The sequence below is a fragment of the Pedobacter albus genome (assembly GCF_036324255.1).
GTDB lineage: Bacteria > Bacteroidota > Bacteroidia > Sphingobacteriales > Sphingobacteriaceae > Pedobacter > Pedobacter albus.
The window spans coordinates 678567-909252 of sequence record NZ_JAZDQT010000002.1 but is presented as its reverse complement, the minus strand read 5'-3'; the positions used below and the strand labels follow the sequence as shown (position 1 = coordinate 909252).

General features: G+C 44.8%; 201 protein-coding genes (2 of these 201 only partly in view). 116 read left to right on the top strand and 85 right to left on the bottom strand.

Annotated elements, in window-relative coordinates; translation table 11 throughout:
- The 7 genes from VRU48_RS13750 to VRU48_RS13720 all read right to left on the bottom strand — a co-directional run.
- Positions 1-752, bottom strand: the 5' portion of a protein-coding gene (locus VRU48_RS13750; RefSeq protein WP_330108491.1) for an inorganic phosphate transporter. 550 nt of this gene lie to the left of the window's left edge; the window shows 752 of its 1302 coding nt (coding positions 1-752); the start codon lies at positions 750-752; the stop codon falls past the left edge of the window.
- Positions 753-760: 8 nt separating this feature from the next.
- Positions 761-1402, bottom strand: coding sequence for a DUF47 domain-containing protein (locus VRU48_RS13745; RefSeq protein ID WP_330108490.1), 642 nt, complete (start codon positions 1400-1402; stop codon positions 761-763).
- 60 nt (positions 1403-1462) lie between these two features.
- Complete coding sequence (locus VRU48_RS13740; protein ID WP_330108489.1) at positions 1463-2506, bottom strand: sensor histidine kinase; 1044 nt, start codon at positions 2504-2506, stop codon at positions 1463-1465.
- A gap of 215 nt (positions 2507-2721) precedes the next feature.
- A complete protein-coding gene (locus VRU48_RS13735) occupies positions 2722-3369 on the bottom strand; it encodes an HD domain-containing protein (RefSeq protein WP_330108488.1) in 648 nt (215 codons plus the stop codon).
- Between the two features lie 65 nt (positions 3370-3434).
- Positions 3435-3686 carry a helix-turn-helix domain-containing protein gene (locus VRU48_RS13730; RefSeq protein WP_330108487.1) on the bottom strand — a complete coding sequence of 84 codons (252 nt, stop codon included), beginning with the start codon at positions 3684-3686 and terminating at the stop codon, positions 3435-3437.
- A 117-nt stretch (positions 3687-3803) separates the two neighbouring features.
- Entirely contained in the window at positions 3804-4277 is a 474-nt protein-coding gene (locus tag VRU48_RS13725; RefSeq protein WP_330108486.1) for a hypothetical protein, read from the bottom strand.
- A gap of 12 nt (positions 4278-4289) precedes the next feature.
- Positions 4290-5477: a THUMP domain-containing class I SAM-dependent RNA methyltransferase gene (locus VRU48_RS13720; protein ID WP_330108744.1), complete on the bottom strand. Its 1188-nt coding sequence runs from the start codon at positions 5475-5477 to the stop codon at positions 4290-4292.
- Positions 5478-5547: 70 nt separating this feature from the next.
- Here VRU48_RS13720 and VRU48_RS13715 point away from each other — a divergent pair, with 70 nt between their 5' ends.
- From VRU48_RS13715 to VRU48_RS13700, 4 genes are all read left to right on the top strand, one after another.
- Complete coding sequence (locus VRU48_RS13715) at positions 5548-5919, top strand: DUF3127 domain-containing protein (RefSeq protein WP_199136210.1); 372 nt, start codon at positions 5548-5550, stop codon at positions 5917-5919.
- Between the two features lie 152 nt (positions 5920-6071).
- On the top strand, positions 6072-7916 hold the full coding sequence (locus VRU48_RS13710) for a sensor histidine kinase (RefSeq protein WP_330108485.1): 1845 nt from the start codon (positions 6072-6074) through the stop codon (positions 7914-7916).
- Positions 7917-7921: 5 nt separating this feature from the next.
- Positions 7922-8617 (top strand): response regulator transcription factor, encoded by a 696-nt coding sequence (locus VRU48_RS13705; RefSeq protein WP_330108743.1) that lies wholly within the window; start codon positions 7922-7924, stop codon positions 8615-8617.
- 51 nt (positions 8618-8668) lie between these two features.
- On the top strand, positions 8669-9163 hold the full coding sequence (locus tag VRU48_RS13700) for a hypothetical protein (protein ID WP_330108484.1): 495 nt from the start codon (positions 8669-8671) through the stop codon (positions 9161-9163).
- 5 nt (positions 9164-9168) lie between these two features.
- Here VRU48_RS13700 and VRU48_RS13695 read toward each other — a convergent pair whose 3' ends face one another.
- Together VRU48_RS13695 and VRU48_RS13690 are read right to left on the bottom strand one after the other, a co-directional pair.
- Entirely contained in the window at positions 9169-9945 is a 777-nt protein-coding gene (locus tag VRU48_RS13695; protein ID WP_330108483.1) for a GLPGLI family protein, read from the bottom strand.
- A gap of 4 nt (positions 9946-9949) precedes the next feature.
- Complete coding sequence (locus VRU48_RS13690; RefSeq protein ID WP_330108482.1) at positions 9950-12733, bottom strand: outer membrane beta-barrel family protein; 2784 nt, start codon at positions 12731-12733, stop codon at positions 9950-9952.
- A 146-nt stretch (positions 12734-12879) separates the two neighbouring features.
- On the opposite strand from VRU48_RS13690, the gene VRU48_RS13685 reads away from it, so the two are divergent.
- A complete protein-coding gene (locus VRU48_RS13685; RefSeq protein ID WP_330108481.1) occupies positions 12880-14706 on the top strand; it encodes a DUF4153 domain-containing protein in 1827 nt (608 codons plus the stop codon).
- 33 nt (positions 14707-14739) lie between these two features.
- Positions 14740-17031 (top strand): helix-turn-helix domain-containing protein, encoded by a 2292-nt coding sequence (locus tag VRU48_RS13680; RefSeq protein ID WP_330108480.1) that lies wholly within the window; start codon positions 14740-14742, stop codon positions 17029-17031.
- A 529-nt stretch (positions 17032-17560) separates the two neighbouring features.
- On the opposite strand, the gene dapF is transcribed toward VRU48_RS13680, so the two are convergent.
- Entirely contained in the window at positions 17561-18346 is a 786-nt protein-coding gene (gene dapF / locus VRU48_RS13675; RefSeq protein WP_330108479.1) for a diaminopimelate epimerase, read from the bottom strand.
- Positions 18347-18605: 259 nt separating this feature from the next.
- Here dapF and VRU48_RS13670 point away from each other — a divergent pair, with 259 nt between their 5' ends.
- The 4 genes from VRU48_RS13670 (at position 18606) to VRU48_RS13655 (ending at position 23988) form a co-directional block, all read left to right on the top strand.
- The gene (locus tag VRU48_RS13670; RefSeq protein WP_330108478.1) at positions 18606-20159 is read left to right on the top strand and encodes a trypsin-like peptidase domain-containing protein; all 1554 of its coding nucleotides are present in this window, start codon (positions 18606-18608) and stop codon (positions 20157-20159) included.
- Positions 20160-20381: 222 nt separating this feature from the next.
- Entirely contained in the window at positions 20382-21080 is a 699-nt protein-coding gene (locus VRU48_RS13665) for a succinate dehydrogenase cytochrome b subunit (protein WP_330108477.1), read from the top strand.
- Positions 21081-21110: 30 nt separating this feature from the next.
- Positions 21111-23090 carry a fumarate reductase/succinate dehydrogenase flavoprotein subunit gene (locus VRU48_RS13660; RefSeq protein ID WP_330108476.1) on the top strand — a complete coding sequence of 660 codons (1980 nt, stop codon included), beginning with the start codon at positions 21111-21113 and terminating at the stop codon, positions 23088-23090.
- A gap of 127 nt (positions 23091-23217) precedes the next feature.
- Positions 23218-23988 (top strand): succinate dehydrogenase/fumarate reductase iron-sulfur subunit, encoded by a 771-nt coding sequence (locus VRU48_RS13655; protein ID WP_330108475.1) that lies wholly within the window; start codon positions 23218-23220, stop codon positions 23986-23988.
- A gap of 206 nt (positions 23989-24194) precedes the next feature.
- Here VRU48_RS13655 and VRU48_RS13650 read toward each other — a convergent pair whose 3' ends face one another.
- Genes VRU48_RS13650 through VRU48_RS13635 form a run of 4 tightly spaced genes read right to left on the bottom strand, consistent with a single transcriptional unit; the run spans position 24195 to position 28067 of the window.
- A complete protein-coding gene (locus VRU48_RS13650) occupies positions 24195-24959 on the bottom strand; it encodes an energy transducer TonB (RefSeq protein WP_330108474.1) in 765 nt (254 codons plus the stop codon).
- 12 nt (positions 24960-24971) lie between these two features.
- A complete protein-coding gene (locus VRU48_RS13645) occupies positions 24972-25685 on the bottom strand; it encodes a TonB-dependent receptor plug domain-containing protein (RefSeq protein WP_330108473.1) in 714 nt (237 codons plus the stop codon).
- A gap of 10 nt (positions 25686-25695) precedes the next feature.
- The gene (locus VRU48_RS13640) at positions 25696-27693 is read right to left on the bottom strand and encodes a TonB family protein (protein ID WP_330108472.1); all 1998 of its coding nucleotides are present in this window, start codon (positions 27691-27693) and stop codon (positions 25696-25698) included.
- Entirely contained in the window at positions 27690-28067 is a 378-nt protein-coding gene (locus VRU48_RS13635; protein ID WP_199136183.1) for a BlaI/MecI/CopY family transcriptional regulator, read from the bottom strand. The genes VRU48_RS13640 and VRU48_RS13635 overlap by 4 nt, the downstream gene beginning before the upstream one ends.
- 155 nt (positions 28068-28222) lie before the next feature.
- Here VRU48_RS13635 and VRU48_RS13630 point away from each other — a divergent pair, with 155 nt between their 5' ends.
- Entirely contained in the window at positions 28223-29626 is a 1404-nt protein-coding gene (locus VRU48_RS13630) for an MBL fold metallo-hydrolase (RefSeq protein ID WP_330108471.1), read from the top strand.
- A 93-nt stretch (positions 29627-29719) separates the two neighbouring features.
- On the opposite strand, the gene VRU48_RS13625 is transcribed toward VRU48_RS13630, so the two are convergent.
- From VRU48_RS13625 to VRU48_RS13610, 4 genes are read right to left on the bottom strand one after another with little or no spacing between them, the layout of a single operon-like run.
- Positions 29720-30352, bottom strand: a complete 633-nt coding sequence (locus tag VRU48_RS13625) for a response regulator transcription factor (protein ID WP_330108470.1) — start codon at positions 30350-30352, stop codon at positions 29720-29722.
- A gap of 3 nt (positions 30353-30355) precedes the next feature.
- On the bottom strand, positions 30356-31147 hold the full coding sequence (locus VRU48_RS13620) for a sensor histidine kinase (protein WP_330108469.1): 792 nt from the start codon (positions 31145-31147) through the stop codon (positions 30356-30358).
- Positions 31105-31776 (bottom strand): hypothetical protein, encoded by a 672-nt coding sequence (locus tag VRU48_RS13615; RefSeq protein ID WP_330108468.1) that lies wholly within the window; start codon positions 31774-31776, stop codon positions 31105-31107. The genes VRU48_RS13620 and VRU48_RS13615 overlap by 43 nt, the downstream gene beginning before the upstream one ends.
- Before the next feature lie 2 nt (positions 31777-31778).
- Positions 31779-32297, bottom strand: coding sequence for a hypothetical protein (locus VRU48_RS13610; protein ID WP_330108467.1), 519 nt, complete (start codon positions 32295-32297; stop codon positions 31779-31781).
- A 226-nt stretch (positions 32298-32523) separates the two neighbouring features.
- Between VRU48_RS13610 and VRU48_RS13605 the strand changes: the two genes are divergently transcribed.
- Genes VRU48_RS13605 through VRU48_RS13595 form a run of 3 tightly spaced genes read left to right on the top strand, consistent with a single transcriptional unit; the run spans position 32524 to position 35175 of the window.
- Positions 32524-32823 (top strand): hypothetical protein, encoded by a 300-nt coding sequence (locus VRU48_RS13605; protein WP_330108466.1) that lies wholly within the window; start codon positions 32524-32526, stop codon positions 32821-32823.
- A gap of 2 nt (positions 32824-32825) precedes the next feature.
- Entirely contained in the window at positions 32826-33998 is a 1173-nt protein-coding gene (locus tag VRU48_RS13600) for a hypothetical protein (protein ID WP_330108465.1), read from the top strand.
- A gap of 40 nt (positions 33999-34038) precedes the next feature.
- Positions 34039-35175, top strand: coding sequence for a pYEATS domain-containing protein (locus VRU48_RS13595; protein WP_330108464.1), 1137 nt, complete (start codon positions 34039-34041; stop codon positions 35173-35175).
- A gap of 71 nt (positions 35176-35246) precedes the next feature.
- On the opposite strand, the gene VRU48_RS13590 is transcribed toward VRU48_RS13595, so the two are convergent.
- Both VRU48_RS13590 and VRU48_RS13585 read right to left on the bottom strand, forming a co-directional pair.
- A complete protein-coding gene (locus VRU48_RS13590) occupies positions 35247-36809 on the bottom strand; it encodes a M28 family metallopeptidase (RefSeq protein WP_330108463.1) in 1563 nt (520 codons plus the stop codon).
- A gap of 166 nt (positions 36810-36975) precedes the next feature.
- A complete protein-coding gene (locus VRU48_RS13585; RefSeq protein WP_330108462.1) occupies positions 36976-37230 on the bottom strand; it encodes a hypothetical protein in 255 nt (84 codons plus the stop codon).
- A gap of 154 nt (positions 37231-37384) precedes the next feature.
- Between VRU48_RS13585 and VRU48_RS13580 the strand changes: the two genes are divergently transcribed.
- Positions 37385-38743 (top strand): M28 family peptidase, encoded by a 1359-nt coding sequence (locus VRU48_RS13580; protein WP_330108461.1) that lies wholly within the window; start codon positions 37385-37387, stop codon positions 38741-38743.
- 343 nt (positions 38744-39086) lie between these two features.
- Here the strand turns inward: VRU48_RS13580 and VRU48_RS13575 are convergent, their stop codons facing one another.
- From VRU48_RS13575 to VRU48_RS13565, 3 genes are read right to left on the bottom strand one after another with little or no spacing between them, the layout of a single operon-like run.
- Positions 39087-39875 carry an ABC transporter permease gene (locus VRU48_RS13575; RefSeq protein WP_330108460.1) on the bottom strand — a complete coding sequence of 263 codons (789 nt, stop codon included), beginning with the start codon at positions 39873-39875 and terminating at the stop codon, positions 39087-39089.
- 4 nt (positions 39876-39879) lie between these two features.
- Positions 39880-40791 (bottom strand): ABC transporter ATP-binding protein, encoded by a 912-nt coding sequence (locus VRU48_RS13570; protein ID WP_330108459.1) that lies wholly within the window; start codon positions 40789-40791, stop codon positions 39880-39882.
- 1 nt (position 40792) lies between these two features.
- Complete coding sequence (locus VRU48_RS13565; protein WP_330108458.1) at positions 40793-40969, bottom strand: hypothetical protein; 177 nt, start codon at positions 40967-40969, stop codon at positions 40793-40795.
- A gap of 308 nt (positions 40970-41277) precedes the next feature.
- Between VRU48_RS13565 and VRU48_RS13560 the strand changes: the two genes are divergently transcribed.
- Positions 41278-42312 (top strand): sensor histidine kinase, encoded by a 1035-nt coding sequence (locus tag VRU48_RS13560; protein WP_330108457.1) that lies wholly within the window; start codon positions 41278-41280, stop codon positions 42310-42312.
- Positions 42309-43061, top strand: a complete 753-nt coding sequence (locus tag VRU48_RS13555; RefSeq protein ID WP_330108456.1) for a LytR/AlgR family response regulator transcription factor — start codon at positions 42309-42311, stop codon at positions 43059-43061. The genes VRU48_RS13560 and VRU48_RS13555 overlap by 4 nt, the downstream gene beginning before the upstream one ends.
- A gap of 109 nt (positions 43062-43170) precedes the next feature.
- Here VRU48_RS13555 and VRU48_RS13550 read toward each other — a convergent pair whose 3' ends face one another.
- The 5 genes from VRU48_RS13550 to VRU48_RS13530 form a co-directional block, all read right to left on the bottom strand.
- On the bottom strand, positions 43171-44049 hold the full coding sequence (locus VRU48_RS13550; RefSeq protein WP_330108455.1) for a TraB/GumN family protein: 879 nt from the start codon (positions 44047-44049) through the stop codon (positions 43171-43173).
- Positions 44046-44789, bottom strand: coding sequence for a lysophospholipid acyltransferase family protein (locus tag VRU48_RS13545; RefSeq protein WP_330108454.1), 744 nt, complete (start codon positions 44787-44789; stop codon positions 44046-44048). Before VRU48_RS13545 ends, VRU48_RS13550 begins: the two co-directional genes overlap by 4 nt.
- A 6-nt stretch (positions 44790-44795) precedes the next feature.
- On the bottom strand, positions 44796-45350 hold the full coding sequence (locus tag VRU48_RS13540; protein WP_330108453.1) for an NUDIX hydrolase: 555 nt from the start codon (positions 45348-45350) through the stop codon (positions 44796-44798).
- A 167-nt stretch (positions 45351-45517) separates the two neighbouring features.
- The gene (locus tag VRU48_RS13535) at positions 45518-47929 is read right to left on the bottom strand and encodes an outer membrane beta-barrel protein (protein ID WP_330108452.1); all 2412 of its coding nucleotides are present in this window, start codon (positions 47927-47929) and stop codon (positions 45518-45520) included.
- Positions 47930-47950: 21 nt separating this feature from the next.
- Positions 47951-50443, bottom strand: a complete 2493-nt coding sequence (locus VRU48_RS13530) for a TonB-dependent receptor (protein WP_330108451.1) — start codon at positions 50441-50443, stop codon at positions 47951-47953.
- 99 nt (positions 50444-50542) lie between these two features.
- On the opposite strand from VRU48_RS13530, the gene VRU48_RS13525 reads away from it, so the two are divergent.
- Positions 50543-51145, top strand: coding sequence for a thioredoxin family protein (locus tag VRU48_RS13525; RefSeq protein WP_330108450.1), 603 nt, complete (start codon positions 50543-50545; stop codon positions 51143-51145).
- A 435-nt stretch (positions 51146-51580) separates the two neighbouring features.
- On the opposite strand, the gene VRU48_RS13520 is transcribed toward VRU48_RS13525, so the two are convergent.
- The gene (locus VRU48_RS13520) at positions 51581-51862 is read right to left on the bottom strand and encodes an ATP-dependent Clp protease adaptor ClpS (protein WP_330108449.1); all 282 of its coding nucleotides are present in this window, start codon (positions 51860-51862) and stop codon (positions 51581-51583) included.
- Positions 51863-51999: 137 nt separating this feature from the next.
- Between VRU48_RS13520 and VRU48_RS13515 the strand changes: the two genes are divergently transcribed.
- Together VRU48_RS13515 and VRU48_RS13510 are read left to right on the top strand one after the other, a co-directional pair.
- Positions 52000-53046, top strand: a complete 1047-nt coding sequence (locus VRU48_RS13515; RefSeq protein ID WP_330108448.1) for a 3-oxoacyl-ACP synthase III family protein — start codon at positions 52000-52002, stop codon at positions 53044-53046.
- Between the two features lie 25 nt (positions 53047-53071).
- On the top strand, positions 53072-54013 hold the full coding sequence (locus VRU48_RS13510; RefSeq protein WP_330108447.1) for a Smr/MutS family protein: 942 nt from the start codon (positions 53072-53074) through the stop codon (positions 54011-54013).
- 1 nt (position 54014) lies between these two features.
- On the opposite strand, the gene VRU48_RS13505 is transcribed toward VRU48_RS13510, so the two are convergent.
- The 6 genes from VRU48_RS13505 to dcd form a co-directional block, all read right to left on the bottom strand.
- Entirely contained in the window at positions 54015-56753 is a 2739-nt protein-coding gene (locus VRU48_RS13505) for a hypothetical protein (RefSeq protein WP_330108446.1), read from the bottom strand.
- A gap of 11 nt (positions 56754-56764) precedes the next feature.
- Entirely contained in the window at positions 56765-57640 is an 876-nt protein-coding gene (locus VRU48_RS13500) for an SDR family oxidoreductase (protein ID WP_330108445.1), read from the bottom strand.
- Between the two features lie 111 nt (positions 57641-57751).
- Positions 57752-58516 carry an enoyl-CoA hydratase/isomerase family protein gene (locus tag VRU48_RS13495; RefSeq protein WP_330108444.1) on the bottom strand — a complete coding sequence of 255 codons (765 nt, stop codon included), beginning with the start codon at positions 58514-58516 and terminating at the stop codon, positions 57752-57754.
- Positions 58517-58522: 6 nt separating this feature from the next.
- A complete protein-coding gene (locus VRU48_RS13490; RefSeq protein ID WP_330108443.1) occupies positions 58523-60946 on the bottom strand; it encodes a TonB-dependent receptor plug domain-containing protein in 2424 nt (807 codons plus the stop codon).
- A 13-nt stretch (positions 60947-60959) separates the two neighbouring features.
- Complete coding sequence (locus tag VRU48_RS13485; protein WP_330108442.1) at positions 60960-63662, bottom strand: TonB-dependent receptor plug domain-containing protein; 2703 nt, start codon at positions 63660-63662, stop codon at positions 60960-60962.
- An 80-nt stretch (positions 63663-63742) separates the two neighbouring features.
- Positions 63743-64279 carry a dCTP deaminase gene (dcd, locus tag VRU48_RS13480; protein WP_330108441.1) on the bottom strand — a complete coding sequence of 179 codons (537 nt, stop codon included), beginning with the start codon at positions 64277-64279 and terminating at the stop codon, positions 63743-63745.
- 67 nt (positions 64280-64346) lie between these two features.
- On the opposite strand from dcd, the gene VRU48_RS13475 reads away from it, so the two are divergent.
- The 6 genes from VRU48_RS13475 (at position 64347) to VRU48_RS13450 (ending at position 68507) form a co-directional block, all read left to right on the top strand.
- Entirely contained in the window at positions 64347-64988 is a 642-nt protein-coding gene (locus tag VRU48_RS13475) for a 4'-phosphopantetheinyl transferase family protein (RefSeq protein WP_330108440.1), read from the top strand.
- Between the two features lie 11 nt (positions 64989-64999).
- Positions 65000-65728 (top strand): lipoyl(octanoyl) transferase LipB, encoded by a 729-nt coding sequence (gene lipB / locus VRU48_RS13470; protein WP_330108439.1) that lies wholly within the window; start codon positions 65000-65002, stop codon positions 65726-65728.
- 1 nt (position 65729) lies between these two features.
- Positions 65730-66788 (top strand): serine hydrolase, encoded by a 1059-nt coding sequence (locus tag VRU48_RS13465; RefSeq protein ID WP_330108438.1) that lies wholly within the window; start codon positions 65730-65732, stop codon positions 66786-66788.
- Positions 66789-66922: 134 nt separating this feature from the next.
- Positions 66923-67414 carry a DUF5684 domain-containing protein gene (locus tag VRU48_RS13460; protein WP_330108437.1) on the top strand — a complete coding sequence of 164 codons (492 nt, stop codon included), beginning with the start codon at positions 66923-66925 and terminating at the stop codon, positions 67412-67414.
- Between the two features lie 38 nt (positions 67415-67452).
- Complete coding sequence (locus VRU48_RS13455) at positions 67453-67761, top strand: DUF2752 domain-containing protein (protein ID WP_330108436.1); 309 nt, start codon at positions 67453-67455, stop codon at positions 67759-67761.
- Positions 67762-67790: 29 nt separating this feature from the next.
- Positions 67791-68507 carry an SGNH/GDSL hydrolase family protein gene (locus tag VRU48_RS13450; RefSeq protein WP_330108435.1) on the top strand — a complete coding sequence of 239 codons (717 nt, stop codon included), beginning with the start codon at positions 67791-67793 and terminating at the stop codon, positions 68505-68507.
- Here VRU48_RS13450 and VRU48_RS13445 read toward each other — a convergent pair whose 3' ends face one another.
- Entirely contained in the window at positions 68508-69239 is a 732-nt protein-coding gene (locus tag VRU48_RS13445; RefSeq protein ID WP_330108434.1) for an RDD family protein, read from the bottom strand.
- Positions 69240-69333: 94 nt separating this feature from the next.
- On the opposite strand from VRU48_RS13445, the gene VRU48_RS13440 reads away from it, so the two are divergent.
- The 6 genes from VRU48_RS13440 to VRU48_RS13415 all read left to right on the top strand — a co-directional run bounded on the left by VRU48_RS13440 (position 69334) and on the right by VRU48_RS13415 (position 75524).
- Positions 69334-70284 (top strand): stage II sporulation protein M, encoded by a 951-nt coding sequence (locus VRU48_RS13440; RefSeq protein ID WP_330108433.1) that lies wholly within the window; start codon positions 69334-69336, stop codon positions 70282-70284.
- A gap of 1 nt (position 70285) precedes the next feature.
- Entirely contained in the window at positions 70286-71185 is a 900-nt protein-coding gene (locus tag VRU48_RS13435) for a hypothetical protein (RefSeq protein WP_330108432.1), read from the top strand.
- 1 nt (position 71186) lies between these two features.
- Positions 71187-71951 (top strand): DUF4129 domain-containing protein, encoded by a 765-nt coding sequence (locus VRU48_RS13430; protein ID WP_330108431.1) that lies wholly within the window; start codon positions 71187-71189, stop codon positions 71949-71951.
- Positions 71948-73132: a DUF4350 domain-containing protein gene (locus VRU48_RS13425; protein ID WP_330108430.1), complete on the top strand. Its 1185-nt coding sequence runs from the start codon at positions 71948-71950 to the stop codon at positions 73130-73132. The genes VRU48_RS13430 and VRU48_RS13425 overlap by 4 nt, the downstream gene beginning before the upstream one ends.
- A 2-nt stretch (positions 73133-73134) precedes the next feature.
- Positions 73135-74112: an AAA family ATPase gene (locus tag VRU48_RS13420; protein ID WP_330108429.1), complete on the top strand. Its 978-nt coding sequence runs from the start codon at positions 73135-73137 to the stop codon at positions 74110-74112.
- A gap of 65 nt (positions 74113-74177) precedes the next feature.
- Positions 74178-75524, top strand: coding sequence for a DUF58 domain-containing protein (locus VRU48_RS13415; RefSeq protein WP_330108428.1), 1347 nt, complete (start codon positions 74178-74180; stop codon positions 75522-75524).
- A 508-nt stretch (positions 75525-76032) separates the two neighbouring features.
- Here the strand turns inward: VRU48_RS13415 and VRU48_RS13410 are convergent.
- Positions 76033-77460: an L-serine ammonia-lyase gene (locus VRU48_RS13410; protein ID WP_330108427.1), complete on the bottom strand. Its 1428-nt coding sequence runs from the start codon at positions 77458-77460 to the stop codon at positions 76033-76035.
- A 66-nt stretch (positions 77461-77526) separates the two neighbouring features.
- Between VRU48_RS13410 and VRU48_RS13405 the strand changes: the two genes are divergently transcribed.
- Complete coding sequence (locus VRU48_RS13405) at positions 77527-78948, top strand: alpha-L-fucosidase (protein ID WP_330108426.1); 1422 nt, start codon at positions 77527-77529, stop codon at positions 78946-78948.
- 277 nt (positions 78949-79225) lie between these two features.
- Here VRU48_RS13405 and VRU48_RS13400 read toward each other — a convergent pair whose 3' ends face one another.
- Entirely contained in the window at positions 79226-79636 is a 411-nt protein-coding gene (locus tag VRU48_RS13400; RefSeq protein ID WP_330108425.1) for a helix-turn-helix domain-containing protein, read from the bottom strand.
- Between the two features lie 161 nt (positions 79637-79797).
- Between VRU48_RS13400 and VRU48_RS13395 the strand changes: the two genes are divergently transcribed.
- On the top strand, positions 79798-80088 hold the full coding sequence (locus VRU48_RS13395) for a hypothetical protein (protein WP_330108424.1): 291 nt from the start codon (positions 79798-79800) through the stop codon (positions 80086-80088).
- Here the strand turns inward: VRU48_RS13395 and VRU48_RS13390 are convergent.
- The 11 genes from VRU48_RS13390 to VRU48_RS13340 all read right to left on the bottom strand — a co-directional run bounded on the left by VRU48_RS13390 (position 80085) and on the right by VRU48_RS13340 (position 98148).
- Positions 80085-80744, bottom strand: a complete 660-nt coding sequence (locus VRU48_RS13390; protein WP_330108423.1) for an MgtC/SapB family protein — start codon at positions 80742-80744, stop codon at positions 80085-80087. The genes VRU48_RS13395 and VRU48_RS13390 overlap by 4 nt on opposite strands.
- A gap of 84 nt (positions 80745-80828) precedes the next feature.
- Positions 80829-81857: a PorP/SprF family type IX secretion system membrane protein gene (locus VRU48_RS13385; protein WP_330108422.1), complete on the bottom strand. Its 1029-nt coding sequence runs from the start codon at positions 81855-81857 to the stop codon at positions 80829-80831.
- A 2-nt stretch (positions 81858-81859) separates the two neighbouring features.
- A complete protein-coding gene (locus tag VRU48_RS13380) occupies positions 81860-90466 on the bottom strand; it encodes a DUF8696 domain-containing protein (protein ID WP_330108421.1) in 8607 nt (2868 codons plus the stop codon).
- A gap of 152 nt (positions 90467-90618) precedes the next feature.
- The gene (gene groL, locus VRU48_RS13375; RefSeq protein WP_330108420.1) at positions 90619-92259 is read right to left on the bottom strand and encodes a chaperonin GroEL; all 1641 of its coding nucleotides are present in this window, start codon (positions 92257-92259) and stop codon (positions 90619-90621) included.
- A gap of 95 nt (positions 92260-92354) precedes the next feature.
- The gene (locus tag VRU48_RS13370; RefSeq protein WP_330108419.1) at positions 92355-92645 is read right to left on the bottom strand and encodes a co-chaperone GroES; all 291 of its coding nucleotides are present in this window, start codon (positions 92643-92645) and stop codon (positions 92355-92357) included.
- 205 nt (positions 92646-92850) lie between these two features.
- Entirely contained in the window at positions 92851-93006 is a 156-nt protein-coding gene (locus tag VRU48_RS13365) for a hypothetical protein (RefSeq protein WP_330108418.1), read from the bottom strand.
- A 118-nt stretch (positions 93007-93124) separates the two neighbouring features.
- Entirely contained in the window at positions 93125-93490 is a 366-nt protein-coding gene (gene secG / locus VRU48_RS13360) for a preprotein translocase subunit SecG (RefSeq protein ID WP_330108417.1), read from the bottom strand.
- A gap of 14 nt (positions 93491-93504) precedes the next feature.
- A complete protein-coding gene (locus VRU48_RS13355) occupies positions 93505-94755 on the bottom strand; it encodes a DUF8458 domain-containing protein (protein WP_330108416.1) in 1251 nt (416 codons plus the stop codon).
- Positions 94756-94788: 33 nt separating this feature from the next.
- Positions 94789-95298 (bottom strand): LptE family protein, encoded by a 510-nt coding sequence (locus VRU48_RS13350; protein ID WP_199136062.1) that lies wholly within the window; start codon positions 95296-95298, stop codon positions 94789-94791.
- A gap of 3 nt (positions 95299-95301) precedes the next feature.
- Positions 95302-96534 (bottom strand): sigma-54 interaction domain-containing protein, encoded by a 1233-nt coding sequence (locus VRU48_RS13345; RefSeq protein WP_330108415.1) that lies wholly within the window; start codon positions 96532-96534, stop codon positions 95302-95304.
- A gap of 72 nt (positions 96535-96606) precedes the next feature.
- Complete coding sequence (locus tag VRU48_RS13340; protein ID WP_330108414.1) at positions 96607-98148, bottom strand: MiaB/RimO family radical SAM methylthiotransferase; 1542 nt, start codon at positions 98146-98148, stop codon at positions 96607-96609.
- Between the two features lie 141 nt (positions 98149-98289).
- On the opposite strand from VRU48_RS13340, the gene VRU48_RS13335 reads away from it, so the two are divergent.
- Both VRU48_RS13335 and VRU48_RS13330 read left to right on the top strand, forming a co-directional pair.
- A complete protein-coding gene (locus tag VRU48_RS13335) occupies positions 98290-100050 on the top strand; it encodes an AsmA family protein (RefSeq protein WP_330108413.1) in 1761 nt (586 codons plus the stop codon).
- Positions 100051-100190: 140 nt separating this feature from the next.
- A complete protein-coding gene (locus tag VRU48_RS13330) occupies positions 100191-102014 on the top strand; it encodes a hypothetical protein (protein ID WP_330108412.1) in 1824 nt (607 codons plus the stop codon).
- A gap of 48 nt (positions 102015-102062) precedes the next feature.
- Here the strand turns inward: VRU48_RS13330 and VRU48_RS13325 are convergent, their stop codons facing one another.
- The 4 genes from VRU48_RS13325 to VRU48_RS13310 all read right to left on the bottom strand — a co-directional run bounded on the left by VRU48_RS13325 (position 102063) and on the right by VRU48_RS13310 (position 107135).
- Positions 102063-103127 carry a branched-chain amino acid aminotransferase gene (locus tag VRU48_RS13325; protein WP_330108411.1) on the bottom strand — a complete coding sequence of 355 codons (1065 nt, stop codon included), beginning with the start codon at positions 103125-103127 and terminating at the stop codon, positions 102063-102065.
- Positions 103128-103181: 54 nt separating this feature from the next.
- The gene (locus tag VRU48_RS13320; RefSeq protein WP_330108410.1) at positions 103182-104147 is read right to left on the bottom strand and encodes a tryptophan 2,3-dioxygenase family protein; all 966 of its coding nucleotides are present in this window, start codon (positions 104145-104147) and stop codon (positions 103182-103184) included.
- Between the two features lie 646 nt (positions 104148-104793).
- Entirely contained in the window at positions 104794-106092 is a 1299-nt protein-coding gene (locus tag VRU48_RS13315; RefSeq protein ID WP_330108409.1) for an HAD-IB family phosphatase, read from the bottom strand.
- 80 nt (positions 106093-106172) lie between these two features.
- A complete protein-coding gene (locus tag VRU48_RS13310; protein ID WP_330108408.1) occupies positions 106173-107135 on the bottom strand; it encodes an NAD-dependent epimerase/dehydratase family protein in 963 nt (320 codons plus the stop codon).
- A 75-nt stretch (positions 107136-107210) separates the two neighbouring features.
- Between VRU48_RS13310 and VRU48_RS13305 the strand changes: the two genes are divergently transcribed.
- The gene (locus tag VRU48_RS13305) at positions 107211-108392 is read left to right on the top strand and encodes a formimidoylglutamase (protein ID WP_330108407.1); all 1182 of its coding nucleotides are present in this window, start codon (positions 107211-107213) and stop codon (positions 108390-108392) included.
- Between the two features lie 83 nt (positions 108393-108475).
- Positions 108476-109627 carry a TlpA disulfide reductase family protein gene (locus tag VRU48_RS13300; protein ID WP_330108406.1) on the top strand — a complete coding sequence of 384 codons (1152 nt, stop codon included), beginning with the start codon at positions 108476-108478 and terminating at the stop codon, positions 109625-109627.
- A gap of 480 nt (positions 109628-110107) precedes the next feature.
- On the opposite strand, the gene purD is transcribed toward VRU48_RS13300, so the two are convergent.
- Positions 110108-111379: a phosphoribosylamine--glycine ligase gene (gene purD, locus VRU48_RS13295; RefSeq protein ID WP_330108405.1), complete on the bottom strand. Its 1272-nt coding sequence runs from the start codon at positions 111377-111379 to the stop codon at positions 110108-110110.
- A 171-nt stretch (positions 111380-111550) separates the two neighbouring features.
- Between purD and VRU48_RS13290 the strand changes: the two genes are divergently transcribed.
- The 10 genes from VRU48_RS13290 to VRU48_RS13245 all read left to right on the top strand — a co-directional run bounded on the left by VRU48_RS13290 (position 111551) and on the right by VRU48_RS13245 (position 124039).
- A complete protein-coding gene (locus tag VRU48_RS13290) occupies positions 111551-111853 on the top strand; it encodes a hypothetical protein (RefSeq protein ID WP_330108404.1) in 303 nt (100 codons plus the stop codon).
- A 142-nt stretch (positions 111854-111995) separates the two neighbouring features.
- The gene (gene secA / locus VRU48_RS13285; RefSeq protein WP_330108403.1) at positions 111996-115304 is read left to right on the top strand and encodes a preprotein translocase subunit SecA; all 3309 of its coding nucleotides are present in this window, start codon (positions 111996-111998) and stop codon (positions 115302-115304) included.
- Between the two features lie 107 nt (positions 115305-115411).
- Entirely contained in the window at positions 115412-115855 is a 444-nt protein-coding gene (locus VRU48_RS13280) for an SPOR domain-containing protein (protein WP_330108402.1), read from the top strand.
- 27 nt (positions 115856-115882) lie between these two features.
- Entirely contained in the window at positions 115883-117064 is a 1182-nt protein-coding gene (locus VRU48_RS13275; RefSeq protein ID WP_330108401.1) for a M20 metallopeptidase family protein, read from the top strand.
- A 77-nt stretch (positions 117065-117141) separates the two neighbouring features.
- Entirely contained in the window at positions 117142-118083 is a 942-nt protein-coding gene (locus tag VRU48_RS13270) for a hypothetical protein (RefSeq protein WP_330108400.1), read from the top strand.
- A 61-nt stretch (positions 118084-118144) separates the two neighbouring features.
- Positions 118145-119713: a serine hydrolase gene (locus tag VRU48_RS13265; RefSeq protein WP_330108399.1), complete on the top strand. Its 1569-nt coding sequence runs from the start codon at positions 118145-118147 to the stop codon at positions 119711-119713.
- Between the two features lie 4 nt (positions 119714-119717).
- Complete coding sequence (locus VRU48_RS13260) at positions 119718-120383, top strand: SGNH/GDSL hydrolase family protein (protein ID WP_330108398.1); 666 nt, start codon at positions 119718-119720, stop codon at positions 120381-120383.
- A 95-nt stretch (positions 120384-120478) separates the two neighbouring features.
- The gene (dnaG, locus tag VRU48_RS13255) at positions 120479-122428 is read left to right on the top strand and encodes a DNA primase (protein WP_330108397.1); all 1950 of its coding nucleotides are present in this window, start codon (positions 120479-120481) and stop codon (positions 122426-122428) included.
- A gap of 182 nt (positions 122429-122610) precedes the next feature.
- On the top strand, positions 122611-122973 hold the full coding sequence (locus VRU48_RS13250) for a YraN family protein (RefSeq protein WP_330108396.1): 363 nt from the start codon (positions 122611-122613) through the stop codon (positions 122971-122973).
- Positions 122974-123007: 34 nt separating this feature from the next.
- Entirely contained in the window at positions 123008-124039 is a 1032-nt protein-coding gene (locus VRU48_RS13245; RefSeq protein ID WP_330108395.1) for a glutaminyl-peptide cyclotransferase, read from the top strand.
- Between the two features lie 11 nt (positions 124040-124050).
- Here the strand turns inward: VRU48_RS13245 and VRU48_RS13240 are convergent, their stop codons facing one another.
- The 10 genes from VRU48_RS13240 to pgi form a co-directional block, all read right to left on the bottom strand.
- Positions 124051-124566 carry a DUF4251 domain-containing protein gene (locus tag VRU48_RS13240; RefSeq protein ID WP_330108394.1) on the bottom strand — a complete coding sequence of 172 codons (516 nt, stop codon included), beginning with the start codon at positions 124564-124566 and terminating at the stop codon, positions 124051-124053.
- Positions 124567-124635: 69 nt separating this feature from the next.
- Entirely contained in the window at positions 124636-125166 is a 531-nt protein-coding gene (locus tag VRU48_RS13235) for a DUF4251 domain-containing protein (protein ID WP_330108393.1), read from the bottom strand.
- A 145-nt stretch (positions 125167-125311) separates the two neighbouring features.
- Positions 125312-125776 (bottom strand): QcrA and Rieske domain-containing protein, encoded by a 465-nt coding sequence (locus VRU48_RS13230; RefSeq protein WP_330108392.1) that lies wholly within the window; start codon positions 125774-125776, stop codon positions 125312-125314.
- A gap of 12 nt (positions 125777-125788) precedes the next feature.
- Positions 125789-126730: a DUF5777 family beta-barrel protein gene (locus VRU48_RS13225; RefSeq protein ID WP_330108391.1), complete on the bottom strand. Its 942-nt coding sequence runs from the start codon at positions 126728-126730 to the stop codon at positions 125789-125791.
- A 5-nt stretch (positions 126731-126735) separates the two neighbouring features.
- Entirely contained in the window at positions 126736-127293 is a 558-nt protein-coding gene (locus VRU48_RS13220; RefSeq protein ID WP_330108390.1) for a YceI family protein, read from the bottom strand.
- Positions 127274-128455: a hypothetical protein gene (locus VRU48_RS13215; RefSeq protein WP_330108389.1), complete on the bottom strand. Its 1182-nt coding sequence runs from the start codon at positions 128453-128455 to the stop codon at positions 127274-127276. Before VRU48_RS13215 ends, VRU48_RS13220 begins: the two co-directional genes overlap by 20 nt.
- Positions 128452-129009, bottom strand: a complete 558-nt coding sequence (locus VRU48_RS13210) for an RNA polymerase sigma factor (RefSeq protein WP_330108388.1) — start codon at positions 129007-129009, stop codon at positions 128452-128454. The genes VRU48_RS13215 and VRU48_RS13210 overlap by 4 nt, the downstream gene beginning before the upstream one ends.
- A 194-nt stretch (positions 129010-129203) precedes the next feature.
- Positions 129204-130256 carry a hypothetical protein gene (locus VRU48_RS13205; protein WP_330108387.1) on the bottom strand — a complete coding sequence of 351 codons (1053 nt, stop codon included), beginning with the start codon at positions 130254-130256 and terminating at the stop codon, positions 129204-129206.
- 70 nt (positions 130257-130326) lie between these two features.
- On the bottom strand, positions 130327-131193 hold the full coding sequence (locus VRU48_RS13200) for an AraC family transcriptional regulator (RefSeq protein ID WP_330108386.1): 867 nt from the start codon (positions 131191-131193) through the stop codon (positions 130327-130329).
- A 96-nt stretch (positions 131194-131289) separates the two neighbouring features.
- A complete protein-coding gene (gene pgi / locus VRU48_RS13195) occupies positions 131290-132936 on the bottom strand; it encodes a glucose-6-phosphate isomerase (RefSeq protein ID WP_330108385.1) in 1647 nt (548 codons plus the stop codon).
- 153 nt (positions 132937-133089) lie between these two features.
- Between pgi and VRU48_RS13190 the strand changes: the two genes are divergently transcribed.
- The 5 genes from VRU48_RS13190 (at position 133090) to VRU48_RS13170 (ending at position 137660) form a co-directional block, all read left to right on the top strand.
- Positions 133090-133605, top strand: coding sequence for a DUF937 domain-containing protein (locus VRU48_RS13190; RefSeq protein WP_330108384.1), 516 nt, complete (start codon positions 133090-133092; stop codon positions 133603-133605).
- A gap of 28 nt (positions 133606-133633) precedes the next feature.
- A complete protein-coding gene (locus tag VRU48_RS13185) occupies positions 133634-134938 on the top strand; it encodes an amidohydrolase (protein ID WP_330108383.1) in 1305 nt (434 codons plus the stop codon).
- 30 nt (positions 134939-134968) lie between these two features.
- Positions 134969-136043, top strand: a protein-coding gene (gene prfB, locus VRU48_RS13180; protein ID WP_330108382.1) for a peptide chain release factor 2 whose coding sequence is annotated in 2 segments (ribosomal slippage) — positions 134969-135028 and positions 135030-136043 — 1074 coding nt in all. Because the reading frame shifts where the segments join, the coding sequence is not laid out codon by codon here.
- 7 nt (positions 136044-136050) lie between these two features.
- Positions 136051-136593, top strand: coding sequence for a hypothetical protein (locus VRU48_RS13175; RefSeq protein WP_330108381.1), 543 nt, complete (start codon positions 136051-136053; stop codon positions 136591-136593).
- Between the two features lie 155 nt (positions 136594-136748).
- The gene (locus tag VRU48_RS13170) at positions 136749-137660 is read left to right on the top strand and encodes an alpha/beta hydrolase (protein ID WP_330108380.1); all 912 of its coding nucleotides are present in this window, start codon (positions 136749-136751) and stop codon (positions 137658-137660) included.
- A gap of 30 nt (positions 137661-137690) precedes the next feature.
- Here the strand turns inward: VRU48_RS13170 and VRU48_RS13165 are convergent, their stop codons facing one another.
- Positions 137691-138548 (bottom strand): transglutaminase-like domain-containing protein, encoded by an 858-nt coding sequence (locus VRU48_RS13165; RefSeq protein WP_330108379.1) that lies wholly within the window; start codon positions 138546-138548, stop codon positions 137691-137693.
- Between the two features lie 41 nt (positions 138549-138589).
- Here VRU48_RS13165 and VRU48_RS13160 point away from each other — a divergent pair, with 41 nt between their 5' ends.
- From VRU48_RS13160 to VRU48_RS13145, 4 genes are all read left to right on the top strand, one after another.
- Positions 138590-139372 (top strand): O-methyltransferase, encoded by a 783-nt coding sequence (locus VRU48_RS13160; RefSeq protein ID WP_330108378.1) that lies wholly within the window; start codon positions 138590-138592, stop codon positions 139370-139372.
- 213 nt (positions 139373-139585) lie between these two features.
- The gene (locus VRU48_RS13155) at positions 139586-139948 is read left to right on the top strand and encodes a BlaI/MecI/CopY family transcriptional regulator (RefSeq protein ID WP_330108377.1); all 363 of its coding nucleotides are present in this window, start codon (positions 139586-139588) and stop codon (positions 139946-139948) included.
- A 2-nt stretch (positions 139949-139950) separates the two neighbouring features.
- Positions 139951-141585 carry a M56 family metallopeptidase gene (locus VRU48_RS13150; RefSeq protein WP_330108376.1) on the top strand — a complete coding sequence of 545 codons (1635 nt, stop codon included), beginning with the start codon at positions 139951-139953 and terminating at the stop codon, positions 141583-141585.
- 9 nt (positions 141586-141594) lie between these two features.
- Positions 141595-143184 (top strand): M56 family metallopeptidase, encoded by a 1590-nt coding sequence (locus VRU48_RS13145; protein WP_330108375.1) that lies wholly within the window; start codon positions 141595-141597, stop codon positions 143182-143184.
- Positions 143185-143688: 504 nt separating this feature from the next.
- Here the strand turns inward: VRU48_RS13145 and VRU48_RS13140 are convergent.
- Entirely contained in the window at positions 143689-145866 is a 2178-nt protein-coding gene (locus VRU48_RS13140; RefSeq protein ID WP_330108374.1) for a penicillin acylase family protein, read from the bottom strand.
- 133 nt (positions 145867-145999) lie between these two features.
- Positions 146000-147130, bottom strand: coding sequence for a BamA/TamA family outer membrane protein (locus tag VRU48_RS13135; protein WP_330108373.1), 1131 nt, complete (start codon positions 147128-147130; stop codon positions 146000-146002).
- 141 nt (positions 147131-147271) lie between these two features.
- On the opposite strand from VRU48_RS13135, the gene VRU48_RS13130 reads away from it, so the two are divergent.
- From VRU48_RS13130 to VRU48_RS13005, 26 genes are all read left to right on the top strand, one after another.
- A complete protein-coding gene (locus tag VRU48_RS13130) occupies positions 147272-148252 on the top strand; it encodes a deoxyhypusine synthase family protein (protein ID WP_330108372.1) in 981 nt (326 codons plus the stop codon).
- Positions 148253-148911: 659 nt separating this feature from the next.
- Complete coding sequence (locus tag VRU48_RS13125) at positions 148912-150201, top strand: c-type cytochrome (RefSeq protein WP_330108371.1); 1290 nt, start codon at positions 148912-148914, stop codon at positions 150199-150201.
- Between the two features lie 47 nt (positions 150202-150248).
- The gene (locus VRU48_RS13120) at positions 150249-153296 is read left to right on the top strand and encodes a TAT-variant-translocated molybdopterin oxidoreductase (RefSeq protein WP_330108370.1); all 3048 of its coding nucleotides are present in this window, start codon (positions 150249-150251) and stop codon (positions 153294-153296) included.
- 24 nt (positions 153297-153320) lie between these two features.
- Positions 153321-154793 (top strand): NrfD/PsrC family molybdoenzyme membrane anchor subunit, encoded by a 1473-nt coding sequence (nrfD, locus tag VRU48_RS13115; RefSeq protein ID WP_330108369.1) that lies wholly within the window; start codon positions 153321-153323, stop codon positions 154791-154793.
- A 2-nt stretch (positions 154794-154795) separates the two neighbouring features.
- Positions 154796-155332: a DUF3341 domain-containing protein gene (locus VRU48_RS13110; RefSeq protein ID WP_199136994.1), complete on the top strand. Its 537-nt coding sequence runs from the start codon at positions 154796-154798 to the stop codon at positions 155330-155332.
- Positions 155316-155912, top strand: a complete 597-nt coding sequence (locus VRU48_RS13105) for a c-type cytochrome (protein ID WP_233165635.1) — start codon at positions 155316-155318, stop codon at positions 155910-155912. The genes VRU48_RS13110 and VRU48_RS13105 overlap by 17 nt, the downstream gene beginning before the upstream one ends.
- A gap of 14 nt (positions 155913-155926) precedes the next feature.
- Complete coding sequence (locus VRU48_RS13100) at positions 155927-157162, top strand: quinol:cytochrome C oxidoreductase (protein WP_330108368.1); 1236 nt, start codon at positions 155927-155929, stop codon at positions 157160-157162.
- 96 nt (positions 157163-157258) lie between these two features.
- Entirely contained in the window at positions 157259-158464 is a 1206-nt protein-coding gene (locus VRU48_RS13095; RefSeq protein ID WP_330108367.1) for a cytochrome c oxidase subunit II, read from the top strand.
- Positions 158465-158486: 22 nt separating this feature from the next.
- Positions 158487-160382, top strand: a complete 1896-nt coding sequence (locus VRU48_RS13090) for a cytochrome c oxidase subunit I (protein ID WP_330108366.1) — start codon at positions 158487-158489, stop codon at positions 160380-160382.
- A gap of 233 nt (positions 160383-160615) precedes the next feature.
- Entirely contained in the window at positions 160616-161677 is a 1062-nt protein-coding gene (locus VRU48_RS13085; RefSeq protein WP_330108365.1) for a COX15/CtaA family protein, read from the top strand.
- A gap of 11 nt (positions 161678-161688) precedes the next feature.
- Positions 161689-162588, top strand: coding sequence for a heme o synthase (gene cyoE / locus VRU48_RS13080; protein WP_330108364.1), 900 nt, complete (start codon positions 161689-161691; stop codon positions 162586-162588).
- A gap of 8 nt (positions 162589-162596) precedes the next feature.
- Positions 162597-163175: a cytochrome c oxidase subunit 3 gene (locus tag VRU48_RS13075; protein WP_330108363.1), complete on the top strand. Its 579-nt coding sequence runs from the start codon at positions 162597-162599 to the stop codon at positions 163173-163175.
- Between the two features lie 31 nt (positions 163176-163206).
- Positions 163207-163914, top strand: a complete 708-nt coding sequence (locus VRU48_RS13070) for a cytochrome c oxidase subunit 3 (RefSeq protein WP_330108362.1) — start codon at positions 163207-163209, stop codon at positions 163912-163914.
- 22 nt (positions 163915-163936) lie between these two features.
- On the top strand, positions 163937-164296 hold the full coding sequence (locus tag VRU48_RS13065; protein ID WP_330108361.1) for a cytochrome C oxidase subunit IV family protein: 360 nt from the start codon (positions 163937-163939) through the stop codon (positions 164294-164296).
- 64 nt (positions 164297-164360) lie between these two features.
- Complete coding sequence (locus VRU48_RS13060) at positions 164361-165065, top strand: SCO family protein (protein ID WP_330108360.1); 705 nt, start codon at positions 164361-164363, stop codon at positions 165063-165065.
- Between the two features lie 32 nt (positions 165066-165097).
- Positions 165098-165640: a DUF420 domain-containing protein gene (locus tag VRU48_RS13055; protein WP_330108359.1), complete on the top strand. Its 543-nt coding sequence runs from the start codon at positions 165098-165100 to the stop codon at positions 165638-165640.
- A gap of 73 nt (positions 165641-165713) precedes the next feature.
- Entirely contained in the window at positions 165714-166310 is a 597-nt protein-coding gene (locus tag VRU48_RS13050) for an RNA polymerase sigma-70 factor (RefSeq protein WP_330108358.1), read from the top strand.
- Between the two features lie 146 nt (positions 166311-166456).
- Complete coding sequence (locus tag VRU48_RS13045; RefSeq protein ID WP_330108357.1) at positions 166457-167362, top strand: FecR family protein; 906 nt, start codon at positions 166457-166459, stop codon at positions 167360-167362.
- A gap of 28 nt (positions 167363-167390) precedes the next feature.
- Positions 167391-171035 carry a SusC/RagA family TonB-linked outer membrane protein gene (locus VRU48_RS13040; RefSeq protein ID WP_330108356.1) on the top strand — a complete coding sequence of 1215 codons (3645 nt, stop codon included), beginning with the start codon at positions 167391-167393 and terminating at the stop codon, positions 171033-171035.
- Between the two features lie 12 nt (positions 171036-171047).
- The gene (locus tag VRU48_RS13035; protein WP_330108355.1) at positions 171048-172535 is read left to right on the top strand and encodes a RagB/SusD family nutrient uptake outer membrane protein; all 1488 of its coding nucleotides are present in this window, start codon (positions 171048-171050) and stop codon (positions 172533-172535) included.
- A 6-nt stretch (positions 172536-172541) separates the two neighbouring features.
- On the top strand, positions 172542-173972 hold the full coding sequence (locus tag VRU48_RS13030; protein ID WP_330108354.1) for a substrate import-associated zinc metallohydrolase lipoprotein: 1431 nt from the start codon (positions 172542-172544) through the stop codon (positions 173970-173972).
- A gap of 10 nt (positions 173973-173982) precedes the next feature.
- Positions 173983-175335 (top strand): DUF4302 domain-containing protein, encoded by a 1353-nt coding sequence (locus VRU48_RS13025; protein WP_330108353.1) that lies wholly within the window; start codon positions 173983-173985, stop codon positions 175333-175335.
- A gap of 108 nt (positions 175336-175443) precedes the next feature.
- On the top strand, positions 175444-175701 hold the full coding sequence (locus tag VRU48_RS13020) for a hypothetical protein (protein ID WP_330108352.1): 258 nt from the start codon (positions 175444-175446) through the stop codon (positions 175699-175701).
- Between the two features lie 21 nt (positions 175702-175722).
- The gene (locus VRU48_RS13015) at positions 175723-176118 is read left to right on the top strand and encodes a DUF983 domain-containing protein (RefSeq protein ID WP_330108351.1); all 396 of its coding nucleotides are present in this window, start codon (positions 175723-175725) and stop codon (positions 176116-176118) included.
- Between the two features lie 143 nt (positions 176119-176261).
- Positions 176262-176924 carry a DUF2461 domain-containing protein gene (locus VRU48_RS13010; protein WP_330108350.1) on the top strand — a complete coding sequence of 221 codons (663 nt, stop codon included), beginning with the start codon at positions 176262-176264 and terminating at the stop codon, positions 176922-176924.
- Positions 176925-176967: 43 nt separating this feature from the next.
- Positions 176968-177810 (top strand): OmpA/MotB family protein, encoded by an 843-nt coding sequence (locus VRU48_RS13005; protein WP_330108349.1) that lies wholly within the window; start codon positions 176968-176970, stop codon positions 177808-177810.
- A gap of 72 nt (positions 177811-177882) precedes the next feature.
- On the opposite strand, the gene rfbC is transcribed toward VRU48_RS13005, so the two are convergent.
- The 3 genes from rfbC to VRU48_RS12990 are packed head-to-tail and all read right to left on the bottom strand — an operon-like array spanning position 177883 to position 180560.
- Positions 177883-178434 (bottom strand): dTDP-4-dehydrorhamnose 3,5-epimerase, encoded by a 552-nt coding sequence (rfbC, locus tag VRU48_RS13000; RefSeq protein WP_330108348.1) that lies wholly within the window; start codon positions 178432-178434, stop codon positions 177883-177885.
- Positions 178435-178737 carry a DUF4286 family protein gene (locus VRU48_RS12995; protein ID WP_330108347.1) on the bottom strand — a complete coding sequence of 101 codons (303 nt, stop codon included), beginning with the start codon at positions 178735-178737 and terminating at the stop codon, positions 178435-178437.
- 14 nt (positions 178738-178751) lie between these two features.
- On the bottom strand, positions 178752-180560 hold the full coding sequence (locus VRU48_RS12990) for a tetratricopeptide repeat protein (RefSeq protein WP_330108346.1): 1809 nt from the start codon (positions 180558-180560) through the stop codon (positions 178752-178754).
- 237 nt (positions 180561-180797) lie between these two features.
- On the opposite strand from VRU48_RS12990, the gene VRU48_RS12985 reads away from it, so the two are divergent.
- From VRU48_RS12985 to VRU48_RS12975, 3 genes are all read left to right on the top strand, one after another.
- Positions 180798-182690: a S9 family peptidase gene (locus VRU48_RS12985; RefSeq protein ID WP_330108345.1), complete on the top strand. Its 1893-nt coding sequence runs from the start codon at positions 180798-180800 to the stop codon at positions 182688-182690.
- A 6-nt stretch (positions 182691-182696) separates the two neighbouring features.
- Positions 182697-184373 (top strand): sensor histidine kinase, encoded by a 1677-nt coding sequence (locus VRU48_RS12980; protein ID WP_330108344.1) that lies wholly within the window; start codon positions 182697-182699, stop codon positions 184371-184373.
- Between the two features lie 70 nt (positions 184374-184443).
- The gene (locus VRU48_RS12975) at positions 184444-185133 is read left to right on the top strand and encodes a response regulator transcription factor (protein WP_330108343.1); all 690 of its coding nucleotides are present in this window, start codon (positions 184444-184446) and stop codon (positions 185131-185133) included.
- Positions 185134-185259: 126 nt separating this feature from the next.
- On the opposite strand, the gene VRU48_RS12970 is transcribed toward VRU48_RS12975, so the two are convergent.
- Entirely contained in the window at positions 185260-186150 is an 891-nt protein-coding gene (locus VRU48_RS12970; RefSeq protein WP_330108342.1) for a UbiA prenyltransferase family protein, read from the bottom strand.
- A gap of 151 nt (positions 186151-186301) precedes the next feature.
- Here VRU48_RS12970 and VRU48_RS12965 point away from each other — a divergent pair, with 151 nt between their 5' ends.
- Positions 186302-187213 carry a UbiA prenyltransferase family protein gene (locus VRU48_RS12965; protein ID WP_330108341.1) on the top strand — a complete coding sequence of 304 codons (912 nt, stop codon included), beginning with the start codon at positions 186302-186304 and terminating at the stop codon, positions 187211-187213.
- Complete coding sequence (locus VRU48_RS12960; RefSeq protein ID WP_330108340.1) at positions 187206-187835, top strand: class I SAM-dependent methyltransferase; 630 nt, start codon at positions 187206-187208, stop codon at positions 187833-187835. Before VRU48_RS12965 ends, VRU48_RS12960 begins: the two co-directional genes overlap by 8 nt.
- A gap of 463 nt (positions 187836-188298) precedes the next feature.
- On the opposite strand, the gene VRU48_RS12955 is transcribed toward VRU48_RS12960, so the two are convergent.
- The 4 genes from VRU48_RS12955 to VRU48_RS12940 all read right to left on the bottom strand — a co-directional run bounded on the left by VRU48_RS12955 (position 188299) and on the right by VRU48_RS12940 (position 192683).
- Positions 188299-189546 carry a metallophosphoesterase gene (locus tag VRU48_RS12955; RefSeq protein ID WP_330108339.1) on the bottom strand — a complete coding sequence of 416 codons (1248 nt, stop codon included), beginning with the start codon at positions 189544-189546 and terminating at the stop codon, positions 188299-188301.
- 23 nt (positions 189547-189569) lie between these two features.
- Positions 189570-191054 (bottom strand): sigma 54-interacting transcriptional regulator, encoded by a 1485-nt coding sequence (locus VRU48_RS12950; RefSeq protein WP_330108338.1) that lies wholly within the window; start codon positions 191052-191054, stop codon positions 189570-189572.
- A 63-nt stretch (positions 191055-191117) separates the two neighbouring features.
- The gene (locus VRU48_RS12945; RefSeq protein WP_330108337.1) at positions 191118-192209 is read right to left on the bottom strand and encodes a vWA domain-containing protein; all 1092 of its coding nucleotides are present in this window, start codon (positions 192207-192209) and stop codon (positions 191118-191120) included.
- Between the two features lie 93 nt (positions 192210-192302).
- On the bottom strand, positions 192303-192683 hold the full coding sequence (locus tag VRU48_RS12940) for a ribosomal maturation YjgA family protein (RefSeq protein WP_330108336.1): 381 nt from the start codon (positions 192681-192683) through the stop codon (positions 192303-192305).
- 133 nt (positions 192684-192816) lie between these two features.
- On the opposite strand from VRU48_RS12940, the gene VRU48_RS12935 reads away from it, so the two are divergent.
- Entirely contained in the window at positions 192817-193248 is a 432-nt protein-coding gene (locus VRU48_RS12935) for a YybH family protein (RefSeq protein WP_330108335.1), read from the top strand.
- Positions 193249-193324: 76 nt separating this feature from the next.
- Here the strand turns inward: VRU48_RS12935 and VRU48_RS12930 are convergent, their stop codons facing one another.
- The 6 genes from VRU48_RS12930 to hemW all read right to left on the bottom strand — a co-directional run bounded on the left by VRU48_RS12930 (position 193325) and on the right by hemW (position 198988).
- On the bottom strand, positions 193325-193939 hold the full coding sequence (locus tag VRU48_RS12930; protein WP_330108334.1) for a sugar O-acetyltransferase: 615 nt from the start codon (positions 193937-193939) through the stop codon (positions 193325-193327).
- A gap of 552 nt (positions 193940-194491) precedes the next feature.
- Positions 194492-195370, bottom strand: a complete 879-nt coding sequence (locus VRU48_RS12925; RefSeq protein ID WP_330108333.1) for a cupin-like domain-containing protein — start codon at positions 195368-195370, stop codon at positions 194492-194494.
- Between the two features lie 193 nt (positions 195371-195563).
- Positions 195564-196115 carry a fasciclin domain-containing protein gene (locus tag VRU48_RS12920; protein WP_330108332.1) on the bottom strand — a complete coding sequence of 184 codons (552 nt, stop codon included), beginning with the start codon at positions 196113-196115 and terminating at the stop codon, positions 195564-195566.
- A 113-nt stretch (positions 196116-196228) separates the two neighbouring features.
- Entirely contained in the window at positions 196229-197014 is a 786-nt protein-coding gene (locus VRU48_RS12915; protein WP_330108331.1) for an SDR family oxidoreductase, read from the bottom strand.
- A complete protein-coding gene (locus tag VRU48_RS12910) occupies positions 197004-197801 on the bottom strand; it encodes a sterol desaturase family protein (protein WP_330108330.1) in 798 nt (265 codons plus the stop codon). Before VRU48_RS12910 ends, VRU48_RS12915 begins: the two co-directional genes overlap by 11 nt.
- Before the next feature lie 50 nt (positions 197802-197851).
- Positions 197852-198988 (bottom strand): radical SAM family heme chaperone HemW, encoded by a 1137-nt coding sequence (gene hemW, locus VRU48_RS12905; RefSeq protein WP_330108742.1) that lies wholly within the window; start codon positions 198986-198988, stop codon positions 197852-197854.
- Between the two features lie 25 nt (positions 198989-199013).
- Here hemW and VRU48_RS12900 point away from each other — a divergent pair, with 25 nt between their 5' ends.
- From VRU48_RS12900 to porN, 6 genes are all read left to right on the top strand, one after another.
- Positions 199014-200057: a DUF4271 domain-containing protein gene (locus tag VRU48_RS12900; protein ID WP_330108329.1), complete on the top strand. Its 1044-nt coding sequence runs from the start codon at positions 199014-199016 to the stop codon at positions 200055-200057.
- A gap of 16 nt (positions 200058-200073) precedes the next feature.
- Positions 200074-200844 carry a uroporphyrinogen-III synthase gene (locus VRU48_RS12895; protein WP_330108328.1) on the top strand — a complete coding sequence of 257 codons (771 nt, stop codon included), beginning with the start codon at positions 200074-200076 and terminating at the stop codon, positions 200842-200844.
- Between the two features lie 275 nt (positions 200845-201119).
- Positions 201120-202451, top strand: coding sequence for a T9SS ring complex lipoprotein PorK/GldK (porK, locus tag VRU48_RS12890; protein WP_330108327.1), 1332 nt, complete (start codon positions 201120-201122; stop codon positions 202449-202451).
- A 40-nt stretch (positions 202452-202491) separates the two neighbouring features.
- On the top strand, positions 202492-203298 hold the full coding sequence (gene porL / locus VRU48_RS12885; RefSeq protein ID WP_330108326.1) for a type IX secretion system motor protein PorL/GldL: 807 nt from the start codon (positions 202492-202494) through the stop codon (positions 203296-203298).
- A gap of 40 nt (positions 203299-203338) precedes the next feature.
- A complete protein-coding gene (gene porM / locus VRU48_RS12880) occupies positions 203339-204871 on the top strand; it encodes a type IX secretion system motor protein PorM/GldM (RefSeq protein ID WP_330108325.1) in 1533 nt (510 codons plus the stop codon).
- A gap of 6 nt (positions 204872-204877) precedes the next feature.
- Positions 204878-205807, top strand: a complete 930-nt coding sequence (gene porN, locus VRU48_RS12875; RefSeq protein WP_330108324.1) for a type IX secretion system ring subunit PorN/GldN — start codon at positions 204878-204880, stop codon at positions 205805-205807.
- 118 nt (positions 205808-205925) lie between these two features.
- Here the strand turns inward: porN and uvrC are convergent, their stop codons facing one another.
- Positions 205926-207728: an excinuclease ABC subunit UvrC gene (uvrC, locus tag VRU48_RS12870; protein WP_330108323.1), complete on the bottom strand. Its 1803-nt coding sequence runs from the start codon at positions 207726-207728 to the stop codon at positions 205926-205928.
- Positions 207729-208115: 387 nt separating this feature from the next.
- On the opposite strand from uvrC, the gene VRU48_RS12865 reads away from it, so the two are divergent.
- From VRU48_RS12865 to VRU48_RS12835, 7 genes are all read left to right on the top strand, one after another.
- Entirely contained in the window at positions 208116-208337 is a 222-nt protein-coding gene (locus tag VRU48_RS12865) for a hypothetical protein (RefSeq protein WP_330108322.1), read from the top strand.
- Between the two features lie 94 nt (positions 208338-208431).
- Positions 208432-208653 (top strand): hypothetical protein, encoded by a 222-nt coding sequence (locus VRU48_RS12860; RefSeq protein WP_330108321.1) that lies wholly within the window; start codon positions 208432-208434, stop codon positions 208651-208653.
- Positions 208654-208704: 51 nt separating this feature from the next.
- Positions 208705-209214 carry a hypothetical protein gene (locus VRU48_RS12855; RefSeq protein WP_330108320.1) on the top strand — a complete coding sequence of 170 codons (510 nt, stop codon included), beginning with the start codon at positions 208705-208707 and terminating at the stop codon, positions 209212-209214.
- A complete protein-coding gene (locus VRU48_RS12850) occupies positions 209207-210253 on the top strand; it encodes a hypothetical protein (RefSeq protein WP_330108319.1) in 1047 nt (348 codons plus the stop codon). The genes VRU48_RS12855 and VRU48_RS12850 overlap by 8 nt, the downstream gene beginning before the upstream one ends.
- Positions 210254-210255: 2 nt before the next feature.
- A complete protein-coding gene (locus VRU48_RS12845) occupies positions 210256-210819 on the top strand; it encodes a hypothetical protein (RefSeq protein ID WP_330108318.1) in 564 nt (187 codons plus the stop codon).
- A gap of 24 nt (positions 210820-210843) precedes the next feature.
- The gene (locus VRU48_RS12840) at positions 210844-213216 is read left to right on the top strand and encodes an outer membrane beta-barrel family protein (protein ID WP_330108317.1); all 2373 of its coding nucleotides are present in this window, start codon (positions 210844-210846) and stop codon (positions 213214-213216) included.
- 317 nt (positions 213217-213533) lie between these two features.
- Positions 213534-213806, top strand: coding sequence for a hypothetical protein (locus tag VRU48_RS12835; protein ID WP_330108316.1), 273 nt, complete (start codon positions 213534-213536; stop codon positions 213804-213806).
- A 52-nt stretch (positions 213807-213858) separates the two neighbouring features.
- Here VRU48_RS12835 and VRU48_RS12830 read toward each other — a convergent pair whose 3' ends face one another.
- Positions 213859-216084 carry a transglycosylase domain-containing protein gene (locus tag VRU48_RS12830; protein ID WP_330108315.1) on the bottom strand — a complete coding sequence of 742 codons (2226 nt, stop codon included), beginning with the start codon at positions 216082-216084 and terminating at the stop codon, positions 213859-213861.
- Between the two features lie 98 nt (positions 216085-216182).
- Positions 216183-218987, bottom strand: a complete 2805-nt coding sequence (gene porW / locus VRU48_RS12825) for a type IX secretion system periplasmic lipoprotein PorW/SprE (protein ID WP_330108314.1) — start codon at positions 218985-218987, stop codon at positions 216183-216185.
- Positions 218988-219094: 107 nt separating this feature from the next.
- On the opposite strand from porW, the gene VRU48_RS12820 reads away from it, so the two are divergent.
- The 11 genes from VRU48_RS12820 to VRU48_RS12770 all read left to right on the top strand — a co-directional run bounded on the left by VRU48_RS12820 (position 219095) and on the right by VRU48_RS12770 (position 227629).
- Positions 219095-219322 (top strand): AtpZ/AtpI family protein, encoded by a 228-nt coding sequence (locus tag VRU48_RS12820; protein WP_330108313.1) that lies wholly within the window; start codon positions 219095-219097, stop codon positions 219320-219322.
- Between the two features lie 395 nt (positions 219323-219717).
- A complete protein-coding gene (locus VRU48_RS12815; protein ID WP_330108312.1) occupies positions 219718-220104 on the top strand; it encodes a hypothetical protein in 387 nt (128 codons plus the stop codon).
- Positions 220105-220121: 17 nt separating this feature from the next.
- Positions 220122-221255: a F0F1 ATP synthase subunit A gene (gene atpB / locus VRU48_RS12810; protein ID WP_330108311.1), complete on the top strand. Its 1134-nt coding sequence runs from the start codon at positions 220122-220124 to the stop codon at positions 221253-221255.
- 39 nt (positions 221256-221294) lie between these two features.
- A complete protein-coding gene (atpE, locus tag VRU48_RS12805; protein WP_136876209.1) occupies positions 221295-221495 on the top strand; it encodes an ATP synthase F0 subunit C in 201 nt (66 codons plus the stop codon).
- An 89-nt stretch (positions 221496-221584) separates the two neighbouring features.
- Positions 221585-222079, top strand: coding sequence for a F0F1 ATP synthase subunit B (locus VRU48_RS12800; RefSeq protein ID WP_330108310.1), 495 nt, complete (start codon positions 221585-221587; stop codon positions 222077-222079).
- Positions 222080-222153: 74 nt separating this feature from the next.
- Positions 222154-222699, top strand: a complete 546-nt coding sequence (atpH, locus tag VRU48_RS12795; RefSeq protein ID WP_330108309.1) for an ATP synthase F1 subunit delta — start codon at positions 222154-222156, stop codon at positions 222697-222699.
- A 95-nt stretch (positions 222700-222794) separates the two neighbouring features.
- The gene (atpA, locus tag VRU48_RS12790; RefSeq protein ID WP_330108308.1) at positions 222795-224369 is read left to right on the top strand and encodes a F0F1 ATP synthase subunit alpha; all 1575 of its coding nucleotides are present in this window, start codon (positions 222795-222797) and stop codon (positions 224367-224369) included.
- Between the two features lie 78 nt (positions 224370-224447).
- Positions 224448-225341, top strand: a complete 894-nt coding sequence (gene atpG, locus VRU48_RS12785) for an ATP synthase F1 subunit gamma (RefSeq protein ID WP_330108307.1) — start codon at positions 224448-224450, stop codon at positions 225339-225341.
- Between the two features lie 178 nt (positions 225342-225519).
- Complete coding sequence (locus tag VRU48_RS12780; protein WP_330108306.1) at positions 225520-226284, top strand: 5'-nucleotidase, lipoprotein e(P4) family; 765 nt, start codon at positions 225520-225522, stop codon at positions 226282-226284.
- A gap of 61 nt (positions 226285-226345) precedes the next feature.
- A complete protein-coding gene (locus VRU48_RS12775) occupies positions 226346-226567 on the top strand; it encodes a hypothetical protein (protein ID WP_330108305.1) in 222 nt (73 codons plus the stop codon).
- A gap of 216 nt (positions 226568-226783) precedes the next feature.
- Positions 226784-227629 carry a DUF4349 domain-containing protein gene (locus VRU48_RS12770; RefSeq protein WP_330108304.1) on the top strand — a complete coding sequence of 282 codons (846 nt, stop codon included), beginning with the start codon at positions 226784-226786 and terminating at the stop codon, positions 227627-227629.
- 34 nt (positions 227630-227663) lie between these two features.
- Here VRU48_RS12770 and ruvC read toward each other — a convergent pair whose 3' ends face one another.
- Complete coding sequence (gene ruvC / locus VRU48_RS12765) at positions 227664-228227, bottom strand: crossover junction endodeoxyribonuclease RuvC (RefSeq protein WP_330108303.1); 564 nt, start codon at positions 228225-228227, stop codon at positions 227664-227666.
- Positions 228228-228269: 42 nt separating this feature from the next.
- Between ruvC and VRU48_RS12760 the strand changes: the two genes are divergently transcribed.
- The 3 genes in view from VRU48_RS12760 to VRU48_RS12750 are tightly spaced (at most 2 nt apart) and all read left to right on the top strand, a layout consistent with a single transcriptional unit that may run on beyond the window.
- Positions 228270-229247, top strand: a complete 978-nt coding sequence (locus VRU48_RS12760; protein ID WP_330108302.1) for a hypothetical protein — start codon at positions 228270-228272, stop codon at positions 229245-229247.
- Positions 229225-230367: a glycosyltransferase family 2 protein gene (locus VRU48_RS12755; protein WP_330108301.1), complete on the top strand. Its 1143-nt coding sequence runs from the start codon at positions 229225-229227 to the stop codon at positions 230365-230367. Before VRU48_RS12760 ends, VRU48_RS12755 begins: the two co-directional genes overlap by 23 nt.
- A gap of 2 nt (positions 230368-230369) precedes the next feature.
- Positions 230370-230686: the start of an ABC transporter permease gene (locus tag VRU48_RS12750; RefSeq protein ID WP_330108300.1), read on the top strand. It continues 772 nt past the right edge of the window; only the first 317 of its 1089 coding nucleotides appear in the window; the start codon lies at positions 230370-230372; its stop codon lies off the right edge, out of view.

Below are 230686 nucleotides of genomic sequence, written 5' to 3'. Positions count from 1 at the left end.
TTGCGCAACCAGGCGGTAGATTGGGTTTGGTTGAGGCTGCTAAAAATGAGGCAGAAAAAGCTGACCGACATCACGATAAAAGCAACTAGCAACCATTTGATGTTATGGGCCTCGAGCACTACGCTCCAAAAATGCGATTCGAAGCGTGGGTGTTTGATTTCGTGGTAAAATTTAATCTGGGTGTAAATGTAAATACCTACTACCAGCATTAAGGTGAGGGTAAATATTTTTGGCCAAATGCTCTTTTTAGAAGAGTGCAAAAACCAAATGGAGATAAAGTAGGAGATAACCGCCCCGATAACCGGAGCCAGCACAATAAAGCCCAAGATTACCAATACACCGGTAGGCATTTCGCCGGCCTTGCCTTCTTTATACCAAAGTACTACGTTAAAGCCGGCATGGGCAATGGCGGCGCCTGCAAATCCTCCAATCAGGGTATGCGATGAACTGGAAGGAATGCCCAGCCACCAGGTTAACAGATTCCAAATGATGGCTGCGATTACGCCGGCCAGAATAACCACCAGGTTGATTTCCATGGTGTTGGCGGTCTTGGCCACCGTATCGGCTACGCCAAAACCAAATACCCAATAAGCCAAAAAATTAAAAAAAGCTGCCCAAAGTACAGCCTGAAAAGGTGTTAACACCTTGGTGGCAACAATGGTAGCTATGGCATTGGCGGCATCATGAAAGCCATTGATGTAGTCGAAAATCAGGGCTAATACAATGATGACGAAAAGTAGGGTTAAAGTCATAGTTTTTGTTAGGCGTTTTTAACCAAAATAGATTCAAGCACGTTCGCCGCATCTTCGCATTTGTCGGTTGCGATTTCGAGCGTTTGCAAAATCTCCTTCTGTTTAATCAATTCTATCGCGTTGGTTTCAAACTCAAATAAACGGGCAATGGCCAAGTTGCAGGCGTAATCGGCCTGGTTTTCGGCACTGTTGATCCTTACACAGGCATCGGCAATTATGCGGATGTTTTTGAAGCTTCTCAATTCCTTGATCGCTTTTTCCAAGTCGGCACACATTTCTACAAGCAATTCGGCCAGTTTTACCATGGCATCGCCAATGTTCACCATGTTGTACAGCTCGATGTTGCCAGCCGAAGCGTGGATGTAATCGGCAATATCGTCGATGGCGCTGGCCAAAGAGTGGATGTCTTCGCGGTCGAAAGGCGTAATGAAGTTCTTGCTCAGTTCGATAAAGATGGTGTGCGTAATATCATCGCCCACGTGCTCAAGGCGTTCTACTTCCTTGATGGCTTCTTTTCTTTTCTCTAAGTCGGTGGTGGTTACCACGACCAATAATGCTTCTGCAATCTTTAAAACGTTGCTTCCGGCTTGTTCAAATAAAGGTTGGAATTTTTTGTCCTTAGGGGTAAAGAAGCTAAAAATGCTATTCATACTCATTAAATATGGTACAAAACTAAGTTTGCTATGTTAAGTTAATGTTAACTCTTGCAACTATTTTAATAAATCGTTCTGATTGGCCTTTTCGAGGGTAAATGCAAAAGTAGTTCCGATGTTGGGCGTGCTGCGCACCGAAATGGTTTGCTGGTGGGCCTCCAAGATGTGCTTTACGATGGCCAAGCCCAAACCGGTGCCGCCTTCTTTGCGCGATCGGTGCGAATCGATGCGGTAAAAACGCTCAAACAGCCTGTTCAGGTGCTTCTCTTCAATGCCAATGCCGTCGTCGGTTACCTCAATCAGAAACTGGTCGTGCAGCTCGAATATCTTGATGGCCGTAGCGCCGTTTTCATTGCCGTATTTGATGGAGTTTTGGATCAGGTTGATCATCACCTGCCTTATTTTTTCCTTGTCGGCATACACCATGGTTGGCCCGGTGTACTTGTCCTTAAAGTAAAGCTTGATTTTATTGGTCATGGCCCTGTCTTCCAGGCTGTCCATTACTTCTTTGGCCAGCACCACAAAGTCGAATTTCTGGAAATTGATGGGGATTTCGCCGGTTTCGAGCTTAGAAATCGAATCGAGGTCGTTGATGAGGTAGCTTAAGCGTTCTACATTGTTTTCGGCCTTTTTCAAAAATTTGATGGCCGTTTCCGGATCGTCGGCAATACAGTCTTGCAAGGTTTCGATATAACCCTGTATGGCAAATAAAGGCGTCTTAAATTCGTGCGATACGTTGGAAAGAAATTCCCGCCTAAACTGTTCCTGTTTTTTAAGGAGCTCGATTTCGCGTTTTTTGGCGCCCGCCCATTCTTTTACCTCTTGCTCCACATCGTTAATGGGATCTGAACTTACATATTCGCCCAACGCCTCTTTCAAATCTTTGCCCAGTTTCAGGTTGTGGATGAGTTTGTAAATGAGCTTGATTTTGCCGTAAATGTATTTCTCGAGCAAATAATAGAACACCAAAAAGCTGGTTACAAAAGAAATCCCGAACGAAATGAGCAGGTAATACCAGCTGCCCTGAAAGTGGAAATTGACCAAGCCGATGGAAAGGCCAACTGCAAGAGCCGTGATGAGAACAAGTACGCTTAACTTCATAAGGCTAATTTACAATTTATAAGTTAAGCCAATGTTAAGTAAAGTGTTAAAAGCAAATGGTTAATGGCTGATAGTTCATAGTCCATAGTTGATGGTTGATGTGGCGAAGAAGTTAGCCATAAGATTTCCATTGCTCCATGCTGCGCCCTGACTATGGACAATGAACCATGGACCATCGACTATAGACTCTCGACTATCGACTTCCCGACTTCAAGCTAAGCCCTGCCTTCCCACTCGGCATAAAACTGCTCCAGGTAGTCGAGCATAAACTGATGGCGCTTTTCGGCCATGGCTTTGCCGGTTTGGGTTTTCATCAGGTCTTTCAGCAACAACAGCTTTTCGTAAAAGTGGGTGATGGTAGGCGCTGTGGTATTTTTATACTCTTCCTTGGTCATGTTCAGCTTGGGCGCAATAGCCGGATCGTACAATACGCGGTTTTTGTAGCCACCGTAGGTAAAGGCTCGGGCAATGCCGATGGCACCAATCGCATCCAAACGGTCGGCATCCTGCACAATGTCCAATTCTTTCGAAGCAAAGGTGAGCGTGCCAAAGCTGGCTTTGAAGGAAAGGTTTTTGATGATCTGCTGCACCTGCACGATGATGGGTTCGGCCACATCAATGCTTTTCAGGAAATCGCCGGCTTTTTGCGGACCGATTTCTTCGTCGCCGCCATTAAACTTGCTGTCGGCAATATCGTGTAGCAAAGCCGCCAATGCCACAATCAGCTCGTCGCCTTTTTCGATGGCATTAATGGTTTGGGCGGTTTTGTAAACGCGTTCAATATGGAACCAATCGTGGCCCGCTTCGGCGCCTGCCAAGGTTGCCTTTACAAATTCGATGGTTTTTGAAATGATAGCCTGCATGTGAAAAATATGAGCCTGCAAGTTATCGCGAATTTTGTTGCCAAATGCCTTTTGTTGAAAAATGTTTAGGCAAAGGGACCCAGATTGCCTGCCTTTTCGGGGTAAAGCAGTTGCATCACTTCAACTTCCAAAATCACGGCAATCTGGAAAAGCCTGTCGAGGGTAATTTTGCTGTAGCCCAGCTCTATTTTGCTGTATGCATTTTGCGAGATGTCGAGTTTGGCCGCCAGGTAATCTTGGGTGTAGTTTTTCTGCTCCCTTATTTTCCTGATCGTGGAAGCGACTTCATGCATCTGCTGTTTTGCCTTATCTTTCATGTGGTTGTGTAGGGTTGATCTGAAAGAATAAACAAAAAAAAGCGCCTGTGGTTTTGAAATAACTAAGGATGTTGAAATTTTCTGTGGATGGCGACCTGTCGAACCGAGATTGAAAGCCTAATACAGGCCCCAGTCGTCTTCAAAATCGTCTTTTTCGAAGTGCTGTACCCAGATTTTGAACAGTTCCCTGAATTTGTCGATTTCGGCCACCACTACATCCCTGTCGCTTTTGCTACAGTTTTCATATAAATACGAGGCTTTTACCTGTGTTTCGAGCTCGCGGGCATTGGTGCGGATGATAGAGGCATTTTCCATCCGAAGCACGTAGATATCGCCGCCTTCTGCACCCATAATTTTGGGGCAAAGCATCATGGCGTTTTGCATGATGAGCGATTTGGTCATGTCGGCCATTTCGCCTTTTAGGGTTTCGCAAAAAACGACCGCGTATTTGTAAACCTGCCTGGCCTGGTTGTACAGGTTTTTGGCCCTTTCCAATTTGGGCTGGTTTTTCCAGTGCTCGCCTTCTTCATCGTACCTGAAATGCTTGAAATCATCCCATTCAGGTAAATCGTTCATGCCTGCTAAATCCATAGGTATATGTTTTTAGGTTCTCTTCGGCCTTTCCTCGTCGGGCCTTCTCGAGCCGTCGTATAGTTCGTATTCGAGTAGGCGGCAATCTAGTTTGCCGTTGTAAAATTCTATCTTTTTGTCGGCCTTTAAGCCAATTTTCTTGGCCAGGTCGGGGTTTCCGGTAAAGATGTAGCCAAAATAGCCCTTGCATTGTTTCTTCATAAAGTCGCCCATTCTTTTATAGGTGAGCTCCAGTTGGCTGTGTACGCCCAGGCGTTCGCCGTATTCGGGATTGAACACCACTACGCCCTTGCCGGTTTGAGGCACCTGGGTGCGTTCGAAATCGCAAACTTCGAAGGTAATGAGGGTATCTACGCCAGCGGTTTTGGCATTTCTGCGACTCACTTCAACGGCATCTTCAGAAAGGTCGGAAGCTACAATTTGCAAGTCGACGTTTTTAATCACCTGTTCTTTCAAAATTCTTCTTTCGGCAAAGAAAACTTCTTCGTCGTAACCCAAAATGTGCATAAAGCCATAATTCATGCGGTAAAGGCCCGGCCTGCGGTTGGTAGCCAACAAGGCAGCCTCAATGGCCAAGGTTCCAGAGCCACACATGGGGTTTACAAAAGGCGATTTTTGGTCCCATTGGGTAGCCAAAATTACGCTGGTAGCCAAGGCTTCGAGCATAGGCGCCTTGCCCGGAATTTTGCGGTAGCTGTGCTTGGCCAGGGTTTCGCCGCTGGTGTCTAAAAAAACATCAACTTCGTTGTCTTTCCAATAAAGGTGAACCACGGTTTTGTTGGCATCGGAGCCAGAATTTGGCCTGATGCCTTTTTGAGCTTTGATACGGTCTACAATGGCATCTTTTACCTTAAGGTTGGCAAAAAGCGGCGTGGTAATGGTCGGGTTGTCAACGTTCGAAGTCACCGAAAAATAGCCCGAAAAATCGATCAATTCTTCCCATTCCATGGCTACTAGGCCTTTGTAGAGCTCGTCGGGGTTGCTGGCATTAAAGCTATTGATGCAATAGAGGATCTGGCTGGCGCACCTCAGGTTAAGGTTAAGCTTGATGCACTCGGTTAGGGTAATGTTGAGCTCAACACCGGTAGAAAATGCGCGTACAATGGTATAGCCCAGTTCTGCAACTTCTTTTTGCAGGTAGGGCGAAAGTCTTTTGTTGCAGGTTACAATAACCTTGCTCTTGTTGTGGAAAACTTGCATCATATAGATTGCGAAGTTATCAATAAAAATATAGAGATTTGGTTTGCGAGGATAATAATATAGAATTGAAATGGAAATTAAAGGAAAAGTGCACGAAATCGGTGCGTTACAACAAGTGAGCGAAACGTTTAAAAAACGTGATTTGATTATAGAATATGCAGAAAACCCTACTTATCCTGAATACATCAGGTTTGAGGCTTTACAAGATAAAACCGCTTTGTTCGATAGTTTGAAACCAGGCGACGAGGTAGAAGTTTCGTTCAATTTGCGTGGCCGTCCTTGGACCAACAAAGAAGGCGTAACCTCTTATTTCAACAGTTTAGTGGTTTGGCGCTTAACCGCGTTGACCAACACGGCAGGAGCCGCTCCGGCAGCGCCACAATATGCCGCCCCTGCTGACCTTAATGCATCGGCAGGCGAGGAAGACGATCTTCCTTTCTAAAAGATCTTTTTTTAAGCAAACAAATTTAAATGCCAGGCCGTCTTGATTTTCGAGACGGCTTTTTTGTTTAACCAATTGGCAATCACACTTGTTAAAAAGTGTTAAAACCTAGGCTTATGGGCTAATACTTCGCTATTTTTGAATAACTAAAGATGAAAAAAAGAAGTCTCTGGATAATTACGGCGCTCATGACCCTGGCCCTGCTGGGTGTTTTTGTGATGCAGGTGTATTACATCAGGGAATCGTACAAGCTGAACTCGAGGCTTTTTGAAGAGAACGTAAACCAGGCGCTTAATGCGGTGGTTAACAAAATACAGAAGAAGAACGTCGTAACCAGCATCAATAGAAAAGACGACGAAGCCAGGAGGCTGCGCGAAGAAGACCTGAAAAGCAAAACGGATACCATTGTGGCGTTTAAGGTTCGCTTTAAGGACAGCGAGAGCCAAAGAAAGTACAGGCAGCAGCAGCAAATGCTCGATTATATCCTTTTTCAGGACAGTTCGGTTAAGGCCACTTTTTTGTCGCCTTTTATGATTACCGAAGAAGAATATCGAATCTATTCTAACCCAAATTCAAGCGCAAACAATAAACTGGGCCTCGATATTGAGGATATCAAGGATGTAAACGGCAACCTCATCAGCAGAAGGGTGAGGCCTAGGTTTTTGCACCTGAAAACCAACCTGCAGCAGGGGAAATTGCCCGACACCATCAGGTACATTGCCTTTAGTCCGCAGAACTGGTTGCCCCATGTGGTTTCTTTCCCCAGCAAAGACCCCGATATGATGGCCAAGTTCAAGGTAGAAGATGCAAAGGCCAGCAAAAAGTACCAAATGGAGCTGGATAGGCTCTATGCCGATACGGCAAATCTTTTTAGCAACAACAGCTTTAATTTGGTGCAGGATGTGGCCAAAGAGCTCGATAACAAAAATGTGCCTTTGGAAGACCGCATCCCATCCAAAAAAATACTCGATACGCTGCTGAGGAGGGAATTGCTGAGCAAAAACATCAAGCTTGCCTATAACTACTGGCTTACGCCGGCCAAAGACAAGAATCGTATCATCTATCAGAATGTATCGCATGCCATCAATGAGCCCTTGCCTAAAAACACGTTCGAGCATGTGGTTTTCAGCAACGATGTGGTGATTAATGATCCGGGCATGCTTTATGTGAGCTTCCCCAATGTAAGTTCGTTGATATTCAGCAACATGTTTGCTACGTTGGCCTCATCGGTAGCCTTGCTTTTGGTATTGATCTTTATCTTTACCTACACCATTTTGGCCATCATCAGACAAAAGAAGCTATCGGAAATGAAAACGGACTTCATCAACAACATGACGCACGAATTTAAAACGCCGGTAGCCACCATTATGATTGCCAGCGAAGCGTTGAAAGATCCGGAAGTGGTTGAAGACAAGACGCGCATAAGCCGCTTGGCCAATATCATTTATGATGAAAATGTTCGCCTGGGCAACCACATTGAGCGCGTGTTGAGCGTAGCCCGACTTGAAAAGAAAGAAATCAAACTGGAATATGCGCCAGTCAATGTAAACGACCTGATTACTGCTGTTGTCGACAGCATGGGCCTGCAGCTGCAAAAACGCAATGCCCAGGTTACGCTAAACCTCAATTCGGCCGACGATTTGGTGATGGGCGATGAGCTGCACCTTTCTAATGTAATCTACAACCTGATAGACAACGCCAACAAGTACAGCTTAAACGAACCGAAAATTACCATCAGCACGCGAAGCACCATCAAAAACTTGTACATACAGGTTGCCGACGAGGGTATTGGCATGACCAAAGACCAAACCAAACGCATATTTGACCAGTTTTACAGGGTGCATACCGGAAACCTGCACGATGTAAAGGGCTTTGGCTTGGGGCTCAACTATGTGCAAGACATCCTCATGCAAATGGGAGGCAGCATTAAGGTGCAGAGCGAAAAAGACAAAGGCACCACTTTCGAAGTTATTATACCATTTAAACATAGCAATTAATCATGATGAAGAAGATCCTATTGGTAGAAGATGACCCTAACTTGGGCCTGTTGCTGCAAGACTATTTGCAACTGAAAGGCAAATTCGATGTGGTGCTGTGTACTGATGGTGAAGAAGGTCTGAAGGCTTTTTCTAAACAGCAGTTCGATCTTTGTATCTTAGACGTGATGATGCCTAAAAAAGATGGCTTTACCTTGGGCAAGGAAATCAGGAAGACGAACCAGCATGTGCCCATTATCTTTGCTACTGCCAAAGCCATGATGGAAGACAAGGCCTCGGCTTACGATCTGGGGGGCGACGACTATATTACCAAGCCCTTTCGCATCGAAGAATTGCTGTTGCGCATTAATGCCCTGCTTAAACGCGTGGCCGCCAAAGAGGGCGTTAGCAACGAGCCCGTGCAAACCCAATTCCAGATTGGCAAATATACCTTCGATTATACCACGCAACTGATCCACTTTAACGGCCAGCAACAGAAACTATCGACCAAGGAAGCCGAATTATTGCAATTGCTCTGCCTCAAGAAAAATACCGTTTTAACCCGGGAAGAAGCCTTGTTGAGCATTTGGCACGACGATAATTACTTTAATGGCCGGAGCATGGACGTTTTCTTGAGCAAATTGCGCAAATACTTGAAAGAAGATCCGAAAGTGGAGATTTTAAACGTACACGGTAAGGGCTATAAGCTATTGGTAAACTAGTTGCTATTGTCTTTGCACGCAAAACGCTATCTTGCGCGCTTTATTTATCCCATGACTTTAGAAGAAGCAAAAACCTTTGGCCGAAACCAGGCCTTGATCAAGACAGCTATTGCAGTGCTGGTTATGCTCCTGTTTTTCTTTTACGAGCAAACCCATGGCGATTTTGCAAATGGCATATTGTTCTTTTTAGAAGCCATTACCAGCGTCAGGTTTATCGGTATTCTGATTATTCTTTTCGGCTTGACCTTTATTTTTGGCAAAAGAGCTGGAAAGGCTATTATGCTTGACGGCAAACCATTTGTGCCCATTGCCATTAAATACGCCTTAATTATTGTGCTTTTTATTACTGTTCCGGCATTCGTGCTGACTATCATGAGTGGTTTAGCCTCCACCGACCTGCAGGAGTTTACATTGGCCTTTTTGCTGGGTACCCTGTTTTGGATCTTGCCCATGCTGCTGGTGTGGCTATGGGCAACCAACCGAATGCGTGTAGTGGCTAAGCAAAGCCAGCCCACCCAATCGGCAGACTCGGCAACAGCACAATAAATACCTTAAATGCTAACTGCCCTTAAGATGTCGAGTGCATAATTGCCCCAGTCTTTTAACGCATCTTTTAAAATAATCGAAAGCTTTTTGTTATCGGTAGGCTTGCCTTTTGTAGGCTCCTTTAATTGGGCTTCGGTAACAGGCTGATCGCTTACCGAGGTGGCAAACCAGGTAATGTGCTCTTTAGGCAAGGCAAGGCCCAAGATCATGCCGGGCAGTCCGGTAAAAGATTCTGGACCCCCAGAAACCGGGATTTCGTCGGTATAGAAAGCTACTACATAAATCGAATCCATGATTACGGCATTGGCCCTTCTGCAGTCGTAGCCGGCAATGTTCCTGATTTCGTCGGTCAATTTCCAGTTGATTTTACGGGTACTGTCTTTGACCAGATAAGTTTCTTCGAATATTTTCTTTTGTACGGTGCTGGTGCCGTTTAGCGTGTTGGTATAAAGTACGTTGTTTTGTTTGGCCTGTTCAAAATCGAACCAGCTGTTGTCCATTACTTCTTCGGCCACGGGCGTAAACAAGGTTTTGCCGTTCGAAAAAGTGAGGTTGCTTTTCAGGATCTTGAATTGTGGCTTATTCTTTTTGTAGTCTTCCAGTATTTTTTGACCCCACGTGTCGTCTTTGTTCTTTTTGATCCGCTCGGTGATGAGCGCCAGCATATTTACCTTTTTCTCATATTCAATCACCCCCTGCGTAACGAAACGGGCATTTTGGGCATATAAAGTACGGCTTGCCAAAGCCAAAATAACAATCGTTAGAATAGATTTGATTTTCATGGTCTTAATTTTTTTGAGGTGCACCGCCCATTTTGCTAAAATCCCAAACCAGCGAGAACATAAAATACCTGCTGATGTTGTTGTAACTGGTTTGTACAATAGAGTTGGCCGATGCGTTGCGGCTAAAGCCCCTGTTCTGGTTTAATAAGTCGTTGCCTTTTAGCATCAGCTTCAGGTCTTCTTTTTTGAAGAAGCTTTTTGAAATCGAAGCATTGATAATCGTTTGTTCGAAACTGGTGTTAACGAACTTTGAACTTGGGGTGTAGGTGTATTCTCCATCAGCCTGCAAGGTGATTTTTTTAGGCAAAATAACCTTTATGTAAGTAGAACCGTTGCTTCCCCAGCCCTTGTTGCTGCGTTCTGGCTGCAGCGAGGCTTCTTGGGCGTTGTAGCTCGGACCAAAACCGATGTTAAACTCAAACTTGTCGTTGTATCTGCTCAGGCTTAACCGCGGCCCAAATCTGCTGCTGGTGGTTTTGTTAAACTCGTTGTTGATGTAGCTATATCCGGTATTGCCACCAGCACTGATGTTTAGGCCTGCATCCATGCCGATAAACTTTAGTTTTCTGCTCAAGCCGCCATAAAGATTATAAGACATAGGCGTTTTTCCGCCAAGGTTAACCGCTTGAATAACGGATATACCGTTGGTGGTATTGGTGTTGTTTACAATGGCATTGTTGGTGAAAGAGAAATAGCCACTGATATAGAGCGATTGGTTGCTGATTACTTTGTAAGAGCTGTAATTAAGGTTGAAGTTGCTGCTGAAAGATGGCCTCAGGTTAGGGTTGCCTATGGGTTGGTATAACGGATTGGTGTTTACCTTAATTGGTTGCAATTGGTCGATGGTAGGCTGTTGCATATAGCCATTGTAGCCGAATCTGATTGCTCTTTGTGCCGAAAACTTATATTGGTAGTTCAATTGAGGCAGCCAGTTGAAAAAGCTTCTTTTGTACCTGTTGTTCGCTATCGCTTCGTATTGGTCAAAATGAACCGAGTTTACCTTGGTTCCGAAACCCAGCACGGTTTTGCCTTTTTTGTAGTTGAAAATAGCGCCACCCTGATTGGTGTATTGCGTAGCTTCAAAATCGTTGCTGTATTCGGTATCCAATATGTCGTAGTTGCCAGGTGTAGAGGCATTGAACGATTTCCTGTCAGAAGTACTGTTGTTTACGCTAAAGCCATAATTCAGCACCAACGAGAGGAATTTGGAAATCGGCTCGTTGTAGGTAAAGTTAGAGGTAAATGCCGAGATGTTGGTGTTGTTGTCTTTAAACTGATCTACATGCTTGTCTGTTGGCAAACCGTTTTCGTCGATAACCCTGGTGTCCGACTTGAAGAAGCCATCGCTTTCCTTTTTGTTGAGCCTTTGGCTGAGGTTGATCGAAAAGTTTCGGCCGACTTTTTTCAGCTTTTTGTTATAGAAGGCCGAAATGTTGAACAATTGTTCCGTGCCATCTGCATTGTTGTCGCTCGAGCTGGTATTCTGTAAAGAGCCGTCCCCTCTTCTCGAAATACTGCTGGCCGAGCTTTCGTTGCTGCTTCTTTTCAGCGTACCGTCTACCGATACCTTAAGATTCGAAGTCGTGTCGAGTTTGATGGTATAGGTTGCGTCTAGCTTTTGGCGAAAAATGCTCTTGTCCGATGCTTCGTCGGTATTGCTGATGTTAACACCTTGCGGAAGGTTATCTTGGCTGATGGTATTCTTTTTTAACCTTACATCCATCTGGCCTATTTTGTAATTGGTGTTCAGCGATTCCTTATCTCCACGCCATTTGGTATCGTAGTGTACGCCGCCGTTATTGGCTTTCGGAATGCCCTCGCCATAATACTGACCTTCCCAGCCATCAATATCATCGTCGTCGCCACTAAAGAAAATCATGTCGCCCGATATTTCCATGTTGCTGTTGCCACCGCCATATTTATTGGAATCGTCCCAGTTAAGGCCGGTTTTGCCATTATTGCCCGAAGTGCCGTAAACTGCCAGCTTTTGCTTGGCCTTAAACAAGTTGAACATGAGCTGGGCCTGGTAAAAATTATCGGTTCCATAACCGGCATCTACCTTGCCAAAATAGCCTTTCTTCATGTCTTCTTTCAGCTTGATGTTAATGGTGGGGGTTTTCTGCCCATCGTCAACGCCTGTAAAGGCCGCCTGGTCGCTTGATTTTTCATAAAACTGCACCTTGTCTACCATGTCGGCACGCAGGTTTTTGGTAACCAGGGTTGGGTCGTCGCCAAAAAATTCCTCGCCGTCTACCAAAACCTTGGGTACGCTTTTGCCCTGAGCGGTAATTTTGCCGTCTTTGTCAATCTGTATGCCCGGCAATTTTTTTAGCAAGTCTTCCACCTTGTCGTTGGGCTGTATCGAATAACTGGCTGCATTAAACTCGGTGGTATCGCCCTTGATTTTGATGGCCGCGCCTTGACCCCTGATGATAACCTCATTGAGCAACTTGGCCTTCGATTTCATGTTAAGCGCTTTGAAATCGATGGTGGTTTTAGCCGAATCCAAACTAAAGGTGCTTACATAATCGGCGTATTCGGGGTAGGTAAGCAAGAGGATAAAATTCCCTTTTTTCATGTTTTCGATGGCAAAAGAACCCGTATTGCTTGCCCTTGTAAACTTATAGAGTGTTGAGTCTTTGGCGTTGAGAATACTGATGGTTGCGTAGTGGAGTTTGTTGTTGCCGGCACTGTCTATTACGGTTCCCTTAATGGCAAATGGGTTTTGTGCGTACGCAGCGCTGCTATAGCACATTACTAAGAGAATGGCTAGACGAATCAATTTCATGGGGGTCTGTTTTGTTTGGCTGATGCTAAATTATAACTAAAAAATTAATACTAAAAAATTAGTTATGATTTTTTAACATTTGATAACATTTTTTAACAATTGTTACGCTACGCAAACATTACGTATATTTAATTACATTTATCGTTATGAAACTACCTTCGATACAAACGCTCTGGCGAGGGGCTGCCGGCGTATTTGTGCGCTTTCCGTTGCAATTTCTGCTTGCAGTTTCTTCAACCCTTATTTGGTGTTGGCTTACCGAACTCAATTACAACGAAAATATACCCCTGACCAATGCCTTGATCAAGCTGCTTTTGCTGTCTAACTTGGCGCTTACGCTGTTGCTCTCTGGCGATCTTTTTGCCGAATCGCAGGGCTATGAAAAAGGCGGGAAATGGGGGCTTAGGCTTTTGGCTTTGGCCATTTGTGCGGCCCTGTACCTTTTGTTGAATCCTTGGAAAAATGCCATTGATGTTTATCGCGTCCTGCAACTGGCTTTTGCTTTTCACTTGTTGGTCGCTTTTGCGCCTTTTATTGGTCGCGCAAGCCTGAATGGTTTCTGGCAGTACAATAAAACCCTGTTTTTGCGCTTCTTAACTTCGGCCTTTTACGCCGGGGTGCTCTTTGCAGGCCTGGCCATTGCCCTGTTTGCCATAGATGGACTGTTTAACGTCGACATTAACTACAAGTGGTACATGAAACTGCTGGCCTTTGTCAGCGCTGGTTTTACGACCATTTTCTTTTTGGCTGGTGTGCCATCCGATTTCGATAGCCTCGAAAAAGAACAGGATTATCCAAAGGCGCTCAAAATCTTTACGCAGTATGTGCTCATTCCCTTGGTAACCATTTACCTGGCTATTTTGCTGGTGTACGAAATCAAGATTGCCATTGCCTGGCAACTGCCCAAAGGCCTGGTTTCTACTTTGGTATTGGGCTATTCTGTTTTTGGTATTTTATCGCTGCTGCTGGTTTATCCCATCAGAGATCGGGAAGGCAATGGTTGGATCAGGCTCTTTTCACGCTTCTTTTACCTCATGATTATCCCTTTGGTGGTACTGCTCATTCTGGCCATCGTAAAAAGGGTAGGCAATTATGGCATCACCGAATCGCGCTACATTTTGATTGTATTGGCCTGTTGGCTCAGCGCCATTACCCTTTACTTCCTCTTCAGCAAAAAGCAAAACATCAAGCTTATCCCCATCAGTCTTTGCGTATTGGCTTTGCTTACGGTTTACGGACCACAGAGCGCTTTTTCGGTAGCCAAATACTCGCAATTAGCCAGACTTAAACGACTGATGCACCAGCAAAGCAAGCAGGCTCTGAAAGAACGGCCAGAAGTGGTGCGCTACCTGATAGACCAACACGGACTAAGCTCGTTGCAAAGTTTTACCCAAGCCGATTTAAAACAGATTGAAGAGAAAATAGACAAAAAACTCGGCAATGGCATGGTATACAAGTACGAAATCAGGCGAGAAAAAATCGATACTGCTTTGGCCTTGCTCAAAATCAAGGATATTGATTTCGACGATGAAAACGTACAGCTCAATTTTGACAGCGAAAGCAACGGCGAGATTGTGGTAAAAGACTACGATGTTTATTTTCCTTCGGCATTTTATAGCCAATACCAGCAGCGCAGCTTTGCAGGTGCCAAGTTCAAGTTCGAGTATCTGTCTAGAAATAATGCCGACAACGCAAAAGACAAGTACCAGTTACGGCTGACCATCAACGAGCAGGAGCCTTTGGTGTTTGACCTGCGCGCCTTGGCCCAAAAGCTCTACCTCAAATACAAGAATGATTACAACACCGATATCGATAAAAAAGATATTCCGTGGCAAGAAATGCAATTGACGCAGCAGACCAAGGATTTTACGGTTACGCTGGTGCTCAACAATGTGAACGGCACCTACCAACAATCGGACAAAGATTTCTCCTGGATGGAATTTCAGGGTGGCGTACTCGTTAAAAAGCGTTAGGTTTGCAACAAAAACAAGGGTAAAAGATAAGTGATGATGATACAGGTACCGGAAGCGCTCCAGCCGGCAGAGTTGGCGGCCAAATTTATCAATTTAACGTCGAGGCATATTTTCCTTACCGGTAAGGCTGGTACTGGAAAAACCACTTTTCTGCGTAATTTGGTGTCGCTTACGCACAAAAAAACGGTTATTGTGGCACCCACTGGCATTGCAGCCATTAATGCGGCAGGGGTAACCATCCACTCCTTGTTCCAATTGCCCTTTGGAACCTTTCTGCCCAAGGTAGTACCCGATCAGCAATTGGGCGCCTACCAGCATTACCATACCCCCAAATCGATTATCAAGCACTTGCACATGAACGCCACTAAGAGGCGTATTTTGTTAGACCTGGAGTTGCTGATTATTGACGAAGTGAGCATGTTGCGGGCCGATCTGCTCGATGCCATCGACATGGTGTTGCGTTACGTGCGCAAGAACAATTCGGGTTTTGGCGGGGTTCAAGTGTTGTTTATCGGCGATTTGCACCAGCTGCCGCCTGTGGTAAAAAATACCGAGTGGGAGCTTTTGGCCTCTTTTTACAAGAGTGCTTTCTTTTTCGATGCCCTGGTGCTCGAGAAAGAACCCCCAATTTACATCGAACTTGAAAAAATATACCGTCAGGCCGACGAAGTGTTCATTCAATTGCTCAATAACCTGCGCAACAATCAGGTAACTGCGGCCGATGTAGCCCTGCTCAAGTCGTATTACAAGCAAAACTATCAGCCCGACCTCAAAGACAACTACATTACCCTAACCACCCACAACAACAAGGCCGATGCGCTGAACAAAAACAGCCTGGCCGAATTGGAAGGGAAATCGTCTTTTTACAAGGCCACCTTCACCGATGAATTTAGCGAAAGTGCCTTTCCGGCAGAGCGGGTATTGGAGCTGAAGGTCGGTGCACAAGTGATGTTCATTAAAAACGACCCCACTGGCGAACAACGCTTCTTTAACGGCAAGATAGCGGTGATTACCAAGCTAGAAAGCGATTCGGTGGAAGTAAAATTCGAAGATTCGAGGCATCGGCTCAGCGTTGAAAAGTATACTTGGAAGAACGTGCGTTACACGGTCAACAAAACCACCAATGAGATTGAGGAAGAAATTGCAGGTACTTTTACCCAGTTTCCGCTCAAACTGGCCTGGGCCATCACCGTTCATAAAAGTCAAGGGCTTACTTTTGATAAGGCCATTATCGATATCGGCGATGCTTTTGCCCCAGGTCAGATTTACGTGGCCTTGTCGAGGCTCCGCTCGTTGGATGGTTTGGTGCTCACCTCGCTCATTTCCGATCGTGGCATCCGTCAAGATCAAAATGTGACTTACTTTGCCAAGACCAAGCAGCAACAGGAAGATCTGGCCGTACAAATCAAAAGAGAAAGTTTTGCGTTTTTGCGCCATTCGCTGTTGCAGGCCTTCAGCTTTGCTGCGTTGGACAACTATGTGTTTGAGCATGTATTTAGCTATACCAAGGACGAAAAACGATCGGCCAAACAAACCCATTTGAGCTGGGCCGTTAAGTTGCAGCAAACGCTCATCGCGCTCAGGGCGCATGCCGACAAGTTTTTAAAGCAATTGGAGCGTTTATGCGCCGGGGCCACTACCGATGAAGGTTTTGGACTTTTGCTAGAACGTACCGAAGCAGCAACGCAATATTTTACGCCTCAACTGATGGCCATGAGCGATTCGATTTTTGAACTGATCGAAAAAGTAAAAACCGAAAAGCAAACCAAGGAATATCTGGCTGAACTGCTCGAAATGGAACTGATGTTTGACGAGCAACATAAAAAAATCAACAAAGCAAAGGCCATGTTGGTGGCTGCAGGCGAAGGCAGGGAGCTGACCAAAGAAGACATTATAGCCTTGCACCGCAATCCGAAACGCAACGAACAAATCAGGCAGGTTTATTCGGGTGGCAAAGAAGATTTTAATATCGACGATGCCTATACCAAGCTCAAAAGCAAAAAGAAAAACAAAACACCAGCTTTGCCTAAGCCCGATACCAAAGAACTGACTTTGGGCTTGTTTAAGGAAGGCAAGAGCCCCGAAGAAATTGCCAAAGAGCGAAAAATGAGTTTAGGAACGATTGAAGGTCACTTGGCCCATTTTGTAGCCAAGCACGAAATCAAAGGGAGCGACTTGGTGCCTCAAAAAAGGCTCGACCGGATGTTGGAAGCCATCACCACACTCAAAACCATCAGGTTAAACGATCTGCGTGAGCATTTGGGCAAATCCTACAGCTTCAGCGAAATCAAAATCGCCGTAGCCGTTTACCTGGCTGAGAGCTAGAGAGTAGTCTTTTTTAGTCAATAGTCCATGGACGATAGTTTAATAGGCATATCGCTATTAAACTATCGCGGAAATTGGCAAAGGATCATATCAGCTAACGGGCCTTGGTCTAACTAAGGCGTCTAAGGCGGTTAAAGATTGTCTACTTGGTCTATAGCCCATGGACGATAGTTTATTGGCATATCGTTTTTAGACACTTGCGGAAATTGGCAAAGGATTGTATTAGCTAACAGGCCTCTGGTCTAACTAAGGCGTCTAAGGCGGTTAAAGATCGTCTACTTGGTCTATAGTCCATGGACGATAGCTTAATTGGGCATATCATTATTGGACTCTTGCGGAAAGCGGAAGGTTTGGTGTTTAGCTAGTAGGCCTCTGGCCTAACTAAGGCGTCTAAGGCGGTTAAAGATGATTTGCTTGCTCTAAGACATCTAAGGTGGTTAAAAATTGAGCAACTTTTGAGGAAGACATAACAATTGAGGAGTGCCAGAAAGACTTGCAAAGTTTTTAAAACTTCGCAAGTTTATTGCGTTTACACATCCAGCTCCCCATCAAAAACCTTTTCGGCAGGGCCACATAAAAACACATCGGTAAATTTTTGGCCATCGTAATTGAAGTTAACCTGCAGCTTGCCACCCAACACCTCGATAGGCGTTTCTACTTTGCCAATTTGTTGCTGGTGCTTGGCCATCGCCATGGCAACTGCCGTTACGCCCGTGCCACAGGCATAGGTCTCGTCTTCAACGCCACGTTCAAAAGTGCGTACAAACAAACGGTCGGGTTTAGGTTCTACAAAGTTCACGTTAATGCCATTGGCTTGGTAGGTTTCGTTGTTGCGGATGGCCTTGCCCTGGTTAAACACATCTAACGAAGCCAGGTTTTCTACCTGTGCTACATAGTGTGGCGAACCGGTATTCAACACAAAGGCCTCTCCGTCTTGCTCTACCTGTTCCACATCGATCATCTGCAACTCTACCCAATTCCCTTCGGCTGTAATTTTGGCATAGTGCGGACCGTCTACTGCCAAGAAATTGGTTTCGTTGTCAAAAACGCCCAGATGTTTGGCAAAAGCCACAATGCAACGGCCACCATTGCCGCACATGCTGCCCGGCTTGCCATCGGCGTTGTAGTACACCATTTCAAAATCGTAATCCTCATGGTCTAGCAAAAACATCAAGCCATCGGCACCAATGCCAAATCTGCGGTGGCAAAGCTGGGCTACGAGCTCGTTATCAATGTTTTTGAGTGGGCTCATGCGGTGGTCGATCAGGATAAAATCGTTGCCGGCACCTTGGTATTTGGAGAATTTGATGTTCATGCTTTCTTCATTTAAAAATAAAATATTTGTTAGTGGAAAACGGAAAATCCAAACCTAAATTTGATTTAACATTTTTTAACAAAAATTAGGATGTTCGAATGATACAAATATCGTTTATATGGTATTAATTTTGAGTAACACATTAGTAAAAAAGTAAATAACGCAGTTTCAGCAGGAGCAAGCTTAGCCAAATACCCGGGCAAGAGGCTAAATATGCCCCTGATGACTTCATTACCATTGAAAGGAAAATAATAAGCAAATGAAAAAAATAGGATTAATAGTGTTGGCTGCTTTCTTAGGTGGAGCAGTTGCAGTAGGCGCTTATAAACTATTGGAGCGCAAAAACGATAGCTATTCATTAACAGAGAAACAAAACATGATGTTTGCCAATAACCCGCTCAAGGTGGCTTCATCTGGATCGGTTGATTTTGTGCAGGCCGCGGCGGCGGTATCTCCGGCAGTGGTACACATCAGAACCACTTACGGCAACAACAACAGCAATGCCGATCAAGGCGGTGGCAGCATGGACGATATGTTTGAACAGTTTTTTGGTGGCGGCGGCCGAAGAATGCAACGCGTACCAAGAGCAGCTTCGGGTTCGGGTGTTATTTTAACGCCTGATGGCTACATCGTAACCAATAACCACGTGGTTGACAATGCCGATAAAATCGAAGTGGTTTTGTCGAACAGAAAAAAAGTAATGGCCAAAGTAATCGGCAAAGATGCCAATACAGACTTGGCGTTGATTAAAGTAGAGGCTACAGACCTGCCTTTTGTAAAAATGGGCAACTCTGACAATGTGCAGGTGGGCGAGTGGGTATTGGCCGTTGGTTTCCCCTTGGATTTGCAAACTACCGTTACCGCAGGTATCGTGAGTGCAAAGGCACGTAATATCGGTATCTTGAACAGAGAACAGCAGCAACCAACCCGCGAGCAATACGAGGAGTACCAAAGAACAGGCAAAATGCCAGATGTTCCGGCTAACAACGCCATCGAATCGTATATCCAAACCGATGCGGCCATCAATCCTGGCAACAGTGGTGGCGCCTTGGTTAATGCCAATGGCGAGCTGATCGGTATCAATGCCGCCATTGCCTCTGAAACCGGCCGTAACGAAGGCTATGGTTTTGCCATCCCAATCAACTTGGCCAAAAAGATCTTAGAAGACTTTAAAGAGTTCGGTACCGTAAAACGTGGCTATATCGGTGTAACTTTCCAAGCTTTGGATGCCGACGTTGCCGAGCGTTTAAAAGTGAAAGACATTAATGGCCTTTATGTAAGTGGCGTAGTGCCTAATGGCGGTGCCGCAGCTGCAGGTATCAAAGAAGGCGATATCATTAAAAAAGTAAACGGAACCGAAATTTACGACTCGCCAGATTTGCAAGAAAAAGTGGGCCGTATGCGTCCGGGCGACAAAGTAGCTTTGTCTGTTTTGAAAGCCGATGGTTCTACTAAAAACGTAACCGTAATCTTAAAACCTGAGAGCAACGTAAGCCTGGCTTCTACCAAGGCTCCAGCTGAAAAACCAACAGGTGCAACCGTAAGCAAGTTGGGCGCCAGCTTCGCCCCTGCATCAGCGGCGGCCAAAGCCAAGTTCAACCTTAAAAACGGCGTGGTGGTTACCGATGTAAAAGCCGGTCAGCTTTTCGATTACTACGACGTGCCAAAAGGCGCCATCATTACCAAAGTGAATGGGGTGTCGGTAAATAGTGTTGCCGATATTGAAAAAGCCTTGCCAACTTCTCGCGATGGCCAAATTACCATTTCGGGTATTAGCGATAACCGTATGTTTACCATTTCGTTTGGCAACTAAGTTTCCAAATTGATGAATAAGAAAAAGGACAGCCCTAAAAGCTGTCCTTTTTTTATGCGCTTTAGTCGGCTAAAGCTTCAGCAAATGCCAATTTCTGCCAAAACCGGCTTCTTTTTTAGAATGTTTCTAAATTGTTTATTTGTCACGATTTTATCATCTTCAATCTTATTTTAACTCATATTTTAAATACTTTTGCAGTCTAAGAATATAAATTAAAAGCTAATGGGTAGTATCGCAAATGCTTTTTCCTCTTCTATAGGAAAAAAACTAATAATGGGCATCACAGGCCTGTTTTTAATCTCTTTTTTAGTGGTTCACTGTTTCTTAAACGCTTTTGTGTTTTTTGACAATACCGGTGTACTGTTTAACGAAGGCGCACATTTTATGGCCACCAACTGGATCATCAGGGCCATGGAAGTTGTTTTGATGGCAGGCTTGCTTTTGCATATTGTACAGGGAGCCAGGTTAACCTTTCAAAACCAGGCCGCCCGTCCTGAAAAATATGCCTACAGCAATGGCAGTGCCAATAGCAAGTGGTATTCGCGCTCTATGGGCTTGTTGGGTACTTTGTTGCTCATGTTCCTGATCGTGCACTTGTCTGATTTCTGGGTGGTTTCGCGTTTTACCGGCATCGAGCAATTTAACGGCGGTACGCCACTAGATGCAGCAGGCCACGAAGATTTATATGCGGTAATGCATGCCAAATTTAGCCAACCATGGCGCGTAGTGCTGTATGTATTGGCCATGATCTCGTTGGCTTATCACTTGTTGCATGGATTTGCTTCGGCCTTTCAAACTTTGGGCTGGAACCATAAAAAATATACGCCGATCATCAAGGCCCTTGGTGTTTGGTTCTCGATCATCGTTCCGTTGCTTTTTGCGCTAATGCCAATTGCAATCTACTTTGGATGGAGTTTTTAAAATAATTTTGGACGAATAAAGCTAAATATAATGTCAGCATTAAATTCAAATATACCTGAGGGAGAATTGACCGGCAAATGGACGAAATTCAAATCGTCTGTAGCCTTGGTTAACCCTTCTAACAAAAGAAGCTTAGAAGTAATTGTAGTAGGTTCGGGCTTGGCAGGTGCTTCGGCGGCCGCCACTTTGGCCGAAATGGGCTACAAAGTAAAATGCTTCTGTTTTCAGGATTCGCCTCGCAGGGCGCACTCTATTGCAGCTCAAGGTGGTATCAACGCCGCCAAGAACTATCAGAACGACGGCGATAGCACCTATCGTTTGTTTTATGATACCATTAAAGGTGGCGATTACCGCGCCCGCGAAGCCAACGTACACCGTTTGGCAGAGGTGAGTGCCAACATCATCGACCAATGCGTAGCTCAAGGCGTGCCTTTGGCCAGAGAATATGGCGGTTTGTTAGATAACCGTTCTTTCGGTGGTACACAGGTACAAAGAACTTTTTATGCCGCAGGTCAAACCGGACAGCAATTGCTGTTGGGAGCCTACAGTGCTTTAGAGCGCCAAATTGGTATGGGTAAGGTAGAAATGTTTACCCGTCACGAAATGTTGGAAGTGGTTAAGATTGACGGTAAGGCACGTGGAATCATTGCCCGTAACCTGATTACCGGCGAATTAGAACGTCACTTTGGCCATGCGGTTGTTTTAGGAACCGGTGGCTACGGCAACGTATTCTTCCTTTCTACCAATGCCATGGGCAGCAATGTTACCGCCGCATGGAAAGCCAACAAACAAGGCGCTTTCTTTGCCAATCCGTGCTACACCCAAATTCACCCAACCTGTATCCCGGTTTCTGGCGATCACCAATCGAAACTAACCCTGATGTCTGAATCGTTGCGTAACGATGGCAGGATCTGGGTACCTAAAAAGAAAGACGATACCCGTAAAGCTTCAGAAATTCCTGAAGACGAAAGAGATTATTACTTGGAGCGTCGTTACCCTGCTTTTGGTAACTTGGTGCCACGCGATGTGGCTTCGAGGGCTGCCAAAGAGCGTTGCGATGCTGGTTATGGCGTAGGCGCTTCTAAATTGGCGGTTTACCTCGATTTTAAAGCCAATACAGAGCGTTATGGCCGTATTGAAGCCGCTAAAGCCGGTAACCACCACCCAGATCAGGAAACCTGCATGCGTTTGGGTACAGAAGTAATCAAAGAGAAATATGGTAACCTGTTCGATATGTACAAGCAGATTACCGGCGAGGATCCTTATGAAACACCAATGCGTATCTATCCAGCCGTTCACTATACCATGGGTGGCCTTTGGGTTGATTATAACTTGATGACTACTGTTCCTGGTTTGTACTGTACTGGCGAGGCCAACTTCTCAGACCACGGCGCTAACCGTTTAGGTGCCTCGGCATTGATGCAAGGTTTGGCAGATGGCTACTTCGTGCTTCCTTACACCATTGGTGCTTACCTTTCAAAAGAGATTTCTGTAAAAGCAATTCCAACAGACCACCCGGCGTTTGTGGAGGCCGAGCAAAGCGTAAAAGAAACGCTTGATAAGCTGATCAACATCAAAGGAACCAAATCGGTTGACCATTTCCACAAGAAATTGGGTCTGATTATGTGGGAGAAATGCGGTATGGCCCGTAATGCAGAAGGATTGAAATCGGCGATTGCAGAAATCCAACAATTGAAAAAAGACTTCTGGGCCGATGTACGCGTGCCAGGAGAGGTCAACGAATATAACCCAGAGTTGGAAAAAGCCGGTCGCGTGGCCGATTTTATCGAACTAGGCGAGTTGATGTGTATCGATGCCCTTAACCGTAACGAAAGCTGCGGCGGACACTTCAGGGAGGAGTACCAAACCGAAGAAGGAGAGGCCCTGCGCGACGATGCAAACTACGCTTATGTAGCTGCTTGGGAAAACAAAGGCAACGGAACTTTCGAATTGCACAAAGAAGAACTGAAATTCGAAAATATTAAAATAGCACAAAGAAGTTATAAATAGAGCGTATTGAGCTAAGCGTATAGCGATGTGCGTTTGTTCGAGGCTAGGAAAAGAATCATAAACAGTAACGTGTATGAGCGTGAGGAGGAAACTCAATACGCAGTACCCAATACTCAATACTAATAAAATGAGTACAGGAAATATGAACTTAACGCTAAAGGTTTGGCGTCAGAAAAACAACAAAACTAAAGGACAATTGGTCGATTATAAAGTGGCCGATATCTCTCCAGACATGTCGTTTTTGGAGATGTTCGACGTTTTGAACGAGAATCTGATCAATAAAGGCGAAGAGCCTATCGTATTTGATCACGACTGTCGCGAAGGCATTTGTGGCATGTGTTCGATGTTTATCAACGGCAGGCCGCACGGACCAAAAGAGGGTATTACCACTTGCCAGCTGCACATGCGTTCTTTTAAAGATGGCGATACCATTGTGGTAGAACCATGGAGAGCGAAGGCATTTCCGGTAATCAAGGATTTAACGGTAGATAGATCAGCTTTCGACCGTGTTATCGCTGCTGGTGGCTTTATTTCGGTTAATACGGGCAATGCACAAGATGCCAATAACCTGCCTATTCCAAAGGCGCAGGCTGATGCAGCTTTCGAAGCGGCGGCTTGTATCGGTTGCGGTGCCTGTGTAGCTACCTGTAAAAATGCATCGGCTATGCTTTTTGTATCGGCTAAGATCTCGCAGATGGCTTTGTTGCCACAAGGTCAGCCAGAGCGTTACAAACGCGTACAAGGCATGGTGGCACAAATGGATGCCGAAGGTTTCGGTAACTGTACCAACACCGGCGCCTGCGAGGCAGAGTGCCCTAAAGGAATTTCTTTAGAGAACATTGCGCGCATGAACAGAGACTACTATACCGCCAAGTTCATCAGCGAGGAAGAAGGATAGTTCAGTTGCCAGTTGGCCATTGACAGTTTGCAGTTCATAGAGAACTGGAAGCTGATTTGCTTTTTTCCAAAAAAATGATTAGATTTAGTTATCCGAGACAAAGGAGAACATATGAAACGAGAAACCCCAACCATTAGGCCGGGGTTTTTTGTTTGGTTTATAGTAGTCGGTATTTTACAAGAGGCTTAGCCTTGCCTAATCTTAGTTTATTTGGCGGCTAAGGTAAATTTAATCGGCAAGCTGAAAGATGATCTTACCGGCTTTCCGTCTTTTTCGGCCGGGTTCCATTTCTTCATCAGTTTTACTACCCTAACGGCTTCCTCGTCGGCACCACCGCCAATACCTTTCACTACCTTGATGTCTTTAATGCTGCCATCGGCCTCTACCATAAATGATACAAATACATCGCCTTGTATGTTTTTGGTCACCGCTTCTTTAGGATATTTGATGTTTTGGCCCAAGAACTTATAAAGGGCTTGCACACCATCCGGATAGCTTGGCTGGTTTTTCATTTGTGACCCGTTGCTGGCTACCTTGTCTTTGCCTAGCGCTGGTTTGCCGCTTGAGCCTTTATACAAAGTGAATTTAACCGGCATGTTATAGGCTACTTTTACGACTTTTCCATTTTCGGTTCCCGGGTTCCATTTCTTCATCATTTTTAACACCCTGATGGCTTCTTCGTCTGTGCCACCACCAATTTTCCGGTCAACCTTGATGTCTGAAACCGAGCCATCTTTGCCCACAATAAAAGATACAAATACATTGCCTTGGATGTTTTTTTCAGCGGCTTCTTTAGGATATTTGATGTTCTGGGCTAAGAATTTGTAGAGCGCGGCTATGCCTCCGGGGTAGGTTGGTGGGTGTTTCATGCTGACAAAGCTATACACCTTGTCGTCTTGTGCCTTCGTTTCGTTTAGGCATAAGGTGAGCAGTAACACCGCAAATAGCGATGAGAAAATCAGTTTTTTCATATGTTTTAGGGTTTAGTTTGCTGTTTTTTTGCTCTTTTCTGAAGCGTATTTTTTGGTGGTAATCACAATTACGCCATTTTCGGCAGCTTTGCCATACAAGGCCACGGCAGATAGGCTTTTGAGGATTTGTACGCTGTCTATGCTTTCTGGAGCCAATGCGGCCATTTCAAAATTTTCGACTGTTTTGTCGTCAACTACATATAAAGGTTGACCCGCAGTTTGGCTATTCGAGCCTCTCAAAACAATGCGGGTGCCGTTTTCGCTCTTAAATTCGGAGTTCTTGCCATTTTTCGGCGCGTTGGCAATTGCAGGAGCCATGGCGTTGATGTTGATGGTGCTGAGCGCCTTAAAGCCGGTAGGCATTTGGGCATCCTGATTAATGATTGTGCTGTTGGCGCCTTGTAGTCTAAACGAAGTACGAATGGCATAACTACCGTTTTGGGCCGGTTTAAATGCTGGGTAGGCCAAGATGAGGTTCGCTACTTCCAAGTCTGTTTTGGTGCTTAGCTGGCTTTGTATATTTACGTTTTTTACCATGCCCTTATCCAGGTTAAAGGTAATGATGTTGTCGCCCTGCAACAGTTCAGCTCTGGCTTCGGCAGGATAGCTTATTTTGGTCGACAGATAGCGGTAAAAGGCATCCCAATTGGTAGCGCTTTGTGCCCAGTTTTGAAAAGAGCAGATCATGAGCATCGCAAATAGCGACGAAGCTACAAGTTTTTTCATATCCTAGTTTTTAATTTCTGTTAATAAGAGTAGCAGTAACTTTTGGTATTTTTTGTTGTTTCGAAGTAAGCAGGAGCACGCCGTTTTCTGCCGCTTTTCCATATAGGGCTACGCCACTTGCCGAGTTCAGCACATCAACGCTTTTGAGGGTGCTCGCATCGATGTCGTTCAGTGTCGCATATTCCTTGATTTCACCGTCAAGAACAACCAATGGCGCTTCTTTTTCGGGCAGCCCTCTTAAACGTATGCCCACGCTTTTAGGCGACATTCTTTCTCTTTTGCCAGCATCCAAGGCAAATTTGATCGGAATGTTGTACTTAACCCTTACCGGTCTGCCGTTCTGCATGCCAGGGTTCCAATTCCTGCTGAGTTTCAATACACGAATGGCTTCTTCGTCGGTGCCAAAGCCTAGTCTGCGGTCTATTTTAATATCGCTTAAAGAGCCGTCTTTCTCTACTGTAAAGGAAACAAAAACATTGCCTTGGACGTCATTTTCGATAGCCAGGGTAGGATATTTGATGTTTTTGCTCAAAAACTCGTAAAACTTGTTCACACCGCCCGGATAGCTTGGCGGATTCTCCAAGGTTACGAAATTATAGATCATCCTGTCTTCAGGCTTGGCTTCTTCGGGTTCTTTTTCTTTAGGCGCAGCGGCTTGGATAAACAAGTTGATTGGCGTATAGTCTGCTGGATTGCTGGCTTCTTCGTTGAGCATTTTGCTGGTTGCGCCATCAAGTTTAAAGGTTACCTTTAGACTGTACTTCCCATCTTTTTGCAACAGATCGTTGTAGTTTAATAAGTTTTGCGTCACCTCTTCTTCGCAACCCTCGCCAATTTCGTTCTGTACCAAAACGTTCTGTAGCTTGCCATTGGTTACGCTAAAATTAACCACTACGTTGCCTTGGATCTTTTTTTGTACGGCAGCCACCGGATATTTAACGCGTTCGGCTAAATACCTGAAAAACGAGTTTAAAGAGGCACCGGCATTCTCGGTATTTTCAACTGGCAAAGTAGTAGGCTCCATAAACTGGTTCACGATGGTGGCAGTTGTTTTGACGGTAGAATCTGGCGGAGGTGGCGGGGCAAGGTTAACAACGCTTAAGGGTGCCTGGATCAGTTGGCCTACCACAGCCTTGGCATCGTTTAACGGAATTTGCTGGGCCACGGCTAAAATCTTGTTGTTTTTGCGAATGGTGGCCGAAGACAAGACCAAAGTGAGCGAAAAAAGCGGCACAAACAGCCCATATTTAAGGATGGCTGTTTTTTTAGAACGCTCCTTGTGTAGCATAAAGATGCGTTTTTTGATCAGCGATTTGGTAAAAAAACCATTGGTCAGCGTATTGGGCCTTACGCCAAAGGCTTGGCTGAGCAGAAGCAGCGAATAGGTTTCCTTGTCGCCCTGAAATTTGGCTGCGGCTTCGTCGGCCAAAAATTCGTGTATGTTTTTTACAGTGTGCTTGTAAGCGTAAATAATGGGATTGAACCAGGTGAAAATGCCCAACAGTTCAAAGAAAAGCACATCAACGGTATGAAGTTGCTTGATGTGGATGTCTTCGTGCAGGCTTACCGTGGCTATTTCGGGCAGGTCGGTCGAAACCACTTTTTTTCTGAAGAAAGAAAAAGCGGAGCCATTGCCGATGCGGCTAAAAAGCTTGCGAACGGCCAATAGCTGAAATACGAATCGGCCCAGAAAAAACAAAATCCCCAACAAATAAACAGATACAATAAAAGTACCCCAGTTAAATTTTGCAGCCTGGTCATCCAATATGGTTACCTGGGCCACCAAGCTGTTCAGCTGGTCTACGCCCACGTAAATATGACGGCTTACTTCTTGTTTGCTGAACCATTCGAAACGCATGAACGGAATGCCCAGCGAAAGCAGGCCAGAACCGATCAGGTAGACGCGGTTCAGTACAAAATAAGTTTCCTTATCGAGCAGCAACCTATAGAAGCAGTAAAAAATAACCAGGTAAATGTTTACCTGCAAGAGATAATGTGCCCAACTCATTTTGGCCTATTTTTAAATTTGTTGATCATTTTTAGGATCTCGTCAACATCGCTCAGGTCTAATTTTTCTTCTTTGACGAAGAAAGAGAACATACTTTCTACCGAGTTCTCGAAATAGTTGCCCAGTAGTTTTTCGGTGGCGTGGCGCTTGTATTCTTCTCTGCTGATTAAAGGATAGTATTTGTGCGCCTTGCCAAAGGCTTCGTGGCCAATAAAGCCTTTTACCTCAAGAATACGAATAATGGTAGAGACCGTGTTGTAGGCCGGTTTCGGCTCAGGCAAATAATCCATCACCTCTTTTACAAATGCCTTGTCTAATTGCCATACAATTTGCATGATCTGTTCCTCTGCCTTCGTTAAATCTTTTATTTCCATGATAATTGTTGTGTTTTGTTGTTTGTTTACAATAGGAGCTAAGTCATTTTAAACAACATCTATACTAATTTTAACTAAACTTAAAACTAATATCTTAGTTTACAAAATTTTTCGTCTATTATTTTCTAATATTGGAAAAATAATTTACAATTTTTATGAAAATAGCTTTTCATGGTGCGGCCCGTAACGTAACCGGCAGCAAACACCTGGTTACCCTTAACAATGGGATAAAGATATTGTTAGACTGTGGCATGTTTCAGGGCATGGGACAGGAAACGGAAGAGCTGAACGAAAATTTTGGCTTTGATGCGGCTTCGGTCGATTTCCTGATCCTTTCTCACGCGCATATCGATCATAGCGGACTTATCCCGCGCTTGATTGCCCAAGGTTTTAAGGGCGCGATTTTTGGTACACAAGCTACCATGGAGCTGAGTAAGATCTTGTTGCTCGATTCGGCCAAAATCCAAGCGGGCGATTTGAAGTATAAGAATAAAAAACTGCAGCAAAGAGGCTTGCCTTTAGAACAGCCACTTTACGAAGAAGAAGATGTACTTAAAGCCATGGATTATTTTGTGGCAGTTGATTACCATACCGAAACCCGCTTAACCGACGAGGTGAGCGTGCAGTTTATCGATGCAGGGCATATTATTGGCAGTGCTTCGGTGCATCTTACCATTCGGGAAAACGGAAAAACAACCAAGCTCAGTTTTAGCGGCGATGTTGGCCAGTATGGCGATTTGTTGCTGAAGGCACCACAGGAATTTCCACAAGCCGATTATATTTTGTTAGAATCTACCTATGGCGACCGCTTGCACAAAGATGCCCAGCCCACCAAAGAAGCCCTGCTCAAAGTAGTGCTCGAAACCTGCGTGCAGAAAAGAGGTAAAGTGATTATTCCGGCGTTTAGCGTGGGTCGTACGCAGGAACTGCTTTATATTTTGAACAACCTCGACCTGGAAGGCAAACTGCCGAACGTAAAGGTTTATGTAGATAGTCCATTGTCGGCCAAGGCCACCCAAATTGTAGAAGACCACGCCGAAGGTTATAATCAGGATGTACTCAATGTACTCAAAATAGATGATGAGCCTTTCGATTTTAAAAACCTACATTACGTAGAAGATGTAGAAGAATCGAAGGCACTTAATAGCAATCCAGATCCTTGCATCATCATTTCGGCTTCGGGCATGGCCGAGGCGGGTAGGGTAAAGCACCATATCAAGAACAATATCAGCGACCAGAAAAATACCATTTTGATGGTAGGTTATTGCGAACCTAACTCGTTGGGCGGACGCCTAAAGAACGGCGCTAAAGAGGTAAGTATTTTTGGCGAGCGTTTTAAGGTAGTGGCCGATGTAAGAAGCATCCAATCGATGAGTGCGCATGGCGATTACGAAGACCTGTTGCGCTTTATTGCAAAGCAAGATCCGCAAAAAGTGAAAAAAATATTCCTGGTACACGGCGATTACGATGTACAACAGGTTTTTAGAGAGAAAATATTGGCCAAAGGTTACCTAAGTGTAGAAATTCCAGACAGGCATCAGGAATTTGATTTGGGGTAGACGAATCAGACCATATTTTACCATTGAGGCCTTAAGAAATTTTAAGGCCTCAATAGGCAAGATAAAAGAGGTGTAAGTGGCTTGAGCAATGGGTTAAATAACAATCAGCCCATGCTTGATGCCATAAACCACCAGGCCTGTTCTCGATTTGATGTTGAGCTTGGCAAAAAGAGCTTCGCGGTAATTGTCGACGGTACGCGGACTTACATTCATTAAGCTTGCGATTTCCTTGTAGGTAAGTTCTGTGCTGCAAAACTGCAGAAAACTGAGCTCGCGGTCGGTAAAAGCCGGCTTGGGTACCTCTTGCTTTAGCGAAACCAACAGTCGACCAGAAACCAGGTCGTTGATGAAGAAGCCTTTTTCGATCATGGTTTTAATGGCCAGCAGCAAATCGCTGGGTTTCGATTCTTTTACCATGTAGCCTCCGGCACCCGCTTTGAGCATGCCAATGATTTCTTTTTCCTCGTCGAACATGCTCAGCGCCAATACATGAATGCCCGGAAAGTTTTGTTTGAGCCATTTGGTGCTTGCATAGCCATCCATTTGAGGCATGTTAATGTCCATCAGCACCAGCTGAACCTCGGGATGGGTTTTGATTTTCTCTTGCAGTTCGAGGCCGTTGGTGGCTTGAAAAACAACTTCAATTTCGTCGAATTCGGCCAATAGGCTGGCTAGTCCCGAACGGAAGAGCGTATGGTCGTCAACAATGGCAATACGTGTTTGCATAAATTAGGGATAAGGGATTTCGATGGTAATGGAGGTGCCCAGTTTTGGTTCCGAATAGATGTCTATCACACCATTGATCAGGGCTATCCGTTTTTGTAGCGAAGCCAATCCCATACCTGGACTGGCCTTTTTAATGCTTTCGTAGTCGAAGCCAATACCGTCTTCTTTTACGTTAAGATACAGTATCCCGTCGTTTAAGTTGGCTTCAACGGCAATATGTTTGGCTTGGGCGTGTTTGATGATGTTGTTGAATATTTCCTGTACAAGGCGCAGTATGATGAGGTCTTTGTTTGGCGAATTGAGGTCGAGGCCCACCAGTTGGTTGTTGAATTGGAGTTTGTAGGCCTTTGTTCTTTTCAGCCAATCGCATTCCTGTTGCAGGGCATGGCCGAGGCCCAGGGCAACAATTTGCTCGCCTTGTAAGAGTTTGGCCAGCTCGCGCAGTTCCTGAATGGATTTGTTGACCAATGAAAGCGAATCGTTGACTTTTTTTTGAGCCTTTTCCTTGGCGTTGATATCGATAGAGCCCAGTGTAAGCGTAGTGAGGCTCAGCAATTGGCCAATATTATCGTGCAGGTCGGCCGCGATGGTTTGCATGGTCTGTTCCTGCACCTCTATCTGGGTTTTGAGCAGTTCGGCATCGAATTTTTGGTTCAGGAACCGTTTTTCTTCTACATGCAGCTTCCTCCGCTGGTTGTAGATGCCCACCAAAAACACAAGACCCAGCGCAATGATAAAAAACAGAATGCTGATTAAGATGATTGCCGTAGAGAGGCTTGCGCTCTGCGCAGGCATAAGAATGATTTGATCCAACATCCGTACATGATAATATTTAGAATGGAAATAATAATCTTCCTGAGTATAACCAGATTTGTTTGGTTAGGCGCAGCAATCTTGCTAAAGAAGGCAAAGAGTCCCACTGTTGCCGCATAAAAGATAAGGCAACCGGTTACGAACCAAAAAGCAGCATCCTTAAAAATATTTTTGTAGTCTTCCTGCTGAAACAGACTATAAAAATAGATTACGCACAGCACAATTACAACACCGCTGAACAAGATATTGGTCGTAGAAAAGAAAACAAAGAAGCCTTTTTGAGCCCATTCCCATCCATAGGAGGTCAAAAGGATAAGCAGAGCACCTAGGCCAATGTTCCGAATAAAGCGAAGTTCGATGATTTTGCAGAAAATGTACAAGTGGAATATAAGGTAAACGAGTAGGAATAGGTTATACATCCACTGCGTATCTATTTTTAGCAGCAATACTCTGTTTGCAAAGAAACTATAGCTTTCGAGGGCAACGGTAAGCGCCAGATAAGGAATGAACAGTTTCCAATATTTTGGCATCACATGCCTAAGCAGCAAAATGGACGCGATGAGGCACGTCCATTCTGCTAAAAGAGAAAAGGGAAATTTGATCAAGCTCATTTTTATGGCATGTTGTTAATGTCTTGTTCTCCCGTAGGGTCGGTTACGCCGATATTATAGGGCGGGGCTATTTCAGCTTGGTCTAGGGCCTGTCCTGGTTCTACTGATTTTCTTCCTTCGGCATAGGCTACAAAGTTTTTTTTCTTTAAGATATCAAAGAAGCCTCGGTTCACTTCTGTGTTACAAAGAATGGTCGTGATTTTATTTTTGTAATCGCCCTTTATTTCTGGAGGCAATCCATCTAAGGATGTTTCTGAGACATGCCGACCCAAGTAAATTTTAAGGCCATATTTCTTGAATACTTCTTCATTTTTTACGAGGTCAGCTTCGGTAATCAGTCCATTAAGAACATTGTTGGCCACAAACAGGCTTAAAACCTCATGGATAGTAAAATGGGAATATCTAAGGGGGTCGCCATTGGTAGGGTCTTTCCGATAGCCTTTTACCATTTCTTTTACCGTGTCTCTGTCGAAGCCTTTGCCCAAAAACTTGCGCTCGCTTCCGTCTAGTTTTACAATCATGATTTTCGTTTTTTAGATGGTTTGTATAATTGATTTCGTTAGTTAAAATTCACTAATTATCAGTGGATTAGCAACCGTAAAATGTTCTGTTTTTTTACCGTAAAAATACCCTGTCAAATCAGGTGATTAGCGCTCCATATCTCCCTGTCCATCCGCTTAGCTTTGACTCATCTAAATACTCCCGGTAAGCCGAAAAGGGTTCATAGAGTAGGCAAACAGTCAAAAAATGAAAACCATCACAATCAAAGGCAGATTTCCAGAAGAGGGTAATCGTTCTCTTACGCTTTGCGTGTACTGCTCTAATGCCGAGCTGCACCCTTATGACTTTAAAAAGGTGTATAGACAAAATTTTACAGAAGTATTTTCCGATTTGGGCGATAACTCAAGGTATTATATTGACTTGGACGGTTATGTAGAGGGAGAGCTTAAAATAGAGGTTTCCGGCGAATTCAAATCGCCAAACCTTATTAAAGAAACAATGAAAGACGAAGGTTTTTCAAGAGGTTTTACCATTAGAACCAATTAGCCATGAAAAAATTGATACTCTTGGTACTTTATCTATATGCCGTGCCTCTTTTTGCACAAGAAAAAAACATGGCAGCAAGAAAAGATTCAGTCGCTACAGCTATTCAGGCCGAAGAAACGGCTAACAGTAAAGATATACTAACCAACCTTTTTAGGGCCAGCATCGACAACTTGTTAGGCGATGATCGTACTTACACTTTTAATTCATCCTTTTTGGGCATTTATCAGATTCTTAACAAAAAGCGACAGTTGCCTTATGACCAGGAACGAAGACTAAGGCAAAACTCATTCAACTTTGAGATAAAGGGCAACGACAAGAATGACATTGTTAAAATTGGCGGGGGCTTTACGTTTGCTATCCTGAACAAAAGAAATATTACTGAAACCAGTGTGGGTGTAGAGCTTCAAAAGCTGGACAATTATGTAAGCGCATTTAGTGCCTTAAAACGAGGCGTTATCGAGTATCTTGATGCTAAGGGTATAAGTGACGATGAGATGAACAAGGTAAGGGAAAGTTGGAATGAAGCCAGCAGGAATCATGATTTTTCCGACCTTGACCCCAAAATAAAAGAGGCATTAGGCAGTGAAGGTTTTGTAGCAAAATTTGTGAAAAAAGGTAGTAACACCAATGAGCAACTGCAAGAAACGCTTAAATCTATACTTGAAGGAAAGGATAACCTGAACAGCCAGTTTCAGAGCGTATCAAAAATCTATGCCCAAAAGCCACTTTGGGTAGTTTCGCCAACCGTTACCTACGACCGGGTAAACAAGCAGGGAGAATATACAATAGGCTCTACGCTAACTTTTGGACTTTGGAAACAAAGCGTCCAAAAGCCATGGGAATTTGAAATTAAAACCCAATTCAAAGTAGCCAACGATTCGACAGTGTCTTCGCCTAATTACAACGATAAGCCCTTGTCTATAGCCCTAGGACTCAACAAGGTATTGGTGCAAAACAAGGATAACGAATCAAAGCTTGAATTTAAGCTGGCCACCCAGTACAATAGGCAGTTCGGAACGGGCCCTACGTTGCAGAAAAAAGATGTTTTTACACTAAATACCACACTTAGGGTAAACCTGTATAAAACCTTGTGGTTGCCACTTACCCTAAAATACGACGTAGATAAAGGCAATTTGCTAGGCCTCTTTACGTTTACGGCCAACTTAAGCAAGTAGGCCTTGGACAAAATAATATTAACGCTTTATTCTATACGCTATGAAATTTTTAAATTGGTTGAGCAGGATTTTCGCATCGACAACTGCTACAAATCGAAAAGATGAGGCCAGGTCTATTCGGAGCGCCATCAAAAACTCCGTATTGCTTACTTTAGTCCTTACCTTGTTGCTGCTGTTAACATTGTTCCTGTTTTTCAAGGAGAATAAGGCCTTTGCCATCCTTTCTATTTTAACGGTTACGATGGCTTTTTTTATTTCGGGCTGTGTGTTGGGTTTCGTTTTTGGCATCCCCAAAAAATACCAGAACAAACAAGCCACTGTACAATTAGACAAAGAGGGCAGGCCTATTGCACCAGAAGATCCAAATTATACGGACAATAGTAGCCTAGAAGAAATTTCTGATTGGATTACCAAAATCGTCATCGGTCTGAGTATGATTCAGTTTAAAGCCATCTTAGGCATGATGCGAGATGCAGCCAATAATATCAACGAAAGTTTGCAAAAGTCCATCTGTGCCGATCAAACCTGCCATTTGAATTTTTATGTATTTAGCTATGCCTTAATTGTCTTTTATCCGATAGCCGGAGCCATTATCGGCTACCTGTGGACCAGGATAGAGTTTCCTTATATACTTAACCAAAAGGATATCGACTTAAAGGTTTTAAAAGACTTGCAGAATGAAAAGAGGAAGGCCGAAAATAGGCTCAACAAAGCCAATGAACTCAATACCGTAAAAGATGAAGACCTGCGGGCTCTTGTGCAAACATTTACGCCTGCCACCAATTCGATGATTAAGAAACGCAAGGAATTTAAGCGGTCGCAAGATTTGCCAGACGATCCGCAGAAAGGTCTTTGGGGTGGCAAATCGGAAGCAGATGGCAGAAAGGTAACAGCTGTTGTCAGAGAAACGAGCTATGATCGGAATTGGTTCAACATTAACCTAACCGTTACTTCAACCGATCCGAATAATCCATTGGTAGGTGATGTGCTGTTTCACCTTCATCCCTCTTTTATGAAAGAAATACAAAAAGTAAGGGCTTTAGATGGCGTTGCACAATGCAATATTGTTGGATGGGGTGCTTTTACAGTAGGTGTAGAATGTGATGAGGGCAAGACCAAACTGGAAATTGATTTGGCCGAACTAACGGACGCTCCAGAACTGTTTAGGAAAAGATGACGCGCTCAATCATTGCTTGGTTTTTAAACAAAAAGGGCTCCAATTGGAGCCCTTTTTGTTTATAGAATGAATTATTGACGCGGAGGCTGTGGTTTAGGCATCTCTTTACGTGGCAATTTCTCGGCACGCTCAGAAGTATGGTAAACAAACGAAGCCACAATGGTAGCCGATTTTTTCAAATCGTCTTCTACCAAACGGTCAAAAACGTCTTGGTTAGAGTGGTGGGTACGGGTGTTGTAATCCATCGGATCTTGGATAAACTGGAAGCCCGGTAAGCCCACGCCATCAAAAGCCTGGTGGTCGGTGCCGCCGGTATTGTTAATGGTGATGGTTTTGGCGCCTAAATCTTCAAAAGGCGTTAGCCAGCTTTGGAAAATATCTTTCACGGCCGCATTGCCCTGCAAATAAACGCCACGAATGGTTCCGGTTCCGTTATCTAAATTATAGTAAGCACTTAGTTTAGCATGTTCAGGTTTGGTCACCATATCGGTAGGATCGGCAAAATGCTCTTTTACATAACCTCTAGAACCGAATAAGCCTTGTTCTTCTGAGCTCCACAAAGCAATACGGATGGTACGTTTAGGTTTGAAATCGATGGCTTTTAAGATACGCATGGCCTCGATCATTACGGTTGAACCCGCGGCGTTGTCTGTAGCGCCAGTGCCCGAGTGCCAAGAATCGTAGTGGCCGCCAATCATCACCACTTCGTCTTTCAATTTAGGGTCTGTACCCGGAATTTCGCCGATTACGTTGTAGCCTTTAGGATCTTTGTCGTAGAACGAAGTTTTTACTTCGGCTTCCATCTCTACCTTTTCACCACCGCGTAGCAAACGCAAAATGTGGAGGTAATCTTCGCTGCTTACTTCCAATTCTGGCGATACCGGTTTAGCATCCAATTTGTAGGATGCGCCGTTGCTGGTAAAGAAAGTACCGTAGCTGCCACGGGCATAAGTTAATTTTAAACCGATTTTTTCGGTCAATAAAACACTATCGATTGCAGCTCTGTTAGCCATCATCCTCAGCATCATGGCTCTTTGGTTGTTGCCACCAGCTTGGCCTGGGCGACCGGTACGCGGTTCCATCGGCTTCATAATATTGTTTAAAGCTTCGTCGTTAAAGCGAACCACATCAGGTGCGTAAGAGTTCTTTAACGGTTGAATCGCAACAGACTCAATCATGATGATTTTACCTTTCAGCTTGCCTTTATATTTGGCCAAATCGGTAACGGTATCGGCCTTGATCAGGATTACTTCAGATTTGATTGGACCATTTGTCCCTGGTGTCCAAGCTTTTGGCGAAGCAATAATCGGGCGGTAAAAAGGCAAGGTCGTAGCCGCATAATATTTGTCTACTTGCCAACCCTTTCCAAATTCGCCCCAAGCCTCCAGGTGCACGTTTTTAAGGCCAATTTCGTTGAAATATTTAAGTGCCCAATCTTGCGCTCTTTTCAGGCCCGGCGAATTTGATAAACGCGGTCCGGCTACATCGGTAATATGGTAGGCAATGTCCATGGCCTTAGATTTATCCAGGCCCTCGGCTCTGATTTTTTGCACGGCTGCCGAATTTACGGGCTCTTGTGCAAAAGCAGAAAAGCAAAGGCCTAGGGCCAATGCGCTCATAGTAAAATTTTTCATCATACTGTTAGTTTAAGTTAGCAATGGTGAATTTACAGTTAAAGCGAAACACATGAGGCTACCTATTCAGATTTTTACACTTTTATAAAATCACGGATTTTTGTTTGGCTATAATGAAAAAAGGGCTTTTTAAGCCCTTTTTAGTTGTTTTGTAATAGTCTTGAACTTATTCAGGCCAAGGTCCCGGATCACCCATTACATCGCAGGCATAGTGATAGCCGCCATCATATTCGTTCGGCGGACAATAAGTCATGGCCATGTATCCACAATCACGGCCACCATCACAATCCCATTCCAGGCTGCACATGGTTTGGTCAGTACACCAGCAGTGGCTTAGTACGCCACCACTTCCTCCGCCAGGTGGAACACCACCCATCAGGTTTTTCATTTCTTTTTTTGTGAGTGTTTTAAAATTTTTCATTGTTTAAGGTTTAATTAAATTTTGGTTACCCTAATTTAATAGAAATTAGCTAATCAAAAAAAATACATTTTTAACTAAGTATCATTATTGTTGATAGATGATAACAAAGCAGAAATAATTGTAACTTCCAGTTAAGATATTAATTACGCTTATCATGATTAAAAAATATTGCAGCGCCTTACTCTTTATTGTTTTGCTTTGTTCAGGCAAGCTTCAGGCACAAAAAACAGAAAATCGCGACCCTAACATCAGCGCTATGGTGACCGAGGTTTCAGCCTCCAACTTAGAACAATTGATCAAAAAATTGGTGTCATTTCAAACCCGACATACCCTGAGTGATACCACCAGCAAAACCACAGGTATTGGCGCAGCAAGAGCATGGATTAAAAGCGAATTTGAAAAATACGGTGCTGCCAGCGGAGGCAGGCTACAGGTAAGCTACGACAGCTTTGTGCAAGCTGCAGATGGCCGAAGAATCAAAGAACCGACCGTACTTAAAAACGTGGTAGCCATTTTGCCTGGAACAGACCCGAACGATAAACGGATGCTTATGGTTTCGGGGCATTACGATTCGCGGGTAACCGATGTGATGAACATTAAGGACTTTGCTCCGGGGGCCAATGACGATGCCTCGGGTACGGCGGCCGTAATGGAAATGTGCCGGGTAATGAGCAAGCAAAAATTTAGTGCCACTTTGGTTTTTGTAGCCATGGTTGGCGAAGAGCAAGGCCTATATGGCGCTACCAATCTGGCCAAAAGAGCAAAAGAGGAGGGTTGGAATGTCCACTTGCTCATGAACAACGATATTGTTGGCAATTCTTACGGCATGGAAACCGATATTAAAGACAATAAAAGCGTAAGGGTATTTAGCGAAGGCGTATCGCCGATTGAAACCAAGGAGCAGGCTGCTACCCGCCAATCGGCAGGTACAGAAAACGATGGCAAGGCCCGTCAGGCGGCACGATACATTAAAGAAGTGGCCGAAAGGTATGTAGACCAATTAGAGGTCAAGCTGATTTATCGCAGGGACCGTTTTCTGCGCGGAGGTGATCATACACCTTTCTCGCAACAGGGTTTTACGGCTGTGCGCATTACAGAGATGAACGAAGATTTTAATCGCCAACATCAGGATGTAAGAACCGAAAACGGCTTTAAATATGGTGATTTGCCCGAATATGTAGATTACAACTACTTGCAAAAAGTAACTCGCATGAATTTGTCGGTAATGGCCAATTTGGCCTGGGCTACACAAGATCCCGAAAACGTAACGGTTCAAACCTCTGGGTTAACCAATAAAACAGCTCTCAAATGGGAGGCACCCAAAGGCAAAACGCCTGCAGGTTATTATGTGTTGATGCGAGAAACCACCAGTCCGTTTTGGGAACGCAAGTTTTTTATAAAGGAAACTTCGGCTACTTTGCCTTATTCGAAAGACAATTATTTCTTTGGTGTGCAATCATTAGACGAAGCAGGGCACGAAAGCTTGGTGATTACGCCGAGGCCTGGAAGGTAGGGTTCTTTATAAGCCACAGATTGACAGATTTAATGGTTTGAAAATCTGTTAAGCTGTAATTCCTTTTGTTGGCCTGGATGCCAACAAAAAAAGCAAGAAGGCGTTGCTATTGTTGGTGTTCTTCACCGACAATAACAGATATCTATAACCGGTTGGTGAAGAACACCAACCTGGGCAATATCTTTGTCTTATTTAATTGATGAAAATCTGTTAAACTGTGATTCTTTTAGTTGACCTAGACACCTACAAAAAAGCAAGAAGGCAACATCCATTGCCTTCTTGCTAAACTAAAAACTAAACTAAACTAAAGTCTTGATATGGCCGATGCATGCACCAGCCTATTTTATTTGATGGTTTTTCTGGCCACCATGAAATATCCTATAATAAATACCGCTACCCCGCAAATCAAACTGTTGTAAATAGCCTGGTCAAAAATGGCAATCTTATCTATCCCGCCTTTTGATTGCATAATGCTCTGTGCGGTTAGATTTGGATAGGCATAAGGGAAAAAGTCTGCATACCTCCATTTTACTCCAGATGTAATTAAGCCCATAATCATTAACAAAAAACCGATTCCGAAAGGCTTTAAAAAATCACTCCACATCAGGTTCATTAAAAACTGTAGAGAAATAATTCCAATAGTAGATAGAAATAGTTTAGTGAAAAACTTAAAGATATACTGATTAGGGTTATAGTCGCCAAACCGTAGTTCAGGCTTGATAAACTGTATGCCATGTCCTGTTGCAATGATAAACACACAGAACAGGGCCATGGTCAAGAAGGTAAGAAAAACAATGTAAAGGTACTTACTGGCATAAATCGACAGCTTCGGTAATGGCAAAGAAAAGAGGGTTTTCCAGGTATCACCTTTATATTCCATGTTGGTAATGGAATAGGTATTGTAAATAACCAACACAGGCAACAAAAACGCGCCCATTACAACAATAATGCGAGAGATATACCTGAACCAAAGGAGCATGGCTGGATTATTTGCCAATTCTTTGGCCTCTGAAATGATGCCCCAGCTCATGAGCACACAGATTAATAGGGGCAATAAAATCGCACTCCAAAAAGCCAATGTTTTTCTCGACTTATAAAATTCTGAGGATAAGGATACAAAAAATGAGCGCATGATATTAATTTTTTGAAGTGATGTCTAAGAATAAATGTTCGAGGTCTTTACGCTCTTTGGCCAAGCTGTAAACGGTTAAGCCGTTTTGTACCAGCAAGGTATTGATGTGGCCCATGTCTTCCCTGTTTTTAAAGGCTATAGCAATGCTGTGTTCATTGTGCTGTACAATTTCAACACCGTTATTGCCTAATAGTTCAATAGCTTTGGCCTGGTCGTTGGTTTCGATCTTAACAGCTACCTTGCTCAGGTCTTGAAGTTCGTTGATGGTGCCCTGAAAAAGGAGCTCGCCTTTATTGATAATGCCTACATGAGTGGCAGTTCTTTCTATTTCGGCCAATAAATGGCTCGATACCAAGATGGTTTTGTTGTGCTTGGCGGTCAATTCGATCATCAGGTTCCTGATTTCGATAATGCCGTTCGGATCTAGGCCATTGGTGGGTTCGTCGAGCAACAAAAGCTCAGGGTCTGAAACCAAGGCCAAGGCAATGCCCAGGCGTTGTTTCATGCCTAGCGAGTATTTTCCCGCCTTTTTGTTGGCCGCATCTTTAAGTCCAACCAATTGCAGCATCTCATCGCATTTGCTTTTTCTGATACCCAGCAGCAGACAACGGTTAACCAGGTTTTCCTTGCCGGTTAAGTGGCCGTAAATGGCCGGCTGCTCTACCAGGGCGCCCATGCGCTTCAGGCTGGCTATGCGGTTGCTGTTGATTTCCTTGCCAAAAATAAATACCTGATCGGCAGGCGACTTGAGCAGGTTGAGCAGGATTTTTATGGTTGTGGTCTTTCCTGCGCCATTTGGCCCCAAGAAACCATAAATGCTTCCTTTCGGAACTTGTAGCGACAAATCTTTAACTACGGTTTGTGCACCGAAGTTATAGGTTAGGCCAACTGTTTCTATAGCGTAGCTGTTTCCCATCTTATTTTACGATTGCAGTTGCCGCTTTGATGAGGTTACCTGTAGTGCCTGTAGTTTTAGCCGCAAGCTCTTCGTCTTGGCTGCTGCCCATGTTGTTGGTTGCAAAAGCCAATACCATCATCAAGAAAACTGGTACTAATAAAAGTAAGAATGGCGATACGTTTGATAACTTTTTCATGTTCGTTTTGTTTTGTTGAAACAAATAGAATAATTAAAAAAATGCTGCTAAAATGTTTTAGACCAAGTGCAAAATATTCTCGATAAACGCCTAAAAAGGCTAGTTTTGCCGGTAATTGATTATTTTAGCCTATTGGTAGAAAAAAAATGCCAGTTCGTCGAAAGTAAGGGCCCAAAACAAATGAAATAGCTACTTTGGATAGATATTAAAAGCATCAAATGGCATGAGCCTATCCTAAGCATATCGCCCAAAAACTTTAATTAGATAGGTGCAGGAGAGCTTCATAACCATTGAAAAAATATACGCTGATGAAAAATAAAAGCGCAATTATTATTAATTCCATATTCTGGTCTGGTATCATAGGCCTCACCGTACTTGGATTATACGGCAATAGGGATAAGCTTACACTTCACGAATTTCTGGTCAACCACTTGGCCTTCCTGATTATCAATATCTCGCTGTACTTTATCAATTACCTGATTTTGATACCCAGCTTTACCAAGCGCAAGCAACGGGCATGGCTTTATGTGTTTGCGGTTCTGGGGCTTTTGCTGGTAACAGTTGCCATCAAGTTTGGCCTTGCCGTCATGTATAGAGAAGAGGTGTTGCGGTTTGCCGATCATGATACCAAAAAAATAGAATACCAGTCTTACGACCATTTTATTGTTCAGGCATTGTTTACCAGTGGCTTTTATCTGGTGATGAGTTCGCTGCTTAAATTTGCCGCCGACTGGTTTTCGAGCCAACGCATACAGTCGAACTTGGAGAGCGAAAAGAAAAACATGGAGTTGCAGTTCCTCAAATCGCAGCTTAACCCACATTTTTTATTCAACTCGTTAAACAACATCTATTCGCTGGCCTATCAGAAATCAGACAAAACCGCCGATGCTATTTTAAAGCTCTCGGAAATCATGCGCTATATGATTTACGAAAGCAACGACAGCTGGGTGAGCCTTAACAAGGAGGTGGAATATGTACAGAGCTTTGTAGAACTGCAGAAGCTCAGGTTTAAAGATGGCGCGGCTGTAGAAATCAGCATTAATGGAGAGATTGACGGCCAGAAAATAGTACCGCTGATTTTGATTTCCTTTGTAGAAAATGCCTTTAAGCATGGCGTAGCCAACGATCCCGAAGATCCGATCAAGATCAATATCATTGCCAACCAAAAAATACTGCACTTTAGCGTAACCAACAAAAAGAGCAAAACCAATAAAGATGCCATGGGTGGCGTAGGCCTGAACAACGTAGAACGTAGGCTGCAATTGCTTTATCCAGAAAGGTATAAATTAAATATTGTAAATTCGGCTACCCATTACACAACCGAACTGATGCTAGACTTATGATTTTAAAATGTATTGCTGTTGACGACGAGCCTTTAGCGCTCGATATTATTGAAGATTACGTTTCGAAGGTGCCCTTTTTGCAACTGGTTAAACGTACCGAAAACGCCATCGAAGCTTTGCAACTGGTACAGGCTGGGGGCATTGATTTGGTGTTTTTGGATATTCAGATGCCTGATTTAACGGGTATCCAGTTTTTGAAGATAGCAGGCGAGAAATCTAATTTTATCCTCACAACGGCTTATTCGCAATATGCTTTGGAAAGCTACGACCTTAACGTGTCAGACTACCTGCTTAAACCCATTGCTTTCGACCGTTTTTACAAGGCGGTAGAAAAAGTACATAAAAATCTGCAACGCTCTGAAACCACGGCAGTGGCTGCACCAGAACCGGTACCTGCGCCAGCTGCAACCAATAACGGCAATGCGCCAGTACAGGATTTTATTTTTGTGAAAACAGAACATAAGATCCAAAAAATCCAACTCGACGATATCCTATACATCGAAGGGCTAAAAGACTATATTTCTATTTTTACCAGAACCGAGCGTGTAATTACGTTGCAGAACATGAAAAAAATGGAAGAAACCCTGCCCAAAGGCGAGTTTATCCGTGTGCATAAGTCTTACATCATTTCGCTGGATAAGATCGAAAGTATTGAACGCAGCCGGATTTCTATTGCCTCAAAAATTATCCCGATTGGCGATACCTACCGCGACGAATTTTTTAAACTGATTGACGGCAGGAATATCTAGCCGTGAAGTTTATAGTCGTCCATGGACCATGGTCTATTGGCCATAGTCCATGGATTATAGTCGATAGTTGATTGTTTCGATGCCGCCAACTGAAAACTGCTAACTGAAACTAATTTGTGGACAGGGGCGTAACCGTATAGCCTAGCGCTTTCAAGCCTTGGATTAAGCCATCCTTACCAATCAAATGCCCGGCACCAACGGCAATAAACAGGCTTTGGCCTTGCATGAGTGCCGGCAGTTGGGTTAGCCAATTTTGGTTTCTGTTTTTGAGGAGCTTATCCATTTCTGCCTGGGTGTAATCTTCGTTCTGACTAAACAGCTTTTCGAATTTGCCGAGGTCTTGGGCAATGTAATAATCGTAGATTTTTTGGGTTTCGGCCTTTGTTTTTTCTTCTTTGCTAATGCTTTTGAGCAAGAGCTCCTTTTGGCGTTCCAAAGTTCCTCCCAACAGTACCTCGGCTTGGTCTTCTACGGTTTCGAGGCCTAGCACTTTTTTGTTCCTGCTTTTGGCGTCATCCTGAAAATATTGGTCTATGGCAGGGTTGTCCTTGCTAAAGGTAATAGGCGAGGTAAAAGTCAGCAACATCACCTGTATGGCTGCAGGTTTCATCGAATTGAACATTTTAAGGTCGTATCCCGATACTTTTTTCAGATAGTCGGCCACCATTTTGTATTCGTCGGGGCTGAGTAGCTTATCCAGAAAGTTGTTCTTCATCAGCATATAAGGCGCCAGTTTGATAGCCATGTTGCTATCCATAATGAGTTCGCCAACCACGGCATCGGCATTGTTCAGCTTTTGGTTCAACACTTTCATGGTATCGATAAAGCTTTTGCCCGCAAAGTGGTAGGTGCCAAACAAATAAGAAGGCTTTTGTAGGCCTTTGCCCGAAATTTCCCACAATAAGGTGTTGGTTGCCTTCTTGTTTTGGGCGTTTGCGCTTAAACTGATGCTTAAAAAGCAGAGGAGGAAATATTTTACGATTTTCATGAGGCTAATTGATGAAGTTTGGTTTTGATGGCTACTTCGGCAGCCAAAGTAATATCTTCTGCCGGTTTTTCTGCCGGTTCGATAGGGGCTAGCACGGTCCATCTGATGGCCTCGGCTACGCTTAATGGAAATGATCCGTAGCGAACGATTTTCCAAGAATTTTCTATCGCTACCGGTACCAGCAAGGCATTGGGTGCTCTTTTCAGGAGGGTTGCAATGCCTCCTACGTGAAAGGTCTTTACCTTGCCATCTTTAGTGCGGGTACCTTCGGCAAAAATTACGGCCGACCAGTTGTTTTCTTTCATGCGCTTGCCCAATTTGCCGATTTCGAGTACCGACTGCTTGCCATCTTTACGGTCGATATTGGCACCGCCACCGTACTTGAGGTTGTAGGAAATAGATGGAATGCCCTTGGTCAGTTCTATTTTCGAAATGAATTTGGGATGGTACTTGCGCAAGTACCAAATCAGCCCTGGGATATCGTACATGCTTTGGTGATTGGCCACAAAAATAATGGGCCTATCGGTTGGCAGGTTTTGCTGGTTGACGAAAGTAACCGAGTTGAGCAGAAACCAATTGCAATAAGTCAAGAAAAAATTAAGGCAATCCACCGATTTTTTGTGGGCCTTGTAGCCAAATAATTTATAGCAGATCCATTGGATGGGATGGAAAATGCAAAGCAATAAACCAAAAGCAATATAAAATAGGGGTGATAAGATGTAGCCGAATAGTTTTCTCATATCAAATTAGATTTTACCCTCCTGTATCAATAACTTGGTTTTTAAAATGCCAGCCACGCTCATGCTATCGGTAATGGTTCCGTCTAAAACTAGTTGAAAAGCCTCCTCAAAAGGCAGTTTGCGAATGGCCAATTCTTCGGTTTCTTCGGGCGAAGCCATGCCCATTTGGAGGTCTTGGGCCACATAGATGATGGCCAGCTCGTCGCTTACCGAGTTCGAGAGGTGCATGCGCTGGATTTCTGTTAAACGGCCGGCGCTTAATCCAGTTTCTTCGGGCAGTTCGCGTCGGGCACCTTCTTCTGGGTGGATGTTTAGCGGACCGCCACCTTCCGGGATTTCCCAGCTATAGGCCTTGATCGGGAAACGGTACTGCCCAACCAGCCAGGTGTTGTAGGCTGCATCCAAAGGAATAATGCCGATGGCTATATTTTTAAAGTGAACCTCGCCATAAATACCTTTGCCTCCAGCAGGGTTAATAACCTGATGTTCAGTAAGCGAAATCCAGTTGTTATCATAGATTTTTTGGCTTTCCAATATTTTCCAGGGGTTATCCTTGTTCATGGTTGCAAGATACGATTTTAGTCTGTTAGTCGATAGTTTATAGTCTGAAGTCCATAGTCAGGAGTCTGTAGGCTAAGAGTTGGATGGGGGTAATTGGTAACACTTGCGAAGTTTTTAAAACTTCGCAAGTGTATTCGTTAAAATTTCGCAAGTGTGTTTCGAAAAAGTTATTGTTTTACGGGTGGTGGCGGCGGAATGGTTACCTTGTTTACCTTCACCTTGGTAAAGCGATAGTTCAAGCTGAAGCTCACGTTGCTCGAGTTGTTGGTCGAATAGCTCTGCGAAGTAAAATTAGTGCCTTGGTTAAACGAATTGTTGTTGCGGCGGCCAAAAGGGTCGCTGGTGCTGATTCGGGCGCTCAGGGTATTTTTAAAGAAAGTTTTCCTGGCCCCGAAGCTGCTGTTGATCGATCCTTTGTTGCGGCCCTGCGCATTGATATTGTTGGCGTAGTTTACGTACGACTCGAAAGCGGTTTTAAACGGCAGCTGCATCGAGAAACCTAAAGATGCCCTCAAGCTCAATCCGTCGCGGTTAAGCGAAGAGTTTAATTTAGAGCTGTAGCGGCTCTGGATGACGCTGAAATTGCCATTGGTAGAAATCTTGCTGGTAGGCCTAAAATTACCAATCAGCATCAAGGCAATAGAGTGGTTGGTGCCCACATTGTCGAATGTGCTTTCTGATACGCCGTTTGGTTTAACCATGCGGTAACGTTCGATGACGCCCCTGGCGGTTGAGTAGGAAATACGTGGCGTAAACGACCATTTTTGTCCGAAGGCACCAAAACTGAAATCCATTTGGTGGGTATAGGCCGGCGAAAGATCGGGATTGCCGTAAGAAATATTCAGCGTATCGGCATTGTTAACCTGCGGATTCAGCGTGTTTTCTCGAGGTCGGTTGATGCGTACGCTGTAGGTCGCCCCAAAATTAAAGCGCTTTTTGAAGTAATGGTTAATCGATACGTTGGGAAACAAACTCAGGTAGGGGTTGACATGGTAATTGGCCCCGGTAGAAAGGTCGAAGTTTACATCGGTGTATTCGGCTCTCAATCCACCCTTAAAGCCCCAGCCATTGAGCCGCAAATTGTAAGAAGCATAGCCCGAAAGAATATGTTCGTTATAAAAAAACTTATTGGTTAGGGCTTTATTGGTTAGGTACTGTTCGGTTTGGTAATTGAAATTCTGCACCAACAAATCGTTGTCGTTTTTGCGGTAGTTAAAGGCCATGCCCAGTTCCAACTGGTCGCGCTTTTTAAAAACCGGCTTGTCGTAGTCGAGGTTAAAATTCAGTCCTTGGTTGCTGATTTCGTTATCGTTCTGCTGCAGACTCGGGTTTAAGTTGGTTGGAAAGGCATAGGTACGGTTGTAAGAACGCAAATCGTTGTTGGCATTGGTGTTTGCGGTAATGCCCATGGTCAGTTTGCCTCCAACGGTATCGGTTTGCAGGTTGTAATCGGCATTAAAAACAAAGTTATTGCTGTTGCCATCGCCCAGGTTCTGCTGGTTGCGCAGGCGCGTAGCGATCTGGTCTTCGTTCAGGTAATAAAAATCGTTGCCCGAGCGGCTATTGCTGTTGTTGATGTTGTAGTTGGTCGAGATGCGGAGGCTTTGTTTGGGCGTAATGTCCCAGTCGAAACCCAGCCTAAAATTACCTCCATCGCTTTTGCTGCGGTTGTTGTTAAACTGGTTGTAATAAAAAGTAGTATCGGGAAAGAAATTGGTACGGTAGCTTTCGCTGTTGCCTTTGCCGATATTCTGCCGGTAGGCCGCGCTGCCATTCAGGTTGTAGTTTTTGCCACGGTAGGAGGCATTGGCATTGGTGTTGGTATTGCCCTGCAGGCCAGCGGTGATGCCTATGTTGCCGTTAAAGCCAACTTTGAAGCCTTTTTTCATCACAATGTTGAGGATGCCCTCGCCATCGCCCGAGTATTTTGAAGGCGGGTTGGTCATGACCTCTATTTTCTCGATAGCGTCAGAAGGCAATACGTTGAGCAGGTCGGTAATGTTGGAGGTCATGTAATCGGAAGGCTTGCCATCAATAAAAACACGCGTACTCCTTTTGCCTGCTATGGTTGCGTTGCCGTCGATGTCTACCTGCACCATCGGTACGTTTTTGAGGATGTCTGTTGCGGTGCTCCCCTCGGCCAGTATCGATGAGCCTACGTTATAGGTAATCACGTCTGCCCCAAACTCTATCAGGGGCTTTGGTGCGGTAATTACCACTTCGTTCAGATTGCTCTGTTCGTTGCTGAGCTTCAGGTTACCCAGGTTTTTGTCGAAATCCTTTTCGGTAATGATGATGTCGTTGACTACGAGGCTGGCAAAGCCCACATAGCTTACCCTTAGCCTGTAAGTAGCGGGCTTGAGGTTCACAAATTTGAATACGCCATTTTCATCGCTTTGGATGGTAGACAAGGGCTGTTCTGCAGCGCCCTCAAAAACGGCTACCACCGCAAAGGGAATAGGCAAGGCGCCTACCTCCTCAATTACCTTACCTCTAATCACGCCTTTCTCTGTCGCTTTGGCGCCGAAAGCCGCGATGCAACAAGCAAAAAACAAAAAGAGGGATGTCAGGATTTTCAAGGTAGGTGCTAAGCTAAAAAATTAAAAGGACTCTTCGTTTGGTCTTCCACCCTCATCGTCGCCTTTTTTGGTTTTCTTAAAGCCGAAATCGGTTTTGCCAAAACGGTAAGAAAAAGTGAGGTTGCCCATGGTGCCTTGCATGTAGCGGCTAAAGTCAATCAATGAAGTATTGCCGTTTTGGGTCATCTGCCATTTTCTGGTGGCAAATACATCTCTGATGTTTAGGCTCAAACTGGCTTTCTTGTTTTTGAAATCGTATTTGGCGCCTGCATCCATGCCGTACATCGCTTTTCTGATGCCTTGGGCCATCACCTCGCGCGAGCGGTAGTCGCCTTTGATTTGCAGGGTGATGTTGTATGGCAATACAAAGTTGTTGGTTAAGTTGGCGTTGTAGCTAAAGCCCGAGTTTTCTACGATGCCGAATGCCGGAACACCCACAATTTTGCTTTGGTAAAGGTTAACGTTGGCGGTAAAGTTCCAAGCTTTGAGCAGATCGAATTTACCGATCAACTCTACACCACTGGCAATGCTGCGGGTTAAGTTTTGTGGGGTGCTGATGGTAATTCCGTTGGCATCGGGCTCGGTTCTGATCCTTTGGATTACATCGTTGGTTTGGCGCATGTAGGCCGACGATACCAAAGAGAATTTTTTCCAGAATTTGCTGTAGCTCAACTCAAAGGCATGCACATCTTCTGGTTTCAGGTTTACATTGCCCTGGCGATAGTTTAATGGGTCAGAAACATCCAAAAATGGATTGGTATCCCAGCCACGAGGCCTGTTTACCCTACGGCTATAGCTCAATTGTACTTGTTGGTCGCCCTTAAATTTCTGTGTTAAGAAAACGCTCGGGTATAAACGGGTATAGGCCACTTTGCCTGGCGTGTAAGCCAGGTTAGAGTTGACATCATATGAACCCAAATGCGTGTCTAAGCTGGCATCTTCGCCCCTTAAGCCCAATTGATAGCCAAAATTCTTGATTTGGTTCTGATAGTTCACATAAATGGCGTGTACCTGGTCTTTGCTGTTAAATTGGTTGCTCAGCGAATGGTTGAAATTGTAAGAGCCGTCGGCCGGGTTCAATACATCGGCATAGGTAGAGCTCTCGGCAATACGGATTTGGCTACGGTAGCCGGCCTCGATTTTACCGCCTTTACCCACCGGCAAGGTATAATCAAGTTGCGCATTGTAGTTGCGGTTCAAACCATCTCTATCGTTGCGCTGAATATCGGGCGTGCCGTTAACCGGATTGCCGTTGATATTGTACACATTGGTGTTGTAGGTTTGGAAATTGTCGTTGGTGCCTTCCGAAAAACTGATGTTGGCCGTAAGCTCTTCGCGTGGTTTTTTGAACTTTTGCGAAAAATCCAAATTCAGGTCATAGCTGTTGCCTTTGCCGCTATTGTCGTTAGAACGGTGGCTTAACGATAGCGGATTAAGATTGGCACCCAGCTGGTCGATAGACAAAAACTCGTTTTGGTCGTTGTTCCTGATGTTGAGCCCGGTAGAGAAGCTCACCACGCTTTTTTCGGCCAGGTAATAATCCAATCCTGCTTTCAGGTTATGGCCTTTTTCAAGGTTTTTCGAATCGGTATTTTGGTTGGCAAATGCGGTTGGATTGCTGCTGTTGAAATAAGAGATGTTGTTGTAGCCTCCGCCCATGCGATTGCCATAACGGTAGCTGTAATTGCCATACAGGTTTACTTTCTTGTTTTGAAAGCTCAGGCTGGTATTGGCGTTGTAGTTGTCGCGGTTGCCTGCGGTTAGGGCTACAGAACCGTTAAAACCCAGTTTCTTGTTTCTTTTAAGTACAATGTTGATAATGCCCGACTGGCCTTCGGCATCGTATTTGGCCGATGGATTGGTAATCAGTTCCACACTTTCGATAGAGCTGGCCGGGATAGATTTGAGGATCTGGGCTACATCGCCACCGGCAATTAACGAAGGTTTGCCATCAATCAGCACTTTTACGCCCGACGAGCCACGCAGGCTTACGTTGCCGTCGATATCGGTTTGCACAGAAGGTACGTTTTGTAAAAGGTCTGATGCAGAACCGCCTTCACTTACCAAACTCTGATCAACAGAGAATACTTTTTTGTCGATGCCCAATTGCATGGTTGTTTTGGGTGCGGTAACGGTTATCTCGTTCAGAACATTGCTTTTGGCGGTTTTCATTTTGATGCTGCCCAAATTGATTTCCTTAACGGCATCTGAAATAGAAACCGAATCGCGTACCATGGTTTGGTAGCCCACATAACTGGCCTTGAAAGTAAAGGTACCTTTGGGGATATTGGTAATGGCAAAAAGGCCATCCACATCGGTTTGTACCAGCTTGATGGTGTTTTTGGTTTTTTTGTCGATCAGCATGGCCGAGGCAAATGGAATGGTTTCGTTGGTTTGCGCATCAACGATCTTGCCGGTTATTTTGCCGATATTATTGGTTTGTGCAGAAAGTTTTACAGTTACAATACAAATAGCTAAAGTCAATAACAGAACTTTGCGGATACTATTTTTCATCTAAATCTTACTCTTTTTTAGTTTTTCCTAAATTGGAAGACAAAGGTCGGATGAGAAAGTTTAAAAAAACGAGGCGTAACTATTTTATTACAGCTAAACATGATTAATTACGGTAATATTTTTGATAACGAAGGTTTAAGTTATACTGCTTATCGCGAATTGGTAGACAAACTCCTGGCCGAAGGCAAAACCACGGGGCCCGATAACTCGGAAGCGATGTTGCATTATACCAAGATGAATGTGCAACGCATGAACCGCGTAGACAAGACCACAGTGCTGGGCAAAGATCTATTGGAAGCCATGGCCAAAGTAAAAGGCAAATACCACTTTTTGGTGATCAGCGAAGGCTGGTGTGGCGATGCGGCTCAAATTGTGCCTGTAATTAACAAATTGGTTGAACATGCACTTGCTCAATTCGACCTTAAATTGGTCTTGCGCGACCAGCATTTAGAACTCATTGATGCTCATCTAACCAATAACGGCAGGGCTATTCCGGTGCTTTTGGTACTTAACGAACAAAAAGAACTCGCTTTGCCTAAATGGGGACCAAGACCTTTGGTGCTCCAAGATTTATTGGCACAGTGGAAAAAAGAAAGCTCCGATATGATGTTGATTGCAGAACAGCTGCATGGTTGGTATGCTAAGGACAAAACCCAAAGCACGCAAGCAGAATTGGCCGAGTTGTTGGGTAAATTGAAATAGGCAGTAAAGCTGTTGCTATTTCTTTACCATTTAAGGCATGTAAGATTATTTAGGCTTTAGGTGGCAATAATTTTTAACCATTAAGGTTTTAAGCTTCTCTTTTTGTATGCTTTGAGGTTTAGCCTAAGGCGTCTGAGGTGGTTAAAAAATAGGTTAACCATTAAGGAATTAAGGTTTATTTAGGTTCTCTTTTTTGTATGCTTTGGGATTTGTCCTAAGGCGTCTGAGGTGGTTAAAAAATTAGGTTAACCATTTAGGAATTAAGGTTTGTTTAGGTTTCTTTTTTGCCGTATGCTTTGGGATTTAGCCTAAGGCGTCTGAGGTGGTTAAAAAATTAGGTTAACCATTAAGGCATTAAGATTGTTCAGGCCTTCTCTTATTGCGCACTTTGAGATGTAACCTAAGGCGTCTAAGGTGGTTAAAATAGGTTTAACGTTAATCGACGGTAACGGTTAAGCCTTCTTGTTGCAGAATTTTGCGGTAGACTTCCATTTCGGTAAACGACCCTTCTAAAACGGCACATTTGCCTTTGTTGTGTACTTCCCAGGCAATTTTTTCGCCCTGTGCCTCGGTATAGTCAAGGTACTTCATCATGCACCAGATTACATGCTCAAAAGTATTCACATCATCGTTCCAAAGGATCAGGCGATGAATGGTTTTCAGCGAAGTGAGGATTTCGTCTAATGTAAATGTTTCTTCCTTGGTTTCTGTTGCCATGCTACAAAAATAATAAATAGTATCTAGATATAGATGTAAGTTGTATGATATGAAAATTAATGAGCCCATATCGGCGCATCAGGCATGCAACTATAGGTCTCAAAAAATAACTACATTTGTTTGTCAAACCACTCAGTATGCAACAGTCAAAAATTGCGGGCATAGGCTATTACGTGCCTAAAAATGTTTATACCAATACCGATTTATCGCGTTTTATGGAAACCAGCGACGAATGGATCCAGGAACGTACGGGCATCAAGGAACGTCGTTTTGCCGACAGATTGGAAGAAACCACGACCACCATGGGTATCGAAGCGGCTAAAATTGCCATCGCTAGAGCCGGAATTACTGCTCAAGATGTCGATTTTATCATTTTTGCTACTTTAAGCCCCGATTATTATTTCCCGGGATGTGGCGTGTTGCTGCAACGCGAAATGAAAATGAAGGAGATTGGCGCCCTCGATATCCGCAACCAATGCTCGGGCTTTGTGTATGCGCTTTCGGTGGCCGATCAGTTCATCAAAACCGGCATGTACAAAAACATTTTGGTGGTGGGAAGCGAGAAGCATTCTTTTGCCATGGATTTCGAAACCCGTAGCCGCAATGTATCTGTTATTTTTGGCGATGGTGCCGGAGCGGTGATCTTGCAACCCACACAAAAAGAGGGACAAGGCATTTTGAGTACACATTTGCATAGCGATGGCGCCGACGCCGAGATTTTGGCCATGTTCTATCCCGGTTCGCATGCCAATAAATGGATGCCCGAAAAGCCTGGTTATCCTGATCAAGAGTTGGGCGGTTTGTTCATAACAACCGAGCAGTTGGAAAGTGGCGCGGCCCTGCCTTATATGGATGGACCAGCCGTATTTAAAAAAGCGGTAGTCAAATTTCCGGAGGTGATTAAAGAGGCTTTGGCCAAAAATAACCTCGAAGCCAAAGATATCGACCTGTTAGTACCTCATCAGGCCAATTTGCGCATCAGCCAATACGTACAGCAGCTGTTGGGCTTGCGCGACGATCAGGTATTCAACAATATTCAAAAATACGGCAATACCACGGCCGCTTCGGTGCCTATTGCGCTTTGCGAAGCCTGGGAAGCCGGGAAAATCAAAGAAGGCGATTTGGTTTGCCTAGCGGCCTTTGGCTCGGGCTTTACCTGGGCCAGTGCCTTATTGAGGTGGTAGTCCCATTTACAATTGAACTAAAACAATGAGTTTTAAATTAGGAGATTTCGTCCGTTTTGTAGACGAAAAGCGCGAGGGCTATATTACCCGTGTAATTGATGCACAAACTTTTGGGGTAACCGATACCGATGGTTTCGAAATTCCGGTGGTTGCCGCTAACCTTACCCATGTGCACGGCCATGGAACGGCACAAGGACAAGAACCCCAGCAAGCTATACAAACCGTAGCCGATTTTAAGGAAGAAGGCGTGTTCTTGGCTGTTGCCGAAGATTCGAAAGCCAGTTCGGTGGCTCATTTTACCTTGGTTAACCGCAGTTCCTACCAGTTGCTGCTTAGCCTAAAAACAGAGACTAAAGGCCAGTACAGAGGCGAGTTTGCCGGTGTAGTTCCGCCTAAGGCGCAAACGCAGCTCTTCAGTGCCAATTTGGGCGATTTGGATAATTGGCCACAATATATTTTTCAGGTATTGTATTTTACGCCAGGTAACCTAAAACCTAAAGCGCCACTTAGTCTGACCAAAAAATTCAGGAGCAAGGATTTCAATTCGGCCAAACAACAGATTGCCGAAATCAATAAATATGGCTGGTTGGTACAGCTGGATGAGCCGGCGCCTCTCATCGATCCGCAAAAACTAAAAGAAAGTTTTTTTAGGGGCGAAACACCAAAGCCAGTAGTGCCGGTTCCGCCACAAGAGGTAGATCTGCATATCGAAAAGCTGCGCGATGATTATCAGTTCCTTTCCCAATCGGAAATTATCGATATCCAATTGGCACATTTCCGCCAGTTGCTCGATGCGGCCATTGTACATCAGTTGCCATCCATCGTTTTTATACATGGCGTAGGCAATGGCACGTTAAGACATCATATTCATCAAACCATCAGCAAGCATCCACAGGTGAGAACCTTTATGGATGCCCGCAAAGAGAAGTTTGGCTATGGCGCTACCGAAGTAGTCTTTAAGGTATAATCTATTTTGATTCGGTAGGGATTGCAATATTGATGTTGCCCTGCTTAAAGCCAAATCTGCCCAGCAAATCGGTTCCTTCTGCCTTAATGGTATAGCTGCTTGGCTTATCGGCCGCATAAAACGAAACGCGGGCCTTTCCGTTTTCGTCGGTTATCACGTTGGCGTTCCAATAAATGGTCGAGCGGAGATCGGGCAGGGTATTGGTTTGGTCGGCCGTATATTTTGGACTGTAAAATTCCTTTCCCAAACTTAACGGCAAAGGCCTATACACATATACGCCCGGCACCGTAGCCACCCACGGGCCGCTGCCGCTTCGCGTAGTAATTTCGAGGTAGTAAAATACGCAACCTTTATAAAGTTGGATGTTTTTAATGTCCGCTGCGTTAAGGTAGTTGAAGATTTGTTTATTGGCATCAAACCACTCTCGTGGGCCGGCGCCCTGTACCACTTTATAGGTGCTTATTTTGTCTATCCTGATAGATAAAATAAGGTTTGCCCCGATAACATATTCGTCAAAACTATAATGGCCTGCTCCTGAATAACAAGATGGATACCAGGAATTACTTGCTCTAAAGCCTTTGAATTTTTCCGTTAAAAGGTTGAGCAGGGTTTTGCGGGGCATCTTTTTCAGCTCCTCTTCCGTAATGAACTGTTTTATCCTGGCATCCCAGGCTACTTCGTAGGTAATATTTGGGTTGGCGCCCTTGATTTCGACTTCTTTTAAGGTGGTGCCGGTTAAAGGCGCCATGATGCGTTCGGTTTGCTTTGCTTTCTCTTTGGCATTCAGGAGATATTTGAGCGCCGTACTGTCGCTGTTTACGTACCAGGGATTAGCTTTTGGCGCCAGGCCAATAGGCAAAGCGGGCACAAATTCTTCTACAGTGATATTGGCCGAAGAGACCTTGCCCTTGGCATTTTTGATCTTGATGGTGTAGGCGGCGCTATCCAGCAGCGGCAGGTTGTCGAAGCTGAAATTTCCGTTGCTGTCGCTAACGGTATCGGTAATCAATACATCCTTGCCCAGAGAGAGCAGGGTAAGTTTAATGTCGGGCACCGGCTTGTTGAACAGGTTGCGTAGCCTGCCAGTAATCTTGTTGCCGTTTTCGGCTATGAATTTGGGGCTTTCCTGTTTTTTCAGGATGTCGTTCCAACTGTAGCCGATCCAGCCCTGGGTAAGCATCAATTGGTCCAAGGCCGTTTGGCTGTGCGCATCAAAGGTCTTAAAATACCAGCCGGCATCTTCCACAAGGCCTTTGAGGTTGCTCTGCAGCAGGTAATAAGAATTGATGTTGCCTGCTTTGGCTGGCTGCTGCACCTGTGCGTTGTCGGTCACGGCTACAGCAAAAGTGCCTTTTACGGGCTTCCCGTTTTCGTCGGTTGCGGTTATATCGATGGCAATGCTGTCCTTGGGCTTATAGCTTGGCCTGGTTTCGAAGTCCAGCTTTACATACTGTTTGAAATTGATGAAGGCGTTGCGTTCGTTTAGCGGCTGTCTGTCGGGAGAGAAAAGCGTAAAATGTACGATGCCGTCGGGGAAGATATGCTTGGGCAGCCTGAGGTTGCTGAAACCGTTTTGGAGGTTGAGCCTGGTGGCCAGGATAATGCTGTCGCCCACCTGAGCCAGCAGCTCGTAGGCCTGGTCCGTTCTTTTTGATGGGCTGGCCTTTACAAACACATACAAAGAATCGGGCTTGGCCAAATGGTCAATCCTCAAGGTAGTGCCTTCGGCCTTGGCCAAGGGAAGCTGTACCTGTTTTTCTTTTCCGTTGAGGCTAAAAACGGCAAAATAAGCCTCGTCTTTCTTTGGCAGCAGGAAAAAGCTGCCCATGCCGAGGTGGGTACTTGCAAAGGTGCCCAACTGTTCTTTTTTATTGTTTACGATTTTGCCACTGATCTCCTGGCCCAGGCCGTCGGTGCCAATGGCCTTGAATGCAATTTTGTTATAGATATCGTTGACCAGATAGCCGCCTTCGGGCATAAACTGGAGGTCGAGGTTGTCGGGGTCCTTTAAGGCCAGGGGCAGAACGGCTTTCTTCGACTTGTCTTTTTTATCGAGGATAAGCAGGCTGTAGCCGGGGTTCAGGTTATTGGCAGGGAGCTTTACGTCGAACACGCCATCTTGGCTGGTCTGGATCTCGGTGCGCATCAATCGCTTTTGGCCGTTCATTAAATATAGCTCCAGATCGCGGTAGCCTGCAGATTCGTTTTTCGTGTTGCTCAGCCGGGCTTTGATGTCGAGGCTGCGCTTGCCATCCTGGCCAACAAGCTGCTGGCTGGAAGTCAGCAGCCAGGTTTTGTCGTTTGCATTGCCGATGTAGAAGCTTTTCGAGAAATAAAAATCGGCACCAAGGTTCTGTTGCCAGTTGGTATAGGCCCTAATGCTGTAGCTGCCGTCGGTTAGCTTCGGATCGAGCGCAAACTGTCCAAACCCGAGCCCGTTGTTTAGGGGAAGCACCAGTCTTTCGACCAGCTGGCTGCTGTCGTTGAAAAGCTCGACGTACAGCCTGTCGCTTCGGGTATTGATGTTGTGGTCGGCGTTGAGCAGGAAGGATTTGAACCAGAGCGTATCGCCTGCGCTGTAATAGGGCTTGTCGAAGGAGAGATAGGCTTTCTCGGTAGGAAACAGGCTGTAGTGCCGTTGCACCTGGCTGCTTACCGAAGCCTGTGTTTCCTGTGCCAGCAATTTTGCTGTGGCACACCAGCCCAATAGGCCAAACAGGATGAAGAGTTTAATTTTCATAACCGGTAATTTTAACTTCCTTTAGCCGAACGTGTCATCTGCTCCAGCATATCCCACATTTCGGTAGGAATGGCTTCGAGCCCGTTCATTTGTCCTGCACCTTGCAGCCATTCGCCACCATCAATAGAAATGACTTCGCCATTGATGTAGCCCGAAAAATCACTCATTAAAAAGGCGGCCAAATTGGCCAATTCCTGATTTTCGCCCACGCGCTTAAGCGGCACACGATTTTTGAAATCGAATTTTTTGGCCAAATCGCCGGGCAACAGCCTATCCCAGGCGCCTTTGGTTGGGAATGGGCCAGGTGCAATGGCATTGGTGCGGATGCCGTATTTGCCCCATTCTACAGCCAGCGAACGGGTAAGGGCCAATACCCCACCTTTGGCACAGGCCGACGGCACTACATAGGCCGAGCCGGTAAAGGCGTAAGTGGTTACGATGTTTAGAACCGTAGCCGTTTGTTTTTGCGCAATCCAGTGCTTGCCAAAAGCCAAGGTGCAATTGACGGTACCTTTCAGCACAATGTCGATGATGCTCGAAAAAGCGTTGGCCGATAGGCGTTCGGTTGGCGAGATGAAATTGCCAGCGGCATTGTTCAACAAGCCTTCTACGCTGCCAAATTTTTGTAGGGTTTGTGCCAGTACTTCTTCTACCTGGGCATAATCTCGCACATCGCATTGCACAGCCAGTACCTTGCCACCGGTTTCGGCTTCCATTTCGTTAGCCGTTTTTTGCAACACATCTAATTTACGGCTGGTGATGACCAAATTGGCGCCCAGCTTTAAGAAATAAGTGCCCATGGCGCGGCCCAAGCCGGTACCTCCGCCGGTTACTACAATGGTTTTTCCTTTGAGTGCATCGTCTTTTAACATCGGTTCGTTGTACATGGCTTTATGAATGATTGAATGATAGAATGACTGAATTGCTTTAATTGTCTAATTGCTGGATTGTTAAATTGTTGGAGGGCTCAATTGCTCGCCTGTTGAGCCTTTCAAGCATTAGGACTTCTTTTGCAGGCCGTCTATAATGGTTTTTAAAATGCTTCTGGTGGTAGGTGCCCACCATTGTTTCAGCATCACTTCAAGGTCGGCACTTTGGTCGGCGCTGGTGCTTGCAATCAGTTCCTTGCGGATGTTGATTTTGCTTTGCTGCCAGGTGTTGCGCTCAAAAGCCATGTATTTTCTCACTTTGCGTTCGGCTGCGGTTAAAATGCTTTCGGGTTTTACCAATTCGTCTACCAAACCAACGTTCAAGGCTTCATCCGGACTAAACAGTTTCCCTTCTAAAAGATTTCTTGTTGCCGATGCTTTGCCCAGCCAAAATGCGTAGAGGTTAAAAATGCTGTTGGGTACGATAATGCCTACCGGAACTTCATTTAATCCGATAATGTATTTGCCCTCGGCCATTACCCGCGCATCGCAGGCCAAGGCAATGACACAGCCACCGGCAGGACTATGGCCATTAATGGCGGCTACCAATGGTTTTTTAAAAGCCGTAATCTTAGCTACGAAATCCAAGAACAAATGCCAGAAGCTTTTGGCTTCTTCTTCGTTGTAGTTGTAAAGCTCGATCAGGTCTAATCCGGCCGAGAAAAAATGCTCCCTTCCGGTAATCACTACGCCGCCAATATTGCTATCGTTTTCAATGTGATGCAACATGTCGGCCAGTTCGGTTACCATTTCGCGGTTCATGGAATTCGATTTGCCCCTGTTCAGGGTAATGATGGCCAAACCGTCTTTTATGCTTGTTTCAATTGTGTTCATGGGTTCTTATTTTACTTCATAAGTATATACTTTTCTGCCCAAATTACCAAAAGCATCCATGCCTTCAACGGTAACCTTGTAGGTGCCAGGGCTTCCTGCGTTAAAATAGCTGAGCTTGGCTTTGCCTTTGATGTCGCTGTTCAGGTTGGGTTGCCAAAAAACAGTGGTTCTCAGGTCTTCCATTTCTTTGTTAACCTGCGGATCGTCGTAGTTGGGCATGTAAAATTCCTTTATGGTGGTGAAGCCCCGGTTAGCCAATCTGATTTTGTTGAATGTGGTTACGGTTTCGAATTCGTCTAACTGCTTGGTAGTAATCAAAACCACGCCCCAATAGCCATCCTGCCCATAAAGAACGGTGTTGTAGTTAGAAGTAAGCACTTCTATGCCTTCTACCGTACCTGGCGGGATGTCTTTGATTTTATCCTGGCCAATCTGAACGCCATCTAACAATACCATGATAGGTTTTGGAACAACCGAGGTGATGGAAACCGTACGGAAGCTGGAACGCACATAATTGCCGGCATAGAGCATAATGCCCGGGATACCTAAAAATGCCTGCTCCAAACCGGTTTGATGCCTAAGCTTGTCTTTGGTAATGACGTAATCTGCCTGGCCAGCCAAATTTCGGGAGCCTCTGATTTGGTTTACCGGAATAGGCGATTTTTTGGATTTGATGTTTACCTCGTTGAGCTGTATGGCACCATCGAGCATATTGTATTTTTTAAGATCGGCGTAACGTTTTCTGGTTTCTGCCAGGTACTCGGTTAGGTTAAAGGTATTGCCAACGGGATTGCTCAAAACCGTAGGCGAACCATCGAGCCTGATGAGCACGTTGTCGCTTTCGTTTTTGCTTTTGGCTTGCATAATAAAGGTTACGCTATCAGGAAGATCCAGCCTATCGAAGATAAACCTGCCATTGGCATCGGCTATGGTATCTAAAACCATGGTGAAGTTTTTGGTGGTCGAGAGGAGGGTTACCCTGGCATTGGGTACTGGTTTCTTGCTCGCATCGTAAACAATGGTGCCCCCAATTTCGAGGCTTTTTTCTATCCGGTAGTTAAGCACAGGCATTTTGTCTTCCTGAATATCTTTCCAAACAAACCTGCGCCAGCCTTGGGTAAGCATAAGGTTGTCTAGCTGCCTTGCTTTCTCGTCGGTTACATTGTTAAAGTAGTAGTTTGGCTTTTCTACATAGCCTTTCAGGTCGGAAGTAAGCAAGAGGTTAGAGAGGATGGTAGTTTCCTGGTCATCGTCGAAAGGAACCTTGCCCATATCGGTTATGGCTACCGAAAAATTGCCATCTATGGGGTTACCGTTGGCATCGCTCACCATAAAATCGAGTTCTGTTTTGGATTTGGTGTGGGCGGGTTTGGTATCGCGGATGTTTATTTTTAAGGCATCCTGATGGTTAACAAAAAGCAGGCGTTCGGCTATGGGCTTGCTGTTCGAATCGAAAAGCGTAAACTGGACAATGCCTGTAGGAAAAGTGCTGCTGCGTGCCGTAACCGATACGTTTGCGCTTTCTGCCTTGATGGGAAAAGAGGCGTACACCACGCCGTTAGCCTGCGCAACTACATACAGCTCTTTTCCCGTAGCCAAATCTGGCGTGCTGGCCACACGGATGTTGATGTTGTCGTCGGCTGCGTTAATGGCCAAAGCATGGCCACTGGCACTGGCTTGTGGCAAATCGAAGGTTTTGGTTTGTCCGGTGCTGGTAGCCACCACTGCGGTATATTTTTCTCCGGCTTGTGGCATCAAAGCAAATACGCCCATTCCGGCATGCTCGGTGGTAAACTGGGCTACTTTTTCTTTTTTGGTGTTTTCGATATACCCCGAGAGGTTGATGCCAAATCCATTGGCGGCTACGGCCTTTACCCCAACTTTGGCCCTTACGTTGGCAAGCAAGGTGCCTCCTTCGGGGAAAAACTGCAGGTCGAATGCCTGTGCCTTGTCTTCGGTTTTAGCCGTGTTGGTTTCGTTTACATTGCCAATGTTGAACGATTTTTGAAAGAAAAACCGCTCGTCGTAATTGCGCATGTAATGGGTGTAGGCGCGTATGCTGTACTGGCCCGAAGCCAGCGAATCGGCCAAGCTCAGGTTACCGAAGGCAGTGCCTTTGTCTACGGGCAGGGTTATCTTTTTCTTGATGTTGTTTTTGGCGTCTATCAGTTCTACGTACAGTACAGCGCTTAAAAAAGAGGGTTCGTTCTTTTCGGCAGTAACCAGGTAAGCCTTCATAAAAATGGTTTCGCCACTGGCGTAATAAGGCTTATCGGTTTGCAGGTGTATTTTTTCTTGTGGGTAAGTGGTCGTTAGCTTGGCCAGCTGTTTGAGTATTTTTTCTAACGGATCGTCGGGATATTTAAAGCTCAGGCAGACGATAGCCAATACGCTGAGCAGAGAAAGCTTTAATTTGAGATTGGATGGCATAAATAGGTTTAGGTTAGTTAACGGTATAGGTATACACTTTTCGTGCAAGGTTTCCGAGGTTGTCAATCCCTTCTATCACAATTCTGAAAGTTCCTGACTGGTCGGTGTTGAAATAGTTGATGTTGGCCTTTCCGCTAGGGTCAGAAACCACTTGCGGGTTCCAATAAACCGTGGTGCGCAAATCGGGCTTGCTGTCTTGGTTGGTATTGTACTTTGGCGAATAGAATTCTCTTACGGCATAAAATCCCTTTGGCGCATAGGTTACAATGCCCGGCGCATACCTGTTGTAGCTGGTGTTGGCGCCGCCGCGCTTAGAGGTAATTACCAATACGCCGCTGCCTCCGTTCATGCCGTAAATGGCGGTATTGGCAATGCTTTTCAGTACTTCTACACTTTCTACATCCTGCACCACAATATTGTCGAGGTCGAAATCATCGCCCATGTTCATGCCGTCTAAAACAATGGCCATCGGTGTACGGCCATTCAATCCGCCCGAACGCATCATGTAGGCCTTGCCATTGCTCACGGTTACGCCAGCAATGCGGCCCGAAAGAAACTGCGACAGCGAAAATGCGGTTTCAAGGTCTTTTTCGGTAAATACCTGATCGGCATGTCCGGCACCGTTAAGGTTTGAAGAATTGGGCGCCGGATTTTTCTTCTCAACAATTTTTACCTCGTCGAGCATAATGGTACGGTCTAAAAGCCCTCTTTTGCTCTGTTCGTCAAAATAACGGCCGCTTTCGGTCAAATAAGGCATCAGGCTTTCGTTAACGTTTACCTCGATGTCGCCGGTGTTTTTGTTGGGAGTCACGATTTGTCCGGGAACAATGTCCAAGTCGATCTGTACGTTTTTATTGTTCTTGTCTGTGCGCGCCTGTACCACAAATTTGGTGCTGTCGCCAAAAGAGATCTTATCAAAATTGAACCTGCCATTGGCATCGCTCAGGGTATCAACGGCAAACAAGCCTCCCGATGAAGAAAATAACGATACTTTTCCATTAGGCACGGGCTTGCCACCTTTGGTAATGATGCCGCTAATTTTCATGGTTTTTTCGGGCTGGTAGGTCATAGCCGGCTCCTGGTTGTTCATCAAGCTTTTCCAGCTTATTTTTCTCCAGCCTTGGGTAAGCAACAGGTTGTCTAATTCGGTGCGGGTTTTGGTGTCGTTATTAAGGAAATAATGGTTCGGCTTTTCTACATAACCGGTTAGATCTGCCGTAAGCAGTAAACGGGTCAGGATATTGCTTTCGTTGTCTAGATCGGGGGTTACGGTAGATGCATTGGTTACCGAAACCGAGAAGCTGCCTTGTACGGGCTTGGCCTCGTGGCTAACGCTAAAGTTAAAATCTACGTTACCCCGCTTGTCATAGCTTGGTTTCAGGTTGAGTGCGTTTACCTCGATTTTATCGCTCGGGTTGTTTACAAAAGCCAAGCGTTCGCAAACAGGCTGGTTGTCGGGCGTAAAAAGGGTGAGTTGCACGATGCCCGATGGAAATTCGGCCTTTGGCGCGCTCACGGAAACCAATTGTCTGGCGGTTGGCAGCTTGGTGGTAAAATAAACGTTGCCGTTGTGCTGGGCTACCAATCTGAGCTCGCCTTTGTTAACCAAGTCTTCAGTCATCATTACTTTAATGGCCATTTTACCGGTATCTACATTGTTTACGGCCATTACATAACCGCTGCTGGCTGCCTTGGGGAGCACTGTGCTTTTTTCTGTTCCGTCGGCCAGTTTGATTTTGGCGGTGTAGGTTTTGCCGGCAATCGGACTTAAGATAAACGAACCCATGCCCAGGTAAGTGGTTTCAAATTTGAGCAGTTCTGTGCCGTCGTTGTCTACTACGGCGCCCTGTACGTTCTCGCCGAGGCCATTTGCGTTTACGGCTTTGATGGCCACTTTGCTAGGCAAACCTTCTACCAAGCCCCCGCCTTCTGGAAAAAACTGTACGTCTGTGCCTTTGGCTGTGGTTTTGATGGGAATGTTTTTAACTATTTTTTGCTTGTTGGGCAGGGTAATGGTGGCGGTAATCTTGCCCGATTTGTAAAGGCCTGGTTGCGCGTTGGTGTAGCCGATTACAATTTCGCCATTGCTGTTGGTGGTGGCCTTGCCCTTTGCAATGCTGCGTGCGCTCAGCTGTACTTCGTAGGCCACTTCGCAGGCCGCGTAAGGCTTATTGTCTTTGTCGGTAAACTGAATGGTGCTGCTTACTTTCTCGGCATTGTTTTCGGTGCTCAGCACATCTTTGGTTTTGGTAAATACCTTATTGGCCCAAGAATTGCCGATTTTGATGGTTTTGTCGAAAAAGAAATCGGGGCCGGCGTTGCGCATCCATTGGGTATAGGCCCTGATGCGATAATTGCCTTCGCCTAGCGAATCGGTCAGCTTAAAATCGCCCCAGGTAATGCCGCTCTGCATGGGCAATTTGATCTGTTTTTTGATCGAATCGCGCTCGTTGATAAGCTCTACGTACAAAATGTTGCTGATGGTAGAGGGTTCCGATGTTTTGGTATCTACTACATAGGCCTTAAACCAGATATTGTCGCCAATGGCATAATAAGGTTTGTCCAGGTGCAGGTATATTTTTTCTTGCGGATATTTTTTGGTGTACTCTTCGAGCTTTTTGAGCAGTGCGGCAAACGGATCGTCGTCTGTGGTGAAAGCAGAAAGGCCAAACAAGGCCAATAAGGCAACGGATAAAATGAGCAGATTTCTTTTCATCGAAATAAAATAATAAAGCCTTAAGTTACAAAAACCTAAGGCTTTATTAAAATATAAAGAATTAAAAAGTTAGTTGATCGCTAAAAAGTGTTTTTCCACATCATGCTTTCTACGGGCCTGGTGGTTTTGTTGTTGTATTTGGCATTGCTCTTGGTGTTGTACATGTTGCTGATGCTGCCTTCTACCACAAAGTAGATCAATTGGCCAATGGGCATGCCGGCATAAACCCTAACCGGTTGTGCGCATGAAATTTCCAAGGTCCAGGTATTGCAAAAGCCTACATCGCCCTTGCCGGCGGTAGCATGAATGTCGATGCCCAAACGGCCAGTACTGCTTTTGCCCTCTAAAAAAGGAACATGGGCATGGGTTTCGGTATATTCGAGGGTTACGCCCAGGTAAAGCGTGCCTGGTTGCAGTACAAAACCCTCTTTCGGGATTTCGAAATGGTCTATTTGGTTGTGGGCCTTGGCATCGAGTACGCGGTCTTTGTAGGTGGCCAAATATTTGCCCAAATGTACGTCGTAAGAGTTGGTGCCCAAACAATCGATATGGAATGGCTCTATAATAATGGTGCCCTTATCTATTTCCTCAAGTATCAGTTTGTCTGAGAGTATCATTTTATGAAGTTTTGGACTAAATTATGATTAATTTAAGATACTTTTGTATTGATTTTCTAAATAAGAGATGCCAATAGTTTTTAATAGAAAAATTGATGACCAAACCATACTGGCCGTATGGAAAATCGAAGAAACCGAAGAAGAGCTTCTGGCCAGCCTGCAGCTTAAGCAGCACGAACTGGATGTAATCGCTTCGCTAAGCAACGGAAAAAGAGCCCTGCATTGGCTGGGCACCAGGGTATTGTTGCGTACCATGCTCAATACCGCCGACTATATCGACTGCCGCATGGACGAACATGGCAAGCCTTACCTGGTTAATTCGGATACCCATATTTCGCTGAGCCATTCTTACGACTATGCCGCCGTGATTGTGGGCAAAGACAGAAAGGTGGGGGTCGATATCGAACTCATCAAGCACAAAATCAAAAGCATCAAGCATAAGTTTCTGTCGGATGTAGAACTGGCCCAAAAGCAAATTGGCGACAATACCGACGGTCTTTATGTAAGCTGGTGTGCCAAAGAAGCCATTTACAAATGGCACGGCAAAAAAGGGCTGGAGTTTAAGCAACACATCCACATCAAGCCCTTTAAACTAAAAAAAGAAGGCTCGTTGCAGGCTTTGGTCGATTTGCCCGAAGGCACCCAAGAACTGACCGTGAGCTATTTTAAAACCAACGACGGCTATATGTTGGGCTATGTAGTGGCCTAAGGAACAAGTTTATGGAAAACAAAGACACGGCGCAGGATCTGGCCAACGAGGTAAAGGTGAAGTTTTTGGATTGGGGCCTGATCGATTATCAGGAAGCCTGGGACAAGCAGGAAGAGCTTTTTGGCCAAACCGTTGCCCTTAAAACCCGAAACAGAACCGAAGCTACAGCTATCCCAACCCCCGATTATCTGGTGTTTTGCGAACACAAACATGTTTATACCTTGGGCAAAAGCGGGCATCCCGAAAACCTGCTACTCGATGAGGAAGGCCTCAAAGCCAAAGAAGCTACCTATTATAAAATCAACCGGGGCGGCGATATCACCTACCATGGCCCAGGCCAGATTGTGGGTTACCCGATACTCGATCTCGACCATTTTTTTACCGATATCCACCTTTACCTGCGAACGCTCGAAGAAGCGGTCATACTCACTTTGGCCGATTATGGCATTGAAGCCGGGCGCTATCCGGGCTATACCGGCGTTTGGCTGGATGCCGATAACAACAAGGCACGTAAAATATGTGCCATGGGCGTACGCTGCAGCCGTTGGGTTACCATGCATGGCTTTGCCTTTAACGTGAATGTCAACCTTGATTACTTTAAAAATATTGTGCCTTGTGGCATCGACGATAAGGATGTAACCTCGCTGCAACGCGAATTGGGCAGGGAAGTGGATATAGCCGAAGTAAAGGAAAAATTAAAGGGGCATATTGCCTCCTTGTTTAAAATGGAACTGGTTTAACATGAATAAATGGCTGTTGAGTTATATGTTTTTGTTGGTAGGCTTAACTGCTCAAGCCCAAAATCTGGACGAATTGGTTAGCTTCATCAAACAGAACCCCAAAAAGGCATCCATTTATTTAATAGAAGGTGGCCAAACCACCATTAATTTGAACAGCAGTCAGGTCATGCCCTTGGCCAGCGCAGCCAAAACCATCATTGCTATCACCTTTGCCAAACAGGTGGCGGCTAAAAAGATATCGCCCACTACAAAAGTTGCCGTGCAAGATTTGGCCAAATATTATATCCCCAATACCGATGGGCAGGCACATCCCAACTGGCTCAAATCGATTGGTAAATCGGCTGCCGACAGTGTAACCCTGCTTCAGGTGGCCAAAGGGATGATCAAGTTCAGCTCTAATGCCAATACCGAATACCTGCAGGATTTGTTGGGCTTGGCCACTATTAATAAAACCTTGGCTACGTTGCAGTTCAAGTCGCACCAGCCTTTGTATTATTTTACAGCTGGCGCTACCATGGCCACGCTTCGGCCCGAAGGCAAAAACAATGAAGAATGGATCAAGGAATTGAGCGTCCTATCTTTGGCAGCCTATGCTAAAAAATGCGAAGAAGCCCACCAAAGGCTCAAAACAGACCCCGATTATATCAAGCAATTTAGCTTTGCACGTCTTCCTTTGTCGGTACAAAAAGTTTGGTCAGACAGGCTGGTGGGCAGTACCACTTACGATTATGCGCAACTGATGCAAAAAATCTTGGATGGCAAGTTTTTTGAGCCCAAAGTACAAAGCGTGCTCGAAAGCATCATGGAGTGGCCCATGGCTTATTCGGGCAACCAAGCCATGTTTAACCATTTGGGGCAAAAGGGCGGCTCAACGGCTTTTGTGCTCACCGATGCCTTTTATGCCAGTGCAAAGAACGGAACCAAAATAGCCTGTGCCTTTTTCTTCAATAACCTCGATGCGAAAGAAAATGCCATGGTCAATAAACATTTTGGCGACTTTGAAGCCAGCATACTCACCGATGCCGATTTCAGGAAAAAACTGGTCACAGCGCTACGCTAACGGGGTTTATTGAATTGATGCGGTGGTGTAATTTGTTTATAGCCAGTGAGTAGTGTTAAGAAAAATAACTTTAATTTATTTTGTTGTTTGAATAGAACCACTAATTTTAAGTTAAACTAAAAACTAAAAAAATTATGGACTATTCATCAGAGTACTCGTCTGCGGGTGCGAGCATATTCGCAGGCATTTTTTTAACCATTTGGCTAATTTCACTTGTTTTAGGCATTATTTCGATTGCCGGCATGTGGAAAACCTTTGAAAAAGCCGGCAAACCAGGCTGGGCGGCTATTATTCCCATCTACAACATTTATGTCATGATTGAAATTGTGGGTAAGCCTTCCATCTGGTTGTTGTGGTGCATATTGCCTTGCGTAAACTTTGTGTTTTGCATTTGGTTGCTTAATTTGATGAGCAAAAGCTATGGCAAAAGCGAGGGCTTTACTGTTGGTCTGTTCTTTTTGGGTTTTATTTTCTGGCCTATCCTGGGTTTCGGCGATGCCAAATATTTAGGGCCATCGGCAGCAGAGGCGCAAAATCCTTTCGGAAACAATCCGTTTAACAACCCTAACGGACCGTTTAACCAGCCACCTCCGCCTCCTGCACCGCCAAGTCAACCAGGAGTTTAGTTTCATTGGAATTGTTTCTAAGATATAGCCCATCTGCCTTGTTGCTTATTTTTAGCAAGGCAGATGGTTTTTTGTTGCCCTGTCCGTTTAAGTGGCTAACTGGCCTCGATTGTCCGGGTTGTGGCTTTCAGCGCTCGCTATTGGCCCTAATACGAGGCGATTGGCAGGCCAGCTTTCATCTTTATCCACCTACACTGTTGTTTTTGGCCAGTGCTTTGGCGGCACTGCTGAGTTATAGCCTTAAATGGAATGCCAATGCCAAATGGCTCAAAGCATTGTACCTGGCAACAGGTTTGGCCGTGCTGGTAAGCTATGGCTACAAGATAGTTACCCATCAGTTGCACTAGACAAAACCGTTTTGTGCAGAATTTCGTAAATGAAGTTGATGAAATTTAGCGGTATTTTCCTGTCATTTTGTTTATTATTGAGCTGCGATAAAAACACGGCTTCTGATATGAACACTGCTCCAATAGTGCCTTCGGGTACTCCTTTAACTTACCTGGCCTTAGGCGATTCTTACACCATTGGCGAGGCGGTTAGCGTCAACGAATCTTTCCCTTATCAATTAGCGGCACGGCTCAAAACGGCAAATCTGAATGTGCAACTCCCCAAAATCATTGCTAAAACGGGTTGGACTACCGACGAACTACAGGTGGCCATTAAGGAGGCCCAAATCAAAACAGCTTTTGATATGGTTACTTTGCTCATTGGCGTAAACAACCAATACCGTGGCTATCCGCAAGATACCTACCGCAAAGAATTTAAAGCCTTGCTACAAACCGCAATAAGCTTTGCTGGCAACAATAAAAAGCATGTTTTTGTGGTTTCTATCCCCGATTGGGGCGTAACGCCTTTTGGCAAGAACAGTGGTCGCGATGTGCAAGCCATTGCACAAGAAATAGACGCCTTCAATGCCATTAATAAAGAAGAAACTTTGGCGCTTGGCATAAGTTATACCGATATTACGTCTGGCTCTAGAAATGCCTTGACTGATGCTACGCTGGTTGCTGCAGACGGTTTGCATCCTTCGGGTAAAATGTATGCCGAATGGGCGCTGAAAGTAGCCGGGGCTGTCGAAACCAATTTTAAATAATCAGATCGCTCTTGAGGTAACCTGATTGTAATCCATCACAATGGTTCTCAGGAAATCGAGCTCGTTCATGCCTTCGGGTATAGCTGTGCCCAAATGCGATGATATTTTGCCAGCCATTTGGTAAACAAGCTTCGGATTAAAAGTTTTGTAGTAGGTGTTCAGCACTTCGTGCACCAGTTCTACATCCCGGTCGGTGAGCAGGTGCACGCTATCGAAAACAGGGGTATAAGCTTCTGTCGCGGGGTGGAAGGCAATGTGGTGCAGCTTGGTGCGCGGTACGGTTTTGATGACGGTTGTTCCCGCCACGATATCGCCAATACGTTGCTTGTTGTCTGAAAGCACCACGCAAAGAAAGCCACCAGCCCAGGCCGTGAGCGGAAAATCCACAATCCTGAAAACCCAGCGGATAAAATACTGGCCCAAGTTTGGCTGGCCACCATCGAGGCTCACCACCTTGGTTTTAAGAATATGTTTGCCCAAGGTCTGTCCGTTCATAAAAACCTCGCAAAGCAAATCGTAAAACAGGAAGAGAAAGGCATAAATAACCAGCATCACCTTGCCAAAAATGGCCGATTTTAACAGGTCGGTGGCACTGAAAACAAACAGGAAGATCAGAAAGGTAAGGCCAAGGGCGGCGATGTCGATGAGCCATGATGCCATGCGCTCGCCCACACCCGCAACCGGATAATCGATGTCTACGTGCTGACTGGTATTTACCTTAACTGTTTCCATGGCTCCAAATATAATATCGTTTTTTAATTTTTGTTGACTAATAAAATTTTTGTTTTATTTTAACAGAAAAATTCTAGAACCGGGAAATCTATCTATGAGAGAAGCGCTGTTTGTAAAGCAGAATGCCGAAAAGTGGAAGAACTATGAACAGCTGCAGACCAATAATCCAGATGAATTGGCCGAGCGGTTTATAGAGATCACCAACGATTTGGCCTACGCCAAAACTTTTTATCCCAAATCTAAAACCACGAGCTACCTCAATGGCATCGCCTCTTTGTTGCATCAGGCCATTTATAAAAACAAGAAGGAGGATGTAAATCGCTTTACCCGTTTCTGGAAGCTCGATTTGCCTTTGCTGTTTTTCAAATATCGCCGGCAGCTGCTTTATTCTTTTATCTTTTTTACGCTGTCTATGGCCATCGGTGTGCTTTCGGCCAAGTATGACGATACTTTCCTGCGCCTCATTTTGGGCGATGGCTATGTAAACATGACCAACGAGAATATTGCCAAGGGCGATCCTTTTGGCGTATACAAACAATACAACGAGTTTGGCATGTTCCTCATGATTGCCAGCAACAATATTTGGGTAACGCTGGTTACCATTGTAAGTGGCATATTCTTGTCTATAGGCCCCGTTTTTGCCATGATGAGGAATGGCATTATGCTGGGCGCCTTCGAATATTATTTTTTTAGCAAAGGTTTGGGTGCCCAATCGATTTTGGTGATCTGGATACACGGAACGCTCGAAATCCTTTCCATTATTGTGGCGGGTGGCGCCGGATTGGTTTTGGGCCATGGCCTGCTTTTTCCTAAAACCTACACCCGAATGGCGGCCTTTAGGCACAGCGCCAAGGATGCGGCAAAAATAGCTTTGGGCATTAGCCCGATTATCTTGCTGGCCGCCTTTTTTGAAAGTTTTATAACCCGACATACCGAAATGCCCGTTTGGCTGAGCATTACCATTTTGGCCAGCTCGCTCAGCTTTATGGTTTGGTATGTCATTATCTATCCTATACAATTAGCTAAACGCACTCAGTACAATTAACATGAAAGAACCTGTTGAATTTAGAAAAGTTAGGGAATTTGGCGATGTCATCAGCGATTCCGTTCTTTTTATCAAGCAAAATATCAAGCCCCTTCTAAAAGCCTACCTGTTTTTGTGTGGCTTTTTTATTTTGGCCAGCATGATCAACTCCGTATTGATCCAGCTGCAGTTGGGCAACCTGTTGGAAAGTGGCAATGCGGTTGAATATAGTAGGGGGGGCAGGCCGCTTTACATGTTCTATAACTTTACTCTGAACTATGTATTGATGTTTGTTTTTATCATCCTCAACTATACCGCCATTTACCTCACAGTGTTGTCGTACATCTCGCTTTACATCAGAAAGGGAAATGTGGCGCCTACGGTGGCCGAGGTTTGGTCGTATTTTAAATATTATTTTTGGCGCATGCTGGGCAGTGGTATTGTGATGTCGGTATTTTTGGGACTTTGCTTTGCACTTTGTCTTGTGCCAGGCATCTACGTTTTTCCGGCAGTTACGCTATTTTACCCTATCCTGATTTTGGAAAATGCCGGCTTTTCTTTCTCTTTTAACCGTGCTTTTAAGCTGCTGAAAGACGAGTGGTGGATTACTTTTGCCACGCTGCTGGTTGTTTTCTTTATTTACTATGCTTGTGTCATGGTAATACAGGTACCCGCGGTGGCTATTTCTATGGCAGGGGCCTTTATGCATAACAACAATGCATTTTTTGGTACTTATGGCGTAATTACGGCCATCGCCCAACAGTTTTCGCAGGTGTTTATGATCATTCCGATTGTGGCTGCCGCGATGATTTATTTTAACCTGGTTGAGCGCAAAGAAAGCACCGGCCTTATGGAAAGGATCGACAGTCTGGGCCAAAACGACACCAAAGACGACCATCCTTTTGTTCAAGAAGAATATTAACATGCGTTTAAGGCTGGTTTTTGTACTGTGGGTTGGGGTGCTTTTAAGTGCTGATGGCCATGCTTTGCAAACGCCAGCCAAACCAGTGCCGGCCAAAGTGGCAAAAACCATTAAGCTAGACAGCAGCCGGGTAGAGCAGCGCCAAATAGACCGTCAGGCTGTTGAAACCTACAGCAAGCAAAAGGAGTTTATTTACAAAGAAACCACGCCGCGAAATGCAAGTTGGTGGCGGAAACTAATGGCCTGGATTTGGGATTTGATTGGCAGGATTTTTAGGGGAGGCAATGCCGGCGATGGCATGTTGCTCAAATACTTTTTCATCTTTCTTAAATACTTTCTGATTGCCATTTTGGTGGTAGGCGTAGCCTATGGCATCCTCAAGCTGATGGGGCTCGATTTGCGCGTATTGGCCAAAAAATCGAAAGGCATCGAGGTTCCTTATGAAGAAAGCCTGGAAAATATCCATGAAATCGATTTTGACGAACAGCTGGATAAGGCCGTGCAGGAAGGCAACTACCGCTTGGCGGTGCGTTTGCTGTACCTCAAAACCCTCAAGCACCTTAGCGATAGGGATGTCATCCACTGGCAACCCGATAAAACCAACCAGACCTACGTGCTCGAACTGCAGAACGAAAACCAAAGAAAAGAATTTGCCCAATTAACCTACCGCTTCGAATATGTATGGTATGGTGAGTTTTTTATCGATAAGCAGAGCTTCGAACCCATAGCTCAATCCTTTCAACAATTTAACCAGCAGACCAAATGAACGGATTGAGAAAATATTTGGTTATTGCCGGCTTGTTGCTCGTGGTTTACATGGGCATGCAGTATTTTAAGCCGAAGCCGATCGATTGGAGGCCTACTTATTTAAAGGAGGATAAAATTCCGTATGGCACCTACATCCTATACCAGCGCATACACGATCTTTTTCCCAATGCCAAGGTGGAAGTGCGAAAAGAAGCGGTTTACAATACCTTGGAAGAAAATACCGGAGCCGTGGGTTCAAGCTATTTGATTATTGCGCCAGAGGTTGAGATTGACCAGCTCGACTACGAACAATTGGTGAGATATATGCAACGTGGCAACCAGGTTTTTATCGCTGCCTCCCGTATTAAAGGCGTATTGCTCGATACGTTGAATACGTCGTTTTCCAACAATGTTTATTTCAGGAACGGTAAAAAATATGCGGTCAATTTTTCCAGTCCAACCCTAAAACGCGATATCGATTACTATTTTGATAAAGGGGTTTGCGAACAGTATTTTGCCAAAATAGATACGGCCAGGGCAACGGTGCTGAGTACCAGGCAGGGCGAAGAAGCTAATTTTATCCGCTATGATTTTGGCAAGGGCGCGCTTTACCTGTTGCCCAACCCCGAACTGTTTTCGAACTACAATCTCTTGCGCGAAGATGGTTCCGAGTATGCTTCCAAAGCGCTGTCTTATTTGCCTAAAACAAATCGTGTGATGTGGGACGAATATTTTACCCGCCCCGATACGGCAGCCGAATCGCCGTTGCGCGTGCTGTTTAAACACGACCAGTTGCGTTGGGCCTATTACATTGCCCTTTTTGGCTTGATTGCTTTTGTGTTTTTCGAAATCAAAAGGCGCCAGCGCATTATCCCGATTATTTCGTCGCCTAAAAATACATCGGTCGAGTTTGCAGAAACCATCGGTCGTGTTTATTACCAACAACGCAACAACAAGGATCTTGCCGAGAAGAAAATAAGTTATTGGCTCGAGTACCTGCGCAGCAAATACCGTTTACGCACGGTAGATATTAATGAAGAATTTAAAGAAACACTGATCAGCCGTACAGGCGCCACCACCGAAACCATCGAGGGTCTTTTTGCAGAGCTGCAATACCTTAATGGCGGTTATTTGATAAGCGACCAAGACCTGATTAGATTAAATAAACTGATAGAACAATTTTATAAACAAGACCAATAGCTATGGAACAGGAAATGTTTGACCAAAGAACGGATTTGAGCCAGTTGAGCGCTGCCGTAGCCCAAATCAGAGAAACGCTGGGCAATATCATTGTGGGTCAAAAAGATACCATAGACCTGCTGATTGCGGGTTTGCTGGCCGATGGGCACATGTTGCTCGAAGGCGTACCCGGTGTGGCCAAAACCCTCAGCGCAAAACTGATGGCCAAATGTATTTCGGCTTCTTTTTCGCGGATACAGTTTACGCCCGACCTCATGCCATCAGATGTATTGGGCACGGCGGTATTCAGTCCGAAAACAGCCGAGTTCCAATTTAGGCAGGGCCCTATTTTTGGCAATATCGTGTTGGTAGACGAGATTAACCGGGCACCGGCCAAAACACAATCGGCACTTTTCGAAGCCATGGAAGAACGCCAGATTACGGTTGATGGGCATACCTATAAATTGGAAGAGCCTTTTATGGTATTGGCTACCCAAAACCCGATTGAGCAGGAAGGTACGTATCGTTTGCCAGAGGCTCAATTAGACCGCTTTTTGTTTAAGATAGAAGTGAAATATCCATCGCTTGAAGAGGAAATCGCCATCCTGACCAACCAGCATCAGCATAAGCCCGAAGAGCAGCTGCAGGAAATCAATGCGGTTTTATCGGTTGAGCAGATCAGAGCCCTGCGTGCTACCATCAAAGCTTTGGTGGTTGAACCAAAATTATTGGCTTTCGTAGCACAAATCACACACGAAACGCGCAACAACAAATCGTTGTACCTGGGAGCTTCGCCAAGGGCCTCGTTGGCCATGGTAAATGGTGCCAAGGCATTGGCCGCTATGGCTGGTCGCGATTTTGTAACACCCGACGACATTGTAAGGGTGGCCGTTCCGGTTTTGGCGCATCGCGTGATGCTGAGCCCAGAAAAAGAAATGGAAGGCCTAACACCAGCCGATATCATCACCCAGATCATCAAGAAAATAGAAGTGCCAAGATAGAATCATCGTCACGACGAGAAAGATTGCTTGGTCATTCTTACTCGCTATGATGAAAGAAAAAGGAAATGAAAAAGTTTTTCAGCAAATATTATACAGACCTCTTTTTAGGCAAGCGCCTGTTCATTGCGCTGGGCGTATGCGTGGCCCTGTTTCTGTTTTCCTTTTTCATTCCTGTGTTGGGCGATTTGCCTTACCTCTTTTTTGGCGTCTTGCTGTTGTTGGTGCTGTTGGACCTGGTTTTGCTCTACCGTACCAAAAAGGGCGTGTTCTTGCGCAGGGAGGTGCCCGAGCGCCTCAGCAACGGCGACGACAACGAACTGAAAATCTACCTGGAGAACTTTTATGGCTTTCCGGTAAGTTTGGGCATCATCGACGAGATTCCGTTCCAGTTCCAAAAACGCGATATCTGGTTCAAAGCCCATTTGGCGTCGCGCGAGCAAAAAATCATTACCTACCTGTTGCGTCCCACCAAAAGGGGAGAATACGATTTCGGCCTCACCAGACTGTATGTGCAATCGCCTTTGGCGCTGTTGAGTCGCAGGTTTAACATCGGTAGTCCTAAAACGGTTCCGGTTTATCCTTCGTTTTTAAAGCTTCGGCAATACGAATTGATGGCGGTTTCTAATCGCTTAACCGATATCGGGATCAAAAAAATAAGACGGCTGGGCCATAGCATGGAATTTGATCAGGTCAAAAGCTATGTAGCCGGCGATGATTACCGTACCGTAAACTGGAAAGCCACTGCCCGCAAAGGCGATTTGATGGTGAATTCGTATACCGACGAAAAAGCGCAGCATGTGTACTGCGTAATCGATAAATCGAGGGCCATGCGCATGCCTTTTGAAGGTTTGACCCTACTTGATTATGCCATTAATGCCAGCCTGATTTTGAGCAGCGTGGCTTTGGTGAAAGAAGACAAGGCCGGATTGATTACCATCGCCGAAAAAACAAAGAATGTTGTGCCTGCCGATCGTAGACCTGTACAGCTGAACAAGATTATGGAAGTGCTGTACAAGGAAAAGACCCGCTACCTCGAAACCGATATGGAAGCGCTGTACAGCACCGTGAGGGCTACCTTAAAGCAAAGAAGTCTGGTGGTGTTCTTCACCAATTTCGAAAGTATGTCGGCCTTAGAAAGACAGTTGCCGTTTTTGAAGCGGATAGCCAAGTTCCATTTGTTGCTGATTGTGTTTTTTGAGAATACCAGTCTGAAGGCATTGAGCGAAGAACCGGCTAAGGATGTGCAGGGCATTTACATTAAAACCATTGCCGAGAAATTTGCTTACGAAAAGAAACTGATGGTGAAAGAACTGGCTAGACATGGTATTTTGAGTCTGCTTACACCACCACAAAACCTGACGGTAAACGTGGTGAACCGCTATTTGGCTATTAAGGCCAATCAACAGATTTAAGGACGCAAGGTGCGTATCTTCAACCTTCCGCTTCTTTATTTAACATTAAGGCATTGAGTTGAATTAAGGGTTGTTTGCTTTCGTGTTAACCGCAAACTGGCTACTGCCAACTGCTTTTGCCATTTCCTTCAATATGCTGGCCTTTGGTCTTTAAGCTTTGGTCTTTAGACTTCTAATCCAACATTAAGGCATTAAGCTGAATTAAGAATCGTTTGCTTTCGTATCAACTGCAAACTGGCTACTGCCAACTTCCAACTGCTTTTACCATTTAAGGCATTTAAGCTGAATTAGGGTTGTTGCGAGTAGCGCATTGACGTGACCTTCAACCTTTCTCCCTTCAACCTTCCACCTCTTTAGTCTTTCAGCTTTGGTCTTTTGACTTCTAATCCAACATTAAGGCATTTAAGATGGTTGTTGCGAGTAATCTATTGACGTGACCTTCAGCCTTTCTCCCTTCAACCTTCCGCCTCTTTGGTCTTTCAGCTTTGGTCTTTAGTCTTTTCCCAATTTAGCATTCCGGTAAGCTCAGCGGAATATTGGTGGCCAAACCACCATCGGAAGTTTCCTTGTATTTCGAGTTCATGTCTAAGGCGGTTTCCCACATGGTATTGACTACGGCATCGAGGCTTACTTTTGCCTTGTCGGGGTTGGTTTGTAGGGCCAGTTGGCTCGCTGTAATGGCCTTGATGGCGCCCATGGTATTGCGTTCTATGCAAGGGATTTGTACCAGTCCGCCAATTGGGTCGCAGGTAAGGCCCAAGTGGTGTTCCATGGCAATTTCGGCCGCCATTAAAACCTGGCGTTGCGAACCGCCCAGGCATTCGGTTAAGGCTGCAGCAGCCATGGCCGACGATACGCCGATTTCTGCCTGACAACCGCCCATAGCCGCCGATATAGTGGCTCCTTTTTTGAAGATGCTGCCTATTTCGGAAGCACAGCAGATAAACTGGATGATCTTGTCTTCGGTATAGCCATCGCAAAAAGCAATGAAATATTGTAAAACGGCCGGAATAACCCCAGCAGCGCCATTGGTTGGTGCGGTAACCACACGGCCAAACGCCGCATTTTCTTCGTTTACGGCCAAGGCAAAACAACTTACCCAGTCTAAAATATAGTTAAAGCCATTGCCACCCTTTCTAATCACCTGTACCCAGCTGTCGTAATCGGTATAGGCTTCGCCGGCTGTAAGTTTGCTGTTCACTTTCGAAGCACGGCGCGCAACGTCTAATCCGCCAGGCAAAAAGCCGCTGGTATGGCAACCCCGGTAAATACAATCCCTGATTACGTTGAAATGTTGCATCACGCCTTTGCGGGTTTCGGCTTCCGGCCGCCAGGCCGCTTCGTTTTCCATCACTACTTCGCTTACTTTTAGTCCGGTTGATAGGCACCAGTGCAACAGTTCGCTGGCTTTCTCTACCGGAAAAGGCAAATCGACCTGCTCTTTTTCAGAGCCATTTTCGCCCTCCTTCACTACAAAGCCTCCGCCAATAGAATAATAGGTTTCCGAAAAGGCCTTGCCATTGTTCAAGAAAGCCTGAAACGTAACCGCGTTAGGGTGAAAAGGCAGGCTCTCTGCAAAAAGGAAAATCAGGTCTTCGGTGTAAGAAAAAGGAATGGTCTGCTCACCAGCCAACGTTAAAAGCTGCTCTTGTTTAATGGCTTCGATGGTGCTGTCGATGGCGTTTACGTCGAAAGTAACCGGATCGCCACCAGCGAGGCCCAATAATACGGCAATATCAGTGCCGTGTCCTTTGCCGGTTTTAGCCAAAGAACCGTACAGCAGGATTTTGACTTGAACCACATCGGCTAAATCGGCCTGTTTTTGTAGGGAGGCTGTAAATTGCTGCGCGGCACGCCAAGGGCCTAAAGTATGGGAACTCGATGGGCCAATGCCAATCTTAAATATATCGAAAACTGAAATCTGTTCTTTTTGCATGGATAACAAAGCTATATACTTTTACTGATATTTACGTAAATTGGGCTGACCAATTCGGGCCAACCTATGAAAAAAATCTATCTAACCGTTCTTGTTTTTTGCCTGTATTTTGTGGCTCATGCCCAACAGGCCCATTACCAGTCGCAACGTTACCAAGCGCCCAGCGACACCAAAGTACAGGCCAAGCTGAGCCAATGGGGCGATAAAAAGTTCGGTTTGTTTATGCATTGGGGCATTTACAGCATCCCAGGCATTGTAGAATCGTGGAGCATCTGTTCAGAAGATGCTTCTTGGATACCGCGCGACAGCACCAAAAATTACGAAGATTACAAGCGTTGGTATTTTAACTTGAACAAGCAGTTTAATCCGGTAAATTTCGATCCGTCTATTTGGGCCAGCTATGCCAAAAAAGCGGGTATGCAATATGTGGTTTTCACCACCAAGCATCACGATGGCTTTGCGATGTTCGATACCAAGCAGTCGAACTACAAAGTAACGGCCAGTGACGTGCCTTTTGCAACTCATCCGAAAGCCAATATTGCCAAAGAAGTTTTTGATGCCTTTAGAAAGGAAGGATTTATGATTGGCGCCTATTTTTCAAAGCCCGATTGGCACAGCGAATATTACTGGTGGCCTCGCTATGCCACGGCCGATCGTAACAACAACTACGATATCCGTTTGCATCCGCAACGCTGGCAACAATTTAAGCAGTATACCTATAACCAGATCCAGGAGCTGATGAGCGATTATGGCAGCATCGATATTTTATGGCTCGATGGAGGCTGGGTACGTCCAAAGTCGACCATTAACGAAGAAGTACTTTCGTGGGGAGCGCCAATTCCGGCCTGGGACCAGGATATCAACATGCCTGCCATTGCGCAGATGGCCCGCGCCAAGCAACCCGGATTGATCATGGTTGACCGTACCGTGCACGGCGAATACGAGAACTACCAAACGCCGGAACAGAAAATACCCGAAAAACCATTGGATTATCCTTGGGAAACCTGCATGACCATGGGCGATGCCTGGGGCTATGTACCTAACGATAAATACAAAAGCACCAATACCCTTGTTCATTTGCTGGTCGATATTGTAGCCAAAGGCGGTAATTTCTTGCTGGATGTGGGGCCAAAGCCCGATGGTACTTTTCCCGAACCTGCCCTGCAACGCCTCACCGAAATGGGACAATGGATGGACGTGAACAAGGAAGCCATTTATGCCAGTAAGCCCATTGTACCCTATAAAACCAATAATGTTTGTTTTACGCAGGGCAAAAACGGTAGCGTGTATGCTTTATATCTTTTAGATGAGGGTAAAGTAGCCGATGCCACGATAAGCATTCAGGCGCCACCCAAAATGCCTAAAAAGGTAACCTTGTTGGGGGTGAAGCAAGCGGTGAAGTGGAAGCAAAAAGGCGATGTGCTGGAGGTGAGCTTGCCAGCATCGGCCAAAATGCTGCAACATGCGCTGGTGTTGAGGATGGATTAGGTTTTGCGACCACCTAAGACACCTAAGAGAAGCTAAGACCAGCCCTTTCTTTCTAGAGCAAAATTCAATCCTCTTTGCTGGTAGAAATAAGCCACTATATATGTAAAACGTTACTTGTAAAAAAATAGAGCAATAAAGAAGTCTGAATACTTGGAAATGTTACGCCGTGTTTTTGTGTTAACGACAAAAGCGCTAAGTCATAAAAGCTTAGGTTTCCTATGGGGTAAAAAACTCGGATACCCTAAGGTATTTTAGGTGGTGAAAAAACACGTGGATACTATCGCTTCTTTTTCAGCGATAAAGTTTCGATGGTTTTCTCCTGGGCTTTGATTGTCTGTTCTTGGATGGTAATGATTTTGACCAGTATCTCGATGTCTTTTTGGTAATCGCCTTCGCCGATGCGGGCATTTACGTATTTCTCGGCAATATCGTTCACTACCGAAAAATTATCGTCGGGTTGTTCCTTGTATTTTCTAATGGGTAAGCCAATGCCCTTTAACAACCAATCGGCATTCAGTTCTTCACATTTGGTGAGTATAAGGTCGAGATTGATCGTATTTCTTTTATGCCAATTGGCCAGCGTATTGGAGGCTATACCCAGAAATCTTGCCAGCTCAGCATCCGATTTAAAGCCATAATGAGATTTTATTCGGCTTATAATCAGTTCTTTATCTATTTTTATTCCCATTTCGTGAGTTTTTCTTGGTTAGGCTATTGTTTTACTCACATTGAGTGAGTAAATTGGTGATGTAATCATAAATGTAATAAAAATGCCAATACACCAACAAAAATAGGCATTTGAAAATAACACTTATCGATACTTACCTATCATCTAAACCTTTTGAAAACATGAAAGACCTTATCGAAATCTCGCCAATGGCCGAACCCTTTTCTGCTGAAGAAAACAATTTTGCCACCACAACACCCATTGCTGCGCCTATTTTGGAGAGCCTGCAAACCTTTTTGGAAACCGTACCGGCCTATCGGCTTAACAAGGGGCTGCGAAAAATGCTGATTGATTATCTTTTCTACAACATCGAAGCTTTACCGGTGGATTTTGACGAGCTCTTGGGCGATTTTTACTGGCTCACCAACTTTCTCGATAAAATACACGAAGAGGGGTTAAGCAAGGCCGATTAAAAATCGAAGGCAATAATCTTGGTGTCCTGCAACATCTTGTCTACAAATTTTTTGTGGTTTTTGGGGCTGCCAACAGCTATCCAAGTGCCGCTAATGATGCCGTTTGACAGTTCCTGTTTACCGCGGTGCATCTTCAGGTTGGAGCTGCGCAGGGATTCTTCGTAGGCCTCTAGGCTCTCGTTTTCGTATTTTTTGACAATGCGGTATACCCTTTTGGTGAAGCGCCTGTCTACAAAATTCTCCAAAAACGGGAAAACAAGCAAGGCGGCCAGCACCACCAGCGTAACACCTATGGCCTGTTCGTAATAGCCGCTGCCAACGGCCATGCCTATAGCCGCTACGATCCAGATGACGCAGGCCGTGGTCAGGCCTTTAACCTGGTTGTCTTCCTTAAAGATAACGCCGGCACCCAAAAAACCGATGCCCGTTACAATGTTCGAGGCAATACGATCGGCAGTGCTATGGCCTATTTTTATCGACAGGATGGTAAACAGGGTTGAGCCCAAGCCAATCATGATCATGGTTTTAAGGCCGGCCTGCTTGCTCCTGAATTCGCGTTCTACGCCAATGAGGCCACACAGCAGAATGGCCATTAAGAATTTGTTGACCTCGCTTTGGGTAATAAAATGCTGATTGTTAAACAATTCCTGGAACATAAAGCTTCGATTGAATAAGCTGTAATTTCGAAATTATTATTCAAATAAAGCCAGCTATCGGCAAAAGTTTTATGCGCCAGGGGATTAAAAGAAGCTGGAACAGCGCAAGCCGTTGTATTTTTTGATGCGCGTACTGTTGGGCCAATATTTTTCATAGCCCAAGCTGGCCTCGGTGGTGCCGCTGGTATTGGTATAGTTGAGCCTAGAGGTGGTGGCATCGTGGCTAATGCCAATGCGCATTTTCTCGCTGTCGTTTCTCTTTAAAAAGATGTCGAAGATGAGTGAAACCACAATGGCATCGGAGCCGTTGAGGGCGTTGGTGCGGTACCAAATACCCGAGTTGAAGCTTCGGTATTTGAACTGGGCACCGGCGCTGAGCGAAGAGGTATTGCCTTGTTTGTAATAAACCACTGAAGGGATGAGGAAGGCGCCTTCGTCTTCCAGGTAATCGTAGCGGTAGCTCAAAGGCATCTTAAAGCTGGCATTGAGGGTCCAGCGCATGGGCAGGCGTGCCTGTGCCGAACTGAAAGATTCGTCGGGTTTGTTGATGTGGTACAGGCCTGCACCCAGCATAAAGTTGCGGTAAACAAAGTTGGCACCGGCTGCGGGATCGAAGAAGAATTTGTTGGACATATCTGGCAACTGCGCCGACGATACGCTGCCGGGTATGTAACCAATGCGACGGTCAATCTGGTCGATAAACACCAGTTTGCTCCAATCGATGCTGCGGTTGGTAAAGCCTGCCTGTAAGCCAAAAGAGGCTAAAAAATCATCGTCGCCAACACTGTACGAATAGGTGAGGGCCACATTGTTCTTCACCAGGTAGGCGGTTCCTTCGCTGCTGCGGTTAAACGACAAGCCAACGCCTCCCGAAAGCTTGGGTACATTGACGTCGATAGAGGCATTGATGTAGGAGAGGTCGCCGCTTAACGACGACCATTGGTTGCGGTAAATCATGTTGAGCCTCAAATCGCCATCAAACTGTCCCGTTAGCGAGGGATTGAGGTAAATAGGCGCGTTAAAAAACTGGGAAAACAGGTGGTCTTGTGCCTTGATATTCGAAACCATCAGGCAAAAACATAGTCCTAAAAATCCAACAATCCTGCTTTTCATCATCATCGTATTAAATATATTTCGCCCGTTCGTTTCGGTGCCGATTTATCGTAGGTTACCCCTTTCCATTCGGTGCCATTGATCAGTTGTACTTCTATTTTCCAGAAGTAGATTCCCTGTGGCTGAGCCACATTGTTGTAGGTGCCGTCCCATCCTTCAACCGGTTTGCCATCGTCGAGCTTGGTGGTTTCCCAAAGTACCTGGCCCCATTTGTTGAATACCGACATTCTCCACGATTTGATGCCTGCACCCACAGCCATGAATTTTTGCAAGGGAACACTGGTTCCACCTGGCATAAACGAATTCGGTACATACACATAGCCAGGTACGCCCATGATCTGTACGTATTTTTGGATGCTGTCTACACAGCCCTGGTCGTTGTAGGTTCTTAGGGTGACCAAGAAACGGCCGGTATCTAAGTAGGTATGCGCCGGATCTTTTAGGGTAGAGGCGTCGCCATCGCCAAAAGTCCATTTGTAGGTTTGGGCGCCATTGCTGCTTTCGTTGGTAAATTTGAACGAGTAGTTCGGAATGCTGATTACTGCGGCCGGCGAAATCGAGAAATCTGCCTTTGGCGGACCAACCAAACGGATGTAATCGACCTTTTCTTCTACAGTTGGACAACCTAAGCTGTTGATGGCGGTTAATTTCACAGTAAATGTTTGCGGGTTGCCTTTGTAAACGTGGGTGGGCGCTACCTCGGTTGAGGTTGGCGAACCATCGCCGAAATCCCATACATAGCCGATGGCATCCTTGCTGGTATTGGTAAATTTCACTTCCAAGCCGTTGCAACCAATGGTTAAATTAGAGCTGAATGCGGCTAAAGGCTGCGGATCGACAGTGATGGTAATGCTTTGTACCGGTGCGGTAGAGCAATCGTTGGTAGCCAACATCGTTACCACATAAGTGCCTGGTTTGTTAAATCGATGATGTTTAACTTCCGGACGGTTATTGACAGAAATCTCAGCCGATTGGCCCGGTTCAAAATTATACACATACTGACTAGCACCTACGGTACTGTTGGTGAAATCGACATCGAAAGGTGCGCAGCCCCTCAGTTTGTTGCCATCAACGGTAAAGCCCGGTTTGATGGTATTTGGCGAAACCACGATTACGTATTCCCTCGAATCGGTACCGCATGAGTTAGTGGCTGTTACTTTTACCTTGTATGTTCTCACCACATCGGTTGTAAAGGTATAAGGGAAATCGGCTTTGCTGGTGCTTGGCCCATTAACAATTACGCCATCAATTTCGTAGGTATAAGTGTTGGTAGAGCCTGGTGAGGTATTCCTGAAATTAACGGTAAGTGGCGAACAGCCTCGCGTTTTATCCGGTGTTCCGGTAGCGATTGGCGTACCGTAAACGGTTATTTTTTGCGGTGCCGAAACCGATCTGCCACATGGGCCAATAACGGTGAGGGTTACGGTGTATTCTTTGTCTTCGCCAAAAGGATCTGCATCAAACTGATAACGGAAATCAGCCGATGTGCCGGCAATTACATTATTAACCCGCCACTCGAAAGTTACGCCGGTTAAAGTGTTGGAGGTATTGGTGAAATCGACATCCAACGGACCGCAACCATTCACAGCCGAAGGTGTGAACGTTGCCAAAATGTTTGGTCGGGTGCGGAAAGTATGGCTCATTTCGTCTTGGCTGCAACCTAAACTGCTGGTGACAACCAATTTAATCACCACTGCCGTATTTTCGGTGGCAATGGTATAGCTTGGGAAGTTAATTCCGGTGCCGATAACTACATTGTCGGCATACCAGGTATAAGTGGCATTGCGGTCAGGGTAAGCCGTAGCCTTGATGTTGTTGGCGTTGATTACAAATGGGAAGCAGTCTAAATCGCGGATAAAGCTAAACTCGGCTTTGGCATTCGGATTAACGGTAACCTTAACCACATTGCTGATGCTTTGCAACGAACCTGCACAGGCACCGCTGCTTACCAAACGGCGATAAGAAGTGGTTTGGGTAATGGCTCCTGGTGCGTAGTCTTGGGCATTGGCACCAATAATAGCTGTCCAGGTAGCGCCATTGTCTGTGCTTTGTTCCCATCCGTAAGTATAGCTGGTGCCATCTCCGCCAGTTGGCTGCGAACCGCTTATTGGCGTAGCGTTAGTGCCTAAGCAAATGGCATGGCTAGCCGAAATGCTGTTGTTGGCAATGGCTGGCAAAGCCGTAAGCTGCAATACATTGCTGATGGCGCTGCAATTGCCGCTGGTTACGGTACGGCGATACGATAAACTGGCATTCACCGTAATGGTTAAACTTGGGCTGGTTTGGCCATTAATGATGGCCCATGTGGTTCCACCATCGTTGCTGCTTTCCCAAACATAGGTATAGGTGCCATTGCCTCCGCTTGGCACGTTTCCGCTTAAGGTAACAACTTGACCACTGCAGGCTGTTGAGAATGGCGTAGTGATGTTTGTATTGGTGAGCGATGCCAAATTGGTGATGACAACATCATCGCTGGTAGGCGGACAAGGTGCCAAGCCCGATATCGTCCAGCGGAAAGTATAGGTTTGGCCACCTACCAAGCCGTTTACCTGCGTATTGTACTGCGAAGCATCGGCAAAAGTAACTCCGCTTTGTCCTGAAGTAAGCGTCCATTGTCCGGTATTGGTTAATGGCGAGTTGCCTTGCAAAGTAATAGACGAGCTGTTGCACAAGGTTTGGTCTGCTCCGGCGTTGGCCTGTACTACCGCTTGGTTTACCGTAACGGTGGCTACAGTTGAATAAGCCGATGCGCAATTGCCGTTTTTAACGATGGCTCGGTATTGCGTGGTGATGGTGAGGTTGTTGTAGGCCACGCTGTTGGTGGTGTTGCTGATTGGTATCCAGGTGGTGCCGCCATCGGTTGATTTTTCCCAGCCCTGGATTGTCCCAACTTGTCCACTTAGCGTAATGTTGCCACTGCCACTGCCCGAGCAAACGGCAGTACTGCCGGCCATCGCGCCTCCGTTAGAAGCGGCATTAACGATAATGGTTACGCTGGCCGAGCTCGGCGGACAAGGCGCTAGACCCGAAATGGTCCAGGTAAAGGTATAGGTGTTGCCCGGAATCAATCCGTTTACCTGTGTATTGTATTGGCTCGCATCGGCAAAGGTTGCGCCTGCAGGTCCGCCCGTTTGGGTCCACAAGCCGGTTTGCGTTTGTGGCGAGTTGCCAGCCAAGGTAGTCGAGGTCTGGTCGCAGAGCTCTTGGTTTGGACCGGCCACGGCCGTGATAGAACCCGGATTTACCGTAATGGTGGCCACAGTTGAATAAGCCGATGCGCAATTGCCGTTTTTGACGATGGCTCGGTATTGCGTGGTGATGGTGAGGTTGTTGTAGGCCACGCTGCTGGTGGTGTTGCTGATTGGTACCCAGGTGGTGCCACCATCGGTTGATTTTTCCCAGCCCTGGATTGTTCCAACTTGTCCGCTTAGCGTAATGTTGCCACTGCCACTGCCCGAGCAAACGGCAGTACTTCCCGCGGTAAGACCGCCGTCAGAAGGCAAATTCACTTTAATGGTTACGCTGGCCGAACTCGGCGGACAAGGAGCCAGACCCGAAATGGTCCAGGTAAAGGTGTAGTTATTGCCGGGAATCAGGCCACTTACCTGCGTATTGTATTGACTGGCATCTGCGAAAGTAGCGCCCGCCGGACCACCTGTTTGTGTCCATAAGCCGGTTTGCGTTTGTGGCGAGTTGCCAGCCAAGGTAGTAGAGGCCTGGTTGCAAAGCTCTTGGTTTGGTCCGGCATTGGCCGAAATAGAACCCGGGTTTACCGTAATGGTAGCCACGGTAGAGTAGGCCGGTGTGCAGTTGCCATTTTTCACTACTGCGCGGTATTGGGTAGTAGTAGTCAGGTTACTGTAGGCTACGCTGTTGGTAGTATTGTTGATCGGGCTCCACGTGTTGCCACCATCGGTTGATTGTTCCCAACCTTGTATTGTGCCCACTTGTCCGCTTAGGGTGATAGTGCCACTGCCGCTGCCCGAGCAAACGGCCGTGCTACCTGCCGTAACGCCACCATCAGAAGGCAAATTGATTTTAACCTGCACATCATCCATGCTAGGCGGACATGGCGCCAAGCCATTAATTGTCCATCTGAAAACATAAGTTTGGCCGGGAACAAGACCCGTTACCTGCGTGTTGTAAAGCGAAGCATCGGCAAAGGTTACGGCCGGACCAGAAATCTGGGTCCACAAGCCGGTTTGGGTTTGTGGCGAATTACCAGACAAAGTAGTCGAGGTCTGGTTGCAAAGCTCTTGGTCTGGACCAGCATTGGCCGAAATAGAGGCCGGATTTACCGTAATGGTACTGATGGTCGAATTGGCGCTTGCGCAATTGCCGTTACGCACCACTGCCCGGTATTGGGTTGTAGCGGTGAGGTTGCTATAATTGATGCTGGTTGCAGTGTTATTGATGATTTGCCAAGTAGCGCCGCCATTGGTCGAGCTTTCCCATCTGACTACATTGCCTACTTGCCCGCTTAGGGTAATTTGGCCCGAACCACTACCCGAACAAACCGAAGCATTTCCGGCGGTGGTGCCCCCGTCAGAAGGCAGGTTAACCTGTACCTGTACATCGCTCGAACTTGGCGGACAAGGTGCCTGGCCCGAAATGGTCCAGGTGAAAACGTAGGTCTGTCCCGGAATCAATCCGGTTACTTGGGTATTTGGTAAGGTAGCATCTGCAAAAACGGCACCCGCTGGTCCCGATTTTTGTGTCCACAAACCGGTATTTGGCAGAGGCGAGTTACCAGCCAAAGTCGTCGAGGTCTGGTTGCAAAGTTCTTGCGAAGCCCCTGCATTGGCGGTAGCTACTGCAGGGTTTACCGTAACAGTGCTGATGGTTGAGTTGGCCTCGGCACAGTTTCCGTTTTTAACCACTGCGCGATATTGGGTAGTGGTGGTCAGGTTGCTGTAGTTGATGGCAGCGGTAGTATTGTTAACGGTTTGCCAAACCGTGCCCCCATTGGTCGAAATTTCCCACCTCACTACGTTGCCCACTTGTCCGCTTAGGGTAATTTGGCCAGAGCCACTGCCCGAACAAACTGATGCGCCTCCGGCAGTAGTGCCTCCATCAGAAGGCAGGTTGATTTTGATTTGTACTTGATCGGTACTTGGCGGACAAGGTGCCTGACCCGAAATGGTCCAGGTAAAGACGTAAATCTGCCCAGGAATAAGTCCGTTTACCTGTGTAGTTGCCGAGCTGGCATCAACAAAAGTGGCACCCGCAGGGCCTCCGGCCTGTGTCCATAAACCTGTATTGGGCAAAGGCGAGTTGGCAACAAGGGTAGTTGAGGTCTGGTTACAAAGTTCCTGGTCTGGCCCTGCATTAGCAGCCACAACAGCCGGATTTACGGTAATCGTAGCCGCAACCGCTGGATCTGGTGCACAAACACCACTTTGTACGACTGCGCGGTATTGCGTAGTTGTATTTAAATTGCTGTAGTTCAGTGTGGTGGTGGTATTGGCAATGGCTACCCAAGTCGTGCCACCATTGATAGAACTTTCCCACCTGATCACGTTGCCTGTGTGTCCGCTTAAGGTAAGCGTACCGCCATTGGTTCCAGAACATACTGCCGCACTGCCTGCTACGGTACCGCCAACAGAAGCTGGATTTATCGTAATCGAAACATCGTCTGATTTTGGGGTACAGCTTGCCGCACTGCTGATGGTCCATCTGAATACATAAACCTGTCCGGCTACCAAGCCATTTACCGTGGTATTGTATTGGGTATCGTCAACAAAACTTACACCAGCTTGGGCCGAAACCAAGGTCCATTTTCCTGTTCCTACGGCTGGCTGATTTCCCTGTAATACAAAAGAGCCCGTGTTACAGCTATTGGCATCAGGTCCGGCATTTGGCGTGCTGGGCTGAGGCTCAACGGTAATGGTTACGGTAACTGGCGTTCCAGGGCAATTGTTGGCCGAAATAGGCGTAATGGTGTAATCAACTGTTTTTGGAAGCAGTGTATTGTTAACCAAGGTATTGGTAATGCTGGTGGCCGTACTTGGCGTGGCGTTATTGGTGTTGCCTGTAACACCTGCTTGTGCAGTGCTAGTCCAGGTGTATTTGGTATTAGCTAGATTGGAGCTGAGGTTGATGACGGCATTTTGTTGACTACAGATGTTCGAATTAACAGGAGTAGCCGTAAGTACGGGATTAGGCGTAACGGTAACCGTAAAAGTAAAAGGATCGCCGGCACAGCCATTCGCATTTGGTGTGATGGTGTAAGTAACTGTGGCGTCGGTGGTAGGGTTGCTGTTGGTTAGTACATCATTAATGGTGGCTCCGTTGCCCGATGCGCTAAAACCGCCTGCACCAGGCCCACCGCTGGCCGTCCAGCTAAAGGTGCCCCCAGCAATATTGCTGCTTGGCGAATAACCTACGGCCGTTCCGGTACAAATGGTTTTCGTAGGCAAGCTGTTCACAAAAGTTCTTGGTTTAATGGTAAGTACCACCTGATCAGATACCGTGCTGCAGGGCGCTGGCAGGGTAGTGGTTCCTGTCAAGGTTAAAGTTACGGTTCCGGCATTCTTATCGGCAACGCTTGGCGTATACGTCGCATTTAAAGTATTGGCGTTTGGCGAAAAGGTTCCCGTGCCCGTGGTTGTCCAAGTGCGGGTAGAAGTGGTTCCGGTAATCGATCCGGCCAAGGTAAAGCTCGCATCGTTATAGCAAATGGCCTGATCCGGACCTGCATTTACCACTGGTGCCGTATTAAAAGTAAGTTTCTGGCTGGTGCTTACGGTACCGCAGTTGTTGGTATGGGTAACGGTAACGGTGTAGGTGTCAAAATTATCAAACCTGATCTGAGGATATTTTGAAGCTGAGGTGGTACCTCCTACAAAGGCATAGGTTCCGCCGCTATTGGCAGTAACTGTCCACGCATAAGTGCCAGCTGGTTCTGGAGATGTTGTGCCCGTAAAAGTAGTCTTAGTGGTCGTTGCGGCGTTATCAAAGGTAAAAGTTTGAAGGCCACATAGCTGGGCATCGGCCGACAAAACAGCCGTAGGCGCCGCATTGACGATAACGGTTTGCACAGCCGAAGTAACAGCGGTACAGGTTGCGGTATTGATGTTGAGCGTAATGGTATAAGTACCCGGATTGGCAAAATTGATTTCCGGATTTTTGCTGCCACTCGAGGTGCTATTCACATAAGTTACGCCAGTTGCCGGCGAAACAGTCCAGCTGTAAACCGTATTGTTGTTGCAGCTTTCGTCAACCACCGAAGTGTTAACAGGTTTTAAGGTTGTGCCGGCACAAATGGTAGTCGGCGTAAGCGTAAACGAGGGCTGTGGCGGATTTTGTATACAAATGGTATGGCTGGCAATGGGCGCCGTACAGTTGCCGTTGCTGATCGATTCGAGGGTGACCACATGCTGGCCATTGGTGGTAAAAATGTAGTTGAGGTTGGTCGATTTGGGTACGCTGGCCTCTACCAAAATGCCATCTACATACCAGTTGAACAAGCTGTTGTAATCGGCACAACCCGGTGAGTTGGTGTTCGGGTCTTGTCCTAAAATAGAGGTATTGCTAAAAGTAACGTTGTTGTTGGTACAGCCTAAGATTGGTCCGCTGATAAAATTCTGGGTAATGGTAATCACCTTGGCCGTGGTTGATATTGGGGTCCCGATGTTGCCACAGGTGCTAAACGGACTAACGACCTGAATATTGATGCCAAAAGCGTTGTAAATGGTGGTATTGCCCGAATTGAAGCTCTGTCCGCAAGAAGATTGCGAGTAGTAATGCTGTACCGTACCGCCTTTTAAATCGCAATAGGTATAAATTGATTCTGTGCCATCACCCCAATTTATGCGGTAGGTGTTGCCCGGAAAGTTTCGGCCGATACCGTTAGCCGACGATGCATTGATGAGGTAGGTCAGGGCACCTCCCGGCAAACAAACGGTATTGTTTCCCGTAGTAGAAAAAGCCGTAATTACTTCGTTGTTGATGATGAAGTAGGCCCGGGTAGCCACATTGCCATCAGCGTTGATTACCCTTGTAACAGCCGTATAATGCGTTCGGTCTGCGTTAAAAGTAGTTTGGGTGGTAACAGGTATGGTGGTAGTGGTGTGGTTGAGTTCGTGCGTGAGGCTGATGGTGGTTGTGCCTGCGGTTGATTGGTTGCTCAGGAGCACATCGGCGGCCGGACCGCTTTGTGCCGAACAAAAGCCGAAAGCATCTTTAGAACTATCTAGTATTTTGTTGGAAATGAGCCTAGCCGTAACCGGCGTACCGGCCCTCACTTGGAAAGGAGCTGAGGGAGCCGAAACAAGTGCCGCATTTGAACTGGCCTTTATTCTTACCCGATAGCCTGTTCCATCGGCCAAAGGGTTAGGCAAAACGCCATTAACAAAGGTGCTGTAAAAACTGTTGTAGGTTCCAATCAGGGTTTCTGTGGTAAAATCGCCAGTAGCATCTGACAGGTAGAGTTGAAAAACATTGGTCTGTGCAATGCAGGCCGTGTTGGGGTCGATGGTAAATGTAGCCGCTAGGGTACTGCCCGGCGTATAGGGGCCAGGATCTACGGCATTAATAGTCAGCTGCGCAAAAGCAGAGCTGGCCACCACGCACAAAAGGCCAATGAGCAGTAAACGTATTCTCTTCACAGTAAATAACAACAATAGGTATGGTAAATATAAAGAGAAAAAGAGATTACTCGTTTTATTTTATTGCTGAATCTATTGCAAAAAAAAGCCCTTACAACCAACAGTTGTAAGGGCTTTTAAGCTATTGAGCTATGTGCTTATCGGGCAGTTGATTACATCATGCCACCCATGCCGCCACCGCCCATTGGAGGCATACCTGCACCAGCAGGAGCTTCTTCTGGATCGTCGGCTAAAACAACCTCTGTGGTTAACAACATGGCTGCGATAGAAGCGGCGTTTTCTAAAGCCACACGGCTTACTTTAGTTGGGTCGATAACACCGGCACCAATCAAGTTTTCATAAACATCGGTACGGGCATTGTAACCGAAGTCGTCTTTGCCCTCTTTTACTTTTTGTACCACGATAGAACCTTCGATACCTGCATTTTCGCAGATTTGACGCAATGGCTCTTCGATGGCGCGCTTCACGATGGCGATACCTGTGGTTTCGTCTTCGTTGGCACCTTTTAAATCGCTTAATGAAGCTACCGCACGGATGAAGGCTACGCCACCACCTGCAACAATACCTTCTTCAACAGCGGCGCGTGTAGCGTGCAAAGCATCGTCAACACGGTCTTTTTTCTCTTTCATTTCTACTTCAGAAGCAGCGCCTACATACAATACGGCAACACCGCCCGAAAGCTTAGCCAAACGCTCTTGTAGTTTTTCTTTGTCGTAGTCAGAAGTAGTAGTCTCGATTTGAGCTTTGATCTGTCCTACGCGGGCTTTGATGTCTTCTGATTGGCCAGCACCGTTAATGATGGTGGTGTTGTCTTTGTCAACAACTACTTTCTCGGCCGAACCTAGGTAAGTCAAGTCGGCATTTTCCAATTTGTAGCCTCTTTCTTCAGAAATTACGATACCGCCAGTTAAGATGGCGATGTCTTCCAACATGGCTTTTCTTCTGTCGCCGAAACCAGGCGCTTTAACCGCAACCACTTTCAACGAACCACGGATTTTGTTCACTACCAAAGTAGCCAAAGCTTCGCCGTCTAGGTCTTCAGAAATGATTACCAATGGTTTGCCGGTTTGTACGGTTTTTTCCAAAACAGGCAACAATTCTTTCATGTTGCTGATTTTTTTGTCGTAGATCAAAATGAAAGGATTATCTAATTCAGCTTCCATTTTGTCGGCATTGGTTACAAAGTATGGAGAAAGGTAACCTCTGTCAAACTGCATACCTTCTACGGTTTTTACTTCAGTTTCGGTACCTTTTGCTTCTTCCACAGTGATTACGCCATCTTTGCCTACTTTTTTCATTGCTTCTGCAATCAGTGCACCGATTACTTCGTCGTTGTTGGCAGAGATAGAACCTACTTGTTTGATTTTGTTGTTGTCGTCGCCTACCGATTGAGATTGTTTTTTCAAGTTCTCAACTACAGCTGCAACAGCTTTGTCGATACCGCGTTTCAAATCCATTGGATTAGCGCCGGCCGCTACGTTTTTAATACCTGCAGTTACGATAGCCTGAGCCAAAACGGTAGCGGTAGTGGTTCCATCACCAGCAATATCAGCGGTTTTAGAAGCTACTTCTTTCACCATTTGGGCACCCATGTTTTCGATTGGGTCTTTCAATTCGATTTCTTTGGCTACGGTTACACCGTCTTTAGTGATTGCCGGAGAACCGAATTTTTTATCGATGATGACGTTACGGCCTTTAGGACCTAGGGTTACTTTTACTGCGTTTGCCAAAATATCGACGCCTCTTTTCAGAGAGTCGCGTGCTTCAACGTTATATTTTACTTGTTTTGCCATTATGATTAGATTGGGGATATGCGTGTGGAGATTTGAAGACGATATCAAATCAAGGCATACCTAATTTTAAATGAGATTGATTTGAATTGATATACTTAGCCTTCTACTGCGTAGATGTCGCTTTCACGCATAATTAGATAATCTTTTCCGTTGTAAGGAAACTCAGTACCACCGTATTTACCATAGATAACTACATCTCCGGCTTTTACAGTAGGTTTTTTGCCTTCCGAATCTTCTTCAGAAACTGAAATCACAGTACCTTTTGATGGTTTTTCTTTTGCCGTATCCGGAATATAGATTCCTGATGCTGTTTTTTCTTCGGCTGCAGCAGGTTCAACAATCACTCTGTTTGCTGTGCCGGCAACTGGTTTAAGATTTAATGACATAAATACTCTTTATTTTTAGTTTTGATAATTAAATTAATTCGTATGCAATAATACGACAAAATAAAACGAACAGTTTTTGTGCCAAGCTGTTTGCGCTTGACAAATTTGCACGCACTTGTCAGGTAATGCTTTGTTCGCGCTAATTTAGAGGTGTCAGTCTGGCAGAAAACCAAAATCAGAGGTGTCAAGCTGGGATTAATGCCTGCTATTTTTTGCTGGCTTTGAGCTCCTGCTCTTTGGTCTTCAGTATGCTGTTTTTTCTTCTGAAATATCTTACAAAGAAAACAACGATGGCTACTAAGGCAGCAAACATCAAGAGCTGCCAAATCACTACGCCAATTTCAGGTAAAAAAAGATCCATGGTTGATGATGTTTTAAGTTTACAGACGGCAAAAATGCCGAATAAATTTGAGATAGTTGCAAACAAAAAAACTCCTGAGTTTTGCTCAGGAGTTTTCTTTTATTTCAATGAGGTGAAATTATTTCTTGGTACTGTCGCCAGCTTTAGGCGTAGCTGCTGGAGTAGTCGTAGATTTTGCAGGTGCATTGCCACCAATAATTGGAGGAGTTGCCGCCTTGTTGATCTGCTCGTCGATTTTAGAGCCAGTACCTGCAGCGCCGCTGCCAGACTTACTGATGCTGGTGATGGCCAATGAAGCTACTACGATCAAGGTCAACAAAATCCAGGTGCCTTTTTCTAAAACATCGCCCGTACGTTGTACGCCAAACATGTTGCTGCCTGCGCCTCCGGTAGCCAAACCACCGCCTTTTGGATTTTGGATCAATACAAAAAGTCCTAAAGCAACACAAAAAATAACTAATAAAATGATTAAAAAGGTTACCATATATAAATAAGTTGTTAAATTTTCTTTTCTAAAGATTGAATAAGGTCGGCAAAGTAACGGCTTTTTTCTGGAAACTTCAAACTTAATTTTTCATAAGTGTCTATCGCCTTGTGATAAAGCATTTGCTCGATGTAAATAGAGGCTAGGGTTTCCGAAACCAGATCGTAGTTGTCTTCGGCACTTTTCTTAGCCTTGTTCTCGTTGTTGATCTGTTCTGGCTTCGGCGGACCAATCTGCGGCTCGCTTTTGATGAACGCCTCTATAATTTCGTCGCCTTTGCTGTTAGGCCTTTCTGCTAATTCACCGTTGCCAGCTTCGTTGGCATTAAACGGTGTTTGGATATGGAAAATATGTTCTACATACTGATGCTGCAAATCGCCGGTATGGGGTGCAGGTTCAGTATTTTTAGGCGTTACGTAGGGCTGAAAAATCTGTTCGTGTTCTTTGCGCGTTTTGGCCAGCCACCATAAGAAGGTATAAGGCAACTTGTCGTCGTTGTATTTGCTTACGGTTTGGTCTTCGGCTTCCTGGTCGTATTCTTCGGGTTGCGCAATCGCCTTGGTCGTTGTAGCCTCTAGGTCGCCCTGCTCAGTTTTGAAGCTCTTTTCAAAGGCGAAAAAATCTGTAGCTACAATACTGCCAATGGCCATATCGTCGGCAATAGGAGCGGTTTCGGGAGCTGTTGTATTGGCTACGGCTTGAACTTCGGTTTCCTCCTGCTCCGATACAAACTCTTTCGCGTCAAGTTCGGCTATTTCGTCAAAAGTTTCCTGTTCGTCGGCAGGTTGCTCGGCAATGTCTTCAGTAATTTCTTCTTCGCTTGGTTTTGCTTGCGCTGGTAGATTCTCCAGCTCTGCTATTTCGTCGAAGGTTTCCAGTTCGTCGCTTGCTCTTTCGATTGTGGTCGTTTCGCCTGATGCCGTGGTCAGCTCTGCTATTTCATCAAAGATTTCCTGCTCATCGGCCTGGACCACCTGTTCTTCTTTGAGGGGATGAACCACCTCAATGGCTGTGGTAGTCAAACTATCGGGCCTGTAAATAATTTGATGCAGTAGGCTGCCGTTGTTGTAAAGCGCTGCGGTAGCCAATTGGTGCTCATGCTCGGTACTGCCCAAACTGGCTTTGGCCAAGAGCAGGTGCAGGGGCTGATAGTAGGGATAGGCCTTGGTTAAATCGGCCAACATAGCGGCATGTGCCTGCGTTACCAAAGTTGGTTTTGCAAGTAATTCGGCTAATTGTTGTTTAATCTCTAAGTCCAGCTCCATGCAGCTAAGTTAACAATTGAAAGTTCAATTCCTTTACCATTGTGCAAAAGCACGGTTAAAAATGTTCTCGGTAAGCTTTACGTTTACTTCCTTAATCAGCTTTTGCTGTTGCGAAGCAAGGGTTTGTCCAGACAAAGAAAAATCGGTAAAAGCAGTGAAAACCTCATCAAAACTTTGCTTTCTTTTGCCGGTATCTACGTTGTTGATGTATTTCATACTCACCGTAATGGTTAAACGGTTGGCTCCAGCCACGGGGCGGGTATTGTCTTGAATGGCAATAGGCTTGATTTCGTAACCTGTAATGCGTCCTTCAAATACGGCATCGGCATCGGTGTTTTGGGTAATGACCAGCCTGCTTTGGTTACGGATGCGCTCTTTGAGGTCTTCGGTAAGGGTTTGGCTCAGCGTAGGCTCTACCAAAGGCGCATTGTTTTCGATATATTTCACATATACCGTTTTTAATCCCTCGGTTGATGCGCCGTTAAATTTGTAGCCACAGCCTGCTACGAGCAGTACCACCAAAAAGAAAATGAGTTTTTTCATAGCCTAGAGATTTAATTCTTTGATTTTTCTGTATAAGGTACGTTCCGAAATGCCCAGTTCCTGCGCGGCAAACTTGCGTTTTCCCTTGTGCTTTTTCAGTGCCTTTTTAATCAGGTCTGATTCCTTGTCAACCAGCGACAGCGATTCTTCCACTTCTTCGGCATCGTGCGCGTAGTTGAAATCAGAAGGAATACTGGTGGTAGGATGCTTAATGGTTAAGGTAGGCTCGCTGTTGAGTGGCTGCAAATCTACATCCTGATACAATTGGTTAATGTACTGCGGGTTGTCGGCTACAATATGCGCTGTGTTGCCACCATTTTGAATAATTTCGGCAACCAGTTTTTTCAGCTCTACCATGTCTTTTTTCATGTCGAACAGCACTTTGTACAAGATATCCCTTTCAGAAAAATCTTCCTTGCTGTTGCCATTAATGGCCATAGGCAGGTTGTTGGCCTGTTCGTTGGGTATGTATTTGAGCAATGCCTGGGCGGTTACGTTTCGGTCTTTCTCTAAAACGCAAATCTGCTCTGCAATATTTTTCAGCTGCCTCACATTTCCTGGCCAGCTGTAGTTGCTCAGCATTTGGATGGCATCTGGTTCCAGCTGTATGCCCGGACTGCGGTATTTATCGCTGAAGTCGGCCGCAAACTTGCGGAAAAGCAAATAAACATCTTCCTTGCGTTCGTGTAGCGCCGGGATGCGCAAAGGCACGGTATTTAAGCGGTAATACAAATCTTCGCGAAACTTGCCCGATTTTACCTGGTTGTACACGTCAACATTGGTCGCTGCAATAATGCGCACGTCGGTTTTTTGCACTTTAGATGAACCTACGCGCAGGTATTCGCCGCTTTCCAACACGCGCAACAAACGCGCCTGGGTGCCCAAAGGCAATTCGGCTACCTCGTCTAAAAAGATGGTGCCGCCGTTGGCTACTTCAAAATAGCCTTTACGGGCTTCGTGGGCACCGGTAAAGGAGCCTTTTTCGTGGCCGAATAATTCAGAATCAATGGTTCCTTCTGGTATGGCGCCACAGTTTACCGCAATAAAAGCACCATGTTTGCGGGTACTCATTTGGTGGATAATGTGCGAGAAAACCTCCTTGCCGCTACCGCTTTCGCCGGTAATAAGCACCGACATGTCGGTTGGGGCCACTTGCCTGGCAATATCTATGGCGCGGTTAAGCAAAGGCGAATTGCCGATGATACCGAACCTGTTTTTAATGTCTTGTATATCCATGTATGTCTGGTTTTGTTAGGGGGTAACGTAAGGCGTTAAGCGTACAAAACGCCATTCGCCAAACGCTTTACGCTAAGCAACTACTTTTCCGATCAGGGTGGCCGAGGTACAGCTTTCGATGTAAACGTTGGCATACTCGCCTGGTTTTACCGAATCGCTAACCGGGAAAACGACCATGGCATTCTCGTCGTTGCGACCACGGTATTCCTTGTCCGATTTTTTAGAGAAGCCCTCGATCAGCACCTTAACGGTTTTGCCAACGAATTCTTCTAAACAGGCTAAAGAATCTTCCTGTTGTTTTTTGAAGATTTCGGCCAGGCGACGGGCTTTCACGTCTTCAGGTACATCATCTGTGTATTTACGTGCCGCCAAGGTGCCCGGACGTTCCGAATAAGAGAAGGTATAGGCAAAATTATACTTGGCATAATGCATAATGCTCAAGGTATCTTGGTGTTCTTCTTCAGTTTCGGTGCAGAAGCCCGCAATGATATCCGATGAAATGGCGCAGCCCGGAATAATCCTGCGGATGGCATCAATACGTTCCATGTACCACTCGCGGGTATAGGTACGGTTCATCAGTGCCAAAATCCTCGAGTTGCCCGATTGCACCGGCAAATGGATGTAGTTGCAGATGTTGTCGTGCTTGGCAATGGTATATAAAACCTCGTCGGTAATGTCTTTAGGATGCGAAGTAGAGAAACGAACCCTTAAATCGGGACTGATGGCCGCCACCATGGTAAGCAATTGCGCAAAGTTAACGGCTTCTACATCGTCGCCGTTGGCTTTGGTCATGGTTGCCGGCAAATCTGTTTTGTTGATCAAGGCCTCTAGCAAAGCATCGCCGGTTAGGGTATTCATTTCGTCGGCCAGGTCGGTAGCAGTGGCTTTGGCCGGTTGGGCCTTGCTCCAGCGGTACGAATCGACATTTTGGCCCAACAGGGTTACTTCGCGATAGCCTCTGTCGAACAAGTCCTGGGCTTCGGCTACGATAGAAAAAGGATCGCGGCTGCGTTCGCGGCCACGGGTAAAAGGCACCACGCAGAACGAGCACATGTTGTCGCAGCCCCGCATGATCGAAATAAAGGCCGTAATGCCATTGCCGGTTAAACGCACCGGACTGATATCGGCATAGGTTTCTTCGCGCGAGAGGATGACGTTTACCGCCTTGCGACCGTCTTCCACCTGATTGATCAATTGAGGCAAATCGCGGTAGGCATCGGGGCCTACTACCACGTCAACCAGTTTTTCTTCTTCCAAAAACTTGGCTTTTAAACGTTCGGCCATGCAACCCAATACGCCTACAATCAGTTTGGGATTCCTTCTTTTTTCGACGCCAAACTGCGACAGGCGGTTGCGTACGCGCTGTTCGGCATTTTCGCGAATGGAGCAGGTATTGATAAAAATCACATCCGCCTGATGGTAGTCGCCGGTGGTTTCGAAGCCGGTATCGGCCAAGATCGACGCCACGATTTCGCTATCTGCAAAATTCATCTGGCAGCCGTAGCTCTCAATGTACAGTTTCCTGCCGTCGCCCTTTGGCTGGCTTTCCAGCATCAAGGCTTCTCCCTGGCGTTCTTCGTCGTGTTTCTTGTCGCTAAGCTGTAAATCTATCATCAGTAATTATCAAAATTAAGGGCATCAAAAATACAAAATATAATTTATAAATGACAAATTGTCAGCCTAAAAATCGGCTCTCCTTACAATTGGCAAACAATATGGTGTGGTTTGTTGTCTTAGGAAGTATAAAAACAGATTATGCCGACTAAAAAACGCAACTTCAAAAAAATAGCCTGGTGGATTGGAGGAGTATTCCTTTTGCTCATGGTATTGTTGGGCGGAGCGGCTATTTATTTAAGCCAAAAATGGAAGCCCCTGCTCAGCAACAAGCTCAAAGCAGGCGTAGCCGAAGCCTCCAATCGGTTATACCGCATCGATTTTAAGGATGTTCATCTCAACTTGCTCAGTGGCAATGCCGTGCTCGACAGCATCACGTTAAGCCCCGATACCAATGTGTACAATCAACTCAAACTGCAAAAGAAGGCGCCTACGCATTTGTTCAGGATTAAACTGGCGCAGCTGAAACTGAGCAGGGTGGGTATTTTAGGCGCTTATTTTAACAAGAGGATCAACATGGATGCGATTGTGCTCGATCATCCATCCATCGACATGATTTACCATAAAGTGGCCAAGCGTGAAGTGAAGAAGGACGACCGTACGCTTTACCAGCAGATTTCGAAAAGCATCAAGTCGATAAAAATAGGCCGTATTAAGGTTGTTGATGCCGATTTCGATTATTACAACGGGGCTAAAAAGCTCAATGCCATTAAGCACCTCACCATTAACGTGCGCGATGTGCTGATTGATTCGCTGGCCGACCAAGACAGCACCAGGGTTCTTTACGCCAAAGATGTGGGCTTTGCGCTAAACGGGTACCAATCGGTAGCTAAAGACAAAATGTATACGCTCAAAGTCGATACCTTGGAAGGCTCTATCAGTAGCAAAACACTCAAAATAAGGGGCTTGAAAGTAATCCCGATGTACCCCGATTTGGCTTTTAGCCGGATGTACAAGGAACAGAAAGACCGCTATGATTTAAATTTTAAAGCCATAAACCTAAGCGGGATTGATTTTATTGGGCTGAACAACGATGGCGAGCTGCATGTTAAAAAACTGGAGCTTGGTCCGGCAAAAGTGGGTGTGTTTATGAACCGCGAACTGCCTCCGCCCAACTTTGACAAAGGGCGCAACTATCCGCATGTGGCCATTAAGCGCCTGCCCATCCAAACTTTGGTCGATACGTTGCAGGTAAACCAAGTTGATGTAGCCTATACCGAATACAATCCGCAGGCCCAAGAAAGGGGTACGGTGAGACTCGAAAACCTGAGCGGCAATATCCTAAATGTAACCAATGATTCGACGAGGTTGCTTACCCATGGCCACGCATTGGCCGATTTGACTACTTACGTGATGGGCAAGGGCAAAATGAATGTGAAGATAGATTTCGACCTGAATGCCGCCGATGCCGCATTTGCTTATACCGGAACCGTAGGGCCATTTAACCTGCAGGTACTTAATCCGCTGTCTAAATCGCTGGGGCTGATCGAAATTGAAAGTGGGCAAGTGCAAAAGGTCGATTTTGCCGTAAAGGCTAATGTAAGGCGATCAAATGGCAGCATGCACTTTTATTATACCGGTTTGAAAGTCAAGCTGCTAAAAAAGGACGACGACGGACAGCAAAAGAAAAAGGGACTGCTTTCTTTTCTGGCTAATACCCTGCTGATTAAAGACGATAATCCGAGCAAAGGCGAAGCCCTAAGAACGGCCAAAATTGCCTATGAAAGAGTGCCTCAGGCCTCGTTCTTTAACCTGATGTGGAAAGGTATTTTTACAGGCATGCGCGAAACTGCAGGCATTGGCATTGTGCCGATGAAAAAAATGCCGAATCCTAAATCGGGACCACCCAGAGCACAAGGTAAAAAAGAACGCGAAACGCCAAAGAAAAAGGCCAAATCTTAAATTTGTATGGGTTGTTTTTCTGCACTTGTTGGTGTTCTTCACGAACAAGCTTTTTCCTCGGTGCTCATTCAAACCGATGATGAAGAATGCCATGGATAGCATAAAATCAATCGGTTTCTTGTATATTGGGATGCACAAAGATGGAAACCAACAATATGGCCGAAAGACCAAAGCGTAAATTCAAGCTCTTCAAATGGATAGCTGCGATACTGCTTTTTGTAGTGTTGGGCTTGGCTGGTGCATCATGGTACCTTAGCGTAAAGCTGAGGCCTATTATTGGCAGAGAGCTTAGAACATTGGTTAAAACCTCTACCCATGGGCTGTACAGCCTAGATTTTGCCACCATCCATACCAATTTCATTACGGGCACCGCTACTATTGGCGAAGTGAGGATTACCCCTGATACCAATGTGTTTAAGCAATTGATTACCGCGCAAAAAGCACCCAATAACCTCTACTATATCCGCCTGAAAAAACTATCGGTCAAAAGATTTAAGCCTTGGTCTATTTATTTCGACAAGGTGGTAGATGTAAAATTGCTGCTGTTCGATAAGCCGGAAGTGACCATGGTAAACAGGCATTTCGATTTTAACGATAACCTGCCCCCGAGGCCTCGCAAATCGCCATACGAATATATTGCCAAGCTTTTTAAATCGCTGCGGGTAGAAATGGTCGATTTTAAGAACATGAAGTTGAAGTACGTGGACAACAACGGACCGGTGCCCGAAATCGATTCGATAGCCAACATGAACGTTACGCTCAAAGATTGGCTCATCGATCCAACCTCGGCACAAGATACCAGCCGCTTGTACCTCCTCAAAGACATCGACGTCAATATTAGCGATTATACCTATGCCACGCCCGATAGCATGTACCACCTCAACGTACATCAGCTCGATTTCAATGCCAAAAGCGGCAAGCTCAGCTTAAAGCATTTTGGGGTTGTGCCCAGGTATAGCGAGGGTGCTTTTTCCCGAGTGGCCGGCTATGCCAAGTCGCGTTACCACATTCAATTAGACAATTTGGGGCTAAATGGCATAGACTTGCCCGCCTTTATTCAAAAAAGAGAGCTTTACGCCGACGAAATGAGCATCGCCGAGGGTAGCGTTTCGGTGTTCAGGAACAGCACTTTCCCCAAATTGGAAAAAGTAAGAACCGGACGGTTTCCGCAACAGCTTTTGCAAAAGCTCGATCTGCCGATGAGCATCAAAAAGGTAAGTTTGGGCAACATCAACATCAGCTATGCCGAATTTAGCAGAAGGAGTTTACAAAAGGGCAAGGTTACTTTCGATAAAACTTCGGGTACCCTGAGCAACGTGACCAATATGCCTAAGGTAAAAAGTGTACAACCCATTATGCAGGCCGATTTACAGAGCCACATTATGGGGCAAGGCAAATTGGAAATTAGCTTCAAGTTCGATTTAAACTCGCCTATTGGCGCTTTTAGCTATAAGGGCAGTATCAACGATATGGATGGCCGTAAGCTCAATCCCGTTTCCAAGCCTTTGGGTTTGATGCAGATCAACAAGGGAACGATCAAACAATTGGCCTTTGATATAGCGGCCGATGAGCAAGGGGCCAAGGGCAAGGTCAGGTTCAGGTTCAACGATTTGTCGCTTACCCTGCTTAAAAAGGAAGAAGGCGAAGAATGGCTGAAACGCAAGGCTTTGCTTTCTATTTTGGCCAATGCCTTGGTTATTCGCTCAGATAACCCCGATTCGACAGGAGAATTTACCATTGCACCCGTCCAGTTTGAGCGCAAGCCCACCAGTTCTTTCTTTAATTTTGTTTGGAAAACCCTTTTTCAGGGCATCAAATATAGTATTGGTGTAACGCCACAAAAAGAAGCCGAAATCAGGGCTAAAATTGCATCTTTCGAACAGATGAAAGGCGATAGGGAAGAACGCCGCAAGCGCAGGCAGGAACGTCGCGAACGGCGTGAAAGGGAAGAAGCTAATAAATAAACGCTGCGCCTTATAGGTTTTTAAAACTTATAAGGCGTAGCGGAAATATTATACTACCCAGTTCCAGCCAAATTGGTCTGGCGCCAGGCCGTAACGAATATCGTTTAGTTTTTTGGCAATGGCAGGCGAAATGGTGCGTGTGCTTACCTCAGCTAAGGTGTAAAGCTCGCCATCGTAGCCAATGCTGCCAATTTGGGTAACCGTTGCGGCGGTACCTACGGCAAAAGCTTCTGTTAGGCTTCCGTTTTTGGCACCTTCCAAAATCTCGGCAATCGACACCTTTCTTTGCTCTACTTCAATGCCCATTTCTTTGGCCAGTACAATGATCGTATCGCGGGTTACGCCATTTAAAATGGTTTCGCCAACGGCCGGGGTTACCAGTTTGTTGTTCAAAATGAACATCACATTGGCTGCGCCCGATTCTTCTACGTATTGGTGCGTGGCCGAATCCGTCCAAATCAATTGGTCGAAACCTTCTTTTTGGGCTTCGGCAAAAGGATGCAACGAACGGGCATAGTTTCCGGCGGTTTTGGCATAGCCTACGCCACCTTCGTTGGCACGTGTATAATGGGTTTCGATTTTTACTTTTAAAGCTTTGTTGTAGTAAGGACCGCTTGGATTAGCCAATACCACAAATTTATAGGTTGAGCTTGCCTTTACGCCCAATTCGGCATCGGTGGCAAACATTACCGGCCTCAGGTACAAAGAATAGTTTTCTTCGCTAGGCACCCAAGCCTTGTCGATATTGATGAGGCTGGCAATACCTTGCATAAATACTTCTTCGGGGATGGTAGGCATAGCCATACGCGCCGCCGAGATGTTAAAACGCTCAAAGTTTTTATCAGCCCTAAATACGCTTACCTCGCCGTTTGGCAACCGGTAGGCCTTCATTCCCTCAAAAATGGCTTGTCCATAATGCAAAGCAGAAATGGCCGGGCTCATGGCAATAGGGCCATAAGGCAGGATTTCAAAGTTCTTCCATTCGCCATCTTCAAAATCTGCAACAAACATGTGGTCGGTGAAGACCTTTCCGAAAGGCAGCACATTGAAGTCTGTTTCTCCCAACCTCGAGTGGCTGGTTTTTGTAGTCTTGATTTGTAAGGTATCTATCACGGTTTTAAAGATTTATTGCTACAAAAGTAGGGAAAAAACGTGTTTTAACGTAATTTATTTGTCATTTCGAAGTGTTTTGAGCACACTAAGCACCCACGATTTTCCCCATTCTTCCATTTGCTCTTCGGTCCATAAAAAAGGATAGAAAATGCGTTTTTGGAAACGTGGTGGCAGGTATTTTTGCCAATTGGTGCCACCGGTGGCCGCAATGTCGATCGGATCTTTCTCCAGGTAGCGTACGGCCGATTTGTAATGCGACAAAGGCCATTCTACGTTCACATATAAATCCAGTTTACGCAGTTCTTCCGCCAGTTCGCTTACGTCGGCACCTTGGCTTTCCAGCTGGTGGTACAACGCAGCAAAATTGCTGTGTTCTCGCGCTTTGGCCAGTTGCAAAAACTGGGCGGCATATTTTTGGATAAACTGTTTGAGGGTGAGCGTTTGTTTGCCGGTGGCCAATTCGGTAGCGCCGAATTTCCAGTAAATGTATTCGAACTGCTCGTCGATGCTCGCATTTTTCAGGGCCTCGCGCTGGCTCTTGTCAACCAGCTGGGTAAAGTTGGTGGCGCTGATTTCTATCATGCGGTACTGGCCCGACTGGAACCCGCTGGCTGGCAACAGCGACATGCGGAATTTGAGGAACTGCTCTTTTTCCATGCCGTTTACCATGACCTCGAAAGAGGTAGTGAGCGCATGGAAATAGGCGTTGATGCGCTTAACGCGTTCGGTAAAAAACTGTACCGTAAGTTGCGGATGCTCGGCAATTTGCCTACACTCGTGTAGCGAAAGCTTGAAATAGAGCTCCGTAATCTGGTGGTACATGATGAAAATTTCCTCATCGGGAAAAGGCGTTTTGGGGCTTTGCAGGCTCAGCAGCGTATCCAGGTGGATGTAATCCCAATAGGTGAGGAAATCGGCATACAAAAGGCCGTCGAGGTAAGAGGCCATATCCTGGCCCATCGCCTCGTATTTTTCTTGAAGCTTGTCTAGCTTGTTCTTGATTTCTGGCGTAAAATCCATGGTAATCTATTGAAGTTGGCCATTTGCCATAGCAAGGCCAATAAGGTTGTTAAATCTGTTGTTTTGGCGGGTAGCATACCCTAATTTAAGAAATAATCGGCGTTAGCTGGGCCTCGCGATCACTAAACTGATAATGCCCGCCCATTTCCAGGCCCTGAAGGCTTCGGAGAAACTGAAAACGGTAAGCGACGGGCTGATCATGGCTGCAATTTAAGGAAAATTTGGCAGGCTGGCAATTGCATGGAGGATGAACGTTTCAGCAGCAGGGCGAAAATGGGATGATCTGGATTTGAAATCCAGGCTTATTTGGGCCGGGATGGCATATCCCGACCAGCTTGGTAGTATGAAAAGGCTTTTGTTGCTTAATCAGATGGCCTTTGCAGATTCGGAAGGGATAGCGGGTTGATCTTTTGCAATGACTTACGTATGGTAGATACAAGCAAGATGGCAGAAGCAAAAAGTATAAACTTTCGTTTGGCACTAGAGCACCGCGTCTCCATATTGCGCCGTTAAGATCGACACGGCTAGCGCAACGAATATGCAACAGCCTTGATTCTTTGGTCCTTTCTCATCAAGGAGAAAGGACTAATCTCGTTTGGCTAGGAGATCCGAAGCCACCTCTCTGGCAACAGAAAACCAGATACGATCAATACAACACCCTAAATTTAATGGTATGGTCTATTTTCTTGAGCGATTTGAACAACTGCTTGTCGTACTCGGCATTAATATCGGTAATGGCATAGCCCAAGGTAGCATTGGTCATTAAAAATTGCCCAACAATGTTGATGTTATGCTTGGCAAAAATGGTATTGATCTGCGCCATAATGCCCGGTACGTTTTTATGGATATGGATCAAGCGGTGCGATTTGTCGATGGCCGGCAGCTGCAGGTTCGGGAAATTGCAGCTCAGGTATGTAGTGCCCTTGTTCATGAAATCGATCATCCTTTTAGGCAGAAAGGAAACATTGCGCGGATTGGCCTTTGGATCGTCGAATACCACAATGCCCATTTCGTTGCAGGTTTGTAGCGAGAACTTGTTTTTAACGTTGCCCAAATAGCCAATGGTTTTGAGTTTAACGGCACGTTTAAGCTTGTCGTCTTCAATTTTTTCGCCATCGGCCAACAGTATCATGCCCACATCGCCCACATATTTCTCTTCAAAAGCAGCTTTATGCCTAATCGAAAGCCCGTCTTTTTTAAGCAGGGCAATGCTTTCGGCTGGGACATCGCCAATCACAAGGCATAAAATCCTGTTTTTTGGATAGGAAATGGCTCGTGGCAGGTTGTTTACATACAAAAACTCGTCGAAGCTCGGCGTAACGTGGTCGGCTTTTGAAACGATGCTTTCGCGGGCAATATTTTCGGTAAAGGCAAAGAACTTTTTAATCAGGCCGCTTTCGCGCAGCTGAAAATCAGAATAGCCGTCGCCGATGCCATACAAGTCGCCCTGCAGGTCGAGCTGGCGCATCAGCTTCACCTTGCCACCCTCTTCGCTTAGCGGATTGGCATGGTCGTAATCTATAATCTTGCCATCGCCGGTGGTAACGAAGGTGTTGGCATAAATGTTTTCCTTTTTAATATGGTATTGGCTGACAACCGGCGTAATAAATTCCTTGAATCCGCCAGAAACGATTAGCACCTCGTCGGCATGTTTCTTAAAAAAGGCCTTGTTGCGCGAGAAAGAACTCGACACCTTTTTCTTTAAGCGGGTAACCAATTGTTTCAGGTGGGTTTCGTTGGCTTCGAGCAACTTTACGCGTTGGGCCAGGCTTTCTGAAAAAGAGAGCTTGCCTTCCATGGCCAGGTTGGTGTAATCTTCTATTTTCTGAAAAATAGCCTCTTTGTCGGGGTGTTTGCTTAGGGAGATACGGGCTAGCTCATCCAAGGCCTCAACCTGGGTAAATGTGCTATCAAAATCGATAATGTAAAAGGCTTTCTTCAACATTGTTGCGGAATAAATAAAGGTTTGCTTCTGTTTGGCGCAAAGATAGTAATACTTGTTGTTCTTGGCTACAAGCCCCTTACTTATTTCAGGGCCTGGCAAACTTCCAGTATGCTGGTTTGAAGCGGCTTAAACTGGATGGGAACGGTTTTGCTGATTTTGGCATTGCTGTAGTAGCTATGGTTAAAGCTGCTGCGGGCCGCATCTTTGGTTAGTGCCGGTGCCTTTCGGGTAAACCACGAGGCCACTTTGGCTGCACGCCAGGCAATGCCCAACATCCAAGGCTTGGCCTCTGTTGAAGGTGCCTTGATGCCAAAGCCCTTGGCAATGGTCGCGAAAAAATCCTTGTAATTGAGGTTGTCGGCCGAAAGGGTATAACGTTCGCCGGTAATTGGACTGTTCATGAGCAAAATCATGCACTTGGCCACGTCTTCTACATCTACAATGCCTGTGGCACCGTCGGTATAAAACTTCAGGCCCTCTTTAACCAGTTTAAAAATAGCGCCACTGCCTGTAAAACCTGCATTTTTGCCAATAATAACGGCCGGATTTACAATAACCGCATCCAAGCCTTCGGCTAGGCCGCGCCATACCTCCATTTCGCCCTCGTATTTAGAAATAGCGTAAGAATGCACATGCGGATCGTACTCCCAAAAATCCTTTTCGGTAATCTGTTCACCTTTTTTGGCATTGCCCAGGGCGGCTACCGAACTTACGTGCAGCAATCTTGCCCCATGTTCCAGACACAGGTTAACGATATTGGCGGTACCCTCGATATTGACTTTAAGCAGTTTGGCCTTGTCTTTGGGGTCGAAAGAAATAAAGGCGGCACAATGATAAACCTGCGTAACTCCCTCAAAAGCATCGGCCAGGGTTTCGGGCTCGTTGATGTCGGCTATGCGCCAATCGACCAGGGAATTATCTTTAATCAAATCGGGAATATTGGCCGTGCTTCTTTTGATGGCCCGTACCTGTAATTGCTGTGCCGTAAGCTGCCTGATCAGTTCTGCTCCTAAAAAGCCCGTTGCGCCGGTTACCAGTATCATATCATTTTTTTTAGGGAGTTCATTAAAATATGCGCCCAAAAATAGATATTTGATGCCAACATTCATACCGCCATTATGTCCTTATCAGATTTTTTTTCGCCCATCAATCCCGAAAAATTTAGTCCCAAACAAGGGTTTTTTACCAGTCAGCTGGGATTGAAGGCCAGTTTTTACACCGATCAGTTCCCTGATTTGGAAGAAAAACAATATGATATCGCCATTTTTGGGGTAAACGACGACCGCGGAGCCGTGAACAACAATGGCTGTGCCTTGGCCGCCGATTATTTCAGGGAGCAGTTTTATGCGCTGAACGAAGGTGCATTTACCTCCAAGATCATCGATTTGGGCAATATCATAGCCGGAAAAGAAGTGTCTGATACCTATTTTGCGGTGAAAACCGCCGTGGCCGAATTGGTGAAAATGAATATCCTGCCTATTATTATTGGTGGCGGACAAGACATTACCTATGCCCAATACATGGCCTATGAGAGCCTGGAGCAAAAAGTAGACCTGGTGGTGGTCGATTCGAAGTTTGATTTGGATGAAGACGAGCACGAAAGCGTTGAAACCACTTCTGTTTCTTACCTGAGCAAGATTTTTCTGCACCAGCCCAACTACCTGTTCAATTTCAGCAATATCGGTTACCAAACCTATTTTGTAAACCAGGATAGCCTGAAGGTAATGGACAAGCTTTATTTTGATGTGCACCGTTTGGGCGAGTTTTTGCCCGATATGACCTTGACTGAACCCATTTTGCGCAATGCGAACATGATCAGTTTCGATTTGGGCGCCATCCGTTCGTCTGATGCCTGTGCCAATATCAACGCCGGACCCAATGGTTTTTATGGCGAAGATGCCTGTCGGATTGCCCGCTATGCCGGGATGAACGATAAACTGACCTCGATCGGCTTTTACGAGTTCAATCCGGCCTACGATAGAAACGGCCAAACAGCCATGCTGCTGGCGCAGATGGTCTGGTATTTTTTAGAGGGTTTTTACAACCGCAAGCAGGATTTTCCGCTTACGCCAAAATCGCAGTACATCATTTACCGAACCAGTTTAAAAGACGGTTCGGGCGAAATGAATTTTGTAAAGAGCAAGCGTTCAGACCGTTGGTGGATGCAGGTGCCCTATCCGTCGGGCATTTCAAAAAACGAGCGCTACCATTTGGTGCCTTGCCGTTACGAAGACTACAATACGGCCGTTAATGGCGAAATGCCCAACCTGTGGTGGCGTACCTACCAGAAGCTCAGCTAATTTTACAAAAGAATTAATCGCACATTTTGTGCGTTTTACTATATTTGATACCTAAAGCACCTAAACCTTATATTTATAAAACAATGAAAAAATTAATCTTATCAGCCGTATGCCTTTTACCTATGGGCGTAATGGCGCAACAAGCCTATACCATTAAAGGCGATGTGAAAGCCTTGAAAACCGGCGACAAAATTTTCCTTTCTTACGTTGAAGGAGGCCAAAGAAAAGCAGATTCGGCTGTAGTAGCCAATGGAGCTTTCGAATTGAAGGGCATGGTAAAGGAACCGACTAGTGGCACCTTGTTCCTTAATAAAAACCCTTATGTAAACCGTCCTGCAAAAGGCGAAGTGTTGGATATGAAGAGCGTTTATATCGAGCCGACTACTTTCAAAGTTGAAGGAACCGACTCGTTGAAGCATGTAAAAATCGTAGGCTCTAAAATCAACGATGAAAATGCAAAGCTAACGCAACTGTTAAAGCCGGTTGACGATAAAATAGCTGGGCTGATGAAAGAATACAGTGCCTATACGCCTGAGCAGAAGAAAGATGATGCCTTTATGGAAGCTTTTTATGATAAATACGAGGCTTTAAACAAAGAGAAAAATCCTGTATATGAGAAATTTGTGACCGAAAACCCTAATTCGTTCATTGCCTTGGTTTCGGTAAGGAATATGATGGGTTCTGATTTTGATCCGAAAGCGGTAGATCCGGTATTTTTGAAGTTATCGGCAGCCAACAAAGGAACAGAAATGGCCAAAAAGATGAAGGATATCATTGACGGCGTGAAGAAAACCCAAATTGGTATGTCGCCAGAGTTTACCCAAAACGATGCTGATGGCAAGCCTGTTAAATTATCTGATTTTAAAGGCAAATATGTATTGGTTGATTTCTGGGCTTCTTGGTGTGGTCCTTGTCGTCAGGAAAATCCTAATGTAGTAGCTGCTTATAACAAATTTAAAAATAAAAACTTTACCGTATTGGGCGTTTCTTTAGATGGAGGAGCTACTCGTACTACAAAAGATGCTTGGTTAAAAGCAGTTAAAGACGACGGTTTAACTTGGACACATGTTTCTGATCTAAAAGGATGGGAAAATGAAGTGTCTAAAGGATATGGCGTTCAAGGTATTCCTTTCAATTTCTTAGTTGATGCCAAAGGAAAAATCGTTGGCAGAAACCTTAGAGGCGCAGCACTTGAGGCTAAATTAACAGAGCTATTAGATAAAAAGACCAAATAATAGCTGTTGATAAATGAAAAAGGGGCTGTTTCTTTTATAATGAAACAGCCCCTTTTTAGTTTTACTCGCAATCGTCTCCCGCAAGTTCGTCGAAAACAGAGGGACATCGCTCACTTGCTTCCAAGCAAGTTAATGCACCTAAAAATATGGAATGCGTTGAGGTAGTACATACCCAGACATTACAAAAACAGCTTTCGCCACCACTTGCATTTCCTCCTGATACTTTTTTTAATTGTGTTCTAGACAATACTTCGCCTACAGGCTTGTTTGCTTTTTTCATCATCATTTAGTTTTTAGTGAGAATTGCGGTTAATTGTAAGACCACTAGGTAATCTTATCCATAAAAATAAATGATTTACGGGTTGGTTTCTTTAAAGTTAAAATAATGAACATTTCGGACAAAAAAAGCCCCGAGAATATCCCGGGGCTTTCGGATTTATAGGCTTTCAAAGTTTTTAAACCTTTGAAGGTGTTCTCCTTTTACATCAAATCAAACCCAATGTCTTCTCTAAAGTATTTGCCATCAAAATAAATACGGGCTGCATCGGCGGTGGCGCATTGTAGCGCGTTAAATTGGCTGTCTTGTACGCTGGTAATGGCCAATACCCGGCCGCCATTGGTTTTAACCTGTCCACCTTCTAAAAGGGTTCCGGCATGAAAGGCATGAGAATCGCGCAGGTTTTCTAAGCCGGCAATTACCTTTCCTTTCTCATAAGGGCCCGGATAGCCACCCGCTACAATCATTACGGTAGCGGCGTTTTTAGCACTAATCGCTAACTGATAACTGCCCAACTGCTTATTGGCGCTGGCCATGAATAGTTCTACCAGGTCGCTTTCGATGCGGGGAATCACGCTTTCGGTCTCCGGATCGCCCATGCGACAGTTGTATTCGATTACATAAGGCTTATCGCCTACTTTAATGAGGCCAAAGAAGATAAAACCGGTATAATCGATTTGGTCTTTGAGCAATCCGTCGATAGTGGGCTGGATAATGCTGTTTTTAATGTCGGCCAAGAAAGCTTCGTTGGCAAAAGGAACCGGCGAAACAGAACCCATGCCACCGGTATTCAAGCCGGTATCGCCCTGGCCAATGCGTTTGTAGTCTTTCGCCTCTGGCAAAATCACATAATTTTTACCGTCGGTTAGTACAAAAACAGAAAGTTCGATGCCGGTTAAAAACTCTTCAATCACCACCGTAGCGCCGGCCGAGCCGAATTTGCCACCCAGCATCAGCTTCAGCTCTTCTTGGGCTTCGGCTGTGTTATCAATAATCAATACACCCTTTCCGGCCGCCAAGCCATCGGCTTTTAAAACTACCGGTAGCGCATGATTTTGCAGGTAAGCCAGGCCTTCGTCCAGGTTTTCGTTGGTAAACGACCTCGACTTGGCTGTCGGAATGCCATGGCGCTCCATAAACTGTTTCGAAAAATCCTTGCTGCCTTCTAAAATGGCACCTTCTTTTTTAGGGCCGATTACTGGAATATGCGCCAAAGCCTCGTCATTGCTGAAAAAATCGTGTACTCCGTTTACCAAGGGCTCTTCTGGACCAACCACCAGCAATCCGATGTTTTCTTTCAAGGCAAAGGCCTTAATGGCTTCGAAATCGTTGGGGTTAAGGTTTACGTTTTTGCCATAGGCACTGGTTCCGGCATTGCCGGGTGCTATAAACAAGGTGTCGCATTGGGCCGATTGGCTGATTTTCCAGGCAAAAGCACATTCTCTTCCGCCAGAACCAAGGAGTAAAATATTCATCAATAGTGGTTTTTCTATGTCAACAAAGATATTGCTTTCTGTTCAGAAGCGTGGAGAAAATCTAAATAAACCTATTGGGTAGCCGATTTGGCAGTAAATGAAAAGTGGAATTGTATTTGCTGTGAATCAGATTTCTGTATGTAAAAGATTAAAATTAGATTTGCCGCTAGAATGAGACACCTCGTTACCATATCTCTTGTATTTTTTAGCCTTACGCACTTGGCCAAAGCCGAGCGTGTAGAGGACTTGAGGTATTTGAGCGACAGGTACTGCAACAAGCAGCAGATCGGTACGGAAATCGTTTCGTTGGGCACGGCTCAGCAAGACCACGACCGCAACCCGTTCTTCTTATCATACAACGATTTAAGCAGCATCGGCACGCTTCCCGAAACAGAAGTAGCCAAATACAGTGCGCCCAGCCATTTTATGGCCAGTCCGGCCACCAGGGAACAGCCCCGAAACAACAGTCCCTAAGTAGTATTACATCGCGCATTTACCTTTTTAAAGGCATTTGGAGCCTCATGCTCCACCCGCAACTGCCATTTGGCCTGCAAAGACCATAACTGGTTGTTGTTCATTGAACATTTTTGAATATATACAAACACCCACAATACACATGTTAGGATTTTTAGCCAAGATATTTGGAAGCAAATCAGAAAGAGATATCAAGGCATTGCAGCCCTTGGTGCAGCAGATTAACGAGGCTTATGCCAAACTCTCGTCGTTGAGCAATGACGAACTGAGACACAAAACGATAGAATTTAAGGCAACCATTGCCGAAGCCTTAAGCAAAATAGATGCACAGATTGCCGATGTAAAGCAGCAAGCAGAGCAACAAGATTTGCCTTTGCACGAGAAAACGGCGCTTTACGACCAGGTTGATGCCTTAGGCAAGGAGCGCGATGCCGAATTGGAGAAAGTATTGTTGCAGATTATGCCTGATGCTTTTGCCGTAGTCAAAGAAACTTCGCGCCGCTTAAGCGAAAACGAACAGCTGGAAGTTACCGCTACCCAATTCGACAGAGATTATGCCGCCCGCAAAAGCAATGTAAAAATTGTTGGCGATAAAGCCCTTTGGGCAAACCGCTGGGATGCTTCTGGTACCGAAGTGGTATGGAACATGGTTCATTACGACGTACAGTTGATTGGCGGTATGGTATTAAACAGCGGCAAAATTGCCGAGATGGCTACGGGTGAGGGTAAAACCTTGGTAAGTACCCTGCCAGCCTATTTAAATGCTTTGGCCGGTCAAGGCGTACACATTGTAACCGTGAACGATTACCTGGCCCGACGCGACTCGGAGTGGAATGGTCCATTATTCGAATTCCACGGCATTAGTGTTGATTGTATCGACAAGCACGAACCCAACTCGCAAGAACGTAGAAACGCCTATTTAGCTGATATTACCTATGGTACCAACAACGAATTTGGTTTCGACTACCTGCGCGACAACATGTCGCAAACGCCAGATCAATTGGTGCAACGAAAATTGCACTTTGCCATGGTGGATGAGGTCGATTCGGTATTGATTGACGATGCCCGTACACCTTTGATTATTTCTGGTCCGGTGCCATTTGGCGATCAGCACGAATTTTATGAGCTGAAACCACGCATCGAGCGTTTGGTCAATGCCCAAAAGGCCTACGTTACGCAAGCTTTAAACCAGGCGAAAGCCTTAATTAACAGTGGCAATGCCGGAACCGAAGAAGGCGAAGGCGGTTTGGCCTTGTTACGTGCACACCGCGGTTTGCCAAAAAACAAAGCCTTGATCAAATTTTTGAGCGAAGGCAGTGTAAGACAAACCTTGCTAAAAACGGAAAACCACTACATGGCCGATCAGTCTAAGAATATGCCTAAGGTAGATTCTGAACTGTTCTTCTATATCGATGAGAAAAACAATCAGGTAGAATTAACCGAAAAAGGTATCGAACTGATTACCCAATCGGGCGAGGATGCCCATTTCTTTGTATTGCCTGATGTAGGTACCGAAATTGCCGAAATCGAGAAATCGAGCCTGAGCAGCGAAGAAAAAATTGCCAAAAAAGACAACCTGATGCGCGATTATTCTGTCAAAGCAGAACGTATCCACTCGGTAAACCAATTGTTGAAAGCCTACACCTTGTTCGAAAAAGATGTAGAATATATCATAGACGAAGGCAAAATCAAAATCGTTGACGAGCAAACCGGCCGTATCATGGACGGTCGCCGTTACTCAGACGGTTTGCACCAAGCCATTGAGGCCAAGGAAAGCGTAAAGGTAGAAGATGCCTCGCAAACCTATGCCACCATTACCTTGCAAAACTTCTTCCGTATGTACCACAAGCTTTGCGGTATGACGGGTACGGCAACCACTGAAGCCGGCGAGTTCTGGTCTATCTATAAATTAGACGTGGTAGAAATTCCGACCAACAGAAGCTTGGCCAGGAAAGACCAACAGGATTATGTGTACAGAACCGTAAGGGAAAAATACAATGCCGTTGCCGAAGAAATCGTAAAACTGACAGAAGCAGGCCGTCCGGTATTGGTAGGTACCACTTCGGTAGAGATTTCCGAATTGTTGAGCCGTATGCTGAAGCTGCGCGGCATCAAGCACAATGTATTGAACGCCAAGTTGCATCAGAAAGAGGCCGATATCGTGGCCGAAGCAGGTCAGGCAGGCACGGTAACCATCGCTACCAACATGGCTGGTCGTGGTACCGACATCAAGTTGGGTCCAGGTGTAAAAGAAGCTGGAGGTTTGGCCATTATTGGTACCGAGCGCCACGAGTCTCGTCGCGTAGACAGGCAGTTGCGCGGTCGTTCAGGTCGTCAGGGAGATCCGGGAACCTCGCAGTTCTTCGTATCGTTGGAAGACAACTTGATGCGTTTGTTCGGTTCGGAGCGTATTTCTAACATCATGGTGAAAATGGGTATCGAAGACGGTGAAGTAATTCAGCATTCGATGATTACCAGCTCTATCGAGCGTGCACAGAAAAAAGTAGAGGAAAACAACTTCGGCATCCGTAAGCGTTTATTGGAGTACGACGATGTGATGAACTCGCAGCGTACCGTAATCTATGCCAAACGCAGAAATGCCTTGTTCGGCGATCGTTTAGACGTTGATATGAACAACATGGTGTTTGATGTGGCCGAAGATATCGTAACCGAATACAAAGAAAGCACCAATTACGAAGGCTTCAGACTGGAAGTAATCAAGAACTTCTCGGTTGATACCAGTATCGACGAAAACGAATTCAACTCGAAGAACATCCATACCTTAACCGATAAATTGTTCGAAGAAGTTACGGCTTTCTATGCCCGTAAATCAGAAAACGTCATCAATCAGGCCATGTCTGTATTGACCGATATCTATAGAGAAAGAGGTCATGAAATTGGCCAGGTGGTTGTACCTTTTACTGATGGCATCCGTCAGATCCAAGTGCCGGTTGATTTGAAAAAAGCAATCGACAACAACGGTAGGGAAGTAACCAAGGCCTTCGAAAAGACCATTATCCTGGCTTTGATAGACGACAGCTGGAAAGAGCATTTGCGCGAAATGGACGAATTGAAACAATCGGTTCAGAACGCGGTTTACGAGCAAAAAGATCCATTGATCATTTACAAAATGGAGGCTTTCAACCTGTTTAAAGGCATGTTGAGCGTGGTAAACAAAGAAGTAGTGAGCTTCTTGTTTAAAGGCGGTATTCCGGTGCATCAAGATGCCGGCGAGGTAAGAGAGGCTAGGGCACCACAGCCACAGCCAAGCAAATTGCGCATGTCTAAGCCCGAATTCAACGAATCGAGCAGCAGCGGCATGCCAATGGAAGATACCCGCGAAATGGCACCGCCACAGCCTATACGCAAAGAAGCAACCGTTGGCCGTAACGAGCCTTGCCCTTGTGGCAGTGGCAAAAAATACAAAAACTGCCACGGTGCTAACGCATAATTTGTAATACCAGATAAGAATGCCGAATTTTGTAAAAAAGTTCGGCATTTTTTTTGCCCCAATCTGGCCTAAACGCTCCGGTAGCGGAGCAGAGGAGACCCTGTTTTATGATGAGAAAGATTTATCTGTTTCTGGTTGTTGCACTGTTTGTCCAAGGGGCTTTGGCCCAAAGCAAGGGCGAGCTCATCATCGTTAAAGACCCGCTCATCGACAGCCTCATTGCCAAAAGGCTCGAGCTTAACAAAAAGAAAGCTACTGTTACTAACCCAGGCAGCACGGCCATTGTGACCGATATGGGCTACCGGGTGCAGGTATTTTATGGCTCCGACCGGCGCGAGGCCTTTAGTGAACAGACCCGTTTTAAAAACAACTACCCCAAGCTAGGGGCTTATATTACCTACAAAGAACCTAATTATTACCTGCGCGTTGGCGATTTCAGAACCAGGATGGAAGCCCAGCGTTTCCTGACCGAACTGAAAGCCAGCTATCCAACCCTGTTTATTTTTAGGGAGAAAATCAATGCGCCAGAACTGGAAGAAGTTAACAAATAGCTCCTCCGTTATTTAAAACCAACACAGATGAAAGATAAAATACAAGAATTAGCCGCCCAGATATACAACGACGTAGTAGGCTATCGCCACCACATCCATGCCAACCCAGAGCTTTCTTTTAAAGAGTTCGAAACTTCGATGTTTATCAAAGACAAGCTCAAAAAATGGGGCATCGACTATACCGACATGGCCAATACAGGCGTGGTGGCTTTAATCAAAGGCGCTATTCCTTCTGATCAGGTGGTGGCCTTGCGTGCCGATATGGATGCGTTGCCGATCCACGAGGCCAACGACAAGCCTTACCGCTCCAAAAACCATGGCGTTATGCATGCCTGTGGGCACGACGTACACAGCTCGTCGCTTTTGGGCACAGCTTATATCCTTAACCAATTGAAAAACGACTTTGCCGGAACCATCAAACTGGTGTTTCAGCCAGCCGAAGAACTGTTGCCGGGCGGTGCCAGCATCATGATTAAGGAAGGCGTGCTAGAAAATCCGAAGCCACAGGCCATGATAGGCCAACACGTGATGCCCCTGATCGAAACCGGCAAAGTAGGTTTCCGCTCCGGAATTTACATGGCCTCTACCGATGAATTGTATGTAACCGTGCACGGCAAAGGCGGTCATGGTGCGCAGCCACACCAAAATATAGACCCTGTGTTAATTACGGCACACATTATTGTGGCTTTGCAACAAATTGTAAGTCGCAATGCCGATCCGCGCTTGCCATCGGTGCTTTCTTTTGGCAAGGTAAATGCCAACGGTGCTACCAATATTATTCCGAATGAAGTTAAACTGGAAGGCACTTTCAGAACGCTGAACGAAGAATGGCGAAGCGAAGCCCATAAATTGATGAAGAAAATGGCCGAAGGCATTGCCGAGAGCATGGGCGGCCGCTGTACTTTCGACATCATGCGTGGCTACCCTTTCCTCATCAACGAAGAAGAACTGACCGACAGGGCCAGAACCTATGCTGAAGATTACCTGGGCAAGGAAAACGTAATCGACCTGGATATTTGGATGGCTGCCGAAGACTTTGCCTACTATTCGCAAGTAACAAATGCTTGCTTTTATCGTTTAGGTACAGGTAACGAGGCCAAGGGAACCCAATATTCGGTTCATACGCCAAATTTCGACATAGACGAAGACGCGCTCAAAACCTCAACGGGTTTAATGGCCTATATCGCCTTGAAACAATTGGGTAACTAGAGGTAAAAGATGGAAGGGAATTCATCTTGCCTCTTCCGTTTTACATTTAAGGCAGGATATTTGTATTTAAAGAACTGATGAAAAAAATATTGTTATTGCTGGTATTAACCCTTGTTGCATTTGGAGCAGGTGCGCAACAGATCCAACGTTTTAATCCAGATACCATTCCTACCATACAGCTCGATTCGGTAGTTAATATCAAGGCCAAGCGCCTCAATATAGAAACCTTTATCGATGCCATTATTAACGATACCAGTTTTTATCAGGCTTTTCGCAACATGAAAAAGTACACTTTCATTGCCGAAAATAGGGTTTACACCTACGATAAAAAAAACAAGGTTGATGGCCGTATCTACAGAAAGATCAAACACAACAACGATGGTCCCTATAAAATGGAGTACCTCGTAAAAGAAGACAACGGCAAGATTTACAAGAAAAACGGCAAATACCAGCTGTACACCGTAGAAATGTTCGACTACATTTTTATGAATGCCTACAATACCGATTTTGTGCCCAACTCGGCGCCAAGTACGGGCGGAGGCAAAAACGAAAGCTATAAAGACAAGCTGAAGACCCTGATTTTTAATCCGGGGCGCCCCATTAAAGGCCTGCCTTTTATCGGAAACAAAACGCAGATCTTTACGGCCAACATGCGCCAGTACTACGATTATACTTTTTACAGCGGTACCTATTTGGATTCTATCCCGGTTTATCGCTTCAAGGTATCGGTAAAACCCGATTTGAGCAGCTGGACCAAAGACGGCTTGATGATCAAGGAGCTGGTTACCATTTTCGATAAGCGCAACTTCGAGATTTTGGGCCGCTATGTCGATATGAAGTACAGCAACATGCTCTTCGATTTCGACGTGCAGATGAACATCGAAATGAGCTATTTTGACGAGGTAAAGCTGCCCACCAAAATTACCTATCAGGGCAATTGGGATTATCCCTTCAAAAAGGAAGAACGGGCCAGTTTTCTGATCGTGCACAAAGATTATAAACTGGGCAAGGGCAAATAGTTTTGCCCTCGCAAAAACCCAAAAGATTGCTATCTTTAAGCATTCATTAAACCGTTACAACATGCACTTTAAATACCGCTTAACCATCGGGCTTGGCCTGCTTGCCTTATGCGCTTTCGCCACTAATTTGCAGGCGCAGGTACTCAGCTCCAAACAAATAGATAGCGTTGCCGAAAAAACACTGACCACTTTCGATGTGCCGGGCATTGCCGTGGCCGTGATCAAAGACGGAAAGCTCATCCACGCCAAAGGCTATGGTGTACGCTCCATCAAAACCAATCAAAAAGTTGATGAGAACACACTGTTTGGCGTAGCCTCCAACACCAAGGCCTTTACCGCCGCCGCATTGGGCATGTTGGTTGATGAAAAGAAAATTACCTGGGATACCAAGGTTACCGATGTTATTCCTGAGTTTAAAATGTACGATGCCTTTGTAACCAGCGAGTTTACCGTAAGGGACTTACTGACCCACCGCAGTGGCTTGGGGCTAGGTGCTGGCGATTTGATGATTTGGCCAGATTCATCAACCGTTGATAAAAAACAGCTCATCCATAACTTACGGTTCTTAAAGCCGGTTTCCTCTTTCCGCACCAAATATGATTACGATAACCTGATGTACATTGTAGCCGGCGAAGTTGTAGCCAGGGTTTCGGGTATAACTTATGAAGATTTTATAGAAAGCAGGATCATCAAGCCTTTGGGCATGAACAAAACCGCGGCTTCTTGGTACCGTTTAAAAGACAAATCGAATGTAATTGATGGCCATGCGCCCTACGAAGGCAAGCTGTTGCCGGTAGGCCTCAGCTTTGGCGAAATTGCCAATGCCGCAGGAGGCATCTACTCGAGTGTAACCGATATGAGCAAGTGGGTAACCGCCATGATCAACGGAGGCAAATACGGCGACAACCTCGAAAAGAAACTGTTCAGTCCGGCGGTAGCCAGAGAGTTGTGGACCCCGCAAACCATCATTGCTGGTGGCAATCCGGCTAGTTTCAGCAGCTATGGCTTGGGCTGGTTCCTGAGCTCGGTAAACGGCAATTTCCAGGCTACGCATACCGGCGGCCTTTCGGGCATTGTAACCCAGGTTACCATTTTGCCAGAACTGAAACTGGGTATTATCGTGCTCACCAATCAGCAATCGGGCGCAGCCTTTAACTCCATTACCAATTCCATTAAAGACGGCTACTTGGGCATTAAGGGTCAAGACCGCATCAAGGCGTATAACGATAACCGTTTGAGGAACGAGAAGCAAGCCAAGGAAATCGTAGACAAGGTTTGGGCCGATATTGCCGCTGCGCAAAAGGCAACCACCACAAAGCCTGACGTGAAAAATTATTTGGGCACGTTTAAAGATGATTGGTTTGGCGAAGTAACCATTAGCGAAGTGAACGGGAAAATGCACTTCCAGGCCAAGAATGCACCAAAGCTGAAAGGCGATATGACCTATTACAAAGGCAATACCTTTATTGTGAAGTGGTACGACAGGAGCTTGGATGCCGACGCCTTTGTTAACTTTGGCCTGAGCAATGAAGGCAAGGCCGATGGCTTTAAAATGGAAGCCATTTCTCCTTTAACCGACTTCAGTTTCGATTTTCAGGACTTAGACTTTAAGCTAACCACTAAAAAATAACAACATGAAGAACCACATCAAACCAATTGGCCTAGTTGCAGTTGCCCTTATTTTAACCTTAAGCATAGCCATGAAAGCAAAGCCCAAAAAAGTAATTTTCTTTGGCGATTCGATTACACAAGCCGGCGTGCAAGGCAATGGCTACATCAACCAGTTGAAAAAAGTATTAGACCCAGACAAATACGAACTGATTGGGGCAGGTGTTAGCGGTAACAAAGTATACGATCTTTACCTGCGCATGGAAGAAGATGTATTGGCCAAAAAGCCAGACCTGGTTATCATTTATATAGGCATTAATGATGTATGGCATAAACTGGGCGCCAGAACCGGTACCGATTACGACAAATACCTCAAGTTTTACCAAGCGCTGATCAATAAAATCCAGGCCAACGGTGCCAAGGTGGTGGTATGTACCCCATCGGTAATTGGCGAGAAAAAAGACGGCACCAACGAAGCTGATGCCGACCTGAACAAATATGCACAAGGCGTTAGGGAATTGGCTGCTAAAAATAACCTGCCACTTTGCGATTTGAGAAAGGCCTTTACCGAATACGAAACAAAAAACAATACTGAAGACCTAGAAAAAGGCGTGCTAACTAGAGATCGTGTACATTTGAACGATGCCGGCAATCAATTTGTAGCCGATCAAATGTTGCCTTTTATTAAATAAATCGTCATTGTAAACGAAGCGAAAAGCGAGTAAAGCAGTTTGTTTGAGCTAGCTAGCTTTGTCAGGCTTCTCCGTAATGACGAACCCCAAGAACAATGATCAACCGCGAAACCATAGACAAAATAATGGATGCTGCCCGCATAGAAGAGGTAGTAGGCGATTTTGTGCACCTTAAAAAACGCGGTACCAGCCTCATTGGCAATTGTCCGTTTCACGGCGAGAAAACACCTTCCTTCCACGTTTCGGTAAGCAAGGGCATTTACAAGTGCTTTGGCTGTGGCAAAGGCGGCGATTCGGTGCGCTTTATCATGGACCACGAAAAATATTCGTATCCCGAAGCGCTCAAATTCCTGGCCAACAAATACAATATCGAGGTTGAAGAAACGGTTGATAGCCATCAGGATGTAGAGGCCCAAAATGCCCGCGAAAGCCTGTATATCGTTTCGCAATTTGCAGCGAACTTTTTCGAAGATCACCTGTGGAACAATGACGAAGGCCGTGCCATTGGCCTCAGCTATTTTAAGGAACGCGGTTTTAGGGAAGACATCATCAAGAAGTTTAACCTAGGCTACTCGCCCGATGTGTGGGATGCTTTAACCTTAGATGCCCTCAAAAACAAACATACCGAAGAATACCTCGAGAAAACGGGTTTGGCCATCAGAAATGACAAGGGCAAGCTGTACGACCGTTTTCGCGGTCGGGTGATGTTCCCCATCCATAACTTTACCGGCAGGGTAATCGGTTTTGGCGGACGTACCCTAAAAACCGATAAAAACGTTCCCAAATACGTAAACTCGCCCGAAAGCGATATTTACCACAAATCGAATGTGTTGTATGGTCTTTTCCATGCCAAAAAAGCCATTCGCGATCAGGATAACTGTTACCTGGTTGAGGGATATGCCGATGTGCTTTCGGTGCATCAGGCCAATATCGAAAACGTGGTGGCCTCGTCGGGTACTTCGCTCACCATTGAGCAAATCCGTTTGATTGGCCGTTTTACGCAAAACATTACCATTTTGTACGATGGTGATGCGGCCGGTATCAAAGCTTCGCTAAGGGGCTTGGATATGATCTTGGAAGAGGGATTGAACGTAAAAGTGGTTTCTTTTCCAGATGGCGACGACCCCGATTCGTACATGCATAAAGTGGGCGCCGGCGAGTTTAAGGCTTATGTAGAAACCAAACGTCAGGATTTTATCCTGTACAAAGCCAATATCCTCTTGGCCGAAGCCGGAACAGACCCGATTAAAAGGGCAGGCATCATCCGCGATATTGTAGAAAGCATTGCCAAGATTCCTGATAACATCAAGGCATCGGTTTTTGTGCGCGAATGCAGCGGCCTGTTGGGCATCGAAGAACGCATCTTGCTGAGCGAGCTCAACACCATGCGTGTGGCCAAGCTGAAGAAAAGCGCTTCTTCAGGGCCTTCCCGCCAGCCTGTGCACCCCGACATGCCACCCGACGATCTTTTTGCCGAAGATGGACCAAGCAATCAGGCTACGGTGCAGCTTTCGGCCGATGATGAACGCCAGGAAAAGGAAATTGTACGTTTGCTGTTGGCTTTTGGACATGAGTTGGTGAGTTGGGACAAAATCGATAACATGTACATCGGATCGTTCATTATGCAGAACCTGACCGACGTCACGTTCGAAAATCCGCTCTGCAAAAAAATCATCGATCATTACCGTACCGAGATAGAAAACGGTCAGTTGCCAACCGCCAATCAGTTTATCAAGAGCGAAGACCGTGAAATTGCCGATTTGGCCATCACTTTGTCTACCTCGCCCTATACGCTGAGCGAAAACTGGTACAACAAGCATACCATTTACGTACGCGACGAAACCGTTAACCTGAAAGCGACCATTTTGGGTGGCCTGTATCACCTCAAAAAACGAAAGGTAGACAAGATCCTATTGGATTTGCTACAGGAAATCAAGCACGAAAAAGACGTCACCAATCAGGAGATCCTGATGCAACGCTATGCCTTTATCAAAAACGTAGAAAAGGAGATTTCGAAGTACCTGGGTTCGGTAATTGTGAAATAGGTTTTAGTTGGCACTTGCCAGTTCGCAGTTATCGGTTGGCAATTTTCAGCTAAACAATCCAACAGTTGAGCGATTTAACAATTTAGCAATCCAACAATTCGACAATCCACCAATGAACTAACCAGCCAATGAACCAATCCACCAATAAGCTAATGAACTAGTGAACCAATGAACCAAAAGCAATGGCTACACACAACGATTTAGGCAAGCGGGGCGAGGTCATAGCCGCCAACTATTTAATCGGTTTGGGCTATGAGCTGCTCGAAGAAAATTGGATTCATGGAAAAGCAGAGTTAGATTTGGTAGCCTATTTAAATGGCCAGCTGATTTTTGTAGAAGTGAAAACAAGGAGTTCGACCGCTTTCGGACAACCCGAAGATTTTGTGGACCAGGCCAAACAAAAACAGCTTATCCAGGCCGCAACGGCTTATGTGGAGCTGATGGACCATCAGGGCGAAGTGAGATTTGATATTGTTGCCGTTTTATTTGATACACCAAACCGTTATACCATAAACCATATTCAAGATGCATTTTGGCCCTTTTAAAACCAATAACCTCATTCGTATTCAACTCGGCGTCTTGCTTGCTGTACTATTTTGTCTGGCTTCCTGCAAACCCGATGGCAAAGATAGCTACATCACTTTTAGTGCCCCTCAGCAAGGTCAGCAGATTGTACTTGGTCAGCCGATCCCTTTAAATTTAGATATAGATAAAAGCGAGAAAGTCGAAGAAATCAGCTATTACCTTGATGGCAAGCTAAAGGCCTACTTACATGATCATTTTGGCCCTGTCAGCATTAAAAGCGACAGCCTATCGCTTGGCTATAAAAATTTAATGGCAATCGTTACCAAAGACGGCAAGAAGGATACCATCACCACCAACATCATTTTAACGAGTGGCGTAACGCCCAAACCGCTCAGCTATAAAGTGGTCAATACCTTTCCGCACGATACCAGCGCCTACACCGAAGGCTTGGCCTACGTAGAGGGCAAACTATTGGAAAGTACCGGCGAATATGGCAACTCTAAACTCAAATATGTCGATTTAAAAACGGGCAAGACCCTGCAACAGATCCAATTGCCAGCACAATATTTTGGCGAAGGTTCGCTGAAGTTGGGCAACAAAATCATTATGCTGACCTGGAAGGAAAACACGGGCTTTGTGTTCGATGCCCAAACATTTAAACAGTTGGCCACCTTTCCTTTCAGTCGAGAGGGTTGGGGCCTGGCATTTGATGGCAAGAAGATTTTGCGTACCGATGGCTCCAACCGCATCTGGTTCATGAATGCCGATACCTATCAGGAAGAAGGCTATATAGAGGTATACGACAATAAAGGACCGGTTGAGCAGCTTAACGAACTCGAGTTTATAGACGGCAAGATCTATGCAAACGTATACCAAACCGATAAGATTATTCGCATTGATCCCAAAACAGGCATAGTTGAAGCCGAAATAGACCTCACAGCGCTAGTGCCCAAAAATTTCTTTAAAACACAAGACGAACAGAACGGCAATGTGCTCAATGGCATTGCTTGGGACGCCAAAGGCAAACGCCTTTTTGTGGTTGGCAAAAAATGGCCCAAGCTTTATGAAATCAAATTGGCGGAGTAGGTCGGCTTAAATCAGGATTTTGCTGTCGTGTTTAATAATTTCCCGTATAAAGTCATCGTACGCCCATAGCCCATATCTATTGTACTGGTCACTTCTCCAAGTTTATTGATAGCTAACCTGATGCGATAAGGGTGCGAATAGGGGTTGTCTTTACAGTCGATGCTAATGTTCAGCACGCCATTCTTCGCCTTGCGGCTACTATAGTTAAATTTGGTGGAGGCAAACTTAACATGGCCTAACATGGGCAATTGAGCATCTTTGATGTAATCTGGTAGCGAAGGCATATAAATGTCTACACTGTCTGGTTTTACGTTTAAGTAAAAGATGTAAGCGCTCAAGTCTATACTCCCCAATGAATTATCAGCCGTATAGTTTGATTCTTTTTTGTCCAAAGTCATTTGGGTAGGCTTGAACAAAAAGGTTTTCGAACTTACAATTTGGTTAATGGCATTTGAGTCGATCTGTGCATAGCAAACCGATGTGAATAAGAGTAGCAGGGCCAATCCAGCGATTTTTAATGTTTTCATGATTGAACAATTAAGGTTAAATATTTGTGTATGTTCAATTTAGAAAATAAGCTGCATTTTTTGCAATGACTATTTACTTTTATTTTCGCTCAGGTAGCCATTGTAGGTAATAGCCTGTCTGTTGTTGCTCACCATGCTGAGGGTAGCATAACCGCTTTCGCTGATGCTAAAGGTTAGCTGCGGACCATCTTTAACGTCTTTGGCGTAGATTCTAACGTCCCATCCGCCTCTTTTGCGCTTGGTGGTGTCGTAAATAAAGTTCTTGCTGGTAAACTTGAAACCGCTTTCTTCATTGCTGAGTGGCGCGGTATAAGACCTGCCGTAAAAAGGCAGATAGGCAACTAGGCTGTCTTTGGTAATGCGTACGTCGTAATTGCTGCCTGTAAGGTTAATGTTGCCCCCATTGGCACCTCCTCCAGGCATCTTCGATAAAATATTGTTGATGTCCGACCCGTTGAGCGGCGTGGCGCTTGTGGCCACAAAAGTATAGTTCTTGTCTTCCACAATTTTGCGGGTCGTGGCTTTATCGGTTTGGGCAAAGGCTGTAGTGGCCAAAAAAGCCAAACCTGCCATAGCTACTAAGGTTTTAAATGATTTCATGATTATGAAGTATATTTAATGCTTAAATCAGTGCTGAATAACAAATTCAACATCAGCTATATGATTAATAATATACCGATTTTCCATAAAGAAAACGAAAAAAGGGCGGAAAATATTTCTTCCGTCCTTCTTTCAACCTTAAAAACTACGAAATGGTAGCCGTTAATATAGTGCCCGAAATGCTCGTGTTGTAAACTTTGAGGGCGCTGGTGGTTCCCCCGTCGTTAGGCTGCCTTAAAATGGCGCCACCCGAGGTGTACTGCGAAGCATGCAGGCTGCATTGGATCAGGTTGCTGGCTTGGACCCAATTTAATGCGCCACCTTGGTGCGGACAAGCCGCTTGGGTGGCTACAAATGAAGAAGTACTATTTCCAGCAGCCAATCTGATAAACAAAACACCTCCTGTTGCCACAAAAGAGCCAACCGTGGTGAGTTGCGTAGCAAGGTCTATACTTGCGGTAGCACCAGGCGTTCCACCTCCGCCACCACCGCCTCCTGCCGGACTTGGCGTAGGGTCATTAGACTTGCTTCCACAGGCCGAAAGGCAAGTTCCAGCGCATACCAGGGCCACACCAAGCCCTAGGGATTTGATAAATTCATTCCGTTCCATAAAATTATAGTTTTAGTAAATTGTCGATTTTGTATCGGGGTTTTTAGATTTAAAAAGGCTAAAGTTGCGCGAAATGGTAAAGCCGAAGCGGACGCCACCGTCGGTCCACGATTTTTTGGTATTGGCTATAAAACTGTTTTCGTTGATGTATTCCGAATTCATGAAGTTGAGCGAGAAGATGTGTCCGCCGGTTTCTATCTCCAGCCCTACGCCCAAAGGATTGTATAGGGGGACGGCCAGCTTGCTCGGTCGCGATAGGCCGTTAACCAAGGTGTAATCGGCCACAAATGACAGCCGCTTGGTGAGCTTAATCCGACCGGCGAAACCCAGGGTAAACAAGTTTTTAGGGTCGTTAGGGTCGGCAGTTACCGAGCGGATCAGGAAGGCAGGCATTACCTCCAGTGAAATGCGTTGAGAAAACTTCCTCGAAAATATAGGTTGGATCAAATAGCTTAGCCTGTTGCCATAATTGGCAAATTCGGTGTCGGTAAATGGTTTTCGGGCCACCAGGCCTGCTTGTGCCAAAAACGTGAGGTTAATGGGCATGCTTCCGTCGCTGGTTTGTTGCAACAGCTTTTGTTTGACGTAGAGGTTAAAAAGTTCGTCGTGCTTGCTGCGGCCAAAGCCAATGGTCAGGTTATCGGTTAGGCCATAATCGAGCCCGATAAAAAGATCGGTGGCCACATCGAGGCCGTACAGCGTGTGTGCGCTTCCAAATTCGCCCCCAATATCTCCAAAATGATGCCTGATCCTTAAATCGAGGTCGTGTTTCTTTTGGGTTTCGGTAGAGTGCGAAAGTACCACATGCGTTGCCTTAAAGGTGGCTTCTACCTTGTTAAACTTCTTGGTGCTGTCTAGTTGGCCCAACAGCGTCTCGGCGGTTTGCGCACTAGCTCTCATGGCCAACAAGGCCAAAACCAAGATGAGGTAAATTAAAAGCTTAGACTTTTTCATAACGTTTATTTGAGTGGCTCTAGGGTACCTTGTATAGTTACCTTGATGACTTCGGCTATTTTGGCAAACACAAGGCGCGGAATTTTGATTTGGTGGTCTTTGCAGGCTACTTCAAAGCTCGAACTGATGCTTACAGTATTGCCCTTGATGGTTATTTTGCCCGTTATTGTGCGGTTTTGGTCAACGCCATGTACATTGAGCACGCCTTTTACGGTAACGGGGTATTCGCCGTCTTTGCTCCAATCCAACTGGGGTGTGATGGTTCCCTTAAATTTGGCCATCGGGTACTTGTCGCTTTCCATGTAGTTTTCGTTAAAATGCTGCTGCATCAGCTTTTTGTCGAACTCGAGGCTTTTCATGGGCACTTGTACCGCCAGCTCCTGTTTATCGGCTACCAGTACGGCACTTGCCGAAGTGCTTGCGGCTTTGATGTCTTCAACCGGGGTAGAAGAGAAAATAGTCATCTTCAAACTTTTGCCCACATAATTTTGGGCTTCGGCTTTTCCAATCAGGCCAAGGCAGAGCAAAGCCACCCAAACCAGTTTATTTCTTGTTGAGGTCATAACGCAGTTTTAAGGATACACCACTCGATTTTAAAGGCACGCTTCCTTCGCCAATACCACCCAATGGGATTTTAACGTAAGGTTCTATGCCGAACCCGAATTTGCTGTTCAGTTTGATGTTGTAAGTGGCCGAAAGGTCGAGCACGCTCAGGAAATGCTGATTGGCATTGGTTTTTTGCGTAAGCCTATCGGCTTTGCCACTGGCGGCCGTGTATTTGAACACGTAATCTTCTTTCAGCATGAGGTAGCTAGATAGTCCGCCGTTCAGCTCAATGCTGCGGCTTTTGTTATCGCTCAGCAGGTAAGAGGCTCTCAACGGAATTTCGAGTACCTTACAAGCCGCATTGATTTGGGCAATGCTGTTCTGTACATTCGGATTGCTGAATTTATAGTCGTAATTGCTGGCCGTATAGTTTTTGGCGCCATAAATCACACCGGTTTGGACGGTTATTTTTTTGCTGATGCCCACGCCAACGGTAAATCCGAAAGCTGCGGTTCCCTTGCCACCTACCAAGCTGCTTGTAGAGTTAAAATCAGGACCTGCACTAATGGCCAGGCTAATCGGGATTTTACGTTTCGCTTTTGGCTTTTTGGCCACATTGTCTGTTGTATCAACGACATTGATGCTTGGCGAAGTGAGTTGCGCTATCACCTGTTGATCGGTCAATTCGGCATTTTGGACAGGTTTTACAGGTTGTGCTGCCGTTGGTACGGCATTGGCAGGCGCCTGAGTAACGTGGGCTATGGCGTTGCCTGAAAGAGGCTTATCGTTATTGTCGGTAGTTGCGATTGCCGTAGCCCGATGTGCTTTTGGCAATTTGTTGTTTGGGGTAGCCGAATCGGATTTTTGGTCAAGCGGTTGGGCTTGGGCCAGCTCGGTTGTCGGTTTGGGTGCCTCAACCACAGGTTTTTGGGTTTGTTCGGGTTTGTTTTTGCGGGCAGTTTGTTGCTTAGGCTGTTCTTGACCGTTGAACAGGAAGAAGCCCAAACCAAACGAAAGAAACAGCAAGATAATGCTGGCATTTCTCAGCCAGATCATCCGATCTCTTTTTTGGAGCTTTTTCTCCATCTTTAACCAAGATTCTTCTTCAAACTGCAGGTACTCTTCAGTTACCCGTGTTTTAAAAGCCTGGTCAAAATCTTTATCGTTCAGTTCTTTCATTTTTGATAGCTCATTTGTTGCTGATCGGTGACTAAGGTCTCGGCCAGCATCTTTTTTAAATTTTCCCTTGCCTTAAACAGATTCGATTTGGAGGTGCCCACCGAGATGGAAAGCATTTCGGCAATTTCCTCGTGCGAGTAGCCGTCTATGGCAAAAAGGTTAAAAACCGTCCGGTAGGCATAAGAAAGTTTTTGAACCAACCTGATCAGGTCTTCATAGTGTAAATGGGAAAGAATATTCTCTCTATCTTCCAATTCGTGCTTAGCGTTAAGTTCTTCCATTTCCATTTGTTTTATCCGGTTTCTGTAATGGTCTATCGAGGTGTTGATCATAATGGTACTGATCCAGGCATTAAAGGAGCGTTCTTTGTCGTAGCGCTGCAGGTTTGTAAATACCTTCATAAAACCATCGTTTACCAACTCAATTGCTTCGTCTTTGTTTTTGGCGTAGCGCAAACAGATCCTCATGGCATAGCCATAATAGAGCCGGTAAAGTTCCTTCTGACTTTTCCGGTCTTTCTTGATACAGCCATTGATGAGTTCGGGTGTAAGCAAAGTAATTTTGTTTAGTTATATGCAGTTACGGTGGCGATGAGCTTGGGGTTGCCTTGCTATAGAAATTTACGCAATAAAAATTTGCTTTAAATGAAAAATCGCTACCCATTGATTAATTTTCAATGAATAGCGATTTGTGCTTGCCAGTTTGCGCTGGCGATTTTCAATAAGGAATATGCAATTTATTATTGCGATTAGTTCTTTTTAAAAAGTCCCGCCTTTAGATTCGAACCCATCGAACCTTCGGCTAGCTGCAGGTAATTGCGTTTGCTCTGGTCTTTTTCAATTTTTACGCTTCCGCTGGTTTGTACGTTTTTCATTTCCAGAAAATCTGTTGAAGTGGCATCGTTGCCACTTAAAGGGCCACTTCCATAACCTGCCAGATTGCTGTAATCGGCAAAAAGGCAATCAGAAGCTTTGTAGTGGCGCGTACTTCCTTTTTCTCTTATCCATACGGTACTGCTATTTGCGATGATGTTGTGATGGAATTCGAAATCATCGCCATTGGTGCTTTGCGTAGTCCAAACGCCACTAAAATAACAGCCGTATACCAACGAGTAGCGCATGGCATTAGGGCTGCCGGTGCCTCCATCGGTTTGCCAAAAAACAACGGGATTTTTGCAGTTGAAGAAAACGCAATGATCGATAACCAGGCCATAACCATTGGCTATTACGCCCACGTGTAAAGGCAATACATCCACATTTCCGGCAAATAGGCATTGCGAAACGAGCAAATCGTCCAGTTTTTTGCCGTCACGCCATATCGGATAGGAGCGGCGTAGGTTCTTGCCGTCCATGTAAGAATAATCCGGACTGCCGGTAAATCGGAGGCCTTCAATGGTTACATGGCTAACTTCTGGTTGTATGCCTTTGGCTTCTTCGCCACCCACGCCCGATACCAGTGGCACCGCTGTTACAACAACGGGCATTTTTTGTGGAGTCCAATCGGCATCGTCGGGCATAACAGCTGCACGAATAACCAGACGGTTTTTAAGGGTATACTTATCATTGGTAAATACAACGGTTTGGGTCAACAAGTGTACGCCTTCTGAGAGGAAGATGGTGGTTGATGCCCGCTCTTGGTTGAGGTTTACGCGTTTTGCGGCCTCTAGCAATGTCTTTAGCGGACTTGTTTTTGTTCCGGAATTGGCGTCGTTGCCGGTCTGTGGATTAACATATAATTGTTCGGCCTGTACCAACAGCACGCTCAGGGTGAACAATAGGAAGCTCAGTGTGTATTTGATCATGTTCTTTTTGCTGTAAAATTAGAACATGCTGACCCTCTTAAAATGGTCATTTTAACTTTAAAATAGTCAATTATATCTCCTTGCGGTATTGTTGGGGAGTAATGCCCGTCAGCTTTTTAAAGAAACGGTTAAAATTAGAAGGGTCTGAAAAGCCAAACTCGTAGGCAATCTCTTTGGCCGATTTGTTTTGATAAAGCTGTTTTTTTATGGCCGAAATCAGCTTGTAATGGATCATCTGTTGGGCCGATAAGCCACTAAACTGCCTGCAGATTTTATTGAGAAAACCCGGGCTCACACTCAGCATTTTGCTGTAGGCTTCCACACTTCGGTCGTGCATAAATTTCTTTTCCAGCAAAGATCGAAACCGATAAAAATCGGAGTGGACATAGGTATCTCTTTGTACGTTGTAAACACCCGCATAATCTCGGTTGAGAACGACGAGCAGTTGATAGAGGATGGCTCTGATCAAATGGTTGCTGTCGTTTTGAAGCTGCCCAAACTCCCGTTCTATGCCGTATAGCAGTTCGAGGCATTGCGCAAATGGCTGTTCGGCAAGCTGCATATCGGTTGGACGCGAATATTGATGGAAATATTGAAATCGATAGAGGAATAGCTCGTCCGAAAAAAAGAGATGGAGAAAGTCTTTTTCAAAGAATAAGGTATAGCCGCTTACCGGCTCCTCAATTTCCCAACGGCGCACTTGTCCGGGGCTGGTGAAAATAATGGTTCGTGGGCTTATTGGCGTCTTGTTTTCATCTAACGAAAAAGTGCCCGTTCCCTTTTCGATGAAAATAATTTCGTAAAAACTGAGCTGATGTAAGGTGCTGTCTAATACATAATTATTCAATGTTTCGATGCGCCCAATATCCAATAGCAGTTCTGAACCATATTTATAGGGGAGAAAATGATAGGTTTTAACTTTGGTGCCCGATGCCATTTCTTTTTACAGCTGCTTGCGCTAGAGGTGCGTTAAAAATACAATTTCTGTGGCCTATAGCATTGCCAACAGCTTACGCCGTTGGCAATGATTTTGCTATCTCCAGCTCTTATACTGGTTAATCAAGCCGTTGGTAGAAGAATCGTGGCTGCTTACCGGTTTATCGTCTACTAGCTCGGGCTGTATTTTTTGTGCCAGTTGCTTGCCCAGCTCAACGCCCCATTGGTCGAAGCTGAAAATGTTCCAGATAATGCCCTGTACAAAAATTTTGTGTTCGTATAGTGCAATTAAGCTGCCCAAGCTGTAAGGTGTTACTTTTTTAAGGAGGATGGAATTGGTTGGCCTATTGCCATCGAAAACCTTAAAAGGAGCCAATTTGGCAATTTCTGCTTCAGATTTGCCTGCTTTTTTAAGTTCTGCGATCACTTCTTCTTCGCTTTTGCCGTTCATTAAGGCCTCGGTTTGGGCAAAAAAGTTAGACAATAAAATAGGGTGGTGGTTGCCCAATGGATTGAGGCTCTGTGCCGGTGCTATAAAATCGCAAGGAATAAGACGGGTGCCTTGGTGGATCAGCTGGTAAAAAGCGTGTTGTCCGTTAGTGCCCGGTTCGCCCCAAATTACCGGACCGGTTTCATAATCAACGGCGTTTCCGTTTCTATCCACGTGTTTGCCATTGCTTTCCATGTCGCCTTGCTGAAAATAGGCCGCAAAACGGTGTAGGTATTGGTCGTAAGGCAAAATAGCCTGGGTTTCGGCATTAAAGAAATTGATGTACCATACGCCCAACAAACCCAAAATTACCGGAACATTTTGCTCAAATGGCGTGTTTTTGAAATGCTGGTCGGTGGCATGCGCGCCAGCCAACAGTTGTTTGAAATGATCATAGCCGATGCCCAAACAGATAGACAGGCCAATGGCGCTCCACAACGAATAACGGCCACCTACCCAATCCCAAAACTCGAACATGTTTTCGGTGTCGATGCCGAACGCGGCTACGTCTTTGGCATTGGTTGATAGAGCCGCGAAGTGCTTGGCAATATCTTCTTTTTTGGCGCCACTGTCCAAAAACCAGTCCCTGGCGCTGTTGGCGTTCGTCATGGTTTCTTGCGTGGTAAATGTTTTAGAAGCCACCAAAAACAAAGTCGTTTCTGGGTTTACCGCTTTTAAGGTTTCGGCTAAGTGTGTACCATCCACATTAGAAACAAAATGCAGGTTTAAACGGATTTTGTAGGCTTTTAAGGCTTCGGTAACCATTACGGGGCCCAAATCAGAACCGCCGATGCCGATATTGACAATGTCGGTAATGGCTTTGCCGGTATAGCCTTTCCATTCGCCAGAAATAATTGAATGACTGAATTTCTCCATTTTGGCCAAAACCGCATTCACTTCGGGCATTACATCTTGGCCATCCACCAAAATTGGCTCGTTGCTTTGGTTGCGCAAGGCAATGTGCAGCACGGGGCGGTCTTCGGTTTGGTTGATTTTTTCGCCACTGTACATGGCTTTAATGGCTTCATCCAGCTTGCATTCGCGGGCCAACTGCACCAACAGGGCCATGGTGGTATCGTTGATTCTGTTCTTGGAGAAATCGAACAAAATATCTTCGAACAAAATCGAAAACTTGGCAAAGCGCTCGGTATCCTCGGTAAAAAGATCCTTGATGCTTTGTTGGTTAATCGCTATAAAATGGTCAGCCAAATATTTATAGGCCTCTGTTTTGGTAAAGTTGATGGTTGGAAGCATAGCATATATGTTTTTTGTAAAAGTAAGAAAGCAAACAATTTAAATTGTCTTTTAATGTTCAAAAACCATGAAATTTTTCTATATTCAATAACCAATCAGCCCGCCTATTGTTCGATCGTTTTATATAATCCATCAACTTAAAAAAATTAAACCATGTTAGAAAATCTGAATGAACTGGTGCGCGAAAATGCGCAGGATGCTGTTGTAAACAATAGCGAAATACCAAACGAACATAACGAAGCCGTAATTGAAGCCGCATCGGGCTCTATTTTCGAAAGCTTGAAAGAACAGGTTTCGTCTGGAAACTTTAGCGGCTTGGCCGATATTTTTAACGGGGGCAATGCCGAGGGCTCTGCGGTTGCCGCACAGGCTTCGGGCAGCTTTGTAGATAAGCTGAGTGGCTTGGGCATTAATGCCGAAACTGCTAAAAACGTAGCCTCGAGCATTATTCCTTCGATCATCGGTAAGCTTACCCAAAAAACCAACGACCCGAACGACAGCTCTTTTAACCTGCAGGATGTTTTGGGCAAACTGGCTGGTGGCAGCGACGGAAAGTTTGACCTGAGCGATGTGATGGGCATGTTTAATGGAGGCAATCAAGCGCCCAATGCCGACGGACAAGCCGAGGGTGGTGGTATTGTAGATAAACTCAAAGGACTATTTAATTAGTGCCTATTCCTATATTTTAATACTCAATATGAAGAAAATCTTGCTCTCCGGGCTTTTGATGGCCCCATTATGGCTATTTGCCCAAAATACGGCCCGCCAAACGGCCGTTGCCAAGCAGGCAGATGCCTTGGCCGAAAAGGTAATCAAATGGCGTCGCGATTTTCACGAACACCCCGAACTGGGCAATAACGAAGTGCGTACGGCGGGCATTATTGCCAAGCACCTGCAGTCGCTGGGTATGGAAGTGAAAACCGGTGTGGCCAAAACCGGTGTGGTGGGTATTTTGGTTGGGGGCAAGCCAGGCCCGGTAGTGGCTTTGCGTGCCGATATGGATGCCTTGCCGGTTACCGAAAGAAACTCCCTACCCTTTGCTTCGAAAGTAAAAACAACCTATAACGATCAGGAAGTAGGCGTAATGCACGCCTGTGGCCACGATTCGCATATGGCTATTTTAATGGGCGTGGCCGAAATTTTGGCTGGCATGAAGAAAGATATTCCCGGTACGGTTAAATTCATTTTTCAGCCGGCAGAAGAAGGCGTGCCCGCAGGCGAAGAAGGCGGCGCACAGCTCATGGTTAAAGAAGGCGTACTGCAAAATCCAAAGGTCGACGCTATTTTTGGCTTGCACATCAACTCGCAAACGCCGGTCGGTCAATTGACCTATCGCCCGGGCGGTACCATGGCGGCCGTTAACGACATGAAGATCACCATTACAGGCAGACAGGCTCATGGCGCTTACCCTTGGAGCAGCATCGATCCGATTGTGGTGGCCGCGCAGATCGTAAACAACCTGCAAACCATTGTGAGCAGAAACCTGAACATTACCGAAAATCCGGGTGTGGTTACCATTGGCGCTATTCATGGTGGCGTGCGGTCTAACATCATCCCCGAAAAGGTAGAAATGCTAGGCACGGTGAGGAATTTTACCGCAGCCGACGAGGCGATGTTCATCGATCGCATCAAAACCATTGCCATTAAAACCGGGGAGGCCGCAGGTGCCAAGGTAGAAGTACAAATTCCTTACAGCAACCATTATCCTGTTACTTTTAACGATTTGGCGCTGACCGAAAAAATGTTGCCCAGCTTGCAGGCTACAGCCGGCGCCGACAATGTAAAACTGAAAGCGCCCGTAACCGGTGCCGAAGATTTTTCTTTCTATCAGGAAAAAGTGCCCGGTCTGTTTTTCTTTTTGGGTGGCATGCCCAAAGGCGAGGATCCTTTAAAAGCACCATCGCACCATACGCCCGATTTCTTTATCGACGAAAGCGGCTTTGCCTTGGGCGTAAAAGCTTTGTGTAACCTTACATTGGATTATCTGTCGATGAAAAAGTGATACTCCCACAATCATTTCTATATTTGTTGCATGACTAAAGACCAGTTACAGGATTTAAGAGATAGATTAGCTTCTCTGAGGAGGCATCTTTGACGTTGATGAATTATTATATCAGATAAGCGAAGAAGAAAAAAGAACGTTGGCTCCCGATTTCTGGGACAACCCTAAAAAGGCCGAGGCTATTCTGGCCGAAATCAGCACCAAGAAAAAATGGACCGAAGGCTTTACCAAAGCTAATGCCGTGGTAGAAGATACCACCGTGTTGTACGATTTTCTGCAAAGCGGCGATGCCAGCGAGGAGGAAATGGACGAGCAATATGCCGTTGCCTTACAGGTGATCGAAGATTTGGAACTGAAAAACATGCTGAACAGCAAGGAAGACCAATTGCCAGCCGTGATGCAGATTACCGCTGGGGCAGGAGGTACCGAAAGCTGCGACTGGGCCAGTATGCTGTTGCGGATGTACCTGATGTGGGCCGAGAAGAACGGTTACAAGGTTACCGAGCAGGATTATGCCGAGGGCGAGGTGGCTGGCATCAAATCGGTCACGATAGAAATTATGGGCGAATTTGCCTATGGCTATTTGAAAGGAGAAAACGGGGTACATCGCCTGGTGCGTATTTCGCCATTCGATAGCAATAACCGCAGGCATACCTCTTTTGCTTCGGTTTATGTTTATCCCTTGGTTGATGATACGATACAAATCGATGTGAATCCGGCCGATATAGAATTTGAAACCTTTAGGGCTGGTGGTGCTGGCGGACAAAACGTAAACAAGGTAGAAACCGCCGTGCGTTTATACCACAAACCATCGGGCATTATCATCAAGAACCAGGAATCGAGGTCGCAGCTACAGAATAAGGAGAATGCCATCCGCTTGCTGAAATCGCAATTGTACGAAATCGAAATGCGCAAGCGCATGGAAGCCACGGCACTGATTGAAGGCAGCAAGAAAAAAATTGAGTGGGGTTCGCAAATCCGAAGCTATGTATTGGACGATAGGCGGGTAAAAGACCATCGTACCAATTTCCAGACTTCCAATCCGGATGCGGTACTCAATGGTGACATCAACGATTTTTTGAAGGCTTATTTAATGGAGTTTTAAGTTAAGAATGAACATCATTATTCAGGATAATCAAGCAAAAGAAACTTCGTTAGCAACTAGTCAGTTGGTATTCAAGGCTTATAGCAAGAAATTTAAAAAAACAATTTTGTTTCTCTTGGTTTTCGGAGTAGTCTGCTACGCCTATTTTTATTATCTGGCAGAAGTTTCGCCTTCCAAAAATACCATTGATAAAGGCATTTTTTGGAAAGGAGGACTGGTTTTTTCTTTTCTTATCGGTTTAATTTTAATAAGATTATCGGCTGCTAAAGGGCGTTTCTGGACAGCAACAGTTTCCAGCCTGGATTTATTGTATCGTCAAACTAACCTTAAAACAATAATTATTAATGATGAAGGTATTGAAGAGGCAACTGCTGATTACAGGCATCTGATAAAATGGAGGTTGGTCACTTCTTTTCAGGTTTGCAAGGATTTCATTAGGATAATCGAATTTTCGTCTAGTTCGATATTTATTCCAATTAGATTGATGACCAATGAGGATTACCAAGCATTGTTATCTTACTTGAGAAGAAGCCAAAAGGAAATCAAATAATAGTTTCATGCCTAATTATTGAGGTTGTTTAAACGGTTAACTATTTGCTAACTGATTTATTCATAATTGTTTAAGGTATAGGTGCTTTGTCAGGATGTAAAAATATTGGTTCATTTAGTTTAAAGACGTAAGTTTATGGTCTATAATTGAATTGGATGAAAAAGATCTACTTACTTGCCTACTTTATCTTGACAGCTTTTACACAAACCAAGGCCCAGCAGGTTATTCCGCTTTACAATGCCACCATTCCAGGTTCGAAACCAGCACCTGCCGATTTTAAGGAAAGCACCGAAACAGGCACCGATGGCGTATTGCGCATCAGCAAGGTAACCAATCCTACGCTTACTGTTTTTACGCCAGCCAAGGCCAACGGAACGGCAGTAATTATTTGTCCGGGTGGTGGCTATGGCATTTTAGCCTTTGATAAAGAAGGGACTTTGGTAGCCAAAAAGTTTGCCGAATTGGGTGTTACGGCATTTGTGCTTAAATATCGCCTGCCAAACGATGCCATTATGGTCGACAAATCGTTGGCACCTTTGCAAGATGCCCTGCAAGCCATTTACCTGGTCAGAAAAAATGCCGGAGTTTGGGGCATTTCGCCAAACAAGATCGGGGTGATGGGCTTTTCGGCCGGTGGCCACTTAGCCTCGAGCTTGAGCGTGCATTACAACGACATGAAAATAGGCAATCAGGAGAATATCAGCTTAAAACCCGATTTTTCGGTGCTCATCTATCCGGTTATCAGTTTCGGGCCATACGCCCACACAGGTTCGGTTAAAAATCTTTTGGGCGATCAGCCTACACCACAGCAACGCCGTTATTTTTCGTCAGAAATGCAGGTAAACGGCGCTACGCCACCTACTTTCTTGGTGCATGCCAACAATGATGGTACGGTACCCGTAAAAAACAGCCTGCTTTACGATGAAGCCTTGGCCAGAAACAAAGTGCCTGCCGAAATGCACATTTACCAAGAAGGCGGACATGGCTTTGGCCTGTACAACAGAACCACCAAAGAAGATTGGTTTGAAAGCCTGAAAAGCTGGATGCAACAAAACAAGTGGCTTTAATCGGGCTGCGATAGTTATCCGATTGCGGATTTATTCAGACAGGATTTCCTGCAATTCTTTCAATTCTTCCACCTTTTCGGTAGCGCCCAGGTTTTCGTAGGCCGAAATAAGATTGCGGATAATACGCCTGATGATTTCCGTATTGCTGCAAGGCGAATAAAAGCCAGGCTGAGGCTCTAAATTAAGCTGACGCAGAAACTGGTCTACATCGTGCTTGCCAAAAATGGCACCCTTGTTAAAAGCATTGATGTAAAAAAGAACACCATATTCCTTGTCGGCATTGCTCTCGTCAATATAGCCCAATATGAAATGTTGTGGCAGGTTAACCCCGTAAACCGGGATATCGAGCTTTTGGGCCAGCGTGGCATAAATAATGGCTAACGAAATCTGATTGCCCTTCTTGCTTTCCAACACCTGGCTCAGGTAAGAATTTTGCGGGTCATGGTGATTTTTGGTATTGCCGCTAAAGCCATATTGGTTGTAAAAAACATGGTTGATCAATTTGATTTTTTCAATCGAACTCATCTCGTACTGTAAACCCACCCAAATATCGCGCTTGATTTCTTCGATTTGATTGATGATGCTTTGTTCGTCGAGGTCGGGATATTGGTAGCGGTTAATCACAATAGCACCCTGCAACAGGTCGAAAGCGCCACTTTGATACCAAAGGTTCAGGTCTTCTTTTACGCTGTTGAACTGTATGGCGTGCACCAGGTTTTCAATGCGTTCTTGCAGTACGGTGTTAAGCGATTGCTCCCAGGCACTTTCCAGATAAGTAATGACCTCGTTGCCGTATTCGAGCAGACGTTGCTGCACATGCTGGTACACCTCCTCATCCGGATCGTCTAATAATTTGACCAATGCGCTGATTTCTGCAAGATTTTCCATTAAAGTACAATTACAATTTCTGTTTGCTTATTTTTGCCGCTATGGTTTTTACATTTATCGCCGATTACCTCAAGCATCGATTGACTGCCAAAAGCAGGCATGGTACCCATTCGCCTTTCGTATATAAGCTCGCTGATGAGGTAATTTACGACTTTTCTGCAAAAGAAGCATACAAGAGCATAGAAGCGCAGCGAAAAAAACTTTTGCATGACGATAACTTGATTACCGTAACCGATCTCGGCGCGGGTTCGCATCTGAATAAGAACCGTACCAAAAAGATCAGCCAAATTGCCAAAAATGCGCTGAAAAGCCCTAGTTTGGCGCAGCTTATTTATCGCTTGGTGGCCAGTCAGCAGCCCCAAAACCTCATCGAGTTGGGAACTTGTCTGGGCATTACCACAGCTTACCTCTCCAAAGCGCAACCCCGAGCCCAAATATTAACCATAGAGGGCTGTCCACAAACAGCATCTGTTGCCGGACAGAATTTTAAGGAACTCGGTCTCGAGAATGTGGAACTGCAGGTTGGCAATTTTAACGATTTGTTGCCCGAAGCTATCGCCAAAGCCGACCGATTGGATTTTGTATACATCGATGGTAACCATACCGAAGAAGCTACGCTCAACTATTTTAACTGGTGTTTGCCTAAGCTGCACGAAAATTCGCTCTTGATTTTCGACGATATTTATTGGAGCCAAGGCATGAAAAACGCTTGGGCCACCATTCAAAACCATCCTGATGTAACCGTAACGGTCGATTTGTTCTGGATCGGACTGGTTTATTTCAGAAAAGGGCAGGCCAAGGAGCATTTTAAGCTGAAGTTTTAGGTTATAGACCATAGTCCATAGTTGATAGTCTGGTGTCCGAAGCCAAAGTACCACAGTCTTTAGTCTTTCAGCTTTAGTCTTTTACCTTCCACCTTTCTGCCCTCCACCTCTTTAGCCTCTTTTGATTAAATTATTTAATTGATTTTCAGTTATTTACTTTTAAAGACTGATTTTTTAGTTGTATAACTGAAAAATCAGTTGTAAGTTTAGGTTATGGAAGAATTAACCAAAACAGAAGAACGCATCATGCAGGTGCTGTGGAAGTTGGAGAAGGCGTTTGTTAAAGATATCATCGAAGAGCTCGACGAAGAGCCGAAGCCTCCCTATAATACCATTTCGTCTATCGTAAGGCTGCTGGAGAAAAAGGGCTATGTCAACTACAAGGCCTATGGCAAAACCTACGAATATTTTCCGGCCATCAGCAAGGAAGATTATACCAAAACCACTTTCTCGAAAATGTTTTCGGGCTATTTCGACAACTCGCCGGCCAGCCTGCTTTCTTTTATGGTGAAGGAAGAAAAGCTGAGCGAAGCAGATATTGAAGAATTAAAAGCGTTGATCAATAAAAAATCCTGATTATGGAATGGCTCCTCTATCTCTTAAAAGTAAGCGCCTGCTCGGCCCTGTTTTTTGCCTTTTATGTAGTGGCACTCAGGAAGCTTACTTTCTTTAGGGCAAACAGATTTTACCTCTTGTTTAGCTTGTTGCTGAGCTTTGTTATCCCTGCCTTAAATGTAGAGATAGAAAAGGTGTTGCCACCCATCGTATTGCAGGCCAGTACACAAGAGGTATTGCCAAGTGCGCAGGTACAGCCCATGGCGGCTACAGCGGCAACAACGGCCTCCAGCGTAAACTGGATGCTATGGCTCAGCATGCTGTACACTATTATTGTCGTTGCGCTTTTGGCCCTAACCTTATGGCGGTTGCTGCAATTGCTTAAGCATACCAATGTTTATAACCGTGTTGGAGGTTTAAAGCTGATCCATAAAAACGCTGGTTTTACCAATTGCTCTTTCTTCAACTATGTATTTATAGGTGGCGAGCAATTAACCGCCGAAGAATTTAGCCTCTTGCTTAAACACGAAGAAGTGCATGCCAGGCAATACCATTCGGTTGATAAGCTATTGTTGCATATAGCCAAAGCGGTACTGTGGTTTAATCCGGTTGTCTATTACTATGCCAAAGAGCTGGAACAGCTGCACGAGTATGAGGCAGATGCCGCAACTTCTTACAGCTATGGCACCAGGCCCTATGCCGGTCTGCTCTTAAAACTGGCCGTGCAGGAATACGGCGACCCGCTGGTGCACAACTTTGTGAAAAGTCCGATTAAGGAAAGAATAAAAATGTTATACCAATCAAAATCAAAAAACATGAAAAAGTTAAGTTATGTATTGGCCTTGCCAATAGCAAGCGGACTGGTTTGGGGCTTTGCCGTAAACATAGTCTATGCGCAGGAGAAAGTAATCGAAACCAAAAACGTACCTGTAAAAGAGTTGCGCGTAAACAGAGCTGATGAAGTAAAAACGGAGAATATTACTTTAAAAGGCAATGGAACCCTCAAAGCTCGAACTAAGGCAGGCGCAGCTGCAACTGATATCGTTGCGGTAAACGATGTGAGGGTGATAGGCAGTGCAACAGGGGGTAGCGGCGGACAGGTTTCGGAAGTTAGGGGCGGATTGGTTAGAGGTACCATTGACCGGGTGGTCGATTCTAGAAATGATGTGGTAGTTGTTGCAAAAGCCGATGATATAAGCAATGTGAGAGTTGCCGGCGTTGGAAGAACTGTAAACGACGTAACACTTGGAAACCTGCAAGGCCAAACAAGGTCAGTTGGTGTGGCCAGATCGGGGAATAGTGTTCAAGACCTACATGTAACCGGTAGCGGCATTGCAAGGCCTATTGAGCAGAAAGCAGGATTGTACATCACCAAGGAAAAAATAGTGCTCTTAATTGACGAAAATACAACCAAGCAAGAGTTAGAGGCTTATCAAGAGAAATTAAAGGAAAAGGATATCACTTTGTCTTTTAACAAGCTCAAATTCGAGAACAATAAGATCAGTTATTTGGAAATTGCCGTAAGCTGCAAAAATGGCCCAAGTGGCACAGCAAGTGGCGAGCCAAATGCGAAAGACAAAATCGGGTTTTATAGGGTGTTCGACAAGAATGCGCCTTCTAACTTTGGCATCGGATTTAACCTGGATCCGAATAATTAAAACAGCTTTATGGTATTGCTCATCTTCCTCTTAAAAGTTAGCGCATGTACAGCGTTGTTTTACGCCTTGTATCTGCTGGTCTTTAAAAAGCTCACCTTCTTTAAGGTAAACCGCTTTTACCTGCTGTTTACGCTATTGCTGAGTTTTGTGGTACCGGCCATGCAGCTAACCATTAAACAGGAAGTAGACCAGATTGCCTTTGCCGAACAGGGCTTTATATTGAAAAGTGGCCCGGATGGGTCATCAGGCATCCAGACATTTCCGCCCGTTGAAACCCAAAACCAATTGGATTGGAAAAGTCTGGTGCCTTTTCTTTATGGCGCAGTTATGGCGGGCCTCTTGTTGCTGATGTGCTGGCGTATCGTCAAGCTTTTAAGGCATGTGGGTACGGCAACAGAACACTTTAATGGCTTAAAGCTGGTGCCCAAGCATACCGGCTTTACCAATTGCTCTTTTTTCAACTATGTTTTTATCGACAAAAACGGCCTGAGCCACGAAGAAATGGCTGTTTTGTTGAAGCATGAACAAGTACATGCGCGTCAGCTGCATTCGGTAGATAAGCTTTTGCTCATGTTGGCCAAGGCCATACTGTGGTTCAATCCCATTGTTTACCTCTACGATAAAGAACTGGAGCAAGTGCACGAGTACGAAGCCGATGAAGCTACTTCTGGCAGTATTGGAGCCAAGCATTATGCCCACCTGTTGCTCAAACTGGCCATGGTTAAAAGCAATGAGCCATTGATCCATAATTTTGTGAAAAGCCCGGTAAAAGAAAGAATTAAGATGCTGTTTAATACAAAATCTGGCCAAATGAAAAAACTACGCTATTTATTGGCCCTGCCCGTTGTATTGACCTTAATTTGGGGTTTTACGGTTGACGTGGTTAAGGTTTTTCCAAGCATTAAAGCATACGCTGGAGGTACTGCTCAGCTAGAAAGCCTCCAAACCATGGAAAGCAACCCTGCCAAAACGAACCTTAATAACAAAGTAGCGCCAAAACCAGTGTTTGTTCGACAAGCAAGGGATACGACAAAAAGAAAGTTACCCAGATTGATTTCCTCATCATCGGCCCAGGTTGATACCCGCTTAAGCATTACCTACATCAAAAAGGGGGTAATGGAAATATTTGGCAGCGTTTTAGAGGCCGAAGATATTACCTGGGATGCCAAAAACGGCATCATTACGGCGGAGCAAGCCAGTCTGAAATCAAAAGATGGCGCTATCCTTATGGGCAAATCCATCGTGTTCGATTTGAATAAAGGGGCGTACTATTCGGCCGTTGCTTCCGGAGACATCAAGCCTGTTGCTGTTGAAACTTCGAAATTAATGGATAGATTTCAATATTTCGCGACAGATTCGATTAGAACTTCTCAAGCTACGGGCATAGTCACCTTATTTGGGAAGGCAAGGGTAGAAATAGATGGACGTACAATTGAGGCTGAAAAGATAGACATTGACAAAAATGCGAATGAAATCAAAGCTTATCAGGCCGTTTTAATGGGGCCAAAGGAAGGAGTGATTACAGCAGACGATATTACTTTTAATGTATTGACCAAGCAGTTAAAAGTTGGATTTAAAATTGGCCGAAAAGACAATTAAACCATTTGCTAAAATGGTGTGATTCCCAGGCACTTGTTATGCACTTGTTGGTGTTCCTCGCCAACAAGCTTTTATAGCTGTATTGTAGTTGCCCTTTTCGGGTTTGTGGTGTACCGTTGGTGAAGAACACCAACGGGGGCTAAAACCGATCCGCCCTTTAGAAGCCCCCGATTAACCGGAACAGGCTCTCTATTCCCCTCTTTTAGAGGGGTGGTCGTAGACCGGGGTGTTTAAAAATCAACTCGGTGCACTTGTTGGTGTTCCTCACCAACAAGCTTTTATAGCTGGATTGTTATTGCCTTTTTCGAGTTTGTGGAGGGCCGTGGGTGAAGAACACCAACGGTGGCTAAAACCACCCCGCCCTTTGAGGGCCTCCGATTAGCCGGAATAGGCTCTTTATTCCCCCTCTTTTAGAGGGGTGATCATAGACCGGGGTGTTTTAAAAAATCAACTCAGTGCATTTGTTGGTGTTCCTCACCAACAAGCCTTGCAAAATCAATCAACTCACTCACCTGGTTTATAGGTACGCTCAGCATTTTTTACCACGTCCTCCTTGTAAAACAGCACATCCTTAAACTGGCCTTTGCTGTACAGCAGTGCCTGGTCGTTAAAATGCTTAGAATGAGGGTCGCCACTGTTGCCACCGGCCAATACCGATTTGGCCCTAATTCTTTTTCCAAATTCTACGACGCAAACGAAGCTGTTGCCACTGTTGCCATAGCGCTTGTTGGTTTTGAACAAACTGCTCCGGTACGAAGGCAGTTGGCCCCACATGGCCGATCCGAAACCAACCGGCAGACTAGGTGCATTATCGTCGTACTTTTCGTTAATGGCCCCGGTTAGGCGCTGAAAGCGGTTAACCTCGCCCCAGGCCACTTGCCATTTGCCAAAACGTTTGTTCAGGTCGGCCAGGGTAGCCTTTAGCGGATCCAATAAATCATTTGGTCTGGCGCTGGCGGCAAAGGCTTTAGTGTTTTCTACCTGATCTCTTTCGCCGGGATTGATGTACACTTTTTGGATGTTCATATTGAGGCGAGGTGCCCATTCCATGGCCAAAGTAGTGGCTTCCGAATTTTCGCCCGAACGATAATCCCAGTTTTTGAGCAAGGCGATAGGTGCTTTGAGCTCTTCCAACATCGGGTCGCTTTGTGGCAATTGTGCGTAAGCTTTGAGCAGAGCCGGAATTAAAATGTCGAAAGCAGGCATGTAGGTATCGTAGCCTGTAGCAATTACTTTTTCCAAGGTATATTTTTGGGGCTGGCTCAGCAGACGAACAGCAGCTACGCCTCTAAAGTTCTCGCCATCGGGAGCCATGTAGCTCGGGTAATTGGCCTTAAGCGGACTGTTTTTGTCAGCTACTGTAAAAGGCGTAGAATTGCAGTTTTGCAGCCAGCCATTTGGCGGATTGTACAGGTGTACGGTTTCGCTTACCGGATGCAGGCCTTTCCACGCGGTGGCAGAGGTAGAACCATCAACCACACCAGCCCAATTGTAGCTCGGATTTCTAATCGGGATAAAATTGCCGTGCCAATAGGCGATGTTACCCTCAGCATCGGCGTAAACGGTATTGTTAGAAGCATTGGCCTTTAAATCCATGGCTTTTTGGTAATCGGCAAAATTTTTGGACTTGGTGCGTACCCAGCTTTGTACTAAGCTTTGCGTATTCCTGTTCTTCGATTTCAGGCTAATCCATTTGCCGTCCCTAATGGCCATTACCGGACCGTTATTGGTAAAATAGGTCGTAAAGCTTCTGGTTTTTAAGGCCTCGCCATCCTTATAGCGAATGTCTACTTTTTTGATACCCACCGGATATTTCTTCTTGTCGTATTCGTAAAAGAGCCCTTTGTCGGTTTTGGTAATTTTTTCGGCATACATGTCGGCAATGTCAACGTTGTTCGAAGTGTGCATCCAGCCACAGTGCTCGTTAAAGCCTTGATAAACAAAAAACTGCCCCCAGGTTACCGCACCATAGGCATTGAGCCCTTCTTCGCTCTGCACCTGCACCTCGGGCCTGAAATAAAAGGTAGTATGCGGATTGATATATAAAATGGCGTGACCCGACTCGGTAATGGAAGGGGCAAAAGCAAAGCCGTTAGAGCCACTCTGCTGATCCTTGATTACCGGGACATAGGCAGTAGGCGTAAAGTCGTTGGTGTAGAATTTCTTGAGTTCGCCAAGGGTGAGGTCGGCGGTGTTGATGGCACCAATGCTGCCGTCTGTCCAAAGCAGGGCATACCAAGGCTTGAAGCGATGCAGCAAAGCCGGCTTAACCTGTGGGTTTTTGTAAAGGTAGTAGTTGATGCCGGCGGCATACGCATCTAAGAGCTTTTTGAGCCAAGGCTGTGCTTTTTGGTAATCGGCCATGGCCTCGGTACTGTCAATCAGCAGACGGATCTGCAAATCGTTAAAAATATCTTTCTCGCCGTTAACCTCAGCCAATCTGCCCAGCTTTTCGATGTAGTTGAGCTCCACGCGTTTAAAATCGTCTTCGCATTGCGCATAAAGCAATCCAAAAACGGCATCGGCATCGGTTTTTCCGTAAACATGCGGTATGCCCCAATGATCTCTGATAATTTGAACGCGGTTGGCTTGGGCCTGATAGGCACTGATTTCGGCAGGCGTAAATTTTTGGGCCAAGAGTTGCAGAGGCAGCAACAACAGGAGCAGATACAGGTTTCGCATAAGGGCTTGATTAGAATCTGCTTAAACTTACGAAGTTTTACTTGATAGAAGATGTAAAATGTAAGCTAGAAAAGGTCCTTGGCTAGAAGTACACTTGCGAAGTTTTTAAAACTTCGCAAGTGTACGGCCTAAATTAAAACGCTTCGGCCAAGCTGATGTAAAATCCACTTTGGCGTTTTTCGTTGGCTTTTTTCTCGCCTACGCCGTAATCCAAGCGTACGCTGAGGCCCTTGGCCGTATCGAAAAAGTAACGTCCGCCGACACCATAGTTAGGTTTGAGGTCTTGCAACGAGAAATTGCCATTGGCAAACACTTTGCCTCCACCTACAAAGGCTACAATGCCAAAACGGTTCATGAAACGATAGCGCAGTTCGGCTTGTGCGGCCAAAAGGTTTTCGTCGCGGTAGCGGCCGGTATAATAGCCACGCATGATTTCGTCGTTGCCCAATTGTGGCAATAAATAGAAAGGTGTTTTCGAACCCTGAACGGTATGGTAAAGTCCCTGTACGCCCAGCACCAATTTGGGGGCCAGCGACCAGAAATTACGCACATTGACCTTGATCTGGCTGCCTGTAAAATCGCCATGACCAAACAAATCTGGAGCATATTGATAGGTAACCCGACCAAAAAAGCCCTTGGTAGGGTAGTTGTTAGAGTTGCGCGTATCATAACTTTGCGAAACGCCTACCCAAACCACCGATCCGCCATTCCTGTCGTATATATTTGGTGCGGTGCTGTAAATGCCGCCTGTTTCCTTGTCGGTAAAAGTATAGTTTTCGAAACCCAGCGAAACACCGGTATAGGCATTCTTGAAAAAGGTTTTTTCGGCATCCAGGTTAATCCTGATCTGTTGCTGCACCAATTTGTCTTCGTCGCTTTTTTGGGTATTGTTGCCGATGCCAAAAAAGTTGAAAGGCATTTTCTTGAAACGCACATCGCCAATAAAATGATATTGGTTGCCTTTGGTCCAGGCATCGCCTTTTAGGGTAAGGTTATAGGTTTTTTTGGTAGAATAGGAGGCCGTTCCAGAAAAATTGGAGCTACGGTTGGTGGTATCTTTACGGTCTACATAAAATGAATAAATAGCGCCTAGGCCGAACTCAAAGCCTGTTTCCTGGGCATAACCCAATACCGGCACCGGCATAAAGCTGGCTTTGCGCGTGGTGTCTTTCTCGTCAGACAACATTCTCTTGATCAGTTTCATTTGTGCCGAAGCACCGGTTCCAATAGTGGCTAACAACAGGAACAGCAAAGTTTTTTTCATCGGGAGCAAATGTAATTATTAAGTCGGAAAGCCAAAAGATTAAGGTTGAAGGTAAAGTTGGATACGCTTGCGAAGTTTTTAAAACTTCGCAAGTGTTTTGCAAAAACCGTACTTTTGCAGGCAAACAATAAAAACAAAAAAATGAGTACTACTAGAGGACCGATATCAAAGTTCATGGAGACCAACTATCTCCATTTTAATTCGGCAGCGATGATGGATGCCGCCAAAGGTTACGAAACCCACTTAGAAGAAGGTGGAAAAATGATGATTACCCTTGCCGGTGCCATGAGTACTGCAGAGTTGGGCATCTCTTTGGCCGAAATGATCAGGCAAGACAAAGTGGCCATCATTTCATGTACCGGAGCTAATTTAGAAGAAGATATCATGAATCTGGTAGCGCACTCGCACTATAAACGCGTGCCTAACTACCGCGATTTGAGTCCGCAAGACGAGTGGGACTTGTTAGAAAACCACTACAACCGCGTAACCGATACCTGCATTCCGGAAGAAGAAGCTTTCCGCAGGTTGCAAAAACATATCTACCAAATCTGGAAAGGAGCCAACGATAAAGGCGAGCGTTATTTTCCGCACGAGTTCATGTACAAGATCTTGTTGAGCGGCGAATTGGAGCAATACTATGAAATCGACCCTAAAAACTCGTGGATGTTGGCAGCAGCCGAAAAGAACCTGCCAATTGTGGTGCCAGGATGGGAAGATTCGACCATGGGCAATATCTTTGCCTCTTATGTAATCAAAGGCGAATTTAACCCAACCACCATGAAGAGCGGCATCGAGTATATGGCTTGGCTGGCCGATTGGTACGTGAAAAACAGCGAAGGCAAAGGCGTAGGCTTTTTCCAAATCGGTGGCGGTATTGCCGGCGATTTCCCAATTTGCGTAGTACCGATGCTTTATCAGGATATGGAAATGGAAAACATTCCATTCTGGAGCTATTTCTGCCAGATTTCCGATTCGACCACCTCTTATGGCTCTTACTCTGGCGCCGTGCCGAACGAGAAGATTACCTGGGGCAAATTAGACATCAATACGCCTAAGTTCATCGTAGAATCGGATGCAACGATTGTAGCACCGCTGATTTTTGCGTGGTTGTTGAAAATGTAATATAATATAATTTAATCAGTGGTCTGTGGCGTCACAGACCATGGTAATGGATAACTAGCCGATGTAAAAAAACTGAACTTATGGAGGATGAGTGCAAAATTTTAATCAGTGGTCTGTGACGTCACAGACCATGGTGATGGAATCGGATGCAACGATTGTAGCACCGCTGATTTTTGCATGGTTGTTGAAAATGTAATCAGTGGTCTGTGGCGCCACAGACCATGGTGATGATTTTTAGCTACAGCTTAATAGATTATTGCGTAATAGCTTGTCGAAAATCTGTTAAGCTGTAGCTACATAGCTTGCAAAAGGTACAAGAAACCGTTGCGGTTACTCTTATTTAACAAGGAAAATCTATCGGCAAGCTTAAGATATTTCTTACACAGCCAAGGCTTAGCATATCTAAAATAAGATTCAAAATTTTTTCGAAAAAGATAAGCTTTACAGAATCAGCAGTTTTTCAAAAATTGCTGATTTTTTCATTTCTAAGGCGGAAAATTCTATAATTTAGAATGATTATAAATTGTATTTCACTGTCATTAATATGTCATTGGTATCTTAATAAGTTTTACTTTTGTCGAAATCTTTTTGATTGGCTAAGTGGCCAAAATCCAAAGGGATTTAAAATTTATTTCAATAAATAGCATAAAATACTCATTATGAGGAATATCTCATTTGTTTTTAGGAAAGTTTGGAAGTCGGCACTTGTTGTGGCTGCCCTTTCTTTTTTAAATGTTGCGGTAACGCAAGCACAAGATGTGGTGGAGGGTAAGACATTATTTAATGCAAAATGTAAATCTTGTCATGCTTTAGACCATGATCTTACCGGACCTGCTTTGACTCCTAAAGTTAACGAGCTAGACGAATCGTTCTTGATTCCTTGGATCAAAAACAACGTTGCGCTAATTGCTTCGGGCAACAAACAGGCCATCGAAGCCTCTAAGTTCTCTGCTTCGGAAATGAAAACTTTCCCTGAGCTGAGCGACGATCAGATCAAAAGCATCATTGCCTATGCCAAAGTAGGCGAGCCTAAGAAAGAAGCTGCGGCTGGTGCTGTAGTTAAAGACGAAGGCGCTTCGGGTCTTTCTATTGCCGGCGTAATCGGTATCATCATCTTGGCTATCGTTGTTTTGGTGGTGTTGGGTCGCTCGGTAAAAGTATTGGAGCGCTTGATTTTAGAGAAACAAGGCATCGATATTACGGAAGAAGAAACCGTTCCTTTGTCGGTTGGCGTACGCAAGCTGTTCAAAAACAAGAAATTCGTGTTCTTCTTTATCCTTTGCTTGGTAATTACCTTGGGTTCATTCGGTTGGATGGGCATGTGGGATACAGGCGTTCACACGGGCTATCAACCGGTTCAGCCGATTAAATTCTCTCACGAATTGCACGCTGGTATCAACCAAATCGATTGCCAATACTGTCACACTGGTGCATTCAAATCTAAAAACTCTACCATTCCTTCGCTCAACGTTTGTATGAACTGTCACAAGAACGTACAAGCCAGAACAGAAGATGGCCAGATTTCGCCAGAGATCCAAAAAATCTACAATGCTTTGGGTTACGATCCTGATAAGCAAACTTATGATAAAACTAAAGAGAAGCCAATTGAGTGGGTTCGTGTACACAACTTGCCAGATTTCGCTTACTTCAACCACTCGCAACACGTAGTAGTTGGCGAAGCTGCAATCCGCAAAGAAAAAGGCCTAAAACCTACAGATCCTGTATGTTTCGCCTGTCACGGTCCGGTTAATACCATGGAAGAAATCTACCAGTATTCGCCACTAACCATGAAATGGTGTATCAACTGCCACAAAGATGCCGACATCTCTGGCAAGAAAAACGACGCCTTCTATGCCAACATCATTGCTGCGCACGAGAAAATCAAAAAAGGCGAGAAAATTACCCCAGCTATGCTAGGTGGTTTAGAGTGTGGTAAGTGCCACTATTAATAAATAGAGTTTAGTAAGAACGTTCGATAAACAGTAATATAGCTTAAATGGAAAGCAATAAAAAATACTGGAAAGGCTTAGAGGAGTTGAAAAATACCCCCGATTTTGTTGAAAACAACAAAAACGAATTTGCAGAGCCACTTCCAATAGAAGATGTTTTAAGTGAAGCAGGTTTAAGTACAGTTACCCCGCGCCGCGACTTTTTAAAGGCCCTAGGCTTTGGCTTGGGTGCGGTAACCTTGGCGGCTTGTCAGAAAACGCCGGTACACAAATCAATTCCTTATTTAGTGAGGCCGGAAGAGGTGGTGCCAGGTATCCCTAACTATTACGTATCTACCTTTAAAGGCAACAGCGTATTGGTTAAAACGGTAGTAGGCCGTCCGATTAAAATCGAGGCCAATCCAAATGCCGGCGAGTTTAACTGCGGTACCGATGCACAGGCGCAAGCTTCAGTATTGGACTTGTACGATGTTTCTAAATTAAAAACACCTTTGCTTAAAAAGCAGGAAACTACTTGGTCTGAGTTAGACGCTTTCGTCAAAGGCGAATTGAACAAGGCCCAGGCTTCTGGCAAAAAAATCCGCATCGTTTCATCAAGCTTGAACAGCCCATCGGCTAAAGCTGTGGTTGCAGATTTTACAGCCAAATACCCAACTACTAAAAACGTACAATACGATGCGGTATCTTATACAGGTATCATCAAAGCCAACGAAAACAGCTTTGGTAAAGCCGTATTGCCAAAATACAACTTCGAGAAGGCTGATCTTATCGTAAGTTTTGCAGCCGATTTCTTGGGAACTTGGATCAGTGGCGAAGAGTTTACCGCTCAATACACCGCCAACAGAAACTACAAGTCGCTTGAAAAAGGCAAAATGTCTCGCCACTTCCAGTTCGAAACTGGCATGAGCTTGACAGGTACCAATGCCGATACCCGCGTGCCGATTAAATTATCGGAAGAAGGCCCGGCTTTGATTACCTTATACAATGCCATTACTGGCGGCAACTTGGCTGGTGGTGCATTGCCAAACAACGCCACTGCCGATAAAGCCCTGAAATTGGTAGCTAAAGAATTGCTGCAAAATAAAGGCAAAGCAGTTGTAGTTGCTGGTTCTAACGATGTATCGACCCAAATTTTGGTGAATGCCATCAACGTTGCCATCGGCAGCTACGGTACCACCATCGATTTGGATAACCCTTGCAAACGCTACGAAGGCAATGATGCAGAATTTGCAGAATTGATCAACGAAATGAACAGAGGCGAAGTGGCTGCTGTTTTCTTCTTGAACTCGAACCCTGCCTATGATGCCGTAAATCCGAAAGCATTTACCGATGCCTTGGCCAAAGTTCCTTTCAAAGTATCATTTGCCGATAGGGTAGACGAAACTTCTGACCTTTGCGAAGTGGTGGCCATTACGCCAAACTACTTAGAGGCTTGGGGCGATGCCAACAGCTACGAAGGCTACTATTCAATTGTACAACCAACGATTAATCCGGTATTCAACTCACGTCAGGCAGAGCAAAGCTTATTGATCTGGTCTGATGCAACCGTTCAGGATTACTATCAATATGTACGCAACAACTGGGAGAAAAGCATTTTGCCTGCTGCAGGTAAAACTTGGAACGAATTGTTGCAAACCGGTGTGGTTACTACCGCCCCTAAAAATGCAGGCGCTTACGGCTTCAGTTTAGCTTTAGATGCTGTTGTCGCTTCGATCATGGCCAGCAGCAAAGCTTTAGACAATAGCGATATCCAGTTGCACATTTACGAAAACATCCCAATGCGCGATGGTAAGAGTGCCAACAATGCTTTCTTGCAAGAGTTGCCTGATCCGGTTTCTAAAGTAACTTGGGACAACTTTATTGCGGTTGCACCTAAACAAGCAGAAAAATTAGGCTACAAAGAGTTTGATTTGGTAAGCGTAAAAGGCGCAAACGGTTACGAAGTGATCCTTCCATTGTTGATCCAACCAGGCCAAGCCATGGGTACAGCTTCAATTGCCTTAGGCTACGGACGTACCAAGGTAGGTAAAGCCGGCGACAACGTAGGTAAAAACGCTTTCCCATTTGTAAGCTTCGCCAATGGCACCTTAAAATATGCAACTACAGCTAAATTATCGGCTGCAGGTGGCAGGGAAGAATTGGCACAAACCCAAACCCACTATTCTTTCGAAGGCAGGAACATCATCCGCGAAACAACTTTGAAAGATTACCTGAAAGATCCAGCATCGGGTTCGGGCAATCACCACAAACACAAAGTTTACGATTTATGGACTACAGATAAATATGAGAAACTAGGCAACGATTGGGTAATGGCAATCGATTTGAATGCTTGTACGGGTTGCGGTTCTTGTATTGTAGCTTGTAACGTAGAAAACAATATTCCGGTTGTAGGTAAAGACGAAGTACGCAGACGCAGAGAAATGCACTGGTTGCGTATCGACCGTTACTACAGCTTTAACGACGAGAAAACTGGCGAAGATGTAACCGAAGAGAAAGAAATTGCCCACATGACCAATTTGGACAATGTTTCGGTAGTACACCAGCCGATGTTATGTCAGCACTGCGACCACGCTCCATGTGAGACCGTTTGTCCGGTATTGGCTACGGTACACTCATCAGATGGTTTGAACCACATGGCTTACAACCGTTGCGTAGGTACCCGTTATTGCGCCAACAACTGTCCGTACAAAGTACGTCGTTTCAACTGGTTCAACTACTGGAACGATTCGCGTTTCGACAACTACTTGAACAACGAGTTTACGCAATTGGTATTGAACCCTGACGTAACTACCCGTTCGAGAGGTGTAATGGAGAAATGTTCAATGTGTATCCAACGTATCCAAGCTGGTAAATTAACCGCCAAAATGGAGAAACGTGCTCTGAAAGATGGTGATATCAAAATGGCCTGTCAACAAGCTTGTTCTGCAAACGCGATTATCTTTGGCGACAAAAACGATCCGAATTCAGAAGTTTCAAAAGCATTGCGCAGCGAACGTATCTACTATGTATTAGAGGAGATCAACGTACAACCAGGTATTGGTTATATGACAAAAGTTAGAAATATAGATTCAGAAACTAAAAAAGCACACGCGTAAGCTGTACTTAGAGCAATATAAATTATGTCAGGACATAACGAATCAATTTTAAGAGAACCATTAATTACCGGAAAAGACATCACGTATGCCCAAATTACGGATGACATTCTACTTCCGGTAGAAAACAAGCCCAACAAAGCTTGGTGGATAGGGTTTATTCTTTCACTTTGCGGCGCAACACTTTGGGTAGTTGCGGTAAGCTATACCTTCTGGTTCGGTATCGGATCGTGGGGATTGAACAAAACCGTAGGTTGGGCGTGGGACATCACCGGCTTCGTATGGTGGGTAGGTATCGGTCACGCAGGAACGCTGATTTCTGCAGTATTGCTACTCTTCCGTCAGAACTGGCGTAACTCCATCAACCGTTCGGCAGAGGCGATGACGATTTTCGCCGTAATCTGTGCCGCTACCTACGTTGTATCTCACATGGGTAGGCCTTGGTTGGCTTATTGGGTATTGCCATTGCCAAACCAGTTCGGTTCGCTTTGGGTAAACTTTAACTCGCCATTGGTATGGGATATGTTTGCGATCTCTACGTACTTCTCGGTATCCCTGTTGTTCTGGTACACTGGTTTATTGCCAGATATCGCCACCATCAGAGACCGTGCGGTGGGCATGCGCAAAAAAGTATATACCATCCTTTCGTTCGGTTGGACTGGTAGCGTAAAAACCTGGCAACGTTTTGAGGCCGTGTCATTGATTTTGGCAGGTATCTCAACTCCACTGGTACTTTCGGTACACACCATTGTATCGATGGACTTTGCAACCTCGGTAATTCCGGGATGGCACACCACGATTTTCCCTCCGTACTTCGTTGCGGGTGCGATTTTCTCGGGTTTCGCCATGGTATTAACCTTGTTATTGGTAGCACGTAAGGTATTGGGCCTTGAAAACTATATCACCATGTTCCACATCGAATCGATGAACAAGATCATCATCTTAACCGGTTCTATCGTGGGTGTGGCTTACTTAACCGAGTTCTTCATTGCCTGGTATTCAGGTTCTGAGTACGAGCAATATGCCTTCATCAACCGTTCAACCGGTCCTTACTGGTGGGCATACTGGATGATGATGACCTGTAACGTAATCTCGCCGCAGTTGCTTTGGTTCAAAAAGATCCGTACCAGCATTGCCGCTACCTGGATTTTGTCTATCGTAGTAAACATCGGTATGTGGTTCGAGCGTTTCGTAATTATCGTAACCTCGTTGCACCGCGATTTCTTGCCATCGAGCTGGGCCATGTTCTACCCAACCTGGGTTGACGTGAGCGTGTTCGTAGGTTCGATAGGCTTGTTCTTTACCTTGTTCCTGTTGTTCTTGAGGGTATTGCCTTCAATTGCTATCGCAGAGGTGAAACTATTGTTGAAGAGCGCCAGCGAGCAAGCTAAGCTAGAGTTGATTAAAGAAGGTCATTTAGATAAAGAACAAGTACAAGAGTACATCGAGTCTTTAGACAAATTTGATAGTGTTAAACAAGAAGAATACGCAAAAATATAACAATGAGTAATATCAAATATATTTTAGGCAGTTTCGGCGACCCTGATGAAATGATGCACGGCATCGAGAAGTTGCAGGAAAACAACATCAAAATACATGATGTGTATACGCCAATGCCTATCCACGGCATCGAAGCCAAATTGGGAGTTAAAAGATCTAGGTTAGATATCGCAGCGTTCTTTTTCGGTATTACCGGAACGTTGACCATGTTAACCGGCGTTTATTTGGCTACCGTGGTAGACTGGCCAATCAACATTGGTGGCAAGACCCACTTTGCGTTGCCGGATTTTATTCCAATTACTTTTGAGTTGACCATCCTTTTCTGTGCCTTCGGCCTGGTAGGATCATACTACGCCTCAACCCACCTTTTTCCGGGAAGAGCGCCTCGAGTAATGGATTTGCGCGCAACAAACGATCGTTTTATCATTGCCATTGATGCCAAGGCAAACGCCGAGCACGAGAAAATAGACGAACTATTGAAAGGTGCTGGCGCATTGGAAGTAAAGTATAATGAAAGGAAGTATGTTAGCTATGAATAAGAAGAATATAGTTTACGCCACGTTTATAGTGCTTGCTTCTGTGGCAATGCTTTCGGCCTGTAGAGACAAAAGAAGTACAGGCTTGGAGTATGCAAGAAATATGTACGATCCGATTGCCTACAACCAGGATCAGCCAAACAAGAATTTTGCCAACGGCGCTACGGCACAAACGCCTCCGCCAAATACAGATCCTATCGGTTTTGTAAAGTACGAATATCCGAATACCAAAGAAGGATATGAGGCTTCGGCAGCCTTGGTAAATCCATTGCCTGTAACCGAGAAAAACCTGTTGGAAGGCAAGCATTTCTTTACCGTATTCTGCGCGCCATGCCATGGTGAAAAAGGAGATGGTCAAGGCCATATCGTAAAACTGGACAAAGGTATCTCTGGTGTTCCGGCTTACCACGGCAAAGACGCAGTATCGTCTCGTGGCGGCTTGATGAAAGATATGCCTGCTGGTAAAATCTACCACACCATTATGTATGGTTTAAATGCAATGGGATCTCATGCTTCGCAACTTAGCCCAACCGAAAGGTGGAAAGTAGTGATGTATGTTCAACAATTACAAAAAATACAATAAGAAAACAGATATAAATGGGAACTCATCATTATAATTTAAGTGAACAATTTGAGTTTACAGGAAAAGTAAAAACCCTGAGCATTATCGGTATCGTCATTGGATTGGCTACCATAGGTTACTACGGTTTTGTAAGCAGCGAACATTGGGCTCACGAGCGCATTTTTGCTAACCTGTTACTAATGGCATATTATTTTGCCTGTGTATGTATGTCTGGCGCTTTCTTTTTGGCCGTACAGTATGTAGCACAAGCAGGTTGGTCTGCATCGATTTTGCGCGTGCCTCAGGCCATGGCCAAGGTTTTGCCTATAGCCGTAGTTATCCTGCTGGTTGTAATCGGCTTGGGTTTGTATAGTGGCAATCTTTACCACCACTGGCATGCCGACGGTTTAACTGATCCTAACTCAGACAACTTTGATAAGCTTATTGCTGGCAAATCAGCTTTCTTGAACGTGCCTTTCTTCATGTCGAGACAAGTGATTTTCTTGGGTACCTATAGCATCTTCGCTACTTTATTGGCCAAATGGTCGGCAAACGAAGATTTGGAAGGTGGCTTAAACTCGTACCGCAAAAGCTTCAAATACTCTTGTATCTTCTTGGTTATTTATGGCTTTACCACTCCGGTATTCGCTTTCGATACCATCATGTCGTTAGAAGCACACTGGTTCTCTACCATGTTCGGCTGGTACAACTTTGCCGCCATGTGGGTAAGCAGCTTGGCAACCATCGCGGTTATTATCATCCTGTTGAGAAGAGCTGGTTACATGAGCTGGGTTAACAACAGCCACTTGCACAACTTGGGCCAATTCATCTTTGGTTTCTCTATCTTCTGGACTTATGTATGGTTTGCGCAATTCTTATTGATCTACTATGCAAACATGTCTGAAGAGACCGTATATTTTTACAACCGTTTTAACAACTACGAAGCTTGGTTCTACATCAATTTGATCATGAACTTCTTAAGTCCGTTGTTGTTGTTGATGGACCGCGACAACAAGCGTAGCGAAACTACCTTGCTGATTGTATCAATCATTGTGCTTTGTGGCCACTGGGTAGATTACTACCAAATGATTATGCCGGGCGTATTTACCAATGGTACAAAAGACGGCAGCGGTTTCGGCTTGCCTGAAATTGGAACGGCATTGGGTTTCTTAGGTTTGTTTACCTTTACCGTAATGAGCTCTTTGAGCAAAAAACCTTTGATTGCCAAGAACCATCCGTTTTTACAAGAAAGTTTAAATCACCACCTATAACGGTAACGATTTAAGAATATATAGATTAAAATAATAAAAGTACAGCGTACTACTTTTAAGAAAATGAGTTTAAAAAAATTAATAAGTAATAAAACAATGGCGGTGTTAGCAGCGATGCTTACTGTATTTGCAAATACCAGTGCGTTTGCCCAAGAAGCTGCCGCTGCCGCTACGGCCAAACCTGTAGACATGGAACCGGTTTATAAATCGACACTGTTCTACGTATTGCTGTTCTTGCTATTGTGCTTATTCATTGCGATAGTAGGCAAGGCCCTAAGAGTATATGAATTGACTCGCGAAACCCAAGGCAAGCCTGAAGGTATCAACTGGAACAAGATCAATGGTATTCTATTCGCCTTGTTCTTGATCGTTGGTTTATATGGCGTTTATTGGGAATACACGGTTCATGGCAACATGATTTTGCCTGAGGCTGCCTCTGAGCACGGTAAGAAAATCGACCAGATGTTTAACATCACGTTGATCATTACCACCATCGTGTTTATCTTAACGCACATTATCTTATTTACTTTTACTTATTTCTACAAAAGTACTGGCAAGAGAAAAGCTTACTACTATCCGCACAACAATGCATTAGAGCGTATCTGGACAATCATTCCGGCTTTGGTGCTTACCGTGTTGGTGTTGATGGGCTTCTTAACCTGGAGATCGATCTTCTACAAAATCGAAGACCCTAAAAACAAGCCTTTGAGTATTGAAGTAACCTCTTCTCAGTTCCAATGGGATGTACGTTACCCTGGTGCCGATGGCGTAGTAGGCAAGAAAAGCTACAAGCTGATTACCGCTATCAATGCTTTGGGTATCGATTTTACCGATAAAAACAGTTTGGATGATCAATTGGCTGATGAAATCGTATTGCCGGTTAACAAACCAGTAAGGTTCATCCTAACCAGTAAAGACGTTATCCACAGTTTTTATATGCCGCATTTCAGGGTTCAATTGAACACTGTACCTGGTATGACTTCTTATTTCGAGTTTACGCCTACGTTAACTACCGAGCAAATGAAGGCCAAAACCAACGATCCTACTTTTAAATACTTATTGCTTTGTGCCAAGATCTGTGGTGCCAACCACTTTAACATGCAGAAACCAGTTAGGGTTGTAACTCAGGAAGAATATGATGCATGGGTTGTAAAACAAAACCCTTATCTAACTAACGATTTGAGAAAAGCCTTTAAACTACCTGTAGTGGCCGAGCCTAGCAAAGAAGCTCCGGCAGCCGCAGATACAACTGCAAAAGATACTGCAGCGACCAAAACAAATCAATTAGCTATCAAAAAATAAATAATACTGGAGAACCCTTATTATGTCAACTATATCACTACAAGATAAACACCACCACGATAGTCACGACGATCACGGTCATGGCCATCACCAAGAAACCTTCCTGACTAAGTACGTATTTAGCCAGGATCACAAAATGATTGCCAAACAATTCCTGATTACAGGTATCGTCATGGCAGTTATTGCCATGGGTTTATCTATCCTTTTCAGGATCCAATTGGCTTGGCCAGATAAAACCTTCCCACTACTGGAAACATTTTTGGGCAAATGGGCTGCTGGTGGCAGGATCAAACCAGATTTTTATTTGGCTTTGGTAACCATCCACGGTACCATCATGGTATTCTTTGTATTAACCGCTGGTTTGAGTGGTACATTCAGTAACTTGTTAATTCCATTGCAGGTAGGTGCAAGAGATATGGCTTCGCCGTTCTTGAACATGCTTTCGTACTGGTTCTTCTTTACTGCCTGTGTAATCATGATGGGCTCATTCTTTATCCAAACAGGTCCTGCAAGTGCTGGATGGACGGTTTATCCGCCATTATCGGCCGTGCCTAAGGCTATGCCAGGTTCTGCATTGGGTATGACCATGTGGCTAATCAGTATGGTGCTTTTCGTAGCTTCATCTTTAATGGGCGGTATCAACTATGTAAGTACCGTATTAAATATGCGTACCAAAGGTATGGACCTTTGGAAAATGCCTTTAACCATTTGGGCATTCTTCTTAACCGCTATCTTGGGTATCCTTTCTTTCCCGGTATTGGTAGCAGGTGTTGTACTTTTGATTTTCGACCGTAGCTTCGGTACAAGTTTCTATTTGTCAGATATCGTAATCGGTACCCAGATTTTGCCTAACGAAGGTGGTTCGCCAATTTTGTGGCAACACTTGTTCTGGTTCTTGGGTCACCCGGAGGTATATATCGTAATTATGCCAGCCTTGGGTATTTCTTCAGAGATTATTTCTGTAAACTCGAGAAAACCAATTTTCGGTTACCATGCCATGGTTTATTCATTGATCGGTATTACTACGCTATCGTTCATCGTTTGGGGTCACCACATGTTCGTAACGGGTATGAACCCATTATTGGGCGGTGTGTTTATGATCACGACCTTGATTATTGCGGTACCATCGGCGGTAAAAACCTTTAACTATTTGGCCACGCTGTGGAGAGGTAACATCAGGTTTACGCCTGCCATGTTGTTCGCCATCGGTTTGGTTTCATTCTTTATCTCAGGTGGTTTAACCGGTATCTTCTTGGGTAACGCCTCTTTGGATATCAACTTGCACGATACTTATTTCGTAGTGGCCCACTTCCACTTGGTAATGGGTTCGGCAGCCATCTTTGGTATGTTGGCCGGTGTTTACCACTGGTTCCCTAGAATGTTCGGCAAAATGATGAATGCCAAATTGGGCTACCTGCATTTCTGGGTAACCTTTATCTGTGCCTACTTGGTATTCTTCCCGTTGCACTTCTTAGGCTTGGATGGTGTACCTCGTCGTTACTATGCATTTACCGAGTTTGAGTTTATGCAAAAATGGTTAACGGTTAACGTATTTGTAACTTGGGCTGCTATTGTTGCCGCCTTGGCTCAGGTAGCTTTCTTGTTCAACTTCTTCTACTCGATATTTAAAGGTAAAAAAGCACCTCAAAACCCTTGGGAAGCCAATACCTTAGAGTGGACAGCTCCAGTTGAACACCTACATGGCAACTGGCCAGGAGAAATCCCAACTGTATACCGTTGGCCTTACGATTATAGCAAGCCAGGTGCAGAGCAGGATTTCATTCCGCAAACCGTGCCTTTCTCTCAAACCATGAGCTCTAACTTGCCTCACGACTTTGAAGGAAATGCAGAGGCAGAGCGCATCCAGAAAGAATGGGAAGCGGCCAATAAAAAAACAGAAAAGACGGACTTAGACTAGTGAGTTTACTTGTTTAAGCATTTAATATAAGGTATCTGCTGGAGTAAACTAAATAGCCCACAGATACCTTATTTTTTTAAGAGCCTGTTTATAAAAAGGCTTATTTCGAAGAGGTAGCAGAGCTTCTATCTCCAGAAAAGGTAACGATGTTATCGCCTAACCTTGCCTAAAGGTAGGAAGGCGTAAACAAATGATTAGATAAAATTTAAATAGGCTCTAACCAGCATTAACCCATGGTTGCTAAATCTGAAAATAGATTTATTCGATTAAATTTCATTACCATTATTGTAACGCTACTGGTTGTTTTGGCCGGTGGTATCGTTCGCAGTACGGGTTCTGGCATGGGCTGCCCTGATTGGCCTAAGTGTTTCGGACAGGTTGTGCCGCCAACTTCGGCCAAGCAATTGCCAGCCGATTATCAAGAAAAATATGTAGCCCAGCGTTTGGCTAAAAATGAACGTTTTGCCAAGACTTTAGAAAAACTGGGCAAAGCCGATTTGGCCGACAGCATCAGAAACGATGCTTCTATTGCACAGCCCGAAGCCTTTAACGTAGCCAAAACCTGGACCGAATATGGCAACAGGCTGGTAGGTGTAGTAACCGGTTTCTTGATGATTTTATTGGTGATCTATTCTTTCGCCTTTAAAAAATCGGCCAAGCGCATTATCGTTTTGAGCATCATTAACCTGATTGTGGTAGGCTTCCAGGGCTGGTTGGGTTCTATTGTGGTGTCTACCAATTTGTTGCAGTGGATTGTTACTGTACACATGCTACTGGCCTTGGTTATTTTGGCCATACAGATCTATACTTATAATTATGCCAAGCAGCTGCACAAAGAGCGCAGCGTGATCATGTACCGCATTGCCTGGCTCAAGGGATTTTTGTTCTTTACCATCTTGGTATCTGTTGCACAGGTTATTTTGGGCACCGAAGTACGCGAAAGCATTGATTCGATTTCCAAATCGTTGCAGTTTAACGGCCGTAATACCTGGGTATCAAAAGTAGGTTCGCTTTTTAATTACCACAGAGATCTGGCTATTTTGGTGGCTATCTGTAATTTTGTGGTGTACAAAATGGTAACCGACCGTTTTAGCGGCAAGGCTTGGCCTCTGCAAACGGCCAATTACATTATGATTACGTTAGTGGTACAGGTAGCTTCGGGCTTCCTGCTATCATATTTGGCTTTGCCACCTTATGCGCAGGCGATCCATATTTTATTTGCCACCATTTTATTTAGTTTGCAGTATTACCTGTATTTGTTGGTATACCGAACGGCTACTTATAAACCTAATTAACAGATTTAAAATTGAAACAGTTTTTTTCAGATTTTTCTAAATTGATCAAGTTCAGGCTCACCTTTTTGGTAGTGTTCTCGGCTTCTGTTACTTTTTTGATTGGATCGAAAATTCAGGTAGACCGAGCCATATTGCCACAGATCGATTGGAACAACTGGCTGATTTTGATCGTAGGTGGCTTTTTGGTAACCGGAGCCGCCAACTGCTTTAACGAGATTATTGAGAAAGACCTCGATAAACTGATGAGTCGTACCAAAGACAGGCCAATGCCAGCTGGTAGAATGACCACCGGACAGGGATTGGTGTTGGGGCTCATTATGGGGATGGCCGGAACTTGGCTGTTGGGCAAGCTCAATTTGGAAACAGGCCTCATTTCGGTATTCTCTATCTTGTTGTATGCCTTTGCCTATACCCCTTTAAAGCGCAAATCACCAATTGCGGTGTTTGTAGGAGCTATTCCGGGTGCATTGCCACCGCTTATCGGCTATTTGGCTGCCTTGGGCAAGACCACCGTTTTTTCGGCAGTCGATTACCAGATTGCAGGTATTTTGTTTCTGGTACAGTTTGTATGGCAGTTTCCGCACTTTTGGTCTATTGCCTGGGTGTTAGACGACGATTATAAAAAGGCAGGCTTCAGGTTGTTGCCTACCAAAAAAAGAGATAAAACAAGCGCCGTATTTACCTTTGTAAGCACTTTGGTGTTGATACCGGTAAGCTTGCTGCCAACCTTTTATGGTTTTGGCGGCTACTATATTGCAGGGGTTTCGGTGCTTGCCGGACTTTTGTTCAGCTGGTATGGCTATCAGCTGGTGGTGAAGATGGATTTGCCAAGTGCCCGAAAGGTGATGTTCTGTTCCTTCTTTTACATCCCTTTGGTACAATTGGTTTTATTGTTTGATTTAATAGTTTAGAATTTTAAATGGATTTAGCATTGCAACAGCAGGAGATAAAATTCGACGCCAAGCCCAAAAAGTTTGTGCTTTGGCTTTTTGTGGTCTCTTCTACCATTATGTTTGGAGGATGGACCAGTTATTACATTGTATTTTCGGCCTCTAAGGGCAAAGGCCATGGTTTGGTATTGCCCGATACCTTTATGTATAGCACTGCCGCATTGGTAGCCAGCAGCGTGTTCCTTTTCTTGGCTTCGAGAGCCTTGAGAAATAGAGAGCGGGGCTTCCAGCAATTGTTTTTGTGGATTACCTTGGCTTTGGGTGTGGTATTCGGCGTATTGCAGTTTCAGGCCTGGTCAGGCTTATACCATAGCGGCGCGGTATTGATTAACAACAACGCGGCTATTTCGATGATTTATATCGTATCGGGATTTCACTTGCTGCACATTTTTGCCGGTCTGTGCCTGATTGTAAACAGCCTGGTGGGCTCCTATAAAGAAGTACCGTACGAAAAGGCGCTTTATAAGCAAGAGATCGCGGCAATTTTTTGGCATTTTATAGATATATTATGGATATATCTGTATGTTTTTTTACTTTTGAACAGTTAGATTTTTTAACAAACTATTATACGATTACTAAATGGATTCATTATCAAAATTAGACCAAGTTAAAACCACTCCATGGGCCGGCGGACGTTCGCCATGGTCTGTAGAATATGGTAAAATAATGATGTGGTTTTTCTTATTATCAGATGCCTTCACTTTTTCATCATTATTGATATACTACGGAGCTCAACGCTTTTCAAAGTTCACTTGGCCAGATCCAGACCACGTTTTTCAATCAATTCCAGGTATCGCCGATAGCGGTTATCCATTGGTGTTTGTAGGTATCATGACCTTTATCTTGATTGCGAGTTCGGTAACCATGGTATTAGCGGTAGAAGCAGGACACAGAAGATCTAAAAAGGAAGTAATCTGGTGGATGGTAGCAACCATTATCGGTGGCTTCATGTTCTTGGGCTGTCAAGCTATTGAATGGACACACTTGCACCACGAAGGTTTCTGGTGGGGAACCATCCCTAGTCCAGAAGAGCTCACGCATTTCTTCAATGGCCCGGTATCAACCGTAGCGGCGCAACAATTTGCCAATTTGTTCTTTACCATTACCGGTTTCCACGGTTTCCACGTATTTAGCGGTGTGGTAATCAATATCATCATCTTATGTATGACCATTAACGGCACCTTCGAAAGACGTGGCCATTACCTGATGGTAGAGAAAGTAGGCCTTTACTGGCACTTTGTAGACTTGGTTTGGGTATTCGTATTTACTTTCTTCTATCTAGTTTAATTATCTTTTAAAATAAAATATTATGTCAGAGCACAACGAACATATACATACAGACGAGCACGCACACGGCGAGCATGAGGGAATGACAAAAAGAAAAATCCTAAGAGTTTTAGGTATCCTTGTGTTAATTACTGCTATTGAGTTCGTCATCGCTTTGTGGGCAATCCCTGGCGGACACATGTCGCAACACGTAGGGAACTTTGTATACATCGCTTTAACCTTGCTTAAAGCCTTTTACATCGTTGCTTATTTCATGCACTTAAAATTCGAAAAACTAGGTTTGCAGCTGTGTTTAACCGTATCGTTCATCTTTATCATCTACTTTATCGTTTTGATGCTGATAGAAGGCGGTTATTTGCATAACCACATGCCACAAATTTAAGGGCAACGGTAAGGCGCCAAGCACCATTCGGCTTTCTTAAAGCTGAAAAGCAAACTTTAAAAGGATGAAATACAATCCAATAAAAAAAATATTAATCCTGGTCACCATTCTAGCGGTACCGGGATTTTTATATTATTTACTACAGGAAAAAGGCAAGAACCGCTACAAACCCTTAGCCATTTATGGGCCTAAAAAAGTAGCCAGCACCTTTCATTCGGTAAGAGGCAAACAGATACCCGATACCATTTACCATATCATCCCAGACTTTAACCTGCTTAATCAGGATAACCAAACCGTAACCTGGAAAAACTATCAGGGCAAAGTGGTATTGCTTAACCTGTTTTATACCAGGGGCACCAACGGGATAGATTTTGCCAACAGAGCCGTGGAGGCCTTTGATAAAACCTACGAAAAAAATACCATGGTGCATTTCGTGAGTTTGAGTATGGACAGCGAATACGATAAACCAGCGGTATTGGCCCCTTATGCCACAAAGATGGGTGCCAAAGCCGGTAAGTGGGACCTGCTAACAGGCGATAGCAGCCAAGTACAGCAACTGATTAAAGACGGCCTTAAGCTCGATGCCTTGAAAACGATAGAAAACGGCGTGCCCAAGTTTACTTTTGGCAATATGTTCGTACTGATTGATTCGCAGCACCGCATTAGGGGCTATTACGAAGCGACCAACCAAGAAGCACTCTCTAAACTAGATGACGAAATTAAGGTGCTGATTGCCGAAGAACTAAGAAACGTAAAAGACGGGCGCTAAAATCGCTAGGACGAAAAGATTGAAATTGAACAATGGAAAATAATCAAGTAGAAAAAAAATATAACAAATGGATCATCTTGCTTTCGGTGGCCATACCCGTAGTGGTGGCGTTGCTGTTTGGCGTTAACCTCCGAAAACTGGGTTACGATGTAAAGCCTTTGTCTTTTTTGCCTCCAATTTATGCAAGCATTAACGGCATCACGGCCGTGGTGCTGCTTACTGCGGTATGGGCCATTAAAAACGGCAAGCGCAAGCTGCACGAAAGCCTGATGAAATTTGCCATTTTCCTGTCGGTACTGTTTTTGGGCATGTACGTGGCCTATCACATGACTTCCGATTCGACCAAATTTGGAGGCGAGGGCGCGATCAGGTATATCTATTTCTTTATCCTGATTACCCACATCTGCCTGTCGGTGATTATCATTCCGTTTGTTTTGGTTACCTATGTGAGGGCTTTGGCACAACGATTTGATGCCCACAGAAGGCTTGCCAGGATTACTTTTCCGCTTTGGTTATACGTAGCCGTAACGGGCGTAATCGTGTACCTGATGATATCGCCATACTACATAAATTAACTTTATGTAAAAATAGCGTTGCAGTTTATTAACTAGATGTTTATCTTAGAAACTGAGAATAAGCATAGTAAGAGTGGTTAATATAATTACGGGGCAGGATTTAGTTGATATTATACAGGAAGGCCAGGTCAAGGCCTTTACCCATTTTTACACGCTTTTTTTTCAGAAATTGTTGCTCGAAAGCGATAAGTACGTTAAGGATGTTGCTGTAGCAGAGGAGCTTGTGCAAGACGTTTTTATGAAGGTATGGGAAAGCCCCGAGAGCCTGGAAGACGTCAGGTCGGTTAAATCGTACCTGTACCGATCGGTCATCAATGCCTCCATCAATTACCTCAACCGGCAAAAAAATATTGAGCAGCACCATCAGAAAATCGCGGCCGATTACAGCGAAGAATACCTGATGGAGCTCGACGAAGAGAACAGGCTCGTGGTGCTGTTGCGCATCGAAATCGAAAAACTGCCTCCGCAATGCAAAAAGGTCTTCAAACTGAACCGCTTTGAAAAACTCAAATACCGGGAAATAGCCGACTTGCTCGATATCTCGGAGCGCACGGTCGAAAACCATATTGCCAATGCCCTAAAAATATTGAGAGAGGCCCTGCTAGACAAAAAGAACATCGATAAGGAATCGAAGCCCTTTCAAAAAATCGTCACTTTATATCTTTATTAGAAAGTTTTTTTAGAAAAAATAAAAAAAAGCTAAAAAGACTAGGGGTTTTTTGTCAATCGTTTGTCATAGCCTAAACCTACTAGACAAACTGTATGCCTAATCATCCTGAATCTCTGGTTCTAATTACCAGATATTTAAATAATCCTATGGACCCTGCCTTGCAGCAGGAAGTTGAACAATTCCGTTCTGAAACTCCAGAAAACGAAATTTATTTTCTCGAAACGCAAAAACTGTGGGAGCTTTCGTCAAAGGCAGCCAGGCTGGCCGACGTTGATGAAAAGAAAGCTGCTGACGAGTTGAGGGATTACCTGAAGAGCAGCAGGCCCAAGCGCAACCTCAAGCTGGTTTGGTTCAGGAACATTGCCGCCGCCGTTTTGGTGCTGGCCATGGGCTATTGGATTTATCAGCAAAATACCAAGATCGTTTACTTGACCAAGCTTACCGGAAACAGCCAGGTTGACACGGTAAAACTGGCCGATGGTTCGGTTATTGTGATGGCCGAGAACAGCGAGCTGAAATATCCGGAAAAATTTGACGGGGAAAGAGAAATTTCCTTTTCAAAGGGACAGGCTTTTTTCAAGGTCGCGCAAGACCCCGCGCATCCATTTAAAGTGGTGATGAACAAATCTGACGTCACCGTACTCGGTACTTCGTTCAACATTAAAGTATCGTCTGTCCAAATCGACTTGAGCGTAAAAACCGGAAGGGTAATGTTTTCGCCGTTTCAAAATGGTTCCAAATCAATCCTCAGCGAGGGCCAAGCCATTACCTACGATTCGGAAAAGGGAGAAATCGTGGCCAAAACCGCACAGAATGCCGATGCTTGGCTAACCAAGGAACTCACCTTTGTAGATACACCATTAGAAGAGGTGTGCAAGCAGCTGAGCGCGTATTACAATGCCGATATCAAATTGCAAAACAACAGACGCAACAAAAAACTCAACGCCACTTTCAAGAACCAAACGTTGGCGCAGGTTTTAGAAGTACTGAACGAAACCTATAACATCAAAATCAAAAAGGAAAAAGACCAAATTATCTTAATAACCCCCTAAACAACCAATTTTATTTAACTAACAAACTATGAAGAGAAATTTTTACAAAAGAAAAGTTGGAATGAGTTTCTGCCACATGGCATTGCTTGTTTGCGCAATCTTTTGGACTTCATTGGCCAAGGCCGATGCGCAACAAGGCAAGTGGAAGCCCGAAAGATTAGACAGCTACCTGAAAAAGGTAGAGCAGGCCTACAAAGTGAGCTTTGTATACGATGCGGCAGAAATCAGCAAATCGTTGGTGCTTGAAGTACCTGAAAAAACCTATACCATTCAAGAATCGCTAGAGCCATTAAAACAAAAAAACATTGGCTATAGGCTTGTGGGTACGCAGGTGATTTTAAAGGTACAAGAGCCCGTGGCAGTACAGCGAAAAGACATTACGGTAAAAGGCGTTGTCAAAGACAAAAAAGACGGCAAGCCTGTTCCCGGAGTGAGCGTATTCGTCAAAGGTTCTGGCCAAGTGGTATCTACCAACGAACAAGGCGAATACCAGCTGACGATCAAAGACGAAAAAGCGATCCTGGTGTTCAGGTACCTGGGCTATAAAACGGTAGAGATGGCCGTTAACGGCAAAACGAAAATCGATGTAGAGCTTGAAGAAGATGCAGGCCAGCTGAAAGAGGTAAACATCGTATCAACCGGTTACCAAACCCTAGAGAAAAAAACATTTACCGGCGCCGCAACTTTGGTAAAAGCAAGTGATGCCGAAAGAGCAGGTGTTACCGATGTGAGCAGGATGCTCGAAGGACAGGTTGCCGGTGTAACCGTGCAAAACGTGTCGGGTACATTTGGTGCCGCACCAAAAATCCGTGTACGCGGAGCCACCTCATTTTCTGGAGATAACAAACCATTGTGGGTTGTTGATGGTATTATTTTAGAAGATGTGGTTAACATTTCGAACGAAGCCTTAACTTCTGGCGATGCCAGTACTTTGATCGGCTCGTCGGTGGCAGGTTTAAACCCTGACGATATTGAGAGTTTTAACATCCTAAAAGATGCCGCCGCTACCGGTATGTACGGTGCGCGCGCCATGAACGGGGTAGTTGTGGTAACCACCAAAAAAGGAAAGCTAACCGAAGGTGCACCGAAAATCAGCTACAGGGGTAACTTTACCACCTATGCCAAACCAAGCTATGCCGATTTCGATATCTTGAACTCGGCCGACCAGATGGCGGTGCTGATTGAGATGCAGAACAAAGGCTATGTGCAGATTCCAAGCGAATCGAGAGGCGTGAGTGGCGGTCCGTTCTACAAAATGTACAACATGCTGTACAACTACGATCCGGTAACTAAAACCTATGCCTTAAAAAATACTAGCGCCGATAAAATTGCCTTCCTTTCGAGGTATGCCAATGCCAATACCGACTGGTTCGACGTGCTGTTTAAAAACTCGTTGCAACAAGAACATTCTTTGAGCATCAGTTCGGGTACAGAAAAATTCAAGAGCTACGCCTCAACCTCGTTTACCAAAGATAACGGCGTAACCATCGGCAACAACGTAAGCAGGTTTACCGGTAACTACCGCGCCAACTTTAACGTAAGCGATAAATTAAGTGCCGAATTGTTGAGTACAGGTTCGGTACGTAACCAGCAGGCACCGGGAGCTACTTCGCTTCAATCGGATCCGGTTTACGGCAACTACTTCCGTAGCTTCGATATCAACCCTTATTCTTATGCCGTAAACACCAGCCGTATGCTTACCGCCTACGACGAAAACGGCAATTACGAGTACTTTAGACAAAACAGCGCACCTTTTAGCATCTTAAACGAGCTGAACTCCAATTACCTTAAATTGGGCGTATTGGATTTTAAAGTTCAGGGAAATCTAACCTATAAGATTATTCCTAGCCTGTCTTATTCTGTTGACGGTGCTTACAGGTTCGTAAAATCTGAAACCCAAATCTCTATTTTGGAGAGTTCTAACATGGCTACTTCGTTCAGAACGGTTGATGACGCTACTTCTGCACAAAGCAACACCAACTTGTATACCGATCCGGATATTCCGGGCAGCTTGCCAATTAGCGTATTGCCAAGTGGCGGTTTTTATAAAACATCAACAGATAACCTGAAAAGCTATTATTTCAGACAGAACTTATCGTTTAACAAAACCATCAACACCAAACACAACATTACGGCTTTTGGTGCCATGGAGGTTCGTTACATCGATCGTCAGAGAGAATCTTTTGATGGGGTAGGCTATCAGTTTGACAATGGCGGCTTGGTTACGCCTTACTACAAATATTTTAAGGAAGCAGCCGAAGAAGGCAAGCCTTATTTTAGCATGGGCAACAACTATGAAAGATATACCGCTTTCTTCGCCAATGCATCTTATACTTATAATGAAAAATACACCTTAAGGTTGTCAGGCCGTTACGATGGTTCTAACCTTTTGGGTAAAACCGCAACCGCCAGGTGGTTGCCAACTTGGAACGTAGCCGGTAGCTGGAACATCAGCGACGAAGATTTCTGGCCGAAGAGCGATATCCTGTCGGGTGCCAAATTGCGTGCATCTTACGGTTTGGTAGCGAGCATCGGCAATGCCACCAACTCGGCAGCGGTATTTTACAACCAGGTTTCGAGAAGGCCTAACTTAGGCGACCAAGAAGCGCAGATTTATATTTCCAACTTGGAGAACTCGGAACTTACCTGGGAAAAAACAAAGGATTTGAACATTGGCTTGGATTTGGCTTTGATCAAAAACAGGATCAACTTCACCGTGGATCTTTATAAGAGAAACATCTTCGATTTGATCGGTGCCATCCAAACTTCTGGTATCGGTGGCGAGTACACCAAGATTGCCAACTACGGCGCCATGTCGGGCAAGGGTATAGAGCTGGCCATTACCGGCAAGGCCATTGATAATCCGAACTTTAAATGGACGACCAATTTCAACTTTGGCTACAACACCAATAAGGTGAAAGACCTTGAAATTGATCCGAATATCTTTAAATCTACTTCAAACAACGGTTCGCCGGTGCTTAACTTTCCGCAACGCAGCTTGTTCTCGGTGCAGTTTGCAGGCTTAAACCACGATTATGGCTATCCGATGTTTGTTGGTGTTGATGGCAGAACAACTACCTATATTAACCTGCAAGACAATAACCTGGTTAGATTGAAGTACGAAGGACCAATCGATCCAACATTTGCCGGTGGTTTTTACAACCAGTTCAGCTATAAAAACTTCACGCTATCAGCCTTGTTGGGCTTCTCGGCAGGCAACATGATCAGGCTTAATCCAAACATCAAGAGCAGTTTCGACGATATCAGTTCTATGAGCCGCGATTTGCTGAACAGATGGGTGATGCCTGGCGATGAGAAATTTACCTCGGTTCCGGCTATCCTCGATCCGCTTTCGGCCTCAAAAATCGTAGATGCAAATGGCTCGGCAATTGATATCAGGTATGCCTACAACTTGTATAACTTCTCTACCGAAAGGGTAGCCAAAGGCGATTACATCAAATTGAGACAAGTGGCTTTGAGCTATAACCTGCCTAAGAGCTTTTTCTCTAAGCTAGGCATGTCGGCTGCTTCGGTATCATTGGTGGGTAATAACCTGTTGTTGCTTTACTCAGATAAGCGGTTAAATGGTCAGGATCCAGAATTCTACAATTCTGGTGGTGTGGCCTTGCCGGTATCAAGACAATATACCTTGTCGTTAAAAGTTGGATTTTAATTGAAAGAAATTATGAAACTAAATAAAATATCATTGAGCATTCTTGGCGTTGCATTGTTGTTTTCGATGCCATCGTGCAAGAAATTTTTAGAGCAGTCGCCAGATAACCGCGCCGAGATCAATACCGTTGAGAAGCTCTCTCAGCTGGTTTCTACGGCTTATCCATCGAGAGATTATATCACCTTTACCGAAGCCTCGTCAGACAATGCCGAAGATAAAGGAGAAGGTATCGGCTATTTAACCGATGTAATCGATTTGCCTTACGCCTGGCAAGACGTTATAGGCGATGCCACAAACAGTTCTACCGCCTATTGGAATGCCTGTTATGAAGCCATTGCAGCCGCCAATCAGGCTTTAGAATCGATAGAAACCAATAAGCTGGGCAATGCTGCGCTTCCTTACAAAGGCGAAGCCTTGGTATGCAGGGCCTATGCCCATTTTATGTTGGCCACCTTGTTTGCCACGCCGTATAAAATTGGCGGTACCAATACCGCGCCTGGTATTCCTTATGTTGACAAGCCTGAAACCAAGGTTATTCAGCCTTACAGCAGGGGCACGGTAGCCAGTACCTACGAAAGGATCAGATTGGATCTGGAAGCTGGTTTGCCATTATTGCAGGCATCAGCTTACAAAATACCTAAATATCATTTTACCCCAGAAGCTGCGCATGCTTTTGCCGCCCGTTTCTATTTGTTTACCGGTGCTTGGCAAAAAGTAATCGATCATGCTACGCTTGCGGTTCCGGGTAATGATTTTACCAACAACATGCGTCAGATCTCAACTACGCTAAGGTTGATGACCTATCCTGATTTCTTGACCAACTTTATGGGTAGCGGACAAAAATACAACCTGTTGTTGTTGGGCACTTATTCTACCTATGCCCGTTTTATTACCAGCAGCAGCCGTATTCCTCGTCATGGCTTTGGCGTAAAAATGGCATCGATGTTTGCTACGGGTAAAAACGTTACCGGCAAAGCTTTGGCCAATAACGTATTGACTTTTGGCGGTATCCCTAACTACACCAGCTATAAGTTCAAGGAGAATTTCTATTATACTACGCCTGATATCGGCTATCCTTATTTAACTTTTGCAGGTCTTACGGTCGACGAAGCTTTGATGAACAGGGCCGAGGCTTATGCCGAGCTTGGACAGAACGAGATGGCGCTTAAAGACATCAACGATTTTTACAGCGTAAGGATAGTAGGCTACAACCCAAGCAGCGATGCGGTTACCTTGGCCAAAATCACCAATTTTTATCCAGCTATTACCGATGCCAAGCAAGGTTTGATCAGAACCATTTTGGATGCCAAAAAAGCAGAGTTCCTGCAAGAAGGCTTAAGGTGGTTTGACATTGTCCGTCGTGATATCACCGTGGTGCATAATACCATCGACATTACCGGAAAAGAAACTTTTGCCGAGTTGAAGCCGGGAGATCCGCACCGGATTTTCCAGTTGCCATTAGAAGTTAAAACCTCAGGTGTAGAACTAAATCCTAGATAATCAGAGATGAAAAATATATATAGACTAACAGCATTTTTGTTGCTAACCCTCGGGTTGTCTGCTTGTCGCAAAACAGAAAAGTTAAATGTTGATTACAGTACTTTTAACCCCGACGACCCTCAAACCAATACGCCATTAGACCAATGGCTGAAGACCAACTTTTTGGACGAGTACAATATTCAGGTAATTTACAGGTACAACAGGTACTATCATGGCAATACCGCCAACGTAGTACCGAGCAAGCTCGAAAACATACAGCCAACCATGCAAATGGTGCTCGATGGTTTCATTACGCCTTACCGTAAAATTGCCGGCGAAACCTTTACCAAAACCTATATGCCTAAAGAATGGGTGCTGTTTGGGTCGTACTCTTACGCCAATACCTCAGATCCAGGTGTGGCTGGTACTGCGGCCGCAGGCAGAAGGATTACGCTATATGGCGTAAACGATTACCAGCCCTTGCCGGCAGGCCAGTTTTATGCCTGGGATAGACAAAGGATCATGCACCACGAATTTGGCCATATCCTTAACCAGATTATTCCTATCCCAACCGATTGGGAAAGCATCTCCAAAGGATTTTACAAACAACCGTATAACGATACCCCAACCGATACAGCTCGCAGAAACGGCTTCGTAACCAGTTATGCCAGTGGTGTATCGACCGAAGATTATGCCGAAACCATCAGCTGGTTGTTGATCAATGGACAGGTTTGGTATGACGATTGGGCCGGTTTTGCCAACACCGCAGGCAAGGCCAGGTTTATACAAAAGGAAAGCAATGTGATCAATTACTATAACAACCTGGGCATCAATTTCAAGAAATTGCAAATGGAAGTGCAGCAATATATGATTGGCATCGGACTTAAGGAATCCAAGTTCGCCTACTGGCTCAACAAGAACCGTACGCCGCTGATTACGCCGCTTCCAAATCCGGCACCTGCGCTAATTCCTACTTTCAAATCGCTAATGCTTAACCTTAATGGCGATTATTACATTAAGTACGGAGGTTCGGATCAGTTTAAGCAGGTTTATGATGCCGCAGCCGCGAATGTGCTGGCTATCGCTCCGGGCGGAAGAAAGATCAATTACATCAGGTTCGATTTCAATTCGACTACTTCGGTTACCATGAACATCAATTACACAAACTCGGCCGGTACTGTTTTCGACGCCAAGTATGCCTTCAATATGGCAATCACGGTAGCGAATGGTCAGGTTAAATTTACTACCGGAACGCCGGGCGGAACAGATGCCACATGGGTGGCCAATGCCACTACCTTGGCCGTAGCCGTGAAACCGCTAACCGACTACTTGCTCAACAACACTTTTGTGGCCGATTGGCTACCGGTTAATGTGGTGCCCGACGATTATATGAAGCTGGCTGGCTTTACGGTTTTGAACGCCCCAACCAATTATTTTTATGGACAATTGGCTTACTAAATTAACGAAGATGAAAAAAACAATATTTTACATTGCAATCTTGTCTGTAATGATGGGTTGCAAGAAAACATCGTATGTGCCCGTTTTTGACAAAACGCCACAAGAAAGGGCGGCCGATCAGATCAAGCTGGTTTCTACCACCCTTACCAGCGCACCTAACGGATGGATTGCTACCTTGCCAACCTTTGGCGGTGGCGGCTATGGCTTTTACGTTACTTTTGATAACCAACAGAACGTAACCATGTATGGCGATATGACCAATGATGCCGCGTCTACAGTGGCCAAGTCGTATTACAGGGTAAAGCAAGACATCGGTACCGATCTGGTATTCGATACCTATAACTATATTTCAATGCTCGACGACCCGAATAATGCGGTTTTGGGCGGCACAGCCAAAGTAGGCTTTAGCAGCGATATCGAATTTATCTTTGATAGGATCAACGGCGACAGCATTATTTTTGTAGGCAAGAAATACAGACAGCCCTTTAAATTGGTTAAAGCTACCGCTGCGCAACAGGCTACCTACGCCAGCGGAGGCTACCTGACAGCTATCGATAAGTTCAAGAACTTTTTCACCACGATAAAGAATCCTTACATCGAAATTGTTTCGGGTGGCGCTACCTTAAAAGCAGGTATTTCTGTCAATACCACCAATAACCTGGCTGCCGGAAAAAGGGTAAGCCTTTCGGGTCTTTTGGCCGATGGCGTTACGGCCGGATCGGGTGTTTCAAAGTTTGCCTTTAAGCTGGATGGTGCCGATTTGTTGGGCCCAGGCTTGGTTTACCAAGGGGTAACGCTGATCAGGATGGCCTGGAAAGATGCTACCACCATGGCTTTCTACGATACGAATGGCAAAGAGTATATCGTCAAATCGAACCCGGTACCTTTAACGCCGCTGTCTTCTTTGTTCGGCTATCAAACTACCTATCCTTATAAAAAGATAACCATACCAACAGCAGGCTTGCCTACGGGTGTTACTTCTGGCTTTACAGCCGTTTACAACCAAATGGTGGCGCTTTTTGTAGCGAGTGGCCGATCGGTAACTTCTACCACTTTTACGCTGACCAGCAACACCACGTTCTCGGTGGCTGTGGCTTACATGTCGGGAACTTCGGCTTTTACCGCTACGGTTAACTTTGGCTATACGCGCAACGGCGATGTGATTACCTTGGACAACATTCCGGTGGTAACTTCAGATAATAACTGGAATACCAGGGCGATACAATTAAAACCATTGGCCGATTATATCGTATCAGGGCCGTTTAAAATAGATTGGGTAACCAGCACTACGCCTAACAGCCCTAACCTGGGAGGCTTGTACAGAACTGCCGACCCTACTTCATTCATCTATGGAACTTTGTAGAATAGTTAAATAGTTATATTAATGAAGCCCTCCAGAATTCCGGGGGGCTTTTTTTATGACATTATTTTTATCCCCCTCTACAGCAATAATGTATATATTTGCATCATCATGAAAAAAGCCCTTCTTTTCTTGTTCTTTTTAGCGATTGGCTTTGCTTTTACGCCCAATGCCAAGGCACAATGCTCGATGTGTACCATCAATGCAGAGCAGGGTACCAAGAATGGCAACAACCAAACCAAGGGTATTAACGATGGCGTGGTCTACCTGCTTTCTATCCCATATTTGCTCATTGTAGGCGTGGGATTGATCTGGTATAAGAACTACCGTAAAAAGGCCACTTCGCCTACCCTAAATACAGAAAATTAATTTTCGTGTTCACATGCAGCCATGAAGAAAACCGCTAAGCTGTATGCCGTTTTTAAGGCCAGATGCCCGCAATGCAGACGAGGACCGATATTTACCGGAAGCATGTACGGCTTCAACATCCAAAGAACATTACACCATTGCCCGGTTTGCGAACTGCGCTACGAAGTTGAGCCCGGCTATTTTTATGCCGCGATGTACGTAAGCTATGCCATGAACATGACCGAAATGATTGCCATGGGCTTGGCTACCTATCATTTTTCGGGTGGCCGTTTGGATTTCGATTCGCTGTGGCTGTATGTGGGCGTCATATTTTTGGGCTCGCTTTTGTTATCGCCCTTTAATTACCGATATTCAAGGGTGTTTTTGTTACATTATTTGTCGCCCAAGATCAGGTATAAGCCCGAGTACGATAAGTAATTAGCGTTGGCAGTTTTCAGTTAATGGTTTTCAGTTGGCAGTAAACCACCCAACCGTATAACCATTTAGCAATGTAGCAATTCAACAATCCAGCAGTATAACAATTAAGCAATTGAACCATATAACCATTCAACAATCAAAAAATGTTGCATAAAAAAACCTTCGATTTTATCAAAGACCTTGCCCAAAACAACAATCGCGAGTGGTTTGCGGCAAATAAACACCGCTACGAAGAGGTCAAGACCGATCTTTTTCCTTTTATTGCCACGCTGATCAAAGAACTGGCCGCTATCGATCCCGAGTTTTCGGGCGCTACAGAACCCAAGAAGGCCTTGTTGCGCATTTACCGCGATATCCGCTTCAGTCCGAATAAAGATCCCTACAAGAAACATTATGGCATTGCCTTCGATATCAAGGGCTACAACGAAACCACGCAAAGCTATTACCTGCACATTGAACCCGGAAACTGTTTTTTTGGAGCCGGATTTTGGCAGCCTGAGGCCCACATCCTGAAAATGGTACGGGAAGAAATCGATTACAACGGATCTGAGTTTTTGGAAGTCATCAATCACCCTGATTTCAAGGCCATGTTTCGTCTCAGCGAGGAAGGCAAATTGAAAAAGGCGCCCAAAGGCTACGAGCCCAATCATCCACAGATCGAATGGCTTAAGTTCAAAAGCTTTGCGGCCATGTGTCCGATTGCCGATTCGGAGTTTTTAAAGCCTACTATCGTTGATAAGTTGATAACTGCTTTTGCTACTATCCAACCATTTATGCTATTTTTGAGAAAAGCCACAGCCACCTAGTTGTAGCACACACACAATTTTTAACCTAAATTTTTAAATTCTGATGAAGAAAATCGGCCTTTTGGCAGCATTTGCCTTATTCCTTACCGCTTTCAGTTCCTGTGTTATCCTATCGCCCAAAAAATACAAGGCTTTGTTGGCCAAACAAGATTCGCTAAATACCGGGTGGACCGAATCGCAGCTTAAAAACGAAAGCCTCGAACAAAGAATAGCACGTTTAAAGGCAGATACCGCTTCTTTAAATGGTCAGCTGGCCGATTTGAGAGCCAAATACACCGAAATGGATGGCAATTATGCCAAGTTGAGAAACAACAGCTCTACCGAAATCAATAAATTATCAGCCGATTTGAAAAAACGCGAACAGCGTTTAAAAGAGGTAGAAGAGATTTTGCGCAAACGCGACGAAGCCACCAATCAGCTTAAGGCCAAGCTACAGGAAGCCTTGTTGGGCTTTACCAAAAATGGCCTTACCGTCGAAATCAAGAACGGCAAGGTCTATGTTTCGCTAACCGATAAATTATTGTTCCCATCGGGCAGTATTATTATCGACGAGAAGGGCAAACAGGCCTTAACGCAACTGGCAACCGTATTAAAGCAACAACCAGAAATCAACATTGCCGTTGAGGGCCACACCGACTCGCAAAAAATCAACAATCTGGGCCAGATTAAAGACAACTGGGATTTAAGCGTACTGCGCGCCACTTCGGTTGTTCGTTTCCTTACAGAAGAACAAAAGGTAGAAAGCGTAAGGATGACCGCAACCGGCAAGGGCGAGTTTCAGCCTTTGGCACCTAATACCTCAGCCGAGAACCGCAGCAAGAACCGTAGGATAGAAATTGTGCTTTCGCCTAAGCTAGACGAACTCTACGATTTAATCAAACAATAAATCATGGCATATTGGGCAATTGCCCAGTCAAGAAAACAGCCCTATCTACAAATCGTGGATAGGGCTGCTTTTTTAAAACGGACTTGCCAGCGATTTAAAATCGCCGAGCAACAGGTCTTTATCTGATAGAAGTATTTCGCTCAGTTCAAAATCTCCCCAGTTTACGTTGAGGGTAGGGTCGTTCCACATGATGCCAATCTCCGAATGCTTATCGTAGTAATTGGTTACCTTGTAGGTGAAAATCGTATCGTTTTCGAGCGTTAAAAAGCCATGCAAAAAGCCAGGGGGCATCCAAAGCTGCTTGTGGTTTTCGCCAGAAAGCTCGATGCTGAAATGCTGGCCATAAGTAGCCGAATCTTTCCTGATGTCAACAGCAACATCGAGCACGCTTCCTTGGATTACCCTTACCAGTTTGCCTTGCGCAAATGGGGGCGCTTGTGCATGCAGGCCACGCAGGGTTCCTTTTTGAGAAAAAGATTGATTGTCTTGTACAAAAGCGGCATGAATGCCGGCCGCTTCAAAAGCCTTGGCATTATAGCTTTCGTAAAAATAGCCTCTGGTATCTTTCCATACTTTTGGCTCGATTACCAAAAGGTCTTTAATGGGTGTTTGTATAATATTCATCTAGTCTACGTATTGCATCAAGGTGCGAAAAGCTACAAACCTGTTTTCGAATCTGGCTTGCATGTCGGCCTGTAGGGCAGGCGAATGCAGGGTTCTGTAAGCCTCATAGCTGGCCAGGTCTTCAACCACATATTGAGCGCAAAAGGTTTGGCCCTCATTGGGCGAATCCAATACCTTGAGCAGGCGGTTAGACACAAATTTGCCGGTAGCCATCACCTCGGGTATATGGGTTTCCTGCATCCATTGCAACCATTCGTCGGCCGCAGAATCTTCAAGAATTACAGTTACATTGTATAAAAGCATGCACAAAGATAGGATTATGTGCCTACATTATCACCTCGGATGTTTCTAAAGCGTTTCCTGGCTTCGGCATTAAACATGCTTCCGGGATAATCGTTCATCAATTGCTGGTACAATTTCTTGGCTTCGTCGGGCTTGTTCAGTTTTTTGTCGTACAGATCGGCTAGGGTAAAAAGCGCGTCGTCAATCCAAATACTGTCGTGGTGCGCATCGATCAGTTCTTTCAGCATGCTCACCGCTTTCTCCAGGTCGTTGGTTTTGATATAGATTTTGGCCTTGGCCATTAAAATATCATCGGTCAGGCTGTTGTTCGGAAAAGCAACGTCAATACTGTCCAGCTTCACCAAGGCTTCGCTGCTGCGGTTCATAAACTGCAACATATCGGCATCGGCATACATCTTAAGTGCCAAGCTGTCGTTTTTGCTTTGCAGGTTATCAGAAATGAGCAGGCTGAGGTTAAGGGCATCATTGGCAATCAGCTGCGAAGTAGAAGCCTTTAGCACATCGGCCTGCGATTTGGCATATTGGAAATCGCCCACATAGAAAAACAATTTGGCCGATCGGTATTTGGCTTCGTTGCCCATGGGCTGGTTTTCGAACTGTTTGGCTACCTGCTCATAAACCAAAATGGCTTCCCAAGGCTGTTTGGTGAGGATGTAAATATCGCCTAAATCCATTTTAAGCTGGGCCATGTCTGTCGGCTGGATACGCTGTATTTTGAGGCCTTCCTCAAGGGTAGCTTCTGCTTTTTTCAGGTCGTTGAGGTAATAGGCCTGCAGGTAGGCCAATCTTTGCAGGGCATAAAGACTCTGTTGCGTTTTGCCATATTGGGCCAAAATAGCTTCATACTCGTTGGCCAATGCCTGGATGGCGGGTTTTTCGAACTTGCCACTAATGGCCAACTGGTATTTGGCATTGACCAGTTCAATTTTGGCGGGCAGGTAAAAATCGCTTTCCGTACCCTTGGCCAATAGGTATTCGTAGACCTTAATGGCTGTGGTATAAGCTTTGTTGGCCACAAAGGTGTTGGCCGTATTGTAGAGCAGCGAACCATCGCCCTTGGTGCGTTTGTCTTGGGCAATAAGTTGGCGCAGGGCCATTTCGTATTCCTGCTGCTGTATGTATTGCCAGATCAGCATTTCGGTATAGACCTCTGCCTGCGGATCTTTCTGTATTTTTTTAAGCAGTGCCGTCTGCAACAGCTGGTAATCGGCATTGCTTTCGAAAACAGAGGCCAGTACATTTTGCGCCTGTAGCTGCAGCTGCGGGGTGAGGGCCAGGGCGTTTACATATTCTTGGATAAGTGCCAGCTTGTCTTTTTTGAAACGGTAAATGCTCAGCAGTTCGTACAAGAAGAGCTGGTCGTCGCCCAGAAGTTTACGGCCCTGCAGAAATGTAGCGGCTGCCATATCGTAGGCCTCAAAACGGTAAAAGCTGTTGGCCAGGTCCCTAAATTTATTTTCGTCTTTGGGGGTATTGGCTATGGCTTCCTGAAAAATCTTGTTGGCTTCGGCAGTTCGTCCGTTTTCCTGATAAACACGGCCAAGCGCTACGGCATATTGGCCTTTTTGGGGATATTGCTTAATCAGCCCCTTCAACAGGCTTTCGGCTTCGCTGTATTTTTTGATCTTGATCAGCGCATTGAAATAAAGCTCAAAATAGCCGTCGTTTTTGGTTTTGTTAAACAGTTTTTCGAGCAGTACCGCGGCCTTTTCGTAATCGGCTTGTTGGTAATACTGATAGGCCAAAGCCTCGTCGATGTCATTTTGCGCCAGCAGCGTAAAAAACGAACAGGAAAGAAAAATGAGCAAAATGAATCTTTTCATCGAAGACGTTTTTGGCGTTGACACCTAAAATTAATTATTTTGAACGCAATTTAAGCCTGTTTGTTCAAATAACGAAAATTGTGGGCGCGTATTCTAAATGTTACTCGCAATTTATTTGAATAAATTTCAATGTTGGCTACATTGAAATCCTAAATACGGTTTGGGGGTAAGTAACAATATTAACGGCAAATGCCCTTGCCTGCAAGGTGTTCCGTATTTTTGTATGATTTTTTAAGTATGACATTAGCGAAAAGATATATTTTATTGGTACTCGGAACATTGCTGTTGGCCTGTAACAGGGGCAATAAAGTGCCCGAAATTCCCGTTAACGATTTTTTTAAATCGCAAGATAGGGCCACGTACCGTATATCTCCAGACGGCAAAAGTCTTTCGTACCTGAAGCTGCAAGACAAAAAGCAAAACCTCTTTGTCGAAGATATCGCCACAGGCAAAGTGGTGCAGCTAACCCACCTGCACGAAAAAAACATCAGCTTTTATTCTTGGGTTAGCAACAACGAACTGATTTATTACAAGGAGAAACATGGCGATCGGTTTCAGTCTGATTTGTTCATCATCAACAAACAGGGAAAGAACGAACGTCAGCTGAGCAGCAACGAAAAAACGAGGATGCGCGTGCTCGACGACCAGCTGATGGACGATAAATACCTGCTCATTCTGTCTAACCAACGCGATTCGACGGTGTCTGACGTGTATCGCCTAAACGTGCGCGACGGCAAGATGGAAATGGCCGCACAGAACCCTGGCAACATTACCAAATGGATAACTGATTCGAAAGGACGGCTGCGCATGGCTACTTCGAGCGATGGCGTAAATGAAAAATTGCTGTACCGTGAAAACGAAGGACAGGAATTTAAAACCATACTCACCAATAATTTTAAAACAACCTTGTTTCCGGTGGCTTTTGCCGAAGACAAACCCAATACGGTGTATGCCATTTCTGACGTGAACCGCAACAATAGCGCACTGGTTGAGCTTGATTGCCTAACCGGAAAAGAAAAAAGCGTACTGTTTTCTAACGATACCCTGAACGTGGTAGATGCCCAATACTCGAAAAGGAAAGGCAAAATGGCTTATGTGGTTTGCGAAACCTGGAAAAAGGAAAAGCATTACCTCGACAATGACGCCAAAGTGCTTTACCAGAAACTGGACAAATTGTTGGCGAAGGCAGAAGTGAGGGTCATCGATCGCGATAAGAGCGAAGATGTATTTGTGTTGCGAACATTTACCGATCGCAACCCGGGTTCGTATTACCTGTACATTGCCAGTAGCGGTACCTTGAAGAAACTCAGCGATATCAATTCTTCGATCAAGGAAGAAGAAATGTGCGAAATGAAGCCAATCAGCTTTACCTCGCGCGACGGACTGAAACTGAACGGTTATCTGACCCTGCCTTTAAACTCGACAGCCAAAAACCTGCCCGTGGTGGTTATTCCACATAACGGACCAGGTCAGCGCAATACCTGGGGCTTTAATGCCGAGGTACAGTTTTTTGCCAATAGAGGTTATGCCGTGCTGCAAATCAACTACCGGGGTTCGTCGGGCTACGGCAAGAATTTTTATGCGGCCGGTTTTAAGCAATGGGGCGGCAAGATCCAAGACGATATTGATGATGGCGTGCAATGGCTCATCCAGAAGAAAATTGCCAATCCGCAACGCATTGCTATTTACGGTAGCGGATTTGGAGGCTACATTGCCCTCAATGCGGCTATTAAAAGTCCGAAGCTCTACAAATGTGCAGCCTCTAACACGGGCGTGTTGAACCTGTTCAGCTACCTGAGCACCATTCCGCCTTTCTTCAGGTCGAACCTGCAGATGTACTACGAAATTATAGGCAACCCCGATACCGACGTAGACTACATGCGCCAGGCGTCGCCTATTTTTCACGCCGAGAAAGTAAATATCCCTATCTTTATTACACAAAATACCAAAGATCCGCGTATCAGTGCCAGCGATGCTATCCGCTTTGTCAAAGAGCTTAAAAAGCGCAACGTGCCGGTCACTTATTTTGAAAGGGAGGACCTGCCTTTCGGAATGGGACGCGAAGAAAGCCGACAAAAGACCTACGCCGCGCTCGAAAGCTTTTTGGAGAACAATTTGAAAAAGAAATAAACTGAAATGGTTTCAGAAAAAGATACTGGATATCGCAAGAATTTTTCGCTGATCGTAACTTTTATTGTCCTGATTTCGGTTGTGTTTATCCTTTCGTTGTTTTTGGCCTTCAATTACAGCAAAAAGAACATCGAAAACGAATTTGTTTCGGCCAAGGCCAATGTGTTGGAAGAAAGCATCAAGCCCTATAACGATTTCTTTTTTAACAAGTTGCCCGAGATTTCGTACTACAACGGCTTTCTCGATTCGGCAACGGCTTCTAAATTTGTCGATACCATTTTGCTTCAATACCCCTTTGTATCGAAGGTGGTTTTTTATGATACTGAGGTAAGGAATATCAAATATGAGGAGAACGGCATGAACCTGGGCCATTTCTCCATTGGCATTAAAGGGGTTTATCAGTTTGGCAGCCTGGTGCCTAAAGATTCGGTGAAACTGTTTACCGAGAGCGAAGGCCGAAACTATGCGGAGGCCGAAGATTTTAATGCCTTAGCCGTAAAGCTCATCAACTTTGTACAGAAACTGGATACAGCCAAAGTGCCCAGTCAGGATCAGCTGTTCAGCAATTTTACCAATATTCGATCCAACAAAATCGACTATTTTAACATTCCGAGTCCCGAACAGCTCAAAACCTACAAAAGAATGGTTTCTGAGAAGCTGGATTCGCAACCCGTTTACCAGCAAGACCTGCTTTCTTTTCAGCTTGATCCGAGCAAGATCAAAATCAGGAATACCAGGCCCTTGTTGTACCAGAACATCAGGATTGAGCCCATTACCTACGATCCCCTCGATGCTTCGTCTGAATACGTTACTGGCGAGATTGCCTTGCCTGGTGCGTTTTCGGAGTTTAAGCTTTATTTCATCTCGTCGCGGTCTTTCGTTAAAAAGGAAATCTTCAGTTACTTTCTGCCTATAGCCGCGCTTTTGTTGCTGTTTTATGGCGTATTGGTGCTGGTGGCTTTTCTCATTTACCGCAACCTGAACATCAACCATAAAATGTTCAAGCTGCAGTACGATTTCCTGACCAACCTGACGCACGAGTTCAAGACTCCGGTAAGCGTGATCAAAATTGCGGGCAACAACATCAAGAGCGCCCCAAGCATCAGCGAACGCGAACAAAAGCTGTACGGAAAAATATTAGACGAGGAAGCCGACAAACTCAATGGCTTGATGAACAAACTGCTGGCTTTTACCCAGATCGAGAACAAGGCCATTACCCTTAACCGCGACGAAATCAACATGGCCGAGTTTATTGAAAGTACCATCGATGTGCATTGCCTCAAGCATCCCGATTTCGATTTTACCTACGAACTGGATGGCTTTAAAACCTTTGTAACCGATCCGGTGCTGCTGGGCAGCCTGTTCGATAACCTGGCCGAAAATGCCTATAAATATTCGCCGGTTAACCACAAAAAGCTGCACATTTCGGCCCGCTTGATTAAAGACCGCGTGGTGTTCAGGTTTAAAGATGCGGGCATCGGTATTCCATCGTCGGAAATAAATAATATCTTTAAAAAGTTTTACCGCATTCAGAACCGCTACAACCAGAATGGAAGTGTAGGACTGGGCTTGGCTTTTTGCAAAGAACTGGTTAACTTTATGGGTGGCGAAATCACCGTAAAAAGCGTGGTAGACAAAGGAACCGAATTTAAAATTGTATTACCCTATAATAACGAGTTGTAGTGTTGGGTCTGTAGCTAGCTGTAGGCGATAACGTTCCGATTTTAAACACTGCACTTTAAAACAAAAAAAAATGTCTAAAGGAATTAAAATACTGATTGTTGAAGACGACGAAAATCTTCGTTTCTTGGTGGTACACCGTTTACAGGCAGAAGGATATGAAGTGTTGGAGAACAGCGATGGACTAATAGCCATCGAGACCATTATGAACGAAAAGCCTGATATTGTGTTGCTCGATTGGATGCTGCCAGGCAAAGAAGGCTCTGAAGTTTGCGAAGAAGTACGCAAACAGGGCTACGAAGGCTTGGTAATTATGATGACGGCCAAGGCGCAGGACGTAGATAAGATCGATGCCTATAATTTTGGGGCCTCTGATTATGTAACCAAGCCCTTTAACATGGATGTACTGGTAGCCATGCTCGATAGCAAGGTGAAGTTCCTGCTCAACAACGACCGTTCAGAAATACACCGTTTTGGCAACATGGAGCACCATCCGAATATTCATACCCTGTTTCGCGATGGCAAGAAAATAGAATTGACCATTTTAGAAAACAGGATTTTGCTGTATTTCCTGCGCAACCCGAACAAAGTAATCAACCGCGACGAGCTGATGCTGGTGGTTTGGGGCTACAACTCCGACGTCAATACCCGCACCCTCGACATGCACATTGTAAGGCTACGCAAAAAGATAGAACTCAACCCCGATAATCCGCAGTTGCTGCAAACCGTTCGCGGTATCGGCTACCGCTTTAATGCGGGATAAAGTATTCTCAAAACACTTGCGAAGCTCTTTGAAAAACACTTGCGAAGTTTTTAAACGGCGTAGCCCTCAACTTTACCATTGAAAACAAAATGACTAAAAGTTAAACTTCGCAAGTGTTCCTGCGGTTTAAAAGAGCTTGTCCAGCAGATTAGTGGCAAACAGTACGGCGCACTGCAGAATCATGATGCCGTCAAGCCACAAGAAATAGTAGTATTCGCTTCTTTTCGGGTTCGATTTAAAGATGAGCCAGCCCGTTAAAAAAATAGTCAAGGTCAGACCTGCCACATCGAGGTTAATGGTTTTGGTAAACAGCACCAGCAAGATCAGGTATAACACCAGTAGTGCCTGACAAAAGACCCAGGCCTTTTTCTCCCAAGCGGTTACGGTAATGGTTTTAAGCTCGTAGATTTTGTCTTGGAAAAAATCCCTAATATCAAAAGGAATGGTCAAGACACAGACGAACAGTAGGCGCTGGGCAAGCAAAAGAATCGTTTCGCCCAGCGGAATAACAATGCCATAATTGCTTTCCAACTCTACAATAGGGAGCAATACGCAACTAACCGACCATATAAAGGCAATCAGAAACAATTTGATAACCGGCAGGTTGCGCAGGCCTATCTTTTTCTGGTCTAGCGTAAGAAAAGGAAAGTTATAAGCCACAGCAATAATGCCTACAAAGGCCATCAGCAATTTGGCTTGCATGCTTAAGTACAGCAAGGCTAATGGTATAATGCACAGGATGGCAATCATCGTTATCGATATCATTAGGCGATGATGCTCAAAGAACCAGTCTATTCTTTTGAACTGCGATTTTTGCAGGTCGGCTGGCTTGGTTAACAGTACGCTGAGGTTGTAGATAATGAGTGTGGCAAAAAACAGAAAAGCCAATACGTACCGATCTGCCGGAAGTCCTAGTAAATAATAAGTAACCAAGCCTTGCGCAACGGCGCAAACGGCAATAAAAATATTGCTGAAAAGCAGGAAATCCAGAACAGAAAAAAGTATTTTTTTAAACATTTCTCGTGAATTGGCTCATTTGTCTATTGGCCAATAATTAGCTCAGCATTACTGTAAATATCGCAATTTCTGGCAAAATATCAACCCCATTGCTTCAGCCCGAAAAATCATAGCCGTAATCTGCTTAATAATTGTTTATTTTTGGATTATAATGGTAGGCAAGCTCATCAGGTCGATTTTTTTTGGCAACTATTTCGTTGGCATTCTGGCTGTTTCCCTAACCATAGAAGCTTGCTTGCAATTAGGCCTGCCTTTTCCTTCGGCCACTTATTTTGTGCTGCTTTTTATATCGCCCACGGTTTATTACACCTATGCGTATAGGGGCGCCATGAAACTGCAAAAACCAACCAATTTAAGGGCAAAATGGTATGCCGATAATCGGACTTTCGTTAAATACAGCCAATGGATCTTGTTTGCCGTTTCGATGTTGCTGGCCACTTATTTGTTCGTCAAAAATATAGATGGCGTTTTAAGCTTGCCCAAGGATTATTGGGCCAGTATTGTGGTTATTCTGTGTGCCGGCGCATTTTACTATGGCCTGTTGCCTCGCTCTTTTTTAAGCCTCAATTTGCGCAACAAGGGCTGGCTTAAAGCTTTTGTAATCGGTTTTGTATGGGCCTGCTGTGCCAATGTGCTGTTGCTGATTATCTTGAAAATAGAGCTCGATATCAACGATAAGGATTGGCCTTTGTGGATTTGGCTCTTTGTTAAAAATTGGATGTTCTGCACCGTAAATGCCATCATGTTCGACATTAAGGATTATCCCACCGATGCCAATAAAGACTTACGGACTTTTGTGGTGCGTTATGGCCTGCGTGCTACAATTTTCTATATCTTAATCCCCTTGCTGGTTATTGGATTGGCTTCATTGCTGATTTTTGCGCATTATCGGCATTTTCATGCACTACAATTGCTGTTTAATACCTTGCCGTTTATGGCCACCATTATTGTGGCCTATTCTATGCGTAAGCGCCATAAAATCCTCTACTATTTAATGGTGATAGATGGACTGATTTTATTTAAATCGATTTGCGGAATTTTAGGCGTGCTTACTTATGGCTAAGCGAGAACCATCATACGATAAAATAGCCAAAAGATATGATTTTTTAAGTCGGTTGGTGTTTTTTAAATCGCAGGTCAAGGCACAAACCGAGCAGTTGGGCTATATCAGACATTGCAAAAAACTGCTCATTGTTGGTGGGGGCACAGGGTGGATTTTGAAAGACCTGAATGCCATAACCCAGCCCATGACCATCGTTTTTGTAGAAGCCGCCATCGAGATGATTGCCTTGGCCAAAAAGGTTGTTACGCATCACCAGGTCGAATTTGTTCATCAGGATATCGAGGACTACCAAACCAATCAGGTTTTTGATGCCGTACTCACGCCTTTCTTGTTCGATAATTTTGATGGCGCAAAGGCCGAGAAAGTATTTGGCCATATTGATGCTTTATTGGCAGCAGAAGGTATTTGGGTTGATGTTGATTTCTACCTGAACAAGCAATCGGCACTATGGAAAAGAGCTATACTCAAAGCCATGCATTTGTTTTTCAGATTCATCAATGTTGTTCGCGTAAACGATTTGATAGATACCTCTCCGTTTTTTAAGCCTCAATACATCCCGATAACCGAAAAGCATTATTACGGTAATTTTATCAAAGCTGTTATTTATCAAAAACAGCCTTAAAAGTCCATACTGTGTGTTAGGTTTTTACCACCTAAGACACCTAAGGGAAGCTTAGTTTTGCATGTTTCATATGGTTTTAGGCTGGTCCAGCTTTAAACTACTAACCGGCTAAATTCCTTAATGGTTTGTTTCTTTTACCACCTAAGACGCCCAAGATAGGCTCAGTTTTTGTTTGATGATGCTGCTAAGGCTCTCTAAGGTTTCTAAGACGGTTTATTAAGCTGTCCTTATCACCGAAGTTACCTAAAAGAGGCTTGGTTTATGGATATTTCGTATGGTTTTTAGGGTTGAGCTTTAAACTACTAACCTGCTAAATTCCTTAATGGTTTGTTTCTTTTACCAGCTAAGACGCCCAAGATAGGCTAAGTTTTTGTTTGATGATGTTGCTAAGGCTCTCTAAGGTTTCTAAGGTGGTTTATTAAACTTGTTCTTACCGCCTAAGGTACCAGAGATAAGAGGCTATTTATGCCCTTTGCAGGGTGAAAATTGTGATTTCTGGCAAAATTCCTACGCGGCCTGGATAGCCCAAAAAGCCATAACCCACGTTTACATAAAGCTGTTGCTGCTTTTCGCGGTAAAGTCCGGCCCATTCCTTGTAAATGTATTGTACTGGGCTCCATTGAAATTCTTTCAATCTTACGCCAAACTGCATGCCGTGGGTATGGCCACTAAACATGGCATCAATTTGTGGGTATTTTTGCAATACCTCGCCACGCCAGTGCGAAGGATCGTGCGAAAGCAGTAGCTTAACCGGCAAATCATCGGTGTTTTGGGTAGCCAGTTCCATTTTGCCATATTTCGGAAAGCGGCCCATGCCCCAGTTCTCGATGCCCAAAATACCGATTTCTTCGCCGCCAACCTTGAGGCGTCGGTGTTCGTTCATCAGCAAATCATAGCCCATAATCTTGTGGGTAGCAACCATATCCTGTAGGTTTTTGACCTTGGCTGGCGAAGTTTCCTTGCCAAAATAATAATCGCCGTAATCGTGGTTGCCCAAGGTAGAATAAACACCCAATGGGGCTTTCACCTTGGCAAAAATATCCTGATAGTCTTTAACCTCGCTGGTGAGGTTGTTCACCAAATCGCCGGTAAAGAACACAAAATCGGGTTTTTCGGCCATCAGCATTTCTACGCCACCTTTTACCGCTGTTTTATTGTAAAAACTGCCCGAGTGGATGTCTGAAATCTGCGCCATGGTAATGCCGTCGAAAGCTTTGGGCAGGTTGGGCAATACCAGTCGTACTCTCCTGATCTGGTAGTCGTAAGCACCCGAAATAATGCCCCAGCTCAACGAACTGAGCGGCACAGCGGCCGCCACCAATCCGGCCTTGACCAAAAATGCTGAACGGCTGATAGGTTCGCCAGCTATAGGTTCGGCAACTTTCGCGGGTTTTTTCTTGCGTTTAAAAAGCTTGATGGCCAATCGCCTCAAATCGTCGATGAGCAAGAAAGGCAACATAAATACCTTGGCCGTTGAAAGCAGAAAGAATGCCACCAGAATAATAGCCCTGATGGTTAGGAACAGGTTCAGGTAAATGGCACAAAATACACCAATAATAAGTATAAGGCTAACGGCCCACCAGATGTAGGCGAAAATGCGCTTGGTTTTGGCCGACCATTTTTTAAAAACGCTCAGGATGGCATAATAACAATAGAAATCGAGTGCCAAAACAACCAGACACAGGATAGAAAGAAAGAGGCTACGACCCATAAATAAAGCTTGAAGTGCTAAAATTACCTAAAATCTTCCTCATCTTCATCGCTGAGGTCGGCGTTGAACAAACTATCGAACATATCGGCAAAGCCAAAACCACTGTTCAGGTAGTTTTTGTTGAGCTGAGAAAACGCCGCCAGGCCATGCAGCACAAATTCCATGAGCAACAAGGTTTGGTTTTCGCTCAGCTTGGGGTGGAACTGTTGCACCAATTCGTGTAAGCCGCCTACCTCCGTCAAGGTTTTTTGGTATTGCGCAAAGGTCAAGTCGTCGGCTATGTCAATGGTGTTGCCCTCGGTAAACCATTCGGTAATTTTGGTGTATGGATTGGCTGTTCTGCTCTTTTTGGCTCTTTCGGGATCAGGGAAATAGCGTACAAACAAGTGCTTGATGGCTTTGCCAATCAGGGTGTGGGCTACCTTGGCTGGGCCTTCGAGCTCACCTTCGTAAACCAGCTCTATTTTTCCGGTTACTGCCGGAATGATGCCACTTAAATCAGATAGGCGAACAAAAGTGCGTGGCTCGTGGTTGATGAGCATTCTGCGTTCGGCATTGCTAATCAGATTCTCGTAAGCCGATATGGTTAGACGGGCCGACACACCCGATTTTTGGTCGATATATTCGCTTTGGCGCGCTTCGAAAGCAATTTGCTCTACCAGGTCTTTCACCAATCCATCAGCTTCGATCAGGCTGCGTTGCTCTTCGGTGAGCCTAGCTTCCTGGAAGGTAATCTTTCTCGAAATTTCGATGCTTTTTGGGTAGTGGGTCAGAATTTGGCTTTCGATACGATCTTTTAATGGGGTAACAATGTTGCCACGATTGGTATAATCTTCGGGGTTGGCCGTAAACACAAACTGTACATCCAAAGGCAAACGGAGCTTAAAACCCCTAATCTGAATGTCTTTTTCCTGGAGCATGTTAAACAGTGCCACTTGGATACGCGCCTGGAGGTCGGGCAGTTCGTTGATGACGAAAATGCTGCGGTGTGCCCTCGGAATCAAGCCAAAGTGGATTACCCTTTCGTCGTTGTAGGTCAGTTTTAGCGTAGCGGCTTTGATGGGGTCAACATCGCCAATCAAGTCAGCAACGGTTACATCAGGCGTCGCCAGTTTTTCGGTGTAGCGCTCGCTGCGGTGCTGCCATAAAATAGGGGTATCATCGCCTTTCAGGGCAATCTCGTTTTTGGCATGCCAGGAAATGGGATTTAGCGGATCGTCGAAAATCTCACTTCCGGCTACGTAGGGAATGTATTCGTCGAGCAGGTTCACCATCAAACGCGCAATACGGGTTTTGGCCTGGCCGCGCAAGCCCAGCAGCAAAATATTGTGCCTAGAAAGGATGGCCGTCTGCAGTTCTGGAATTACGGTTTCGTCATAGCCCAAAATGCCCTCAAATCCGGCTTCTTTAAGCTGCAGTTGTTTAATGAGATTTTTTCTGAGCTCGTCTTTAACGCTGAGCGATTTATAATTGGAGGCTTTGAGTTCGCCTAGAGTTTTTGCTTGCATTCGTATCTTGTTGTAAAGTAGTAAGGTTTTAAAGTTGGGATGTTCTTTCTATTGACTTTCCGACTACCTCACCGTTTTTCTTCTGTTCTTTATATAATCTTCAAAAATGTATTCGCCAAGGCCGGTTAACGAGCTGTAAAAGGCCCTGCCGCCGTTAATCTGCGTAAACTGGCGTACAAACTGTTGCAGGTAGGGGTCTTGGGCAATCATAAAGGTGGTAATCGGGATGTTGAGGCGTTTGCATTGCGCCGCCATGTTCAGTGTTTTGCCAATTACTTTCCTGTCAAGTCCCATGCTGTTCTTATAATAGCGGCCGTTTTCCTTGAGGCAGGTTGGTTTGCCATCGGTAATCATAAAAATCTGCTTGTTGTGCGTTTTGCGTCTGCGCAACAGGTCTGTAGCCAGTTCAAGGCCGGCGAGGGTGTTGGTGTGGTAGGGCCCAACTTGCAGGTAAGGCAGATCTTTGATGGTAATGGGCCAGGCATCGTTGCCAAAAACCACAATATCGAGCGTGTCTTTCGGGTATTTGGTTTTAATGAGTTCGGCCAGGGCCATGGCGGTTTTTTTGGCCGGGGTGATGCGGTCTTCGCCGTACAAAATCATCGAGTGTGAAATATCGATCATGAGCACGGTAGAAGTGAGGGTTTTGTAGTCTTTTTCTTCTACTTCCAAATCGCGCTCGGTTAAGGTAAAGTTGCCAATGCCGTGGTTAACCTGCGCATTCTGGATAGAAGCGGTCATGTCTATCTGATCGAGGCTGTCGCCGAAGGCATACTCGCGCCTGTCGGCATTTTTCTCTTCGCCAACCCCCGAAATATTGCTGTTGTGGTTTCCTTTGCCCGCCTTTTTCAGTTTGCCAAAAATTTCTTCCAAGGCCGATTTACGGATGGTTTGTTCGGTCTTGGCAGTAATCTTTACTTCGCCGTTTTCTTCTTTCAGGTAGCCCTTTTCCTTCAAGTCGTCAATAAAATCGCCCATGGCGTAATCGTTATTGGTAAACTTGTATTTCTTGTCGAGCTCGTTCATCCAGGCCAATGCTTCGCCCGCATCGCCAGCCGTATAGTTGAGCAGTTCGGTAAAAAGCTTTAGCATTTCATCGAAACCGCCTTTGGGCAGGTCGTTAGGCCTGAATTTGGAAAATTGAAAACCTCTCATTCGGATTCTATTAACGAAATATCGAAGTTAAAAGTTTGGCTCAAGAATATTTTAAGCCTGATGTCATTTTTGGAGCCACATGGCAACTTTGGTTTAGGTGCTTCTTTTAAACGTAGGTTCTTTTTCGAAAAATAGCACGAGTACAATACCAATGGTGTAGGCCATGAGGTCTGTCCATGCAAAAGAATTGCCCATCACTACGTTGGCCAAATGCGAATCCTGCAGGCCCAGCCATTTTACGTATTGAAAATACTGCAGCATTTCAATCAGATAGGCAAAAATCAATACGGCTATGGCTGTCGGAAGTACTGGAACGCGAAGAAAACTTCTGATCGCATAATAGAGCAAAATGACGACGAGCACATCGCCAATGTAGGGTCTGATAATGGCATCATGGATGTAAAGCGCAATGAATACTTCGACCAAAAAGATTAAAATGGCCAGTAGAAAGTACTTGAGGTTAAAATGGAACATAAGGGTTGAGATTGATAATTTAGCAGTCCAGCTAGGTTTGTTATGTTGGACTGCCAAATGATGCACAAATGTTGAACCAGTTTTTGGCCAAGCGAAAATAATCTTATCTTCAAAACAAATTAGACCTCAAAAAATGATGAAGAAAATAGCTATGGTTTGTTTAGGATGCATGTTGGCTATGGGCGCGTTTGCCCAAAGCAAAGCCGATAGGCAGGCCATTTTGGATGTGCTCGAAAAACAGCGCGGCGCCTGGAACAAAGGCGATGTGGAAGCCTACATGCAGGGTTATTGGAAAAACGACAGCCTGCTTTTTGTGGGCAAAAGCGGACCGACCTATGGCTGGCAACAAACGTTGGACAATTACAAAAGGGGCTATCCGGATAAATCGGCTATGGGCTTTTTGACATTCGGCATCAAAAAAGTAGATTTTTTGGCTAAGGATAGGGCTTTTGTATTGGGAAGCTGGAACCTAAAGCGCGAAAAGGACGAACCCAAAGGTTATTTTACGCTGTTGCTACGCAAAATAAACGGCCAGTGGAAAGTGGTGGTTGATCACAGCAGCTAGTAGAAAACACAGCGGAAAATTAACAACAAAGAGGGTAAGTTTCTGTACAGAATAGTTGGCGACCTGCAATGTACTATTACTCGTCAAGTTTAAACTGTTTGTAATAATAGTCTTTGTCGGCATCGGTAATTGGGCGAATAACCTTGCAGGGATTGCCCGCGGCCAGTACATTATCTGGAATATCCTTGATAACCACACTACCTGAACCAATTACGGTATTATTACCAATTTTTACCCCGGCATTGATGACCACATTGCCTCCGATCCAAACGCTGTCGCCTATGGTAATGGGTTGGGCCCATTCAAATTCCTGATTGCGCAAATGTGGATGGATGGGGTGGCCAGCGGTATAAATGGCAACATTAGGAGCAATAAAAACATTGTTGCCAATACTTACCTTGGCGCAATCGAGGATAACGAGGTTGAAGTTGGCGTAAAAGTTATCGCCTATTTCGATGTTATAGCCGTAATCGCATCTGAATGGCGGTTCTACATAAAACATCTTTTCGGTTTTGCCAAAAAGTCTCCGCAACAATTCCTTGCGTTGCTTGATGAATTTTGGAGCGAGGTTATTGAACTCGAAAACAATTTCGCGTGCCTTTAATCTTTCTTTGGCCAGGGTAGTATCGCCGGCTTGGTAGGCTTTGCCCGACAGCATTTTTTCTTTTTCGCTTAGTGGAGTTTGTTGCATGTTTGGTATGGTTTTTACCACCTGAGGCGCCTAAGGTAGGCTAAAGTTCAGTTTGGTCATAAGTATTCTAAGGTTTCTAAAGTGGTTTACATTAGACTGTTTCTACCGCCTAAGGCACCTAAGAGAGGCTAAGTTTTATGTTTGATGATGTGTTACTAAGGCTGCCTAAGGTTTCTAAGGTGGTTTAAATAATGTGTTTTACCATCTAAGGCACCTAAGAAAGGCTAAGTTTTGTTTGATGATGTTGCTAAAGGTTATTTAAGGTTTCTAATGTAGTTTAATCATATGTTTTTCACCACCCGAGACGCCTAAGAAAAGCTAAGTTTTTGTTTGGTGATGTGTTACTAAGGCTGCCTAAGGTTTCTAAGGTGGTTTAAATAATGTGTTTTTACCACCTAAGGCACCTAAGAGAGGCTAAGGTTGGTTGATATTATTGTTAAAGCTAAAAATAGCTTCATAAAAAACGGGACTTCATTGCTGAGAGTCCCGTTTAGTATTTTGATGGGCCACAGGTTAGCAGCTTTTTTAAGCTCTTGCTGTTGGCACATTTAATTAGGGTCTGTTTTTGGCCAAAGCCCTTTCGGCAATTTTAACGGCCTTTTTCTCTCTCCAGGTGGCATACTTTTCTTTAAATGCCATCTTGATCAAGCTATCTACCGCACCATGCCTGAACAGGCTCCAAACACTGGCTACTTTTCTGCTGATCGACTGATCCCAGGCCCTTAAGCTTAAAGAGAACGAACCATCAACATACTTCATCCAGTGCCACATGCCGGTAGGCATAAACAAGGTATCGCCATGCTCTAAAAACACTTCGTAGCCCTCAACACCATTCAATGCAGGGAATTTTTCGAAATCAGGGTTGTCAACCTTATAATCTTCTAAGGCATAGGTTGCATTTGGCAGACAATACAAGCGGTCTTTCCATTTGTAATCGAATAGGATGATGTGCTTGCGACCGCCAAAGTGCGTATGGAAAATATGAGGCAAATCGATATCGTAATGCAAGAAGGTTACCGAGTTGGAACCGCCAAAAAACATGGCCGGCATGCTCTCGATAAATCCACCCATCAATTCTTTCGGAATTTTGACGTCGTTGATCAGGCTTGGCACTTTTTTAAAGAGATTGAAAAAGAAAATCCTCAGCTCTGTAGGCTCACGCTTAATCAGGTCAAGATAATCGCCAAATTTCATATGTGCTGTGGCGGCATTGATTGGTTTTGCCGGATCTGCCTTCGAGTTGTCGTAAAGAGGAACCTCTAAATCTCCCGCAATTTCCTTTAAATATTCTGTTGTCCACTTTTCGCGGGCAGGCCAGTCTTTGGTTAATCCTTTAATGACCAATGGGCGTTTGGCATCAAGGTAGTTTTTCTTGAAGTCTTCTCTGCTGATGGTTTCAACGGTATCAACCGGTTTTAAGATAAAGCTCATAGTGTGGCAAAATTAGTGCAGAAGAGGGCATTGCCGTTCTTCCAAACACAAAAATGTGAATTAAAATCGAAAAGTATATGCTTTGTACATAAAATGTTAACACTATGATAATATAATGATTTTTGCCAAAGCCTGAGCCATAAAAAAGCGCCACGAAAATTCGCGGCGCTCTGGTTTTTGCTTTAAGAGTTGCTTATTTAGGCATCAAAACGGTATCGATTACGTGGATTACGCCATTTTTTTGAAACACATCCTTGATCGTTACCTTGGCCATGCCACCTTTTTCGTCCTTAAGCATCAGGTTCTTGCCTTCCATCCAGGCCCATAGTTTGCCACCTTCTACGGTAGTCAGTTCGGCTTTGCCACCCCCAGCTTTAATGGCTGCGGCAATTTCTTTGCTGCCCATTTTGCCGGCAACTACGTGGTAGGTGAGTATTTTGGTCAAAGTGGCTTTGTTTTCTGGTTTTACCAAGTTGCCTACAGTGCCTTTTGGCAATTTGTCGAAAGCCTCGTTGGTTGGCGCAAATACGGTAAACGGACCAGCACTTTTTAGGGTTTCTACCAAGCCGGCAGCTTTTACGGCGGCCACCAGGGTAGTATGGTCTTTAGAGTTCACTGCATTGTCTACAATGTCTTTGGTTGGATACATGGCCGCACCGCCAACCATTGGGTTCTTTTGGGCCTTAACTTGTGTGGAGCACGCCATAGCTACTACGACAGCTGCAAATAGGAATATTCTTTTCATGTTTTTATGTTGATTTTGAAAAGAGATACGCAACACACGAGTGTCCGGATTTTTACTTGTCGAAAATATTTTTCAAACTACTGATTTACAGTTTATTGAATTTCTTATAGAAGCTAAGTTACTTTGGCTTTACGGATGATTTTGGAGAACAGTCTCGGAAAAAAGCGCTTCAGCAGCACGCCCCTGGTTTCCTTGCCACCAATGTAAACCTCTTCCTTTTTTTGTTCGATGGCCTTAACAATAGCTTGGGCACAGACTTCGGGTGCCATGCCGTTTTCTTGCGCACTGTCCATGGTGCCTTGGGCTGAGCCGTTGGCCGTAAGCGCATTGATGGTTACTTTGGTCCTGATAAATCCGGGACAGGCCAAAAGCACTTGGATGTTTGGGTTGTCTATTTCAATGCGCAACGAATCGAAGTAGCCGTGTAAGGCATGTTTGGAAGCCGAATAGGCCGAACGGAAACGCGTGCCGAACTTGCCCACCAAACTGCTCACGCATACAATGCTGCCGTTGCCATTGGCCAACATTTGTGGCAATACGGCTTTGCTTAAAATTACGGTGCCCCAAAAATTAACGTTCATGAGGCGCTGTTCGGTGGCCAGGTCTGTTTCGAGCGCCAAGGCCCGCTGACTAATGCCTCCACTGTTGATGAGGATGTCTATTTTTCCGAAAATGCGCAAGGCATCGGCGGCTTTTTGGGGTAATGAGGCGCTATCTTCGAGGTCGAGGGGCAAAACATGCACATCTATCTGGGCTTTACAGTTCGATTTTACGCGGTACAGCTCGTCCCGGTTTCTTGATGAAATGATAAGCTTGGCGCCCAAAGCGTTAAAGGCGTAAACCAAAGCTTCGCCAATGCCTGATGAGGCGCCCGTAATCCAAACTATTTTATTTTTCATGTAGCGCTTGTGCTGTTTCTTTTGCCTTATCGGCTTTAGAGGCAGTGGCTTTTTCGTATTTCTCGTCGTATTCTGGCCTTAATGTGCCCATCCACCTATCCCAAAATAAGAAATATAAACCATAGTTGCCCTTAAAATATTGATGGTGCATGTTGTGTGCCACAGAAGTGCTCACCCACCTGCCGATCCAGGTTTTATGGAAACGTTTCGGAAAAAGCTCGTAGCCCAGGTGCCCGTACACATTGTACACGAACATGATGAAAAAGAAAACCGCCAGGTGCAGCTCATGAACTGGCATGATAAAAATGATGAGCACAAAGATGCCCGTTTCAACAACTGCTTCCAAAGGGTGGAAAGAGTAGGCCGTCCATGGTGTTGGACTGGTCGATTTATGGTGTACCAAATGAAAGAGCTTAAACAGTTTGGGATGGTGCATCATCCGATGCGTCCAGTAAAAATAAGTATCGTGGATGATGAACATGAGCGGAAAGGCCAAAAAGAAATAGACCCAGCCGTAATCGCTGATGTTTTGATAGAGCTGTGTGTAAGGCCTCACGGCATCGTTGGTGAGGAAAATAACCGGCAATGCGCCAAAAATCAAGATGGTAATGACCGAATAGAAAATATCGCGACGGTGGTCGGCCATTTTCGGCATCTTGGTTTGGATACGTCTGCCGCTGAACCGCTCCTTAAATAAAATGTAGAAGATCAGGAAAGCAAGTCCGGCAATAAAAAAATAACGCGTACCTACCTGAAAAGAAAATTTGAAAAGATTTTCCCAAGTCATAATTGAAAAATAATAGAGGATGATCGCAAAAATACTGAAAATGCTTCAGATTATTCGTCTTCGTCGCTGGCAAACAACGAGGCGGCAATGCCATCGGCAAATAATTTTCCTTCGGTGGTCAGTTTTGCTTTGTCGTTGTCGAGCAGTACTTGCCCATTTGCAACAAAAGGCTGCAGCTGTTGCTGAGTTTCACGGGCGAAGGATGCACCAAACTCCTGCGCTATTTTTTGCAGATCTGTGCCCCACATGGTACGTAGCGAGGTCATGATGTATTCGTTAAACCGATCGGTAAGCGTGAGCTCTTCCCGGGTTTCGGCCAATTGCCCTGCACCCAGTTGCGCCAGGTATTTGGCATTGTTGGCAATATTAAGATGACGCGTATGTCCGTCAAATCCATGCGCCGAAGGGCCGATGCCTAAATAAGACACGCCTCGCCAGTAATTGGTGTTGTGCACCGCGTATTGGCCGGGCAGGGCATAGTTGGAAATCTCATAATGTTCAAAGCCGGCCTTTTGCAGTTCTTCGGTCAGCTTTAAAAACTGCTGTGCACTTTGTTCGTCGCTCAGGTCCTTTTGTTTGCCTTTTTGGATGGCATGAGCCAAGGCGGTGCGTTCTTCTACCGTAAGCGAATAGGCCGAAATATGTGGTGTTTGCAGTTCGATGGCCTTATTGATGTTGTCCTGCCATTTGGCATTGCTGAGCAGGGGATAGCCATAAATGAGGTCGATGCTGAGGTTTTCGAAACCCGCATCCTGACTTCTTTTAATGCAACCTTCGGCTTCTTCGGCATGGTGGGCGCGGTTCATCCAAAGCAAATCTTCCTCAAAAAACGATTGGATGCCGATGCTGAAACGATTGATGGGCAATTGCCTCAATTCCTTCAGTTTTTGGGCATTCAGGTCGTCGGGATTGGCCTCCAGGGTAATTTCGGCATCGCTGGCTATGGCAAAATTACGGGTCAGTTTTTCGAAGATCTGTTGCAAGGAAGCAATGGGCAAAACCGAAGGCGTGCCTCCGCCAAAATAAATGCTGCCCACCTGTTCGGTAATCCGGTCTTTCTTCAGGTCGAGCTCCGTACAAATGGCTGTGGTCATTTCCTCTACCTGTTTGAGGGAAGTGGTAAAATGGAAATCGCAATAGGTGCATGCCTTTTTGCAAAAGGGGATATGGATATAAATGCCGGCCATGGTGCAAAGATAGCTTAAATTAAACATGGTATTTCAATTAGGAAAACAAAGGAATAAAGCCGTAATTTGCAGCCAGAAAGACCTTGTTAGCTTGGAGTTTAGCATGTACAGAAAGATTTTAGGAATAACTGGCCTGGTTTGCCTTTGCGCTTTGCTGCCTGTTAAGGCCCAGCAAGTTCCTGTGCCTGCCGATAGTCTGCAACAGGTGCTCCAAGCCGACATTCCTGATACGGCTGCGGTACAAGCCCTGGCGCCAGATACCATTACGCCCAAAAGGCTCATGCCACTCGATTCGCTCACCAAAGCCTTGTTGGCCGACAGCCTGCGCAAAGGTTTTGGCTATCCCACCCTCGATTTCGAAATGTTGAAAAAGGATTTTTTGTCGAAATCGGCAAGCAACAACCCTCGTCAGCAAGGAGAATTGCTTCAAAAAGGAGAGGTCTGGATTTTGGGAGTGATTGCCCTGTTGCTGGCTCTTTTTGCCGGATTAAAATACAGCTTCTCCAAACAGCTTACTACCATTGTACAGTCGTTTTTTAGCAATCGGGTATTGGGCAACCTCAACAAGGAAGACAACCTTTTTACCTCCTGGCCGTTCCTGTTGCTCTTTGTGCAGTTTGGCTTTACCATTGGCATGTTCTTTTATTTGGCGGCCCAGTACCAACAGCTCAATTACGTGGCCAACGGCTTCCAGTTCTTTGTCACCATTTCTATCGTGGTTATTGTGCTGTATGTGCTCAAAATTTTATTGTTGCGCCTATTGGGCTATGTATTCAATATCCAGAAACCGGTTAACGAGTATGTGTCGATATTATATTTAAGTTATTTTAATGCTTCTTTATTGTTTATCCCGCTGGTGATCGCTTTTGCGCTTTCTCCCTTAAAATATGGCGCTTACTATATCGCGATAGCCATAATTTTGCTGGTGGTTGTGTTTGTATTTCAGTTTATAAGGGCAGGCGTAAACATTTTATCTCACTATAGGTTTTCTAAAATGTATTTATTTTTGTACTTTTGCACCCTCGAAATTTGCCCTATACTAATATTAATCAAGGCAATAGGATTTTAAGAGGTAAAAAGTTAAAATGCAGGAAAAGAAAGACGAAAGATTACGCAAGGTAAAAAGTATTCTGATCACTTTGCCGAAGCCCGAAACAGAAAAATCACCCTATTTTGATCTGGCCAAGAAATACAACCTGAAAATCGATTTTAGGTCGTTTATCCATGTAGAAGGCGTACCGGCAAGAGATTTTAGAAAAGATAAAATCAACCTGGCCGATTTTACCGCTGTGGTATTTACCAGTCGCAACGCGGTCGACCATTTCTTCAGGATTTGCGAAGAGATGAGGTACGAAGTGCCGGCAGACCTCAAGTATTTCTGTATTTCAGAATCAACGGCATTATATCTTCAAAAGTATATCCAGTATAGAAAACGCAAGATTTTCTTTGGCAAACAAACCGCTGCCGATTTGGCCGAGGTATTGAAAAAACACGCCGGAGAGAAATTCCTTTACCCTTGTTCTGACGTGGCTACCGAAGACACCATGAACTTTTTGCAAAAGAACGGCTACAATTTCACGCCTGCGGTGCTGTTTAAGACCGTGGTAAGCGACTTGTCTGACCTGGCAGATGTTTTTTATGATGTCATTGCCTTCTTTAGTCCATCTAGTATCCAATCGCTCTACATTAACTTCCCAGATTTTAAGCAGAACAATACCCGTATTGCGGCCTTTGGCTCGAACACCAACAAGGCGGCTACCGAAGCTGGACAGATTGTAGATATTGCGGCACCTTCTCCAGAAGCGCCGTCTATGATTATGGCTATCGAAAACTACATCAAAAAATCTAACAAGTAATAAAACGTTTTTTTTATCGTTAAGTACTCTGAATTTGGATTTTTTGCGGTTTAAAGCGTAGGTTTGTGGGACAGAGTAAACGATTTGCTTTCAGTAACTTAATGTTAATAATTTAACTTAAACGAAATTATTTTTAACTATTGAGTGCCTTTGGCAATTGTTTGGTGCTGGTTTAATTTTAAATTATTCCTGATTTATTTGCGTTAAATATTGTTTATATCAAGGATATTCGATAAAATTGCTATTAAAATTATTACAATCGCTTAACTGATTTTATGAGGAAAATATACCTTTTTAGTTTTTTCATCATTTGTGCCTTTCTGGCCAGTTGCTCAGGAGGCAACAAGGGAGAGCTGGTAGGTGCATACAATAAAAAGTTCAGCAATAGAACTATTCCGCTTGGAATGGTATTTATTCCGCCCGGAAGGACTTTAATAGGTATGACTGATGAGGACATGAGTTTTTATCAGGGAACTCCAAGCCGAATGACCTCGTTTTCGGCTTTTTATATGGACCAAACCGAGATTACCAATGCCGAATACAGACAGTTTGTAAACTGGGTACGCGATTCGGTGGCTATCGCTTCTATGGGCGAATCGGGTGCGCCAACCCTTTACAGGCCGGCTCCGGCTAACTCGGCTGGTGGCACGGTAGTGGGACCAAGAAACATCGACTGGAACAGGGTGGGCAATGGAACCGTGCTTTGGGGCAGAAACAGCCAGTATAAATCTAAGCTGCAGAACATGTACTACGCCGGTAACGACGCTTTGCCGGGCAAAAACGAAATAGACGTAAGGAAATTAAAGTATGCCTACAGCTATCTGGACCACGATTTGGAGGCCGCCGGAAGAAATGATCCTAACAAAAGCAGAAGAGATTTTATCCAAACCTATACCGATAACCCAACACCAGGCAAGGCAAACGAGCACCCTTCGGTAAGCGTTTATCCTGATACCTTGGTTTGGAAATTGGATTTTTCTTATTCGCAAAACGATCCTATGGTTGAAGCTTATTTCAGCCATCCTTCTTACGACCGCTATCCGGTGGTAGGCGTAACCTGGGAGCAGGCCAATGCCTTCTGTAACTGGAGAACCGTATTGTACTCAAACGTGGCTTCGGCTCGAAAACTGCCGGCCAATGGCAGGTTAAGATACAGGCTTCCAACAGATCAGGAGTTTGAATATGCAGCCAGAGGTGGCAGAACACAAACCAAATATCCTTGGGGCGGACCATACATCAAAAACACCAAAGGCTGCTTGCAAGCCAATTTTAAAGTGGGCAGAGGTAACTATACCGACGATGGTGGCTTATACACCGTTGATGCCAGGGCTTACCTGCCAAACGATTACGGCTTGTACAACATGGCCGGTAACGTAGCCGAGTGGACCATTACGGCCTACAACAGATCGGCCACCAGCTTATTGCTAGATTTTAATCCAAATTATACCAATACCGCTAAAGGCGCCAAAGTGGTAAGAGGCGGTTCGTGGAAAGACATGGGCTTCTTCTTGCAGAATTCGGTAGGTACCTATGAGTACCAAGACAAGGCGAGGTCTTATATCGGCTTCCGCTGCGTATCCGATTTCCCTGGAAACGCATTAAACTAATTTATCTCTAAAAAACTAAAACGAAACTTATTTAAAGATTATGGCAGCTAAGAAACAACCAGGTTGGTTACACATTGCAATTTCCTGGGGCGCGAGTATAGTAATCCTTGGTGCATTGGCTAAAATCCTCCACATCGGAGGAGTATGGGCAAATTATTTAATTGGAGCTGGATTGGGCGTAGAAGCCCTGTTGTTTTTCTTAACCGGATTTTTTCCGCCAGAACCAGAATTGCCTTGGGAGCGTGTATACCCAGAATTGGCACCTAACTATAACGGCGAATTGCCAAAAGCAACCATTAGGCCTGCCGCAAGCTCAGGTTTTTCTTCTAGCGCTGCTTTAGACAAAATGTTGGAAGATGCCAAAGTTGGTCCTGAATTGATCGAAAGCCTGGGCAATGGCCTTCGCACTTTTGGCGATAAGGTTTCGACCATTTCAAATGTTGCCGATACCGTAGTGGCCACCAACGAATTTACAGGCAAAGTAAAAACTGCTTCGGCAAGTTTCGATAATTTAAGCAACGCTTTCGACAAAGCTACAGAGCAATTGGTAGAAATGGGCAACAGCAATGCCGATACCAAAGCCTACCACGAGCAGGTAAACAACTTGGCCAAAAACCTTTCGGCCTTAAATGCCGTTTACGAATTGGAATTGCAAGGTTCGAGCGCACACCTGAAATCGATGAACAAGTTCTACGAAAACCTTTCGCTAACGATGGGCAACTTCAACGATTCGATGGAAGATTCGAAACAGTTCAAGGACGAGGTAGGAAAATTAGCTAAAAACCTGGCTTCATTGAATGCGATTTACGGCAACATGCTTACCGCAATGAACCAACCACGTGTTTAATCATTCATTCATTTTAATCGATCACTAAATCTAATTAAACATGGCTGGAGGAAAAGAAACGACAAGGCAGAAGATGATCAATATCATGTATTTGGTATTGTTGGCTATGCTTGCCTTAAACGTTTCAGACACAATCTTAAATGCTTTTAAGAATATCAACGATAGTTTGGATGCCTCTAAAGTCAATGTAAGCGCCAGCTTAGATCAGCTTTTTACGGCATTTGAAAATACCGAACTTAAAAATAAGCCAGAGCGCGCCAAACCGCTTTGGGATGATGCCAATAAGGCAAAAGACTTGGCCGACGACCTGAACAAGGACCTGCAAAGGCTAAAGGATGAGTTTAAGGCCAAAGGCGAAGGGATCAATCCTGAAACCGGCGACCTGACGCTTCGCGATAACTTGGATATTGCCCAAGACATCATGATCACCAAAAAAGAAGGGGAAAAGCTGAAAGCCAAGATCAACGATACCAGGGCAAAACTGATTGCCTTGTTGCCTCAAGGCGCTACCATTGCGGCTACTTTGGAAGCCAAAGATCCGGCTAAGCCTGTGAATGGAAAAACCAAGTGGGAAGACATCAACTTTGGTGATGGTACACCTTTAACAGCGGCCAATACCATTCTGACCAAAATTCAAGCCGATTTAAAAAATGCGGAAATTGAAGTGGTGAAGAAGATTTTTGGTAAGATGAGCGAAACCCAAATGACTTTCGACAACTTTAAGGCCGTGGCTGTGCCATCAAGCAGCTATGTAATACAAGGACAACCTTATAAGGCCGAAGTATTCTTAACCGCCAGCGATACGAAGTCTAATCCAGCGATTACAGTAAATGGGAGCCCGCTAACTGTAAAAGATGGTGTAGGTACTTATACTGGTGGTACCGGAAGCGTTGGCGTATTCAAATGGAGAGGCACGATTAGGGTTAAACAAACCAATGGTGATTTTAAAGATTATCCTACTCCTGAAATGACTTACCAAGTAGCCAAGCCATCGGCTACGGTTTCTTCTACCAACCTGAACGTAATTTATGCAGGTATTCCGAATCCGTTTTCGATTTCGGCGCCTGGTTTCCCGTTAGAAAGTGTAAAAGCCAGCATTTCGGAAGGTTCGCTTTCGGGTGGTGCCGGTAAATTTATGATCAATGTACCGGGAAGCTTGGTAGGCAAAGATGTAACCATCAGCGTATCGGCAGCCAACGAAGGCAAAACCATCAGCTTGGGCAATAGCGTATTCAGGGTAAAACCAGTACCTAATCCGGTAGCCAAATTTGCAGGCAAAATGGGGGGCATCATCTCTGGCAACAAAATGGCCAGCGAGAACGAGGTAACCGCCTCTATCGATAATTTTGAATTCGATGTGAAAGTAAAAGTAACCAAGTTCAACATTACCATAGTTAAACCAAGACAAGAAGCACAGATTATTTATTGCCAAGGCGATAACCTGAATGCGCAAGCCAAGGCCGCATTGGCCAACCTGCCATTCAAATCGGTGGTTTATATAGACAATGTTCAGGTGCAATTGCCTGATGGACGTACGCCTACAGTAAATTCGATGGTATTTACCGTAAACTAAAAAATTATGAAAAAAGTATTTTTTCTATCGCTGCTTTTGTTGACAACGGCTTTTGCCTTTGCCCAAACTACAGCTACGCCTCCGCCAACTACCACTACAGATAAGCCTGCAACCCCAAAGAAAAAGCTGCCTAAAAAAGACGGCTATGTGTACAGGGAAGAAAGTGTGGCCGATACGGTGGTTCCTTACTCGGTGGTAAACAAGGAAGATGTGGCCTTTACCAAAAGGGTATGGCGCGAAATCGACTTGCGCGACCATGGCAACCAGATTTTGGCTTCGCCTAAAATCAACTTGATCGGTGTAATTTACGAAGCGCTTAAAAACGGCGAATTGGATATGTATGCCAATGACGACGAAGATTTTCAAAAAGACCCGATCAACAATAAAAAAGCCAACAACGCAGCCGGAACCTATTCTGCTGCCGACACGGCGTTTTTGGGAGTTAATCCAGGTACCAACGAGATAAATAGAGCCAATAACGAGTTCTTTGCAGCCAGCTACCCAATCGTAAGGCTTAAGGAAGACTGGATTTTGGATATCAAACGCGGTATATTCGAACCTCGTATCATTGGTTTGGCTTTGGTGCGCATCGATGTGAAAACACAGGTAGACAATAACGGAAATCCGGTTGTTGATCCAACCACCAATACGGCCAGGGCCGATACCTTGAAAAGTGCTACAGGTTGGTTTTACTTTGACGACCTGCGCGAGATTTTGGTGAAAAAGAAAATCGCCAATAATTTCAACGATAATTCGGGCATTAACTTCGACGATGTTTTTACCCGCCGCCTGTTTTTCAGCAATATTGTAAAGCAATCTAATGCGGCCGACAACCGGATTGAAGATTACATCAGCAATTCGAAGGATCGCTTGTTAGAATCAGAAAGAATTAAGAAAGCCATGGCCGACTTTGAACAGGGCCTCTGGGAATATTAAAGCGAAAAGCCTCGATGAAAATCGGGGCTTTTGTTTTTTGCATCACATTGGCGAAGCTCGTAAAACTTCGCAAGTGTTGTCGAAATGAGGCTATTGACCATCAGCCATTGACTATTAACTATTGACCAGAAAAATAGGCTTTCAGTGCGGCCACTTGTTTCAAGTTAAGCACTTCTTCCAGTTCTTTTGGCGTAGCTTCCTTGATTTTTTTTACCGATTTAAACTTAACCAGTAGTTTATCGGCCGTGGTTTTGCCGATGCCCGGAATAAGTTCCAGTTCGGTTTTGAGCGTACCTTGGTCGCGTTTTTTGCGGTGAAAGGTAATGCCGAAGCGGTGGGCTTCGTCGCGCAGTTGCTGAATGATTTTCAGCGTTTCCGATTTTTTGTCGAGATACAGCGGCAGGCTGTCGCCAGGATAGTACAATTCTTCCAAACGTTTGGCAATGCCGATTACGGTAACTTTCTTTTCAATACCCAGCTTTTTTAAACTGGTTAAGGCAGCCGATAACTGCCCTTTGCCACCGTCAATGATGATGAGTTGAGGCAATGGCTGTTCTTCTTCCAACATGCGCTTATATCGCCTGTAAACAGCCTCTTCCATGGTGGCAAAATCATTGGGACCTTCTACCGTTTTAACGTTAAAATGGCGATAGTCTTTTTTGCTGGGTTTGGCATCCTTAAAAACCACGATTGCCGAAACCGGATATTTGCCCTGAAAATTGGAGTTGTCAAAACATTCGATATGTTGGGGCAATTGGGTCAGCCTCAAATCGTGTTGCATTTGGCTCAAAATCCGATCGGTACGCAGGTCGGGGTTCAGCTTCTCGTATTGGTTCAGTTTTTCCCGCTTAAAGAAAAGCACGTTCTTTTCCGAAAGCTCGAGCAGCTTTTTCTTTTCGCCCAATTTGGGTACGGTAAACTTCAGGTTCTGATCGATCAGCTGAATGGCAAACGGAACAATAATTTCTTTGGACGTGCTCTTAAACTTGGTGCGGAATTCGGTAATGGCTATGGTCAGCAGTTCTTCGTCGGTTTCGTCCAGGCGCTTTTTGATTTCGATGGTTTGGGTTTGGATAATGCTGCCGTTCATGACCTTCAGGTAGTTTACAAAAGCGTAGCGCTCGTCAGAGGCAATGCTTACCACATCGATATTGGTAATGGCGCTGTTGACTACGGTAGATTTGCTCTGGTATTTTTCCAGTACCCCGAGTTTTTTCTGATAGGCATGTGCAAGTTCAAAATTCAATTCTTCTGATGCGGTTTTGATCACCTGTTTCACTTCACGGATCACATTGCCGATTTTGCCGTTCAAAATGTCTTTGATCTCTTCAATGTTATGGTCGTAGTCGGCTTCGGTTTGATAGTTCTGGCAAGGTCCCTTGCAGTTGCCGATCTGGTATTCGAGGCATACCTTAAACTTGCCCTCGTTAATGTTTTGGGGTGTAAGTGGCAGGTTGCAGGTGCGCAGGGTATAGGTTTCCTTGATGAGGTCTAAAATGGTATGCATCATGCCTACCGAAGCATAGGGGCCAAAATAGGTAGAACCGTCTTTGATGTATTTTCGGGTCCAGTAAATACGCGGAAATGCCTCTTTTTTGATAATGATCCATGGATAGGTCTTATCGTCTTTGAGCATGATGTTGTAGCGAGGCTGATGCTTTTTGATCAGGCTGTTTTCCAATAGCCAGGCATCGATTTCGGTATCTACAATGGTGAAGGTAATCTTCCTGATTTTAGAAACCAGTACCCTGGTCTTGCCGTTGATCTGGCTTTTGTCGAGGTTAAAATAAGAGCCCACCCGGTTGCGCAGGTCCTTAGCCTTGCCGATGTAAATCAGCGTTCCCTCAGCGTCAAAATACTGATAAACGCCGGGTTTATGCGGAATATCGGCCAATGCCTTTTTATGATCGAAGGAGTTCATCTAAGTACAAAGGTAGCTAAACAGCGATATAAAGATAGTGCTTGGTATAAGGATTTATTTTATTCTTTGGCCCTATTTGACTTAGGATTAATCCGAGAGCTATTTCCTGATTAGTGATAAGTATTATAGCTGCTAGGGTTGATCCATAGGCGGTAAAATAAGATATAACAATCAGTGACTTTTGTTTAAGCGGCAGATTATGAGTTGGCTAGCTCTTTTTTGCAATAGAAAAGTTACATTCATATAGAGAATAAGCCTTTCTATCCCAAATACATGCCTATTCGTATAAACTTCTTTCGAAACACAGATACCCTTCTATTTTAGCATATCAGAAAAGGAGAAGCCGAAAACCTGTTAGAGTAGGCGTTAACCAAAACCAAAATCAAAATGAAAAAACTATTTGGAACAATTGCAGGTGCTCTTGTTGTGGCCTGCGTGTGTGTAACTGTAAGCGCAGCTTATGGTCAAACAGAAAAAGAGGAAGCCGAGTTTGATAAAACGAAGTGCTATTCTACGTATGATAGCGGAACTACAACCTTCACAAAATGTAGAGATTGCACCGAGACTACCGGCTCAAATTTAACCGATAAGCTTTCTTGTACGCCATAAGTACAAGTATGGTTTGGCAGCATTAGTTGATGTTGCCAAACCATTAGCTAATAAAATATACTTTTCGGGTAACATCAACAAAACTAAAATTAACATGAAAAAATTATTTGGAATAATTTCAGCTGTCTTGGTTGTTGCATGTGTAGGCACTGCTATAAGTACAGCCTATGGTCAAACAGAGAAAGAGGAGGCCGAGTTTGATAAAACGATATGTTATAAGGCGTATGATAGTGGAACCACCAACTTTACCAAATGTAGTGGCTGTGCTGAGACGACGGGTTCAAATCTAACTGATAAATCTAATTGTACGCCATAGCGGTTAAATGACTTGGTATATAACGTCAAACTCTTATAACAAAATCGGTTGATGAAAAATATTTATTTATTGTTACTGGCCTTATGCCTCATCTCGTGCCGGGGGAAGAATGAAAGCATTGAGGTTAATAGAAAAATCTATGCGGATATAATCAACAAAGAAATAGGAGGTACGAGTGATTTGGTGTTGCTCACAGCCAAAAACAGCAGCAATGCAAAATATACCTTTCTGACCACATTGGATGCCGACTGCAATACTTGTTTTCAGATCATGAATGACTGGGAGAAATTTGAGTTTCCTCGGGAGCTCAAAAAGGTAAGGAAACAATTTATTGTACAAGGCCAATTGACCGACATTTTTAGGCGGTTTTTAAGCGAACTTAAATCCAACGACACTGAAATATATTTAGATACCGCGCAATCTTTTTTAGTGAAAAATAAGTTGGCTAGCTACTACCAAAAGACTTTATTACTCGATTCGAACCGAAAAGTAATATATGTTGGCAACCCGCTTGATAAAGGTCTAGTAGAAACAGATTTAATGGAATTGGTTAATGAATAGATACATATACCTAATTGCAATTTTGATATTGGCATCATGTGGAGGGAATAAGACAGAAATTAAGAATGAAAAAAATTACTTATTAGAGCCCATCTTAAGTGGGGCTCCTTTTAAGATTGACAATGTCAGTTCTATTAAATCGTTTGGTAAGCTTGGCGATTATATGCTCATCGCAAGAGATACCATTAACCCGCAATTTCAGTTGGTCGATATCAATAAACAGACCGTTGTAAAGTCTTTTGGCTTTGATAAACAACAGTTAAAGAATCCGTTTTACTTTAATAATTTTTGGAGCAACCCTAAAAGTGATATTTCTTTTGAAGTAATAGATTTTGGCACCAACCAGATTAAGACTTTCTCCTTGTCAAATGTATTGGGTAACGATACCCTGAAGATAGAGAACAAAGACATTCCCTTTGATTTTATAAAAAAATATTATCAGCTCCTTACCTTGGATTCTTCGGCACTATTGGGAAGTTATGGAGGCAGGGATCTCAAAAAGGGCAAGTTCTTTATTTTCGAAGATAAAAAAACAAAATGGGTTCCTTTTGGGCCCCATATAGCAGACCCTATAGCGAGGGATGATCTCAAATATATCTACTATTCTTTTTCAAGTTATAATCGCAATCGATCCGTTTTTGCTTCTGCGATGAAATATTTTAAAAGAGTTGAATTTTATAGTAAGGAGGGCGGGCTTTTAAAGGAAATTTCATTTAACAATGAAAAATTGAATTACGGTTCGGGTTTTCTTGACCATCCCAATTCGAGCGTTTATTTTAATTCGTCTTTTGCCGGAGCAAAATATTTTTATGGCCTCTGTATCGATAGCGAACAATCAAATTATGTGAAAAACAAAGGCAATATGAAACTCTATGTTTTTGATTGGGAAGGGGACCTTAAAAAGATAATAAAGCTGGATAGGATGTATCTCGGCAATTTCATTGTTGATGAAAGCACAAATAAGCTTATTGCCCAGTCTTTTGTTAAAGATGATCAAGCCCCATTTATAGTTTATAGTCTTCCAAACAACCTCAAATAGCCATGAAAATTAACGCAAATTTACTGATTTACTTGGTGCTGACGCTTTGCTGTATTTACCTTATCGGCTTTACTTTTTATTTGAACAATAAATTAAAAACAAATAAGGTCTCTAGCGAAATCATTTTAAAAAAGAATGCCGAAAACGAAGTCAAGTATAAAACACTGATGGAGCATTGTAAATTGGCATTTAGTTCAGATACCTTATTAAAGGAGATGAGTTTTGAGAATATGGAAGTAAAACCTGGAACTTTGTTTCTCAGAATTCATCATAATGATTGTAATGACTGCGTAACCTATAGCCTGAAGCTTTTAGAAGAGCTTAAAATAAAAGAAGCTTATCACATTGTTGTTCTAGCCGACTATCCTAGTGAAATGGCTTTATCCAAAGATTTTGGAAAAATAAACTTCCCGGTTATGTTGCAAAATCATATTAAGATTGATCAAAAAGACATTACAAAGCCTTATTTTTTTCTATATTCAAAAAATAAGGAAGTGAAAAGTGTTTTCTTCCCCAATTGGCAATTTATGGATCTTTGTGAAGCCTATCTCAAAGCACTTAATTAATTAGCGATGAAGATATTGGTTGCGTTGGTTTTTGGTGTTTTTCTTTTTCACAGCACTGCGCTGACACAACAGGCTGATTCTATAGCCTTATCTGGATTTGTAATAGATTCGATTTCGAAAGAAAAAATCCCCTATGTTAAGCTAACAGTTAATGGCCTTGGAAATTCAAGAACTTTTTTCTGCGACAAAATGGGTTTTTTTAAGTTGAGAATCGCCAAAGGCAATGAAATCAGGTTTAATTTCTTGGGATATAAGCCCAAAACCATATCCAATGTAATTAGCAACAGTAATCTGGATGTGTTGTTGGTTCCAGAAATAAAGGAACTTAATACCGTAAATATCAGGGGCAGAAAATCATTGGTTAGGCAGGAAATAGACAAGCTGGTTTATGATGCCAAATCAGACCCGAAAAACGAAGGGCTTAATGCGCTTGAAATGATGAACAGGGTTCCTTTAATAAATACGGCAGGAGGCACACGTGTTGAAATCAATGGGAAGTCAGGCATAAAGCTACTGGTTAATGGCAGAGAGAACATTTTGGCAAATAGCGATCCTGCTGCCTTTTTGAGGGCGTTAAATGCCTCAGATATCAAAGAGGTCGAAGTGATTACAAGTCCTGGAGCAAAATATGACGCCGAAGGCGTTGGAGGTGTGTTAAACATTGTTATCAACAAGATGACACAAACGGGCTATAAAGGAACGGTTAATTCGAGATTTTTTTTGCCTTTAGTTGCCGGAACCAATACCAATGTCAATATTAAAACAGGCAAACTGGGGATTACGGTGTTTTTAAGCGACACTTATCAAAAGTCCCCCCGCTTAGCAAACACTACGCTTCGTTCATCTCTGGTCAATTCAGATCAGGTTTATCAATCGGGCGTTGACCGTAGAAAATCGAATAGTTTTTACACAGGTGCCGAATTGAGCTATGAACTGGATTCGATTAATCTGTTGAATTTCTCCATTTCCTATAATAATTATAGGAGGAGCAGCAACAATTTTCAAAGTTCAGCAATCAATGATTCGGGACTTATCCAAGGCTATGACCTGATGGACGATGGAAATTACAAGAGACAGGGCACCAATGCCTCGATTACCTATCAGAACGAGGGCAAAAGAAACAAGAAAAACCTGCTGGTTGGCTCTTATCAGTTTAATGTTTCCCCTGCAAATCAGTATAATGAATTAATAGCCAGTCGTCAAAACAATATAAGCATAAGTAATTTGGTTCAAGATAATAGTACAAAAGTAATTGAACACTCTTTTCAACTAGATTACAACTTTCAATTGAATAAGGCATTTTTGGTTGAGGCGGGCTCTAAAATTGTATTGAGAGATAATAACAGCAATGCTACCTATGGCGTTTGGAACAACCAAAACACCAATGAGCCCGAGCTTTCTGGAAACAGTTTTAAAAATGTGCAAAATGTATCGGCTGCATACTTGTCTTCAACGTATTCCCATAAAAATATTGGCGTAAAAGCGGGCATTAGATTCGAAAATACTTATATCAATTCTAAAACCAATGCCATAAGTGGATTGTCTTCAGGTTTTAACAGAAACTATCATAATTTTGTTCCAAGTGTTTTGTTGCAACTCAAAACCAATAAGACTAATAGTATAAATTTGGGCTATAGTACAAGAATAGAACGGCCGTCCATTTATCAGCTTAATCCCTTTATTGATCAGACTAATCCACAGTATGTATGGGTAGGAAATGCCAATCTTTTGCCGACAGCCTATCATAATTTTGAGCTCAGTTTTAGTTCGTTTAAAGATTTGAGCGCCCGAATTGGATACAACGTTTCCTTTGCAAATAATACCATTCAAAATACCATATCGCAAACAAGCCAAGGCATTGTTGAGTCAAGTTATGAGAATATTGGCCGTACAGTTGAACAAGGAGCTAATCTGAGTATGGGTTATTCCTTCTTTAAAAACCTGGATCTTTCTTTAAATTCCAGATTGCACTATGTTACTGTGAGCGGTGTTGTTGATGGAACTCCCTTAAAAAACGAAGGATTTCAATTCGCAAGTTTCTTAGATGGGAGCTATAAGCTAAAAACCTGGAGATTGAATTTATACCTTCAATTTAATAGTCCGAGAAAATTCTTGCAGCGTGAGCAGGCAAAATGGTTCTATGAGAACTCTATAGGCATTAGTAAGAGCTTTTTACAAAGAAAGATTAATGCATCGTTCAGCATTGCCAATCTTTACCCTAAGAACCGGTATTTTAATACGAATATTACGGGCAATGGCTTTGTTCAGAAAGATTACAGCACACAATTAAATAGACAGTTTTGCTTTACTGTTTCTTATCGTTTTGGCAAGCTAAAAGAGCAGATTAAAAAAAGCGATATCCAAATAAACAATAACGACTTAAAAGGAGAGCAATAGGGTTCTATTAGGACAAAGGTCTTTCACAACAATGCTTTCCATGCTAATAAATTTCCTTTTACATCAAATGCCGATAAATGCTGGGTCTATAACAGAATATCGGCCAAAGCCCTTCATGGCCAGAAACACTCTTGTTGCGTAATCCTCTTGCGACTGTTTTGCTATTGGAACGAAAATTGCACACCCTGCCAAAAGCTATTAATTTAAATTCGGCTGCTGTAAGAATGCCAATTTATATTTTAACTTTATTAGCCTGTTGAGGCAGATAGATAAGGGACCCATAATACGAAGAACTGAAAGGATAAAACAGTCTAACAATGAAGAAGGAAATTTCAAAAAAGAGGGTATTTGCAGGTGCTGCAGTGCTAAACAGGGTCCAAATGAGTGCGATTAGGGGAGGCGAAAGTGCTGATGCCCCGGTAACCACAAGATGTGCAAATACAGGTGCGGTATGCTGGTTTGACGGGGCAAGTGGCGATAGCGTAGTAGGAAAGTGCGAGGAAATGTCCAGCGGGCAATGCCGTTGCGTGGTGCGCGATAAGGGCGGAGCCGCAACCGAAAGCGTGCCTTTTCAGGAATGTTTAGGTTAACCTAAAAAGCTCTTCTTAAACCAATTAAGAAGAGCTTTTTTATAGTGCTTAATTAGAAGCCCAGTTTTTTGTCGAGTTCCGTAGTGCCCTGTTCTTGCTGCTGCTGGTATTGGTTGCAGTCGAACACGATAGACACCCCGTTTTTAGGTGCTTCGAAATCGGCTTTGCTTATTTTGATGCTCGAGTTGGCATATACCTTTTTGATAAAGCCGGCATAAATCGGCAAGGCCGAATTGGCTCCTTCTCCATCTCTGGTGCTGGTAAAATGGAAGGCGCGGTCTTCGCAACCTGTCCATACGCCGGTAACCAAGTCAGGTGTAATCGACATGAACCAGCCATCGGAGTTGTTTTGCGTAGTTCCTGTTTTGCCACCAGTTGGCACGTTTACGCCATAACGGCCGATCAACCTGTATCCCGTTCCTCCGGTAACCACGCCTCTCAGCATCCGTGTCATCACATAGGCCACCTCTTCGTTCATGGCTACTTTAATAATTGGCTTGCTGTCATAAAGCACCACGCCGTTTTTGTCTTCTATCTTTAAAATATAAGTAGGCTGTGTCCACACGCCCTTATTGGCAAAAACGCCATAGGCGCCTACCATATCGTAAATAGAGGCATCGAATGAACCTAGGCAGATGGATGGTACCACAGGCACATCAGATGTGATGCCCATTTTCTTGATTTCGGTAGCCACCGCCGTTGGACCCACCTGTTTCATTAAATAGGCGGTTACATAGTTTTGCGAATAAGCCAATGCCTTTTGCAGGGTTATGGAGCCCGGCAAGGTTCCTGACGAACGCGGAGTCCAATCGGGACTGCCTGGCGTAGAAATCGTAACTGGTTCGTTAGGTACGGTAAGGCAAGGCGAATAGCCATTTTCGATAGCTACGGCATAGGTAAAGGGCTTGGCCGTAGAACCAACTTGTCGGGTACCCATTTTGACCTGGTCGTATTTGAAGTGCTCGAAATTGATGCCGCCTACCCAAGCTTTGATATAGCCTGTTTTCGGGTCCATCGACATCATGGCATTGCGCAACAGCAGCTTGTAGTATTTTACCGAATCGATAGGTTTCATCAAGGTATCGAGGTTGCCTTTCCAGGTAAAAATGGTGAGCTTGCTCGGCGTATTGAAATCCTGCGTAATCTCTTCGTCCGATTTGCCCTCCAGCTTTAAGGCCTTGTAACGATCGGAGCGTTTTACCCCTTGGTCTATCTGCAATTCCATCCCTTTAAAAGGATTACGGCCTTTCCAGCTGGCAATAAACTGTGCCTGCAACTGTTTCATGTACTCCCTTTGCGCCTGCTCGGCGTATACCTGCATATCGTAGTTAATGGTAGTGGTAATCTTTAAGCCATCCCTATCCAAATCGTAAGGCACACCGTTTTTGGTAATCGAACGTTCGTCCAGTATCTTCTTAACCTCGGCTTTAAGCACAGCCCTGAAATAGGGAGCCACGCCGTCGTTGGTGGTAGCCGCCGTAAACTGCAGGTTAAGGGCTTTGTCTTTTTCTTGGTCAAACTGCTCCTGGGTCAGGAAATCAGACTTTACCATCAAAGCCATTACGGTGTTTCTCCTGGCCAGCGCTCTTTCGGGGTTTTTGGTAGGCGAGTAGCGGGTAATGCCCCTTTGTATGCCCACCAGCACAGCCGCCTGCGGTACGGTAAGTTTATCGGGCGTGGTGTTGAAGTACACGCGTGCGGCCGATTTGATGCCGTAGGCCTGGTTACCAAAATCGACTGTATTCAGGTACATGGTGATAATTTCTTCCTTGGTATAGTTGCGCTCGAGCTTAACGGCAATTACCCATTCCTGAAATTTCTGGATAATCCTTTTCAGGTAGTTTTTTTGTCGGCCTTCTTCCGAAAAGAGGTTGAGGGCCAATTGTTGCGTAATGGTACTTCCACCTTGTTTTTTGCCAATCATGGCATATAAAAAGATGGTAAATGTTCTTTTAAAATCGATACCAGAGTGCGAACGGAAACGCACGTCTTCGGTTGCAATCAATGCATTGATGACATTGGGCGAAATCTGATTGTAGTTAACGTTGGATCGATTTTTTACAAAATAGGTGCCCAAAACCTTGCCATCTTCAGATAAGATTTCGGTGGCTTCGTTGCTTTTGGGGTGCTCTATGGCCCTAAAAGAAGGGATATCGCCAAAAATGCCAAAGCTGATGGCCACGATGAAGAGCGCAAAGAGCACCAGTCCGCCAATCAGCACTTTCCAAATCCTTCTGTTGTATTTCCTGATATCTTCTTGGGTAAGGGGCTTATTCATTCGTTTATGTTGTGTTGTTCTTGTCAGGTTTGAGGTAAAGGGTTTGGGGAGTATTGGGATTAATCTTCTTCCTTCAACCTTTTAGCCTTTCGCCTTTATTAATAGTTATTCTTAAAAAATTCGAGGTATCTGTTTAGCGTATCTCTGTTCTTTATCTTATCAAAGTTCTCCTTGCTGATGTAAAAACCTTTGTAAGTGCTGGTCGGAACCTTCATGATTCTTGGCAACAATGGGGTAATGCCTTTTGCATAATCCTGCACATCTTCAAGGCTTTCGAAGTTGCCTACGTAAATCAGTTGGTCTTCTTCCAGCTCCAACAATTGATGCTTGAGGCCATCGCCTACATAATTGGCCCTGTTAAATTGGCCCACGCCAAAGCGCGACGAACTTACGCTTACCGTCATATCGGCCACATCGATTACATAATAATAGATTTTCGATTCGGCTTTGCTAAACAGGTTGTCTACTACTGGCGGTGTTACTGCAGGCTTGTTTTCCGGCTCGGCCTTAACTGGTGGCAAATCGGCCGATTTAGGCTGTACCACCGGTGGCGCAACGGCAGGTTTCTCTGCAGGTGGCGTTACTGGGTTGTTTTTTGCCGGTTCGTTTACCGCCTGCTGAGGCGCGACAACGGTTTCTTGCTGAGCAATAAAACGCGGCTCGGTCGGATCGAAATCGATGAGGGCAATTTTCCTGGCCTTAAATGCAGCCAAATGCGCATTGATGTAGGCAATATGATCTTTCACCAATGGGGTAATCAACAAATCGTTAGGATATTTGGCAATAATACCGTTAAAGGCGTTGAGCAGGCTATCTACGTTTTGGGTACGGCCAATGGCGATGGACTTCAGGTAATCGTACTGCGATTGCAGGCTGTTGCCCGGAAAATGCTGGCTTGTTTCGTCTACCCCAGTAATAACCTTCGGAAAATCCTTTTGCTCATAGCTGGCAAAAACAAGGTTGTACGATTTGTTTACTTCGGCATCCAGCGCATTTTGCTTGGCCGAGAAATTAGGGTCTAAGATGGTTTTGGCATAAACAGAATTAGGGAATTCGCTTAAGACCTTGTTCCTGTAGTTTTCCGACTTGGCCTTATCCGTATTGGCGTAGGCGAGGTACAAACTGTAGTAAATGGCATCACGATGGTTGTTTTGCGGGTAGCGGGCCAACAGTTGTTCGTAAACCTTAATCGCTTCGGCTTGGTCTTCGATTACCTGCTGGTAAAAACCGGCGATCTCAAAATAGGCATCGATAATCTGCTGGTCGGACTTGCGCAGCTGTTCTGGCGTAAGCGGCAACAAAGCCGTATATTCTTTAATGCGGGCTGTTTTATCCTGTGCCTGTGTTTTTTGTGTACTGTCTGTAGGTGCTGTGTTGTTACCTATGGCAGCAAGCTGGTTCTGTTGCGTTACCTGTTGCGATGATTTAACGCTTTGGCGCCAGTTGTCTTCTAAAATACGGTTGCCCCAACGTCGTCTAAAATCGCTAAAACCCTTGCTGATGGTATTGGCGTTGTTGAAATAAAAAGTACCTCCGCTTTGCTGGCGTGTAGGCAGGCCAGGCTGGAAAGAGCCCATGTTGTCGGTTTGGGCAACAGCATTTGCGGTTTCTTTTTTGGCTTCAAACATTTCGTTGAGCTTTTTTTCTCGGGCTTCTTGAGGCATGCGCGCCAAGGCCTGCAGGGTATCCTGCTCCGAAATAAGCTGGTAGCGTTCGGTTAGGTATTCAAGGTTTTGTCCTTTTTTAAGGATCGATTCGTAATTAGGGTAGTTTTTAGGCAAAACGCTCAGGGCACTGTCGTAATAAAGTTTGGCATTGACGTAGTTGCCCAGGTTTTTAAAGTTGAGATCGGCCAGCTTTAAATAAGCCAAGCCCTTTTGGTAATTGTTTCGGATGCTTTTTTGGGCCGATAGTTTGTAGTACTCGGCGGCCTTGTTGTAGTTTTTGTCGCCCAAGTAATCTTCGGCCACTTCGTAATAGATCTGATCGGTATAGTCGAGGTTTTTGTCGTCTTTCAGCAACTTCAGCAAAGCCATTTTACGATCGGCCGTTTGGTCGTTCAAAATATCGTTAATACGGATTTTGCTCAGCTTGGCATTGAAGTACATCTCGAATGGCGAATTGCTGTTCTCTACCTTGGTGTAGTTGCGCAAGCTCAGCTCGTACTGTTTGTCGTGTTCGTACAGTTGCGCCAAAATGTATGGCCAGCGGGTTCGCGACTGCATTTGGCCGCTTTCTTTAATGGCTTGGCTTAAATAGGTAATTGCTTTTTTATAGTCGTGCTGATTGATGCTCATTTGGGCCAACGTAGCCAAAGGTTCGGCTTTGTTGTGCTTTACCGAATCGAGGTCGAGCAAAACCGTATCGAGGGTTTCGCGTGCCTGAATGTTGCTGTGCAGCTGCATGAGGCTTCGGGCTTTCCAGTTGAGGGCGGCAAGATGGGTGTTTTTGTCTTTTTTGTAGGTTTTGGCCGTATAATCAAAGTATTCTTTAGCGATAAAGAAGTTGCCTTTATAGAAATTGGCTTTGCCCAGCAGCATGTAGGCTTCATCTATATAGTTGCTGAGGCCTTTTTCGCTGATGATGGTCTGTGCTTTTTTGATAATTTCATCCAAGGCCTTGGTGTCGCCGGTGGCGCTCGATGCACCGCTGAGGTAGTCTATCGGTTCGGGAGCAATGTAAACGCTCAAAAAATCGTCGTAGTTGTCTTTATAGGTTTGTGCTAGTTCTTCCTGATAAGTGCCAAGCAATACATTAGAATTGTAGATGTAATTGTAGCGGGCCGAGAGATTTTGCAGGCTTCTATTGGCGGCATTGTCCTTTTGCGTTGAGCAGGCATAAAGAAAAACTAGGCTCAAGCCAAGCAGGATGGTCTTTATACTCAGTTTTGCGTAGTTGTTCAAGGATGTAGGGTTGTGAGTGTTAATGGCAATATAATAATATGTTATGCAAAAATATTTTATTCGGCAATATATTCTTCATATTTAGTATAAATTTATTGTGTCGAAATATGGAAGAACCAGAAAACAGCACCAGGGGGAAAAAGGCCCGCAATTTTGCCAAATATACCGGTATTGCCTTTCAGATGTTGGCCACTATTGGCGTGTTTGCATTTATTGGCTACCAGATAGATCAACATCGAAATGGTAAAAAGCCCATCTTTATGGCGTTGCTGGGACTTATGGGGGTTATCTTTTCGCTTTATCAAGTGGTAAATTCGGTTACTAAGGATAAATAGTTCATTGGTTCATTCGTTCACTGGTTCATTGGGGGTAAACTGTAAATTGGCTGATTAGAGGATTGGCTTATTGTTAACTGAGAACCGTAAATTGTTTTATTGCTGAATTGTTAACTGAAAACTGCAAATCGGTTCATTGTTAAATTGTTAATTGAAAACTGAGAACTGTTGATTGGCTAACTGAAAACTGCAAATCGAGAACTACAAACTAGAAAACCACCCCGCCCTAAGGGCACCCCTTCACAGGAGAGGAATTGTTAATTTAAAATTCGCTTATCGCCAAACGCTTCCCGCTAATCTATAAGCCATGGACTATGGACCACTGACCATGGACTATCGACTATTGTCTATCTACTTAACACTTTCTTTTATACCTTTGTGAAAAAATTACAGGTTTGGGCATACAACGTTTTACTTTATATTATATTATCTATACGGCGGTACTGGCCGGCATTGCCATCGCCTTGCCCCATGCTTTTCCGGGTGTTCAGGTTTTGATCCATAAGTTTTGGCTCGTATTTGGCTTTTTGGCGGGGCTTACTTTCATCGCTTATATCGTTGCTTTTTTGGGCATTAAACGCAACCCCGAAAGTGGCATTATGGCCATTATGGGTTCTATTGCGCTGAAGATGCTCTTTTCTATGGCTTTCGTGCTGATTTACAGCCTAAACAACAAGGAAAAAAGCATTGTATTTGCCCTCAATTTTTTTTCTTTATATTTATTGTTTACCTTCTTTGAAATATACTGTTTGTTGCGTAACTTGCGCCACCAAAATAAATAGTAAAAATCTGCGAGTAAATGGATTGTAGCCACGTTTTTGAATTCAAGTTTAAGAGGTTAATTGTTGTTTTTGCGCTTTTTTCGGCGTTTTTGTTGTCGTCTGTTGGGGTAAAAGCTCAGGCCGATACCACGCATGCAGCAGAAAAATCACATGAAGCCCCAGCCGAAAAAGAAAAATTTAATATAGGCAAATTTGCTTTGCACCACGTAGCCGACTCGCATAGCTGGCACGTGATCGGCGATACTTATATCGGTCTTCCGGTAATTTTGTATGCCAATGGCAAAGTGGTTACTTTTAACAACAGCGAGTTTGGCCACGACGATGATGCCAAGGTAGTAGTTGAAAAAGACGGGCAGCGTTTTGTGAAAATGCACGACAAAATCTATTTCGCTTCTGAAGTAGCCAATGAGCATGGCCAATATGTGGAGCTGAATGCCGAGCATCATGCCGAAAACAAACGTCCTTTGGATTTCTCGATCACAAAAAATACCTGCACTTTGTTTCTTTCGATCATCATCATGCTGTTGGTGTTCTTGAGTGTAGCCAGAAACTATAAAAAACGTCAAGGCAAATCGCCTAAAGGTTTGGCTTCGTGGTTAGAGCCGGTTATCCTTTTTGTAAGGGACGATATTGCCAAGCCAAACTTGGGTCATAAATACGAGCGTTTTATGCCGTACCTGTTAACCGTGTTTTTCTTTATCTGGTTCAACAACATGTTGGGCTTGGTGCCTTTCTTGCCGGGTGGTGCCAACTTAACCGGTAATATTGCGGTAACCATGGTATTGGCTATCTTTACTTTGTTGCTTACCGTATTTAATGGTAACAAGCACTACTGGCAACATATTTTCTGGATGCCTAATGTACCGGTTCCAATCAAGATCTTTTTAATTCCGTTAGAGTTGATCGGCGTGTTAACCAAGCCTATCGCTTTGATGATCCGTTTGTTTGCGAACATTACCGCAGGTCACATCTTGGTATTGTCGCTGATCTGTTTGATTTTCGTATTCAACAGCCTGTTTGTTTCTGCGGCCTCAATTCCTTTCGCCATGTTTATCGGTGCGATCGAGCTGATGGTAGCCTTTATCCAGGCCTTTATATTTACCATTCTATCGGCCCTGTTTATTGGTATGGCGGTAGAAGAACACCATTAATTAGCATAATTTTAAAAACAATTAATATATAAAATCATGATTACAGGAAGTATTGCTGCAGTAGGTGCAGGATTAGCTGCGATTGGCGCTGGTCTAGGTATCGGTCGTATTGGTGGTTCTGCTATGGACGGTATTGCTCGTCAACCAGAAGCTGCCTCAAAAATTCAAACTGCGATGTTGATCGCTGCTGCCTTCGTTGAGGCGGTTGCTTTGTTCGCGGTAGTAGTTGCATTAGTGTAACTTACCTTAAATGTTTTGCAGAAGATTGTTCTGCAAAACATTTATTTATGAAAACGAAATAAGAAAGATAGAATAAAATATATACCGAAATGGATTTATTAATACCTGAAGTTGGTTTAGTTGTTTTTCAGACAATCGCATTTTTGCTTTTGCTTCTTATCTTGGCCAAGTTTGCCTGGAAACCAGTATTGGGCGCTATTAAAGAGCGCGAGCAGTCAATTGACGATGCCTTGAATAAAGCCGAATTGGCTAAACAAGAAATGGCCCGTTTAACTTCTCAAAACGAAGAGTTGATGAAACAGGCACGTGCAGAGCGCGACCAGATCTTGAAAGAGGCCAAAACCTTGAAAGACAGTATCGTTAACGAAGCCAAAACCCAAGCCCAAAACGAAGGTGCCAAACTGATTGAAAAAGCTCGCATTGAGATCGAAAATCAGAAAAAAGCAGCCTTGGCAGAATTGAAAGGCCAAGTGTCAACTTTGTCGTTGGATATTGCCGAGCGCGTATTGCGCAGCCAGCTGGATGATAAAGCTAAACAACAGGACTTGGTAAACAGCCTGTTAAAAGATGTTGAATTAAATTAAGTCTTGCGTTAAGCGCACTGCGTTGAGCATTTAGAACGCCCTACGCATTACGCCCTACGCCAAATTAAAAATATATGTCAAGTAAAGCAGCAGCCAGATACGCCAAATCGTTAATCGACCTTTCTATCGAGCAAAATGCCCTAGAAGCGTTGAAGAATGACATGGTGCTATTTGAGGAAGTTGTAGATAAGCACAGCGAACTAGAAGCCATCCTGAAAAACCCGATTATCCCTTTGGATAAAAAAGCGGGCATTTTGAAGGAGCTTTTTGCAGGCAAAGTAAACCCGATTACCGAGCACTTTTTCAAGTTGGCGGTTAATAAGGGCCGTTCTGCAATCCTGTTCGATGCCGCCAAACAGTTCGTTAGCCAATATCAGGCATTGAAGGGAATTGTAACGGCAGAGGTAACTACTGCTACAGCCCTAACCGATGCCAATAAAGCCGAGATCGTGAGCCTGGTGAAAAAAGAGCTGGGTGCCAACGAAGTGGTAATCAAAGAAAAAGTAGACGAGAATTTGATCGGTGGCTTTATCTTAAAAGTTGGCGATAAGCAGTTTGATGCCAGTATTGCCAGCGGTTTGAAAAAACTGAAAAAAGAATTTGCACAAGGCATCGCCTAAGCGAACCTTGAAAATAATATATCCGATGAGAGATCGGAAAACAAAATAAACACAGTACAAGATTTACATTAGAAAAAGAAATCAAAAATAAAATTATGGTAGAGGTAAGACCAGACGAAGTTTCGGCAATTATCAGACAACAATTGTCAGGCTTCAAATCAGAAGCTGAGCTTGAAGAAGTGGGTACCGTATTGCAAGTGGGTGATGGTATTGCCCGTGTTTACGGACTAACCAAAGTTCAAAGTGGCGAGTTAGTTGAGTTTGCCAACGGTTTGCAAGGTATTGTATTGAACCTTGAAGAAGATAACGTGGGTGTGGTATTGTTAGGCCCATCAGACGAGATCAAAGAAGGCGATACCATTAAACGTACCAAAAAAATTGCCTCTATCAAAGTTGGTGAAGGTATGTTGGGCCGTGTAGTTAACACGCTTGGCGAGCCTATCGACGGTAAAGGACCGATCTTGGGCGAAACCTACGAAATGCCTTTAGAGCGTAAAGCACCAGGTGTAATCTACCGTCAGCCGGTAAATGAGCCTTTGCAAACAGGTATCAAAGCTATCGACGGTATGATTCCAATCGGTCGTGGCCAGCGTGAGTTGGTTATCGGCGACCGTCAGATTGGTAAAACTGCTGTTTGTATCGATACCATCATCAACCAAAAAGAATTTTACGAAGCAGGTAACCCTGTATTCTGTATCTACGTAGCTTGCGGTCAAAAAGCAAGTACCGTAGCCAACATTGTTCGTACTTTAGAAGAAAACGGTGCAATGCCATATACCGTAGTGGTTTCAGCTTCTGCAGCAGAGCCTGCTCCATTGCAGTTCTACTCTCCATTTGCTGGTGCAGCCATCGGTGAGTTCTTCCGCGATACAGGTCGCCCAGCTTTGATTGTTTATGACGATTTGTCTAAACAAGCGGTGGCTTACCGTGAGGTATCGTTGTTGTTGCGTCGTCCACCGGGCCGTGAGGCTTATCCAGGCGACGTGTTCTACCTACACAGCCGTTTGTTGGAAAGAGCTGCAAAGATCAACGCCAACGACGAAATCGCTAAAAACATGAACGATTTGCCAGATTCGTTGAAAGGTATCGTTAAGGGTGGTGGTTCATTAACCGCTTTGCCAATTATCGAAACCCAAGCTGGCGACGTTTCAGCCTATATCCCAACCAACGTAATTTCGATTACCGATGGTCAGATCTTCTTGGAGTCGAACTTGTTCAACTCGGGTATCCGTCCGGCTATCAACGTAGGTATCTCGGTATCACGTGTGGGTGGTAACGCACAAATCAAGTCGATGAAAAAAGTGGCTGGTACCTTGAAGTTAGACCAGGCTCAATACCGCGAACTAGAGGCTTTCTCTAAATTCGGTTCAGACTTGGATGCAGCTACCAAATCGGTACTAGATAAAGGTGCACGTAACGTAGAGATGTTGAAACAAGCACAGTTCTCGCCACTAACCGTTGAGAAACAAGTTGCCATCATCTATGCAGGTACTAAAAACCTAATGCGTAGCGTACCAGTAGCTAAAGTAAAAGAATTTGAAACTGAGTTCTTGCAATCATTAGAATTGCGTCATCCTGAAACTTTGAAAGCTTTGAAAGCCGGTAAATTTGATGACGAGATTACTGGGGTGTTAGATACAGTTGCAAAAGAGATTTCAAGTAAATATTAATTATAGTATGGAGTACAGCGTATAGCGAATTGAGCTGATCAGTCGCGATACGCCATACTCACTACGCGATACTAAGAGATGGCCAATTTAAAAGAAGTAAGAAATCGTATATCGTCGGTACAGTCAACCCAACAGATTACCAAAGCTATGAAAATGGTATCTGCGGCAAAGTTGAAACGTGCTACCAATGCCATTATACAATTACGTCCGTATGCCACCAAGTTGAAAGAGATTTTAGGAAATCTTTCGGCTAGTTTAGAAGGGACTTCCTCACCTTTTATCCAAGAGCGCGAGCCTAACAAAGTGCTGATTGTAGCCGTATCATCAAACCGTGGTTTGGCGGGTGCTTTTAACATGAACGTGATTAAAACGACCAATAATTTAATTGCCGAAAAATACAGCGAGCAATTGAAAAAAGGTAATGTAAGCATTGTTGCCATCGGTAAAAAAACACAAGATTTCTACGAAAAACGTAACTACAACGTAATTGGCAACAACAATGACGTGTATTCGGACCTGACTTTCGAAAATGTAACCAAAATTACCGAAGCTATTATGGCCGGTTTCGAAAAAGGCGAGTTTGACAGGGTAGAAGTGGTTTACAACCGTTTCAGAAATGCAGCGGTACAGATTTTAACTACCGAGCAATTGTTGCCATTAACCAAAACGGAAGAAGCAACGCCACAAACTACAAAAGGTGTTACCACCAATGTAGATTATATCTTGGAACCTAGCCAAGACGAAATTGTATCGCAGTTGATTCCTAAATCAATCAAGATCCAGTTGTACAAAGCAGTGCTTGATTCGCATGCTTCAGAGCACGGTGCGCGTATGACCTCAATGGACAAGGCTACCGAAAATGCCGGCGATTTGCTGAAAAGCCTGAAATTGGCTTACAACCAGGCCCGTCAGGCAGCCATTACAACCGAGTTGACCGAGATTGTAAGTGGTGCAGCGGCATTGAACGGATAATCAATTTATAGTTCGCGGTACGCAGTTAGCCGTGCCGATGCTTAAAATATAAAAACCCTCTCCAATTTGGCGAGGGTTTTTTTGTTGATATCGCTAACGAAAACCCAAAATTATCCTAAGTTTGTTTGATTGTAATCCAGCATGATTATGTTTTCGCTGGATTGTAAATAAAAATAACATGAAAAAATCTATATTTTGGCTACTGAGCCTCATGCCTTTTTTAGCCTTGGCCCAAACCCCGGCAAGAGATTATACCAATGCCATTTTATGGCAGCAATACAGCGGCGAGTACAAGGCGCTGTCTTTTCAGGCCTATAATTTCGCCCGACTGTCTTTAAAGGAGGCCCTATGGAGCCAAGCCAATGGCAAGCCCAACTGTGTAATTGTTGATGCCGACGAAACGATTTTAGACAACTCGGCTTTTCAGGGCCACGAAGTCAAAAACGGGGTAAGTTATGTGCAGGCCGATTGGACCAAATGGACCAGCTTGGCTGCTGCCGATACCGTACCTGGAGCCTTGGCTTTTTTAAAGTTCGCGGCCAGTAAAAAAGTAGAAACCTTTTACGTAACCAACCGCGATGAAGCCGATCGTGCGGGTACCTTAAAAAACCTGCAGAAATTCGGATTTCCTTATGCCGATGAAGCACACCTGATTTTAAAGACCACCACCTCGGATAAAGAACCGCGCCGACAAAAAATTGCGGAGAAATACAATATTTTGTTGCTCTGTGGCGATAATTTGAGCGATTTTTCGAATATTTTCTACCGCGAAGGCAAAGACACCAAAGAGCAGGTAAACGCCATGCAGCAAGAGTTTGGCACTCGTTTTATCGTATTGCCTAACCCTATGTACGGCGATTGGGAAAAATTGTTGTACAAAGGCGACAAGCTCAACGAAGAAGAACGCGCCAAACAAAGATTCGACAAGCTAAAAAGTTATTAATTGGTTGTTTTGTAAGCAATAAATATTATTTTTGTCGTATCATTTTTTAACCCAAAAAATCATGGATCAAAAACAAGCGCAAGAAAGAGAACAAAGCATGGAAACCGCTAACCAACCGGGTATTTATAAAACTATTCTAGTTGGCGTTTTAGTAAGCATTTTAGGTGTTTACCTACGTTTTGCCTTCGATGCTACCTGGCTTTCTATTTTATCTTGGGTAATCCTGTTTGTAGGTGCTTTTATCTGCTGCAAAGCGGTTTTCAAGATCTTAGACGCAAAATAAGTCAACATAATTTTATCGAAAAGTCTACATCGGTTTTACTGGTGTAGACTTTTTTGTTTTGTAGCATTTCTGTTGCCCGCCAAAGGGGTGGGGTTACCTTTTGCATATTCGGGCATTAATGGATACCTAATCAGCTGAACCAAGGTAAACAAAATGGCAGGGCCAATAGCGCGCAAGGCTTGTGCCTGAACATAACCATTTAAAACCATAGGTTCTATGAAAAAATATTTAGTTTTTATAGCCATCATCGGATTGATGTTTGGCTGTAATTCGGAGAGAAAAAACAGCTTATCAACCGAAAGCGTAGCTACCCTCGATTCGGCGGCTGTCGCTTCCGATACTACCGCAACGGCCAAAATCATCAAAACGGCCGATATGCGCTTTCGAGTAAAAGACGTGCAGCAAACCAAAGAACAGTTGGGCGCAGCGATTAAAGCAGAGGGCGGTACAATTGCCGAGTTCTCTATCCAAAGCCAGATCCAGGAAAGCGATAAAGTAAAATACAGCAGCGATTCGCTCAAAGAAATTACCTCCTATCGAAAAGAAGGATTGCTGGTAGCCAAAGTGCCTTCAGAAAAACTCGACGATTTTACCAATACGGTAGCTAAAATGGCGGTGTTTGTAGACCAACAATCGATGAAAATGGACGATCAAAGCATTGCTTATCTGGCCAATAGACTGAAAGCCCAGAACAGGCAAAAAGTAATCAAGCAGCTAGACAAAAGCAAGAAAAGCCGCGATGCCGAAACCTCGTTTTACATCAGCGATGATTATATCGACAAACGGATAGAAAACATGGACATCGATAATCGGGTGAAATTCAGTACCATTACCCTCAGTTTTTATCAGGATAATACGGTAAGCACCTGGATTGTGGGCAACGACAATTTATACAGCTATCGTCCGGGTTTCTTTCAGCGTTTAGGCCTAAACATAGCCGATGGATGGACTTTCTTTAAGGAATTTTTGTTGGGACTTTCTAAGTTATGGGCATTAATCGTTTTCGGATTATTGATTTTCTTCGGCATCAGGGCTTACCTGCGAAGAACTAAAAAAGCATAGCTCATAGATCCCGGATGGCCAGGCTGTTCGGGATTTATTTTACCCGTTTTTTATTGTCGCTAACAAAAGCCTCCCAACCAGAATACGATTTGCCTGCGGCCACTGCGCCTACCCGCTGAAACGAATGGCAAACGGCAACAGCCAGGCCATCGGTAGCATCTAAAAATTCGGGCGTTTCCTTAAAGTTCAACAGCCGTTGCAACATCGAAGCCACTTGTTCTTTGCTGGCGGTTCCCTTGCCGGTTATCGATTGTTTGATTTTTCGTGGCGCATATTCGGTTACCGAAATATCCCTCGATAAGGCAGCCGCCATGGCAATGCCCTGCGCACGGCCCAATTTGAGCATCACTTGTACGTTTTTGCCGTAAAATGGAGCTTCGATGGCTAAAGTATCTGGTTTAAATTCTTCGATCAGGGCAATGGTTTTGGCAAAAATGCGTTGTAGTTTCAGGAAATGGTCGTCCAAATGGCCCATCTTCACCACGCCCATGCTCAGCAACTCCATTTTGTTTCCTTTTTCTAAGATTACACCATAGCCCATGATTGCCGTTCCGGGGTCGATGCCCATGATGATCCGTTCCTTTTTTTCAACCAACATACAACAATATTAAGCATATTTGCACAGACAAAAGGGAAAAACTTGACGGCACGTTACAAAAAAATATTTTCTATCCTCCTCAAAATTGCGATCGTAGTTTTTGCATTCTGGTTCATCTATCACAAACTCATTGCCAATAACGACCTGAAGCAGTTTGTAGCTATCCTTAAGGCCGTACCAGTAAACCAAATCTGGATTATCCTTTCCATAGTAGTTTTGTTGATGTTGCTCAATTGGGGCTTGGAGGCCGTGAAGTGGAAGCGCCTGATTAAACAGGTAGAGGAAATCAGTCTTTGGAAGGCTGTCGAATCTGTTTTTTGTGGCCTAACTTGGGCCGTGTTTACCCCAAACCGGCTTGGCGAATATGGTGGGCGCGTATTTTTTCTTTCGCCCAAGAGGCGCATTGTAGGGGTAGTGGCCATGGCGGTAGGCAATATTGGTCAGCTGGTGCTTACCAATGTATTTGGCGCAATTGCGGTTTGCCTATTCGTGTATCGTTTTACACCTATAGATTACCGTTTGTTTCTGGCTTTGTGTGCCATCGGCATCGCTTTCTGCCTATTTTTTATCATATTTTACTTCAACATCAAATGGCTGAACGGTATTTTGCTTTCGATGCGTTTTACGCGCAAATACAAGAAGTTCTATACCATTTTGGCCAGGTATAGAAAGGCCGAACTGCTTAAAATCCTGTTGCTGTGTTTGGCGCGCTATGCGGTGTTCAGCACACAGTATTTCATCATGTTCTTATGGCTGATTCCGGGGCTTCATTTTGTCGACATCCTGATGCTGATCTGTATTTTGTTCTTTGTGCAGTCGTCGTTGCCCTCGCTCGATTTGTTGGATATTGGCATCAGAAGCGTGACGGCCCTGTTTTTCTTTAAGTATGTTACCGACCAGAATACGGCCGTGGTAGCCTGTATTGCCAGCATTTGGCTTATTAATATCATTATTCCTGCTATATTAGGATCTTATTTCGTTTTTAAACTCAATTTTTTTGGAAGTACTCAACGCAATTAATTATTTCTCTATTTTTCTCGCGCTCATCTACATGGCTGTGGTCGGTATTTTTATCCGTGGCTGGGCTCGGATTATGCCTTTTAAGCGCAATGCGATGCAGGGTAAGACCAGGGTTTCGATATTGATTGCCGCCCGTAACGAAGAAGACAACATCGGGCTTACGCTCGATGATATTTTGGCGCAGGATTATGATAAAAGCCTCGTGGAGGTTATTGTTATCGACGACCACTCGACCGATCAAACGGCATCGATTATCCGAAGCTATGCCGATCGTGGCGTTAAACTGATCCAGCTCAACGAATCGAATGCACTCAATTCGTATAAGAAAAAAGCCATCCAAACGGCTATTGGCCAATCGACGGGTGAGTTGATGATTACCACAGACGCCGATTGCAGGATGGGGCCTCAGTGGCTCAGTACCGTGGTTGATTATTACGAAACCAAGGGCTATAAGATGATATCGTCGCCAGTGGCTTATTTTGAGGAGAAGAGCCTGTTCGAAAAGCTGCAGACCCTCGAGTTTTCCTACCTGATTGGCTTGGGCGCTTCTACCATTGGCAACAATAACCCGAGTACCTGCAATGGGGCCAACCTGGCTTACGAAAAAGAAGCCTTTTTTGAGGTCGGCGGTTTTACCGGTATCGACGATTTGGCTTCAGGCGATGACGAATTGTTGCTGCATAAAATGGCTGCGATTTATGAAGGCAAGATCGGTTTTCTCAAAAACAGGGATGCTGTAGTGTATACACATGCCAAGCCTACTTTGCGCGAATTTATACAGCAACGCAAGCGCTGGGCTTCTAAAAGCACGCGTTATAAAGATAAGGCGGTCATTATTTTAGGCTTGAGCATTTGGTTGTTCAACTTCAGTATCATCATCAACTTGTTGCTGGCCATCATTTTTCCGCAGAGCGAGAGCCTTTGGTTTCTAATTGTTCAGTTGCTTAGCAAATTATTTATAGAATTTGTGTTCCTGGCCAGTGTAACTAGTTTCTTTAAAAGAAAACAATTGTTAGTTTTACTGCCTGTACTTAATCCTTTCCATATTCTCTATTTCATTTATATCGGCATTGCCGGAAACAGCGGAAAATACAATTGGAAAGGCCGTATGGTTAAATAGCGATGAGCAGCAACAGTCCCTCAAAAAAAATATGGAACCGGTTTAGGCGCAATAAAATGGCCTTTGGCGGGCTTATTTTTATTGCATTGCTGCTGATCATGGGCGTTTTGGGTTATTTGATTACGCCTGATCAAACACCTTATGCCAACGACATGCACCTGCAGCTGAGCAACAAAAAGCCAGGACGCACTTTCGAGTTTTTGGTCATCAGTTCTAAAAAGAATATCAAAAAAGTTAACCTGTTTGAACGGATGTTGTACGGGCAGGAAGCAGATTCGAAAAGCATCCCGATTACTTCTTATCGCAAAGTGGGCAACAA

Excerpts from the sequence above, each read along its gene's own strand:
- VRU48_RS13745 (WP_330108490.1), bottom strand. The coding sequence starts at position 1,402 with ATGAATAGCATTTTTAGCTTCTTTACCCCTAAGGACAAAAAATTCCAA.
- VRU48_RS13740 (WP_330108489.1), bottom strand. The coding sequence starts at position 2,506 with ATGAAGTTAAGCGTACTTGTTCTCATCACGGCTCTTGCAGTTGGCCTT.
- VRU48_RS13735 (WP_330108488.1), bottom strand. The coding sequence starts at position 3,369 with ATGCAGGCTATCATTTCAAAAACCATCGAATTTGTAAAGGCAACCTTG.
- VRU48_RS13730 (WP_330108487.1), bottom strand. The coding sequence starts at position 3,686 with ATGAAAGATAAGGCAAAACAGCAGATGCATGAAGTCGCTTCCACGATC.
- VRU48_RS13725 (WP_330108486.1), bottom strand. The coding sequence starts at position 4,277 with ATGGATTTAGCAGGCATGAACGATTTACCTGAATGGGATGATTTCAAG.
- VRU48_RS13720 (WP_330108744.1), bottom strand. The coding sequence starts at position 5,477 with ATGCAAGTTTTCCACAACAAGAGCAAGGTTATTGTAACCTGCAACAAA.
- VRU48_RS13715 (WP_199136210.1), top strand. The coding sequence starts at position 5,548 with ATGGAAATTAAAGGAAAAGTGCACGAAATCGGTGCGTTACAACAAGTG.
- VRU48_RS13710 (WP_330108485.1), top strand. The coding sequence starts at position 6,072 with ATGAAAAAAAGAAGTCTCTGGATAATTACGGCGCTCATGACCCTGGCC.
- VRU48_RS13705 (WP_330108743.1), top strand. The coding sequence starts at position 7,922 with ATGAAGAAGATCCTATTGGTAGAAGATGACCCTAACTTGGGCCTGTTG.
- VRU48_RS13700 (WP_330108484.1), top strand. The coding sequence starts at position 8,669 with ATGACTTTAGAAGAAGCAAAAACCTTTGGCCGAAACCAGGCCTTGATC.
- VRU48_RS13695 (WP_330108483.1), bottom strand. The coding sequence starts at position 9,945 with ATGAAAATCAAATCTATTCTAACGATTGTTATTTTGGCTTTGGCAAGC.
- VRU48_RS13690 (WP_330108482.1), bottom strand. The coding sequence starts at position 12,733 with ATGAAATTGATTCGTCTAGCCATTCTCTTAGTAATGTGCTATAGCAGC.
- VRU48_RS13685 (WP_330108481.1), top strand. The coding sequence starts at position 12,880 with ATGAAACTACCTTCGATACAAACGCTCTGGCGAGGGGCTGCCGGCGTA.
- VRU48_RS13680 (WP_330108480.1), top strand. The coding sequence starts at position 14,740 with ATGATGATACAGGTACCGGAAGCGCTCCAGCCGGCAGAGTTGGCGGCC.
- dapF (WP_330108479.1), bottom strand. The coding sequence starts at position 18,346 with ATGAACATCAAATTCTCCAAATACCAAGGTGCCGGCAACGATTTTATC.
- VRU48_RS13670 (WP_330108478.1), top strand. The coding sequence starts at position 18,606 with ATGAAAAAAATAGGATTAATAGTGTTGGCTGCTTTCTTAGGTGGAGCA.
- VRU48_RS13665 (WP_330108477.1), top strand. The coding sequence starts at position 20,382 with ATGGGTAGTATCGCAAATGCTTTTTCCTCTTCTATAGGAAAAAAACTA.
- VRU48_RS13660 (WP_330108476.1), top strand. The coding sequence starts at position 21,111 with ATGTCAGCATTAAATTCAAATATACCTGAGGGAGAATTGACCGGCAAA.
- VRU48_RS13655 (WP_330108475.1), top strand. The coding sequence starts at position 23,218 with ATGAGTACAGGAAATATGAACTTAACGCTAAAGGTTTGGCGTCAGAAA.
- VRU48_RS13650 (WP_330108474.1), bottom strand. The coding sequence starts at position 24,959 with ATGAAAAAACTGATTTTCTCATCGCTATTTGCGGTGTTACTGCTCACC.
- VRU48_RS13645 (WP_330108473.1), bottom strand. The coding sequence starts at position 25,685 with ATGAAAAAACTTGTAGCTTCGTCGCTATTTGCGATGCTCATGATCTGC.
- VRU48_RS13640 (WP_330108472.1), bottom strand. The coding sequence starts at position 27,693 with ATGAGTTGGGCACATTATCTCTTGCAGGTAAACATTTACCTGGTTATT.
- VRU48_RS13635 (WP_199136183.1), bottom strand. The coding sequence starts at position 28,067 with ATGGAAATAAAAGATTTAACGAAGGCAGAGGAACAGATCATGCAAATT.
- VRU48_RS13630 (WP_330108471.1), top strand. The coding sequence starts at position 28,223 with ATGAAAATAGCTTTTCATGGTGCGGCCCGTAACGTAACCGGCAGCAAA.
- VRU48_RS13625 (WP_330108470.1), bottom strand. The coding sequence starts at position 30,352 with ATGCAAACACGTATTGCCATTGTTGACGACCATACGCTCTTCCGTTCG.
- VRU48_RS13620 (WP_330108469.1), bottom strand. The coding sequence starts at position 31,147 with ATGCCTGCGCAGAGCGCAAGCCTCTCTACGGCAATCATCTTAATCAGC.
- VRU48_RS13615 (WP_330108468.1), bottom strand. The coding sequence starts at position 31,776 with ATGAGCTTGATCAAATTTCCCTTTTCTCTTTTAGCAGAATGGACGTGC.
- VRU48_RS13610 (WP_330108467.1), bottom strand. The coding sequence starts at position 32,297 with ATGATTGTAAAACTAGACGGAAGCGAGCGCAAGTTTTTGGGCAAAGGC.
- VRU48_RS13605 (WP_330108466.1), top strand. The coding sequence starts at position 32,524 with ATGAAAACCATCACAATCAAAGGCAGATTTCCAGAAGAGGGTAATCGT.
- VRU48_RS13600 (WP_330108465.1), top strand. The coding sequence starts at position 32,826 with ATGAAAAAATTGATACTCTTGGTACTTTATCTATATGCCGTGCCTCTT.
- VRU48_RS13595 (WP_330108464.1), top strand. The coding sequence starts at position 34,039 with ATGAAATTTTTAAATTGGTTGAGCAGGATTTTCGCATCGACAACTGCT.
- VRU48_RS13590 (WP_330108463.1), bottom strand. The coding sequence starts at position 36,809 with ATGAAAAATTTTACTATGAGCGCATTGGCCCTAGGCCTTTGCTTTTCT.
- VRU48_RS13585 (WP_330108462.1), bottom strand. The coding sequence starts at position 37,230 with ATGAAAAATTTTAAAACACTCACAAAAAAAGAAATGAAAAACCTGATG.
- VRU48_RS13580 (WP_330108461.1), top strand. The coding sequence starts at position 37,385 with ATGATTAAAAAATATTGCAGCGCCTTACTCTTTATTGTTTTGCTTTGT.
- VRU48_RS13575 (WP_330108460.1), bottom strand. The coding sequence starts at position 39,875 with ATGCGCTCATTTTTTGTATCCTTATCCTCAGAATTTTATAAGTCGAGA.
- VRU48_RS13570 (WP_330108459.1), bottom strand. The coding sequence starts at position 40,791 with ATGGGAAACAGCTACGCTATAGAAACAGTTGGCCTAACCTATAACTTC.
- VRU48_RS13565 (WP_330108458.1), bottom strand. The coding sequence starts at position 40,969 with ATGAAAAAGTTATCAAACGTATCGCCATTCTTACTTTTATTAGTACCA.
- VRU48_RS13560 (WP_330108457.1), top strand. The coding sequence starts at position 41,278 with ATGAAAAATAAAAGCGCAATTATTATTAATTCCATATTCTGGTCTGGT.
- VRU48_RS13555 (WP_330108456.1), top strand. The coding sequence starts at position 42,309 with ATGATTTTAAAATGTATTGCTGTTGACGACGAGCCTTTAGCGCTCGAT.
- VRU48_RS13550 (WP_330108455.1), bottom strand. The coding sequence starts at position 44,049 with ATGAAAATCGTAAAATATTTCCTCCTCTGCTTTTTAAGCATCAGTTTA.
- VRU48_RS13545 (WP_330108454.1), bottom strand. The coding sequence starts at position 44,789 with ATGAGAAAACTATTCGGCTACATCTTATCACCCCTATTTTATATTGCT.
- VRU48_RS13540 (WP_330108453.1), bottom strand. The coding sequence starts at position 45,350 with ATGAACAAGGATAACCCCTGGAAAATATTGGAAAGCCAAAAAATCTAT.
- VRU48_RS13530 (WP_330108451.1), bottom strand. The coding sequence starts at position 50,443 with ATGAAAAATAGTATCCGCAAAGTTCTGTTATTGACTTTAGCTATTTGT.
- VRU48_RS13525 (WP_330108450.1), top strand. The coding sequence starts at position 50,543 with ATGATTAATTACGGTAATATTTTTGATAACGAAGGTTTAAGTTATACT.
- VRU48_RS13520 (WP_330108449.1), bottom strand. The coding sequence starts at position 51,862 with ATGGCAACAGAAACCAAGGAAGAAACATTTACATTAGACGAAATCCTC.
- VRU48_RS13515 (WP_330108448.1), top strand. The coding sequence starts at position 52,000 with ATGCAACAGTCAAAAATTGCGGGCATAGGCTATTACGTGCCTAAAAAT.
- VRU48_RS13510 (WP_330108447.1), top strand. The coding sequence starts at position 53,072 with ATGAGTTTTAAATTAGGAGATTTCGTCCGTTTTGTAGACGAAAAGCGC.
- VRU48_RS13505 (WP_330108446.1), bottom strand. The coding sequence starts at position 56,753 with ATGAAAATTAAACTCTTCATCCTGTTTGGCCTATTGGGCTGGTGTGCC.
- VRU48_RS13500 (WP_330108445.1), bottom strand. The coding sequence starts at position 57,640 with ATGTACAACGAACCGATGTTAAAAGACGATGCACTCAAAGGAAAAACC.
- VRU48_RS13495 (WP_330108444.1), bottom strand. The coding sequence starts at position 58,516 with ATGAACACAATTGAAACAAGCATAAAAGACGGTTTGGCCATCATTACC.
- VRU48_RS13490 (WP_330108443.1), bottom strand. The coding sequence starts at position 60,946 with ATGCCATCCAATCTCAAATTAAAGCTTTCTCTGCTCAGCGTATTGGCT.
- VRU48_RS13485 (WP_330108442.1), bottom strand. The coding sequence starts at position 63,662 with ATGAAAAGAAATCTGCTCATTTTATCCGTTGCCTTATTGGCCTTGTTT.
- dcd (WP_330108441.1), bottom strand. The coding sequence starts at position 64,279 with ATGATACTCTCAGACAAACTGATACTTGAGGAAATAGATAAGGGCACC.
- VRU48_RS13475 (WP_330108440.1), top strand. The coding sequence starts at position 64,347 with ATGCCAATAGTTTTTAATAGAAAAATTGATGACCAAACCATACTGGCC.
- lipB (WP_330108439.1), top strand. The coding sequence starts at position 65,000 with ATGGAAAACAAAGACACGGCGCAGGATCTGGCCAACGAGGTAAAGGTG.
- VRU48_RS13465 (WP_330108438.1), top strand. The coding sequence starts at position 65,730 with ATGAATAAATGGCTGTTGAGTTATATGTTTTTGTTGGTAGGCTTAACT.
- VRU48_RS13460 (WP_330108437.1), top strand. The coding sequence starts at position 66,923 with ATGGACTATTCATCAGAGTACTCGTCTGCGGGTGCGAGCATATTCGCA.
- VRU48_RS13450 (WP_330108435.1), top strand. The coding sequence starts at position 67,791 with ATGAAGTTGATGAAATTTAGCGGTATTTTCCTGTCATTTTGTTTATTA.
- VRU48_RS13445 (WP_330108434.1), bottom strand. The coding sequence starts at position 69,239 with ATGGAAACAGTTAAGGTAAATACCAGTCAGCACGTAGACATCGATTAT.
- VRU48_RS13440 (WP_330108433.1), top strand. The coding sequence starts at position 69,334 with ATGAGAGAAGCGCTGTTTGTAAAGCAGAATGCCGAAAAGTGGAAGAAC.
- VRU48_RS13435 (WP_330108432.1), top strand. The coding sequence starts at position 70,286 with ATGAAAGAACCTGTTGAATTTAGAAAAGTTAGGGAATTTGGCGATGTC.
- VRU48_RS13430 (WP_330108431.1), top strand. The coding sequence starts at position 71,187 with ATGCGTTTAAGGCTGGTTTTTGTACTGTGGGTTGGGGTGCTTTTAAGT.
- VRU48_RS13425 (WP_330108430.1), top strand. The coding sequence starts at position 71,948 with ATGAACGGATTGAGAAAATATTTGGTTATTGCCGGCTTGTTGCTCGTG.
- VRU48_RS13420 (WP_330108429.1), top strand. The coding sequence starts at position 73,135 with ATGGAACAGGAAATGTTTGACCAAAGAACGGATTTGAGCCAGTTGAGC.
- VRU48_RS13415 (WP_330108428.1), top strand. The coding sequence starts at position 74,178 with ATGAAAAAGTTTTTCAGCAAATATTATACAGACCTCTTTTTAGGCAAG.
- VRU48_RS13410 (WP_330108427.1), bottom strand. The coding sequence starts at position 77,460 with ATGCAAAAAGAACAGATTTCAGTTTTCGATATATTTAAGATTGGCATT.
- VRU48_RS13405 (WP_330108426.1), top strand. The coding sequence starts at position 77,527 with ATGAAAAAAATCTATCTAACCGTTCTTGTTTTTTGCCTGTATTTTGTG.
- VRU48_RS13400 (WP_330108425.1), bottom strand. The coding sequence starts at position 79,636 with ATGGGAATAAAAATAGATAAAGAACTGATTATAAGCCGAATAAAATCT.
- VRU48_RS13395 (WP_330108424.1), top strand. The coding sequence starts at position 79,798 with ATGAAAGACCTTATCGAAATCTCGCCAATGGCCGAACCCTTTTCTGCT.
- VRU48_RS13390 (WP_330108423.1), bottom strand. The coding sequence starts at position 80,744 with ATGTTCCAGGAATTGTTTAACAATCAGCATTTTATTACCCAAAGCGAG.
- VRU48_RS13385 (WP_330108422.1), bottom strand. The coding sequence starts at position 81,857 with ATGAAAAGCAGGATTGTTGGATTTTTAGGACTATGTTTTTGCCTGATG.
- groL (WP_330108420.1), bottom strand. The coding sequence starts at position 92,259 with ATGGCAAAACAAGTAAAATATAACGTTGAAGCACGCGACTCTCTGAAA.
- VRU48_RS13370 (WP_330108419.1), bottom strand. The coding sequence starts at position 92,645 with ATGTCATTAAATCTTAAACCAGTTGCCGGCACAGCAAACAGAGTGATT.
- VRU48_RS13365 (WP_330108418.1), bottom strand. The coding sequence starts at position 93,006 with ATGGATCTTTTTTTACCTGAAATTGGCGTAGTGATTTGGCAGCTCTTG.
- secG (WP_330108417.1), bottom strand. The coding sequence starts at position 93,490 with ATGGTAACCTTTTTAATCATTTTATTAGTTATTTTTTGTGTTGCTTTA.
- VRU48_RS13355 (WP_330108416.1), bottom strand. The coding sequence starts at position 94,755 with ATGGAGCTGGACTTAGAGATTAAACAACAATTAGCCGAATTACTTGCA.
- VRU48_RS13350 (WP_199136062.1), bottom strand. The coding sequence starts at position 95,298 with ATGAAAAAACTCATTTTCTTTTTGGTGGTACTGCTCGTAGCAGGCTGT.
- VRU48_RS13345 (WP_330108415.1), bottom strand. The coding sequence starts at position 96,534 with ATGGATATACAAGACATTAAAAACAGGTTCGGTATCATCGGCAATTCG.
- VRU48_RS13340 (WP_330108414.1), bottom strand. The coding sequence starts at position 98,148 with ATGATAGATTTACAGCTTAGCGACAAGAAACACGACGAAGAACGCCAG.
- VRU48_RS13335 (WP_330108413.1), top strand. The coding sequence starts at position 98,290 with ATGCCGACTAAAAAACGCAACTTCAAAAAAATAGCCTGGTGGATTGGA.
- VRU48_RS13330 (WP_330108412.1), top strand. The coding sequence starts at position 100,191 with ATGGAAACCAACAATATGGCCGAAAGACCAAAGCGTAAATTCAAGCTC.
- VRU48_RS13320 (WP_330108410.1), bottom strand. The coding sequence starts at position 104,147 with ATGGATTTTACGCCAGAAATCAAGAACAAGCTAGACAAGCTTCAAGAA.
- VRU48_RS13315 (WP_330108409.1), bottom strand. The coding sequence starts at position 106,092 with ATGTTGAAGAAAGCCTTTTACATTATCGATTTTGATAGCACATTTACC.
- VRU48_RS13310 (WP_330108408.1), bottom strand. The coding sequence starts at position 107,135 with ATGATACTGGTAACCGGCGCAACGGGCTTTTTAGGAGCAGAACTGATC.
- VRU48_RS13305 (WP_330108407.1), top strand. The coding sequence starts at position 107,211 with ATGTCCTTATCAGATTTTTTTTCGCCCATCAATCCCGAAAAATTTAGT.
- VRU48_RS13300 (WP_330108406.1), top strand. The coding sequence starts at position 108,476 with ATGAAAAAATTAATCTTATCAGCCGTATGCCTTTTACCTATGGGCGTA.
- purD (WP_330108405.1), bottom strand. The coding sequence starts at position 111,379 with ATGAATATTTTACTCCTTGGTTCTGGCGGAAGAGAATGTGCTTTTGCC.
- VRU48_RS13290 (WP_330108404.1), top strand. The coding sequence starts at position 111,551 with ATGAGACACCTCGTTACCATATCTCTTGTATTTTTTAGCCTTACGCAC.
- secA (WP_330108403.1), top strand. The coding sequence starts at position 111,996 with ATGTTAGGATTTTTAGCCAAGATATTTGGAAGCAAATCAGAAAGAGAT.
- VRU48_RS13280 (WP_330108402.1), top strand. The coding sequence starts at position 115,412 with ATGATGAGAAAGATTTATCTGTTTCTGGTTGTTGCACTGTTTGTCCAA.
- VRU48_RS13275 (WP_330108401.1), top strand. The coding sequence starts at position 115,883 with ATGAAAGATAAAATACAAGAATTAGCCGCCCAGATATACAACGACGTA.
- VRU48_RS13270 (WP_330108400.1), top strand. The coding sequence starts at position 117,142 with ATGAAAAAAATATTGTTATTGCTGGTATTAACCCTTGTTGCATTTGGA.
- VRU48_RS13265 (WP_330108399.1), top strand. The coding sequence starts at position 118,145 with ATGCACTTTAAATACCGCTTAACCATCGGGCTTGGCCTGCTTGCCTTA.
- VRU48_RS13260 (WP_330108398.1), top strand. The coding sequence starts at position 119,718 with ATGAAGAACCACATCAAACCAATTGGCCTAGTTGCAGTTGCCCTTATT.
- dnaG (WP_330108397.1), top strand. The coding sequence starts at position 120,479 with ATGATCAACCGCGAAACCATAGACAAAATAATGGATGCTGCCCGCATA.
- VRU48_RS13250 (WP_330108396.1), top strand. The coding sequence starts at position 122,611 with ATGGCTACACACAACGATTTAGGCAAGCGGGGCGAGGTCATAGCCGCC.
- VRU48_RS13240 (WP_330108394.1), bottom strand. The coding sequence starts at position 124,566 with ATGAAAACATTAAAAATCGCTGGATTGGCCCTGCTACTCTTATTCACA.
- VRU48_RS13235 (WP_330108393.1), bottom strand. The coding sequence starts at position 125,166 with ATGAAATCATTTAAAACCTTAGTAGCTATGGCAGGTTTGGCTTTTTTG.
- VRU48_RS13230 (WP_330108392.1), bottom strand. The coding sequence starts at position 125,776 with ATGGAACGGAATGAATTTATCAAATCCCTAGGGCTTGGTGTGGCCCTG.
- VRU48_RS13225 (WP_330108391.1), bottom strand. The coding sequence starts at position 126,730 with ATGAAAAAGTCTAAGCTTTTAATTTACCTCATCTTGGTTTTGGCCTTG.
- VRU48_RS13220 (WP_330108390.1), bottom strand. The coding sequence starts at position 127,293 with ATGACCTCAACAAGAAATAAACTGGTTTGGGTGGCTTTGCTCTGCCTT.
- VRU48_RS13215 (WP_330108389.1), bottom strand. The coding sequence starts at position 128,455 with ATGAAAGAACTGAACGATAAAGATTTTGACCAGGCTTTTAAAACACGG.
- VRU48_RS13205 (WP_330108387.1), bottom strand. The coding sequence starts at position 130,256 with ATGATCAAATACACACTGAGCTTCCTATTGTTCACCCTGAGCGTGCTG.
- VRU48_RS13200 (WP_330108386.1), bottom strand. The coding sequence starts at position 131,193 with ATGGCATCGGGCACCAAAGTTAAAACCTATCATTTTCTCCCCTATAAA.
- pgi (WP_330108385.1), bottom strand. The coding sequence starts at position 132,936 with ATGCTTCCAACCATCAACTTTACCAAAACAGAGGCCTATAAATATTTG.
- VRU48_RS13190 (WP_330108384.1), top strand. The coding sequence starts at position 133,090 with ATGTTAGAAAATCTGAATGAACTGGTGCGCGAAAATGCGCAGGATGCT.
- VRU48_RS13185 (WP_330108383.1), top strand. The coding sequence starts at position 133,634 with ATGAAGAAAATCTTGCTCTCCGGGCTTTTGATGGCCCCATTATGGCTA.
- VRU48_RS13175 (WP_330108381.1), top strand. The coding sequence starts at position 136,051 with ATGAACATCATTATTCAGGATAATCAAGCAAAAGAAACTTCGTTAGCA.
- VRU48_RS13170 (WP_330108380.1), top strand. The coding sequence starts at position 136,749 with ATGAAAAAGATCTACTTACTTGCCTACTTTATCTTGACAGCTTTTACA.
- VRU48_RS13165 (WP_330108379.1), bottom strand. The coding sequence starts at position 138,548 with ATGGAAAATCTTGCAGAAATCAGCGCATTGGTCAAATTATTAGACGAT.
- VRU48_RS13160 (WP_330108378.1), top strand. The coding sequence starts at position 138,590 with ATGGTTTTTACATTTATCGCCGATTACCTCAAGCATCGATTGACTGCC.
- VRU48_RS13155 (WP_330108377.1), top strand. The coding sequence starts at position 139,586 with ATGGAAGAATTAACCAAAACAGAAGAACGCATCATGCAGGTGCTGTGG.
- VRU48_RS13150 (WP_330108376.1), top strand. The coding sequence starts at position 139,951 with ATGGAATGGCTCCTCTATCTCTTAAAAGTAAGCGCCTGCTCGGCCCTG.
- VRU48_RS13145 (WP_330108375.1), top strand. The coding sequence starts at position 141,595 with ATGGTATTGCTCATCTTCCTCTTAAAAGTTAGCGCATGTACAGCGTTG.
- VRU48_RS13140 (WP_330108374.1), bottom strand. The coding sequence starts at position 145,866 with ATGCGAAACCTGTATCTGCTCCTGTTGTTGCTGCCTCTGCAACTCTTG.
- VRU48_RS13135 (WP_330108373.1), bottom strand. The coding sequence starts at position 147,130 with ATGAAAAAAACTTTGCTGTTCCTGTTGTTAGCCACTATTGGAACCGGT.
- VRU48_RS13130 (WP_330108372.1), top strand. The coding sequence starts at position 147,272 with ATGAGTACTACTAGAGGACCGATATCAAAGTTCATGGAGACCAACTAT.
- VRU48_RS13125 (WP_330108371.1), top strand. The coding sequence starts at position 148,912 with ATGAGGAATATCTCATTTGTTTTTAGGAAAGTTTGGAAGTCGGCACTT.
- VRU48_RS13120 (WP_330108370.1), top strand. The coding sequence starts at position 150,249 with ATGGAAAGCAATAAAAAATACTGGAAAGGCTTAGAGGAGTTGAAAAAT.
- nrfD (WP_330108369.1), top strand. The coding sequence starts at position 153,321 with ATGTCAGGACATAACGAATCAATTTTAAGAGAACCATTAATTACCGGA.
- VRU48_RS13110 (WP_199136994.1), top strand. The coding sequence starts at position 154,796 with ATGAGTAATATCAAATATATTTTAGGCAGTTTCGGCGACCCTGATGAA.
- VRU48_RS13105 (WP_233165635.1), top strand. The coding sequence starts at position 155,316 with ATGTTAGCTATGAATAAGAAGAATATAGTTTACGCCACGTTTATAGTG.
- VRU48_RS13100 (WP_330108368.1), top strand. The coding sequence starts at position 155,927 with ATGGGAACTCATCATTATAATTTAAGTGAACAATTTGAGTTTACAGGA.
- VRU48_RS13095 (WP_330108367.1), top strand. The coding sequence starts at position 157,259 with ATGGCGGTGTTAGCAGCGATGCTTACTGTATTTGCAAATACCAGTGCG.
- VRU48_RS13090 (WP_330108366.1), top strand. The coding sequence starts at position 158,487 with ATGTCAACTATATCACTACAAGATAAACACCACCACGATAGTCACGAC.
- VRU48_RS13085 (WP_330108365.1), top strand. The coding sequence starts at position 160,616 with ATGGTTGCTAAATCTGAAAATAGATTTATTCGATTAAATTTCATTACC.
- VRU48_RS13075 (WP_330108363.1), top strand. The coding sequence starts at position 162,597 with ATGGATTTAGCATTGCAACAGCAGGAGATAAAATTCGACGCCAAGCCC.
- VRU48_RS13070 (WP_330108362.1), top strand. The coding sequence starts at position 163,207 with ATGGATTCATTATCAAAATTAGACCAAGTTAAAACCACTCCATGGGCC.
- VRU48_RS13065 (WP_330108361.1), top strand. The coding sequence starts at position 163,937 with ATGTCAGAGCACAACGAACATATACATACAGACGAGCACGCACACGGC.
- VRU48_RS13060 (WP_330108360.1), top strand. The coding sequence starts at position 164,361 with ATGAAATACAATCCAATAAAAAAAATATTAATCCTGGTCACCATTCTA.
- VRU48_RS13055 (WP_330108359.1), top strand. The coding sequence starts at position 165,098 with ATGGAAAATAATCAAGTAGAAAAAAAATATAACAAATGGATCATCTTG.
- VRU48_RS13045 (WP_330108357.1), top strand. The coding sequence starts at position 166,457 with ATGGACCCTGCCTTGCAGCAGGAAGTTGAACAATTCCGTTCTGAAACT.
- VRU48_RS13040 (WP_330108356.1), top strand. The coding sequence starts at position 167,391 with ATGAAGAGAAATTTTTACAAAAGAAAAGTTGGAATGAGTTTCTGCCAC.
- VRU48_RS13035 (WP_330108355.1), top strand. The coding sequence starts at position 171,048 with ATGAAACTAAATAAAATATCATTGAGCATTCTTGGCGTTGCATTGTTG.
- VRU48_RS13030 (WP_330108354.1), top strand. The coding sequence starts at position 172,542 with ATGAAAAATATATATAGACTAACAGCATTTTTGTTGCTAACCCTCGGG.
- VRU48_RS13025 (WP_330108353.1), top strand. The coding sequence starts at position 173,983 with ATGAAAAAAACAATATTTTACATTGCAATCTTGTCTGTAATGATGGGT.
- VRU48_RS13020 (WP_330108352.1), top strand. The coding sequence starts at position 175,444 with ATGAAAAAAGCCCTTCTTTTCTTGTTCTTTTTAGCGATTGGCTTTGCT.
- VRU48_RS13015 (WP_330108351.1), top strand. The coding sequence starts at position 175,723 with ATGAAGAAAACCGCTAAGCTGTATGCCGTTTTTAAGGCCAGATGCCCG.
- VRU48_RS13010 (WP_330108350.1), top strand. The coding sequence starts at position 176,262 with ATGTTGCATAAAAAAACCTTCGATTTTATCAAAGACCTTGCCCAAAAC.
- VRU48_RS13005 (WP_330108349.1), top strand. The coding sequence starts at position 176,968 with ATGAAGAAAATCGGCCTTTTGGCAGCATTTGCCTTATTCCTTACCGCT.
- rfbC (WP_330108348.1), bottom strand. The coding sequence starts at position 178,434 with ATGAATATTATACAAACACCCATTAAAGACCTTTTGGTAATCGAGCCA.
- VRU48_RS12995 (WP_330108347.1), bottom strand. The coding sequence starts at position 178,737 with ATGCTTTTATACAATGTAACTGTAATTCTTGAAGATTCTGCGGCCGAC.
- VRU48_RS12990 (WP_330108346.1), bottom strand. The coding sequence starts at position 180,560 with ATGAAAAGATTCATTTTGCTCATTTTTCTTTCCTGTTCGTTTTTTACG.
- VRU48_RS12985 (WP_330108345.1), top strand. The coding sequence starts at position 180,798 with ATGACATTAGCGAAAAGATATATTTTATTGGTACTCGGAACATTGCTG.
- VRU48_RS12980 (WP_330108344.1), top strand. The coding sequence starts at position 182,697 with ATGGTTTCAGAAAAAGATACTGGATATCGCAAGAATTTTTCGCTGATC.
- VRU48_RS12975 (WP_330108343.1), top strand. The coding sequence starts at position 184,444 with ATGTCTAAAGGAATTAAAATACTGATTGTTGAAGACGACGAAAATCTT.
- VRU48_RS12970 (WP_330108342.1), bottom strand. The coding sequence starts at position 186,150 with ATGTTTAAAAAAATACTTTTTTCTGTTCTGGATTTCCTGCTTTTCAGC.
- VRU48_RS12965 (WP_330108341.1), top strand. The coding sequence starts at position 186,302 with ATGGTAGGCAAGCTCATCAGGTCGATTTTTTTTGGCAACTATTTCGTT.
- VRU48_RS12960 (WP_330108340.1), top strand. The coding sequence starts at position 187,206 with ATGGCTAAGCGAGAACCATCATACGATAAAATAGCCAAAAGATATGAT.
- VRU48_RS12955 (WP_330108339.1), bottom strand. The coding sequence starts at position 189,546 with ATGGGTCGTAGCCTCTTTCTTTCTATCCTGTGTCTGGTTGTTTTGGCA.
- VRU48_RS12950 (WP_330108338.1), bottom strand. The coding sequence starts at position 191,054 with ATGCAAGCAAAAACTCTAGGCGAACTCAAAGCCTCCAATTATAAATCG.
- VRU48_RS12945 (WP_330108337.1), bottom strand. The coding sequence starts at position 192,209 with ATGAGAGGTTTTCAATTTTCCAAATTCAGGCCTAACGACCTGCCCAAA.
- VRU48_RS12940 (WP_330108336.1), bottom strand. The coding sequence starts at position 192,683 with ATGTTCCATTTTAACCTCAAGTACTTTCTACTGGCCATTTTAATCTTT.
- VRU48_RS12935 (WP_330108335.1), top strand. The coding sequence starts at position 192,817 with ATGATGAAGAAAATAGCTATGGTTTGTTTAGGATGCATGTTGGCTATG.
- VRU48_RS12930 (WP_330108334.1), bottom strand. The coding sequence starts at position 193,939 with ATGCAACAAACTCCACTAAGCGAAAAAGAAAAAATGCTGTCGGGCAAA.
- VRU48_RS12925 (WP_330108333.1), bottom strand. The coding sequence starts at position 195,370 with ATGAGCTTTATCTTAAAACCGGTTGATACCGTTGAAACCATCAGCAGA.
- VRU48_RS12920 (WP_330108332.1), bottom strand. The coding sequence starts at position 196,115 with ATGAAAAGAATATTCCTATTTGCAGCTGTCGTAGTAGCTATGGCGTGC.
- VRU48_RS12915 (WP_330108331.1), bottom strand. The coding sequence starts at position 197,014 with ATGAAAAATAAAATAGTTTGGATTACGGGCGCCTCATCAGGCATTGGC.
- VRU48_RS12910 (WP_330108330.1), bottom strand. The coding sequence starts at position 197,801 with ATGACTTGGGAAAATCTTTTCAAATTTTCTTTTCAGGTAGGTACGCGT.
- hemW (WP_330108742.1), bottom strand. The coding sequence starts at position 198,988 with ATGGCCGGCATTTATATCCATATCCCCTTTTGCAAAAAGGCATGCACC.
- VRU48_RS12900 (WP_330108329.1), top strand. The coding sequence starts at position 199,014 with ATGGTATTTCAATTAGGAAAACAAAGGAATAAAGCCGTAATTTGCAGC.
- VRU48_RS12895 (WP_330108328.1), top strand. The coding sequence starts at position 200,074 with ATGCAGGAAAAGAAAGACGAAAGATTACGCAAGGTAAAAAGTATTCTG.
- porK (WP_330108327.1), top strand. The coding sequence starts at position 201,120 with ATGAGGAAAATATACCTTTTTAGTTTTTTCATCATTTGTGCCTTTCTG.
- porL (WP_330108326.1), top strand. The coding sequence starts at position 202,492 with ATGGCAGCTAAGAAACAACCAGGTTGGTTACACATTGCAATTTCCTGG.
- porM (WP_330108325.1), top strand. The coding sequence starts at position 203,339 with ATGGCTGGAGGAAAAGAAACGACAAGGCAGAAGATGATCAATATCATG.
- porN (WP_330108324.1), top strand. The coding sequence starts at position 204,878 with ATGAAAAAAGTATTTTTTCTATCGCTGCTTTTGTTGACAACGGCTTTT.
- uvrC (WP_330108323.1), bottom strand. The coding sequence starts at position 207,728 with ATGAACTCCTTCGATCATAAAAAGGCATTGGCCGATATTCCGCATAAA.
- VRU48_RS12865 (WP_330108322.1), top strand. The coding sequence starts at position 208,116 with ATGAAAAAACTATTTGGAACAATTGCAGGTGCTCTTGTTGTGGCCTGC.
- VRU48_RS12860 (WP_330108321.1), top strand. The coding sequence starts at position 208,432 with ATGAAAAAATTATTTGGAATAATTTCAGCTGTCTTGGTTGTTGCATGT.
- VRU48_RS12855 (WP_330108320.1), top strand. The coding sequence starts at position 208,705 with ATGAAAAATATTTATTTATTGTTACTGGCCTTATGCCTCATCTCGTGC.
- VRU48_RS12850 (WP_330108319.1), top strand. The coding sequence starts at position 209,207 with ATGAATAGATACATATACCTAATTGCAATTTTGATATTGGCATCATGT.
- VRU48_RS12845 (WP_330108318.1), top strand. The coding sequence starts at position 210,256 with ATGAAAATTAACGCAAATTTACTGATTTACTTGGTGCTGACGCTTTGC.
- VRU48_RS12835 (WP_330108316.1), top strand. The coding sequence starts at position 213,534 with ATGAAGAAGGAAATTTCAAAAAAGAGGGTATTTGCAGGTGCTGCAGTG.
- VRU48_RS12830 (WP_330108315.1), bottom strand. The coding sequence starts at position 216,084 with ATGAATAAGCCCCTTACCCAAGAAGATATCAGGAAATACAACAGAAGG.
- VRU48_RS12820 (WP_330108313.1), top strand. The coding sequence starts at position 219,095 with ATGGAAGAACCAGAAAACAGCACCAGGGGGAAAAAGGCCCGCAATTTT.
- atpB (WP_330108311.1), top strand. The coding sequence starts at position 220,122 with ATGGATTGTAGCCACGTTTTTGAATTCAAGTTTAAGAGGTTAATTGTT.
- VRU48_RS12800 (WP_330108310.1), top strand. The coding sequence starts at position 221,585 with ATGGATTTATTAATACCTGAAGTTGGTTTAGTTGTTTTTCAGACAATC.
- atpH (WP_330108309.1), top strand. The coding sequence starts at position 222,154 with ATGTCAAGTAAAGCAGCAGCCAGATACGCCAAATCGTTAATCGACCTT.
- atpA (WP_330108308.1), top strand. The coding sequence starts at position 222,795 with ATGGTAGAGGTAAGACCAGACGAAGTTTCGGCAATTATCAGACAACAA.
- atpG (WP_330108307.1), top strand. The coding sequence starts at position 224,448 with ATGGCCAATTTAAAAGAAGTAAGAAATCGTATATCGTCGGTACAGTCA.
- VRU48_RS12780 (WP_330108306.1), top strand. The coding sequence starts at position 225,520 with ATGAAAAAATCTATATTTTGGCTACTGAGCCTCATGCCTTTTTTAGCC.
- VRU48_RS12775 (WP_330108305.1), top strand. The coding sequence starts at position 226,346 with ATGGATCAAAAACAAGCGCAAGAAAGAGAACAAAGCATGGAAACCGCT.
- VRU48_RS12770 (WP_330108304.1), top strand. The coding sequence starts at position 226,784 with ATGAAAAAATATTTAGTTTTTATAGCCATCATCGGATTGATGTTTGGC.
- ruvC (WP_330108303.1), bottom strand. The coding sequence starts at position 228,227 with ATGTTGGTTGAAAAAAAGGAACGGATCATCATGGGCATCGACCCCGGA.